General features: G+C 44.9%; 227 protein-coding genes, 1 tRNA gene, 4 pseudogenes, 2 riboswitches and 4 other annotated features (1 of these 238 cut by a window edge). Of the genes and pseudogenes, 129 read left to right on the top strand and 103 right to left on the bottom strand.

The genetic code is table 11. The features are described 5' to 3' along the window. From B3F51_RS15105 to B3F51_RS15060, 10 genes are all read left to right on the top strand, one after another. Positions 1-81, top strand: the 3' end of a protein-coding gene (locus tag B3F51_RS15105; RefSeq protein WP_286947892.1) for a MarR family winged helix-turn-helix transcriptional regulator. Its footprint begins 345 nt before the window's first position; the window shows 81 of its 426 coding nt (coding positions 346-426); its start codon lies beyond the left edge, outside the window; the stop codon is at positions 79-81. Between the two features lie 424 nt (positions 82-505). Continuing rightward, positions 506-796: an ArsR/SmtB family transcription factor gene (locus B3F51_RS15100; RefSeq protein WP_286807820.1), complete on the top strand. Its 291-nt coding sequence runs from the start codon at positions 506-508 to the stop codon at positions 794-796. Next, the gene (locus B3F51_RS15095) at positions 793-3294 is read left to right on the top strand and encodes an FAD-dependent oxidoreductase (protein WP_286807819.1); all 2502 of its coding nucleotides are present in this window, start codon (positions 793-795) and stop codon (positions 3292-3294) included. The genes B3F51_RS15100 and B3F51_RS15095 overlap by 4 nt, the downstream gene beginning before the upstream one ends. 225 nt (positions 3295-3519) lie before the next feature. After that, positions 3520-3975, top strand: coding sequence for a hypothetical protein (locus B3F51_RS15090; protein ID WP_286947890.1), 456 nt, complete (start codon positions 3520-3522; stop codon positions 3973-3975). A gap of 228 nt (positions 3976-4203) precedes the next feature. Continuing rightward, positions 4204-4617: a Fur family transcriptional regulator gene (locus B3F51_RS15085; protein ID WP_286807817.1), complete on the top strand. Its 414-nt coding sequence runs from the start codon at positions 4204-4206 to the stop codon at positions 4615-4617. Between the two features lie 249 nt (positions 4618-4866). Continuing rightward, the gene (gene cooS / locus B3F51_RS15080) at positions 4867-6750 is read left to right on the top strand and encodes an anaerobic carbon-monoxide dehydrogenase catalytic subunit (protein ID WP_286807816.1); all 1884 of its coding nucleotides are present in this window, start codon (positions 4867-4869) and stop codon (positions 6748-6750) included. Between the two features lie 12 nt (positions 6751-6762). Continuing rightward, positions 6763-7212, top strand: a complete 450-nt coding sequence (locus B3F51_RS15075) for a 4Fe-4S dicluster domain-containing protein (protein WP_070372252.1) — start codon at positions 6763-6765, stop codon at positions 7210-7212. Continuing rightward, positions 7209-8441, top strand: a complete 1233-nt coding sequence (locus B3F51_RS15070) for an NAD(P)/FAD-dependent oxidoreductase (RefSeq protein ID WP_286807815.1) — start codon at positions 7209-7211, stop codon at positions 8439-8441. The genes B3F51_RS15075 and B3F51_RS15070 overlap by 4 nt, the downstream gene beginning before the upstream one ends. A gap of 110 nt (positions 8442-8551) precedes the next feature. Further along, positions 8552-9046, top strand: a complete 495-nt coding sequence (locus B3F51_RS15065) for a peptidylprolyl isomerase (RefSeq protein WP_148637119.1) — start codon at positions 8552-8554, stop codon at positions 9044-9046. 60 nt (positions 9047-9106) lie between these two features. Then, a complete protein-coding gene (locus tag B3F51_RS15060; RefSeq protein WP_084633734.1) occupies positions 9107-9694 on the top strand; it encodes a zinc ribbon domain-containing protein in 588 nt (195 codons plus the stop codon). Between the two features lie 61 nt (positions 9695-9755). Here B3F51_RS15060 and eutL read toward each other — a convergent pair whose 3' ends face one another. The 15 genes from eutL to B3F51_RS14985 all read right to left on the bottom strand — a co-directional run bounded on the left by eutL (position 9756) and on the right by B3F51_RS14985 (position 22446). Then, positions 9756-10400, bottom strand: coding sequence for an ethanolamine utilization microcompartment protein EutL (gene eutL / locus B3F51_RS15055; RefSeq protein WP_070372249.1), 645 nt, complete (start codon positions 10398-10400; stop codon positions 9756-9758). A gap of 141 nt (positions 10401-10541) precedes the next feature. Continuing rightward, positions 10542-11333: an acetyl-CoA carboxylase carboxyltransferase subunit alpha gene (locus B3F51_RS15050; RefSeq protein WP_286807814.1), complete on the bottom strand. Its 792-nt coding sequence runs from the start codon at positions 11331-11333 to the stop codon at positions 10542-10544. After that, positions 11320-12207, bottom strand: a complete 888-nt coding sequence (accD, locus tag B3F51_RS15045) for an acetyl-CoA carboxylase, carboxyltransferase subunit beta (RefSeq protein ID WP_286807813.1) — start codon at positions 12205-12207, stop codon at positions 11320-11322. Before accD ends, B3F51_RS15050 begins: the two co-directional genes overlap by 14 nt. A 15-nt stretch (positions 12208-12222) precedes the next feature. Beyond that, complete coding sequence (gene accC, locus B3F51_RS15040; protein ID WP_286807812.1) at positions 12223-13575, bottom strand: acetyl-CoA carboxylase biotin carboxylase subunit; 1353 nt, start codon at positions 13573-13575, stop codon at positions 12223-12225. Positions 13576-13586: 11 nt separating this feature from the next. Then, on the bottom strand, positions 13587-14003 hold the full coding sequence (gene fabZ / locus B3F51_RS15035; RefSeq protein WP_070372245.1) for a 3-hydroxyacyl-ACP dehydratase FabZ: 417 nt from the start codon (positions 14001-14003) through the stop codon (positions 13587-13589). Between the two features lie 110 nt (positions 14004-14113). Next, complete coding sequence (gene accB, locus B3F51_RS15030) at positions 14114-14587, bottom strand: acetyl-CoA carboxylase biotin carboxyl carrier protein (RefSeq protein ID WP_070372244.1); 474 nt, start codon at positions 14585-14587, stop codon at positions 14114-14116. A 13-nt stretch (positions 14588-14600) separates the two neighbouring features. After that, positions 14601-15839 carry a beta-ketoacyl-ACP synthase II gene (fabF, locus tag B3F51_RS15025; RefSeq protein ID WP_286807811.1) on the bottom strand — a complete coding sequence of 413 codons (1239 nt, stop codon included), beginning with the start codon at positions 15837-15839 and terminating at the stop codon, positions 14601-14603. A gap of 9 nt (positions 15840-15848) precedes the next feature. Then, on the bottom strand, positions 15849-16589 hold the full coding sequence (fabG, locus tag B3F51_RS15020; RefSeq protein ID WP_148637127.1) for a 3-oxoacyl-[acyl-carrier-protein] reductase: 741 nt from the start codon (positions 16587-16589) through the stop codon (positions 15849-15851). After that, the gene (locus B3F51_RS15015; RefSeq protein WP_070372241.1) at positions 16583-17524 is read right to left on the bottom strand and encodes an ACP S-malonyltransferase; all 942 of its coding nucleotides are present in this window, start codon (positions 17522-17524) and stop codon (positions 16583-16585) included. The genes fabG and B3F51_RS15015 overlap by 7 nt, the downstream gene beginning before the upstream one ends. Beyond that, positions 17512-18459 (bottom strand): enoyl-[acyl-carrier-protein] reductase FabK, encoded by a 948-nt coding sequence (fabK, locus tag B3F51_RS15010; protein WP_070372240.1) that lies wholly within the window; start codon positions 18457-18459, stop codon positions 17512-17514. Before fabK ends, B3F51_RS15015 begins: the two co-directional genes overlap by 13 nt. A 10-nt stretch (positions 18460-18469) precedes the next feature. Next, the gene (locus B3F51_RS15005; protein ID WP_070372239.1) at positions 18470-18691 is read right to left on the bottom strand and encodes an acyl carrier protein; all 222 of its coding nucleotides are present in this window, start codon (positions 18689-18691) and stop codon (positions 18470-18472) included. An 87-nt stretch (positions 18692-18778) separates the two neighbouring features. After that, complete coding sequence (locus B3F51_RS15000) at positions 18779-19738, bottom strand: beta-ketoacyl-ACP synthase III (protein WP_286807809.1); 960 nt, start codon at positions 19736-19738, stop codon at positions 18779-18781. Positions 19739-19753: 15 nt separating this feature from the next. Then, positions 19754-20236, bottom strand: coding sequence for a MarR family winged helix-turn-helix transcriptional regulator (locus tag B3F51_RS14995; protein ID WP_148637129.1), 483 nt, complete (start codon positions 20234-20236; stop codon positions 19754-19756). Between the two features lie 132 nt (positions 20237-20368). Continuing rightward, complete coding sequence (locus B3F51_RS14990; RefSeq protein WP_148637130.1) at positions 20369-21439, bottom strand: NAD(P)H-dependent flavin oxidoreductase; 1071 nt, start codon at positions 21437-21439, stop codon at positions 20369-20371. Positions 21440-21516: 77 nt separating this feature from the next. Continuing rightward, positions 21517-22446, bottom strand: coding sequence for a DMT family transporter (locus tag B3F51_RS14985; protein ID WP_148637131.1), 930 nt, complete (start codon positions 22444-22446; stop codon positions 21517-21519). Between the two features lie 131 nt (positions 22447-22577). On the opposite strand from B3F51_RS14985, the gene B3F51_RS14980 reads away from it, so the two are divergent. The 8 genes from B3F51_RS14980 (at position 22578) to B3F51_RS14945 (ending at position 30712) form a co-directional block, all read left to right on the top strand. Further along, a complete protein-coding gene (locus B3F51_RS14980; protein WP_148637132.1) occupies positions 22578-23285 on the top strand; it encodes a histidine phosphatase family protein in 708 nt (235 codons plus the stop codon). A gap of 21 nt (positions 23286-23306) precedes the next feature. Next, positions 23307-23774 carry an rRNA maturation RNase YbeY gene (gene ybeY, locus B3F51_RS14975; protein ID WP_148637133.1) on the top strand — a complete coding sequence of 156 codons (468 nt, stop codon included), beginning with the start codon at positions 23307-23309 and terminating at the stop codon, positions 23772-23774. Positions 23775-23826: 52 nt separating this feature from the next. Further along, positions 23827-24192, top strand: a complete 366-nt coding sequence (locus B3F51_RS14970) for a diacylglycerol kinase family protein (RefSeq protein ID WP_286947881.1) — start codon at positions 23827-23829, stop codon at positions 24190-24192. Positions 24193-24212: 20 nt separating this feature from the next. After that, positions 24213-25109, top strand: a complete 897-nt coding sequence (gene era, locus B3F51_RS14965) for a GTPase Era (protein ID WP_286947879.1) — start codon at positions 24213-24215, stop codon at positions 25107-25109. A gap of 20 nt (positions 25110-25129) precedes the next feature. Next, the gene (gene recO, locus B3F51_RS14960) at positions 25130-25882 is read left to right on the top strand and encodes a DNA repair protein RecO (protein WP_148637135.1); all 753 of its coding nucleotides are present in this window, start codon (positions 25130-25132) and stop codon (positions 25880-25882) included. A 47-nt stretch (positions 25883-25929) separates the two neighbouring features. Beyond that, complete coding sequence (locus B3F51_RS14955) at positions 25930-26319, top strand: VOC family protein (RefSeq protein WP_286947878.1); 390 nt, start codon at positions 25930-25932, stop codon at positions 26317-26319. Positions 26320-26529: 210 nt separating this feature from the next. Further along, positions 26530-27696 carry an MFS transporter gene (locus tag B3F51_RS14950; protein ID WP_286947877.1) on the top strand — a complete coding sequence of 389 codons (1167 nt, stop codon included), beginning with the start codon at positions 26530-26532 and terminating at the stop codon, positions 27694-27696. Positions 27697-27784: 88 nt separating this feature from the next. Continuing rightward, complete coding sequence (locus tag B3F51_RS14945) at positions 27785-30712, top strand: bifunctional diguanylate cyclase/phosphodiesterase (protein WP_148637138.1); 2928 nt, start codon at positions 27785-27787, stop codon at positions 30710-30712. 107 nt (positions 30713-30819) lie between these two features. Here the strand turns inward: B3F51_RS14945 and B3F51_RS14940 are convergent, their stop codons facing one another. Together B3F51_RS14940 and B3F51_RS14935 are read right to left on the bottom strand one after the other, a co-directional pair. Next, a complete protein-coding gene (locus B3F51_RS14940) occupies positions 30820-31377 on the bottom strand; it encodes a DUF3793 family protein (RefSeq protein WP_250936159.1) in 558 nt (185 codons plus the stop codon). Next, positions 31374-31712 (bottom strand): DUF2325 domain-containing protein, encoded by a 339-nt coding sequence (locus B3F51_RS14935; RefSeq protein WP_070372225.1) that lies wholly within the window; start codon positions 31710-31712, stop codon positions 31374-31376. The genes B3F51_RS14940 and B3F51_RS14935 overlap by 4 nt, the downstream gene beginning before the upstream one ends. Positions 31713-32197: 485 nt before the next feature. Further along, a riboswitch (cyclic di-GMP riboswitch) is annotated at positions 32198-32282 on the top strand. A gap of 79 nt (positions 32283-32361) precedes the next feature. Continuing rightward, positions 32362-32446: riboswitch (cyclic di-GMP riboswitch) on the top strand. A gap of 79 nt (positions 32447-32525) precedes the next feature. Here B3F51_RS14935 and B3F51_RS14930 point away from each other — a divergent pair. From B3F51_RS14930 to B3F51_RS14620, 63 genes are all read left to right on the top strand, one after another. After that, positions 32526-33203 (top strand): prepilin peptidase, encoded by a 678-nt coding sequence (locus B3F51_RS14930; RefSeq protein ID WP_286947873.1) that lies wholly within the window; start codon positions 32526-32528, stop codon positions 33201-33203. Positions 33204-33257: 54 nt separating this feature from the next. Beyond that, complete coding sequence (locus B3F51_RS14925) at positions 33258-33425, top strand: Flp family type IVb pilin (RefSeq protein WP_084633732.1); 168 nt, start codon at positions 33258-33260, stop codon at positions 33423-33425. A gap of 52 nt (positions 33426-33477) precedes the next feature. After that, positions 33478-33645, top strand: a complete 168-nt coding sequence (locus B3F51_RS14920) for a Flp family type IVb pilin (protein WP_228879716.1) — start codon at positions 33478-33480, stop codon at positions 33643-33645. Between the two features lie 59 nt (positions 33646-33704). Then, positions 33705-33872 carry a Flp family type IVb pilin gene (locus tag B3F51_RS14915; protein WP_084633730.1) on the top strand — a complete coding sequence of 56 codons (168 nt, stop codon included), beginning with the start codon at positions 33705-33707 and terminating at the stop codon, positions 33870-33872. Between the two features lie 46 nt (positions 33873-33918). Then, positions 33919-34086: a Flp family type IVb pilin gene (locus B3F51_RS14910; protein WP_084633730.1), complete on the top strand. Its 168-nt coding sequence runs from the start codon at positions 33919-33921 to the stop codon at positions 34084-34086. Positions 34087-34259: 173 nt separating this feature from the next. Continuing rightward, positions 34260-34670, top strand: coding sequence for a TadE/TadG family type IV pilus assembly protein (locus tag B3F51_RS14905; protein WP_070372223.1), 411 nt, complete (start codon positions 34260-34262; stop codon positions 34668-34670). Further along, complete coding sequence (locus B3F51_RS14900) at positions 34671-35705, top strand: pilus assembly protein TadG-related protein (RefSeq protein WP_070372222.1); 1035 nt, start codon at positions 34671-34673, stop codon at positions 35703-35705. It abuts the gene before it with no gap. Between the two features lie 68 nt (positions 35706-35773). After that, positions 35774-36445 carry a Flp pilus assembly protein CpaB gene (gene cpaB / locus B3F51_RS14895; protein WP_228879719.1) on the top strand — a complete coding sequence of 224 codons (672 nt, stop codon included), beginning with the start codon at positions 35774-35776 and terminating at the stop codon, positions 36443-36445. A gap of 57 nt (positions 36446-36502) precedes the next feature. Next, a complete protein-coding gene (locus tag B3F51_RS14890) occupies positions 36503-37654 on the top strand; it encodes an AAA family ATPase (protein WP_286947871.1) in 1152 nt (383 codons plus the stop codon). 30 nt (positions 37655-37684) lie between these two features. Beyond that, entirely contained in the window at positions 37685-39028 is a 1344-nt protein-coding gene (locus B3F51_RS14885; protein WP_250936147.1) for a CpaF family protein, read from the top strand. Between the two features lie 23 nt (positions 39029-39051). Next, the gene (locus B3F51_RS14880; protein WP_070372218.1) at positions 39052-39984 is read left to right on the top strand and encodes a type II secretion system F family protein; all 933 of its coding nucleotides are present in this window, start codon (positions 39052-39054) and stop codon (positions 39982-39984) included. A gap of 32 nt (positions 39985-40016) precedes the next feature. Further along, positions 40017-40931: a type II secretion system F family protein gene (locus B3F51_RS14875; RefSeq protein WP_228879721.1), complete on the top strand. Its 915-nt coding sequence runs from the start codon at positions 40017-40019 to the stop codon at positions 40929-40931. Between the two features lie 12 nt (positions 40932-40943). Continuing rightward, positions 40944-41291 carry a DUF192 domain-containing protein gene (locus B3F51_RS14870; protein WP_148637090.1) on the top strand — a complete coding sequence of 116 codons (348 nt, stop codon included), beginning with the start codon at positions 40944-40946 and terminating at the stop codon, positions 41289-41291. Positions 41292-41312: 21 nt separating this feature from the next. Further along, positions 41313-42233, top strand: coding sequence for a hypothetical protein (locus B3F51_RS14865; RefSeq protein WP_148637089.1), 921 nt, complete (start codon positions 41313-41315; stop codon positions 42231-42233). Positions 42234-42326: 93 nt separating this feature from the next. Next, a complete protein-coding gene (locus B3F51_RS14860; protein ID WP_148637088.1) occupies positions 42327-43193 on the top strand; it encodes a universal stress protein in 867 nt (288 codons plus the stop codon). Between the two features lie 139 nt (positions 43194-43332). Further along, positions 43333-44157, top strand: a complete 825-nt coding sequence (locus B3F51_RS14855; protein WP_070372213.1) for an ABC transporter substrate-binding protein — start codon at positions 43333-43335, stop codon at positions 44155-44157. A 130-nt stretch (positions 44158-44287) separates the two neighbouring features. Further along, complete coding sequence (dprA, locus tag B3F51_RS14850; protein ID WP_148637087.1) at positions 44288-45397, top strand: DNA-processing protein DprA; 1110 nt, start codon at positions 44288-44290, stop codon at positions 45395-45397. 113 nt (positions 45398-45510) lie between these two features. Next, positions 45511-47580 carry a type I DNA topoisomerase gene (topA, locus tag B3F51_RS14845; protein WP_286947866.1) on the top strand — a complete coding sequence of 690 codons (2070 nt, stop codon included), beginning with the start codon at positions 45511-45513 and terminating at the stop codon, positions 47578-47580. Positions 47581-47614: 34 nt separating this feature from the next. After that, positions 47615-48145, top strand: coding sequence for an ATP-dependent protease subunit HslV (gene hslV, locus B3F51_RS14840; protein ID WP_070372210.1), 531 nt, complete (start codon positions 47615-47617; stop codon positions 48143-48145). Positions 48146-48161: 16 nt separating this feature from the next. Then, positions 48162-49568, top strand: coding sequence for an ATP-dependent protease ATPase subunit HslU (gene hslU / locus B3F51_RS14835; RefSeq protein WP_286947864.1), 1407 nt, complete (start codon positions 48162-48164; stop codon positions 49566-49568). A 148-nt stretch (positions 49569-49716) separates the two neighbouring features. Continuing rightward, positions 49717-50505 carry a 30S ribosomal protein S2 gene (rpsB, locus tag B3F51_RS14830; protein ID WP_070372208.1) on the top strand — a complete coding sequence of 263 codons (789 nt, stop codon included), beginning with the start codon at positions 49717-49719 and terminating at the stop codon, positions 50503-50505. A gap of 27 nt (positions 50506-50532) precedes the next feature. Beyond that, entirely contained in the window at positions 50533-51177 is a 645-nt protein-coding gene (gene tsf / locus B3F51_RS14825; protein WP_084633727.1) for a translation elongation factor Ts, read from the top strand. Between the two features lie 101 nt (positions 51178-51278). After that, positions 51279-51989 (top strand): UMP kinase, encoded by a 711-nt coding sequence (gene pyrH / locus B3F51_RS14820; protein ID WP_414632381.1) that lies wholly within the window; start codon positions 51279-51281, stop codon positions 51987-51989. Between the two features lie 3 nt (positions 51990-51992). Continuing rightward, a complete protein-coding gene (frr, locus tag B3F51_RS14815; RefSeq protein ID WP_070372206.1) occupies positions 51993-52550 on the top strand; it encodes a ribosome recycling factor in 558 nt (185 codons plus the stop codon). Positions 52551-52719: 169 nt separating this feature from the next. After that, on the top strand, positions 52720-53211 hold the full coding sequence (gene rimP / locus B3F51_RS14810) for a ribosome maturation factor RimP (RefSeq protein ID WP_070372205.1): 492 nt from the start codon (positions 52720-52722) through the stop codon (positions 53209-53211). Positions 53212-53234: 23 nt separating this feature from the next. Next, positions 53235-54428, top strand: coding sequence for a transcription termination factor NusA (gene nusA / locus B3F51_RS14805; RefSeq protein ID WP_070372204.1), 1194 nt, complete (start codon positions 53235-53237; stop codon positions 54426-54428). Between the two features lie 66 nt (positions 54429-54494). Continuing rightward, positions 54495-54767: an RNase P modulator RnpM gene (gene rnpM / locus B3F51_RS14800; RefSeq protein WP_070372203.1), complete on the top strand. Its 273-nt coding sequence runs from the start codon at positions 54495-54497 to the stop codon at positions 54765-54767. A 25-nt stretch (positions 54768-54792) separates the two neighbouring features. Then, positions 54793-57000 carry a translation initiation factor IF-2 gene (gene infB, locus B3F51_RS14795; RefSeq protein WP_286947860.1) on the top strand — a complete coding sequence of 736 codons (2208 nt, stop codon included), beginning with the start codon at positions 54793-54795 and terminating at the stop codon, positions 56998-57000. A 38-nt stretch (positions 57001-57038) separates the two neighbouring features. Then, positions 57039-57425: a 30S ribosome-binding factor RbfA gene (gene rbfA / locus B3F51_RS14790; RefSeq protein ID WP_286947858.1), complete on the top strand. Its 387-nt coding sequence runs from the start codon at positions 57039-57041 to the stop codon at positions 57423-57425. Next, positions 57409-58368 (top strand): DHH family phosphoesterase, encoded by a 960-nt coding sequence (locus B3F51_RS14785; RefSeq protein ID WP_070372200.1) that lies wholly within the window; start codon positions 57409-57411, stop codon positions 58366-58368. Before rbfA ends, B3F51_RS14785 begins: the two co-directional genes overlap by 17 nt. Beyond that, the gene (truB, locus tag B3F51_RS14780) at positions 58343-59275 is read left to right on the top strand and encodes a tRNA pseudouridine(55) synthase TruB (protein WP_286947856.1); all 933 of its coding nucleotides are present in this window, start codon (positions 58343-58345) and stop codon (positions 59273-59275) included. The genes B3F51_RS14785 and truB overlap by 26 nt, the downstream gene beginning before the upstream one ends. An 8-nt stretch (positions 59276-59283) precedes the next feature. Continuing rightward, a complete protein-coding gene (locus B3F51_RS14775; protein ID WP_286947853.1) occupies positions 59284-60192 on the top strand; it encodes a bifunctional riboflavin kinase/FAD synthetase in 909 nt (302 codons plus the stop codon). Between the two features lie 120 nt (positions 60193-60312). Then, on the top strand, positions 60313-60579 hold the full coding sequence (gene rpsO / locus B3F51_RS14770; RefSeq protein ID WP_070372198.1) for a 30S ribosomal protein S15: 267 nt from the start codon (positions 60313-60315) through the stop codon (positions 60577-60579). Between the two features lie 137 nt (positions 60580-60716). Continuing rightward, a complete protein-coding gene (locus B3F51_RS14765) occupies positions 60717-62795 on the top strand; it encodes a polyribonucleotide nucleotidyltransferase (RefSeq protein WP_070372314.1) in 2079 nt (692 codons plus the stop codon). 1 nt (position 62796) lies between these two features. Next, positions 62797-63249 (top strand): dUTP diphosphatase, encoded by a 453-nt coding sequence (gene dut, locus B3F51_RS14760; protein WP_286947849.1) that lies wholly within the window; start codon positions 62797-62799, stop codon positions 63247-63249. 142 nt (positions 63250-63391) lie between these two features. Beyond that, entirely contained in the window at positions 63392-65863 is a 2472-nt protein-coding gene (locus tag B3F51_RS14755; protein ID WP_286947847.1) for an FtsK/SpoIIIE family DNA translocase, read from the top strand. Positions 65864-65869: 6 nt separating this feature from the next. Next, on the top strand, positions 65870-67234 hold the full coding sequence (rimO, locus tag B3F51_RS14750; RefSeq protein ID WP_250936116.1) for a 30S ribosomal protein S12 methylthiotransferase RimO: 1365 nt from the start codon (positions 65870-65872) through the stop codon (positions 67232-67234). Beyond that, on the top strand, positions 67218-67757 hold the full coding sequence (pgsA, locus tag B3F51_RS14745) for a CDP-diacylglycerol--glycerol-3-phosphate 3-phosphatidyltransferase (RefSeq protein WP_070372194.1): 540 nt from the start codon (positions 67218-67220) through the stop codon (positions 67755-67757). Before rimO ends, pgsA begins: the two co-directional genes overlap by 17 nt. A gap of 50 nt (positions 67758-67807) precedes the next feature. Beyond that, on the top strand, positions 67808-69046 hold the full coding sequence (locus B3F51_RS14740) for a competence/damage-inducible protein A (RefSeq protein WP_286947846.1): 1239 nt from the start codon (positions 67808-67810) through the stop codon (positions 69044-69046). Positions 69047-69117: 71 nt separating this feature from the next. Next, the gene (recA, locus tag B3F51_RS14735; RefSeq protein ID WP_070372192.1) at positions 69118-70200 is read left to right on the top strand and encodes a recombinase RecA; all 1083 of its coding nucleotides are present in this window, start codon (positions 69118-69120) and stop codon (positions 70198-70200) included. 169 nt (positions 70201-70369) lie between these two features. Next, entirely contained in the window at positions 70370-71914 is a 1545-nt protein-coding gene (gene rny / locus B3F51_RS14730) for a ribonuclease Y (protein WP_139142350.1), read from the top strand. A gap of 57 nt (positions 71915-71971) precedes the next feature. Next, complete coding sequence (locus B3F51_RS14725) at positions 71972-72778, top strand: TIGR00282 family metallophosphoesterase (protein ID WP_323396125.1); 807 nt, start codon at positions 71972-71974, stop codon at positions 72776-72778. A 175-nt stretch (positions 72779-72953) separates the two neighbouring features. Further along, the gene (gene purB, locus B3F51_RS14720; RefSeq protein ID WP_070371365.1) at positions 72954-74387 is read left to right on the top strand and encodes an adenylosuccinate lyase; all 1434 of its coding nucleotides are present in this window, start codon (positions 72954-72956) and stop codon (positions 74385-74387) included. Between the two features lie 67 nt (positions 74388-74454). Further along, positions 74455-74530: transfer RNA gene (locus B3F51_RS14715), tRNA-Trp, on the top strand. Positions 74531-74895: 365 nt separating this feature from the next. Next, the gene (locus B3F51_RS14710; protein ID WP_070371366.1) at positions 74896-76263 is read left to right on the top strand and encodes a citrate/2-methylcitrate synthase; all 1368 of its coding nucleotides are present in this window, start codon (positions 74896-74898) and stop codon (positions 76261-76263) included. Positions 76264-76505: 242 nt separating this feature from the next. Next, a complete protein-coding gene (locus tag B3F51_RS14705; RefSeq protein ID WP_070371367.1) occupies positions 76506-77444 on the top strand; it encodes a phosphate acyltransferase in 939 nt (312 codons plus the stop codon). Further along, positions 77445-79226 carry an indolepyruvate ferredoxin oxidoreductase subunit alpha gene (gene iorA / locus B3F51_RS14700; protein ID WP_286947844.1) on the top strand — a complete coding sequence of 594 codons (1782 nt, stop codon included), beginning with the start codon at positions 77445-77447 and terminating at the stop codon, positions 79224-79226. After that, positions 79226-79798 (top strand): indolepyruvate oxidoreductase subunit beta, encoded by a 573-nt coding sequence (locus tag B3F51_RS14695; RefSeq protein WP_070371369.1) that lies wholly within the window; start codon positions 79226-79228, stop codon positions 79796-79798. The genes iorA and B3F51_RS14695 overlap by 1 nt, the downstream gene beginning before the upstream one ends. Before the next feature lie 2 nt (positions 79799-79800). Beyond that, positions 79801-80091, top strand: coding sequence for a cysteine-rich small domain-containing protein (locus B3F51_RS14690; RefSeq protein ID WP_070371370.1), 291 nt, complete (start codon positions 79801-79803; stop codon positions 80089-80091). 4 nt (positions 80092-80095) lie between these two features. Then, a complete protein-coding gene (plsY, locus tag B3F51_RS14685; protein WP_070371371.1) occupies positions 80096-80710 on the top strand; it encodes a glycerol-3-phosphate 1-O-acyltransferase PlsY in 615 nt (204 codons plus the stop codon). 331 nt (positions 80711-81041) lie between these two features. Next, complete coding sequence (locus B3F51_RS14680) at positions 81042-84044, top strand: vitamin B12-dependent ribonucleotide reductase (RefSeq protein ID WP_286947841.1); 3003 nt, start codon at positions 81042-81044, stop codon at positions 84042-84044. A 65-nt stretch (positions 84045-84109) separates the two neighbouring features. Beyond that, the gene (proB, locus tag B3F51_RS14675; RefSeq protein ID WP_250936107.1) at positions 84110-84922 is read left to right on the top strand and encodes a glutamate 5-kinase; all 813 of its coding nucleotides are present in this window, start codon (positions 84110-84112) and stop codon (positions 84920-84922) included. A 22-nt stretch (positions 84923-84944) separates the two neighbouring features. Further along, positions 84945-85100 carry a stress-responsive transcriptional regulator PspC gene (locus B3F51_RS14670; RefSeq protein ID WP_070371374.1) on the top strand — a complete coding sequence of 52 codons (156 nt, stop codon included), beginning with the start codon at positions 84945-84947 and terminating at the stop codon, positions 85098-85100. 8 nt (positions 85101-85108) lie between these two features. Then, complete coding sequence (locus tag B3F51_RS14665) at positions 85109-86299, top strand: MGDG synthase family glycosyltransferase (protein ID WP_070371375.1); 1191 nt, start codon at positions 85109-85111, stop codon at positions 86297-86299. Positions 86300-86489: 190 nt separating this feature from the next. Beyond that, a complete protein-coding gene (locus tag B3F51_RS14660) occupies positions 86490-89138 on the top strand; it encodes a valine--tRNA ligase (RefSeq protein ID WP_286947836.1) in 2649 nt (882 codons plus the stop codon). A 226-nt stretch (positions 89139-89364) separates the two neighbouring features. Beyond that, positions 89365-89637 carry a type II toxin-antitoxin system prevent-host-death family antitoxin gene (locus B3F51_RS14655; RefSeq protein WP_228879768.1) on the top strand — a complete coding sequence of 91 codons (273 nt, stop codon included), beginning with the start codon at positions 89365-89367 and terminating at the stop codon, positions 89635-89637. Beyond that, positions 89624-89938: a type II toxin-antitoxin system RelE/ParE family toxin gene (locus B3F51_RS14650; protein WP_070371378.1), complete on the top strand. Its 315-nt coding sequence runs from the start codon at positions 89624-89626 to the stop codon at positions 89936-89938. Before B3F51_RS14655 ends, B3F51_RS14650 begins: the two co-directional genes overlap by 14 nt. Before the next feature lie 1154 nt (positions 89939-91092). Further along, entirely contained in the window at positions 91093-92307 is a 1215-nt protein-coding gene (locus B3F51_RS14645) for a DUF697 domain-containing protein (RefSeq protein ID WP_070371379.1), read from the top strand. 232 nt (positions 92308-92539) lie between these two features. Further along, positions 92540-93139, top strand: coding sequence for a hypothetical protein (locus tag B3F51_RS14640; RefSeq protein WP_207648651.1), 600 nt, complete (start codon positions 92540-92542; stop codon positions 93137-93139). 15 nt (positions 93140-93154) lie between these two features. Beyond that, on the top strand, positions 93155-94279 hold the full coding sequence (locus B3F51_RS14635; protein ID WP_286947832.1) for an SPFH domain-containing protein: 1125 nt from the start codon (positions 93155-93157) through the stop codon (positions 94277-94279). 198 nt (positions 94280-94477) lie between these two features. After that, positions 94478-95035: an N-6 DNA methylase gene (locus B3F51_RS14630; RefSeq protein WP_242871613.1), complete on the top strand. Its 558-nt coding sequence runs from the start codon at positions 94478-94480 to the stop codon at positions 95033-95035. Positions 95036-95081: 46 nt separating this feature from the next. Continuing rightward, the gene (locus tag B3F51_RS14625; RefSeq protein ID WP_175440937.1) at positions 95082-95411 is read left to right on the top strand and encodes a hypothetical protein; all 330 of its coding nucleotides are present in this window, start codon (positions 95082-95084) and stop codon (positions 95409-95411) included. A 22-nt stretch (positions 95412-95433) separates the two neighbouring features. Further along, positions 95434-95895: a hypothetical protein gene (locus tag B3F51_RS14620; RefSeq protein ID WP_070371382.1), complete on the top strand. Its 462-nt coding sequence runs from the start codon at positions 95434-95436 to the stop codon at positions 95893-95895. Positions 95896-95958: 63 nt separating this feature from the next. On the opposite strand, the gene B3F51_RS14615 is transcribed toward B3F51_RS14620, so the two are convergent. Together B3F51_RS14615 and B3F51_RS14610 are read right to left on the bottom strand one after the other, a co-directional pair. Continuing rightward, positions 95959-96333 (bottom strand): type II toxin-antitoxin system death-on-curing family toxin, encoded by a 375-nt coding sequence (locus tag B3F51_RS14615; RefSeq protein ID WP_070371383.1) that lies wholly within the window; start codon positions 96331-96333, stop codon positions 95959-95961. Beyond that, entirely contained in the window at positions 96330-96572 is a 243-nt protein-coding gene (locus B3F51_RS14610) for a type II toxin-antitoxin system Phd/YefM family antitoxin (RefSeq protein WP_070371384.1), read from the bottom strand. The genes B3F51_RS14615 and B3F51_RS14610 overlap by 4 nt, the downstream gene beginning before the upstream one ends. 168 nt (positions 96573-96740) lie before the next feature. Here B3F51_RS14610 and B3F51_RS14605 point away from each other — a divergent pair, with 168 nt between their 5' ends. From B3F51_RS14605 to B3F51_RS14580, 6 genes are all read left to right on the top strand, one after another. After that, entirely contained in the window at positions 96741-98201 is a 1461-nt protein-coding gene (locus B3F51_RS14605) for a helix-turn-helix domain-containing protein (RefSeq protein WP_148637069.1), read from the top strand. A gap of 382 nt (positions 98202-98583) precedes the next feature. Then, positions 98584-99552: a lamin tail domain-containing protein gene (locus B3F51_RS14600; protein ID WP_286947826.1), complete on the top strand. Its 969-nt coding sequence runs from the start codon at positions 98584-98586 to the stop codon at positions 99550-99552. 39 nt (positions 99553-99591) lie between these two features. Further along, positions 99592-100236, top strand: a complete 645-nt coding sequence (locus B3F51_RS14595; RefSeq protein WP_228879790.1) for an MBL fold metallo-hydrolase — start codon at positions 99592-99594, stop codon at positions 100234-100236. Between the two features lie 97 nt (positions 100237-100333). Further along, complete coding sequence (locus tag B3F51_RS14590; protein ID WP_286947823.1) at positions 100334-100897, top strand: hypothetical protein; 564 nt, start codon at positions 100334-100336, stop codon at positions 100895-100897. 23 nt (positions 100898-100920) lie between these two features. Continuing rightward, positions 100921-101286: a VOC family protein gene (locus tag B3F51_RS14585; protein WP_070371388.1), complete on the top strand. Its 366-nt coding sequence runs from the start codon at positions 100921-100923 to the stop codon at positions 101284-101286. 82 nt (positions 101287-101368) lie between these two features. Next, positions 101369-102943 (top strand): histidine kinase N-terminal 7TM domain-containing diguanylate cyclase, encoded by a 1575-nt coding sequence (locus B3F51_RS14580; RefSeq protein WP_286947822.1) that lies wholly within the window; start codon positions 101369-101371, stop codon positions 102941-102943. A gap of 160 nt (positions 102944-103103) precedes the next feature. Here the strand turns inward: B3F51_RS14580 and B3F51_RS14575 are convergent, their stop codons facing one another. Next, positions 103104-103991 (bottom strand): hypothetical protein, encoded by an 888-nt coding sequence (locus B3F51_RS14575; protein ID WP_148637061.1) that lies wholly within the window; start codon positions 103989-103991, stop codon positions 103104-103106. A 641-nt stretch (positions 103992-104632) separates the two neighbouring features. On the opposite strand from B3F51_RS14575, the gene ytvI reads away from it, so the two are divergent. Further along, the gene (ytvI, locus tag B3F51_RS14570) at positions 104633-105712 is read left to right on the top strand and encodes a sporulation integral membrane protein YtvI (protein ID WP_070371392.1); all 1080 of its coding nucleotides are present in this window, start codon (positions 104633-104635) and stop codon (positions 105710-105712) included. A gap of 220 nt (positions 105713-105932) precedes the next feature. Here the strand turns inward: ytvI and B3F51_RS14565 are convergent, their stop codons facing one another. From B3F51_RS14565 to B3F51_RS14550, 4 genes are read right to left on the bottom strand one after another with little or no spacing between them, the layout of a single operon-like run. Further along, entirely contained in the window at positions 105933-106592 is a 660-nt protein-coding gene (locus tag B3F51_RS14565) for an amino acid ABC transporter permease (RefSeq protein WP_148637059.1), read from the bottom strand. Further along, a complete protein-coding gene (locus tag B3F51_RS14560) occupies positions 106586-107308 on the bottom strand; it encodes an amino acid ABC transporter permease (protein ID WP_070371394.1) in 723 nt (240 codons plus the stop codon). Before B3F51_RS14560 ends, B3F51_RS14565 begins: the two co-directional genes overlap by 7 nt. Further along, entirely contained in the window at positions 107308-108120 is an 813-nt protein-coding gene (locus B3F51_RS14555) for a transporter substrate-binding domain-containing protein (protein ID WP_070371395.1), read from the bottom strand. Before B3F51_RS14555 ends, B3F51_RS14560 begins: the two co-directional genes overlap by 1 nt. Positions 108121-108172: 52 nt before the next feature. Beyond that, complete coding sequence (locus B3F51_RS14550) at positions 108173-108895, bottom strand: amino acid ABC transporter ATP-binding protein (RefSeq protein ID WP_070371396.1); 723 nt, start codon at positions 108893-108895, stop codon at positions 108173-108175. A gap of 294 nt (positions 108896-109189) precedes the next feature. Here B3F51_RS14550 and B3F51_RS14545 point away from each other — a divergent pair, with 294 nt between their 5' ends. Further along, positions 109190-109555, top strand: a complete 366-nt coding sequence (locus B3F51_RS14545; protein WP_070371397.1) for an ABC transporter ATPase — start codon at positions 109190-109192, stop codon at positions 109553-109555. An 81-nt stretch (positions 109556-109636) separates the two neighbouring features. Here B3F51_RS14545 and B3F51_RS14540 read toward each other — a convergent pair whose 3' ends face one another. Continuing rightward, a complete protein-coding gene (locus tag B3F51_RS14540) occupies positions 109637-110158 on the bottom strand; it encodes a DUF4364 family protein (protein ID WP_070371398.1) in 522 nt (173 codons plus the stop codon). 84 nt (positions 110159-110242) lie between these two features. On the opposite strand from B3F51_RS14540, the gene B3F51_RS14535 reads away from it, so the two are divergent. From B3F51_RS14535 to yqeC, 4 genes are all read left to right on the top strand, one after another. Further along, positions 110243-110947: a 4Fe-4S double cluster binding domain-containing protein gene (locus B3F51_RS14535; RefSeq protein ID WP_286947819.1), complete on the top strand. Its 705-nt coding sequence runs from the start codon at positions 110243-110245 to the stop codon at positions 110945-110947. Between the two features lie 117 nt (positions 110948-111064). Next, positions 111065-112384 carry a DUF512 domain-containing protein gene (locus B3F51_RS14530; RefSeq protein WP_286947817.1) on the top strand — a complete coding sequence of 440 codons (1320 nt, stop codon included), beginning with the start codon at positions 111065-111067 and terminating at the stop codon, positions 112382-112384. Between the two features lie 98 nt (positions 112385-112482). Then, complete coding sequence (gene der / locus B3F51_RS14525; RefSeq protein WP_286947814.1) at positions 112483-113802, top strand: ribosome biogenesis GTPase Der; 1320 nt, start codon at positions 112483-112485, stop codon at positions 113800-113802. A 291-nt stretch (positions 113803-114093) separates the two neighbouring features. Further along, positions 114094-114825: a selenium cofactor biosynthesis protein YqeC gene (gene yqeC, locus B3F51_RS14520; RefSeq protein WP_286947812.1), complete on the top strand. Its 732-nt coding sequence runs from the start codon at positions 114094-114096 to the stop codon at positions 114823-114825. Between the two features lie 62 nt (positions 114826-114887). On the opposite strand, the gene B3F51_RS14515 is transcribed toward yqeC, so the two are convergent. The 4 genes from B3F51_RS14515 to B3F51_RS14500 form a co-directional block, all read right to left on the bottom strand. Beyond that, entirely contained in the window at positions 114888-115295 is a 408-nt protein-coding gene (locus tag B3F51_RS14515; protein WP_148637055.1) for an arsenate reductase ArsC, read from the bottom strand. 19 nt (positions 115296-115314) lie between these two features. Next, positions 115315-115746, bottom strand: coding sequence for an arsenate reductase ArsC (locus B3F51_RS14510; RefSeq protein WP_148637054.1), 432 nt, complete (start codon positions 115744-115746; stop codon positions 115315-115317). A gap of 214 nt (positions 115747-115960) precedes the next feature. Then, complete coding sequence (locus B3F51_RS14505; protein ID WP_070371404.1) at positions 115961-116323, bottom strand: putative zinc-binding protein; 363 nt, start codon at positions 116321-116323, stop codon at positions 115961-115963. Between the two features lie 24 nt (positions 116324-116347). Then, entirely contained in the window at positions 116348-116647 is a 300-nt protein-coding gene (locus B3F51_RS14500; RefSeq protein WP_070371405.1) for an ArsR/SmtB family transcription factor, read from the bottom strand. A gap of 194 nt (positions 116648-116841) precedes the next feature. On the opposite strand from B3F51_RS14500, the gene B3F51_RS14495 reads away from it, so the two are divergent. From B3F51_RS14495 to B3F51_RS14475, 5 genes are read left to right on the top strand one after another with little or no spacing between them, the layout of a single operon-like run. Continuing rightward, complete coding sequence (locus B3F51_RS14495) at positions 116842-117213, top strand: hypothetical protein (RefSeq protein WP_070371406.1); 372 nt, start codon at positions 116842-116844, stop codon at positions 117211-117213. Between the two features lie 2 nt (positions 117214-117215). Continuing rightward, positions 117216-117530 carry a 4Fe-4S dicluster domain-containing protein gene (locus tag B3F51_RS14490; RefSeq protein ID WP_250936069.1) on the top strand — a complete coding sequence of 105 codons (315 nt, stop codon included), beginning with the start codon at positions 117216-117218 and terminating at the stop codon, positions 117528-117530. Beyond that, the gene (gene gcvH / locus B3F51_RS14485; protein WP_250936067.1) at positions 117523-118371 is read left to right on the top strand and encodes a glycine cleavage system protein GcvH; all 849 of its coding nucleotides are present in this window, start codon (positions 117523-117525) and stop codon (positions 118369-118371) included. Before B3F51_RS14490 ends, gcvH begins: the two co-directional genes overlap by 8 nt. Continuing rightward, a complete protein-coding gene (locus B3F51_RS14480) occupies positions 118364-118771 on the top strand; it encodes a putative zinc-binding protein (protein WP_286947809.1) in 408 nt (135 codons plus the stop codon). Before gcvH ends, B3F51_RS14480 begins: the two co-directional genes overlap by 8 nt. Next, positions 118768-119175: a putative zinc-binding protein gene (locus tag B3F51_RS14475; protein ID WP_148637049.1), complete on the top strand. Its 408-nt coding sequence runs from the start codon at positions 118768-118770 to the stop codon at positions 119173-119175. Before B3F51_RS14480 ends, B3F51_RS14475 begins: the two co-directional genes overlap by 4 nt. Before the next feature lie 82 nt (positions 119176-119257). On the opposite strand, the gene B3F51_RS14470 is transcribed toward B3F51_RS14475, so the two are convergent. Further along, positions 119258-119797, bottom strand: a complete 540-nt coding sequence (locus B3F51_RS14470; protein WP_070371410.1) for a (Fe-S)-binding protein — start codon at positions 119795-119797, stop codon at positions 119258-119260. Then, entirely contained in the window at positions 119797-120948 is a 1152-nt protein-coding gene (locus B3F51_RS14465; protein ID WP_070371411.1) for an aminotransferase class V-fold PLP-dependent enzyme, read from the bottom strand. Before B3F51_RS14465 ends, B3F51_RS14470 begins: the two co-directional genes overlap by 1 nt. Positions 120949-121195: 247 nt before the next feature. Between B3F51_RS14465 and B3F51_RS14460 the strand changes: the two genes are divergently transcribed. From B3F51_RS14460 to B3F51_RS14425, 8 genes are all read left to right on the top strand, one after another. Beyond that, entirely contained in the window at positions 121196-121924 is a 729-nt protein-coding gene (locus B3F51_RS14460; RefSeq protein ID WP_286947806.1) for a gamma-glutamyl-gamma-aminobutyrate hydrolase family protein, read from the top strand. A gap of 68 nt (positions 121925-121992) precedes the next feature. Continuing rightward, positions 121993-123378: a dihydrolipoyl dehydrogenase gene (gene lpdA / locus B3F51_RS14455; RefSeq protein WP_286947804.1), complete on the top strand. Its 1386-nt coding sequence runs from the start codon at positions 121993-121995 to the stop codon at positions 123376-123378. 115 nt (positions 123379-123493) lie between these two features. After that, positions 123494-125209 (top strand): arsenical pump-driving ATPase, encoded by a 1716-nt coding sequence (gene arsA, locus B3F51_RS14450; protein ID WP_286947802.1) that lies wholly within the window; start codon positions 123494-123496, stop codon positions 125207-125209. Positions 125210-125276: 67 nt separating this feature from the next. Then, positions 125277-125555, top strand: coding sequence for a hypothetical protein (locus tag B3F51_RS14445; protein ID WP_286947801.1), 279 nt, complete (start codon positions 125277-125279; stop codon positions 125553-125555). A 64-nt stretch (positions 125556-125619) separates the two neighbouring features. Then, positions 125620-125985 carry an arsenite efflux transporter metallochaperone ArsD gene (arsD, locus tag B3F51_RS14440; RefSeq protein WP_286947799.1) on the top strand — a complete coding sequence of 122 codons (366 nt, stop codon included), beginning with the start codon at positions 125620-125622 and terminating at the stop codon, positions 125983-125985. Positions 125986-126393: 408 nt separating this feature from the next. Continuing rightward, entirely contained in the window at positions 126394-126753 is a 360-nt protein-coding gene (locus tag B3F51_RS14435; protein ID WP_286947797.1) for an ArsR/SmtB family transcription factor, read from the top strand. An 89-nt stretch (positions 126754-126842) separates the two neighbouring features. Continuing rightward, positions 126843-127859: a radical SAM protein gene (locus B3F51_RS14430; protein ID WP_286947795.1), complete on the top strand. Its 1017-nt coding sequence runs from the start codon at positions 126843-126845 to the stop codon at positions 127857-127859. A 148-nt stretch (positions 127860-128007) separates the two neighbouring features. Continuing rightward, positions 128008-128748 carry a sulfite exporter TauE/SafE family protein gene (locus tag B3F51_RS14425; protein ID WP_286947793.1) on the top strand — a complete coding sequence of 247 codons (741 nt, stop codon included), beginning with the start codon at positions 128008-128010 and terminating at the stop codon, positions 128746-128748. A gap of 135 nt (positions 128749-128883) precedes the next feature. Here B3F51_RS14425 and B3F51_RS14420 read toward each other — a convergent pair whose 3' ends face one another. Then, positions 128884-129195 (bottom strand): hypothetical protein, encoded by a 312-nt coding sequence (locus B3F51_RS14420; protein WP_286947791.1) that lies wholly within the window; start codon positions 129193-129195, stop codon positions 128884-128886. A gap of 251 nt (positions 129196-129446) precedes the next feature. Between B3F51_RS14420 and arsD (B3F51_RS14415) the strand changes: the two genes are divergently transcribed. From arsD (B3F51_RS14415) to lexA, 4 genes are all read left to right on the top strand, one after another. Next, the gene (gene arsD / locus B3F51_RS14415) at positions 129447-129836 is read left to right on the top strand and encodes an arsenite efflux transporter metallochaperone ArsD (RefSeq protein WP_070371417.1); all 390 of its coding nucleotides are present in this window, start codon (positions 129447-129449) and stop codon (positions 129834-129836) included. Between the two features lie 268 nt (positions 129837-130104). Continuing rightward, positions 130105-130290, top strand: coding sequence for a hypothetical protein (locus tag B3F51_RS14410; protein WP_286947790.1), 186 nt, complete (start codon positions 130105-130107; stop codon positions 130288-130290). 229 nt (positions 130291-130519) lie between these two features. Beyond that, positions 130520-131500 (top strand): tyrosine recombinase XerC, encoded by a 981-nt coding sequence (locus B3F51_RS14405; RefSeq protein ID WP_286947788.1) that lies wholly within the window; start codon positions 130520-130522, stop codon positions 131498-131500. 85 nt (positions 131501-131585) lie between these two features. Beyond that, on the top strand, positions 131586-132230 hold the full coding sequence (gene lexA / locus B3F51_RS14400) for a transcriptional repressor LexA (RefSeq protein ID WP_070371423.1): 645 nt from the start codon (positions 131586-131588) through the stop codon (positions 132228-132230). A 43-nt stretch (positions 132231-132273) separates the two neighbouring features. Here the strand turns inward: lexA and zapA are convergent, their stop codons facing one another. From zapA to rplU, 24 genes are all read right to left on the bottom strand, one after another. Beyond that, the gene (gene zapA, locus B3F51_RS14395) at positions 132274-132834 is read right to left on the bottom strand and encodes a cell division protein ZapA (protein WP_242871614.1); all 561 of its coding nucleotides are present in this window, start codon (positions 132832-132834) and stop codon (positions 132274-132276) included. Between the two features lie 107 nt (positions 132835-132941). Beyond that, positions 132942-133820, bottom strand: a complete 879-nt coding sequence (locus B3F51_RS14390; RefSeq protein WP_286947786.1) for a DNA-processing protein DprA — start codon at positions 133818-133820, stop codon at positions 132942-132944. A gap of 14 nt (positions 133821-133834) precedes the next feature. Beyond that, positions 133835-136216 carry a phenylalanine--tRNA ligase subunit beta gene (gene pheT, locus B3F51_RS14385; RefSeq protein ID WP_286947784.1) on the bottom strand — a complete coding sequence of 794 codons (2382 nt, stop codon included), beginning with the start codon at positions 136214-136216 and terminating at the stop codon, positions 133835-133837. Between the two features lie 13 nt (positions 136217-136229). Then, complete coding sequence (gene pheS / locus B3F51_RS14380) at positions 136230-137252, bottom strand: phenylalanine--tRNA ligase subunit alpha (RefSeq protein ID WP_070371426.1); 1023 nt, start codon at positions 137250-137252, stop codon at positions 136230-136232. 34 nt (positions 137253-137286) lie between these two features. After that, positions 137287-137518 (bottom strand) — a binding site (T-box leader). Positions 137519-137523: 5 nt separating this feature from the next. Then, positions 137524-138342 carry a TrmH family RNA methyltransferase gene (locus B3F51_RS14375; protein WP_250936001.1) on the bottom strand — a complete coding sequence of 273 codons (819 nt, stop codon included), beginning with the start codon at positions 138340-138342 and terminating at the stop codon, positions 137524-137526. A 2-nt stretch (positions 138343-138344) separates the two neighbouring features. After that, positions 138345-139013 carry a potassium channel family protein gene (locus B3F51_RS14370; RefSeq protein ID WP_070371428.1) on the bottom strand — a complete coding sequence of 223 codons (669 nt, stop codon included), beginning with the start codon at positions 139011-139013 and terminating at the stop codon, positions 138345-138347. Positions 139014-139027: 14 nt separating this feature from the next. Then, positions 139028-140404, bottom strand: a complete 1377-nt coding sequence (locus tag B3F51_RS14365) for a TrkH family potassium uptake protein (RefSeq protein WP_148638226.1) — start codon at positions 140402-140404, stop codon at positions 139028-139030. A 130-nt stretch (positions 140405-140534) separates the two neighbouring features. Beyond that, complete coding sequence (gene rplT, locus B3F51_RS14360) at positions 140535-140888, bottom strand: 50S ribosomal protein L20 (protein WP_410171668.1); 354 nt, start codon at positions 140886-140888, stop codon at positions 140535-140537. 26 nt (positions 140889-140914) lie between these two features. Further along, complete coding sequence (gene rpmI, locus B3F51_RS14355) at positions 140915-141118, bottom strand: 50S ribosomal protein L35 (RefSeq protein WP_070371431.1); 204 nt, start codon at positions 141116-141118, stop codon at positions 140915-140917. Positions 141119-141213: 95 nt separating this feature from the next. Then, complete coding sequence (gene infC / locus B3F51_RS14350; RefSeq protein WP_084633632.1) at positions 141214-141741, bottom strand: translation initiation factor IF-3; 528 nt, start codon at positions 141739-141741, stop codon at positions 141214-141216. Between the two features lie 182 nt (positions 141742-141923). Continuing rightward, positions 141924-142718 carry an ABC transporter ATP-binding protein gene (locus B3F51_RS14345; protein ID WP_070371433.1) on the bottom strand — a complete coding sequence of 265 codons (795 nt, stop codon included), beginning with the start codon at positions 142716-142718 and terminating at the stop codon, positions 141924-141926. Between the two features lies 1 nt (position 142719). After that, positions 142720-143619 (bottom strand): ABC transporter permease, encoded by a 900-nt coding sequence (locus B3F51_RS14340; RefSeq protein ID WP_338076091.1) that lies wholly within the window; start codon positions 143617-143619, stop codon positions 142720-142722. 98 nt (positions 143620-143717) lie between these two features. Further along, entirely contained in the window at positions 143718-144710 is a 993-nt protein-coding gene (locus tag B3F51_RS14335) for an ABC transporter substrate-binding protein (protein WP_187389306.1), read from the bottom strand. Between the two features lie 89 nt (positions 144711-144799). Continuing rightward, positions 144800-145042 (bottom strand) — a binding site (T-box leader). 71 nt (positions 145043-145113) lie between these two features. Continuing rightward, the gene (gene thrS, locus B3F51_RS14330; protein ID WP_070371436.1) at positions 145114-147030 is read right to left on the bottom strand and encodes a threonine--tRNA ligase; all 1917 of its coding nucleotides are present in this window, start codon (positions 147028-147030) and stop codon (positions 145114-145116) included. 106 nt (positions 147031-147136) lie between these two features. Continuing rightward, positions 147137-147380: a binding site (T-box leader), on the bottom strand. A gap of 71 nt (positions 147381-147451) precedes the next feature. Beyond that, entirely contained in the window at positions 147452-149164 is a 1713-nt protein-coding gene (locus B3F51_RS14325; RefSeq protein ID WP_286947780.1) for a B12-binding domain-containing radical SAM protein, read from the bottom strand. 194 nt (positions 149165-149358) lie between these two features. After that, the gene (gene ychF, locus B3F51_RS14320) at positions 149359-150456 is read right to left on the bottom strand and encodes a redox-regulated ATPase YchF (RefSeq protein WP_070371438.1); all 1098 of its coding nucleotides are present in this window, start codon (positions 150454-150456) and stop codon (positions 149359-149361) included. 128 nt (positions 150457-150584) lie between these two features. After that, on the bottom strand, positions 150585-150929 hold the full coding sequence (gene rsfS / locus B3F51_RS14315) for a ribosome silencing factor (RefSeq protein ID WP_084633633.1): 345 nt from the start codon (positions 150927-150929) through the stop codon (positions 150585-150587). 35 nt (positions 150930-150964) lie between these two features. Further along, a complete protein-coding gene (gene yqeK, locus B3F51_RS14310) occupies positions 150965-151537 on the bottom strand; it encodes a bis(5'-nucleosyl)-tetraphosphatase (symmetrical) YqeK (RefSeq protein ID WP_286947776.1) in 573 nt (190 codons plus the stop codon). Then, a complete protein-coding gene (nadD, locus tag B3F51_RS14305) occupies positions 151524-152165 on the bottom strand; it encodes a nicotinate-nucleotide adenylyltransferase (protein WP_286947774.1) in 642 nt (213 codons plus the stop codon). Before nadD ends, yqeK begins: the two co-directional genes overlap by 14 nt. 16 nt (positions 152166-152181) lie before the next feature. Then, positions 152182-152544, bottom strand: a complete 363-nt coding sequence (locus B3F51_RS14300; RefSeq protein ID WP_286947770.1) for a YhbY family RNA-binding protein — start codon at positions 152542-152544, stop codon at positions 152182-152184. A gap of 51 nt (positions 152545-152595) precedes the next feature. Then, a complete protein-coding gene (obgE, locus tag B3F51_RS14295) occupies positions 152596-153879 on the bottom strand; it encodes a GTPase ObgE (RefSeq protein ID WP_286947768.1) in 1284 nt (427 codons plus the stop codon). A gap of 112 nt (positions 153880-153991) precedes the next feature. After that, positions 153992-154279, bottom strand: a complete 288-nt coding sequence (rpmA, locus tag B3F51_RS14290) for a 50S ribosomal protein L27 (RefSeq protein WP_070371443.1) — start codon at positions 154277-154279, stop codon at positions 153992-153994. A 12-nt stretch (positions 154280-154291) separates the two neighbouring features. After that, a complete protein-coding gene (locus B3F51_RS14285) occupies positions 154292-154624 on the bottom strand; it encodes a ribosomal-processing cysteine protease Prp (protein WP_070371444.1) in 333 nt (110 codons plus the stop codon). Between the two features lie 6 nt (positions 154625-154630). Beyond that, positions 154631-154948 (bottom strand): 50S ribosomal protein L21, encoded by a 318-nt coding sequence (gene rplU, locus B3F51_RS14280; RefSeq protein WP_070371445.1) that lies wholly within the window; start codon positions 154946-154948, stop codon positions 154631-154633. Between the two features lie 11 nt (positions 154949-154959). Continuing rightward, positions 154960-155028, bottom strand: a sequence feature (ribosomal protein L21 leader region). Positions 155029-155184: 156 nt separating this feature from the next. Between rplU and srtB the strand changes: the two genes are divergently transcribed. Beyond that, positions 155185-155901, top strand: coding sequence for a class B sortase (srtB, locus tag B3F51_RS14275; protein ID WP_070371446.1), 717 nt, complete (start codon positions 155185-155187; stop codon positions 155899-155901). Positions 155902-155981: 80 nt separating this feature from the next. Here srtB and B3F51_RS14270 read toward each other — a convergent pair whose 3' ends face one another. The 4 genes from B3F51_RS14270 to B3F51_RS14255 form a co-directional block, all read right to left on the bottom strand. Continuing rightward, a complete protein-coding gene (locus B3F51_RS14270) occupies positions 155982-157418 on the bottom strand; it encodes an alanine/glycine:cation symporter family protein (RefSeq protein WP_286947764.1) in 1437 nt (478 codons plus the stop codon). A gap of 185 nt (positions 157419-157603) precedes the next feature. Then, positions 157604-158095, bottom strand: a complete 492-nt coding sequence (locus tag B3F51_RS14265; protein WP_070371448.1) for a nucleoside-diphosphate kinase — start codon at positions 158093-158095, stop codon at positions 157604-157606. Positions 158096-158790: 695 nt separating this feature from the next. Continuing rightward, positions 158791-159474 carry a TIGR03936 family radical SAM-associated protein gene (locus B3F51_RS14260; protein ID WP_070371449.1) on the bottom strand — a complete coding sequence of 228 codons (684 nt, stop codon included), beginning with the start codon at positions 159472-159474 and terminating at the stop codon, positions 158791-158793. Beyond that, complete coding sequence (locus B3F51_RS14255; protein WP_286947762.1) at positions 159467-161314, bottom strand: TIGR03960 family B12-binding radical SAM protein; 1848 nt, start codon at positions 161312-161314, stop codon at positions 159467-159469. Before B3F51_RS14255 ends, B3F51_RS14260 begins: the two co-directional genes overlap by 8 nt. 282 nt (positions 161315-161596) lie before the next feature. On the opposite strand from B3F51_RS14255, the gene B3F51_RS14250 reads away from it, so the two are divergent. Then, positions 161597-163159: a Na+/H+ antiporter NhaC family protein gene (locus tag B3F51_RS14250; protein ID WP_349680227.1), complete on the top strand. Its 1563-nt coding sequence runs from the start codon at positions 161597-161599 to the stop codon at positions 163157-163159. A 60-nt stretch (positions 163160-163219) separates the two neighbouring features. Here the strand turns inward: B3F51_RS14250 and B3F51_RS14245 are convergent, their stop codons facing one another. The 6 genes from B3F51_RS14245 to B3F51_RS14220 all read right to left on the bottom strand — a co-directional run bounded on the left by B3F51_RS14245 (position 163220) and on the right by B3F51_RS14220 (position 167645). Next, positions 163220-164023, bottom strand: coding sequence for a class I SAM-dependent methyltransferase (locus tag B3F51_RS14245; protein WP_228879876.1), 804 nt, complete (start codon positions 164021-164023; stop codon positions 163220-163222). A 34-nt stretch (positions 164024-164057) separates the two neighbouring features. Then, positions 164058-164489 (bottom strand): EamA family transporter, encoded by a 432-nt coding sequence (locus B3F51_RS14240; RefSeq protein ID WP_228879880.1) that lies wholly within the window; start codon positions 164487-164489, stop codon positions 164058-164060. Positions 164490-164574: 85 nt separating this feature from the next. Continuing rightward, the gene (locus tag B3F51_RS14235; RefSeq protein ID WP_187389308.1) at positions 164575-165312 is read right to left on the bottom strand and encodes a protein kinase family protein; all 738 of its coding nucleotides are present in this window, start codon (positions 165310-165312) and stop codon (positions 164575-164577) included. Beyond that, positions 165275-165979 carry an ABC transporter ATP-binding protein gene (locus B3F51_RS14230; RefSeq protein ID WP_148638235.1) on the bottom strand — a complete coding sequence of 235 codons (705 nt, stop codon included), beginning with the start codon at positions 165977-165979 and terminating at the stop codon, positions 165275-165277. Before B3F51_RS14230 ends, B3F51_RS14235 begins: the two co-directional genes overlap by 38 nt. Before the next feature lie 133 nt (positions 165980-166112). Beyond that, positions 166113-166295, bottom strand: coding sequence for a transcriptional regulator (locus B3F51_RS14225; protein ID WP_148638236.1), 183 nt, complete (start codon positions 166293-166295; stop codon positions 166113-166115). Positions 166296-166391: 96 nt separating this feature from the next. Beyond that, on the bottom strand, positions 166392-167645 hold the full coding sequence (locus tag B3F51_RS14220; RefSeq protein WP_250935989.1) for an MFS transporter: 1254 nt from the start codon (positions 167643-167645) through the stop codon (positions 166392-166394). A 239-nt stretch (positions 167646-167884) separates the two neighbouring features. On the opposite strand from B3F51_RS14220, the gene B3F51_RS14215 reads away from it, so the two are divergent. Together B3F51_RS14215 and B3F51_RS14210 are read left to right on the top strand one after the other, a co-directional pair. Beyond that, a complete protein-coding gene (locus B3F51_RS14215; RefSeq protein ID WP_228880152.1) occupies positions 167885-168781 on the top strand; it encodes a DUF445 domain-containing protein in 897 nt (298 codons plus the stop codon). Between the two features lie 167 nt (positions 168782-168948). After that, positions 168949-169989 carry a branched-chain amino acid aminotransferase gene (locus B3F51_RS14210; protein ID WP_276520494.1) on the top strand — a complete coding sequence of 347 codons (1041 nt, stop codon included), beginning with the start codon at positions 168949-168951 and terminating at the stop codon, positions 169987-169989. Between the two features lie 281 nt (positions 169990-170270). Here B3F51_RS14210 and B3F51_RS14205 read toward each other — a convergent pair whose 3' ends face one another. Beyond that, positions 170271-170861 carry a flavin reductase family protein gene (locus B3F51_RS14205; protein WP_286947758.1) on the bottom strand — a complete coding sequence of 197 codons (591 nt, stop codon included), beginning with the start codon at positions 170859-170861 and terminating at the stop codon, positions 170271-170273. A gap of 189 nt (positions 170862-171050) precedes the next feature. Here B3F51_RS14205 and B3F51_RS14200 point away from each other — a divergent pair, with 189 nt between their 5' ends. Next, positions 171051-171233: a hypothetical protein gene (locus tag B3F51_RS14200; protein ID WP_250935983.1), complete on the top strand. Its 183-nt coding sequence runs from the start codon at positions 171051-171053 to the stop codon at positions 171231-171233. Between the two features lie 203 nt (positions 171234-171436). Here the strand turns inward: B3F51_RS14200 and B3F51_RS14195 are convergent, their stop codons facing one another. From B3F51_RS14195 to B3F51_RS14175, 5 genes are all read right to left on the bottom strand, one after another. Continuing rightward, positions 171437-172072, bottom strand: coding sequence for an iron-sulfur cluster assembly scaffold protein (locus tag B3F51_RS14195; RefSeq protein ID WP_250935981.1), 636 nt, complete (start codon positions 172070-172072; stop codon positions 171437-171439). A 12-nt stretch (positions 172073-172084) separates the two neighbouring features. Next, on the bottom strand, positions 172085-173248 hold the full coding sequence (locus B3F51_RS14190) for a cysteine desulfurase family protein (RefSeq protein ID WP_286947754.1): 1164 nt from the start codon (positions 173246-173248) through the stop codon (positions 172085-172087). Between the two features lie 12 nt (positions 173249-173260). Further along, the gene (locus tag B3F51_RS14185) at positions 173261-173680 is read right to left on the bottom strand and encodes a DsrE/DsrF/DrsH-like family protein (RefSeq protein WP_026393244.1); all 420 of its coding nucleotides are present in this window, start codon (positions 173678-173680) and stop codon (positions 173261-173263) included. A 13-nt stretch (positions 173681-173693) separates the two neighbouring features. Continuing rightward, complete coding sequence (locus B3F51_RS14180) at positions 173694-173915, bottom strand: sulfurtransferase TusA family protein (RefSeq protein WP_228880148.1); 222 nt, start codon at positions 173913-173915, stop codon at positions 173694-173696. Positions 173916-174131: 216 nt separating this feature from the next. Continuing rightward, positions 174132-175220, bottom strand: a complete 1089-nt coding sequence (locus tag B3F51_RS14175; protein ID WP_286947750.1) for a 4Fe-4S binding protein — start codon at positions 175218-175220, stop codon at positions 174132-174134. A 353-nt stretch (positions 175221-175573) separates the two neighbouring features. Here B3F51_RS14175 and B3F51_RS14170 point away from each other — a divergent pair, with 353 nt between their 5' ends. Continuing rightward, a complete protein-coding gene (locus B3F51_RS14170) occupies positions 175574-176041 on the top strand; it encodes a pyridoxamine 5'-phosphate oxidase family protein (protein ID WP_286947749.1) in 468 nt (155 codons plus the stop codon). 8 nt (positions 176042-176049) lie between these two features. Here B3F51_RS14170 and B3F51_RS14165 read toward each other — a convergent pair whose 3' ends face one another. Beyond that, a complete protein-coding gene (locus B3F51_RS14165; RefSeq protein WP_286947747.1) occupies positions 176050-177003 on the bottom strand; it encodes a DMT family transporter in 954 nt (317 codons plus the stop codon). Positions 177004-177115: 112 nt separating this feature from the next. Between B3F51_RS14165 and B3F51_RS14160 the strand changes: the two genes are divergently transcribed. After that, complete coding sequence (locus B3F51_RS14160) at positions 177116-178531, top strand: PLP-dependent aminotransferase family protein (protein WP_286947745.1); 1416 nt, start codon at positions 177116-177118, stop codon at positions 178529-178531. Between the two features lie 233 nt (positions 178532-178764). On the opposite strand, the gene budA is transcribed toward B3F51_RS14160, so the two are convergent. Then, complete coding sequence (gene budA, locus B3F51_RS14155; protein ID WP_286947744.1) at positions 178765-179565, bottom strand: acetolactate decarboxylase; 801 nt, start codon at positions 179563-179565, stop codon at positions 178765-178767. Positions 179566-179728: 163 nt separating this feature from the next. On the opposite strand from budA, the pseudogene B3F51_RS16235 reads away from it, so the two are divergent. From B3F51_RS16235 to B3F51_RS16225, 3 genes and pseudogenes are all read left to right on the top strand, one after another. After that, positions 179729-180187 (top strand): annotated as a pseudogene (locus tag B3F51_RS16235) (carbon starvation CstA family protein); the annotation flags it as partial. Between the two features lie 208 nt (positions 180188-180395). Then, a pseudogene (locus B3F51_RS16230) lies at positions 180396-180512 on the top strand (carbon starvation CstA family protein); the annotation flags it as partial. A 24-nt stretch (positions 180513-180536) separates the two neighbouring features. Further along, the gene (locus B3F51_RS16225) at positions 180537-181193 is read left to right on the top strand and encodes a carbon starvation CstA family protein (RefSeq protein WP_349680226.1); all 657 of its coding nucleotides are present in this window, start codon (positions 180537-180539) and stop codon (positions 181191-181193) included. Between the two features lie 60 nt (positions 181194-181253). Here the strand turns inward: B3F51_RS16225 and B3F51_RS14145 are convergent, their stop codons facing one another. From B3F51_RS14145 to B3F51_RS14135, 3 genes are read right to left on the bottom strand one after another with little or no spacing between them, the layout of a single operon-like run. After that, complete coding sequence (locus B3F51_RS14145) at positions 181254-184217, bottom strand: ABC transporter substrate binding protein (RefSeq protein ID WP_286947742.1); 2964 nt, start codon at positions 184215-184217, stop codon at positions 181254-181256. A gap of 17 nt (positions 184218-184234) precedes the next feature. Then, positions 184235-185857, bottom strand: coding sequence for a sensor domain-containing diguanylate cyclase (locus B3F51_RS14140; protein WP_286947739.1), 1623 nt, complete (start codon positions 185855-185857; stop codon positions 184235-184237). 46 nt (positions 185858-185903) lie between these two features. Then, complete coding sequence (locus tag B3F51_RS14135) at positions 185904-186422, bottom strand: V4R domain-containing protein (RefSeq protein WP_286947738.1); 519 nt, start codon at positions 186420-186422, stop codon at positions 185904-185906. A 261-nt stretch (positions 186423-186683) separates the two neighbouring features. Between B3F51_RS14135 and B3F51_RS14130 the strand changes: the two genes are divergently transcribed. Both B3F51_RS14130 and B3F51_RS14125 read left to right on the top strand, forming a co-directional pair. Continuing rightward, positions 186684-187118: a MarR family winged helix-turn-helix transcriptional regulator gene (locus tag B3F51_RS14130; protein WP_070371469.1), complete on the top strand. Its 435-nt coding sequence runs from the start codon at positions 186684-186686 to the stop codon at positions 187116-187118. Between the two features lie 22 nt (positions 187119-187140). Next, positions 187141-188514, top strand: coding sequence for an MATE family efflux transporter (locus B3F51_RS14125; protein WP_286947735.1), 1374 nt, complete (start codon positions 187141-187143; stop codon positions 188512-188514). Positions 188515-188532: 18 nt separating this feature from the next. Here B3F51_RS14125 and B3F51_RS14120 read toward each other — a convergent pair whose 3' ends face one another. Further along, complete coding sequence (locus B3F51_RS14120) at positions 188533-190140, bottom strand: dicarboxylate/amino acid:cation symporter (RefSeq protein ID WP_286947733.1); 1608 nt, start codon at positions 190138-190140, stop codon at positions 188533-188535. 206 nt (positions 190141-190346) lie between these two features. Next, positions 190347-190775 (bottom strand): VOC family protein, encoded by a 429-nt coding sequence (locus B3F51_RS14115; RefSeq protein ID WP_286947731.1) that lies wholly within the window; start codon positions 190773-190775, stop codon positions 190347-190349. A 309-nt stretch (positions 190776-191084) separates the two neighbouring features. Between B3F51_RS14115 and B3F51_RS14110 the strand changes: the two genes are divergently transcribed. Beyond that, the gene (locus B3F51_RS14110) at positions 191085-192038 is read left to right on the top strand and encodes a calcium/sodium antiporter (protein WP_286947730.1); all 954 of its coding nucleotides are present in this window, start codon (positions 191085-191087) and stop codon (positions 192036-192038) included. 62 nt (positions 192039-192100) lie between these two features. Here B3F51_RS14110 and B3F51_RS14105 read toward each other — a convergent pair whose 3' ends face one another. The 5 genes from B3F51_RS14105 to B3F51_RS14085 all read right to left on the bottom strand — a co-directional run bounded on the left by B3F51_RS14105 (position 192101) and on the right by B3F51_RS14085 (position 199011). Continuing rightward, positions 192101-193561, bottom strand: a complete 1461-nt coding sequence (locus B3F51_RS14105) for a helix-turn-helix domain-containing protein (protein ID WP_286947728.1) — start codon at positions 193559-193561, stop codon at positions 192101-192103. 229 nt (positions 193562-193790) lie between these two features. Then, positions 193791-194999, bottom strand: a complete 1209-nt coding sequence (locus tag B3F51_RS14100) for an EAL and HDOD domain-containing protein (RefSeq protein ID WP_286947726.1) — start codon at positions 194997-194999, stop codon at positions 193791-193793. Between the two features lie 230 nt (positions 195000-195229). Further along, positions 195230-196441 carry an EAL and HDOD domain-containing protein gene (locus B3F51_RS14095; protein ID WP_286947724.1) on the bottom strand — a complete coding sequence of 404 codons (1212 nt, stop codon included), beginning with the start codon at positions 196439-196441 and terminating at the stop codon, positions 195230-195232. Positions 196442-196602: 161 nt separating this feature from the next. Further along, on the bottom strand, positions 196603-197229 hold the full coding sequence (locus tag B3F51_RS14090; RefSeq protein WP_286947722.1) for a toxin-antitoxin system YwqK family antitoxin: 627 nt from the start codon (positions 197227-197229) through the stop codon (positions 196603-196605). Between the two features lie 261 nt (positions 197230-197490). After that, the gene (locus tag B3F51_RS14085; RefSeq protein WP_286947720.1) at positions 197491-199011 is read right to left on the bottom strand and encodes a helix-turn-helix domain-containing protein; all 1521 of its coding nucleotides are present in this window, start codon (positions 199009-199011) and stop codon (positions 197491-197493) included. Positions 199012-199501: 490 nt separating this feature from the next. Here B3F51_RS14085 and B3F51_RS14080 point away from each other — a divergent pair, with 490 nt between their 5' ends. Both B3F51_RS14080 and B3F51_RS14075 read left to right on the top strand, forming a co-directional pair. After that, positions 199502-202567, top strand: coding sequence for a methyl-accepting chemotaxis protein (locus B3F51_RS14080; RefSeq protein ID WP_286947718.1), 3066 nt, complete (start codon positions 199502-199504; stop codon positions 202565-202567). 231 nt (positions 202568-202798) lie between these two features. Then, positions 202799-203191: a bacteriohemerythrin gene (locus tag B3F51_RS14075; protein WP_286947716.1), complete on the top strand. Its 393-nt coding sequence runs from the start codon at positions 202799-202801 to the stop codon at positions 203189-203191. 93 nt (positions 203192-203284) lie between these two features. Here the strand turns inward: B3F51_RS14075 and B3F51_RS14070 are convergent, their stop codons facing one another. Further along, a complete protein-coding gene (locus tag B3F51_RS14070; RefSeq protein WP_286947714.1) occupies positions 203285-204322 on the bottom strand; it encodes a putative bifunctional diguanylate cyclase/phosphodiesterase in 1038 nt (345 codons plus the stop codon). A 432-nt stretch (positions 204323-204754) separates the two neighbouring features. On the opposite strand from B3F51_RS14070, the gene B3F51_RS14065 reads away from it, so the two are divergent. Then, a complete protein-coding gene (locus B3F51_RS14065; protein WP_070371482.1) occupies positions 204755-205540 on the top strand; it encodes a hypothetical protein in 786 nt (261 codons plus the stop codon). Between the two features lie 144 nt (positions 205541-205684). Next, positions 205685-206947: an EAL domain-containing protein gene (locus B3F51_RS14060; protein ID WP_175440942.1), complete on the top strand. Its 1263-nt coding sequence runs from the start codon at positions 205685-205687 to the stop codon at positions 206945-206947. A 40-nt stretch (positions 206948-206987) separates the two neighbouring features. Here B3F51_RS14060 and B3F51_RS14050 read toward each other — a convergent pair. From B3F51_RS14050 to B3F51_RS14005, 10 genes and pseudogenes are all read right to left on the bottom strand, one after another. Next, positions 206988-210347, bottom strand: a pseudogene (locus B3F51_RS14050) (EAL domain-containing protein). A gap of 803 nt (positions 210348-211150) precedes the next feature. After that, entirely contained in the window at positions 211151-211438 is a 288-nt protein-coding gene (locus B3F51_RS14045) for a YciI family protein (protein WP_070371486.1), read from the bottom strand. A 178-nt stretch (positions 211439-211616) separates the two neighbouring features. After that, positions 211617-211865, bottom strand: coding sequence for a TIGR04076 family protein (locus tag B3F51_RS14040; protein ID WP_286947710.1), 249 nt, complete (start codon positions 211863-211865; stop codon positions 211617-211619). 10 nt (positions 211866-211875) lie between these two features. After that, complete coding sequence (locus B3F51_RS14035; RefSeq protein WP_286947708.1) at positions 211876-213021, bottom strand: iron-containing alcohol dehydrogenase family protein; 1146 nt, start codon at positions 213019-213021, stop codon at positions 211876-211878. Positions 213022-213211: 190 nt separating this feature from the next. Beyond that, positions 213212-214696 carry an APC family permease gene (locus tag B3F51_RS14030; RefSeq protein ID WP_286947706.1) on the bottom strand — a complete coding sequence of 495 codons (1485 nt, stop codon included), beginning with the start codon at positions 214694-214696 and terminating at the stop codon, positions 213212-213214. Positions 214697-215091: 395 nt separating this feature from the next. Further along, positions 215092-216309 (bottom strand): aspartate aminotransferase family protein, encoded by a 1218-nt coding sequence (locus B3F51_RS14025; protein ID WP_070371490.1) that lies wholly within the window; start codon positions 216307-216309, stop codon positions 215092-215094. A 394-nt stretch (positions 216310-216703) separates the two neighbouring features. Next, positions 216704-217258, bottom strand: coding sequence for a helix-turn-helix domain-containing protein (locus tag B3F51_RS14020; protein ID WP_286947704.1), 555 nt, complete (start codon positions 217256-217258; stop codon positions 216704-216706). A 368-nt stretch (positions 217259-217626) separates the two neighbouring features. Further along, positions 217627-218745, bottom strand: coding sequence for a 4-hydroxybutyrate dehydrogenase (locus tag B3F51_RS14015; protein WP_286947703.1), 1119 nt, complete (start codon positions 218743-218745; stop codon positions 217627-217629). Between the two features lie 53 nt (positions 218746-218798). After that, positions 218799-220151 carry an aspartate aminotransferase family protein gene (locus B3F51_RS14010; protein ID WP_286947700.1) on the bottom strand — a complete coding sequence of 451 codons (1353 nt, stop codon included), beginning with the start codon at positions 220149-220151 and terminating at the stop codon, positions 218799-218801. Between the two features lie 329 nt (positions 220152-220480). Continuing rightward, positions 220481-221278, bottom strand: a complete 798-nt coding sequence (locus B3F51_RS14005) for a tryptophan-rich sensory protein (RefSeq protein ID WP_286947698.1) — start codon at positions 221276-221278, stop codon at positions 220481-220483. Positions 221279-221478: 200 nt separating this feature from the next. On the opposite strand from B3F51_RS14005, the gene B3F51_RS14000 reads away from it, so the two are divergent. After that, positions 221479-221883, top strand: a complete 405-nt coding sequence (locus B3F51_RS14000) for a GNAT family N-acetyltransferase (RefSeq protein ID WP_250935927.1) — start codon at positions 221479-221481, stop codon at positions 221881-221883. A 21-nt stretch (positions 221884-221904) separates the two neighbouring features. Continuing rightward, a complete protein-coding gene (locus B3F51_RS13995) occupies positions 221905-223032 on the top strand; it encodes a PucR family transcriptional regulator (protein ID WP_148638268.1) in 1128 nt (375 codons plus the stop codon). 74 nt (positions 223033-223106) lie between these two features. On the opposite strand, the gene B3F51_RS13990 is transcribed toward B3F51_RS13995, so the two are convergent. From B3F51_RS13990 to B3F51_RS13955, 8 genes and pseudogenes are all read right to left on the bottom strand, one after another. Beyond that, positions 223107-224096 (bottom strand): guanosine polyphosphate pyrophosphohydrolase, encoded by a 990-nt coding sequence (locus B3F51_RS13990; protein ID WP_148638269.1) that lies wholly within the window; start codon positions 224094-224096, stop codon positions 223107-223109. Positions 224097-224194: 98 nt separating this feature from the next. After that, positions 224195-225319: a DUF4268 domain-containing protein gene (locus B3F51_RS13985; RefSeq protein WP_286947695.1), complete on the bottom strand. Its 1125-nt coding sequence runs from the start codon at positions 225317-225319 to the stop codon at positions 224195-224197. Between the two features lie 383 nt (positions 225320-225702). Then, positions 225703-226074: a hypothetical protein gene (locus B3F51_RS13980; protein WP_286947692.1), complete on the bottom strand. Its 372-nt coding sequence runs from the start codon at positions 226072-226074 to the stop codon at positions 225703-225705. Positions 226075-226117: 43 nt separating this feature from the next. Then, a pseudogene (locus tag B3F51_RS13975) lies at positions 226118-226576 on the bottom strand (transposase); the annotation flags it as partial. Between the two features lie 103 nt (positions 226577-226679). Next, a complete protein-coding gene (locus tag B3F51_RS13970; protein ID WP_148638274.1) occupies positions 226680-227048 on the bottom strand; it encodes a phasin family protein in 369 nt (122 codons plus the stop codon). 179 nt (positions 227049-227227) lie between these two features. Further along, a complete protein-coding gene (locus B3F51_RS13965; RefSeq protein ID WP_148638275.1) occupies positions 227228-227830 on the bottom strand; it encodes a putative ABC transporter permease in 603 nt (200 codons plus the stop codon). 177 nt (positions 227831-228007) lie between these two features. Continuing rightward, complete coding sequence (locus tag B3F51_RS13960; protein ID WP_148638276.1) at positions 228008-229354, bottom strand: radical SAM protein; 1347 nt, start codon at positions 229352-229354, stop codon at positions 228008-228010. A 272-nt stretch (positions 229355-229626) separates the two neighbouring features. Continuing rightward, the gene (locus tag B3F51_RS13955; RefSeq protein ID WP_286947688.1) at positions 229627-230193 is read right to left on the bottom strand and encodes a TetR/AcrR family transcriptional regulator; all 567 of its coding nucleotides are present in this window, start codon (positions 230191-230193) and stop codon (positions 229627-229629) included. Positions 230194-230686: the final 493 nt, after the last annotated feature.

The following is a 230686-nucleotide window of genomic DNA, read 5'->3' as shown; positions in this document are numbered from 1 at the left end:
GTTAAAGAGTGCTTACCCATCACCCAAGAGGAAATAATTACCCTGTACCATATATTATATAAGTTATTAGGAACTAAATAAGGAATACCACATTGATCAACTGTCGTCATCCTTTTTAAGGGTTTAGCTTCACTAAAAGAATACTAACAAATGCTCAGTAAATTATACTGAGCTTTTTTTATACAATGAATAAAAAATTCATTACGCTATTTAAATATATGACAAAACAATCCCCTTGATTAAAGTATTAGAATGTGGTAATGTGTAGGTAATTAGCAATTAAAAACCAGTTTAAGGAGTAACATTCCTTGACTATTCAGAACAGAAGGCGCAACTGTTCATTTTTCGTCATTCAAAATAATTAAGCGTTAATCGAATTTTTGACGATAGAATTTCGATTTAAGACGTTGGAAGCAAAACAAAATAAAAAAGAGTTGACATATTAGAAAAGTCTAATATAATAATGATAGGCTGATTTATTATGTTGATGCAAGGAGAGTTTTTCATGGAAATGGATTTGAAAGATCACGAGGTTACGGCAGACATTCTTAAAGCACTGGGACACCCAGTCCGGTTGTGTATTACAAAGGGACTGATCGCCAATGGCAGATGCAATGTTTCCTATATGGAAGAGTGCCTTGAAGTTTCCCAATCTGGGGTTTCCCAACACTTATCAAAGCTGAAAAATGCCGGCATTGTCAAGGGCTACCGGACAGGAAATGAGATTTATTACGAAGTCATCAGTAAACCAGCTCAAAATATTATTAAGGCATTGTACGGAGAGGATTTATCATGAAAAAAATATTAATTATTGGCGGCGTCGCCGGTGGTGCGACTGCTGCTGCCCGTTTACGTCGTTTAAGTGAAGATGACGAGATTATTTTGTTTGAGCGGGATGAGTACATCTCTTTTGCTAATTGTGGGTTGCCCTATTATATTGGCAATGTGATTAAAGATCGTCAAAAATTACTGGTACAAACTGTTGATGGCATGTCAAAACGTTTTAATCTGGATATCCGAAATTTCAGTGAGGTTATCAGCATTGATCCAATCGCCAAAACCGTGGCAGTTAAAAACCACCAGACCGATGAAGTGTATACTGAAAGCTTCGATAAGCTGATCTTATCTCCCGGTGCCAAACCAATTTCTCCTCCGATTCCTGGTTTGTCAGAAGCCCAAAATGTCTTAACCCTCCGAAATATTCCTGATACCGATAAAATCAAAGCCATTGTCGATGGCGGCAAGGTCGGACGGGCGGTCGTCATCGGAGGCGGATTTATCGGCGTTGAAATGGCTGAAAACCTCCAGGAGCTTGGAATCAACGTGACTCTGGTTGAAAAAATGAATCAGGTCTTAAAACCCCTGGATTTTGAAATGGCTCAACTGGTTCATCAGGAAATCAATGCCAATTGTGTTAATCTGATTCTGGAAGATGGGGTGAATCATTTCCAAAAGCAGGGAGCCGAGGTAGTTCTGGAGAGCGGTATGGTATTACAGGCCGATCTGGTTATTTTAGCCATCGGTGTTGTTCCGGAAAACGCACTTGCAAAAAATGCCAATCTCAAATGCGGTCCCCGGGGTCATATCGTCACAACTGAAAACTATGAAGTCATCAATGCCGATACCGAAGCCGTTAATCCCGATATTTTTGCCATTGGTGATGCCATTGAAGTAAAGGATTTTGTAACTAAAAAGCAAACCGCCATTCCCTTGGCCTGGCCAGCAAACCGTCAGGGTCGGGTTGTTGCTGATTATATTAATGGAATTAAAACAAAAAACCTGGGAATTCAGGGCACGGCTGTCGCCAAAGTCTTTGGCAAAACAATTGCTTCCACCGGCAATAATGCCGCCCAGCTGGATATAAAAAAAATAAATTATCAGGTGGTCATTGCACATCGGGCCAATCATGCCGGTTATTATCCCAATTCCACCAATATTGCCTTGAAACTGCTTTATGATCCAAAGAGCCTCCAAATTTTAGGGGCCCAGGCGGTTGGCCAGGATGGCACTGAAAAACGAATTGATGTTATTGCCACCGCCATGAAAACCGGTGCGACGGTGTTGGATCTTCAGGATTTCGAATTATGCTATGCACCGCCTTTTTCATCAGCCAAAGATCCGGTCAATGTTTTGGGTTATATCGCCAGCAACATTGAAACCGGCGTTTATAAAACAGTAGAATGGTTTGAGATTGACGAGATCATTAGAAAAGGCGGCTTTCTATTGGATGTCCGGACACCAATTGAATTTAGCGCCGGTGCCATAAAAGGTGCTGTCAATATTGAACTCGATACCTTAAGAGATCGCATTGATGAAATACCGATTGCCAAGGACACCCCAATTTATGTCAGTTGCCAGGTCGGCCAACGGGCGTATCTGGGTATACGAATCCTAAAAGGTCATGGCTTCACCAATGTCTATAACTTATCGGGTGGCTACAGCACCTACAAAACAGCCCACTATCAGCTGGCTCAGCCGGATTTCACTATTGGTGAATGCATCCCCAAGAAAGACGAAGCCGATGGCGGCAATGTCGATCACGGCGGTGATGGGAACCAGGTGATCAAAAAAAAGGTGGATGTCACCGGATTGCAATGTCCAGGGCCGTTGATGGCTACGTATGAGGCGATTCAAGGTGTTGAAGCCGGTGATCTGGTGCAGATTATTGCTACCGATTTTGGCTTTGTCAGTGATATCAAAAGCTGGTGCGAAACCAACGGCCATACGCTGGTATCGCAGATAACCCAAGGCAAAAGCTTTGTCAGTGTGATTCGAAAAGGTGATGCTGGCGAAACCTGTAGCCTGATGCCTGCTGTTTCAACTCAGAAGAATGCCACCCTGGTGGTTTTTAGTGGCGAACTAGATAAGGTTCTGGCCTCGATGATCATTGCTCAGGGGGCTGCTGCCCAAGGGAAAAACGTCACCCTCTTTTTTACATTCTGGGGGCTCAATGCATTGCGACGAAGAGACGGCAAAGGTCACAATAAAACCTTTATCGAAAAAATGTTTGGAGCGATGATGCCAAAGGGAGCTGCCCGACTGCCACTGTCAATGATGAATATGTTGGGAGCCGGCCCGGCGATGATTAAGGGCATCATGAAAAAGAAACACGTCGATGACCTCGATACAATGATTAAAAAAGCGCAAAATGCCGGGGTTCGTTTCATTGCCTGTACCATGAGTATGGATCTGATGGGGATAAAGGAAGAAGAATTGATTGACGGGATTGAATTTGCCGGCGTCGGAACCTATATCGCCAGCAATGAGAATGCCGGAACCACCTTATTTGTATAAACACGAATTGCATTCGTACAACCATTTTATAGATAAAACCAAACAGGCTGTTGCAGAATAGAAATTTCTGTATCAGCCTGTTTACATTGCTTAACCAAAGCTTTATTTCAGGATTTACAAGATAAATAGATTTCTTTCATTTGTAAAAATACTGAACCTATGATAAAATACAGTTGGAAGGAAGTGAGTAAAATGCCGAAGTATTGTCCACGATGTACTTACATTTTGAGTATTGACGATACAAAATGCAGTTTTTGCGGCATGGTAATAACAACGGGAATCGTTGTTGATAAGAAGATCGCTGATGAATTCCTTGAAGAGGAAATGATGGAACGTGGAAGTTTTTCACGGGAATTTCTCGATGGTGGCAGGGAAATGACCCCGGCTAAAGAAGCAAAGCCACTACAAACGGATGATGTCGTCTTGACAGACGAGTTAATTGCTGACGAGATCATTGGCGACAAATGGTTCAGTGATGAAACGGAAAAAGCTTTTGAAGTTATGAGTCTTTCAAGAGGATTATTGGATCAGGGACGGGAAATGATGCCTGCCGTTGAAAGGCGAATCCTGACGAGCAATGATGAGCTTTTCGCAGAGGAAATGATTGGAGATGAAATCACAGCTGATGGATTTTTGGCTAATAAAAATCGACCAAATCTTCCAAAATCAATGCAGATGTGAATGTGAGAGATGACTAAATGAGGATTGATCAAAAACAATTTGTGAGAATGAGGAAGTGTCCGATGACACACTGATAGAATTACGAAGATTGTCTCTGACAAGCCATGTAATTTAAAATCGTGTGGAATCGGACACTTTTTTAATAGAAAAGCTAAAAGAAGTTTGACAATATCAGTGAATCATACTATAATTAAAACAGAAATTATTAGTTAGGAGTTATTCTTAATCATGAAAAGTAAAAAGATCCAAATGTATACAGATATGATCCGTAGTGTCGGATTAAAAGCCACGCCCCAGCGTATCAGCGTTTTAAAGGTATTGTCAGAAATGACCTCGCACCCCAGTGCTGATATGTTAATGGATGCCCTCGAAAATCAGGGATATGTGATGTCGGTAGGGACGATTTATAATATTCTTGAAACCTTCTCTGAAAAAGGTCTGATTTTAAAGTTAAAGGACAATCAGGAAGTAATGCGTTTTGATGCCAATACTCAGTTTCATGTACATATCTATAATAAAGAAAACAACGGTATTTGTGACTACTTTGATCCGGAACTGGAAATCTTACTTTCCGATTATTTTAAGAATAAACTACCGGATGATGTGTCGCTAAACCGTATGGAAGTCTCTCTTTTTGCCTGATCATTATTAAGAAACTTACTACTTTTACAAAAATAAATTTTAACATCAAAAGCCTGATGCCGTGGTATCAGGCTTTTGAATTTTTTGGACTTAAATGTTATGATAAATATTTATCTTGAATCATTCTTGACAAATACTTGTTCCAGAAATATAATTTAAACATGATTTTAATCGGAACAGTTCTTTAAAGAAAACAGGTAAGATTAATATCGAAAACAGCTACAAATATAAATTACTGGAGGGTATCATATGAATTCAAATTTTAGTTGTAAAACCTGTGCAAGTGCGGATCAAAAACTGGAAAACTTTATTTCCAATCTCAGCGTGGATACATCGCATCATCGGATGGAGGGGCAAAGTGTCAAATGTGGTTTCGGGCTACAGGGGATCTGTTGCCGGCTTTGTTCAAATGGGCCATGTCGAATCACACCAGACGGACCCAAAGGGGTTTGTGGCGCAACGGCTGACACCATCGTGGCCCGAAATTTCCTGCGTGCGGTTTCTGCCGGGTCGGGATGTTATATACATATCGTTGAAAACACGGCTCTATTGCTTAAAAAGACCGCTGCCAGCAAAGGGATATTAAAAGGTAAGGTTGCTCTGGCCAAACTGGCAGAAATTTTTGAAGTGGATGAAACCGATGAGTATATTTGTGCGGAAAAGATAGCCGATCTGGTCTTATCTGATTTATATAAACCGGACTATATCAAAATGGAACTGGTCGAAAAAATGGCTTATAAACCCCGGTTTGATCGTTGGAAAGAATTGGGCATCTTGCCAGGCGGGGCAAAATCGGAAGTGTTTGCCGGGGTTGTCAAAACGTCTACCAATCTCAATTCAGATCCCGTCGATATGTATCTTAACTGCTTGAAGCTGGGTATTTCTACCGGTCTCTATGGTTTAACACTGACGAATCTGCTAAATGATGTGATGCTCGGAGAACCTTCCATCCGTTTGGCGCCAGTGGGCTTACGGGTTATTGATACCGACTATATCAATATCATGATCACGGGTCATCAGCACTCAATGTTTGCCTATTTACAGGAGCGGTTGATTCAGGGGGATGTCATTGAAAAGGCCAAAGCTGTTGGGGCCAAAGGGTTCAAACTGGTTGGTTGTACCTGTGTCGGTCAAGATCTACAATTGCGCGGCGAACATTATAAAGAAGTCTTCAACGGTCATGCCGGTAACAATTTTACCAGTGAAGCGATTCTTGCTACTGGCGCTATTGATGCGGTGTTATCCGAATTCAACTGTACCTTACCGGGGATTGAACCGATCTGTGACGAATTAAAAATCAAACAAATCTGCTTAGACGATGTTTCCAAAAAAGCTAACGCTGAAATGAAACCCTTTGTTTTTGAAGAAAAAGAAAGCCAGAGTAATGAAATTATCGATTCCGTAATCGAAGCGTATCAGGCCAGACGGGGAGTGGTTGCCTTGAATCTGGATGCCGAACACGGCAATGATGATACGTTAACCGGCGTCAGTGAAGGCTCCTTGAAATCATTCCTGGGGGGAACCTGGAAACCGTTGATTGACTTAATTGTCAAAGGTGAAATTAAAGGGATTGCCGGGGTGGTCGGATGTTCCAGTTTAACGGCTGGCGGTCATGACGTGCTGACGGTCAATCTGGTTAAAGAATTGATTGCCAAAGATATTCTGGTTTTATCGGCAGGATGTTCATCCGGCGGGTTGGAAAATGTCGGTTTAATGTCCCCTTCAGCGGCATCTCTGGCCGGACCAAAGCTGCGGGCCGTCTGTGAGAGCCTGGGAATTCCGCCGGTTTTAAACTTTGGTCCCTGTCTGGCGATTGGCCGACTGGAACTGGTTGCCACTGAACTGGCCGAAGCCATCGGCGTTGATCTGCCACAATTGCCGTTGGTTTTATCAGCGCCGCAATGGCTGGAAGAACAAGCACTGGCTGACGGTGCCTTTGGTTTAGCCCTTGGTCTGCCACTGCATTTGGGTTTACCACCGTTTGTAACCGGCAGCCCGGTGGCGGTACAGGTATTTACTCAGGACATGTTAAGCCTCACTGGTGGACAATTGATCATTGATGAAAATGCCCAGTCAGCCGCCCAAACTTTGGATGCCATCATTGAAAAGAAACGTCAGGAATTAAACATCTAAGGAGGTGTAATCATGAAACGAATCATCATTGATCGTGAAAAATGCGATGGCTGCCTGAACTGCAATATTGCCTGTATCAGCGCCCATGAAGAAGGTAGTAATTTTTACACCGTCAACCTGCAAAGTCCTGATGCCGAAACCCGAAATTTCATCAAGTTCGATGCCGGGAAGGGTTATCTGCCAATTTTCTGTCGTCACTGTGACGAGCCGGAATGTGTGCTCTCCTGTATGAGTGGAGCGCTGGAAAAGGATCCGGTTAGCGGCCATGTGCAGTATGATGAAAACAAATGTGCTGCCTGTTATATGTGTGTGATGAACTGCCCTTTTGGGGTGTTAAAGCCAGATAAAAAAACCCGGACGAAGGTCATAAAATGTGATTTCTGCGATGATAAACCGGATGGACCCAGTTGTGTCAAAGCCTGTCCCAAACAAGCCATCGTTGTGAAAGAGGTAAACCTATGAAAATTGTAATCATCGGAGCCAGTGCAGCTGGCATCAGTGCAGCCAAAACCATTAAAGTCTCAGAGCCAAAAACAGAAGTCGTCATTATTTCCAGGGAAGACAGCGTTCATTCCCGTTGTATGCTCCATAAATTTCTGGGGCATCAGCGGGATGCCAAAGGAATCAGCTTTATTGCCGATGATTTCTTTGAGACAGCAGGAATAACCTGGCTTAATAATACCACGGTAATCAGCCTGGATCCTGATTATAAGACCGTAACAACCCATAACAATCAGACAATCAGCTATGACAAATTACTGATTGCCACCGGAGCGGGCTACTTTATTCCGCCGATCCCGGGACTGCGGGAATCAAAAAATGTCTATGGCTTCCGTGACTTAAAAGATGCAAAACTTTTAGACCGGGAATGTCAAACAGCAAAGAATGCTGTGGTTATCGGTGCCGGTCTGGTGGGGATGGACGCTGCTGTGGCTTTATTGGAACGGGGATTAAATGTCACCATCATTGAAATGACTAAGGACGTAATGAGTTTGCAGCTTGATCATCAGGCTGCTGTGGCCTATCAGCAGCTGTTTGAAGAGGCTGGCGCAGAGTTTATCCTGGAAGACAAGGTTGTTTCGGTGGATGTCAATGATGTCGGTCGTGGCACAACAATCCATTTAGCCAGTGGTAAAGCGGTTCCTGCCGATGTCATTGTGATTGCAGCTGGAGTGCGCCCTGCCTTTAATTTTACGCAGGGATCCGGGATAAAAACCAACCAGGCGATTCTCGTTGGTGATGATCTTAAGACGAATATCGACGATATTTATGCCGCTGGAGATGTTACCGGGATTGCCGGGATCTGGCCGAATGCCATGAAACAGGGCCGTATCGCAGCGATCAACATGCTGGGCGAAAAATTATTATACGAAGACCGCTATGCCCTTAAAAACACCGTTAATTTCTATGGGCTGACAACCTTATCGTTGGGGAATATCAACCCGGAACCGGAAGAAAACTGTGAGATCCTCATCCGTGAAGACCGCCACAATTATCAGAAAGTGGTGCTAAAAAATGGCGTCGTCCAGGGCGTAATCATGCAGGGCGATATTGGCGGAACGGGTTTCTGGCAATATCTGATCAAAAATAAAATTGATGTTTCCGATAAAAACAAAGATGTCTTTGGTTTAAGCTTTGCTGATTTTTACGATCTCGATCAACAAACCGGTGAATACAAATATGCGGTCTAAAAACCATCGCATGCAAAATACTTAAGACAGCCGATCGCCTCTTTTCATTTTATTTCATTTGGTGTATACTACATTGAAATGAAAATTATCAGAAATATTTTGAGGAAATAATGTCAGAAACAGTAAATCCAATTGTAAAAATTGAAATGGAAAATGGCCAGACCATGGAAGTGGAACTATATCCCGAAGTTGCCCCGATCACCGTTGAAAACTTTTTAACCCTGGTCAATGATGGGTTCTATAATGGCTTAATTTTTCATCGAGTCATTCCCGGTTTTATGATTCAGGGCGGATGCCCCCAGGGTACTGGCATGGGCGGCCCGGGACACACTATATTAGGTGAGTTTTCCGGCAATGGCGTTGTCAATGACCTAAAACACGTCAAGGGTGTCATTTCAATGGCCCGTTCCGGCATGCCAAATTCGGCTGGTTCGCAATTCTTTATCATGGTTGATGATGCACCATTCTTAGATGGCCAGTATGCCGCTTTTGGTAAGGTGATCTCTGGTATCGAAACAGCGGATGCCATTGTAGCGGTAGATCGGGATCGATCAGATAAACCCTACACCGATCAGGTTATCAAAAAAATTGAAGTTGTGTCCTGAATTATATTTTGAAATCATCCTGCTTTTATGATAAAATAAAATAAAAAGGATGTGAGCGCAATGGCAAAGTATTGTCCCAAATGTTACGCCGGGATCAGTTCCGAAGATGTAGTTTGTGGTAACTGTGGTAATGTTTTGAAGGAAAATCCTGGTGAAGTTGAAGATTTCACGGCAGGCGTTTTCGACAATGAAAATCTTTCTCATGATGTTTCCGGAAAAGAGATTCCTGGGGATACCCCGGATGAAGAGAGCTTATCGCAAGAAATTGTTGCCGATGAAATCATTGCTGATGGTATTGTCGAGGAAACGGTTATTATCTCAGAAACCATCACAACGACACCCCCAGAATCGACGCAAAGTGGATCATCCTATCAGGCTCCACCAAGATCCCAGGCAGTTCCGGATAATGCCGAAGCCCCGATGACACTTGGTGACTGGATGCTGACCCTGCTGCTCTTGTATATTCCGATTGTCAATATCGTGATGTTGATTATCTGGAGCGTTGATTCAAAAACTGCAGCCACGAAAAAACACTTTGCCTGGGCAACCTTGATCTTTATGGGCATCGGGATTGTCCTCTCGATTATCTTCTCCAGCATCGTAATGGCCATTGTCGCATCGATGATGCAGTCGATGTATTATTACTAAAATTCACACCGAAAAAGAAAAGAACCGTCAGCTGACGGTTCTTTTTACGTTCATGATACTTTTAATAATCAACCGGGTCTTCGACACAACTGATAATGGCGTTTTTAAAGGCTTCACAGGCAGTTCGGCAATTAGCCTGGGTACCCGTCAGGATGGCGCCACTGAGGTTTGAATTGGTCGGTGGTCCGAAAAATTTTACCACTTCCACATCGGCAACTGTCAAAGCTTCATCGATACCTACAACCCCTTCTAGGGCCGGAGCAAACAGAAAAGCAATCGAGGAACCCATCGGCAAACCATAGGTTTTCGAAAAATATTTACCGATCTTGGGAACCAACTGGGCATAAATCAGGTTACTGTCATCTTCATTAACGCTGTAAACACTGGCTTTATTCTCGGCGTAGTCACGAATATAGCGCAGTCCATTTTCAACGTCTGAGATGGTTGGGCCAGTAATGACGCCAAATACCTGACCGTCATTGAGACCGGCGCCAGCTCCGTAAAGGGTTTTTACGTAGGCAACCTCAACATTGGAGTTTTTAGTGGCTTCGTCAGCTGCGCAGTAGCCAACACCATCATATTGGGTGGTAAAAATCCCGATGTCAATACAACCTTCCGGCAATTCAAATTCCTCCAACATGATGTCTTCAACAGCGGTAAGCAATTTACTATAAACAAGTTCGCATTTAATTCGATCTCCAGTCATGGTATCATCTCCTTTTGTGAATTCTGTGAAAATTTACTTATTAACTATAATAGCATTTATTTTGTTCTGGAACAATAAAAAAAAAGCAGCACTACGGGTAGTTATCTGCTTTTTGAGGCTGCTTGGATGATCAGGCATTAATCATTTGGTCATACTATCAATGGCACCGTATTTGCGGAACCGTTGATAGCGGTTGTTGATCAATTGGTCGTGATCGAGAGCCTGGTTTTTTTGAAAACATTTATATAATCCGATTTTTAATTCCCGATAGACGTTTTTGAAATCACGATGGTTCTCCGATATAATCTTATCGATGATCTGGAGCTCCAATAAGTCTTGAGCGGTCAGCTTTAGGCAATTAGCCGCATCTTTGGTTTTGGAAGCGTCTTTCCAGAGAATACTGGCACAGCCTTCCGGTGAGATCACCGAATAGATGGCATTTTCCAGCATCCAGACCTCGTCGGCCACTCCCAGGGCCAAAGCGCCACCACTACCACCTTCGCCAATCACAACCGACAGAATCGGAACCTTTAGGCTCATCATCTCCATCAGATTATTGGCAATGGCTAGTCCCTGGCCCCGTTCTTCGGCACCGATTCCACAAAAGGCACCGGAGGTGTCAATCAGACAAACAATCGGGCGATTGAATTTTTCGGCCAGTTTCATCTGCCGTAGGGCCTTGCGGTAACCTTCCGGATGAGCGGAGCCAAAGTTACGTTTGACCCGGGATTTGGTATTCTGACCTCGTTCCTGGGCAATGACGGTCACTGGCATGTCCATCAGGTGACCCAGACCGGAAATTACTGCCGGGTCGTCACCAAAACAGCGGTCGCCATGCAGTTCAATAAAATCGGTAAAGAGATTATCAATAAAATCCTGTCCGGTCGGACGGGTCTTTTTACGGGCCAGGGCAACCCGTTTATATGCTTCCATTTTGATCACCACCTTTGGGAATCCCGTGAAGGGTTAATAATTGTGTCAGGGTTTCTTTTTGGGTGCTACGGGGAACAATCGCATCGACAAAGCCTTTTTCCAGTAAAAACTCGGCCCGTTGAAAGCCTTTGGGTAAACGCTGACGAATGGTCTGCTCAATCACCCGGGGGCCAGCAAAGGCAATTAAGGCTTCCGGTTCAGCCAGAATAATATCGCCTTCCATGGCGAAGCTGGCAGTGACACCGCCAGTGGTTGGGTCGGTGAGGATGGTCAGGTAAAGCAGACCGGCATCACTGTGTCGTTTGACGGCACCGCTGGTTTTAGCCATTTGCATCAGTGCCAGCATCCCTTCCTGCATCCGGGCGCCACCGGAAACGGTGTAGCCAATCACCGGGAGCTGGTGTTTTAGGGCGTATTCAAAGATTAACGTGATCTTCTCTCCGACAACCTGTCCCATACTGCCCATCATAAAGGTGGCTTCCATAACGAATAGAGCTACCTTCCGATTGTCAATTTTTCCGGTGCCAATAATGACTCCTTCGTTTTCGTGGCTGAAAAGGGCGGCCTGCTCCAGTTTTTCATCGTATCCGGGAAAACCCAGACGATTGGTTGAGGACATCTCATGATACTGCTCCACAAAGGTATCCTGATCAATAATCATATTCAGGCGTTGGCGGGCATTGATCCGAAAATGATGTCCGCACTTGGGGCAGACGTGGAAGTTGCTTTCTAAATCGGAGGTGAAGCTCAACTGCTTGCAGGATGGACAGCTTCGGCATAATTCCGAGGGAATCGCCGGATCGGTTTTACGCTTGATTCGGTGCTGGGCTTCCAGTTCATTTTTCGGTTTTTTAAATAGACCTTTACTAAGCATTTAAACCCTCCATTTTTATTCCGGCAAAGTCTTGCCAAATTCATTTTCCATAAAATCAGTAAAGTAATCGCCCGCAATAAATAAGGGGTGACTAAGAATATCCAACTGCACCTGGCTGGTGTGGTCAATTCCTTCAATCACCAGCTCACACAGGGCGGCTTTCATTTTGCGGATCGTCAGCTCCCTGGTTTTAGAGTGGACAATCAGTTTACCAACCATCGAATCATAATAGGGCGGAATCGCATAGCCCTGATAGAGCAGGGTGTCGAAACGCACCCAGGGGCCACCGGGTACATGAAGAAAGTTGATGGTGCCGCAGTTGGGCCTGAAATCGAGCAGGGGATTTTCGGCATTGATTCGGCATTCGATGGCGTGGCCCTGAATATGGACATCCTCCTGACCAAAGGTCAGAGGTAATCCAGCCGCAATCCGGATCTGCCATTTGACAATATCCACCCCGGTCACCATTTCGGTAATTGGATGTTCGACCTGCAACCGGGTGTTCATTTCCATAAAGTAAAAATGACCCTGCGCATCCATTAAAAATTCGATGGTACCGGCATTTTCATAGCCAATGGCCAGCGCCGCCTGGCGGGAAACTTCCATCATTGCCATGCGGATTTCTGGGGTCAGGGAAGGGGAAGGGCTTTCTTCCAGCAACTTCTGATTCTTGCGTTGCACCGAGCACTCCCGTTCACCCAGTGCCACCACATGCTGATGCTGATCGCAAAGTAATTGAATTTCGATGTGCTTGACTCGGGTTAAAAACTTTTCCAGATAAACCCCATCGTCATAAAAAGCATTTTGGGCTTCCTGCCGGGCCAGCGAATATTCGTTTAAGAAATCCTCGGATCGTTCCACCAGTCGGATGCCTTTGCCACCACCGCCAGACCGGGCCTTGACTAATAATGGATAGCCAATTTCATCGGCTTTGCGATGGGCTTGATCGGGATCACTTATAATATCGGTACCAGGGACAATGGGAACGCCAGCGGCCGCCATGGTGGCCCGGGCCTGATCCTTATCGCCCATTTTTGAAATGATTTCCCAGCTCGGTCCAATAAAGGCAATCCCGCATTGGGCGCAGAGCCGGGCGAACTTGGGATTTTCCGATAACAGTCCGTAACCGGGGTGGATGGCTTCCGCCCCGGTTAATACGGCCGCCGATAAAATTGCCGAAATATTCAGATAGGAGTCTGTCACAGCTGCCGGGCCAATACAAATACTTTCATCGGCTAGGCTGACGTGAAGGCTGTTTTCATCTGCGGTGGAAAAGACGGCCACAGTTGCAACGCCCATTTCCTTACAGGCACGGATAATCCGCAACGCAATTTCGCCCCGATTGGCAATCAGTATCTTTGAAAACATCGGAAGCCTCCTTACTCAATCAGGGCAAACGAAAATTCTCCGACTACCGCCACCTTGCCGTTTACTGATCCCGAACCGCTGGCAAAATAAAACGGCGGTTTGGATTTTGTCAAACTGCAGGTAATTTCAATGGTATCGCCAACGCGAACTTTTTCTTTGAATTTTACTTTATTCAGACCAGTAAAGTAGGGGGTTTTGTTGGCACCTTCTAACTCAGCCAATAAGACACAGCTGGTCTGAGCCATAATTTCGCAGAGGATGACCCCTGGTACGACCGGGTTACCGGGAAAATGGCCCTGTAAAAAAAACTCATCGCCGGTAACCGTGTAGCGACCGGTGGCGGTGGTGTCATCTATTTTTTTAGCCTCGTCAATCAGCAGCATCGGCTCACGGTGAGGCAGGATCTTCTTTAATTCATCACGTTTCATTCTGATTTCCTTCTGAATTTTTCTAAAATTCGCTTTTGTAATTGCTTAATCACAACAAGATTTAACCGTACCGAATGGGATCAGTACGGTATCGATTTTACGTTAAAATATTAGTCCTCTACAATGCGATAGAGTACCTGGCCGAATTCCACAACCTGGCCGTTGCTGACGCATACTTCCATAATGGTACCGGCGGTTTCGGCGGTAATTTCGTTCATCAGCTTCATCGCTTCAATGATACATAGGGTATCACCGTCAGCAAAGTGTTGTCCCTTGGTCACATAGGGCGGCTTCCCGGGTTGACTACTTTGGTAAAAAACACCCACCATCGGGGATTTAATTTCTTTCCACTCGGCATTGTTAGAGACTTCAGGAGTTTCGGCTATCACAGGCAGATCTTGTGGGGGCTGTGGCGCAGTGATCGTTATTTGTGGTTCACAAGAAGTTGCTTCTCCTGTGAAAGTCAAACCGCTTTCCCGTTTCATTTCGATTTTCAGGTTGCCCTGATCAAGAGCCAGACTGGTCAGTTTTTCGGCCGACATGATTTTCGCCAGGGCTTGAATGGTTTCAGTCGTTAATTCCATTACTTATTCTCCTCTACTTAACAAATGCCAGACACGCATTGTGACCACCAAATCCAAGGGAAATCGACAGGGCGATATCACTTTCGACTGCCCGTTTCTGATTGGGAACATAATCCAGGTCACAGTCCGGGTCAGCTTCCTGATAGCCAATGGTGGGGGGAATAATGCCGTCTTTTAAAGCCAACACTGAGGCAATCGCTTCGATGGCACCGGCAGCGCCTAACATATGTCCAGTCATTGATTTGGTCGAGCTGACCAGGGTGCGGCTGATATGCTCACCCAGGGCATTTTTAATGGCAATGGTTTCTGATTTATCGTTAAGGGGGGTACTGGTACCGTGGGCATTGACATAGATCTGAACTTCTTCGAAACTGACACCGCTCCGGGTTGCTTCGTCCATCGCCAGATGGATGGCCCGGGTTCCGCCGATGGCGTCAGGGTGGGGGGCTGTAATATGGTAGGCGTCACAGGTATTGCCGTAGCCGACAATTTCGCCATAAATTTTAGCGCCCCGGTTCAGGGCCGATTCCCTTTCTTCCAGCACCAGGGCACCAGCGCCTTCGCTCATGACAAAACCGCTGCGATTCTTATCAAAGGGAATCGAGGCCCGGGCCGGGTCGTTAACGGTTGTTAACGCCGTTAAATTTGTGAAACCGGCCACTGATAGTGGCGAAATACTGGCTTCGGTACCGCCAGCAATAATCGCATCAGCATAACCGTGTTTGATACTGCGAAAGGCTTCACCGATTGAATGGGTGCCAGTGGCGCAGGCCGTAACAATTGGCAAGCAGGGTCCCTGCGCATTATAGCGAATGGCAATGGTGCCAGCAGCGATGTTTGAAATCATCATCGGGATAAAGAAGGGTGAAATCCGACTGGGACCTTTTTCATCCATTTTGTGGCATTCATCAATAAAGGTATGAATACCACCGATGCCGGAACCGATAAAAACACCCAGTCGGCTGGGATCGACATGAGCCTGGACACCGCTGTCTTCCATCGCCTGAACAGCCGCACCAATGCCGTATTGGGTAAATAGATCGGTTTTGCGGATTTCACTTTTTTTAATATAATCAAGGGGTTCAAAATCATGAACCTCACCTGCAATTTTCACTTTTAAGTCGGTGGTATCAAACTTTTTAATAAAGTCGATGCCGCATTTTCCGTTTGTCAGGTTTTCCCAAAAACGTTCTATAGTGCTACCCACTGGAGAAACGGCACCGCATCCTGTTATAACAACTCGTCGATTCATAAATTACTCCTAAATATAGAGACCGCCATCAACTTTAATGACTTCTCCTGTAATATAGCCGGATAAATCGCTACTTAAATAAACGCAGAGATTGGCAATGTCATCAGCCTGTCCCAAACGTTTTAAGGGAATTTGTTTGAGTATTTCTGTCTTTATTTCGGGTTTTAATGCCTTAGTCATATCGGTATCAATAAAACCGGGGGCAATGGCATTACAGGTAACTCCCCGCAGCGCCATTTCTTTGGCAGCTGACTTGGTCAGGCCGATCAGTCCAGCTTTGGCAGCGGCGTAATTACATTGGCCGACGTTACCCATCAGACCGGAAACTGAAGAAATATTGATAATTCGCCCTTTACGCTGCTTAAGCAGGTAGGCCCCGACGTGTTTGGTCATGTTAAAAGCGCCTTTTAAGTTGGTGTTGATGACGCTGTCAAAATCTTCTTCTTTCATGGCGATTAATAACTTATCATTCGTAATACCGGCATTGTTCACCAGGATGTCCAAGCCGCCAAAATCGTTAATAATTTGAGCAACCAGTTCTTTAGTGGCACTGAAGTCAGCGACATCACATTGATAGCTTCTGGCCTGAACACCAAAAGCCAGCAATTCCGCAATGGTAGCTTCAGCATTTATTTGACTACCGCGGTAGATAATGGCGACATTTCCATGGGCTTCAGCAATTTTCAGGGCGATCGCCCGGCCAATTCCTTTGGCACCACCAGTGATGAGTGCAGTTTTTCCTGTTAGCATGTAAAAGTCCATTCCTTTCCAGCGTTTTTAGCTTCCAGATAATCGGTCAACAGGGTTTCAACGTGATGACAGGTTACTGATTTGTCAATTTTTTTTAAGAATCCGCCCAGGGTTTTGCCGGGGCCACATTCAATAAAGGTAGTAAATCCATCGGCGATCATATTGCGCATGGTTTGTTCCCATAATACGGGATGATTGATCTGGTGCAGAATGTAGGACCGGATATCCACCGGCGCATCAGGGTAGGGCTTGGCATAGGCGTTGGAATAGAGGGGAATTGACGCTTCAGTGAAGGTCAATTCATAGATCCGCTTTTCAAGCAGTTTAGTGGCATAGGTCATAAAAGGCGAGTGAAAACCGCCAGACAGGGTCAGGGGAATACCCCGGCCGCCCAGCTCTTTAACCCGGGTTAAAAACAATTCCTGATCGGCTTTTAAAAGTGCGACAACCAGCTGCCCGGGACAATTATAGTTAACCGGGTAACACTGGTTGAATTCCTTGCAGAGTGCTTCCACTTTGGGATTTTCAAGTTTTAAAACCGCTACCATGGTTGCAGGCGTCATCTGTGCGGCCTCTTCCATCGCCCGGCCACGCTTTTTAACAAACTTTAAACCATCGTCCATTGACAGAACTCCGGCGGCTACCAATCCGGTTACTTCCCCCAGCGAGAATCCAGCGATTCCCTGGGCTTCAACGCCAACACATTGCAAAGCAGCCAGGGCTGCCAATTCGACAGCAAAAATACAGGGTTGGGTGTTTTCGGTTTGATTGAGGGCTTCGGAAGGCCCTTCAAAACAGAGGGCAGTGGTGCCCTGATGAACGGCATTAACTTGGTCAAAAATCGTTCGCGAAGACACGCAGTGTTCGTAGAGGGGTTTGCCCATACCAACATACTGAGATCCCTGACCCGGGAAAAGCAGTGCTATTTTACCCATTGTAAGCCTCCTTTTAATACTGTTTCGGTTTCTTTGGCCAGTGTTAAGATGATTTCCTTCACGCTTTGTTTTTCTTTTATCATGCCGGCAATCTGGCCAGCCATGAAGCAACCTTTTTGAGAATCACCTTCCTGAGCGGCAATGCGAAGGGCACCCCGACCGTATTCTTCCAGAGCTTCTGGTGGCGCAGTTGGGTCATTTTCCAATTTTATGAAATCTTTTGAGAAGGTTGTTTTCAGAGATCGGACCGGATGACCCAATGTTCGTCCACTGAGGATGGTGTCAATATCTTTGGCTTTAATAATTTTATCTTTATAATTTTCATGGATGTTGGTTTCTTGGGCGACTAAGAATCGGGTGCCCAGTTGAACGCCCACGGCCCCCAGCATCAGCGCTGCAGCGATCCCCCGGCCATCACCGATACCACCGGCAGCGATGACCGGAATTGAAACTGCGTCACAGACCTGGGGAATCAATGGCATGGTGGCCATTTCGCCGACATGTCCGCCGGATTCACCACCTTCGGCAATTACGGCGGTGGCGCCTGCCCGCTCGGAAAACCGTGCCAACCCGGTGGAAGGCACGACAGGAATCACTTTAATACCGGCTTCAATCCACATTTTCATAAATTTTCCGGGATTGCCAGCTCCGGTAGTAACCACCGGAACCTTTTCATCAATCAGTACCTGGGCAATTTTATCGACATGGGGGTTCATCAGCATGACATTGACACCAAAAGGTTTATCCGTCAAGCTTTTTACTTTGATAATTTCGGTGCGGAGCCAATTTTCATCGGCGTTCATTGACGAAATAATCCCTAAACCACCTGCATTTGACACGGCAGCCGCAAGCTGAGCATCGGATATCCACGCCATTCCTCCTTGAAGAATGGGAAATTCAATGTTTAATAGATCGCAGAGTGGTGTTTTAATCATCCTATTTCACCTAAGCGATTGCTTTTTCGATCAGCTCTACCACATCACCAATCGTTGTCAGTTCGCCATCCATTTCAATGCTGGTATCAAAGGCTTCTTCGATTTCCATAACCAGTTCTACCGTATCCAGTGAGTCCAGTTCCAGTTCTTCGAAGGTTGAATCCATTGTTACTTCCAGATCCTGTTCGTCTTTGTAATTCCGTAAAATTTCCACTACTTTTTCTAATACCATTTGATTAATCCTCCTAAGATTATAAAATAAATTTTTACTTGAGATCGGTTTAGTTGCTTTAGTAATTATAATTGTTAGTAGACCCTATCAGGCCCATTCAATCACACAGGCGCCAGTTGTCAGGCCCCCGCCAAAAGCGGTTAAGGCAATTCGGGTACCGGATTTGAATAAACCATTGCGATTCAGTTCATCCAATACCAGAGGAATACTGGCTGCAGAAGTATTGCCGCAGCCGTCGACCCGCAGAACAAATTTGTCAATTGATAACTTCAGTCGTTTGGCAGCCCCTTCGATAATCCGCAGGTTGGCCTGATGGGGAATAATATAATCAAGATCTGCAAGAGCAATACCGGCTTTTTGTGTCACCGAGCGTAAATCACTGCATATGGCAGCTACCGCAAAGCGATAAACCTCCGGCCCATCCATCAGCAGATAGGGAGCTGGATGGGGCTGACCTGTGGTCAGGGGATGGTTACCCTTGGGCCAGGGAATGCTTAAGGCATGCTGATTTCCGACGGCAGTCAGTTGGATCGCTTTGAGGCTGTCGCCGCTGGTCAGCACCGTCGCACCGGCACCATCGCCAAAAAGAACGGCGGTGGCCCGATCCTGCCAGTCCACCAGTTTGGACATCGCATCCACCGCAATGACTAAAATTTTCATATCACCATTGCGGGAAAAATAGGCATCAGCCACGTCCAGCCCATAGACAAAGCCAGAACAGGCCGCATTAAGGTCAAAACTGGGGCAGGTCGCACCAAGTTGTTCCTGAATCAGGCAGGCCAGAGAAGGGGTGACAGTATCACCGCCAAGGGTGGGGCAGATAATCAGATCGAGCTCAGTTGGTTTGATTTGGGCGTTTGCCAGAGCGTTCACACTGGCTTCCAGGGCGATATCCAAAATGGACTCATCGACACAAATATGCCTGGCTTCAATGCCAGTTCGAGAAACGATCCACTCATGGGACGTATCCAGAAACTGGGCGAGGTCTTCATTGGTCTGAATTGTTTTAGGCAACGCAGAACCGGTTCCGATAATTGTAAAGGACATTTGTTCCTCCAAACATCAAGGCTCGGACGACTCATTTTCGTCAGCGAGCCTTGATAATTTTTTTCTGAAAAAACCATTTAATTTTTCCATGCCATGAATTAAAACTTCTTTTTCTTCATCAGTCATTTCTTTAGCAATATCTTTCACCATTTTTACATGAAAATACTGGTGAATTTTATCGATCCGCAAGCCCTTGTCGGTAAGACGGACGTATACAACTCGCCCATCGGTATTGCTTTTCTCTTTTTTTACATACCCCTTCTTGACCAGTTTATTAATGGCCACTGTTACTGAGGGGAGGGTAATGTTTAGACTTTGGGCAAGATCACTTATGGTTCTTCCATCATTTGTATTTTTTCCCACATGCTCAATCAGATGCATTTCATTGATTGATAAATCAATATTTGTCGATTGCTTGAGTAAATCCTCTTCAAACTTTAAAATATTATTGAATGTATCAACCAGAACGGCGTTGAGTTGGGAAGAAAAAGAGTCCAAAGGGTCACCTCCATATTTATTAGATTGTCTAACTAATTATAGCGCTAAAAAAATATTTGTCAAGAAAAGCTCTGGTTCTGGAGAGTTTCTTAGGCGGTCTTAAGATTTAATAGCTCTCTAAAATAATTTTTTTTAACCAAGCTCACTGGTTAATTCATTCATTAAGGCTTCCACGGTGGTAATTTCAGAGATCTTATAGGCGTTGGCCCCGGAAAAAACATAGCCGTTATCGAGATCACCTTTTCTACCGGCAATCAGTGCCAAACCAATACAGTAGGGTGCCGTTTTATAGTCACAACTCTTGATGCAGTTAATGGGACAGTTTTTGGGGTGCCGCAATCCAGCTTTGACTTCTTCCAGAAAGCGGTTGTGAATGGCCCGGCCTGGCAAACCAGCAGGACTGACAATAATCTCAATATCGGTTTTGGTTGCTTTAACCATGGCTTCTTTAAAGGCCTGTGAGGCATCACATTCGTCGGTGGTGACGAAGCGGGAACCAATCTGAACGGCATCGGCACCAGCTGCCAGCGTTTCCCGAACATCGGCTGCTGTAGTAATTCCACCACCGGCGATTAGGGGGATGTGTCGTCCAACCAGATCCTCATAGGGTTTGATTTCTTCCAATACGCCGGGAATTAATGCTGGTAGCGCCTGTTCAGCCAACCGCTGGGGAGTCAGATCTTCATTTTTAAAACCTAAATGACCGCCCGCCAGGGGACCTTCCAGAACGATGGCATCGGGAGCAACTTCGTAGTGGCGCCACCAGTGTTTTAAGATCAGCTTGGCTACCCGCTTGGATGATATAATGGGAGCAATCCTGGTTAAAGAATTGCGGGTCAGTTCCGGCAGGGTTAAGGGCAGGCCTGCTCCGGCAAAAATGATATCATATCCAGTTTGCACAGCATCTTTAACCAGTTGTTCGTATTGGGTTAAGGCCACCATAATATTAATTCCGATGGGTCGATTGCCGGATATTGTTTTGGCCCGTTTAAAGTGATCCGTCATTGCTTGTCGATTGGCCAGCTTGGGATTTTTTTTATAGTCAGGGTAATCACTACCCATTTCCACTGCCGATAAAACACCGAGTCCGCCAAGTTTTGAGACGTGACCGGCCAGATTAGAAAGCGAAACACCGATCCCCATGCCTCCCTGGACAATCGGTTTGGAAAATTCCAGATTTCCAATATTAAATTGAGTTTTCAAAAAAAAACCTCCTTTGCAATTATTCTTGCGATTGGAGGTAATCATAGCATATTGAGAATTAATCTGTAAAGAAAAAGCTAAATCTCGGTTATTTTTTCCGGAGTATCCCGTTTTGTTTTAAGAAATGCTATTTTTAAAAAGGACCACTTGGTTTCAGCGGTGAGGATGCCCATAAAAATAACCAGACAGCCCAAAAACATCATCAACGTGAAATCCTCGCCAAGGATCATGATCGATAAGAGACTGCCAAAGACCGCTTCAAGACTAAGGATAATGGCGGCATGGGTGGAATTGGTATATTTTTGGGCCATTGTCTGTCCCAAAAATGCCAGGAAGGTACAGAATATCCCCAGATACAAGCCATTGATAAGACCGGGTATCGGGATCGCCAGGGTAAATTCGTCAGTTAGTATAACATAGGCTAAGGATACGATTGCCGCAAAACCCAGTTGAATCACTGTCAGGGCAATGGGATCATGTTCTTTTGAGTAAATCCCCACCACGACAATATGACAGGCGTATAATAAGGCACACAACAGGGTAAGGGCATCCCCGGGATTAAAGGAAAATCCAACCGAAAAATCGATGGTCAACAGGGCCAGCCCCAGCAGCATAATAAAAGCTGCTACAAAATTATACTGATCCGGCCGATGTTTTTTGACGGCCCAGTAAATAAAGGGTACCATAATCACATTGGTCGCCGTTAAAAAAGCCTGTTTTCCGGCCAGCATATATTGCAGACCAATCATCTGGGCGGCAAAAGCAGTGAACAAAAAAAAGCCAATCACACAACCGGACTTAATTGTATCTTTTGAGAGGTTTTTTAAATTTTTCCGGAAAATAAATCCGGATAACAGGGAGGCAACGGCGAATCGGACCGTCATCAACATCATCGGTGACATGGAGTCCAGGGCGTTTTTTGACGCAACAAAACCACTGCCCCAGACAAAAGCCACAGCTACCAGCCCCAGATCAGCAAAGAGTGCTTGTTTTTTTATTTTTTCCATGATGATATCCTTTCTCAGGTTCTGGTTTAATTATAACTAAAATAATCAGGGATGGCAAAAATATTTTGGTTTCCCCGATTAAAATGAGTTATAATAGAGAAGAAGTATATAAATTACATAAGGACGAATAAATGAAACTTGTATTGGTTAGACATGTAGAAACTTTTGGAAATGTGGAACATCGCCTCAATGGTCACACCGAATCCGATTATACGCCCCGGGGCGAGGCTATGAAAGAAATTCTGGTTGAAGAACTGATTGCCTTAGATAAGAAACTGGCATTTGATAAAATCTTTGCCAGTCCAACAACCCGGGCTTACAAAATTGCCCAGGCTGTAGGGGCAGAAACCGGGAAAGAAATTTTGGTCGACCACCGCCTGCGGGAATTTAACTTCGGGATCTTTGAAGGAAAAACCCGTGACGAATGCATCGAAATTTTCCAGTCAGAATGGGATCAATGGATGGCAAATTATATAAATTACAGAGTCCCCCAGGGTCAGAGTCAACGGGAATATCATGACCTTTGCGCCGAATTTTTAACCGAACTAACCGAAGGCGAAACGGTTCTGATGGTGGCTCACGGTGGTACGATCCACGGCATGTTGACCAACATGCTGAATCTGCCGCTGGACTGTAAATGGCATTTTGACATTAAATTGGGAAGTATCACGATGATTGATTATAACCACGGCTTTGGGATGCTATCCCATATGACCACCCCACCCTATGATGAACTGATTCCACACCCAACCCCCTTGACGGATGCCAAGAAATCCGCCATGCGGGCGGCTGCACGAGCTGAAGCGAAAACCAAAGCCGCCCATAAAAAAAAGAAGTAATAAAATCAGAGAGGAACTAAAATGCTTGTAGTCGCTTATGATAACCGTAGTGATTTTGAAATAGATGAAATGGTATTGGAAGAGGTCGAAGACGCAATGGTGCGAACGCTGCTTCACCAGGAAATTGAGGTGGAGTGTGAAGTAAGTTTTTCATTTGTCAGCACCTCCGAAATAAAAGATCTGAATCGGGAGTACCGGGATAAAGATTCTGTCACCGATGTCCTGTCCTTTCCGATGTATGAAGATTTCATAAATAATCGGGAGTCAATTATCAAAGACAATCCGTTTTTGCCCTTGTTACTCGGTGATATTGTTATCTGCATCCAGCAGGCAAAAGCCCAGGCCAAAGAATACGGAAATACCCTGACCCGGGAGCTTTCCTATCTGTCGGTGCACAGTGTATTGCACCTGTTGGGTTATGACCATCTGGAAGTTGATGAAAAATCAGTGATGCGTCGCATTGAAAAAGAAATTATGGGTGACGACTAAAGCCTTGCTCAATTAGAATCCTTCCATCAATTAAATGAATCAGGAGGTGGGGATGATTAGACGAAAGCTACAAAAGAGTTTTTCTTTTGCCATTGAAGGTATTTTATATACCCTCAAAACCCAGCCGAATATGCGGATTCACTTTGGCATCGGTTTATTGGCAGTGGCCTGCGGTTTTGTCTTTAAAATCGAAAACGATGAATGGCTGGCGCTGGTAATTGTAATCGGCTTTGTTTTTATCCTCGAAATTATCAACACCGCCATTGAAACCCTGGTGGATCTCTATACCGAGGAATACCATCATTTGGCCAAGGTTGCCAAAGACACCGCCGCCGGAGCCGTAATGGTAGCAGCCATCATGTCAATCTGCGTGGGGCTGATTATCTTTTTACCCAAAATTATCAATTGGTTTTTTTAACCAGAGAAAGAATGTGAATCATGAACGAAAACTTTAAATCAGGATTTATCAGCATTGTCGGTCGTCCGAATGTCGGAAAATCGACCTTGCTTAATAATATCATGGGGGAAAAATTGGTGATTACCTCGGCCAAACCCCAAACCACCCGCAATGCGATTCGTTGCATTTATACTGATGAGCAGGCCCAGATGGTTTTTATTGACACCCCAGGAATGCATCGTCCCAAAAACCGCTTAGGTGACTACATGCAAAAAGCGGCGGAAAATACCGTTGCTGATGTGGATATGGTTTTATATCTGGTCGAACCCGAAACAAAAATCGGGCCGGGCGATCAGTATATTCTGGAGAAGCTGGGAGCCAGCAAGACCCCGGTTGTTTTAGTTATCAATAAAATTGATCTTCTGCCCAAAGAAGAACTTCTAATTACCATAGCGGCATATCAGAAATACGATTTCCTTAAAGCCATTATTCCGATTTCAGCAGTTCAGGGGGATGGTGTTAAAGAACTGCTAGATTTGATAACCGATCTGCTCAGTCCGGGACCGATGTTTTTCCCCGCCGATATGATTATTGATCAATCCGAACGCTGGATTGTCCAGGAGCTGATCCGTGAAAAGATCCTTAACCTTTTAAATGATGAGGTTCCCCACGGTATTGCTGTCGAAGTAACGGCCATGAAACCCCGAAAAGGGAAGGATATTATTGATATCGAAGCGACCATTTTCTGTGAGCGCAAAACCCATAAAGGGATTTTAATCGGCAAGGGCGGCTCGATGCTGACCAAGATTGGTTCGCAAGCCCGGAAAGATATTGAATTTTTCCTCAAAACCCAAATCAATCTGCAACTCTGGGTGAAGGTTCGCACGGATTGGCGGGATAAGAATTTTGATCTGAAAGATTTAGGCTATTTTGAATAAATTTTTCGGTTTGGAGCAATATGGCACTGATTAAAACAAAAGGCCTGATCATCAGAGAGCAGCCCTACAAAGAACAGGATAAGATTCTGACCATTTTCACCGAAGATGAGGGTAAGATCCAATGTATTGCCCGAGGCGTCCGGCGTCAGAAAAGTGGTCTTTTAGCCAGTACTCAAATTTTTGCCTATAGTGAATTTGTCTATTATCCCGGCAAGAATTTTGGCATCATCAATCAGGCCAATTTAATCGAAGCCTTTTATCCCTTGCGAACTGATCTGACCAAAATGGCCCTGGCTTCATATTTACTGGACTTGATGTATAACGCCTACGAATTTTATCAGAAAAGTCCGGAGATTTTAAAACTGCTGCTCCATGTGTTGTTTTATATCTCCGGCGGCAAAGCCAGAAATGACCTGGTTCTGGTTGGGGCCTTTCAAATGAAGCTGGTCAGCTACTTAGGCTATCGTCCCGTTCTGGAAAGGTGCATGGTTTGTCAGCATGATCAGGATTTAACCCACTTCAGCATTGAACAAAATGGCCTGGTCTGCCGGGACTGCCGGGAACAAAGCCCCGGCTATCTCTATAAGCTAAACCCAGCCATGCTGGAACTGCTCCGGGACTTTTTAAAACAACCGATTAAACAGCTCAAAGACCGGGAGATCGACCCAGCTGAAGCCCTAAAACTTAGTGATCTGCTGGATCATTATATCAGCTGTTGCATCGGTAAATCTTCCAAAGCCTATGCTTTTTACAAAACCATGCTCAACCCCTAGATCTGTTGGGAAAAATATGAAAAATTTAAATTAAAAAGGAGATTATGATGGGAAACTACAAAATGGCACATACAATGATTCGGGTATTGGATTTAAAACGCTCTCTGGCGTTTTACAAAGAAGCTCTGGGATTTGAGGAAGTACGACGACGGGACGAACCAACCTATGAGTTTACGCTGGTGTTTTTAGGCGATGGCAATCCCAACGGTCATCAGTTGGAACTGACCTACAACTATGGTCAGGTGGCTCCCTATGATTTGGGCACTGCCTACGGTCATTTAGCCGTCGTGGTTGATGATCTTGAGGCGTCCTGGGCTGCACATGACGCAAAGGGCTATCAGCCAACTGAGCCAAAAGGTTTAAGTGGTGATGGTAAACCCCGATATTATTTTATTTCTGACCCGGACGGCTATAAAATTGAAATCATCCGAAAGTAAAAAGTTTGTCATGATAAGAGAGGAAGCACCTCTCTTTTTTGTGTAAAATTATTTCTGGCTAAGTGGATGGGAGCTATAAATCATGATCGTCATCATCCGAATCATCCGTAATGAAAAACTAGACATTGAACCTTCGAATATTTGATCATTTCGGGGGTAAGAATCAAACTGAAACACTATCCCAATCTGTACTGAAATATGGAGTCACTATTGGAGAAAAAACGAATCAAACTGGCTATTTTATCAGTAGCATCACTTTTAATGATATCGATGACCGCTTCTGCCATTCTTGCCGATATCGAACAGCATTACCCCAATGTGTCAGAAACCATGATTCAAATGGTTTTGACCCTACCGGCGTTATTGGGGGTGATTTTTGCATTTGCTGCAGGTCCACTCTCAATGCGGATCTCAAAAAAGAGTCTTGTCATTTTTAGTCTAACTTGCGGGCTCTCTGGTGGATTGATGGGATTGATCCTGGGGCCGCTGGCGATTGAATATTTATGGCTTTCCAGTGTTTTGATTGGTGTCGCTCAAGGAATTAATGCAACCATGACTCTGGCCTTAATCACTGTTTATTTTTCTGGCGAAGAAAGCGGGGCGATGATGGGACTCCAATCGGCTTTTCTTAACGGCGGGAGTATGGTGCTGCTGTTTACCTCCGGTTTGCTGGCAAATGTAAAATGGAATGCAACTTATCTGGTTTATCTGGTTTTTTTACCGATTCTGCTGATCGTCATAAAATATTTGCCCTATGATCAGCCGCTTCCAGCGACCCGACTAAAAGCAAGAAATCGTACTGAAAAACTAAAGGGTACCGTCTATTTTATTGCCCTGATCATCTTTTTATTTGGCAGCTGCTTTTTTGTTTTCCAGACAAACATAGCCTTGCTGGTGGTGAGCAAAGGCTATGGGGATGCGACGCTTAGCGGCATCATCAACACCCTGGTATCAGCAGCCGGAATGATCACCGGTTTTCGTTACAGCCTGATCATCCGATCCCTAAAAACAATGACCATAACCGTCGGAATTGCAGTTGTGGGTCTGGGGATGGGGCTAATATTTTTTTGGGGATCATTAGTCAGTATCTGTGTTGCCGCTCTATTTATCGGCTTTGGAATTGGTGTTGTTATGCCAACAGGAATTTATCTGGCCGCCAACGCAGTAAAAAAAGAGAAGCAATCCACTGCCATTGCATTGGTAACGGCAGCAGTCAATTTAGGAATGTTTGTCTCCCCCTTAATCTTTGATCGGGTATCGCTCCCGATCCCAGACAAGGATCCGAATGTCAAGTTTTTGATCGCATCGCTGAGCTTGCTGCTATTGGCAGCAGTATTTGCAATGAGTCGTCGATTTATTTTAAAAAAGCAGCACTAGATAATGCGTCGTATTGGGATTTAGAAGCTATCAAATCCTGATTTTTACCGGGTAAGTATGAATTAATCAAAGCGAAGGAGAGCTCACCATGAAAATTCATTTAAAAAAAATCACCATCACCGTAATATGGGGAGTTGTTTTTACGAGCCTGGTTTTGTTGCTCTGTTTTCCAATGATTGGCCATGCCCTTAATGAGAATAAACGGGTGTTGTTTATCAGTTCATACAGTGAAAGTTTCCCAACGGTTCCGCTGCAAATTAAGGGGATTCAGTCTGCGCTTGATGAGAAAGTCAGTCTGGATATTGAATATATGGATACAAAGCGGCTTGATACTGCGGAGAATAAACAACTGTTTTATGAAAATCTAGCTTATAAATTAAAAAATCTGCCGCCTTATGACGCCGTGCTCGTTGGGGATGATAATGCCTTACAGTTTATGATCGATCATCACGATACGCTGTTTCCCCAAATACCGGTGGTGTTTTTCGGAATCAATGATTTCGAGCGGGGGAAAGTAGCGGCCGAAAGCCCTTACTTTACAGGAATGTTCGAAAAATTTTCAATGGTCGAAACGATTAAAATCGCCAAAAAATTCAATCCTAAAGCTTCTCAAGTTATTGGTATTGTGGACTCATCCCTGACCGGACAAGGTGATCAGGGGCAATTTCTGGCCACTCAAAGTGAATTTAGTGATCTTGATTTTCGGGTCTTAAACGTATCGGATTATACCTTTGCTGAGTTTGGGGAAGTGCTTAAAAATCTTAATGACGATGCAATTCTTTTATACCTGAGTATGAACCAGGACAAAAACGGTGTTGTCAAAGACTTAAACGATCAGTATCAGTTTTTGAAAGATAATACCACCATACCGGTCTATCGAACCAGTATTGGCGGAATTGGTGAAGGCATATTGGGCGGAAAACTGATTGACTACGAGGCCTTTGGACGGATCTCTGGCAATTTAATCATGGATATATTAAATGGCAAGTCCGTGGAATCAATGGGTCTTATTGAGGATACACCCTATTACTATATATTTGATTATGATCTCATTAAAAAATTCAATATTCCCGAGTCGCTGATTCCCAAAAATGCGGTATTAATTAATAAAGAACCCTCGCCTCTGGAAAAATATCGGGAAATTTTTGTTAGCATCGGGGTTCTGATACTTTTTCTTTTGACTGTTTCATTAATTCTTATCGTCGATAATTTAAAACGACGTGCCATTCAAAAACAATTACAGGAAAGTTATGAGAGTCTAAAAATAACCAATGATCATCTTGAAAAAACTGAAGACAAATTGAGATCTCAGTATGAGGTCATTGAAAAAAGTCTCAAAGAAGTCGGAATCCTGAATCAGAAATATGCCATTGCGACAGAAATTACAAATAGTGCAGTTTGGGAATTGGATTTAGATACTAATGAAATTCTGATATCTGATAACTTTTCTTATGTCAGTCGAATCCCCAATGAAAACGAAAAATTTGAAGATTTATTGAGTCGATTAACCGATCCGGAACACAAAAACAGATTATTATCCGAAATACAGTCCTACTGTGCTGGGCGTAAAAATGAAATTGATATTCAGATTCCCATTAACGATGAGAATAATAAAGTAAAATGGCTACTATTCCGGGGCAGAGGAATATCACAGGGCAATGGTCTTATTAAACAAATTCATGGAATTCTCATGGACACGACACGAATGAAGGAACAGGAGGACTATATTGAATACCTTGCTACCCATGATTTTTTAACCGATTTGCCAAATCGAATGAGCTTTTTAGAAAAACTTGCGGATGCACTGGAATCTGGCAAACCTGGCGCCGTTTTATTGTTTGATATCGATAACTTTAAAGCGATCAATGATACCCAGGGACATGTCTATGGTGATGAGATCTTAAAAATGATTGCTCATCGACTCAGTGACCTTTCCAATGAAAAGACGTTTGTTTCCCGTTTTGGCGGAGATGAGTTCCTGATTTTAATAAAAAATGTTAATGGAACGCAAGAAGTTGAAAATTTCGCTCAAATTACAAAAGCAGCCTTTGACAAAGCATTTGTACTCAACGGCAAAGCCAATAATATCAATATCAGTATGGGATTAACCTGTTTTCCGGAAGACAGTTGTGATATCAATCAAATTATAATGAATGCTGATACAGCGATGTATCATGTTAAACATAGCGGCAAAAACAACTACATCTTTTATTACTCTGAAATGAAAGATATTATTAATACCCGAATCGAAATAGAAGCAATTATTCGAGAAGCCTTAGAAACGGATGGTTTCAAACTTCTGTATCAGCCACAAGTCGATTTGTGTTCAGCTCAAATCCATGGGTTCGAAGCGTTATTGCGATTTAAAGATCATAATATCCGACCAGATCAATTTATTCCAGTTGCAGAAGATACGGGTCTGATTATCAATATCGGTCGTTGGGTTGCTAAAACGGCTATTGAACAATTTGCTAAATGGCGAGACATGGGGCTCGGAGAAAAAATAATTGCGATTAATTATTCCAGTAAACAATTGAAGGATAGAGATTTTATCGCGTATCTGGGGCAACTCATAAGGACTCATGCAGTTAAACCAGAAATGATTGAAATTGAAATTACAGAAAGCATTCTGCTGGAGAATGATAATGAAACGATGTTTTTTTTACAGGGATTAAAAGATGCTGGTTTCAAAATCGCCCTGGATGACTTTGGTACCGGCTATTCATCTCTGAATTATCTGACATATATACCAGTTGATAAGGTTAAGTTGGATAAATCCATCAATGATAAGTTTCTAAACCTCAAAAACAATCAGGTCATGGATAGTCTAATTTCATTGGCACATAGTCTAAAGCTAGAAATCACCGCAGAGGGGATTGAAGATTGGGATCAATATTGGCAATTAAAGCGTGGCGGTTGCAACTATATTCAGGGCTATCTTTTCAGTAAACCGCTGGATTCAGCAGCGATAGAAAATATTTTTAATCATATCTTTGAAATAACTGATGAAAATTAAACCCATAAATCATTGATAAAAACAAAATTATTTAAGAAGGCCATCCATTTTTGCCAATAGCAAATGGATGGCCTTTGACAGAGCAATTACAACAGTCAAATTTTTAGTTAGGCAGCAACAGTCAATCTCCTAAGTGATGACCCACTGAGCAATCGTCGATAGTAAGCTTGCGTACATTTTTTATATTTGTTGAAAAGTTTGATTGCTTCGTTTTCATTGCAATATACTTTCCAACAACCACAATATTTACAATTTTTTCCTTCATGCTCGATAAATCCCTGAACATCTTCAAACGGATAACTTAAAAACAAGCCAATCTCGTGGGGAAATTCGCTGGAATCTTGAATCCGCTTGGATAAAAATTCCAGACAAGATTTCAAATCCTCGGTACGATAACCAATGTCCTGAAGAAAGCTGTCCACCCGCGGACATGAAAAGTCTTTGAGCAGTCGACTTTGACGATAAACATAGATTAAAACCCGACTGGCATTTATCCTCAGTACCTCCAGATAAACCCCACGAGCATTCAACGTATTATTACACTGCTCCAGCTGCTCTGCGAGTTGGCAATAGCTGGTAAATGGATAACTGAATAAATTACCAGTTTTCATTCCGGCTAATGTAGGCGAACAGTGGCGTATCAATTCTCTCTCGAACTTGTTCATGACGACATCTTCCGGGTATGCGATTTTAAAACACAGCCATCGCAATTCTTACATTGAGCACAATGCTCCTCCAGAATGTTTCGTAATGCAGCCAAACTGCTGCTATGTGACCGTGCCAGGGGCAAATTTAGTCTTTTTGCCTCATCGGTCGCACAGTTTACCATTTTATGCGAAACCGTCCCAGTAAATAATACAATCAAATCTGGGACGCCGATTTTTTTTTTCATTGCACCCTGCATTTGGGTGAAAACCTTAGCCCGACAATCATATTCTTTGCATAAATCTTTATATTGATAAATCATGCGATCATTTCCGCCAATAATAACAATGCTCATTTGGTGCCCTCCATCCCCTTGTGTTAGTTATTACTAACTGATTATAACTTATCACAATTCGGAGCAGCTGTCAATTATTTTTAAACATTTATTAAGGAATTATTATTGGTTTTTATGGCTGACTACAAAGCTCATATTTAAATATTATACCGCATAAATCAACATACAATATTTTAAGCATTGACTTTATATTGATTAACAGTTTTCGCGAAATAACATTGATCATCAAAAAAACGGCTGCAACATTAGATTATTATAATACAATTGATGATTGATAATAATATCACAAAATTGCACAACAATATTAATCAAAAGTCGAGTGATGCACAAGAAACATCGGCGCATATAATGAATATCTTATATTTAATGTCAGCAGTAATCTAAAGTATTTTGAGCAAAATATTACTGCTGCAAATATAATAAAAAAAATAATTCGCAAAATATTCACTTGACAATTGATAATATATGCCTTATCATGATGCCAATAGAATATTTAGCAAACTTATCGAAAGGTAAGGACGCAAAGCTTTAGGGTCTAAGTAATTATTTATATGACAGCCAGTTGCACAACCACATTTTTTAATGATGATTATAATGCAACGTGTCAATGCGTTGTTTTTTTATTCTATACGATTCAGTTGTTGGTCAATTTAATATTTGGCAAACTTATCGAAAGGTAAGGACGCAAAGCTATAGGGTCTAAATAAGTATTTATATGACAGCCAGTTGCAGATTATAGGTGTATTTAATTCGCCTTAATTGCAACGAGTAAATCGTTGCTTTTTTATTGCAAAAAACGAATGGAGGATACTGATGGATCAATTACTGATAACTGCAGAAGTTTTTATAATTGGAGCAGTGATGGGAGTATTTATGAAAAAAACGACTGATTATTTAATCAGTCAGCGAGTCAAGACCTTAACCAACCATCAGTTATCCGGCAGTGTTACAAAAACAATCTTTTGGGCGATGCTTAATGCAATCATCTGGTTGGTCTTTGTAAAGCTCAACGGACTTGAACCAAAAACACTGGAATGTATGTTGCTCTTTTCAATCTGTGTCATTCTTTCTGCTGTCGACATCAGCATTAAAAAAATTCCCAATGAGCTGGTATTAATGACGATATTCGTGGGCGGTGCCTTCATCATTACCGGGCAGCCGATTACCAGTATTGGGATGAATATCTTTGGTTTAGTAATTGGTTTTATTATATTCTTTTTACCAGCAATAATTGGAAAGGGCGCTGGTTGGGGAGACGTAAAATATGCCGCTGCGGTTGGTTTTTGTTTGGGCGTTTATGGAATAATTTCTGCGATTATGATAATGACTTTCTTTCTGATGATCTACACAGCTTACCTGATCATTAGAAGAAAAGGTAATTTAAAATCAAAGGTTGCCCTGGGACCGTTTATGGCTTCCAGTTTTGTATCCGTATTAATTTTAAACCTTATCAACACAAATTATCTGATAGATTTTGGAATGTTGTTTTAAACCGAGGTAAACTTGGTAACAATACGTAAAAAATATTAAAAAGGAGAAGAAAAAATGAAAAACGGATTATCACGCATGATCAGAGAAGAAGATGGACAGGGCATGGTTGAATATGGCTTGATTATCGCCGGGATTGCATTGGCTGCCATTGCTGCCATTTGGTTATTGGGGCCGCAAATCGGGCAAATGTTTACAGATATCGGCACTCAGTTAGCAGCATAATTACGCTAATTAGTTTGACTAACAAATATAAAATATTGGAGGAGAAACTGAAATGAAAAATCAATTAATGCACATGATCAGAGAAGAAGACGGACAGGGTATGGTTGAGTATGGCTTGATTATTGCCGGGATTGCATTGGCTGCCATTGCCGCCATTTGGCTACTGGGACCACAAATCAGTCAGTTCTTTACGGATATCGGAACGCAGATGGCGGCATAATGAAGTAGACTATTTAAAAAATTAAGCACGAATCATAAAATATAAAGGAGAAGAAAGAGATGAAAAACGGATTGTCACGCATGATCAGAGAAGAAGATGGACAGGGTATGGTTGAGTATGGTTTGATTATTGCCGGGATTGCATTGGCTGCCATTGCTGCCATCTGGTTACTAGGCCCGCAAATCGGTCAATTCTTTACCGATATTGGTACTCAATTAGCTGCATAAACGATAATAATTTATTGAAGATACTAAATTAAAAGGAGAAAATAAAATGAAAAACGGATTATCACGCATGATCAGAGAAGAAGATGGACAGGGTATGGTTGAATATGGTCTGATTATTGCCGGGATTGCATTGGCTGCCATTGCTGCCATCTGGTTACTGGGCCCTCAAATCGGTCAATTTTTTACGGATATTGGAACCCAATTAGCAGCATAAAGCCTACAGGTAGTTATTGTGTTTACTGTGAAGAAACCAGTGGCATATTGGCAACGTCAAAGTGGAGATTTCTGCCGGACGTAATCAATATGCCTTTTTTAGTCGGTTAAACGATCTGCTCCAGTTACAGTTAAATAAATCAGATCTTCAGGATGAATGATCAGGGAGGAAAAATGTTTGCAAACATAATCAAACGGTTTAAAAAAGAAGACGGGCAAGCAATTGTTGAGCTTGCTATCACCCTGCCAATTTTGATTATGATTTTGTGCGCAATTATCGATTTTGGTTGGCTGTTTATGAATCAGAACAGTATTGATTATGCCGCAAGAGAAGGCGCACGCTATGCAATCGTTCATTCAACCAGTAAGACAGCAATTGAAGAGCATATTCGGACAATTGCTCCTGAGAACATTGCCGACACTGTAGACATCAGCATCACGTTTACAAATACATCAAACCCCCGTCTTGGTGATGTAATCATCGTTATCAGTGATGATGTGAATATATTGACTCCAATTGTTGGTGTTTTTGTTCAGGGTGAAACCATGAATCTTTCTTCATCCTGTACCATGAAGGTGGAGTAAATGAGACAGATAATGAACTTATTAAAAAAATTTCCCTATAGACAGATAAAAAAATCCGAACAAGGTGATGCGTTGATTATTGTGGCCGTTTCGATGGTATTTATTATGGGAATGCTGGCATTGGTAATCGATCTGGGGTTGGCGTTTTTAAGTACTGGAGAACAGCAAAAAGCTGCGGATGCAGCCGTATATTCATCCGGGCGGTTACTACCCATCGAAACGGGAAACACCACCAAGGTCAATCAGATTAAAGAGAGTGCCATTAATTATGCCGATCTTAATGGTTTTCCGGATTTAACGCCTGAGGATGTCATTCTGGGGAAAATCAGTAATGGTCAATATACTGAAATTCGTGTTACTGTTGATAATACGGTACCGATGTATTTTGCCAAAATATTTGGAGTCGATTATTTGGACCTTACCCGAACGGCTGTGGCAAAACTGTCGCCAGTTATCAGAACCACTGGGGTGGCACCAATTGGCTTGACGAAAGAGGAAATGGAATTAAGGTTGGCCAGCAATAACCTGACGCACGTAACTTTGAAATACGGGGAAAAAAATGTTTGGAGCGATTCCCCATCCTTTTTTGGAGCACTTGATCTCGATGGCCAAGGAGGGGGAGCCAGCGATTATCGGATTTGGATTACCCAGGGTTATGCCGGTGAAATCAGTGTTGGCGATGTTCTCTTAAAAGAAATGGGAAACATGGAAGGACCTACTTTTCAGGGCTTTGATGAACGTTACAACGGTTGTACCCATTTTGGTGCGCTCAGCGGCGGTGTTGGCTGCACTACTGATAATTTCGAACCGACATGCCCGAGAATTGTCAAGGTGCCCATTTACTCGTATACGGTTGATAAACAAACCGTTGTAGTGGAGGGATTTGCCGCGTTTCTTCTGGAAAATCAAACTGATAAAGGTGAAATCACTGGTTCATTCTTAAATATGGTGTCAAATGGCGCTTCTTCAGGAAGTAACGTCGGGGAAGGAACCGATGGGGATTTTGGATTATATAATTTGATCCTTTCCGAATAATTAATAATTACCGGTATTTTGGGTAAATACCATTTATAAACCCATTAATCAGTTGAATGGAGAAATCGATGAAAAAACTCGTAATAATTGCATTGATCGTATCGGTGATCACCGGATTTGCAGTTTTTCAATTTGCAATCTCCCTGCAAAAAGGCAAAGACCAGGCGACACAGCCCGTTGTTTTGGCAACTCAGGCCATTCCCAAGGGAACCGTCATTGAAAAAGAGATGCTAACAACCGAAGAAGTACCAATTGAGATGGTTCACCAACTGTCAATTGCCAATCCGGAGGATGTTCTGGGGCGTATCACCAAGGAAAACATTGAGGCCAATGAACAGATCCTGACCAGTCGTTTAAGTGATACCAATCAGGAAAATAATAATTTATCCTACGCCATCGAACCGAATTATCGGGCGCTGACCATTCTGGTCGATGAAGAAAAAGGGGTAGGTGGATATTTAGTCAAGGGAGATCGTGTTGATCTTGTCACTATTTGGATCACAAAAGAAAATGGTGTCGTTTCACAATATGTTGTCGAGAATATCGAAATCCTGGAAATTGGCCCAATAAGCACTGGCGACAAAGGCGGGGAATACACCTCAGTAACGGTATCGGTACCAGCAACTGAGGTCGAGAAAGTTACCTATGCGCTGTCAATCGATCAAACACCGAAGTATCGTCTGGTACTCCGCTCACCAGTTGACAAGGCCATTTTGGGTCCAAAGCCGTTCATGCCTTAATCTAATTCGGCAATAAATAATAATTCATATATTATAGAAAAAAATGGGGTAAACGCCATGGAAAAGATAAAGGTAATGATTGTCGGAAATAATGACAATCGGATCTATGAAATTAAAAGCCTGCTTCGCAGTGACAGCGTGGCATTTATCGGTTTCTCAAAACAGGATGAAAATGTTCTGGAGAAAGCCATCAGTTTGAAACCCCATGTGCTGATTATTCAATGTGAAGATGACTACAAAGCAGCCATCGATTTGGCTGAAAAAATATATATCCGAATTCCCGGATGTGCAGTAATTCTTATCTGTGACAGTTTTGATGTAAGCATGATCGAAAAAGTCATGTTGGCCGGGATCCGCAAAGTACTACAGTTCCCCATTGATGCTGAAACGTTACAGGAAAACATCGAATTGGCTCATTACATGGAAAAATCCCGTTTGGAAAATGCGGATATCACGGCATCCAATAATATGCAATCCCGGATAATTACGGTATTTGGTGCCAAAGGCGGGATTGGTAAGACAACCATTGCTATAAATTTAGCGGTATCGCTGGCAAAAATGGGTAAAAAGGTCGCGGTAATCGATGCTGATCTCCAATTTGGGGATGTCAATGTTTACTTTGATATTGACCCGAAGGATACTATTTCTGAATTATCACAGGGCAACGATGCCGGTGATATTGACGCCATCAAACGGATGATGGCCTTGCATTTTTCCGGGGTCAGCATTGTCTGTGCCCCCAAAAGTCCCGAATATGCCGAATATGTAACCCCTAAAAACATCGAAACCATGATTAATACCATGCGGCCCTTTTATGACTATATTCTGATTGATACCGCACCGGTGTTTAGTGACATTACCATGGCAGCCATCGAGAATTCAAACCTGGTACTGTTAATTACTGTTCAGGATATCTCAACCTTGCGCAACACCAAAATTACCCTCAATATTCTAGAGTCCCTGCAACAGAAAGAAAAAACGGAACTGGTGATCAATCGGATAACAAAGGGATTGATCAGCTTAAAGGATATGCAGCGGGTTTTAAATGAACCGGTTAAAAATACCATCGTTTTTGATTTCAAGACAGCGACAACCGCTCATAACAAGGGAATCCCCGTTGTCTTGGACGCACCTAAGTCGGAAATTAGCAAGAACCTAAAAAAACTGGCGCAATATATCGTCAATACCATTGACCATCGAGTTAGTTAAAAAGAAAGAATCGATAAAAGAGGTAAAAAAATGGGACTGCTGGAAAGAATGGAACAACAACGACTGGGACAAAAAGACAAGGATCAGGAAGAAGGAAAGAAAGACATTATACATGTTGATATCCATCAGGATCTGAAAAATCGGGTTCACCAGGAAGTAATTAATGAAATCAATAGCAGTAAGGTTGACACGGTCGGCAAAGAAAATCCCATCGAAATCCTGCGAATCCTGGAAAATGTCATGGCGGTTGAAGCGGAAAATGTCAACCGCCTGGATCGCAGCCGTATTACCGAAGAATTACTCAATGAGATTATCGGCTATGGACCGCTGGAAGTGCTTTTAAATGATCCGGATATTTCCGAGATCATGGTTAACGGTTATAACCGGGTCTATATTGAAAAAAAAGGGAAGATTCAATTATCGCCGGTGGTTTTCAAGGACAATCAGCATGTGATGAACGTGATTGACCGGATTGTATCTTCGGTAGGCCGTCACATCGATGAGTCCAGTCCGATGGTCGATGCCCGGTTAAAAGATGGTTCCCGGGTCAACGTGGTGATTCCACCGCTTTCTCTGGTCGGGCCGGTTATTACCATTCGAAAATTCTCCAAAAAACCAATTACCACTGATCAATTATTGGGTTTTGGATCAATATCAAAAAAAATGCTGTCGTTTTTGGAAGCCTGTGTTAAGGGCAAACTGAATATTATTGTATCCGGTGGAACCGGCAGCGGGAAAACAACCATGCTCAATGTGCTTTCCAGCTTTATTCCGGATAACGAACGGATTATCACCATTGAGGATTCGGCCGAACTGCGGCTGTTACAGGATCATGTGATTACCCTGGAAAGTCGACCATCCAATCTGGAAGGACGAGGAAAGGTCTCAATTCGGGAACTGGTCGTCAATGCCCTGCGAATGCGGCCGGATCGGATCATTGTCGGAGAGGTTCGTTCGGCAGAAACCATCGATATGCTTCAGGCTATGAACACTGGCCATGACGGTTCATTGACCACCATTCATGCCAATTCACCAAGAGACTCTCTGTCTCGTATCGAGACGATGGTTTTGATGTCAGGGATGGATTTGCCGTTGCGGGCAATCCGAGATCAGACGACCTCAGCCATTGACATCATCATCCAGCAATCACGACTCCGGGATGGAACCCGAAAGGTGGTAAATATTACAGAGGTTACGGGTCTTGAAGGAGATGTCATTGTTATGCAGGACATTTTCAGCTATGAAATGACCGGACAATTGGACACCGATGGAAAATTCAAAGGACGCTTTAAAAGCATGGGGATCAAGCCCCGATGTTTAGAGAAAATTGCTCATAATGGTGTAATGATTAATGATGATTGGTTCATCGAGTAAATGAGTTTATACGGAGTAATGCAATGAATGCGATCATCGTCACCTTATTAATGATGCTTACAGTATTTTTTCTGGTATTGCTGTTGCTTTACGCCATTTCAGCGGATCAACGCCAGATGCAAAAGCGGTTTAACGGCCTGACAAGCCTGAGTGCAACCGACTTGACAAATTTAAAAAAAGCCCGAAAAAGTCGGGAAAAATCCAAACACAAGGTGCTTAAAAAACTGGAAAATGATTTGTCAATGTCTGGTATTCTGATCCGACCTTCTGAATTTCTGCTTCTCTGGATTGGCTTGTCGATGATTCCCTCAACCCTGGTGTTTATGCTGGGCGGCAATATTATCTTTTCAATTATTTTACTGCTATTTGGGTTATTGGTACCGCCGCTTTATGTGAATAAAAAACGGGCAACTCGAGTCGAACTGTTTGAACAGCAACTAATTGATGCCATCAGTATCATGAGCAGTTGTTTGAAAGCTGGTCTCACCTTTCAGCAGGCGTTAGTCAGCATATCAACTGAAATGCCAAACCCCATTTCGGAAGAATTTGGCCGGGTTGTTAAGGAGTTAAAATTAGGCAGCTCCATTGAAACGTCTTTAACCCGGTTATCTGACAAAATTGGCAGTCAGAATTTCATGATGATTGTTTCAGCAATTCTGATACAGCGCCAGACCGGCGGGAATCTCTCAGAAATTTTAACCAATATTTCGGGAACCATCAAAGAACGGTTTAAAATAAAAAATGAGATCAAAGTTTTGACAGCAACTGCCAGAACCTCAGGTCTTGTGGTGGGTTTAATGCCCTTGGTAATTATACTTGTGTTTTTGTTATTTAATCCCGATTATGTAACCATATTCTTTGAATCCAATCTCGGTATTGCCATGGTAGTCATTGCTATTGTAATGGAAGTAATTGGCTATCTGATTATCCGAAGAATCGTCAATATAAAATTTTGACGATTAAATCGTAAAGAAATGAGGTGACGCAGATGTTTTTTTTGGTGATCAGTGTTTCATCACTGATTTTTATCCTGATTCTAATCATGTTTTACAATCAGGCGAGCATTGCCGATACCAAAAGGAAAAGACTCGGTTCGATTAAAAAAAGAAACAAAAATGATCTTGATGATGAGTTTGAGAAACCTTTTTTTCAACGGGTCATTCTGCCCATTTACCAATCGTTAATTAAAAAAATATCATCACTGTTTCCCAAAAAAGGGAGTGCCACAAATAAAAAAACCGAGACAAATCTCAGACTCGCCGGACTTCAGCTTGCCGTCAATGAATACAATGCGATCCGGATTATTGTTTTTGGTGGCTTTTTTATTGGTGCATTTTTTATAACTTTGTTCACCCGCTGGAATATTTTAAATGAATTATTATTTGTTTTCGTCTGTATGTTATTGGGAATTATCGCACCGGTTGTTTTTTTAAAACTCAAAATAAACAAACGTCAAGGCGCAATTTCCAATGAATTGCCGGATATTATGGATATCCTTTGTGTCACCATGGAAGCGGGACTGGGTTTTGATTCGGCGCTTATTAAAATTGGCGAGCGTTTAAGTGGCGTTCTGGTTGCCGAACTGAATATTGTTCATTCTGAAATTAACTATGGAAAGCCCCGCAAAGATGCCCTCAAAAGCTTGGCTGATCGTAATTCGGTTGAAGAATTAAAAACCTTTGTGGGTTCAATTATTCAGGCGGAACAATTGGGAATTCCCATTAATCATGTCTTGAAAGCACAATCCGAAGAATTGCGAATAAAAAGAAGACAACGAGCCGAAGAAAAAGCCATGAAAGCACCGGTCAAAATGATGATTCCACTGGTTTTTTTCGTTCTTCCAGTACTATTTATTGTTCTTTTGGGGCCAACAATTTTACAGCTTGTTAAACAGTTTGGTTAAGGGGTATAATAAATGAAAACATGTCGTATTTTTAAAAATGACACACTCCTGTTTAGTGAAATACAAGTCGCAGATAACTTCGTCACCCGATTGGTCGGTTTATTAAGAACCACCGAATTAGCTGATAACCAGGGACTCTTACTCAAAAAATGCAATCAGGTTCATACCTTTGGGATGAAATTTCCGATTGATGTGATCTTTTTCTCAAAAGATGGCAAGATCCTACATCTGGAACACCACATGAGGCCGGGAAAAGTCAGTCCCCATGTTAAAAATGCATACTGGGTACTGGAGCTTCAATCGGGCTCCTGTCAAAAATATCACCTGGAAGTCAATCAGCGTCTTGTCGTCAGTCAATAATTTAGAAAGGTATAATAAATCATGGCAAAAAAATCCGAACAACTAACCTTAGATGAGCTCAGAGATAAGTCAGTAAAATCAAAAACAAAATTATCTTTTGGAAAAGAAATGGGCGGATACAACAAAAAACAGGTCACCGAGTATATTGACAATCTAACCGATAGCTTAAGCAGTGCCGAGGAATCCTTTAATAATCGACTTGAAGAATACGCTGCCATGATAACGATGTTAAAACAGGAACGGGATCAATACGGCGAAATGTATAATCTCTGTAAAAGTTCAAAAGGTGAAATGGCAAATCAAATTGATGCATTAAAAAGAGAAAACGAAGAATTGAATCGCCTGGTTAATGAACTAAGTATTAACCCGGTGCCGCAACCGGTTGAAGTTATTGATACGCATCCTGGCGACGCCGCCATCAACTCACAAACTAAACTCGAAGAATACTTGAGTTATGAGCAGGAAAGCCAAGAAATGAAAGCGCAACTGGATCAGCTTAAGGCGATGGTTCGGGAGTTAAGTACTGAACTTGAAGCCTATGCCAGCACCAATCTGAGCGAGATAACACCAGCAAGCGGTTCGGCTGATCAACAGCTGCCGGAAAAGGATGTCCTAAAATATCAGTATGAGGACATTCTTAAAGAACGTCGTGCGTTAATCACTGAAAATAATCAGTTAATCAAAACGAATGAACAACTATCCGATGAAGTGATGCTCCTCAAAGCGCAAATAGCAACACTGGAGGAAACTGCCAATCAGAAGATTCAGCAAGCAATTTCTACGTATCAGTCAAAAACGGATGCGTTCATAAAGAATCATCAGATAACCCTGGCTAAGCTCTCAGAAAACATGATCAATTCGTTGCATCTGATCGAGACAGAGGGTGACGACTTCATAACACTAAAAAACATGTTACTGATCGATACGATTCAAAGCCAGTAAAAAATAGACACAATTTTTGATTATGCGTTTAATCAATTCGCAAAAGGTTATAAATAAAATAGTAACTTTATTTTATAATTATGGAGGATTGATATGTTTGAAAAGATAATCGTTGTTTCCGAGGTTTCCAACGCATCGAATGAGATGGTGAAATGTATCAGAAGTCTTCGTGCTCTGGGTGCGACGGAATGTTTACTGCTTCAATGTTTTAATCCCCATGACGTTGACTCTGGTGTTTCCTCCTATTTAACATCCATATTTAATGAGAACCTGAAAAATCAGTCTGAGATCCTAACTGAGCAGGGATTTACCGTAAAAACTCAAATCATTTCCGGCAATTTAAAAAGTGAAATTAATCAGATTGCCCAAGACGGTGATTACGCAGTAATTGTTGTCGGAGCTGAAAAGCACTCCATGGTAGGTGCCCTTTTTTTAGGTGGGGTTGCTTACGATATAATCTATGGTTCGACAAAACCCATCATGCTCGTTAAGGACAATCATCAGGATCAAACGGTCAGAAATTCAAATGATCAAATTGATCATATCTTGTTTCCCACCGATTTTTCGGAAAATGCCGATATTGCCTTTGAATATGTTAAAGAAATGGTCAAACAAGGTGTCAATAAGGTGACGATTTTTCATATTCAGGATGAATCCAAAATAAATCCATATCTGCTCCATCGACTGGTTGAGTTCAATGAAATAGACAATAGTCGCCTCCAGAAGCTTAAAGATGAATTGCAACTTCTCAACACAGTTGAAGTAGAAATAAAGATCCGTTACGGAGCACCCACTTCAGAGATTATTAAGTTGGTTGATGAGGAACGAATTCCCATGATTGTGATGGGCACCCAGGGGCGAGGCTTTATTAAAGAAATTTTCTTGGGCAGTGTCAGCCATAATATTGTCCGTCATGCTTCTGCATCGGTTCTTTTGATTCCTGGCAATCGGGCAGATTAGAAAATTTTAGTAAAACCAACAAACAGCTGAAATGCAATAGCAAATTTCAGCTGTTTATTTAATTTCGGGAAATATAACTTGAATTTTTATGCATGGCCAAATATAATGAAAGATGAAACTTATACCGTAGGAGGAAAAAATGAAAAGAAAAAGTTATGCATTAGTAGCAATTGTATTAGGAGCTGCCTTGTTGTTGACTGGCTGTGGCAGTAAATCGACCAGTAACGTAGATCCGCTGGCCGATGGCGTGTTAACCGCCGGAACCAATGACATGTATCTGCCACTGGAATTCCGGGATGAAAACAATGAACTGGTCGGATTTGATATCGACCTGGGTCAGGCCCTGGCAGATGAGCTCGGAGTTGAGATTAAATGGGTGCCAACAGCTTGGGACGGCATTTTTAATGGTCTGAATGCCAACCAGTATGATATTGTTTTATCGGGAACCAGCATTACGGAAGAACGGCTAAGCGGTTTTAATATGACAGATCCATACCTTGCCAATGGGATTGTTATTGTCTCTCGTAAAGATGCGACTCCGGCAAAAACACCAAAGGATCTGGCTGGAAAAACAGTCGGCGTTCAAATCGAAACCACCGCTGATTATGCTGCGGAGGCTTTAAAAACCCAGGAAAACGTTGAATATACTGTGAATAAATATGATGCCATGCTTGACGCCTTCGCCGCACTGGAAGGAAAGCAAATTGATAACATTATGACGGATATCAGTGTTGCTCAATTCTATACCACACTAAAACCGGATGTCTACGCAATTTCATCTGATGTCTTGTCAAATGAACCCATCGGCATCACCGTCAGAAAAGCTGACACAGCCTTCAATGAACAGTTAAATACGGCTCTGGATACTCTACGGGAAAATGGAAAATTAACCGAGCTGTCCATGAAATGGTTTGGACAGGATGTTACGCAGAATATTAATACCGAATTAAAAGTCATTGAATAATTATAATAAAAAAATGCCCGGCGCTGAGATTTGATACCAGCGCCGGGTCTTTTTGATTGCCAAGGCTTTTCTTTGCCATTATAATGATGATACACTACGTGATCCGAAATGCAAAGGGGACAAGAAAACGGTGAAAGATTTAATTTATTGGCTATGGTTTATGCGGCTAAAAAAAATTTCCCTCAAACAAAAAAATATGCTGATCGAACAATTTTTATCTCCCTGTGTGATTTATTCATTAAGTCCCGAAACCCTTTTGATGACGAAGATCATTGATGAAAAGACAGTTAATTATTTTTTCCAGTCTCGATCGCTGGTGCAGGCAACTCAGGATTTATCATATTTGGAAAAAAATAAAATTACACTGCTTCTGCGTCATGACCCCCAGTTTCCGGAGTCGCTCTTAAATCTTTACACGCCGCCATTGGCTCTTTATGCCAAAGGTGATTTATCACTGCTTCAGGCACCACTATCGATTGCCATAATCGGTTCCCGCAACCCCACGGTAGCTGGCGAAAAACACGCCAAGTTATTTTCACAATCTCTATCTTCAGTGGGGATTACTATTGTCAGCGGCTTAGCTGATGGCATTGACGGCAAGAGTCACTGGGGCAGTATCAATGAACTGGGGAGCACGATTGGCGTTTTAGGAACCGGTATTGACATCTGCTATCCCCGGGTCAATCAAAAGATTTTTGATTTGATGGCCCAAAAAGGTCTGCTGCTCAGTGAATTTAATTTGGGTGATAAACCCCTGCCATATCACTTTCCACAACGAAATCGATTAATCAGTGGGCTTTCCCAGGGTGTTCTGGTGATAGAAGCCCGTAAAAAAAGCGGATCACTGATCACGGTCAACCATGCCTTGGAACAGGGCAAGAATGTTTATGTAATCCCCGGGGATATTGGCACTTGCAACTGGGCTGGTGGAAACCAATTACTAAAAGAAGGTGCAAAACTTGTTACCGATCCCCGTGATATTTTAGAGGATTATGTTTTATTCGATCAATGGACGGATCACACGGAAGCAAAGACTGACGTTTATAACAAACAGACTGAGTTAAAACTGACCAATCCGAATGAACGGCTACTCTTTGATCTGATTAAAAAGGGTTATCGCACCATTGATGAGTTGGTGGCAGGCTCCGGATTACCCATCAATCAGGTAAATAGTCTGCTGACGATGATGGAAATAGCAGAGATCATTCAAATTAAATACGGAAATATCCTGTTAATTTAAGGACAATGCGTTATATTCGACTGCATAAGTTTGTATTTTGTGGAAAGATTTGCTATAATGTTGCTATTTTAAGAGAAAAGCGTCGTTACTATTAAGAGAGAAGGAGGTATTCAATGAGTAAAACCTTGGTTATCGTTGAATCGCCGGCAAAAGCAAAAACGATTAAGAAGTATTTACCAAAAGGCTACGAAGTTGAAGCGACGATGGGACACGTAATTGATCTGCCCAAAAGCCGAATTGGTATTAATATAGAAGAAGATTTTAAACCGGACTATATAAAAATCCGGGGCAAAGCGGAATTACTGAAAAAACTGAAAAATGCTGCAAAAAAAGCCGATCAGGTCTATCTGGCCACTGACCCTGACCGGGAAGGAGAAGCGATTTCCTGGCATATGGCAAATTTTCTGGAAATCGATTTAGCAACCAAATGCCGGATTGAGTTCCATGAAATTACCAAAAAAGCTGTCAATGCGGCCATTGAAAATAAACGCATAATCGATATCGATTTAGTCAATTCACAACAGGCCCGGCGGATTCTGGATCGACTGGTTGGGTATTCACTGAGTCCTTTTTTGTGGAAAAAAGTAAAGAAGGGGCTTAGTGGTGGTCGGGTTCAATCCGTTGTCACCAGAATTATTGTCGATCGGGAAGAGGAGATTGCCGCCTTTATTCCCGAAGAGTATTGGAACCTGGAGCTGCTTTTAAAAAAAGCCGATGACGAAAAAACCTTCATCTCCAAATTTTATTCGGAAGATGGCAAAAAGAAAACCATTACCAACGCCGAAGAGGCCATTCGGCTGGAAAAGGTAGTAAACGCCCATCCCATTGTCGTTGAAAATGTTAAAAAGCGGATTCGTTATCAAAAACCACCGCTACCCTTTACCACCAGTACCCTCCAGCAGGAAGCGTATAAGGTTCTGGGCTTCACAACTCAACGCACCATGCGTCTGGCCCAGCAGCTCTACGAAGGGGTTGATATCAAGGGCAGTGGGCTGACCGGTTTGATCACCTACTTAAGAACCGACTCAACCCGGATTGCTGACGAAGCGGTTGCTGAGAGCAAGGAATATATAATAGAACATTTTGGCGATGATTATCTGGGCACTGAAAAAAAAGCCGGAAAGAAGAAAAATGTCCAGGATGCCCACGAAGCCATTCGTCCGTCATCGGTCATGCTGACGCCTGAAGAGGCCCGCAATTCACTGGAGCCAGACCAGTATCGTTTGTACAAGCTGATCTGGGAAAGACTGCTCTGCAGTCAGATGGCTGATGCCCAGTATTTCGTTACCGATGTGGATGTAGCCTGCAGCAATCTGATTTTTAAAACCAAAGGCGAAACCCAAAAGTTTGACGGTTTTACCCGGGTTGGCAAAGGGGCTGGTAAAAATGATGACAGTATCTTGCCGGAACTGGCCATCGGCGATGACCTGGAACGGCTTAAAACAACAAAAGAGCAGAAATTCACCAAGCCTCCGGCCCGCTACACCGAGGCCTCATTGGTTAAAATCCTTGAAGAAAAAGGCATCGGTCGACCCAGTACCTATGCACCGACCATTGCAACCATTAAAAACCGGGACTATGTGGAAGTGGAAGACAAGCATTTCAAGCCGACCGAACTTGGTGTCACGGTAACCCATCTGATGAAAGAATATTTCAGTGATGTGGTAAATATTTCCTTTACCGCCGAAATGGAAGATCGTCTTGATGCCGTTTCTGATGGCCAAACTGACTGGATTGAATTGCTTAAAAACTTTTATCAGGGTTTTGAAAAAGAACTGACCAATGCCCAGGAAAAGGCTGAATCAGTAACTATCGCTGATCCCGAATCAGATGTGGATTGCGAATTATGCGGCCGCCGAATGGTCATTAAAAAAGGAAAATATGGCCGCTTTCTGGCCTGCCCCGGCTTTCCGGACTGTAAAAATACCAAACCCTATTTTGAAAAAACCGGGGGGATCTGTTCCGTTTGCGGTGGCGATATTGTTAAGCGAACCTCAAAAACTGGACGAACCTTTTATTCCTGTAACAATTACCCGGATTGTGACTATATGAACTGGGACTTGCCCATTCCTGAAAAATGTCCGGTCTGCGGATCAACTCTTTTTCAAAAAGGCCTGGGAAAACGCAAATCAATCTATTGTGATAAAAAAGATTGCGGTTATAAAGCACCAATGGCCGAATAACTAAAGTACAAGTGTTAAGAAAGCGAGAATAACTATGTTTCATGCAACAACCATCGTAGGAATCCGTCATAACGGTCAAGTCGCCATAGCTGGAGATGGTCAGGTAACCATGGGCGAAAAAACAATCATGAAAAACAAAGCCACTAAAATCAGACGAATCTATCATGATAAAATCCTGGTGGGGTTTGCCGGATCGGTTGCCGATGCCTTTACCCTGTGCGAAAAATTTGAGCACAAGGTTGAACAGTACAACGGTAATTTAAAACGTTCCGCAGTGGAATTGGCCAAGGAGTGGCGCTCAGATAAGATTCTCAGGAAACTTGAAGCCCTGCTGATTGTCATGGACGAAGCCGAGACCCTGGTCTTATCAGGGAACGGCGAAGTCATTGAACCGGATGATGATGTGGCGGCCATTGGTTCAGGTGGATCCTATGCACTTGCCGCAGCCCGGGCTTTAAAAAGTCATTCAAACCTCAGTGCCGAAGAAATGGTCTACGAATCATTAAAGATTGCTTCAGAAATATGTGTCTTTACCAACAATAATATTTCTGTTGAAGTATTATAGAAACGGAAGAATGCTAATGAAAGAACTAACACCAAAAAAAATCGTTACCGAACTAAACCGTTATATCATTGGTCAGGAAGCGGCAAAAAAAGCTGTGGCTGTGGCGATTCGCAATCGCTATCGACGGTCGTTGTTACCAGCCGATCTGATCGATGAGTTCACGCCTAAAAACATCATCTTGATTGGACCAACCGGGGTCGGGAAGACCGAGATAGCCCGACGAATGGCGAAGCTGGTGAAAGCACCATTTATCAAGGTTGAGGCAACTAAATTTACCGAAGTCGGTTATGTTGGCAGGGATGTTGAGTCGATGGTTCGGGATCTGGTCAATACAGCCATCCGAAACGTTCAACAGGAAAAAATGAAAGAAGTTTATGCCGAAGCCGAAATAAATGCCAATAAAATTATTCTGGATATTCTGGTACCTTCAAAAAAAGTCAAAGAAACCCTAAAAACCCCCTTTGACATTTTTATGAAACCATCCCCGCCGACAACCCCAACACTATCGGAACTCGAAGGAGATGCCGAAAAAGAGCAGACCAAAAAAGAAAAACGGGAAGCGCTATCAAAGGATTTGGCCGCTGGTCGGCTGGAAGACCAGATGATTGAAATTGAAGTGGATGACGACGGTTCTAAAACTATTGGTATTATGCAGGGAATGAACAGCGATAGTATGTCATTCAATATGAATGATATTCTTGGTGACTTTTTGCCTCAAAAGAAAAAAAAGAAAAATGTCAAAATCTCTGAGGCTCGGAAAATCCTGATCAATCAGGAAGCCCAAAAGTTAATTGACATGGATCAGGTCAACGAACAGGGTGTCAAGGATGCCGAACAGAATGGCATTATCTTTATCGACGAAATTGACAAAATTATCGGTAACGGCAACAACCACGGACCCGATGTGTCCCGGGAAGGGGTTCAACGGGATATCCTGCCAGTTGTTGAAGGCAGCACGGTTAACACCAAATATGGTCCGATCAAAACCGATTTTATTCTCTTTATTGGAGCCGGGGCCTTTCATGTGTCAAAAATTTCTGACATGATTCCCGAGCTCCAGGGTCGTTTCCCGATCAGTGTCCAGCTGGACAGTTTGACTGAAGAAGACTTTATTCAGATTCTGACCCATACTGAAAACTCGGTCATTAAGCAATATCAGCAGCTGATCCGAACCGAGGATGTCAATCTGATTTTTGAGGACGAAGCAGTCCGGTATCTTGCTAAAATTGCTTATCTTCAAAATGAAGAAGACGAAAACATCGGGGCCCGGCGGCTGCACACCGTAATGGAAAAATTACTGGAAGAAATATCCTTTTATGCGTCCGATTACGAACAGGACGATTTTGTCATTGATATGAATTACGTGGAACGGGTCTTTAATATCTCTGAAAAGCGGGATAATTATCAAAAATATTTACTCTAAATAAAAAAATAACTTGTATTAACAGCAACGCTATGTTAATATATATCGGTATGTATTACACACATTCTCTGAAAGACATCAGGTGCCGGTTTGCTGGTCGATGTTCTTGATTGATGAGAATGGAGGAAAAACCAAGGAGGAATGAATTATGGCATGTGTTTCAATGAAACAATTATTAGAAGCAGGGGTGCATTTCGGGCACCAGACACGACGATGGAATCCAAAAATGGCTCCATATATTTTCACAGAAAGAAATGGTATTTACATCATTGATTTACAACAAACTGTGAAACGAATTGAAAAAGCGTATGCGTTTGTCAAAGAACTGGCTGAAAACGGCGAAGAAATTCTGTTTGTCGGAACCAAAAAACAAGCTCAGACAAGCATCGAACGAGAAGCAAAACGTAGCGGCAGCTATTGCGTGAATCATCGTTGGTTAGGTGGAACCTTAACAAACTTCGGTACCATCAGCAAACGAATTGAACGATTAAATGAATTGGAACAAATGGAAGAAGATGGTACCTTTGATCTTCTGCCTAAAAAAGAAGTTATTCAGCTGAAACGTCAGCGTGAAAAATTACAAAAATTCCTGGGCGGCATCAAAGATATGAAGGGTGTTCCGGGTGCAATTTTTGTTATCGATACAAAGAAAGAAAGAATTGCCATTGCTGAAGCTAAAAAACTGGGTATTCCAATTATCGGTATCGTAGATACAAACTGCGATCCTGATGAAATTGACTATATCATTCCTGGTAATGACGATGCGATTCGTGCGGTTGCTTTGATTCTTTCAGTTATTTCTGATGCGATTATTGAAGGACGTCAGGGCGAACAAGTCGAAGAAGAAATTGAAGTAGCACCAGTAGCTGTCGTCGAAGAAGTTGTCAGCGACGTTGACGAAGTCGAAGAAGCTGCAGAAGTTACTGAAGCAGAATAGTTTATAATTACGATCAGGAGGAGAAAAGTGGACGCAAAATTAGTAAAAGAATTACGCGCTAAAAGTGGTGCCGGAATGATGGACTGCAAAAAAGCGCTTGTTGAAACAGACGGAAATATCGAAGACGCAATGGTTTATCTGCGGGAAAAAGGACTGGCTGCTACCAATAAAAAAGCTGGCCGTGTTGCCGCTGAAGGAATCGTTGAAGCGTATATCCATATGGGTGGAAAAATTGGCGTACTCGTCGAAATTAACTGCGAAACTGATTTCGTTGCTAAAAATGAAGGATTTAAAAATTTTGTTAAAGACGTGGCAATGCACATTGCTGCTGCCAATCCTTTATATGTAACCAAAGAAGAAGTGCCAATGGAAGAAATTGAAAAAGAAAAAGAAATTCTTCGAGCTCAGGCGCTCAATGAAGGCAAACCAGAAAAAATCGTTGATAAAATGGTTGAAGGCCGTGTCAGCAAATATTATAAAGAAATTTGTCTGTTGGAACAACCTTTTGTTAAGAATCCCGATCTGACTATTGAAGATCTGGTTAAAGAGCAAATTATGACCATCGGCGAAAATGTCAAAATCCGACGCTTTGCCCGCTTCCAGATGGGTGAAGGTTTAGAGAAAAAAGAAGAAAACTTTGCCGAAGAAGTAGCGAAGCAATTAAACGCATAAACGCTGAAAAAGAACACATTCGTGTTCTTTTTTTACCGTTGATTCGATTGTAAATTATTTCACATTACGATATAATAAAGAAAATGAAAGGGGGAGTTTTATTGGAACCGAAATACAAACGTGTCATCATAAAATTAAGTGGAGAAGCATTAGCCGGTACAACCAGCCATGGTATTGATACGCCGACGGTACAAGCTATCTGCAGCCAGATCAAAGAGGTTTTTGAATTGGGTGTTGAAATAGCCATTGTTGTCGGCGGTGGTAATTTCTGGCGGGGACGAAGCGGCGAAGGGATGGATAAATCAACCGCCGACTACATGGGAATGCTTGCCACCTGCATCAATGCCCTCGGTTTACAGGATGTTCTGGAAGAAATGGACGTGCCCGTCCGGGTTCAAACTGCAATTGAAATGAAACAAATTGCCGAGCCCTATATCCGCAGAAAAGCCGTTCGACATCTCGAAAAAAGACGGGTTGTTATTTTTGCCTGCGGTACCGGAAATCCCTTTTTCACGACCGATACAACGGCTGCCCTGCGAGCAGCAGAAATTGATGCTGAAATTATCCTCTTGGCAAAAAGCATTGATGCGGTGTACGATTCAGATCCCCTGGTTAACCCGGATGCAGTCCGCTATTCTGAATTATCATACATAGATGTACTGAATCAAGGCCTGAAGGTCATGGATTCAACCGCAACCTCATTATGTATGGATAATCACATCCCTATTCTAGTGTTTGGTTTAAATGAACCGAAAAATATTTTACGTGCAATTATGGGCGAAAAAATCGGAACAATTATTCAGGAGGTATAGAAGATGGTTAATGAGATCAAAGCCACAGCAAATGAAAAAATGGATAAAGCCCTTAAAAACCTTAATGAAAGTTTGGGAAGTCTCCGGGCTGGTCGAGCCAATCCCCGAATTCTTGACAAGGTCATGGTGGATTATTATGGATCACCGACAAGTTTGAATCAATTGGCAAACATCAGTACTCCTGAGCCACGCATGATCGTTGTAAGCCCTTATGATGCAACCGCTATTCCGGCCATCGAAAAGGGTATTTTAAAATCTGACCTGGGTTTTAATCCCTCTAATGACGGTAAAATTATCCGTTTACTGATTCCCCAGTTAACCGAGGAACGCCGTAAAGAGCTGGTCAAACTGGTTAAAAAGTACGGAGAAGAATGCAAGGTTGCTATGCGAAACATTCGTCGTCATGCCATTCAGGATCTTAAAGATGGACAAAAAGAAGGTCTGATCACCGAAGATGATTTAAAGCAAGGTGAAAAAGAAATTCAGAAGGTAACGGACGAAGAGATTAAAAACATTGATGCCATTCTAAAAGAAAAAGAAGCGGAAATTTTAGAGGTTTAATGGTTTTATCGGGATATGATTTATTTAATTGTTCATTCAATTATATAGTATTTCATTAAGAGTGGGGAGACCCACTCTTAACTATTTTTCAAGTCGGTATCAAAGTGATGGCTACTGTGAAAAATACAACCCAGATTTTTAGATAAATAATAAAATAAAAGGAATAAGTATGAAAAAAGTATCGAAAGAGTTCTTATTAGAAGAATTAGCTGCTCCAGTGGTCGAATCACTGGGGTATGAACTAACCGATCTGACCTTTGAAAAAAAAGGAAAGGACTGGTATCTGACCCTGTTTATCGATTCGGAAAATGGCATTTCTTTGGAAGATTGCGAAAAAGTCAGCCGACCAGTCAGTGAAATGCTTGACGAGCAGGATCCCATCGAACAAAGTTATTTTCTCGAAGTATCATCACCCGGAATGGATCGTCCGTTGAAAAAAGAAAAACATTTCCTGTCAAATCTTGATAAAAAAATAGCAGTTCATCTTTTCGCACCGATGGATGGGAAAAAAGATATCGAGGGGGTATTAAAATCATATACTACCGATGAACTAACCCTTGAATTGGAAACAGGTGAACTGCTGACACTGGAGAACAGTAAAATTGCAAAAGCAAATCGGTTGGATGAGTTGAATTTTAAACCTCTTCCATCAGCTGAATAATACGGAAGGCGGAGAAAACCAATATGAATCAGGAGTTTATACGCGCTCTGGATGTAATTCAAGAAGAAAAATCAATTGATAAAGAAGAATTAATTCAAGCAATTGAGGCTGCAATTACCACCGCATATAAAAAGAATTATGGCAATGCACACAATGTTGAGATCAGCATTGACCGTGAAAATGGCGATATTCAAGTCTTTGCATTAAAAGAAATTGTCGAGGTTCCGGAAAATGATCACAGTCAGATTTCGCTTGAAAAAGCCCGGGAAGTTGACAGTAATTACGAAGTCGGTGATTTTTTCAGAAAAGAAGTCCGACCCCGGGATTTCGGCCGAATTGCGGCCCAGAATGCCAAGCAATTGATCATCCAGCGGATTAAAGAAGCAGAGCGCAATATCATCTACGACGATTACCTCAAACGACAGGATGAAGTTTTAACCGGGATTATTAAACGAATCGAAAAAGGTATTGTGTATGTAGAAATCGGTAAATTGGAGGCAGTGATGTTGCCATCTGAGCAAACGACTGGCGAAACATACACGCTGAACCAACGCTTAAAAGTGTACTTACTAATGGTTAAAAAAACCACCAAAGGACCCCAGGTCAATGTATCCCGAACCCATCCGGGGTTGGTCAAGCGCTTGTTCGAATCCGAAGTACCGGAAATCTTTGACGGGATTGTCGATATTGTCTCCATTTCCCGGGAAGCTGGTTCTCGCACCAAGGTGGCCGTCAAAGCCAATGACCCCAGTATTGATCCGGTTGGTGCCTGTGTCGGCCAAAAAGGGGTCCGGGTTCAAAATATTATCAATGAGTTGCAGGGTGAAAAAATAGATGTTATTAAATGGAGCGACTCGGTTGAAGAATATCTGTCCAATGCCCTGAGTCCAGCCAAAGTAGTTGAAATCATCGCCAATAAAGACGAAAAATCAGCGGTGGCGATTGTTGATGACTATCAATTATCCCTGGCCATTGGTAAGGAAGGTCAAAATGTCCGTCTGGCCGCAAAACTGACTGGCTGGAAAATTGACATCAAAAGCAAAATTGACTATGTCAACCAACATAATGAATCAAAAACCCAGAATAGCGGTTTAACCGAGGATATTTTACTGGAGCTAAAAGAAGAGCTTGAATCCGCTGAGGCTCTGGAGTTGATGAATTCGTCAGTATCTGAAGAAGACGTCCTCTTCGACAACATTTCAGATCTGGAAAATTAAAGGTTTAATCACTAATATAGCTTTTTATGCTATAATACTTAGATAAAACAATGTCAGGGAGGTAAAATGAAAAAAATTCCACAGAGAACCTGTGTTATATGCCATTCCAAATTTGATAAACGTGACTTATTTAGGATTGTCTCAGATAAATCTGGCGAAATTTTTTTTGATCCCACCGGAAAAGCTAATGGACGTGGTGCTTATGTCTGCCAGTCCGATGCCTGTGTTGATCAATTCCTGAATAAAAATTATTTGGAACGGGCATTTAAAAGAAAAGTAGAAAGTGATGTTGTCGAAATCGTTCGACAGCAACTGTCAGAGAAAAAACAAATGAAATAAATAAAATATTGAAGGGAGGAATACTATGTCAAAATTAAGAGTATACGATTTAGCTAAAAAATATGATATTCCCAGCAAAGATTTCGTAAGCATTTTAAATAAGTACAATATTCCTGTAAAAAACCATATGAGCGCCCTGACTGATCAACAAATTTCCGAATTTGAAGAAAAATTCGATAAAAATAAGTATCAAGCAGAGCAGGAAACTGAGCCGAAAAAGGCCCCTGTTAAGGAACCGACTAAAGCCAGTGCCAATCCTGCTGCCCCTAAGGGGACGAGTGAGACTAAAAAACCGACTCGTCCACCACAAAAAAACCAACCCAAAACAGGTGGCAATGGCCCGAAAAAAGCCGATGATAAAAAACGACCGGTATCTAATAATCAAGGTCAACAGCCCAAGATGCGGGATCACAGCAAAAAAGAAAAAACAGCTCGAAGTGTTTACAAGCGCATCAAGGACGAGAAGAAGAAATCGGTACAGTTGAACCAGACCTTTGAAATTCCGGAGGTTTTAACCGTTGGCGAGTTGGCTGATGTCCTCGAAATTAGTGCCACAGAGGTTATTAAAACCCTGATGCTGGCCGGAACCATGGTCAGTATCAACCAGGAAATCGACTTTGAAACAGCTGCAATTGTTGCCGCCGAACTGGGCTTTGAAGTTGAAGCCATCAAAATTGAAGACGTCGTTTCCAAAATTCTGGAAGAGTATGACGAAGAAGAAAGCGAAAATGAAATCCCCCGACCACCGGTTGTCACCGTTATGGGACATGTTGATCATGGTAAAACATCACTGCTTGACAAAATCCGTAAAGCGAATGTTATTGCTGGCGAAGCGGGTGGAATCACCCAGCATATTGGGGCCTATACCGTTAATATCAATAACCATGCTATTACTGTCATCGATACCCCAGGTCATGAAGCATTTACAGCCATGCGCTCCCGAGGTGCGCAGATTACCGATATTGCTGTTTTGGTGGTTGCTGCGGATGATGGGGTCATGCCTCAAACCGTAGAAGCGATTAATCATGCCAAGGCTGCTGGCGTACCAATTCTGGTGGCGATCAATAAAATTGATAAGCCTGGCGCTGACCCGGAACGGGTTAAACAAGAGCTGACCAAATATAATCTGGTCGTTGAAGAATGGGGCGGGGAAACCATTGCTGTTAACGTCTCAGCTAAAACCGGTGAAGGGATTGAATCCCTGCTAGAAATGATCATTATGATGTCCGAAATGGAAGAACTGACCGCTGATCCTGGCCGGGAAGCCCGGGGCAGTGTGATCGAGTCCCAGATCAAACGGGGTAAAGGAGCCGTTGCCACCTTATTGGTTCAGCAGGGTACCTTACATATAGGGGATTCAATTATTTCGGGAACCACCTATGGTAAAATCCGAACGATGATCGATGATAAAGGCAAACGTTTTAAAAAGGCAGGCCCATCGACACCGGTGGAAATTTCTGGGCTGTCCGATATTCCGGTAGCCGGAGATGATTTTATTGTTCTGGAAAATGAAAAAGAAGCCCGTCAATTAGCTGAAAAACGAAAAGAGATGCAAAAAGGTGAACGTCAGCGTCGTTCCAACATTTCTCTTGACGATCTGTTCAGTCAGATTCAGGACGGCAATATTCAGGATGTCAATATTATTATTAAAGCGGATGTTCAGGGTTCCATCGAAGCGATCAAACAATCCCTGGAAAAACTGGATAACGAAGCCGTCCGCATCAATATTATTCACGGAGCAGTTGGCGCCATTAATGAAACGGATGTGATGTTAGCCGCAACCTCCAACGCCATTGTTATTGGGTTTAATGTTCGACCGGATAAAAATGCCGTCAAGTTGGCTGAAACCGAAGAAGTGGATATGCGACTCTACCGGGTTATTTATGATGCCGTTGAAGACATCAAAAAAGCCATGGAAGGGATGCTGGCCCCAGAATTCCGGGAAAAGGTCATGGGTAATGCCGAAGTCCGGGAAGTCTTTAAAATCCCCAGTGTTGGTACCATCGCCGGTTGTTACATTACCGAAGGTAAAATCAATCGAAATGATGACGTCCGAATTATTCGTGATGGAATCGTCATTCTGGAAGGAAAAATTGCCTCGTTACGTCGATTTAAAGATGATGTCAAAGAAGTTAACACCGGCTACGAATGTGGTATTGGCATCGAAAAATACAACGATTTAAAGGTTGGCGATAACATTGAAGCCTTTACCATGGAAAAGATTGAAAGATAAGCGCAAGCCTATCTTTCTCAGCAAGGAGGTAACACAAAATGGTATCGCATCGCAATGAAAAAATAAATGGCTTAATTCAGCGGGAATTAAGCTTAATCATCATCCATAAAATGAAAGACTCCCGAATTAAAGACAGTAATGTCAGTATCACCAAGGTTAAAGCAGCTCCCGACTTAAAAACTGCCACTGTCTATGTCAGCATCTTCGGTGATGATCGTCAGAAGAAGGTTGTCCTCGAATTATTGAATAATGCCAAGAGCTTTTTAAGATCGAGCCTGGGCCAGGTCATTACTGTTCATTCGGTACCGGCGCTCAGCTTTGAAATCGACAATTCGATTGAATATGGCATGCATATCGAGTCAATTTTACAAAGTTTGAAAGACGATAAAAAAGAAATGCAGGATCAGAATGAACACGATTCCTGATGAGATTTTAAATTGTCTTTGCACCAATCAACGGTTTTTGATTTTGCTTCATCAAAAACCGGATGGTGATGCAATTGGTTCGGCAGTGGCTTTGGGAAAAGGTTTGAAGCAGCTGAATAAAACCGTTGATTATTATATCGACCTACCCCTTGAAGACAAGCTGGAGTTCTTTGATGAAATTCAGTATTTTAACCAGGTCTTACAGGACGACTATGATGTAATTATCTATCTTGACTGCTCCAGTAGCAGTTTTGCTTTTTCACCAGCGGAAATGCCAGCCGCAAAAATTAGACTGGTGATTGATCATCATAAAAGCAATGCCCACTATGGTGATCTGAACTTTGTCGAAATTACCGGTGCAACAGCCGAAATCGTCTTTCGGGTACTCCGGGGACTTAATGTGGTGTTTGATGAGGAGATGGCTGATGCCATTTTCACCGGCATTACCACCGATACCGGCAGTTTTCAATTTTCCAATGTGACAGTCGACACCCATTTAATTGCCAGTGAATTATATGCCATCAAAACCAATTATGCCCACCTCTCCAAACGGCTTCATACCCAAAAGAACATCAATCAGATGAAAATGACCGGGGCAGCGATTCATTCCCTAGAAATTCTCGACAGTATGCCGATTGCGATGATGATTTTGGATCACGAAACCATCGTTAAATTTGGCGGCACCATCAACATTACCGATGATGTAGCCAATTTGGGCCAAAATACCATCGGCGTCGCCATTACGGCCCTGTTAAAAGAAATTGACCCCGGTGAATACCGGGTTTCCTTACGGGCCAAATATCCCTACGATATCCACGAAATTGCCTTAAAATACGGTGGTGGAGGTCATGAACGGGCCGCCGGTTTTAATTTTTGCGGCGATGTCGGGGAACTCAAACGGGACTTGATGGAGGTTTGTGCAAATCAAAATGGAGAAGCTTAACAGCCTTAATGGCTATCTCAATGTCAACAAAGAGCCGGGGATGACTTCCCACGATGTGGTATTTAAAGCCCGGAAGCTCCTTAAAACCAAAAAAATCGGACATACCGGAACCCTTGATCCTGAGGCCCAGGGCGTGCTGGTACTCTGTGTCGGTCAAGCCACCAAAATGGTCGAGTACATCACGGATCACGACAAGGTCTATGAAGCCGAGGTGATTCTGGGTTTGGCAACCGAAAGCTGTGATTTATCAGGAACCATCGTTGACAAAAGCGAAAAACGGATTGATGCCAGGGCTTTTGAAGCTATTTTGTCACAATTTACTGGTGATATCTCCCAGCAACCACCGATCTACTCAGCCATTCGGGTTAATGGCAAAAAACTCTATCACTACGCCAGAAACGGCGAAACGGTGGAAATTCCCGAACGGGACGTTCACATCACAGAAATCCGTTTATTGAATTTTGATGAAGCTGCTCAAAAAGCCCGAATGATGGTCACCTGTTCAAAGGGCACCTACATCCGGTCCTTGTGCCGGGATATCGGCGCAGCCCTGGGGACCCTGGGCTGTATGGGGCAACTGATCCGCCATCAGGTTGGCCGCTTTACACTGAGCGATGCCTTAACCTTGAGCCAGATTGAAAAACGCATCAGTCAGGAGGCCCCGGAATCGCTCTTATATCCTCTGGCATACTCGATGGACGGTTATCGCCGGGTTTCTGCCACCGATCAGGGCCGCCGTTTCCTGCTCAATGGCAATAAGCTGTTTCAGTGGAATCTCCGTGAATCGCTGGATGATTTTTATCCCGGCGAAACCCTGCGGCTGTATGATGGGAATCAGCTAATTGGTATGGGCAGATATGTTATAAATGACGAAGGCAACTATATCAAACCGACAAAACTACTGTGAGGTAAAACATGACAGCACAAACGTATCACGGCGAAGAAATGGTATTAGCCCTGGGTTTTTTTGATGGCGTTCATCTGGGACACCGGGCCTTACTGCAAAAAACGAAAGAAATTGGTCGGCAAATCGGGTGCAAAACCGGGGTTATGACCTTTAAGGAACACCCTCTGGAGCTGATCTTTCCCAATTATACCCCCTGGCTGATCACCTCCAATACCCAAAAAGAAGCCATGATTCAGGATTATGGCATTGATTTCGTTTTCTTGAATCCCTTTACCGAAAAGCTGATGAAGCTAACCCCAGAGAAATTTATCACCGACTATCTGCTAAAAAAATACAATGTCAAAGTCATTGTGGTTGGTTTTAATTATAATTTTGGTTACAAGGGTGCCGGAACCACCGCCACCTTAGTTGGGCTGGGCAAAAAATACGGCTTTGCCGTAGAAATTCTACCCCCCTTTATCATCAATACCCATTCCATCAGTTCCACCTTTATCCGGGAGCTGATCAGCTGTGGTCAGGTGGATGAGGTTAAAACCTTTCTGGGCCGAAATTATGCCCTCAGTGGCGTGGTTGTTCAGGGCAAAGGACTGGGACACCAGTATGGTATTCCGACTGCCAATATCAAACTCGATAAGAAATTAATTTTGCCGAATACCGGCGTTTATTATACTCATGTTCATTATCAGGGACAATGTTTTCATGGCTTAACCAATTTGGGATTTAACCCGACGTTTGAAAAACACCCCTTTAGCATCGAAACCTATATTTATGATTTTGATGAGGACATTTATGATCACGAAATCACCATCGAATTCATTAAAAAAATCCGGGACGAAATTAAATTTGATTCCATTGATGATTTAATCAATCAAATCAGAATGGATATCGATCGGATCCGCAAGGATTTTATCAAATAATCCATTTACAAGCCTAACTGTTTATGATATACTCGTTAAGTTACTACCATTCACTTAGTTTTTTGACACTCCAACAAAATACTCGGTTTATGGCTAAATTAAAAAACAAGGAGATTTTACATGATCACAAAAGAATTAAAAGCACAGATTGTCGCAGACTACCAAAAAGCTGAGGGTGATACTGGTTCACCAGAGGTACAAATTGCACTATTAACAGCCCGTATCAATGATCTTAATGGACACCTTCAAATCCATAAAAAAGACCATCATTCACGACGCGGTCTACTGAAACTGGTAGGTCAACGACGACGATTATTAACTTATCTGAAAGACAAAGATATCACACGATATCGTGAACTAATCCAAAGATTAGGTTTAAGAAAATAATTTGGGGCGGAGTATTCCGCCCTTTTTTTTTACCTGAAGGTTAGCACTTAATCTCCTTAACACGGTTGGTGATCCTGGTTCTGAAAAACGATAAATCTGCCATTTTTGGCGTATTATATATAGAAAGCGAGAAAAGAATGAATATTTTTGAAACTCAAATTGCTGGCCGCCCTTTCCGCGTGGAAATTGGCGAAGTGGCACAATTGGCAAAAGGTGCAGCGATGATCAGATATGGTAAAACCGAAGTTCTGGCTGTTGCTTCAGCTTCTAAAAAGCCCCGGGAAGGCATGGATTTCTTCCCACTCAGCTGTGATTACGAAGAAAAACAATACTCCGTGGGAAAATTCCCCGGTGGTTTTATTAAGCGTGAAGGCCGTCCCACCGAACGGGCAATTCTAAACTCCCGACTGATGGATCGACCCATCCGCCCCTTATTCCCCAAAGGCTTTCGCAACGACGTTCAGGTAGTTGCCACGATTATGTCAGTGGATCAGGATAATGCGCCTGAAATTGCGGCAATGATTGGCTCTTCAATTGCACTGTCAATTTCGGACATCCCTTTCAATGGCCCCACCGGTGCGGTTGCTGTTGGTTATATCGATGGAAAGTACATTATCAATCCCAATGAAGCTGAGCGTGAAATCAGTGAACTGAGCCTGATTGTCTCCGGCACAAAAGACGCCATCATGATGGTGGAAGCCGGTGCCAACGAGGTTTCCGAAGAACTGATGCTGGAAGCAATTTTGCTGGCTCACGAAGAAATTAAAAAAATCGTCGCCTTTCAGGAAGAAATCGTCGCTGCTGTGGGCAAAGAAAAACAGGAATATACGCTGTTTACCCCAGCCGAAGAAATCAAAGCCGAAGTGGTTGCTTTCTTAGGGGATCAGTTGACAACTGCCGTTAAAACAGCCGATAAGCTGGAACGACTGGATAATATTGAGGCCACTAAAAATCTGGTCAGAGCACATTTTGCAGAAACCTATCCCAACCAGGGCAATGATATCGACGAGATTCTGAATTCGCTGGTCAAAAAAGAAATTCGTCGGATGATTCTTGAAGATCGGATTCGTCCAGACAACCGAAAAATGGATGAGATCCGTCCGATCACCGCCAAAATTGACTTTCTTGAAAGACCCCATGGTTCCGGATTATTTACCCGGGGTGAAACCCAAGTCTTGTCTGTAGTCACCCTGGGGGTTTTAGGAGATGTCCAGAAACTGGATGGTTTATCCAACGAAGATTCCAAACGCTATATTCACCACTATAATTTCCCGGCCTACAGTGTTGGCGAAGCCCGACCATCCCGGGGCCCCGGCCGCCGTGAAATCGGACATGGTGCTCTGGCCGAACGGGCACTGATTCCGGTGCTGCCATCCGAAGATGAATTCCCCTACGCAATCCGGGTGGTATCGGAAGTGTTAAGTTCCAACGGTTCCACCTCCCAGGCCAGTGTCTGCGGCAGCTCGCTGTCATTAATGGCTGCTGGAGTGCCCTTAAAAGCGCCAGTTGCCGGGATTGCCATGGGTCTGATCAAAGAAGACGATAAACTGGCGATTCTTTCGGATATTCAGGGGATGGAAGACTTCCTCGGCGATATGGACTTTAAGGTAGCGGGAACTGCTGAGGGGATCACCGCAATTCAGATGGACATTAAAATCGATGGCATCAACAAGCAGATTTTAACCGAAGCCCTGGAACAGGCCCGGATTGGCCGACTGCATATCCTGGGTATTATGAATGACGAAATTGCCGAGTCCCGTAAAGACTTGTCACCCTATGCGCCACGAATTATTATCTTCCAGATTAAACCCGACAAAATCCGTGACGTTATCGGTTCTGGCGGTAAGGTTATTAATAAGATCATCGATGATACCGGCGTTAAAATTGATATTGAAGATGATGGCCGGATCTTCATTGCTTCTGTGGATACCGAATCCGGTAATCGAGCCAAAGAAATTATCGAAAACATCGTCCGTGAAGTGGAAGTGGGTGAGGTCTTAACCGGTAAGGTCGTCCGAATTATGAATTTTGGTGCCTTTGTATCCCTACCAGGTGGCAAAGACGGTTTGGTCCATATTTCCAAACTGGCTCACGAGCGGGTCAATGCCGTTGAAGACGTGGTTAAAATTGGCGATGAGGTCACCGTTAAAGTCATGGAAATTGATGGACAGGGCCGCATTAATCTGTCCCGGAAGGCCGTTTTGCCAAAGGAATAAGATGAGTAATACATATTCAATTAAAATACTGAATCAGTCACCATTTCCACTGCCGGAATATCAGACCCCAGGCGCTGCCGGAGTTGATTTGCGAGCCAATCTGGATGGTAAAATGATCATCATGCCCCACAAGGTCTATCAGATTCCCACCGGCATTTTTCTGGAAATGCCGATAGGGGTGGAAGCTCAGATTCGGGCCCGCAGTGGCTTGGCCCTTAAACATGGCCTATCGCTGGTCAACGGCGTCGGCACCATTGATGCTGATTATCGGGGAGAAATTAAGATAATTCTGATAAACTTAATCGATAAGCCCTACCAGCTGGAACCCGGCGAACGGATTGCCCAGATGGTCTTCTCGGAATATGTCAAAGCCGATTTTGTGGAAGTTTTAAGCGTAGACGAATTGGCCGCCAGTAAGCGGGGCGATGGTGGCTTTGGCCATTCAGGAAAATAATGGTATTGTTAAAAAGTACGCTGAGGTCATGAACCCTTCATTGATTGCTGCACCGCTTTCCAATCATACTTCCATAACACAATCTCAAGGTGCAGGTATCCCTGCACCTTTTATCATTTCTTTTTTTAAACAGAGGAGCATAATGGCAACAACTAAGAAACCAAATCAAACTAAACCAAATAACAAATCAAATAAAGGGAAAACCAAAAAGAAACCGGCCCCGAAAACAGCCAAACGGTTTTCCATCAGTAACATGGCCATCGGAATCTTCTTAATCATTCTGGGGGTTTTCTCGATTTATGCCTACATCGACTTTAATGCCGGGATGGTGGGCAACTTTGTCAGTCAGGCCTTTTCGTATTGCTTTGGCGCCCTGACGATTTTTATATCTCTCTATCTCTGCGCCCTGGGGGTGGTATTGTGTCTGAATAAAATAACTGATTGGGCCACCACCTTTGTACTGACCTTCTTATTATTTGTTAACATGATGATCGGTTTTACAATTTATGCCCCCAATCTGATGGACTACAGTCTTCTGGAGCTGTTCAGTTTGGCCCAGTATGGCCAATACGGTGGGATTATCGGGATTCTGCTGGCAGTTCTGTTTATTAAGCTGTTTGCGGTCAAAGGCACCCTGCTGCTGATTGTTGTCAGCTCGGCCATTATCTTAATTTTTATTTTCCGCAACCGACTAAAAAAATATTTAAGCCAGATTAAGGAAAAAAGTGACAATGCCCCTCCGGTCAAAGACCGGCTGAAAGACCGGCTGGCGATGCTAAAGGAAAAACAGCAGATCAGAAAAGAGGTCAAGGCGACTAAGGAACGGACCTCCGAAACCACCCTGATTCCGATGGTGGGTGATTTTGATGAGAACGCCCCCTTGTTTGAACCTTATCAGATTAATGAAACCCATCCGCCCCTTCCGCCCACAGAAAAACCCCTGTTTGAACCGGTCACCGGGGTGATTCCGGCGACTAAAAAGAAAACCCGTCAGGATCCCTTCGGCTTTATTGAAGAAGATGCCGACGAACCGGAAACCCCGATGAAGATTCACGAGAATTTCCTCAAGCCGCCCAATTTTGATGACTTGGGGACGACTAAAAAAGCCGCCAACAAAGATTATCACAAAGAAACGAAAACGGACGATGAAACAAAGGTATTAGACTTGTCCGCAGTCAGTTTTGAAGATGAGGTTGAGGAATACACCTTTCCGACGTTGGAACTTTTAAATCCACCGGCCACTAAAAAAAAGTCCAAAAAAGATGATGTTATTAAGAAAGCCCGGATCATCGAAGAAACCCTGAAAAATTTTGGCGTCAAAGCCAAAATCGTCGAGGTCAATGTCGGTCCCAGCATAACCCGCTTTGAACTGCAGCTTGATCCGGGGGTTAAAGTTAATAAATTTGTCAATCTCTCCTCTGATCTGGCGCTCAGTCTGGCCACTTCGGATATCCGGATTGAGGCCCCGATTCCCGGCAAGGCGGCGGTCGGCATTGAGGTTCCCAATGATGTATCAGAAATCGTCGGTCTTAGGGAAATTATTGATACCCCGCCCTTTAAAAACAGCAAAAGTCCACTGACCTTTGCCCTGGGAAAAACCCTGTCCGGCGAAAATGTGATTGGCGATATCGGCAAAATGCCCCATGTTCTGATTGCCGGTTCCACCGGCTCGGGAAAAAGTGTCTGTATCAACAGTATTATAGTCAGTCTGATCTTTAAGTCGTCTCCGGAAGAATTGCGGTTTATTATGATCGACCCCAAAATGGTGGAACTCAATCAGTATAACGCCATTCCGCATCTGCTGATCCCGGTGGTGACCGATCCCAAAAAAGCCGCCTATGCCCTCAACTGGGGCTTGAAAGAAATGACCGACCGCTATATGCTCTTTAAAGATGCCGGAGTTCGGGATATTGAGGGCTACAACGAACAGATGCTCAGTTCCGGCCTGAAAAAACTGCCCCGGATCGTGATCGTCATTGATGAGTTGGCCGATCTGATGATCACCTCACCCAAAGAATGTGAAAATGCCATCTGCCGGATCGCCCAATTGGCCCGGGCTTGTGGGATTCACCTGATCATTGCCACCCAGCGGCCGTCGGTGGATGTTATTACCGGTTTGATCAAGGCCAATATTCCCTCGCGGATTGCCTTTGCGGTGGCCTCCAACACCGATTCCCGGACGATTCTTGATACCGGTGGGGCCGAAAAACTGCTGGGTAAGGGGGATATGCTCTATTACCCAGTAGGCCAATCCAAACCGACCCGGGTTCAGTGTACCTATGTCTCCGATGCCGAGATTAATGCTGTCATTGACGCCGTCAAACCCCAAAAGGGACATCAGTATGATTCTTCCATTGAAGAAGCCATTTCCCAGGAACCGGAGGAAAAACCGCAAAACCGGGAAGGCGATGTGCTGCTGGAGGATGCCCTGAATATTGCCTTTGAATACAACCAGCTGTCAACCTCGATGCTGCAGCGAAAACTGCAGGTGGGTTATGCCCGGGCGGGCCGGATTATCGACGACCTTGAGGAACGGGGGATTATCTCCGGTCCCAACGGCAGCAAACCCCGGCAAATCCTGATTACTGAAGATGAATATAATAGGAGAGATTAGTATAAAATGAAGACCATCCACATGACCACCTTGGGCTGTGATAAAAACACCATCGACTCAGAAATGATGCTGGGTTTGATTGCCGAGAAAAACTACGAAATAATCGATGAGCCCCAGGAAGCTGCGATTATTATTGTCAATACCTGCTGTTTTATCCAATCGGCCAAGGAACAATCAATTGAATATATTCTTGACTATGTTGGCTATAAAAATTCCGGCTCCTGCCAGCTGCTGATTGTCGCCGGTTGCATGGCCGAGCGCTATCATACTGAACTGGCCGAGGAAATCCCGGAAATTGACGGCTTTTTAGGGGTGGGCCATTTTGACAATATTGTTGATTTGATCACGTCGCTGGAAAGACCGGTGGCTGATCCGGCCAGCCCGCCCACAAGTCCTGTGATGCCCCAGTATTTTGGCGATATTGACAAAGCCATCAGCCAAACCAGGCGTTATCTAAAACCGGGAACAGTGTCCACCTTTATCCGCATCAGCGAAGGCTGCGACCACGGCTGTACCTATTGTGTCATCCCCAAGATCCGTGGAAAATACCGCAGTCGCCCCAGCCAGGAAATTTTTTCTGAACTTCAGTACCTGAGGGACCAGGGGATCGAGGAGATCATCCTGATTGGTCAGGACATTGCCCCATATGGCCAGGATCTGGATGAAGGTCTGGACTTGCCAGCTCTGCTTGAAGTAATTGCCAGCAATTTTGATTTTACCTGGATTCGGATGATGTATCTTTACCCCGAGGGCATTACCGACAAGCTTCTGGCAGTGGTTAAACGCTACCCGGCGATTTGTCAATACTTTGATATTCCCCTACAGCATCTCAATGATGAGGTGTTAAAACGGATGGGTCGGAAGATGAGCTTTGCGCAGATTAGCCAACTGGTAAAAAAGATACGCCAAACCCTGCCTGAGGCGGTGCTACGAACCTCGATTATCACGGGTTTTCCCGGAGAAACGGTTGCGGCCCACACGGATCTGATAAATAAAATAAAAGTGTTGCCTTTTGATCATTTAGGGGTATTTAAGTATTCACAGGAAGAAAATACTCCGGCCGCTGAATTTATGGATCAGTTGACCGAGGACCAGAAAGAACAGCGTTATGACGAAATCATGATCACCCAGCAGGCGCTTTCTTATCACCAGAAACAACGTTTTATCGGCAAAACCCTGATGGTACTGCTTGAAGGTGTCGAGGATGGGGCCTATTATGGCCGTTTTTATGGCGATGCCCCGGAAATTGATGGCACCGTATTTGTCGAAAGTAGTGATCCCTTAACAATCGGAGAATTTTATTCCGTTAAGATAGTTCAAGCCCTCGAATATGATTTGATAGGAGATATTGAAAATGAATTTACCAAATAAGATTACCGTTGTCAGAATGGTCATGATCCCTTTTTTCATTGCTGCACTGCTGATTGATTTTCCTTACCACGAGCCAATTGCGGCGGCCCTGTTCATTATCGCTTCATTGACCGACAGCCTTGATGGCTATCTGGCCCGCAGCCGTAACCTGGTCACCGATTTCGGCAAGTTTATGGACCCGCTGGCTGACAAGTTACTGGTTTGTTCGGCCCTGATCTGCTTTGTCCAGCTGGGCTCGGTTCCGGCCTGGATGGTGATAATCATCATTGCCCGGGAATTTGCCATCACCGGTCTGCGGTCGCTGGCGGCTGCCGATGGGATCATCATTGCTGCCAGCAAATGGGGCAAGGCCAAAACCATTTCGCAGATGATTGCCATTATTCTAATACTCTTTAACAACTGGCCATTTTCGCTTCTCAGTATTCCGATGGCCGACATTATGATGGTTGTGGCCACCTTGCTGACCCTGTATTCAGGAATTGACTATCTGATTCTTAATAAAAAAGTGTTTCGTTCGATGTAATTTGTTACGCCAATATGTATTAATCATCAAACTTTGAGAGGAAATGACCAATGAAATGTGAATTGATTTCGGTGGGCACGGAGCTGTTAGTAGGGGATACCCTGAACACCAATGTTCAGTTTTTATCCCGGGAGTTGTCCCTGTTGGGGATCCGGGTGTGTTTTCATACCACCGTGGGGGATAATCCGCAGCGTTTGGAAGAAGCGGTGCGAATCGCCTTTGAGCGCAGCGACCTGATTATTACCACCGGCGGACTGGGGCCCACCCAGGATGATCTGACCAAGGAAGTGATTGCTGAAATTTTTGGCAAAAAGCTGGTTCAGGATCAAAAAACCAAAGACGATTTAATGGCGTACTTTGCCAACCGGGAGTTTACCATGACCCCCAACAACCTCAAGCAGACCTTTATTCCCGAAGGTGCCGAGATTTTATTTAATCCCTGCGGCACGGCCCCGGGGATTTTACTGAGAGAGCAGGGGCGGATTATTATCATGTTGCCAGGGCCACCCCGGGAAATGACCTGCATGTTTGAAGAAGCAGTGTTGCCGGTGTTACAGCAGGATCATCAACAGCTGGTGATTTCACGGTACTACAATCTCTCGGATATTGGCGAATCGGCGGCTGAAGACCGGCTGCTGGATCTGATTGATACCCAGGTCAACCCGACCATTGCCACCTATGCCAAGATGGGTGAGGTACTGGTGCGGATTACCGCCAATGGCCATGATGAAAATGAAATCAATGCGCTTTTGGATCACTACGAAGGGATTATGCTGTCCCGGTTTGAAGACCATATTTTCACTTTTTCCAAAGCATCGCTCCAGGAAACGGTAGCCGAATTATTAATGACCAACTCCATCACGCTGGCCACCGCCGAGTCCTGCAGCGGCGGCCTGATTGCCGCCCAGTTGACCGAACAGCCGGGGATTTCCAAAATTTTTGGCTTTGGTTTAGTGACCTACTCTAATGAAGCTAAAATGAAGCTCTTGAATGTTTCAAAAGCCACCCTGGATACCTATGGGGCCGTTAGTGCCGAAACCGCCAGCGAAATGTGTAAGAACCTGTCAGCCCTTTCCGGAGCCCGGCTTAATGTGTCGGTCACCGGGATTGCCGGTCCGGACGGCGGCAGTGACGAAAAACCAGTGGGACTGGTCTATATTGGCATCTGTTTTGATGACCAGACCGAAGTCTATCGCTATCATTTTAATGGCGACCGCAAAGTCGTGCAGCAGAAAACCGCCAATAAGGTCTTCCATCTGATCCGCAAAACCATAGTTGACAAAGCGTAATTGAATCGTTATAATTAAATCAGAACGAACGTTCCGAAACGAATGTTTCAATAAAGATAGGATGGTTACAAATGGCTGAAAAATCAAAAATAAATAGTGAAGAATTAACCGATAAACAAAAGGCTCTGGATGCAGCTCTACGAAACATCGAAAAGAGTTTTGGTAAAGGTTCGGTCATGCGCCTCGGTGATGAAGCTGCCAAACTGAATGTCGAAGTCATTTCGACTTCATCCATCGGCCTGGATATGGCATTGGGTGTGGGCGGCGTACCCCGGGGTCGGGTGGTGGAAATCTACGGTCCGGAATCCTCCGGGAAGACCACGATTGCCCTTCACATCATTGCTGAAGCGCAAAAAACTGGCGGTAATGCCGCCTTCGTCGATGCCGAGCATGCCCTGGATCCGACCTATGCCAAGGCTCTGGGCGTCGATATTGATAATCTGCTGGTAGCCCAACCAGATACCGGCGAACAGGCCATGGAAATTGTTGAAGCCCTGGTGCGCAGTAATGCCATTGACGTCATTGTCATCGACTCGGTGGCAGCCCTGGTGCCCCGAGCCGAAATCGATGGTGAAATGGGGGATTCCCACATGGGTCTCCAGGCCCGACTGATGTCCCAGGCACTTAGAAAGCTAACTGGGGTCATTAAAAAATCGAACACCACCACCATCTTTATCAATCAGTTGCGCGATAAAATCGGGGTGATGTTTGGTAATCCCGAAACCACCACCGGCGGGAAGGCCCTTAAATTTTATGCCTCGGTACGAATCGACGTCCGCCGGATTGAATCCCTGAAAAAAGGCACCGAAATTATTGGTAACCGGACCCGGGCGAAGATTGTCAAAAACAAAATTGCGCCGCCCTTTAAACAGGCTGAGTTTGACATTATGTATGGTAAGGGTATTTCCAAAGAAGGGGATCTTCTTGATGTTGGCGTCGATTTTGGAATCGTCGACAAATCCGGCTCCTGGTTCTCCTATAATGAGCAACGACTGGGACAGGGTCGGGATAACTCCAAGGAGTTTTTAATAGCCAACCCCGATGTTGCCGATGCCATCGAAGCCGAAATCCGGGCCAAAAATGCGGCCAGCAAAATGACGGCTGAACCCGAAGCGGTTGAAGCAGACCTGCTCGAAGATGAAGAGATTGAATAAGCAAACCATCAATAAAACCATAAAAAAAGAGCCGTTTAGCGGTTCTTTTTTTGATTTCTTAAAAATAACCCCTGGTGGGGTTCTTTGTTTCTTGACACTATTTTCAAAAGAGTATAAAATATAGATCATGATGAGTAGATTAAAAACATAGCAAATCGTTTATAAGGAGGTGAAAATTATAGACATACTAACAATAATTTTATTCATTGGTATCATCGCTGCGTTTGGAATTGGTTATTTGGTACGCAAAAATATTGCCGAAGGCAAGATAAAGAATGCTGAATTAACCGCCACAACGATTGTGAATGATGCCGTCAAAGAAGGAGAAACTTTAAAAAAGGAAATTCTATTTGATGCCAAGGAAGAATCTTTGAAATTAAAAGAATCCCTTGAAAAAGATAATCGTGAACGACGAGCCGAGCTTCAGAAACTTGAAAATCGCTTGATTCAAAAAGAAGAAAACCTTGAGAAGAAGCTGACAAATTTAGAACGCAGTGAAGAATCTCTGGCCCGAAAAAGCAAAGAACTCGAAAAGAAGCAAGAAAAAGTTGAAAGCATGTATGACGAGCAGGTCAAGGAACTTGAGCGGATTTCCGGGCTTACTTATGAAGAAGCAAAAGAAATTTTGCTGGAAGACATCAGTAAAGATACCCGTCAGGAAGCGGCGATTATGATTCGTCAGATTGAAGCTGAATCAAAAGCCACTGCTGATAAAAAAGCCAAAGAACTGATTGCCCAATCGATTCAACGTTGCGCCGCCGACCATGTGGCTGAACAAACCATTACGGTGGTCAACCTGCCAAATGACGAGATGAAGGGCCGAATCATCGGTCGGGAGGGTCGGAATATCCGCACCCTGGAAACCCTCACCGGGATTGATCTGATTATTGATGACACCCCGGAAGCCGTTATTCTTTCTGGTTTTGATCCGATTCGTCGGGAAGTGGCCAGATTGTCTCTGGAAAAACTGATTATTGATGGTCGAATCCATCCTGCCCGGATTGAGGAGATGGTCAAAAAATCGCAAAAGGAAGTCGACAACCATATCAAAGAGGTCGGCGAACAAGCTTGTTTTGATACCGGCATTCATGGCCTGCACCCGGAAATTGTCCGGCTTTTGGGACGGCTTAAATACCGTACCAGCTATGGTCAAAATGTATTAAAGCATTCCATTGAAGTATCTCATCTGGCGGGCATCATGGCCGCCGAATTGGATGGAAACATTAAGATCGCCAAGCGAGCAGGATTATTACATGATATTGGAAAAGCGATTGATCATGAGGTCGAAGGGCCCCATGTTGAAATTGGAGTCAATGTATTAAAAAAATACAAAGAAAATAAAAACGTTATTCATGCTGTCGAAGCTCATCATGGTGATGTTGAAGCCCGGACGATGGAAGCCGTTCTGGTTCAGTCAGCGGATGCCATTTCAGCAGCACGACCTGGTGCCAGACGAGAAACCCTAGTTTCTTATATCCAACGGTTACAGGAACTGGAAACCATTGCCATGTCCTTTGATGGGGTTGAGAAATCATACGCCATTCAGGCTGGACGTGAAGTCAGAATTATGGTTAAACCAAATGAAGTTAACGATGATGAAATGATTTTGCTGTCCCGAGATATTGCCAAGAAGATTGAAGCTGAAATGGAATATCCCGGTAACATTAAGGTTAATCTGATTCGTGAAACGAGAGCTAGCGACTACGCTAAATAGTCTAAAAGGGGAGAGATTCTCCCCTTTTTTTAGTCAGTTTTTAATGCAGAAGGATAAATGATGAAGATACTAATACTGGGGGACGTCTATGGCCGCCCCGGACGAAAAATTTTAAAAGACCAACTGGCCACAATCATTGCCGAACAAGACATTGATTTTACGGTTGTTAATGGCGAAAATGCCTCCGGGGGTAATGGTCTCTCGACTAAAAATGCCAAAGAATTGCTAAATTTGCCGATTGATGTCATCACCATGGGCAACCATGTCTGGCAGCAAAAAGAGCTACTTGAAACCATTGCCGACTTTCCGCAGATTATCCGGCCCCTGAATTATCCCGACCCCTGTCCAGGCAAAGGCTATGATTTTTTTAACTGCACCCTAAAAGATGGCCGTACCAAACGAATTGCGGTGGTGAATCTGTCCGGCCAGATTTTTATGCCCAACTTAAACTGCCCTTTTAATATGATGGCACCACTCCGAGAGTCCTTAAAAGCCGCCGCCGATCTGGTGTTGGTTGATTTTCATGCCGAAGCCACCTCGGAAAAAATTGCCTTCGGGTATTTTATGGATGGTTACGCCACTGCCGTTTATGGCACCCACACCCATGTCCAGACAGCCGACGAACGGATTTTAACTGGCGGTACGGCCTATATTACCGACATCGGGATGACCGGACCACTTGATGGCGTGATTGGGGTGGATTCCCAGATCATTCTTGATACCATGCTAACAAAACGGCCCAGCCGTTTTGTGACAGCCACTGGTTCTGTTCAGATCAATGGGATTATTTTGACCATCGATGAACTTGAAAACAAAGTGACGCACATCACTCGATTATATCAAACCTACGAAACCGACCAGTAAGCGGCGGTTTTAAATGGAAAATTAAAAGCTTCGAACAATGAGTGCTTTGGGTGCAGTTTCCACAAACAATTTTGTAACGTGTAGGCGAACNNAACTGTCCGCCGTACAGTGTAAAAATTGTTTCGTGCGAAACTGGACGCAAAGCTCACGGATTTAAATATGAAAGGAATAAATTATGAAAGCATACTATGAAAACCCCCTGATTGAGCGGTATTCCTCAAAGGAGATGCTCCATATCTTCTCAGCGGACAATAAATTTCAAAGCTGGCGGAAGCTGTGGGTGGCTCTGGCCGAAGCCGAGCAGGAACTGGGACTTAACATCAGCGACACCCAGATTGCCGAACTGAAAGCCAACATCACCAACATCGATTATGAACTGGCGGCCCAAAAAGAAAAAGAACTGCGCCACGACGTCATGGCCCATGTTCATACCTATGGGGCCCAATGTCCGACAGCCAAGGGGATTATCCATCTGGGGGCTACCAGTGCCTATGTCGGAGACAATACCGATGTGATTGTTTACAGCCAGGGTCTGGTCCATGTCCGTAAGCAGGTCCTTAATCTGATCAACCACCTGTCCCGCTTTGCCGCCCAGTATAAAGAGTTGCCGACTCTCGGCTTTACCCATTTTCAGCCAGCCCAACTGACCACCATCGGTAAGCGGGCCTGTTTATGGATTCAGGATCTGCTGATGGATCTGGCGGATCTTGATCATCTGCTTAGCAATGTTAAGCTGTTGGGGGTTAAAGGTACCACCGGCACCCAGGCCAGTTTTATGGAACTGTTTGACAATGATCACGACAAGGTTAAAAAACTGGATACCCTGGTGGCCCAAAAAATGGGCTTTAAAAAATCATTTGCGGTCAGCGGGCAAACCTATTCCCGTAAATTTGATGCCCAGGTGCTTGGTGTCCTCAGCGGCATCGCCCAGACCCTGACCAAATTTGCCACCGACATCCGCCTGCTGCAGAATTTGAAAGAAGTTGAGGAACCCTTTGAAAAAAGCCAGATTGGCTCGTCGGCGATGGCCTACAAACGCAACCCGATGCGGTCCGAGCGGATCTGTTCGCTGGCCCGTTATATCATCGTCAATGCCCTGAACCCGGCCCTGACGGCTTCGGCCCAATGGTTTGAGCGAACCTTGGATGATTCGGCCAACAAGCGGATCTCAATTCCCGAAGGCTTTCTGGCTACCGATGCCATTCTGATGATTGCCATGAATGTTTCGGAAAACTTGGTGGTATACCCCAAGGTGGTGCGCCAGCATATCGATGCCGAGCTGCCCTTTATGGTCACCGAGAACATTATTATGGAAGGGGTCAAGCGGGGTGGTGATCGTCAGGATCTCCACGAAAAAATCCGGGTGTTGTCGATGGAAGCTGGCCATACTGTGAAGGTGGAAGGGAAACCCAATGACCTGATTGAACGAATCCTTAAAGATCCTGCCTTCAACTTAAAAACCGAGGATGTCGATGCCTTAATGGACCCCAGCCTCTATGTTGGTCGGGCGCCCCAACAGGTCGATGATTTTATCAGCGAAGAAGTGGCTCCGGTGCTTGAGGCCAATCAGGATCTGCTCACTCTCAGCAAGATTGATTTAAAAGTATAGAATAAAAAGTTTATAAAGATATTGACAAACACATCAGCAGCACTTATAATATAGTAGTTGCTGTTGTAGGGGTATAGCTCAGTTGGTAGAGCAGTGGTCTCCAAAACCACGTGCCGAGGGTTCAAATCCTTCTGCCCCTGCCAAAAATAAAGGATAAACTTCGATTCGATGAATCGGAGTTTTTTTTTATCTCAAAAATTGCGGCGGCTTTTGGGGTAGGAAACGATTCGGTTTAAAATTCCGAAATTATTTAATAATGAAAGAATTAAATACAAACTTTCAAATTTATAATAATTTTCCCATCATTTACGGAAAATAAAAGACTAAAAAGATATTGTATAAGAATGTCTTTCAAAAAAGCATAAAAAAATAATAAATTAACTTTATCTCATTGAGCTTTTAAGGTATAATAAGCTAACATTAAGTCGGGCGATTGCGAAATGCATAAACGGCCTGTCAGGCCCCGCAATTTTGTAATGGCAAAAAATAAGAAAGATAGAGGAGATTGATGATGAATCGTGTGTTTTCGGAAATTACCCCTGAAATTATAGAGTATAGTGAATTATGCGTAAAAAATAGCACCATTGAGCCAGAGTTATATAAAAAATTCAAGGTCAACCGGGGCCTCCGGGATTTAGACGGTAACGGGGTCTTGACCGGACTGACCGAAATCTCGGAAATCCAGGCTTATATCTTTGAAGACGGCAAAAAAATCGGAACCGAAGGAAAACTCTTCTATCGGGGTGTCGACGTTGAAGCCATGGTTGACGGCTTTGTCAAAGAAAAACGGTTCGGTTTTGAAGAAGTGGTTTATCTGCTGCTGTTTGGCAGTCAACCCAATTCAGACGAGCTGGAACGCTTTACCACCGTGCTGGGAAACTATCGCAGCCTGCCCACCAGCTTTGTGCGGGATATTATTATGAAGGCCCCCAGCTCTGATATGATGAACACTCTGGCCCGTAGTGTTCTGACCCTGTTTTCCTATGATGACAAAGCCAGCGATGTCTCGATTCCCAATGTACTGCGGCAATCTCTGGAGTTAATCGCTCTGTTTCCGCTGTTGGCAGTCTATGGTTACCAGACCTATAAACATTATCACGATGACCAGAGTCTGTTTATTCACCAACCGCAACCGCATCTGTCAACGGCCGAAAATATTCTCTACATTTTACGGCCGGACAGCCGGTATACTGAGCTGGAAGCCCGGATTCTGGATATCGCCCTGGTGCTTCATGCCGAACACGGTGGCGGTAACAACTCGACCTTTACCACCCATGTGGTGTCGTCTTCGGGCACTGACACCTACTCAGTCATTGCGGCGTCACTGGGTTCGTTAAAAGGCCCCAAACATGGTGGAGCAAATATTAAAGTGGTGGAAATGTTTGAAGACATGAAAAAAACTCTGGATGATTGGACCGATGAAAAACAGGTGCGCCAGTATCTGGTGGATCTGCTTAATAAACGGGCCTTCGACAATGCTGGATTGATCTACGGGATGGGTCACGCCATCTATTCGGTATCGGATCCCCGGGCCAATGTCTTTAAAGGGTTTGTCAAAAGCCTCTCTGAAGAAAAGGGCCTCCACGATGAGTTTGAACTGTATTCGATGGTGGAACGACTGGCGCCGGAAGTCATCGGTGAAGAACGTAAAATCTACAAGGGTGTCAGTGCCAATGTCGACTTTTACAGCGGCTTTGTTTACAGCATGCTGGGCCTGCCTCTGGAACTGTTTACGCCGATTTTTGCGATTGCCCGAATTGCTGGTTGGAGTGCTCACCGTTTGGAAGAGCTGATCAATGCCGGAAAGATTATCCGTCCGGCCTACATGCACGTCAGCGAACGCCGGGATTACGAACCACTGAATAAGCGCCAATAATTTCCTTTAACATGGGGCGCATAAGGCAAAAATATCCCCGAAATTTAATCGTCTTTCTGATCGCTTCTGTGCTAGAATAGATCAGGAAGACTTTTTTTATGTGACCCTGTCGCAACCCGGAACCTGCCTGTTTTTACATGCAAGATCTTTGTTTTGGCAACGGGGTAATTGTAACAAAATTGTGTCTTTATTATGGGTTTAAATTAGTGTATAATATTACAGATGAATTAAATGAGGTTAAGATGTACAATACTTTTGAAGAGATTGGTCAGGCGGTTCAGAGTGGCCCCAAAGGTACCCTGGTGGTGGCAGCGGCGGCTGAAAGTGAGCTGCTGCGGGCTCTATCAGCCGCCAACGGATTGTATCTGGAGCACATCATTCTGGTTGGCAGTCGCAGCCGGATTGAGGCCATCAGCAGTGCCCAAAAAATTGATCTAAGCAGGATGACAATTATTGATTGTGACGATCTGGCCACGGCCTGTGAACAGGCCGTGGCTCTGGTTCGTCAGGGCCAGGCTGATTTTATTATGAAAGGCCTGGTCGATACCTCTATCTTTTTAAAAGCCGTCATCCATAAGACCAACGGCCTGTTGATTGGCCGCCTGCTTAGCAGCATTATGATGGTTCGGATGGCCAGCTATCACAAATTTCTGATCCTGTCCGATGGTGGGATGATCATCGATCCGGATCTGGAAAAGAAAAAAGGAGTTATCAGTAATGCCGTGGATTTTTCACGCTTGCTGGGACTTAACCCGATTAAAGTCGGCTGCCTGGCGGCCAAGGAAAAGGTCAATCCCAAAATGCCAGCGACGGTGGATGGGGCAGCCCTGAAGCAACTGGGCGAGGCCAATTATTTCGGCCAGGATGTGCTGGTGGAGGGCCCGATTGCCATGGATCTGCTGATCTCTAAAACAGCGGCCCGGATTAAGGGCTATGAATCGGCGGTAGCTGGTGATGTTGACGTCATTGTCATGCCCAACATTGAAACCGGTAACGCCGTCATGAAGGTCATGACCCATCTGGGTCAGGCACAATTGGGTGGGATTGTGATGGGAGCCTGTGTTCCGATTATTTTGACCTCCCGATCCGATTCGTTTGAAAACAAATTAAATTCAATCATTCTCGGGGCTTTTTTGGCCCAGCGAATGGATAATTGTCACCAATTACGAGAGGAGCATTAAATGAAGCTATTACTGACAGGAAATGAAGCCATCGCCCGAGGGGCCTGGGAGGCGGGGGTCAAGTTTGCCACTGCCTATCCAGGAACACCCAGTACTGAAATTCTAGAAAACGTCGCTACCTATCCGGAGATTGTCTCGGAGTGGGCACCCAATGAAAAGGTGGCCCTGGAAGCGGCTGCCGGTGCGGCCATCGGCGGCGTCCGCAGCCTCTGTGCCATGAAACACGTCGGCGTCAATGTCGCCACCGATCCGCTCTTTACTCTGGCATATCTGGGAGTTAACGCCGGAGCTGTGCTGGTTACCGCTGATGAACCGGGGATGCATTCGTCCCAGAACGAACAGGACAACCGCAACTATGCCCGTCATGCCAAGGTCTGCATGTTTGAACCTTCCGACAGCCAGGAAGCCAAGGATATGATTAAGGAAGCCTACGCCATCAGCGAAGACTACGACTTGCCGGTGCTGTTCCGGATGACCACCCGGGTCTGTCACTCCAAATCAATTGTTTCCTGCAGTGACCGGCTTGAAGTAGCCGATAAACCCTACGAAAAAGATATCCGCAAATACTGTCCGCTACCGGCTTTTGCTCGGGGCATGCAGGTTAAACTGGCCGATAATTTTGCCCGCCTGGAAGAGTATTCCAACACCACGCCCTTTAATTACATTGAAGATAATGGGGCAGAGATTGGCATTATCGGTTCAGGCGTGGCCTACCGCTATGCCAAGGAAGTCTTTGGCAACACCGTTTCCTATTTAAAGATCGGCTTTAGCTATCCGCTGCCGATGAAAAAAATTGCTGACTTTGCCAAGGGCAAGAAAACCGTCTATATTTTCGAAGAAAATGATCCGATTATGGAAACAGAAATTAAAGCCGCCGGAATTAATTGTGTCGGCAAGGAAAAACTGCCAACCATGGGTGAGCTGACCCCGGATCGGATTCGTCAGGCGCTGCTGGATGAAACAGCCCAGGTGATTAATCCCAATCCTGAGATGGTACTACCCCGACCGCCAGCCCTCTGTGCCGGATGTCCCCACCGCGGCGTTTTCTACGAGCTGGGTCGCCGCAAGGATCTGATGATCTTTAGTGACATCGGCTGTTATTCGTTGGGGTTAATGCCACCCTATAATGCCACCGATGCGATGATCTGCATGGGGGCCAGTATCAGTGGTGGACATGGCGTCCAGAAAGCCTTTGACATCAAGGGCGATCACTCCAAAAAAGTGGTTTCGATTCTTGGCGACTCGACCTTTTTCCACTCCGGCATCATCAGTCTGATGGATGTGACCTATAACAAAAGCAATACCTTAACAATTATTCTCGATAACCGCATTACCGGGATGACCGGCCATCAGCAGAATCCTGGCACCGGCTATGACTTAAAAGGTGATGACGCCCCAATCATTGACATTGAGGCGATGGTCAAAGCCTGCGGGGTTAAAAACCTGATTTCAGTCGATCCCAATAATCTGAAGATTGTGCAGGAAGCCATTGAATGGGGTCTCAATGTTGATGGCCCGGCAGTCATTATTACCCGTTGGCCCTGTGTACTTAAAAAATTCTCGACCCAGGATCAGACCGAATTCCCCACCGCTTTTAAAATGGTGGCCGCTGTTAACCTTGATACCTGTATCGGCTGCAAAAAATGCCTGAAGTCCGGCTGTCCGGCCCTGGCTTTTGACTTGGCCAATAAAAAATCCGGCATTCTTAAAGAAACCTGTGTTGGCTGTGGAGTTTGTGCCCAGATCTGTCCCAAACAGGCCATTACTGTGGAGGTAAGATAATGGAGACTAAAAATATTGTACTCGTTGGCGTCGGTGGTCAGGGCACCATTCTGGCAGCCAAATTGCTGACCACCGGCTTAATGGCCGCTGGTTATGATGTCAAAATGAGCGAAATCCATGGGATGAGTCAGCGGGGCGGATCAGTTTCGTCGTTGGTACGTTACGGTGATGATGTCCAGTCGCCGGTGATTGAAATCGGCTCGGCAGATATTGTTGTGGCCTTTGAAAAGATGGAGGGACTGCGATCTCTGGAATACCTCAAACCGACCGGCAAAATGATTGTCAACGACACCGAAATCTTCCCGCTGTCAGTAATCATCGGAGCCACCACCTATCCGGAAAATATTCTGGATGAAATAAAGAGCAAGGTCAACCTGCGGGTGATGGCCGCCACCAAAATGGCCGAAGAACTGGGGAACCCCAAGGTCATGAACGTGATTCTCTTGGGTTCGATTATTAAATCGATGGGCCTCACCGACATTGATTGGGAAGCGATCATTGCCGAGAACGTCAAACCGCAGTTTAAGGAATTAAATGTCAAAGCCCTCCAAGCCGGAATGGACGCTGTCTGACCATGAAAAAGGACGATTCAAATTTTAAATTTTTTCAGCATACCGCCTGTGAGTACTTTCCCTGCCATCCGGTTGATTGCTTAGACGATTTTAATTGTCTGTTCTGTTATTGTCCGCTCTATGCCCTGGCAGAAAATTGCGGTGGCAGTTTTACCTACACGAAAAAGGGTATAAAAAATTGTAGTGCCTGCAATTTTCCTCATCAGCGGGAAAATTTTGACACAGTGCTCGAAAAGCTGGGAACGCTCATTGAACAACTCAGAACAACTAAAATTAATCAGTTAAAGGAGTAGTGATATGTCGATTATTATTGGAATTGTTTTTGTTGTGGCGGCTTATTTAATTGGAAACTTGAATTTTGCCTATATTCTGGTAAAATTTCTTAAAAATGAAGATGTCCGCAACTACGGCAGCGGCAATGCTGGCACCACCAACGTACTCCGGGTCATGGGGAAAAACGTCGCCATTCCGGTGTTTCTACTGGACGCCTTAAAGGGCACTCTGGTGGTTCTGGTCGGTCGCTATGCCCTGAATGTTGATGAGGTGTTTCTGGTTTTAGGCGGCATCGCTGTTGTGGCTGGCCATAACTGGCCCGTCTTTCTGCAGTTTCGGGGCGGTAAGGGTACTGCCACTTCGCTGGGGGTATTTCTGGTCTATGACTGGGAAGTCGCCGTCATTGCCATTATGATCGGTCTGATTGTGCTGGCCATCTGGAAAATGGTATCCCTGACCTCAATGGTGGGGATGACCATGCTGCCAATTTTCACCCTTCTCTTTGGCCGCTCGGTGGCCGAAATTGTTTTCGCCTTTGTGCTCTGCCTCTTTAGTATCTATCAGCACCGCAAAAACATCGGCCGGATCATCCAAGGCAAAGAAAGCAAGCTGGGTCAAAAAGTTAAGATGAAAAATTAAAAAACCTAAGGCTCAAGCATGGGCTTAAAAAAGCTAACCCAGTACCGACAATTGTTAGATCATGTTGTTCGCATCGGAGCGGACACGGCGTAGCCTGCGTGGTAGCTACGAGCCAATCACAAGTTTGCTTGTAGTTGGCGACTGCCCGCGACTAATAAGAAATTATATTTCTTATTAGTGTCCGATTCCGCAGCGAACAACAGATTAACAATTGGTCGGTACGGGAGTTTATCAACTTTAAGGCTCAAGCATGAGCCTTTTTATTTGCGCCCGGCCAGGCGGGTAAATTATCGGCGAAAAACATAAAAATACATTGTCGGCCACTATATATATGTTTATAATTAGAGATACATCGCAAGATAGTGTATTTATTACCAGGAGGACAAAGAAATTGAATCAAATAAATCAGCTGTTTACGCGGGTCTTTACCAAAGAACTGGAAGATTCCGATAAAACCGTCTACGATCTGTTTTCGTGGCAAACCGTTGACGTGATCTTAAAAAACTATCAGACCGGGGAAATTATTTATGAAATGACCGATCTGGAATTCCCCGAGCATTACTCGCAAAATGCCTGTAACATTATTGCCACCAAATATTTCCGCCGCAAAGGGGTGCCCAATGGCTATGGCTACGAGCACAGCATGCGGGAAATTGCCGACCGGCTGGTCGGCTTCTGGACCGACGCCATCCGGGCAGAAGGCCTGATTGATAATGATGAGCAGTGGCAGATCTATTATGACGAGCTGGTCTATGCCTTCCTGATGCAGATGTGGGCCCCCAACTCGCCACAATGGTTTAACACCGGCCTGAAACGCAGCTATGACATTTCCGGGTCAAAGGATGATCTTTATTACTACGATGAAGAAAGTGGCCAGGTGCTGGAATCAGTTGACCGTTACAGCCGCACCCAGGCCAGCGCCTGCTTTATTCTCTCAATTCAGGACCGGCTGCTGGGGGATCATTCCATTTCCGAGCATTATGTCAGTGAAACCAAGCTGTTTAAGGGCGGCTCCGGCGTGGGCACCAATTTCTCCAACCTCCGAGCGGCCAATGAAGGCCTGACCAGCGGCGGCCAGTCCTCGGGGATGATGAGTTTTCTTCAGGGGCTGGATCGCAATGCCGGGGCCATTAAATCCGGGGGTACCACCCGCCGGGCGGCCAAGATGGTGATTGTCGATATTGACCATCCCGAAATTGATGCCTTTATCAACTGGAAGGTCAAGGAAGAAGCAAAAGTCCGGGCCCTGGGTAAAATGGGCTATGATATTTCGATGGATGGCGAAGCCTACCAGACCGTCAGCGGTCAGAACAGCAACAATTCGGTGCGGCTCAATGCCGAATTCATGCAGGCGGTCTTAAACTTAAAAAGTGAGCCCGATCATAAAATAAAACTGCGGGGCCGGGTCGATGACCGGGTTGACCGGGAGGTACCGGTTAAGGAATTATGGCAACATCTTAATACGGCCGCCTGGGAATGTGCCGATCCGGGGATTCAGTTTGACGATATTTTCAATGCCTGGCATACCTGCCCGGGTGGTGAAGATGGTGATCTGACGGCTAAAATGAACCGCATCAATGCCACCAATCCCTGTTCGGAGTACGCTTTTTTAGATGACACGGCCTGTAATCTGGCGTCCATCAATGTCTATCGCTTTTATAATCCCGAAGACAACAGTTTTGAGATCGAGCCCTTTATTCACCTGGTCGGTCTGATTCAATGTGCCCTGGAAGGCTCCATCTATCACGGTCAGTTTCCAACCCCAGATGTAGCCCGCAAATCCTATCTGTTTCGGACCACCGGTCTGGGCATTGCCAACGCCGCCTCCCTGCTGCTGGCACTGGGCTATCCCTATGACTCAGCCGAAAGCCGTAACCTGATCGCCGGGATAACCGGGATCATGACCGGAACCTCCTACCATGTGTCGGCGCTGATGGCCAGTAAAATTGGCGCCTTCCCCAAATATGAAATCAACAAACCCTATATGGGGCGGGTCATCCGCAACCACAGCCGAGTGGCTGGCGCCCGAACCGATGACTATGAAGAACTGCACTATGAACCGATTAAAATAAACCACAAGCTGCTTCAGAAAATGGGTTTTAAGGAAATCAGCAACCAGCTCAAAAACGCCTGGAAGCTGGCGGAGGAAGTCGGGACGACCTATGGCTACCGTAACGCCCAGGTATCGGTGATTGCCCCCACCGGGACGATCTCCTTTGCGATGGATTGCGGTGCCACCTCGGTGGAACCCTTTTATAACCATGTCGTCTTTAAAAAATTAATCGGCGGCGGCTCCATGGAAATTGTCAATCCGGTGCTGGAGCAGGCACTTTACAACCTCGGTTACAGCGAAAAGGAAGTGGGGGATATTCTCACCTATATCCTGGAAAAAGATGCCAAGGGCTATTTTCTCCATGAGGGGGTGGCCGGTGCGCCCCATCTTAAGCCAGAGCATCTGCCGATTTTTAACACCGCCAATACCATTTCCCCAATGGGTCACGTGTTGATGGTGTCGGCCATTACCCCGATGATCAGCGGCTCGGTGTCAAAAACCGTCAACCTGCCTCATGATGCCACCGTGGCCGATGTCGAAAACATCCATCTGCTGGCCTATCGCACCGGCACCAAGGCGATTGCCATTTACCGGGATGCCTGTAAAGCCTCCCAGCCGCTGAGCTCTGGCATGGCCGAGGATATCGATCGTAGTGTCGATGACTACAGCTATGCCGAGCTCCTGGCCCTGGTCAAGGAAGGCAACAGTAAGGCCTTAAACCGGGTTCGCCCGGAAGGGATGCGGCTCAGTCGTACCCATGCTGCCAAAATTGGCGACATAGAACTCTATATCACCATTGGCTTTTATGAAGACGGCGGCATCGCCGAGATCTTTGTCTCTACCGATAAAGAGGGAACCGTGGTTAAGGGGCTGTTGGCCTCCCTGTCCAAGTCGATCTCCAACATGCTGCAGTACCATATCCCGCCGGATCAGATCTCCAAGATGCTGCGGGGCCAGAAATATGAGCCCTCGGGCTTTGTCTCCCGGCACCCCTATATCAAGTTTGCCTCGTCGATTTCGGATCTGATCAGTAAGGTCATCGACATTGAGCACGGCGATTTTTCCAATTGTCAGGTCAAGCCCAAAAACTTTACCCTGATGAACAAGCAAAACCTGGTTCGCAGCGTCAGCACCGGTGAAGTCACACCCGACTATAACAAGGATGGCGGTGGGGAAGTACTCTATGGCGAAACCTGCAGCCACTGCGGCAGTGACCGGATGATGCAAAACGGCACCTGCAAGCTCTGTCTTGATTGTGGCACTACCACCGGCTGCAGCTAAAAAAGCGTTGCGGTTTTCGCATTGTTTGATATAATAATTAACTAGGAACAAACTAGGAGATTAAGATGCGAGAAAAGATAAAAAACGCCACCACCATTGTAGTGAAAATGGGGACCACCTCGGTGACCCACCAAAATGGTACCCTGGATCTGCGAAAGCTGGAGATTCTGGCCCGGGTGCTGACGGATCTGGAAAACAGCGGAAAAAAAATGGTGCTGGTTTCCTCCGGTGCCATTGGCGCCGGGATGAACCGGATGAAGCTGACCGAACGGCCCAAAACCCTGAAAGAAAAACAGGCCGCTGCGTCGGTGGGCCAGGGGCTTCTGATGCGGGTTTACCACAAATTTTTTGATGAATACCATCAGACCGTCGGCCAGATTCTTCTGACCAAGGACGTCTTTAAACACGCCATTAAGCGCAACAACGCCATGAACACCTTCCAGGCCCTGATTGCCGGGGGGATCATCCCGATTGTCAATGAAAATGACTGCATTGCCACCGATGAGATTCAGGAGGAATGCTTTGGCGACAATGATATCCTCTCGGCGATGACTGCCGACCTGGTCGATGCCGATCTTTTAATCATCCTTTCGGATGTGGATGGTCTCTACGATGACAACCCCGCTGTTAATAAAGACGCCCGGCTGATCCAGACGGTGGAGAAAATTGATAACGAGCTGATGAAAAGTGCCGGCAACACTGCTTCCTGTCTTGGCACCGGCGGTATGATCACCAAGCTTGGCGCCGCCAAATACGCCACCGACTGCGGCATTGATATGATTATCGCTTCCGGGGAAGACGTCAAGGTGCTCTATAAGATTCTTGACGGCGAAGAAATCGGAACGATTTTTTTAAGTGATTCACAACAGAAGGATTAAATTAAATATACGGAGGTTTCTTATGTTAAAGAAAATATTAGTGGGATTTTCGGCTGTCATGGCCGGAATGTTAATGGTTTTTGGTGGCATCTATGTGGTTGAAAAACGCAAAGAAGAAGCCATGGGCGGCAAACTGATGCGGGTTAATTACAAGTTTACCAAAGAATTCGAAGACTAAGGCCCGCCATGTCAAAGGTATTTATTTTTACAGCGTCAACCGGTGCCGGTCATAATCTGGCCGCCCAGTCCTTAAAGGAATCTCTGGATGAAGCCGGCTATCAAACCGAAGTTTATGATGCCTTTAAAGAAACCAACGTCACCCTGGACCGCCTGATTACCAAAGGCTATCAGCAGATGGTGGTGAATGTACCCAAGCTCTACGAGCAGATGTACAATCAGTTTAACAACATGAACCGCTTTCAGCAGGGTATTTTTCAGGTGCTGACCCGGGTGATGAACCCCGATATCGTGCCCCTGATCAAGTCCGGTCACCCCGATCTGATCATCACCACCCATCCCTTTGTGACCAACGTGCTCGGTACCCTGAAAGAGCACCATGCCTTTGATGTCCCGGTGCTGTCGATTGTCACTGACTATAAAATTCATACCCTTTATCTTAAAAAAATGATTGACGCCTATATTGTCGGCAGTGAGTACACCAAAGAGACCATGGTCGAAAAAGGGGTAGCCGCTGACATTATCTATCCCTACGGGATTCCCATCCGCCAGACTTTTTTACAAAACAACCATCTGCAGCGTCAGGAACTGGTTGATGTGGCCGGGACAATCCTGCTGATGGGCGGCAGTCTGGGCAGTAAACAGATGGAAAAAGCCTTTACCTCGCTGATGAAGGTTAAGGAAAAAATCCGCATTATTGTGGTCTGCGGCAATAACAGCAAAATCGAAAAAGAAATTAGGGCCCATTATGCCCGGGAAAAAACCGACGATAAGCTTGTCGAGATCCACGGTTTTGTCAATAACGTCTCGGAGCTGATGGATCAGTCTGATGCTATCATAACCAAGCCCGGGGGCCTGACCACCACCGAAGCGATAGTTAAAAACATTCCCATGATCATACCCTTTTACTATCCCGGCCAGGAAGAAGAAAACGCTGATTACCTGGTGGATGGGGGAATGGCCATCAAAGTGGACAAGATCAAAGATTTAACCTCAATGGTTGATTTTTTGTTTGAAAATAAATACATCATCAAACGTATGTCAGAGAATATGTCCGAGGAGGCCCAGAAACGCTCGATGACCAAAACCATTGAGCTGTGTCACCGTCTGATTGCCGGTTATATCGAGAAAAAAGCCTTACCCGAGCCCCAACCGGCCCTCTTTGACCCCTACAAAATAAAGGAAATAAAAGACCAATAGTTGGCAAATGCGAAAAAAAACGAACAATTAGTGTTTTGATGTCAGTTTCACAAACGGTTTTGTAACGTGTAGGCGAACAGGCGATAGCCTGTCCGCCGTACAGTGTAAAAACTGTTTCGTGCAAACTGGCAGCGAAACTCACAAAACCTTGGCAATTGCCTAACGACCAATAAGAATAGCAGGTGCATATATGAAGAAAGAAATGTCAAAAACTTATGATCCCAAAGAAGTAGAAGATAAAACCTATGCCAGTTGGCAGCAAAAGGGCTATTTCAAGCCAGAAGTCAATCCCGATGGACAACCCTTTACGATTGTGATGCCGCCCCCCAATATCACCGGTCAGCTGCACATGGGCCACGCCTTTGACGGTACCCTCCAGGATGTCCTGACCCGTTACAAACGGATGAATGGCTACGCCGCCCTGTGGCTGCCGGGAACCGACCATGCCTCGATTGCCACCGAGGTTAAAGTGGTTGATAAACTGCGGGAAGAAGAAGGTAAAACCAAGCAGGAGATTGGCCGGGAAGCCTATCTGGAACGAGCATGGGACTGGGCCTTAACCTATAAAACCCGGATTACTGATCAGCTCAAAAAGCTGGGTGCCTCCTGTGACTGGAGCCGGGAACGCTTTACCATGGACGAAGGCTGCAGCCAGGCCGTTAACGAAGCCTTTGTCAATCTGTATGAAAAAGGCCTGATCTATAAGGGCAGCCGGATTATCAACTGGTGTACCACCTGTAAAACGGCCCTGTCTGAAGCCGAAGTGGAATACGCCGAACACCAGGGCAATCTCTGGCACATCCGTTACCCGCTGACCGATGGCGACGGCTATCTGGTGGTGGCCACCACCCGGCCGGAAACAATGCTGGGGGACAGTGGCGTGGCCGTTCATCCTGAAGATGAACGTTATGCCCACTTGGTTGGTAAAACCGTGATGCTACCCCTGCTTAACAAAGAAATTATCATTGTCGCCGATGACTATGTCGACATGAACTTTGGTACCGGGGTGGTTAAAATGACCCCCGCCCACGACCCCAATGACTACGAGGTCGGCCTGCGCCACAATCTGGAGCAGATCCGGGTGCTCAATGATGACGGTACGATGAATGAACTGGCTGGAAAATATGCTGGCATGGATCGCTACGACTGCCGTAAAGCCGTGGTGGCCGATCTGGAAGCGTTAGGTCTACTGGAAAAAATCGACGAGCATCAGCATAATGTCGGCGAATGCTACCGTTGCGCCACCACCGTGGAAACCATGACCTCGGAACAGTGGTTTGTCAAGATGGAGCCCCTGGCTGACCCGGCCCTGGATGCCGTCCGTAACCGCGACACCGATTTTATTCCTGACCGTTTTAACAAAATCTATTACAATTGGTTGGAAAACATCCGGGACTGGTGTATTTCCCGGCAATTGTGGTGGGGACATCGAATTCCGGCCTATTATTGCAACGATTGTGGGGAGATGGTGGTTGCCAAGACGGCTCCTGACCATTGTCCTAAATGCGGCAGCACCCACCTCACCCAGGATGAAGATGTTCTGGATACCTGGTTCAGTTCGGGCCTGTGGCCGTTCTCAACCCTGGGCTGGCCGGAAAACAGCGAGGACTTGAAGAAATTCTATCCCACCTCGGTGCTGGTTACCGGTTATGATATTATCTTCTTCTGGGTTGCCCGGATGATTTTTATGGGCCTCTTCGAAATGGGCGAAACCCCCTTTAAAGATGTCTATATCCATGGGCTGGTGCGGGATTCTCAGGGACGTAAAATGAGTAAATCTCTCGGTAACGGCATTGATCCGCTGGAACTGATTGAGACCTACAGCGCCGATGCGCTGCGCTTTACCATCATCACCGGAAACTCGGCCGGTAATGATATCCGCTGGCAGGATGAAAAAGTCGAGTCCAGCCGGAATTTCCTAAACAAGATCTGGAACGCCGCCCGCTTTGTGCTGATGAATCTGGATGACGATATCATGGACAAAAAAGAAACGGCCATCGCTCATCTGGAAAACACCGACAAATGGATTCTGTCCCGGATGAATACCATCGTGGCCGAAGTCAACCACAACATGACCAAGTACGAACTGGGGATTGCCGCTTCCAAGATCTATGATTTTGCCTGGAGCGAATACTGCGACTGGTATATCGAGCTGGTAAAACCCCGGCTCTACGGCGAGGAAGAAACAACCAAGGTCGCCGCCCAGTATACCCTGCGGGTGGTACTGGACACCATTTTGCGACTGCTCCATCCCTTTACCCCGTTTATCACCGAAGAAATCAACGGCTATCTGCCGGGCACCACCGGCGATATCATGGTGGCTCAGTGGCCGCACTTTGATGACACGCTGGTCTTTCCGGAGGATGAAAAACAGGTCGAGTTCCTGATGGAAACGATCCGCAGCATCCGGAATATCCGCGCTGAAATGGATGTGCCCAATTCCAAGAAGACCCAGTTATTCCTGATTTGCGATAATCCCGAGCACTTGACATTGATGGCCGACTCCCTGCACTATTTCCAGAAGCTGGCCTCAGTCTCGACGATTCTGCCAATTACCAAAGCCGACATTCAGGAAAACTATGTCTCGGCCGTGGTGGAGGATTTAGAAATTTATATCAACCTCGACGAGCTGGTCGACAAGGAAAAAGAAATTGCCCGACTGGAAGCCGAGAAAAAGAAGCTCCAGCAGGAAATTGACCGGGTCACCCAGAAACTGGCCAACAAAGGCTTTACCGATAAGGCCCCGGAAAAGGTGGTTGAAGTCGAACGGGAGAAACAGAAAAAATTCCTGGAAACCATGGAAAAAGTGCAGGAACGATTGGATTATTTTAAGAAATAATTGACCCTCCCACTGATAATCCTATCAGTGGGATCACAGCTTATATTTATTAAAAGGCATGCAAAGCTGATATTAATACCCAGCTTATGGATCACCCTGGTTGTTTAATGGCCGGGGTGATTTTTTATTTTATAAGTTTGTGTGAAACACCGGCGGATATGTTTTTATTGTTAATCTAAAGATATTCCGGTATAATATCTTTAGATTAACAAAGGAGGACGATCACATGCCCCATATCAAATCCAGTACGGATCTAAGAAATTGTTACAACGAAATCTCTAAATTCTGTCACGAACATGAAGAACCTGTCTTCATCACTAAGAATGGTCAGGGAGATCTAGCTGTCATGAGCATTGAAGCATACGAAATGTTAAACGGCAAGCTTGAACTTTATCGTGCCCTTGACGAAAGTCGCACCGCCATCAAAGCCGGAAAAAAACGGCCATTGACTGATGTCATGAAAGACTTACGACAAGAGATAGCCGATGATAATTTATAACATTGAAATCTCAGAGCCGGCTGAAAACGACCTTCGTGATGTTATTCACTACATATCGTCACAATTGTCATCACCAATGACGGCCATAAACATGATGGATGTGATCGAAGCAGCCCTTCTTTTTTTATCCGAAATGCCACAGAAATGTCCGGCGGTTCGCGATGACCGGCTGGCTTCGATGGGGTATCGAAAACTGTTGATTAAAAATTATATTGCTTTCTTTACCATTGATGAGCAAGCTAAAGTCGTCAATGTCGAACGAATCCTTTATGCCCGTCGCGATTGGCTTCGCCTTTTGTAGACTACATTTTTTTCATGCTATATTTAACATCTTAGATCAGGAAACCATGAAAAAGGTGCAGGAACGGTTGGACTATTTTAAAAAATAATTGCCCCCCCGCGCTGATAATCCTATCAGTGGGATCACAGCTTACTCAAAACCCGGAACACCCTGAAAGATTCAGGCGGTTCCGGGTTTTTTGGTCGTTGATCGACATTCTCAAAGATCAGCTGACCGGGGAGGCCATAGCGATTTTCCACTAGCCCTGGGGGAGCCGGTAGGCTTTGGCTAAAGCGCCTATCGCTTATGCGATCTACCTGCAGTTATAAATGCTTCTAAATAGCGTTAAATGATATATTTTGAAAAGACGAAAAAAGTAAGGAAAAAGTCACCCATCGAACCATTTATGTTGATCTTACTCGTGAAAATTTTTGTGATTTAATACCAAGATGCATATATTGATACAATGAGGCGAAATCATTATCTCAAAAACCCCCAATACGAAAGGGTTTCGAAGCTTTTCGAAAGGGTTGCGAAAGGGTTGCGAAAGGGTTAAACGGCTCTAATAAGGGATTCGAAAGGGTCGAAAGGGTTTTTTCCAAACTCAGCTATATAGAACACAAAAGAATAAAATATTTATATGGATTTTTTTAACCCTAAACCCTTTCGATCCTTTCGGAAAGACTAAAACAGGGTGATCGAAAGGAAACTAAAATATGGCTCATAAGGTATTTATATAGCTTTCTAATAATTCTTATGGTTAGTTTTAAACCAGCGGTAAATAATCCGAATCAATGCCTGTGACCAGACCGATTTATTTGACTAGATTTTGACCGATCCCACATTTGGACGGATGGATGTGTTATTCTCAAATCAGGGCGATTGGGATGGCCGGAGGCTGATGGATTAAGTGAATTAAAAGAAGCAGCATTCCCTGGAAAGTGAAATTTGCGCTGGTCAGTGGCGGGGAAAAAGCGTATAATCAAATTATTGGTAAGAATATAAATTAAAATAATTCAATGACAATACAGAACGACTGTTCAAAGTTCAAAAAGTTCAAAAGGTTCTTAGATTGTCGAAATCTATTTAGATGTCACGCGAAATTTGCATACTCTATAGTGAAAAGAAGTTCAAGAATTCTCTTCAATAAATAGAAAGTGATAAAAGGTGGAAAAATGGAAAGAGGTAATGTATTAGTTATTGGTAATCCAGAAGTGGGCATAAAAACATTAATTAGGGCTGTTTTTGGAGAAGAAAGCGTTGAAACAGGATGGGGTCCAATCGACGACATTGATGAACTGGATATCTATGAGAGTGAAATTATCCCCTTAAGAATCATTGATGCGGTTTGTTATAAACCATCATTTGTAATTGAACCACCCTTTATTAAGGAACAAAGAGTCATTAATTCAGTTAAAAAATGGTCAAATAGCCGTTATAAAGAAGGTCACAAAGATAATCAAATCAACCTGATTTGGCTATGCGTCGATGGCACCATGGGTAAGGAATTTACAGAAACTCTAAAAAACCTTTCACGATTGACACCAGCATGGGAGTCAGTACCTATTGTGGTTGTCATTACCAAATCCTATTCTGTTGGCGAAAGAGAAAAGAATATCGAAATGGCAAACAACGTATTTGCTGATCAAAAAAAATCATCAAAGAATCTGCGTAAAATAATCCCGGTTGTCGCAGCCACATATAGCCTTAACGAAAGAGCTTTTGCACCCCCCGAAGGGATTTCTGAATTAATTGATGTGACCAATGAATTAATGCCTGAAGGAACTAGAGCCGCTGATAAGGCCGTATCCACATTGGTACTTAACCAGAAAAGAACGATGGCACATAGCCTTGTGGGTCTGTCGACGGCGGCAGCCGTTACTGTCTGTGCGGTACCGTTTTCACTTGCTGATGGGGTGCTTCTCATTCCGCTTGAGATCGCTGAAATAAAAGGCTTAGCAAAGATATATGGCATAAAAGATGACGAAAATTCCAAACAATTTTTTAATACAATTGTCGAAGTTGGTGCTGTGACCATTGCTGCTAAAGCAGCGATTGGGGCACTTAAACTTATACCTGGTATCAACTTGGCTACGAGTGTGATCAATGCCATCGTAGGAGGTGCTATCGTTGCTGCTATCGGTGAAGGCTCAATCTTTGTGTATGAAAAAATATACCTTGGTGAAAAAAGCGTGGCAGACATTGAATGGGTTAAAAACGTAATGGAAGCAACTTTGACATCACAATTCATGGAAAAAGTCACGTTAATTGTAGAAAAGATTACTAAGCTGGATAATCCTAAAGATATCGGGAAAATTCTTCCCGATATCTTAACCGATGTTTTTAGCCATTCGGATAGTAAAAACCCATCAACAAAGGAAAGCCTCTAAAAATTGACACTCTGCCGTTCACAATGGGCGGCAGAGTTTTCTCGAAGTGATTGTGAAATCAGATCAGTTTGGAATCCTGAAGAAACAATAGTACGGGTATTTTACAACTCTTATATAAATGTATAGCGTTTAGCTTAGCCGTAATAATGCGCTTATTGATTTAATTTTCAGCGCAATGAGTTTACATTTTAATATAGGTCGAAGTCAATTAAAATACGAAAAGGGAGAAAGTATGGTAAATTACAATTTAGAGCCAAATGAAGCGATTCTTATTCAGAGTACCAGTGTCCTTTGTGAAGGCGGCGGATTGATGACAGCTTATACTGATGAACTGATTCTGACCAATATAAATATTATCCATATCAGTAAGGGCATGTTTGGAAACACCAAAGGGGTAAAGAAATATCCGCTCAGTCAGGTGAAAATCGTCAATGGTCAAGCACAGGCTATTTTGGGAAAAAGCTCAAATGGCATGCCTGATCTTCAGATATATTTTGTCAATGGCCAGTTGGCTTTCCAGTTTCAAAGCTCAGGAAAGAAAGAAATTATTGATTTTGCCAATGGCATCAGTAAAGTCTTAACCGGGAATAAGTCTGAGCAAAGTTCAGTGGCAAATCCATTTGCGATCCCTGGTGCAGAAATGGTTGCAGAAACCTTTAAAGATACGATCAACGTTTTAAAAGGAAGCTTGGGAATCAAACCCAAAGACAAAGCTGCGGATAAATCGGTAAAGGTTACCAAAAAATGTATCGGTTGCATGGCACCTCTTACTGGCACCAAAGGTCAGAGCATTCGCTGTCAATATTGTGATACAGACCAAATTCTAGGATAAGAGAGGTTAATAACCATGGGCATTATAAAAGCATTTATTGATTCAGTAGGGGGCTCCTTTGCGGATCAATGGAAAGAACTCATCACTGCTGGACATTTTGATGAACATACCGTTGTCGCACCAGGAATCCTGAAAACAAATAACAACGGGCGTGGCGTTAATAGCCTTGGCTCAACAGATGTTATTTCAAACGGTTCGAAAATATTTATTCCTGAAAATACGGCAGCTTTCATTTTTAGCCAAGCCGGAATTGAGGGTATTATTACCACTCCTGGCGGCTATGAATATCGAGATGGTGAGGAAAGCCTATTTGACGGCAATGATCTGGAGACATCCATCTTCAAACAGACTGAAGACAGAATTGGCTTCGGTGGTATTTCCTCGATGGAAAAGAAAATAGCATTTGTTAATTTACGGGAAATTCGTGATATAAAATTTGGAACACGCGGTCCACAGGTTTATAATGATCTATTTTATGGTTGCGACCTCGAAATTTATGCGTATGGCAGCTTCTCAATTAAAATTGTTGAACCGAAGAAGTTTATCAAAAACTTTGTACCTGCTAATGTCAATAGCTATTCATTTGATAATCCTAAAGTTAGAGCGCAAGTTCTCTCAGAATTTTTACAATCATTTATTATCGCATTAAATTCTCTATCGACCAGCCATCGCATTTCCCAGTTACCGTCGCAGGCGGTTGAAATTTCTAAGCGAATATCTAATGATTCTTACAATGCTGGCACATGGAAAGAGCGCTTTGGTTTTGAACTTGTCAAGGTAGCGGTCGAAAATATCGAATTTTCACCAGAATCGCGACAGCTCATTAACCAGTTCTCAGCAAACAAAATGAATATAAGAGCCTATGAAGATGTTTCACAAAGAGCTTCCAATATTGCTGCACAGCAAAAGATTGCACAAGGTATTCAAGATAATGGTCTTGGAAACGGAGGTGGTATGCTTTTCGGTATGAATATGGCCCAGAATATTGGATCACAAGGCCAGCCAGCTGCAACACAAAGTTCTTCAATGTCTTTCGACGAACAGATCGAAACATTGAAAAAACTAAAAGACCTAGTTGATATGGGCGTTTTAACCCAGGCCGAGTTTGATGCGAAAAAGAAAGAAATTATGGGGCTGTAGAAAAACGTTATAAATCAGGATGATATGTGGTATTGCCCCTTGTCGCAAAGATAAAAAACTAATGAGAATTCTGGTCTTTTTGAATTAGATCCGGTTTCTGTAAAAGTGAAATCACGCTTTATGTATCACCTGCATCACCCCAGTTGCTTTCCAGGTGCCAGGCTCAACTTAACTTAGGAAAACTATGTCTCCGCGGTCGTGGAAGATCTGGAAATCTACATTAACCTGGACGAACTGGTCGACAAGGAAAAAGAAATTGCCCGACTGGAAGCCGATCTGGTCGACGCCATCGTGGCCCTGCCGGACAAACTTTTCTATTCCACCGGGATTCCCGTTTCGCTGTGGATATTAAACCGCAATAAGGCCGATAACCCCGGCTTTCGCAGCCGCTACCATGAGGTGCTCTTTATCGATGCCCGTCAGCTGGGCGAAATGATCGACCGCCGCCACAAGGTGCTCACCGCTGCTGAGATGGCTAAAATCGCCGAAACCTATCACCAGTGGCACAAAAAAGGTGGGGCCTATAACGGTGTCAAGGGCTTTAGCAAAGCCGCCAAACTGGCCGAAATTAAGGAACATGAATATGTCCTGACCCCGGGCCGCTATGTGGGGATTGAAGACGCCATTGATGACGGCATCCCCTTTGAGGAAAAAATGGAAAACCTGACTGCCGAACTGGCCGAACTCTTTGCCAAATCCCGGCACCTGGAGGATGAGATCCGGAAGAATCTGGGGGGGATTGGGTATGAGTTTTAGGGAGACCGAAGTAGGCCTAATTCCGGTCTATTGGAAGGTAGATACGATGGAGAATGCTCTCGAAGAAATAATCGATTACCGAGGGAAAACTCCAGAAAAATCAGAAGCAGGTATTAAGACACTAAGTGCAAAGTCAGTTAAAGATGGCTATATTGACTATTCAAAAGCTTATTTTATCTCTAAAGAAACCTATGAAAAGTTTATGGTTAGAGGTTTTCCGAAAAAGGTTTTGTGCATCCTTAACGCAAAACTTCAGGAAACTTTTCGTTTTTCTGACTGTTTTTCTGAGATATGCAGAATGCATCTAGTAGGTGAAATACGTGCAAAGATAAAATTATGGACTTGCTTAATTCAGTCGTTCAGAACTGCTTGGTAATTATAGATGGTAAGGTGATAGAATGTTTGAATATGCTTTGAGAAAAAGTTATGAAGAAATGATAGCTGTGATACGAATTGCAGAAGAAGATTTAAATAATGAAGAGCTAAAAAAAGAAGTAAACTTTCGTGTTGTTAATTTTCTGCATTGTCTGTTTGACTATTACGAACGTCTCGAAAAAAATGAGGAAATACTAATTGATTGTAATGACAAACAATTTTTCAGTGGGCTGAGATATGCTAATAATAAACTAAAGCACGATCCGTCTGTTTTAAAAGTTTACCAGAGAACGGGAGGCTTTTCATTTCCAATCGAGTTTCCGTTAATTATAGAGAAAATTACATTTAATTGGGATGCTATAACAGAAGATGAAAATCCGAGAAATCAAAAGCAATATCAAAATTATATTGCTCATATTCATGGAAAAGAAATTATTAGGATTTCAAAGGATGCCTTAGAGCGGTTAAAAAAATCTGAGGGATAAGTGACCGTCAACACAAAGGGACGGAGGTTTTGTGCACTTTAAAACAAGTTCCACTGGATGGTGTCAGACATGATCAATAATCCAGTCAAGCAGTTGCCGATCATCAATGTGTCCAGCGGCCAGACCGATACCCAACTGGATCAGTTCATCATCTGTACAATCAGGCAGAAAGCCGTTCATTTCCAGAAATGTCAGCATAACCAGAATGCCGATTCGTTTATTGCCATCGATAAATGCATGGTTATTAATCAGCGAAAACCCCAGTCGTGCGGCTTTCGCGGGAACCGTTTTGTACAAATCTTCGCCCCCGAAACTCTGAAAGGGTGCATTTAGCGCAGAATCCAGTAACCCTTCATCCCGGAGGCCATCACTGCCCCCGGTTTCGTTAATCAGCATGGTGTGAAGGCGCAGCACCTGCTGACAGGACAACCGTTTCATTTGGCCAATTCCTCAAAGGCGGCCTGATGTTTTTTTAGAATTCGTTTGGCAATGGCGTCAACGGCGTCATCGACAAGTGCGGACTCTTCCTGAAACTGGCTGAACTCAATCAGAACATAGCGGGGGGTATTGTTTTTTAGAATGAAAGCAGCGCCGTTTTCATCCACAAGACGGGCAACCTTCGAAAAATTCTGGTTGGCTTCGGTAATGGAAACCAAATTTTTGGTATTAATTTGCATGTTATTACCTCCTGGTTCGTTTCCATTGTACTACAATTCTAGGATAAATAAAACCTAAAAATAAATCTATAAAGGCACACTTAATTTAAGAACACCGTATGGAACACCTTATGTACCTGACACCAGTTTATATAAGCATCATTTTACATCAAAATTTCAGGAGGACATATGACCTTATTTAGCAAAAGAATAGAAGAACTGATTATTGAGAGTGGTGAAACCGTTGCGTCTCTGGCCGCAATTGGCGGCATCAACCGCACCACCCTGCAACGGATTAAATCCGGCGAGCGCCTGCCGACCCCGGAGTTTTTCTGCAATCTGAGCCGGGCTTTGCGGCTTTCCCCGATTGAACAGGATGAACTCGCCCAACTGCTGGAAATCGCCCGGGTCGGGGAGACAGTCTCTTACAGTCGTCGCCAGATTTTTGATCTGATTGAAATGATTTCTGAACTCACCGAATATAAGATTCCCTTCTCAAAAGAGATCGATCTGAAAGTCAGCCCACTCGACAATAAGCAGTCTGCCGAGCCGCTTGAGGTCTACTCCGATCCAATGGCGGTTTTAAATCTGATTGAAAACAGCATCGATCAGGAACTTTTTTCCGCCACCCAACCAGAGCTGAAACTGTGCATTCCCCATACCGAAAGCAAGGTGTACGACTACATTTTCCAACAGATGATGGGCAACAAGAAAAAACTGAACCTTGCGGATGTGTTGGGGTTCCGTCAACAGTCAGCGACCGACGAACCGGGGCAGGCGGTGGCGGCCCTTCGTCACTTGATCGCCCTGTCGCTACTGGAAAATATCAACTACCGTTCCTGTTACTATTATTTTTCACCAGAAACTTCAGTCAGTATGCCAGTAACAGCCCTGTTTCCGTATTTTATCCTGACTTCCGATCGGGTCATTACCATTTCAACTGATTTCAGTCAGGCGGTATTATATCAGGATGCGGCCATTTTTGATCTGTATCGCACCGAGTTTGAGCGCCTGGTTGCCAGATCCCAGACCTTTATTGAAGAAAGCACTGATTTGTTTGAGGTCTATACCATGGAACAGATCCGCCAGTTAAAGCATGTGGTCGAGCCCTTGCCCTGTTTTGCCTACTACATTGACCGGGAACTGCTGGAAGCAAATATGAATAAGGATTTTCCCTATTATCAAACGCTGCTAGAGATGGCAGTCAATCATTATGGCAATATTCAACGGGAAAACCCAAACATCATCAATGTGTTTTCGTTAAAAAACCTTGAACAGTTTATGAAAGATGGACGCTTGAACTTCCCAGATGAAGTCTATAATGTTGTCAAACCCGCTGATCGCTTATACCTGCTCAGGTTGGTTCGGGATGATTTGGCCAACAATCGCCGCTCCTATTATGCCATCGATGAGGAGCAGATCTTTATGAATGGCTCCACCGAATTTTCCAATGAGCAGAATCTGATTCGTGTGATTCTGCACTACCGCAAAGATAATCAGCTGGTTTTTAAAGCCTTTGAGATTTATGAGCCCAGCGTAGTTGCCGCCTTTGATGACTTTTTTACCAGTCTAATAAAAAGCAAATATATATTACCAAAGGAGCAAACCCTGGCCGAACTCGATCGATTAATGCAGATATGTGATGTATAAACAGCCTTTGCACATGGATTTCCGGCAATAAAACCACCCAGCGGTCAAAATTAACGGTTCCAACCTCACTTAACTTCGCCCAGACAATGATTTAACCAGGCACATGCGCAATGAAAAATATTTTTAGTTAAAAGATCGGAGCGCACGGGATAGATATCAATAAAATATTAATGTGAATGAACTGTCAGGCCATTTGCTGTTGAATACTGAACAAATTATTCCTGTTAAAGATGTCAGTAAATGTGTATAATTAACCCTAATAAAGCTTATGGGGAACCGTGCCTGATACCATCGGATAGCGTAATAAAAGGCCGCCGCCCTCAAGCGATTCAATTTGTTACCGATGCGTTTCGAAAAATGATCATAAAAAGGGGAAAAGAAGATGTCACAAATTAAAAAACACCTAACTGGGAAATTAGCAGTGCTGCTGACCCTGATGCTGCTGTCGGTATTCGTTTTTTCCGGTTGCAGCGCCCTTGATGGCCAGAATAAACCGGATTTTGAAGGGTATACCTGGATCGAAGTCGATGGTGGCGACCTGTCGGGCCAGCGGCTGCCCAATGTGGTGGTAGATATTGGTTTTGGCGATCGTGAGTATTATGCTTTTACCAATGAATATGGCCAATTGGTCAAGGTGACGGCAAAAGAAATTATTTTACAGGATGATGAAAAGGAACCGGTTTTGGACACGGGCCGTTATTATCCCGATGAGGCCAAAGTACCTGGTACGGAAAGTCCCACCCTGGATGAGGGCCATGTCATTGCCGATTCTCTTGGCGGGGTGTCCAATGCGTATAACATCACCCCCCAGGACAGTACCCTGAACCGGGACGGGAATCAGGCCTACATGGAAAAGGTCATTCGTGACGCTGGTGGCTGCAGTGATTTTACTGCAGTGATCACCTATCCATCAACCACCACCCAGATCCCCAGTCATTATAGTTATACCTATACCTTAAAGGGGTCTGTCATCAACGATGAATTTGACAATGTCAATCCCGATGACGTCAATCAGGGACTGGGCCTCACGTCGCAAAATGGGGGAGCCGGTAGCGGCGTCAGCATTAGCGCCCGTGATAAAAAGGCCGAATACATCGTCATTAAAAATGACGGTACCAATCCGGTTGACCTAACCGGCTGGAAAATCGTATCCGTTACCGGGAACCAGACCTTTACCTTTCCGGCCTTTAGTTTAGCCGCTGGTGCCGCGGTGAAGGTTGGCGATTCTGCCACCAATTCCGGTATCGATTTTCATTGGCTCGATGGCGGCGGGACCTGGAGCAACAGCAAAAGTGACCCGGCGGAGTTATATGACAACACCGGTAAACTGGTGGATCGTTACGATGATTAATCATTACCTATTAATCATAACGCGAAAGGAGAATAACCAATGAACATCATCACCATCTCAGCCGGTTCCAATTGTTATCTCATCTCTCAGGGGGAACACCACCTGATGATTGACGCCGGTGCCCCGGGAATGGGGGCTAAGATTGAAAAAACCATGGCCCAACACCAGATTGCCATGGAACAAATCCGTTATCTGGTGCTGACCCATGGCCATAGCGATCATATCGGCAGTGCGGCTTTCTTTCAGAAAAAATATGGCATCCCCATTGTCATCCATCAAAACGACATCAATATGATTGATAATCCCTTTTCACAACAAATGCAGGCCACCCATCCCATCGGCAAAATGATTACATGGCTAGGGAAGGGTACCATGAAGCGAAATCCGCCCCAAAGCTTCACGCCGGATCTGATCATCACCGTGCCGGAAACCAACCGGCTGGGTTTTGGCGAAACCATCCATCCACTGCCGGGACATACCCGGGGCTCCATGGTGATTACCTTTCCCAGCGGTGAATTATTTGTCGGGGACATCCTGATGCATATGCTAAGCCCCCAACCGGCATATTTATGGGAGGATCACGCCGCCTTGCAAAAGAGTATTCAGGCGGTGCAGCAGCTGCCAGCAAAAACCATTTACTACGGACATGGCCGACCGACACCGGCAAGTAAAATAGGGCAGTAGCAATCGCCCGCAGAACATTTCCCGATAACGAAGCGCTTTTTGCCAGAACAATAAACAAGGGAATAAATATTTTCAGAATTAAAAGAACGGAGCAGATGTGACCGATAAAAATAAAAAACCAATGCGAAAGGACTACCAGGCCATTTTTACAAAAGCCTATGCTCTGATGGATGAAGCGATCATCGCCGGTAATTGTGGAGAATGTTGTGGCTATCATTGTTGCCGCCGACGTGATGACGACGAGAAACGACTGGGTATGTATTTATTACCGCTGGAATATGAATACATACAAGCGGCAGTCGCAACCGACTACGAGCTGCACAGCCAGAAGCACTACAAGATGCCCCCTAAAATTAAAAAAATGTATTATATCTATTGCCATCTGGAGAGTGGTTGCCTGCGGGATCATCGGCCCATTCAATGCCGGACCTATCCCTTTGAACCTCATCTCGAAAATGGGGTCTTCTCACTGGTAATAGAAAAAGAGCAGATTCATGGCTGTCCACTGATAACACGCCGCTCCGAGTGGCGTCCGGCCTTTATTGATGGCATTTATAATGGCTGGCTGGAACTGCTAAAGATCCCCATCATTACCTATCACATTGAATATTTTTCTAAAGAGCGCAGCGCCGCTGGTAACATTATGATAAACTATCCATAACGCTAAAACAAAAGGAGAACATTATGAACCTATCATGGGTAACCCTTACCGTCAAAAATATGGACGAATCCTTAAACTTTTATACCGAAGTGCTGGGTCTGACACTGCTGGATCGCCGACCGGCTGGCCCCCAGATGGAGCTGGCCTTTTTAGGCGACGGCGAAACCAAGCTGGAGCTGGTCTGTAACCAGGCCGTCACCAGCTTTGATATGGGCCAGAGCATTTCTTTGGGCTTTTCGGTGGCGTCAGTTGATCAAAGTATGGCGACGCTAACGGAAAAAGGCATTGCCATTCACAGTGGCCCGTTTCAGCCTGCCCCGTACATCCGCTTTTTCTTTATCCTCGATCCCAATGGTCTGAAAATCCAGCTGATCGAACACCTCGCCTGAAAACTAAGAACATGAAACTTAAAAATCACCCATCCCAACATCATCGCCAAAGACTGGCAACAGCAGAAAGAAACAGGGACAGATGAAAGAAACGGTCTTAATCATTAATATCGCCACCCTGATGGTGACTTTGTTTTTAGTATATGTCAGTTACCGGCATCGTCGGGACAAGGGTGGGCTACCCTTTTTGTGTACGATGGTGCTGCTGTTGTCCTGGGTGGCCGGTTCCACCATTGAATTGTTTGCTCAAAGCTATGAGACCAAGGTATTCTGGCGGAATTTTATTCAAATCGGGATGGCCTTCATCCCTATTGCCAATCTCTGGTTTGTCATTGAATATACTGAAAACAAAAACAAATACCTCAAATATACGGTGTGGCTGGCAGCAGCAATCAGCCTGACCGGAATTGTTTTGACCTTCACCAATCCACTGCATCATCTGATCCGCAAAACCGTGGAGATGGTTGAAGTAAACGGTCACTGGAGCCTGTATGTGGAGCCGGCATTCTGGGGCAATATGTTTGTGCTCTTGCGTTTCGCCCTGATGTTGTTTTCGATCATTATTCTGATACTGTTTCAAATCCGTATTTTCAGAAGCGGTCAGAAGCAGGTTCTCTATATCCTGATCGGCTTTATTCTGGCCCTGACACTGTTACTGATCAAAAACTACCTGATGGTCGGAACCGCCGAAACTTTTCCGATGTCGGTGATCTTTTTGATTCCCAATCTGTTTATCGCCTATAGTGTCTATCGCCACGATTTTTTAAAGATTGCCCCCTTGGCCAAGGATTGGATCATCAATTCCCTGCCAGATGGGATCGTGGTTTTATCCGCCGCCGGGGAGATTGTGGAGGTGAACCCGTCAGCTGCTGCATTCTTCCAGCATTTTACCGAACCAGAAGCGGCCCAAAGCCCTCACAAAGCATCCGGCAACAAGCTCACAAACCGTGATTTCACCAAATACTCGGCCTTTCTTCACAGCCAATCATTATGGCAGGAGGGCTTAACGCAAAGAAAAAACGGCAGCGTTGAACTGGAGCTGGACACCCTTGATGGAGCCAAACACTACTACGAAATTGATCTGCATCACTTTATCAACGACCGGCACCATTATTCTGGCAGTGTCTCGGTGATCCGCAACGTAACCAGCTCCCGGCTCGAGCGACAGTCCCTGAAACGACAGGCCGAGATGGATCGGCATATTCAGGTGCTCAACAAACAGGCCTACATTGATTACGTCAATGCGTCAGTCGCCGACCCGGTTTCCTTATTGATTATCGATATTGATAAATTTAAGGCCGTCAATGACCAGTATGGCCATCCAGTTGGGGATGTTGTCCTCTTAAAAGTGGTGGATGCCATCAAGCAGTGTATCCGCAAAGACGATCTGGTCGGCCGGATTGGCGGAGATGAGTTCAGCCTGACCCTTTTGGGCTGTGGCAAAGAACAGACCCAGGCCATCATCCGGCAGATTCTTAAGCAGGTTCAAAAAGAAACCGCCGACGTGCTTCATGAAAGGGTCACCGTCAGCATCGGTGCTGTAACCGATCAGACCTTGCCGGGCCACCATTTTGAAACGCTGTATCAGAAGGCGGACGAGGCCTTATATTCGGCCAAAAAAGCCGGTGGTAATCAGGTGGTCTTTTATGAACACTAAAAAACGGCCTGATCCAATCAACCCTGCCGGACCGCCCCCTTGAACCCCCGTCTCAAAAACGGGGCCTTTCACTGGTGCCGAAGGCGGCCGCAACCAATGCGACAACATCAGATTCCCTTATACGAGTGCCTGCTGCCACGAATGCCGGATAATCGGCACCCTATTGATTGACAATCTCGCTGATTTTGGCATACAGGTCATTTTCGTCCTTCATCAGATGTCCCTGGGGAAAGATGGTTGTCATATAATGCTGGGCAAACGGAAAACAGCATGCTTCAAAGGGTTTCATCTGAGAATTGATGAAGCCAAAATCAAGTTGCCTGATCTCGATTTGATCGACTTCAATATGTTGGGCACACTTCATTTCCATCGGATCAAAGATGAGTCCGAAGGGATCATTGCCGTTGTTGTCAAGCTCTCCGGCATAATCAATTGATAAATTACCTTCAATCCATAAGCGCTGATTCAAAAAAACGCAATTATACTGATTGATATCAATGATCAAATCCATTCTGGTGGGGCTATCCTGACCTTCAATATCACAAATCAGCTTGCCATTATAGGTGGTTGTAAAAACCGATTTCTGTAAGGTGGAGGGGAGAAAACCTTGGCCCGGATCATAGTGAAAGGTATTGGATTCATAGTCACAGATCACCCAGGAAATTAAATTGGTCGTTTTGTTCCGGGCAATCACATACAGCTCATATCGCGAACCCCAAAAAACACTCGTATGAACATTAAAACATCCGATGATTGCGCAATGCTTTTTATCAGAGTGATCAAATATCGAAATCGGTACGAGCTCATAGTTATCGGGGATGTATTCTTTAACCTGTTCTGGAGTAATCTCATAGGCTAAAAACAAACTATAGGGTTCAACCACAAAGCCCATGTACTGATTATTTTTGGTATTTTGTTTGATAATAAAATTTTGGATGAATTTAGGTAGTTTCATCAGTTTTTGAGCGTTGTTAAAGGTCATCGCAATTCCATCCGGGGTAATCTTTTTTTCAGTTTCCTTGATAAACTCGATTATTTCATTATTCATAGCTAACCACCATTTTCACTTTGCAATTGCAAATATTTGATTTTAATTAATATTATTGACAACAAACGACGCTTTTTTCTACTTATTGGATTAAAATATATATTAAATAGAAATATTTGTCAATGGCTGAATATCAGCACTGTGGCCAGCGCATTTCCCTGGACTATTCCGTGGCTTGGGTCAATCAGACCAGTGCGGCCATACCGTTTTTGTAAATGATGTTAATCTTGATTTATTCATTGATCTTTACAATCAGAAGCGGTAAAATTACAACAATAATAAAAAAAAGAGTGATCATTAAGTGAATGATGAACCTGACGAGACGCATAGGATTAATTTTAACTTGCGCCCTAAACTAAAACCGTGTTTAGTTCGATTAAGTCTCTTATTCTACCATCGTAGACCTCGACGCAGTATTTTAAGTGCTGTTTTTTGTGGTCTTTTTTAGTATTATAAATTTGAAGAAAAATCATGTCTTTATAAACCGTTTTTCAGCTTATCTGAGAAACGGTTTTGTTATCGATCGAACCCCGTCTGGTGTTCACATATAATCGATCAATGCGAAGTGAATTAAGTTGAACAATGATTACTGTCAGTGCAATTTCGCAATTACCGATCACAAATAAAAATTGGAGGAATAAATGGAATCCCCTTATGACAAAAAAAGACAGTTTATCATCAATGCTGTCTACATTCTTTTAGTGGTGGCGATTGTGTATCTCATTTTTGAGTATGCAATTTCGTTACTAAGCCCTTTTATCCTGGCTTTCCTGATTGCATATCTGCTTAAAGGCCCGGCCAAAGCAATTTCTGAATGGACCCGGTTGCCAAACAAACTGGTATCGTTTGTTCTGGTTCTGGTGTTTTACGGTGGTGCCGGGATTCTGGTTGCCCTGGTGGGAGTTAAATTAATCTCAACCCTGACGCAAACCATCAGTGCCTTACCCGATATCTACGAGTATCAGCTCAGACCCTTTCTGCTGACCACTTTTGACGGGATAGAACAAACCGTCTTTCTGATTGATGCGGCCCTGGTTGATGTCCTCAATGCAGCATCGGAACAGCTGGTCAATTCCCTGGGGGATAATGTCACCAGTATCTCCTTGGCCTTTGTGGCCTTCTTATCAGACCTGGCCGGGTCGCTGCCGGCTTTTTTAATCAAAATGCTCTTGATGGTCATTGCCACCTTTTTCATGGCGGTTGATTACGAAATGCTGTCAGCCTTTGTTTTCCGGCAGTTTTCCGAGAAAGCCAATGAGATTTTCCAGACTATTAAAAATTACATCGTCAATACCCTCTTTGTGGTGATCCGGTCCTATGCCCTGATTATGTCAATTACCTTTGTTGAACTCTCCATTGGACTTTCAATTGTCGGGATTGACAACCCCATTCTGATTGCCTTTTTTATTGCCATCTTCGATATTTTACCCGTGCTGGGAACCGGTGGGATAATGATCCCCTGGTCGGTGATCACCCTGCTTCAGGGTAACTATCAGACGGCGCTGGGCTTGATCCTGGTTTATGTTTTTGTGACAGTCATCCGCAATATTTTAGAGCCTAAAATCGTCGGCGGTCAATTGGGCCTGCACCCGGTGGTGGCCTTAATGAGCATGTTTATCGGTGTTAATTTACTGGGGGTTCTGGGCCTGTTTGGTTTTCCCATTGCCCTGTCACTACTGAAACATTTAAATGATGTGGGAACGGTAAAGCTCTTCAAATAAAGCCCTTGGCCGCCAAAAAGAAAAATCACTCCAGCAGTTAAGGTTAAATGGTTTAGTCATTGGCATGCACCAACCTGGCGCAGCGACCCAAATATAGAAAACCACTAAGCACCGATCCTGGTTAATAACGATGCCGTAATTAAAACAAAGTCATGGATTAAAATCAATCCATGACTTTGTTTACGTTTTAACTCATTCATTATTATCTGGAATTGTTTCATTATCTGGCGATTTGTGTTCTTTTCTGATAGCTGCGAACCACACACGACAGGCTGAAACAAATCACAAAATAACCAACTGCCAACACCGCAAAGATCATAAAAACTTCAGGTGTCGTCGTATAGCGTCCCATAACCACAAATCCGCTGCGAGTATACTCGGGAATTGCAACAACCTGCAAGAAAGAGGTATCTTTAACAGTTGTAATGACCTGCGAAAGCAGGGAAGGCACAATACTTTTAAAACATTGGGGCAAAACGATGTAGATTAATGTTTGGATCAGCGTAAACCCCTGAGATGTAGCGGCTTCGAACTGGCCCTCGGCGATGGCGTTTAAACCGCCACGGACAATTTCTGCAATAACCGCTGAAGTGTATAAAGTCAAAGCTAATCCGCCACGAATGACAATGGTGCCATAGGGAATCATAAAGCAACACACCAGAATCCAGAGCAGTAAGGGTGTATTTCGAAACATTTCAATATAGAAGCCAGCCAATTTGCCCAAAAAGCGCTTTTCATACGTTCGCAGCAAAGCCAGTATGGTTCCAAAAATAATCGAGATAATAACAACCGATACTGAAATCGCTATGGTTAACGCCATGCCTTTGGCTAAGAATTCAACATTTGAAGGCGTAAATACATTTTTAAAAACGTCTAACATGTTACGGCCTCCTCACATGGATCATAGAGAGTACGGGTCGTGTCATTGCGTTTGAGACGTTCTTCATATTTTCTTGCCCAGGTTGCCAATGGGAAACAGAGCATAAAATACAAGAGACCGGCAAAAACATAAGATGGCCCATAATCAAGACTGGATGATGCCCATGAATCAGCCATATACATCAGATCAAAACCAGAAATCATCGCCAGAACGGAAGTGTTTTTAATCAGGTTGACGGCCTGATTGGTAAGCGGTGGCAGAATAATCTTAATTGTTTGGGGTAGAATAATATAGCGCATATACTGAATATAAGTAAAACCCTGGGACTTGGCCGCTTCGACTTGTCCCTCCGGAATGGAAGTAATTCCCGTTTTAACAACTTCGGAAACATAAGCACCATGATAAACCCCTATGCCTAGAACCCCAATTACAAACACACTTAGCCGCAGTCCCGCAATGGCCAGACCATTATACAAAAAGAAAACCTGAATAACCAGGGGAGTGTTTTGAAAGAACTCAACATAAATCCTTGCGATCCCACGCATTACTTTATTGTTTGAAGTTGAGATAACGCCAAAGATAATACCCAGAACAAGAGCAAGTATCAAGGCGAGGGCTGCGACCTCAATGGTTCGCAGAAACCCTTCGCCAAACATTTGCCATTCTCCAAACATCTTCTCCCAACGCCATAAGGCAAAAGGATTAGAACTATTCATTAATAATTAAGTCCCCATTTCGTGATCAGGCCTTCAATGGTGCCATCTTCTAACCATCCGTTGATATAGCCGTCAACTGCTTCAGTCAGAGCTATGTTATCAAGTTTTGAGGTAACACCATATTGTTGCGGTGAGAAGCGGTCTGGCAAGATCATGGTCGTATCGTCAACATAGCCACCAAGAATTGAACCATCGACACAGAAAGCATCAACGCGTCCAGAGTCTAAAGCTGCCTTGATCTCTGGATAAGTCGCATATTCTGAGAATGATACCGTAATCCCTTTTTCATCGGCAACTTTTTGAACAGCATCTTTGGAGGTCGCACTTTGAGCAACACCAATTACTTTGCCATTCATGTCAGCTAAACCTTTGAATCCGGCATCTTTTTTAACGAGCAGACCAACCGCATCTTCATAATACGGGGTCGAGAAGTTGTAAGTTAATTTTCGTTCGTCCGTAATCGTAAAGGTTGCAATAACAAGATCGACTTCGCCATTGTCAAGTAATGGACCACGGGTTTTAGCCGTTACCGGTGTTAATTCATAAGCATTTTCATCGCCGAGAATTGCTTTGGCCAACAGCTTGACAAGATCAATTTCAAACCCTTCGATTTCACCAGTAGTGGTGTTACGCAGCCCAAAGTTGGGAACGTCTTCTTTAACACCGACACGTAAAACACCGGCTTTAACAACTGCGTCCAAACTACCATCAGTGGTAGCATTGTCCTTTGAACCAGTTGACGACGAACAGGCTGCCAAGGTAAACACCAGGCATAAAACAAGCAGAGCAGAGAGTACCTTTTTCATAGTCATTTTCCTCCTAAATATAAAATATAATAACTAATATCGCTTGCGACATTAGAAATTAACGCAGAATCTTACTGAGAAAGAGTTTTGTTCGTTCCTCGGTTGGGTTTTCAAAGAAATGTTCCGGTTTTCCTTCTTCCACAATCCGGCCATCGTCCATAAAGATGACCCGATCGGCAACCACCCGGGCAAAACCCATTTCATGGGTAACCACTACCATGGTGATGTTTTCCTTTGATAACTTGATCATGACATCCAACACTTCCTGAACTGTTTCCGGATCCAGCGCTGATGTTGGTTCATCAAAAAGGATAATCTTTTTTTCAGTTGCCAGGGCTCTGGCAATAGCGACCCGCTGTTGTTGTCCCCCGGACAAGGTTGCCGGATAAGCATTTTCTTTTTCACTCAAGCCAACAATCGCCAAATATTTACGGGCTTTTTTGATGGCTTCTTCTTTGGACAGTTTTTGCAGTTTGATCGGTGCCAGGGTCAGATTTTCCAGCACGGTTTTATGGGGATACAAGTTAAAACTCTGAAATACCATCGCCGATGTTTGTCGCACCAGTTGAATTTTATTTTTTTGCGTAAGTTCTTCACCATCGATAAAAACATGCCCGGAAGTAGGTGCTTCCAGAAAGTTCATACAACGAACGGTGGTACTCTTGCCCGAACCTGACGGTCCGATAATTACTAATTTTTCACCCTCTGCAACCTCCAGATTAATATCTTTTAACACATGGTGTTCACCAAAATACTTATTCACATCTTGAAGTTTAATCAATTATTCTTCCTCCAAATCTAATGTCAATAGCCAAAAAAAGAACTTCCATAAAATATACGCACTGTGTTATAGTATATTTGAAGCTCCCTCGCTACATAAATTATTTTTAAATATAAAAAACCCTTTTACAATAATATTATGAAGAAGAGCTTTTGTCAAGCGTTTAAAAAGTTGCACTATTAAGAACGTCAATGCTCAAAAGAACTGAATATGCGATTCGGTTTTGGGTATAAAGGGGTATAATCAAATATAACTTAGAGTGAATACAACTTAGAGTGGAAAGAAGGCAGCAAAATGGGTGAGAAAATAACAACCGTTCAGTACAAAGGCAATTTAAATGAGGTTTATCGAGTCGCTGACAAGGGCGTCGGCAATGCTTATAACGAGTATGTTATTCGGACTAAAGACGATGATCCAGTTGAGCTGGCAAGAATTAAGTTTCAAAAAGGAGCCAGAAACGAACCCATATCGGAAGTCGGCGTCATTGATTCTGATTTGCTTGAGATTGTCAGAGATCGCTTAAAGCTATTCCAGGAAGGGGAGTTTGAGTGTACTGAGAATGCGATGGCCTTGGTACATATTGAGACAGCGATCATGTGGTTAAACCGTCGGGTGGAAGATCGGATCAAACGTGATGTCATCGGAACCCATAAGAAATAACTATACGCAACGACGACGAAGGTTGGCTATCGGGTTAAAACCCCAGTGGCCAACCTTTTGAATGTGTTGCTATAAAATTAATCAGGTTAATAGATTCAATACCGACGCATATAACTCCTGGGTATTTTCTTTCCAGCGATTACAGATGTCCAGCGCCAGTTTCAGGGTCGGGGCATTTAAGGCGATCTCCATTAAAACCATATTGTTTTCCTGAAGTTTTAGTTCCACCAGATAGTCGGTTTCGCCCAATTTCTGGTAGTTGGCAGTAATTTTTACTTCTTTAAAAATCTTGGCCCGGTTTTCCTTTAAGTAAAGATCAATCATCTCGGCAATATAAGTGGGGATTTTATCGTGAAAAACCGTCAGCGTATCCTTGCCCATGGGCGTTAAGCTCAATACTGATTTACCGTCATATTCCAGCGTTGAAAGAAAATCGTCCTTGATCAGATCGTCAATGTAGAGTTGGATATCAAAATAACCAATCTGCAGGTTTTCAATAATGATCAGAGCAATCTGCTCCCGGGTTAACGCGGTTTTGATTTTTTGTAGGACATAGAGTATGATTAATTTATCTTCAGCCTGTTGCGAAGAATTAAAGAGCATAAATATCACCACCTTTGTTTTGTAATGCTATTGTAACACATCAATGGGTGAATTTCCCTATTTCTGTGTAAAAAAGAGGAGAAAATGAAAAAAGAAATCTGCAGTCATCAGTCCGATGCCCTCAATCACACCATTAATCACCTGGGGCAGTCCCTGGGTGCCACGGCCGTCGGCTTTTCTGATCTGTCCATTCTACCGGAGCAAAAACGGATGGGCTTTAACCGGGCCATCACGATTCTTATCAAACTGTCCAATGGCATTTTAAATCAGATCGTGGAGGAGCCGACCCAAACCTATTTCAGCCATTACCGCAGTGTCAACCGTCTGCTCGATGATATCAGCCTGCGGCTGCTGCTCAGTCTGGAGGCCCTTGGTTATCCAAGCGTGGCGATTCCGGCGTCCCAGTCGGTGGCCGATCCTAATGATTCGTTTACCGGCGCCTTCTCCCATAAAACTGGTGCCGTGCTGGCGGGGCTGGGCTGGATCGGCCGCAGTGCCTTGTTTATCCACCAGCGCTACGGCCCCCGAGTACGGCTGTCCACTATCCTGACCAATGCTCCTTTTAATGTCGGCGACCCGGTGACCGAAAGCGGCTGTGGCAGCTGCCGGGTCTGTGTCACGGCCTGTCCGGCCCAGGCCATCGAAGGGCAGCTGTGGACCCCGGGGATGGCCCGTAACCAGCTTTACGATGCCTTTGCCTGCAGCCAGCAGATGAAGGAGGCCTATCAGCATATTGGCCGGGGAGCGGTCTGCGGCCTTTGCATGGTTCGCTGTCCCATCGGCCAATAATTGCGAAAAATTCTTAAAGAGGTTTTTTTTTCAGTGAAAGTATTATATAATAGGTAAGGAGAACTGCCGGCTGGTTTTGCTGGCAGTTTTTAAATTGTAAAGAAACAGTGAGAGCGATTGAAAAAGTTTATTATAGAGGCTGTTGAAAAAGACAGCATTTTCAGCGAAATGGATGTTACCCCCGGGGACTGTCTGCTATCAATCAACGGCATGCCGGTCACCGATATTCTCGACTACCGCTATCTGATTGCCGATGATTGCTTAGAGGTGGAAATCGAAAAGCCGGATGGGGAGATCTGGGAGCTGGATATTGAAAAAGAATATGAGGACGATCTGGGGGTGGTTTTTCCCGAAGCAATGATCGGCACTAAAACCTGCAAAAATAATTGCGTTTTCTGCTTTATCGATCAGCTGCCGCAGGGCATGCGGGAAAGCCTTTATGTCAAAGACGACGATGAGCGGCTGTCCTTCTTAACCGGCAACTACATCACCATGACCAACCTGACCCCGGATGAACTAAACCGGATTATCCGCTACCGGATCATGCCGATGAACCTGTCGATTCATACCACTAATCCCGAACTGCGGATTAAAATGCTTAAAAACCGTTTTGCCGGGGATGTGATGCGTTACCTGGAAACATTTTATGAAAATGGCATTTTGATGAATGGTCAGATTGTGCTGGTACCGGATTATAATGACGGCCCCGAACTGGAAAAGACACTTAATGAACTAAAGCGCTTTTACCCGGTGCTGCAGTCGGTGTCGGTGGTGCCAGTGGGCCTGTCCAACCACCGTCAGGGTCTCGCCGAGCTCCGGCTTTTTACCCGGGATGAAGCCCGGCAAACCCTGGCCCTGATCGACGCTGTTCATGGTGAAATGGAAGCCCAGCATGGTGATGGCTTTGTCTATCCCAGCGATGAGTTTTACCTGCTGGCCCAGAGCCCAATTCCAGACAGTGATTATTATCACGGTTTTCCCCAGATTGAAAACGGGGTGGGGATGATGGCTGATTTTAAAACGTCTCTGACTGAGGCCCTGGCTAATTTAAAAACCCTAAAAACCCGCAATCAACCTAAAAAAATCGGGCTGATCACCGGCACTGCCGCGGCCACGTATCTGGACGAACTGGCGACTGCCATCACAGCCGCTGTGCCCGGGCTGACGCTGACCGTTTTCCCAATTACCAACCACTTCTTTGGGGAAGCCATTACCGTCTCTGGCCTGGTCACTGGCACTGATATCCTAGCTCAGCTAAAAAATCAGCTCGCCGACGATCCCTGTGATCTACTGCTGCTACCAGAAAACGCTCTGCGCAGCGGCAGTCATACCCTTCTCGATGACTGGACCCTGGAAAGTCTCAGCGATGCCCTAGGCGTCAAAGTTGCCAGTGTTCCCCTTGATGGTCAGGCTCTGCTTGACCACTGCACCACGTGAATCAGGCCAAACCAATCAGCTAGCAACTATACACCAAACAAAGCGCAAGCACTTTTGTAATTTTCGCAAAATGATAATAAATGAAATGAGGAAGAATTATGCCAAAACCTATCGTCGCAGTGGTGGGCCGTCCCAATGTGGGCAAGTCCACCCTGTTTAATAAATTAGTCGGCGAACGAATCGCCATTGTCGAAGACACCCCCGGGGTAACCCGGGACCGGATCATTGCCGACGCTGAATGGCAAAACCACCACTTCACCCTGATTGACACCGGCGGTATTGAACCCCACACCAAGGATGACATCCTCTTGCAGATGCGGGTTCAGGCCGAGGTGGCCATTGATATGGCCGATCTGATTGTCCTCCTGGTTGATGGTCGGGAAGGGATGACTGCCTCCGATCTGGAAGTCGCCAATATGATCCGTAAACACGACAAGGATATGATACTGGCCGTTAATAAAGTTGACAGTCAGAGCCTGGTAAACAACGTCTTTGAGTTTTACAACCTCGGTATCGGTGAACCGCTGGCCATTTCGGCAGAACAGGGGTTGGGACTGGGGGATTTTCTCGATGAGATCATTAACCGCGTCAAGCGTTATTACGATGAAGACGAGTCCGAAGATGAGCGCCTGCGGGTGGCCGTCATCGGCAAGCCCAACGTCGGCAAATCGACCCTGATTAACAAGGTGCTTGGCGAAGATCGGCTGATTGTCAGCGATATTCCCGGCACCACCCGGGATGCCGTCGATACCAGCGTCCGCTATGATGGCGAAGATTACGTCCTGATTGACACCGCCGGATTACGGCGCAAGAAAAAAATCTATGAAGATATTGAGCGTTACAGCATTGTCCGGGCCATTGCCGCCGTCGAACGCAGTCAGATCGTCCTGATTCTGATTGACGGCTCCCAGGGCGTCACCGAACAGGATGCCAAAATTGCCGGAATTGCTCATAATCGTTCCAAACCATCAATTATTATCGTCAACAAATGGGATGCTGTCGAAAAAGACAATAAAACCATGAAAAAGATGGAAGGGGACATCCGCGATGCCCTATCCTTTATGGACTATGCGCCAATCATTTTCATCTCGGCCAAAACTGGACAGCGCCTGGGAAAAATATTTGAAACCATTGAATTTGTAAAGGCCCAAAGCGCCAAACGGATCACCACCGGAAAGGTTAACGAAGCCCTGGCCGAATTTGTGATGATGAAACAGCCTCCCTCCAAACATGGCCGTCGTTTAAAGCTTTATTATGCCTCCCAGGTGGCTATCAATCCGCCAACCTTTGTGGTCTTTGTCAATGACATGACCCTGGTTCATTTTTCCTACCAGCGTTATCTGGAAAACAAGATTCGTGAAACCTTTGATTTCTTCGGCACCCCGATCCGTCTGTTTATCCGGGAACGGGCCGAGTAACAAGCATCTGATAACAAGTATTTGACCGTTTGCTGGAAAAACTCTGATTATGGTGTTTGTGATCTCGGAACCCAACCACAGGATGGGACAGGTATGCAATATCATGGACAAAGATAAACGATTCACATTTTTATGCTGCATAGACCTTCATTCGTTTGAGGGTCTTTTTTTTGTTGTCTGATGGTTGTTTGGTTGACTTCTCAAAAAAGCAAAAGATCGTTTTAAACATCGCATTTTTGTCATATAATAATAGTGTTGTTAGAAAAAAAGCTTTTGCGGAAGGAGAATACCTTGAATCTAATCGATACTTTTCAAATAACCGAGACAGAGGTCATCACCATTACTGGTGGCGGCGGTAAGACCTCCCTGATGTTTGCCCTGGGCCGGGAACTTACTGCCGCTGGCAAGGCCCATGTGATCACCACCACCGCCAAAATCTGTGTGGCCGATGTAAACCCGGCGCAGCTGCTGATTGATCCGGATATCGATACCATTATAGCCGAAATAAAAAAAGACCCAGCCAAAGAATGGATCATTGGCCGGGAAGAAGTCGCCCAGCAGAAAATTGCTGGCTTTGAGGATGCCGATCTGTACAAGCTTCATCAGGCGCTATCCCCACTGGTAATTATTAATGAAGGAGATGGTTCCAATCGCCGCCCCTACAAATTCTATGCCGACTACGAGCCAGCCATTCCGACCCTGACCACCAAAATCATTCATGTGATGGGAGCTGAAACCTTTAAGCGACCAATCGATGAAACCCTATTTCATCGCTCCCAGCTGTTTGATGGGGAAGAGCTGTTTTTTGATGAAACGGCCTTAAAACGGACCCTTGCAACCTTTTCTCGTACCAAGCTTGATCCCCACTTTGGACCGGCTGTTGATCGCATTCTGCTGATCAATAAAGCCGATGGCGAGCATCTGGAAAATGCACGACAAATGGCCAAAATCGGCAAAATGATTTTTCCTCACTGCTTTATCGGTTCCCTTAAAGAAGGCTGGATCAAAGATTGCAGATGCTAACATAAAAAAGTACAATTTACACTTTTTTATGTTAGCTTGTGGTTCCGATCAGGATGTAAAAACTAGAGCTCGTTATTTCGGATCAGATTAGCCAGATTCTCGACCTTTTCCTCAATTTGAGCAATAATCGCCAGAAATTCGGCATCACTTTTGCCGGTGGGATCATCCAGTCCCCAGTCTTCAGTATGGCGGCTGGGCAGGTAGGGGCAGACGACATTGCAGCCCATTTTGATGACAATGTCAATCGGCGGCAGATCTGTCAGCAACTTGGAGTGCTGGGTCGCTTCCATATCAATACCATAGTGGGCTTTAATCAGGCGGACGGCATCCTGATTGATTTGCGGTTTGGTCTCAGTGCCAGCCGAAAAACTGTCAAAGACATCACTGGCAAATTTCTTTGCCAGGGCTTCAGCCATCTGGCTGCGGCAGGAATTATGAACACAGATAAAGGCAACTTTGGGTTTGTTCATGGGTTTCTCCCTTTTTTATCTAAATAGAATTCTTGTAGGTGTTAATCAGATCGATGACATTTTCCCGGATTTTATAACGCAGATGGCGGGCTTGTTCAAGCTGCTCTTCCTCGGTACCAGTAAAATCAGCCGGATCTTCAAAGGTCCAGTCGAGGACATTCATAGCCAGCGGAAAAACTGGACATCGCTGACCATTCTCCAGGTCACAGACTTTAACGATAATTGAATAGAGACGCCCTTCCTTGAAATAGTCAAACACCGAATTGGTTCGGTTTTGACTGAGATCATAGCCAAGTTCAGCCATCACCTTAATAATTAGAGGATTGATGGTTCCCGGTTCCAGACCAGCGCTCTCGGCAATGAAGTAATCTTTTCCCAAATCATTAAGAAACGCCTCGGCCATTTGGCTGCGGGCGGAATTATGGACACAGACAAATAGTACTTTAATCATATTTCTGACTCCTTGCAACAAAGATTTGACTGTAAGCATAACATAATTAAAGGATGCCAGCGAGATTGGTTATGTTAAATTTTTAAACTGCTCAGAAACTTTTAAAACAATCAAAACACACCCTGAAGCGGGTGCGATGCTTACCGGGTGTTCTGCTGAATGCTTTAGTTTAGCGATTAATATCGTGAGCAAAATAATTCACTCCTGTAATTGCTCAGTTACTGGCTAATATTTTATCAAGGGCCTGCTGAACGTGTTCGATTTCGGCCTCAATATCGTCCAGATTCTGATATTTCTCATTGTGTTTAATATCATAATCGGGAGTCATCACAATTTCGTCATAGAGTTCATACCCCATATCTTCATATGCCATCGACGCACAGGTCGACGGACAGCCATTCAAAGAAATGTATTTTTCATCATCACCGGCCGCTGCAACCTCTGCGAGAATGTTCATGCTGACATGGGGGAGGATGGTGATGTTTTCCTCATCAATAATACCAAAATACTGGGCCACAGTTTTGGTCATCATACTGACATTGCAATGCCCGGGACATGGATAAATTTTTAATTTCATATGCGTTACCTACTTTCGTGCGGTTTATTTAAAATCCAGGGTTTCAAAATATTCTTCAACAGTTTGATCCATAATTTCCAACAGTGTTGTGATGCCTTTTAACTTTACCCGATAATGCATTTCAACCCCAATTTTTTTATTTTCCAGAATGCCCGCTTCACGCAGAATTTTTAAATGCTGGGAGAGATTTGCCTGACTATAATCAAAAGCAGGCAGAAGTTCACAAACACAACGTGATTGATCCAGAAGTGATTTTACTATTTGCAAGCGGATGGGATGACCCAGCGCTTTGAATATTTTGACAGAAAGATCTTCGCTATTCATAATTGACCTCTTTTCGATATTTTTAAACTGATTCCACAGCTAAAAGGGTTGACAACGGAATGGGTTTTATAACATTATAAGCAATCACTTATAAAAATGCAAACTTAATCTATTGCCCTTGACACCCATAACCGAGAGGCGTATAATGAATTCAACCATAAGCATTTAATTATATTATAAACGAGGTGGAAGATATGAGTCAAGAATTACCAGGTTTTATTATGTGTGTCTGTACCGGAAAATGTCCTGGCTTTCAAGCCATGGATATTTGGGATTTCATCAACCAGGTACGGGTCGAGTTGCCGGTGGAATACGCCTTTATTCATCCACAACTGTGCGAAGAAGATGGCGATCGTTTTCTGGCTGATTTTTTAAAGTCCCATCGCAAAGTAATCATTGGCGCCTGTGCCCCCAATATGCAACGGAAAATGTTCAAGGATGCCTTTAAAGAAGCCGGCCTTAATATTGAAGAAGATGCCGTGATGCTGGATATCCGCGATATGACCAACGAAAAAGCCTTTGAAGTGGTGGAAAACAAACTGGAAGAAATGGGATATGAGGTGTAGCCATGAGTGAATCAACTTTTATGGGTGTCGAACGGGATCGGATTGACTGGTCTCCCCGTATTGATTTTTCAAAATGCAACGATTGTATGGACTGTGTGAAATTCTGCCCCCATCAGGTTTTTGAAGTCGATGAGAATGCCAAACCCAAGTTAAAGGTCAAAAACCCCAATAACTGTGTGGTTTTCTGTCGGGCCTGTGCCAAAACCTGTGGTCCGGATGCCATTACCTTTCCGGATAAAACCGAAACCACCAAGATGATCAAAGCCATCCGTAAGGCAGAAAAAGCAGCAGAAAAAGAGGCCAAAGCCAATGAGTGAGTCAATTTGTGTATTGCCCTGTAACGGCCTGGATAAATGCGCCGGGGATCTGTCCCGGCGAGTGGCCCTGGAGCTGGCCCAGTCAGCAGAAGTAGCGCTGATCTGTCCGGTGTTATTAAATCAGAACCGCAGCCGCTACGAAAAAGCCCTGGCCGCTGGCGATTTAACCATCATCGATGGCTGCAATACCCGCTGTGCCAGTAAACTGGCTGGCGATCTGGAACTGGCCATCAAGGACAAAGTCAATGTCAGTGAAGTCGCCAAAACCCTGGATATCAAACTGGGGGTCGACATTCAGGAAAATGATGACACCCGGGCGGTTGTCCAGGCTGTCTTGGCAAAAGTAAATAGTAGTGCCGCTGATCAGGCGGAGTCGGAGTTTATTGAACCGGAAGCGGTTGAGTATAACAGCTTTTCCCATGGAAAATTTATTTTCAAGGTCCCCCAAAGCAATTATTTCTTCAATGAAAACGACTGTTGGGTGACCGTGTCCGGAAAGATGGCTCGGGTGGGGGTCAGTGATTATGTACAACAGAACCTGTCAGACATTCTCTATGTCGACCCGCCGGAAATCGGCGATGAGTTTGAACAGTTTGACGATTTAGGCAGCATCGAGTCCAGCAAAGCGGTGTTTGAAATTATTTCACCGGTTTCTGGTACTGTGGTGGCTGTCAATAGCAGTTTAAATGATGCCCCGGAACAGGTCAACGAAAGTCCCTACGAAAAAGGCTGGCTGGTGGAAGTGAAACTCCGTGATTTTTCCGAAGATCAAGATCTTCTCCACGATTGCCCGGCCTATTTTGAATTTTTACAACGAAAGGTAGCAGAAATCGATGTCTAAAATAAAAGTAATCCCCTGCAGCGGAATTGGCAAAGTATTTGGTTTACTGGCCAGAGAATCGGTATTAATGGTAACTGAGGAAAAGTGTCCCAACGACACCGAGACCCTCTGCCTGGCCCATGTGGTCACCGGTGATGATGAGGTCGTGGCCAAGATTAACGGCAAATCCTGCATCACCATGGATGGTTGTGCCAAATACTGCGCTAAAAAAAGTGTCGAAGAAACCGGCGGCGTTGTCGTTAAAAGTCATAAGGTTCCCGATTTTATGAAAGCCCATCGCGGTGAAGAACATGGTACGGGAACTGCCCTTACTCAAGACGGTTGGAACTATGCCGAAGAACTGGCCGAAATTTTAGCTGACGATGTTAAAGAAATAAAAGGTGGGGGTGACTTGCTATGATAAACAATAAAATTGGGATTATTTCCTGCAGCGGCGAAGAGTGCCTGGGGGGGACCATTTCCCGGCTGGCAGTGCGTAAAATGATGGAAGAACTCAAACCGGGGATGGTATCGACCCTTTGTCTGCCCTTATTTATCGCTGGTGATGGCGGCGAACGGGAATTTGCCGAAAAATATCCGACCATCGCCGTCGATGGCTGTTCCAAATGCTGTGCCAAACGGGCCATTGTAAAATACAGCAATCAGGTTGCCGGTAGCGTCGATGTGACCGAGATTATCGGCGAAGACAAAGCCCTGGAAAAGCCCTTGTCAACCCGTCATCTAACCGACGAACACCATGAGTATGTCAACAAAACCGCTGCTATAACCTGTCAGATCTTTGACGATATTTTAGCCAAACAATAACAAAACCATCATCACAAAAGCCAGATCATTGACAAAAACGATCTGGCTTTTGGGTTAAGATGATTATTTTGGTTTAACGGACTCAGTCGGTTTCATAACCCAGCAGCTGCAGATGGGCTTCGAGGCTTAGATAATTGGGAGCATATTCATCCTCTTTCATCAGGCTACACTGGTTCAGCCGACAGCTGCCTAATATCAGTTTGGAGGCAAAGGCCATGCAGGAACCCTGGCCACAGACCTTACAGCCGATTTTCTTAGGCAACAATTTATAAAGCTGTATCGCACTGGGGCGCTCCCGGGTTTCCTCATTGGGTTCAATATTTTCTCGATTCGACCAGGTGTCATTGATCAGATTATAAATATGATCGATCATTTCATAACATTGGGCTTCATTGGTTAACTGGGTACAGGTAAGATTGCGATCGTGGATATTGATAATATGACTGCCGATCTTATAGGTAAAGGTTTGGGCCGACGGAATATAAAGGCCGGTTTTAATCACCGTATTGAGATAGGGCATGACGTCAGGAACCGGATTGCTGAGCTTCGCCCGAAATTTAATCCGACCGCCCCCGGTGGTGCAGGGTTTGATGTAAATAAGACTGATGGTTTCGAGGTACATTAGTTATTCTCCTTTAAATATGATTTCAAGCCATTAACCAGGGCATCGATATGCGCCGGTTCATTGAAATAGCCAATCCCGATGCGACAGCTGCCCCGGCTCACCGTCCCAATCAGACGATGGGCACTGGGGGCGCAATGTAAGCCAGCACGGATCATCACCTGACATTCCTGATCCAGATAAAAGGCGATTTCTTCGGGGACGTGACCTTCGAGATTAAACGGAATCACGCCAACACTTTTGGAAGAATCCCGGGGACCGTAAATTTCGATTCCCGGCACCGTACTTAACGCATTGAGGGCATAATCCATCAGAGCATCCTCTTTATGACGGATTGTCGCCAGGCCTTCAGCCTCCAGAAACGAAAGTGCGGCCCCCAGACCGATGATGCCGCTGACATTCATGGTACCGGCTTCCAGATGGTTGGGATAATAATCCGGCTGGTATTCATAGGCTGAATCTCCGCCGGTCCCGCCGGAGATAAGGGGATGAATTTCAGCCTCGCAATTGACAACCAGGCCGCCGGTACCCATTGGCCCCAACAGGCTTTTGTGGCCGGTAAAGGCCAGCAGATCGATATTCTGGGCCTGGACATCAATGGGAATCACCCCCGCCGTCTGGGCGGCATCCACCAGAAAAAGCAGGTTCTGCTTGCGGGCTAAAGCGCCGATCTCGCCAATCGGTTGAATGGTTCCCAGTACATTGGAAGCATGGGTAAAAACAATCATCCGGGTTTCCGGCGTGATCGCCGCTTCCACATCCTCGATCGCCGTTTCGCCCTGAGCCGTGGCCGGAACCACTGAAATCGTAATGCCCCGATCCCGCTCCAGGGTTTTCAGACAGCGCCAGACAGCATTATGCTCCAGCGCACTGGTGACGACATGATCGCCAGGTTTTAAAATACCCTGAAGGGCCAGATTTAACGATTCCGTAACGGAAGAAGTAAACACCACTGTTTTGGGGTCGTTGTGGTTGAACAATTTGGCCAGACTTTTTCTGGTCTGATAAACCAGGCCATCGGCCAGAATCGCCTTTTCGTAGGAGCCGCGTCCAGAAGTCCCGCCATTATTGACAATATAATCATAAATCGCATCAGGAACGGCCAGTGGCTTGGGAAAGGTGGTGGCCGCATTATCCAGATAAATATCCATATATGTCTCCTTCTATAATCATTTAATAATATCCTTAGTTATCTCTTTTATCATAAGCGCTAAAAATAAATTCGTCAATAAATTTAACAGGTAGAATTTGGGTTGATTTTAATCGACTAACCACATTATACTCAAAATATTTGGTAAAAAATAACAGTTGACACTTTCAGATGAACCTTATATCATATGATCATTGAGTTATATGAATACATGCAATCACAAAGATCAGAGCGTCAGGGAGAAGTCAATGAAACGCAAACCGATAATTGGGGTACTGCCTCAATACAACGCAATTGAAAAAAGAATTTATATCGCCCCACCCTATATGAATGGCATCCTGGAAGGCGGTGGTTTACCAGTGTTGCTTCCTTTTGCCAAAAACAAGACAGATATTAAAACTTTAGTAAGAGAATTTAACGGTTTTCTTTTTACCGGGGGCCAGGATATCAACCCCAGTTTATATGGACAGCCTTTGTGTAACTGTTCAGATGAGATTTCGCCTAAACGGGATGAGCTGGAGTTAAATCTTTTTAAAGCGATTCTTAAAGAAAACAAACCGGTATTAGGAATCTGCCGTGGAATGCAATTGATCAATGTGGCATTAGGCGGTACTTTAAAACAAGACATCTTAGGGGTAAAGGAAATTGGGATGACCCTACAACATTTTCAAAAGACACCCTTTGATATTCCCGTCCATGAAATTAGTATTCAAAAGAACACCTTACTTCATCAGATTTTAGATAAAGACAAGATCCTGGTAAATAGTGTTCATCATCAGGGAATCGGAAATCTGGCAAATGGACTTTCGTCGATTGCGACCAGTCTGGATGATCTGATTGAGGCGGTCGAGATAAAAGCCTTGGATTTTGGAATAGGCGTTCAATGGCATCCCGAACAGCTGCTAAAAACCGATAGTAATGCAAAAAAATTATTTGCGGCTTTTGTCAATGCGGCGAAAAGCAATCGCAAAAGTTGAGACTCGATTGATAATAGCGATGTATTCAAGTATTAAAAATATACAATGATTCGGGAAAAGGAGGGAATATGAAAATTACAATTATTGGTGCTGGACCGGGTGGCTATGAAGCCGCTATTATGGCCGCCAAGTTAGGTGCAGAAGTGACCGTAGTCGAGAAAAATACAGTTGGGGGAACCTGCCTGAATATTGGCTGCATTCCAACTAAGTCGTTGCTGGCTTCGGCTGATGTTTTGACAACCTCGTTGGAAGCTGAAAAATTTGGGGTATTCAATGAACACACTTATGCGGATCTTAAACAGATCGTTGAACGCAAAGACAAGCTGGTATCCGGTTTGGTTAAGGGAATTGAATTTCTTTTTGAATCAAATGGGGTTACGCTGGTGCGAGGGACTGGCCGACTGATCGATGCCCATACCGTCAGCGTCGAGTTAAACGATGGCGGGCTTGAAACCCTGGTCAGTGATAAAATCCTACTGGCCACCGGGTCCGTCCCGATCTGTCCGGAACTGTTTCAGTATGATGGTGTGCGGGTGATTACCAGCACCGAGGCCCTGTCACTGCAACAGCCGCCCAAATCGATGATTATTGTTGGCGGCGGCGTCATCGGTTGTGAACTGGGACAGTTTTTTAGTCGGATGGGGACCCAGATCACGATTGTCGAAATGGCCCCACAGCTGCTGCCCTCCGAGGATGAGGATGTCGCCAAACAAGTCATGCGGCAATTCAAACGAGAAAAAATAAAAGTCATCACCGCCAACAGTGTGACCGCTGTGGCGGTTTCGGACACTGAAGTCGTGGTGACATTGGCAGATGGCAAAACCTTAACGGCCGAAATGATGTTGCTTGCCATTGGCCGGGCCAGCTTTGCAAGTGGTCTGAATCTGGAAGCATTGGGAATCGCTGCTGATTCCAGGGGGCATATTGAAGTTAATGATCGTCTGGAAACCAGTGTTGCCGGTATTTATGCCGTGGGGGATCTGATTAACAGCCCATATTTGGCCCATGTCGCCTCGAAAGAAGGGATAATCGCTGCCGAAAATATGCTGGGGCACAATAAATCCGGCGCCCATAAAGCGATCCCCCGATGTGTTTATACCGACCCCCAGGTTGCCGCAGTCGGGTTAACCGAAAAAGAAGCGCAGATTAAGGGGATCAAGTATAAAACCGGCAGTTTTGATTTCCGATCACTGGGTAAAGCCCAGATCATCGGGAAAATTCAGGGCCAGGTTAAAATTATTGTCAATCAGGAGGATGTGATCATTGGTGCCACGATTATCGGACCAGAGGCCACCGACCTGTTGGCCGAATTGACCATGGCCGTCCACCTCGGCTTAACGGCTGAAGCCCTTGGGGAGGTGATTCATCCGCACCCGACCCTGTCCGAAGCGATCATGGAAGCCCTTCATGATGTCCATGGAAAATCAATAAATAAAGTTAAGATGCATTTGTGAAAATTTAAAAATATTTATGATGAACAAAAAAACACTTGACATTGTCGTATGAATGATTTATCATATGATCAATAAGACATATGAAAGATCATTCATATAAGAAAGAAGGATTATTATGTATAAGAATTTTTCACCCGATCAGGTTAGCTTAACAAAATATTTATTCTATACCGGCAAAGGCGGCGTCGGCAAAACCTCCACAGCCTGTGCCACGGCAGTGAGTCTTGCTGATCAGGGCAAGCGTGTATTTCTCGTCAGCACCGATCCGGCGTCAAATTTACAGGATGTTTTTGAAACCGCATTAACCGGTCAAGGGGTAACGATTAAGAATGTCCCCAATCTCGTGGTTGCCAACCTGGATCCGATCCAGGCCGCTGAAGAGTATAAGGAGTCAGTCGTTGGCCCTTATCGGGGAAAATTACCCGATGTGGCCATTGCCAGTATGGAAGAACAGCTGGCCGGTTCCTGCACCGTTGAGATTGCGGCCTTTAACGAATTTTCCCGCTTCATCACCGATGAAAAAATGAGTCAAGACTATGATTATATTATCTTTGATACCGCCCCCACCGGACACACCCTCAGAATGCTGCAACTGCCATCAGCCTGGGATAGCTTTATTGATGAAAGTACCCATGGCGCTTCCTGCCTGGGGCAGTTATCGGGTTTGACCGAACAAAAGAAGATGTATGAAAAAGCTGTACGCACCTTATCCGATGGCGACAAGACGACCCTGATTCTGGTTTCCCGTCCCGAACCATCGCCACTGGCCGAAGCGGCCAGAGCATCAAAGGAACTTAAAGAAATTGGGGTGGACAATCAACTATTGATCATCAATGGGGCCCTGGAAAACTTTGACCAATCCGATGACATTGCCACCGCTTTCTATGGCAAGCAAAAAGATGCCGTCAAAAATATTCCCAACAGCTTAAAAACCCTGGATATTTATACCCTGCCATTACGGGCCTATAACGTTGCCGGGGTCGACAACATTCGTCGCCTGTTTACTGAAGACGACGTGATTGAAACAGAGCAAGTACAGAAAATCAGCGATTTGCCCGGTTTGGAAAACCTGGTCAAAGACATGGTTGATTCCAACAAAAAAGTTATCTTTACCATGGGTAAAGGCGGCGTCGGTAAAACCACCATTGCCGCTGCGATTGCGCTGGGCCTTTCAAAAATGGGCAAAAAGGTTTATCTGACCACCACCGACCCGGCTGGTCATCTCAGTGCCGCAACCATGGGCGGGGAAAATATCACCGTCAGTAATATTGATGAAGCCGAAGAACTGCAGAAATACCGGGATGAAGTCATTGGTAAAGCCAAAGCAGCTAACATGAGTCAAGATGACATCGACTATATCATTGAAGATCTGGAATCGCCCTGTACCCAGGAAATTGCTGTATTCAGAGCCTTTGCGGAACAGGTCGAAAAAGCTGAAGATGGGGTGGTTGTCATTGACACCGCCCCCACCGGACATACCCTGCTGCTACTCAACTCTACTGAAAGTTACCATAAAGAAATGCAGCGATCCAATGCCGATATTCCCGATTCCGTCGTCAATCTGCTCCCACGTCTGCAAAATCAGGCCGAAACCGAAGTTGTTATCGTCGCCCTGCCAGAAGCAACCCCAGTTTTTGAGGCTCTCCGGTTAGAAGCCGATTTAAAACGGGCCGGGATTTTGAGCAAATGGTGGGTGATGAATGCCAGCTTGTTGGCCACCGATACCAAGGATCCGTTTTTGCGGGCCAGAGCCAATAACGAACAAAAATGGATTAAACGAATCGCCGAAGATACTAACGGCAATTATGTGGTTATTCCCTGGAAAAAATAACGAATCAGTTTTGACAGATAAAAAACCAACTCAATAGATTAAAATATAAAACAAAAGGAGAAATAAAATGATTATTACAGATGAAGCAAAAGTGGTATTGGAAGAAATGTTAAAAGAAAACGGTCAGGACTCACTCCAGGCAACCCTGCAACAAGGTTGTTGTGGCAGCTCCCTTTATTTTACTTTTACCAATAAAAAAGCAGACGATCAACCCGTTATTGTCAATGGAATTAACGTGCTGATGGACGGCGAAGCAGTGCTTAAAACCAATACGGTTACATTAAAAATAAATGAAGAGGGCAAGCTGGTTGTTGAAGATACAGCTCAGGCTTCAGGTTGTTGTTAATTCAATAAGTTGCTGGGTTAATCAGATAGTATCAAAAGGCAAGTCCTTTTAGAAGGAGAATCAAATGAGTAAAGTAGAAATATATGATCCAGCTATGTGCTGTTCAACCGGTGTCTGTGGTCCCGGCGTCGATCCCGAATTGCTGAGAGTTTCAGCGATGTTAAACGTTCTGGAAACCGAGGGTAAAAAAATTCTGAGGTACGGTTTATCTGAAGATCCCATGGCCTTTGTGGTAAACAAAACTGTTAATGATTTAATTCTTAATGAAGGAGTTGCCGTACTTCCGGTTACCCTAGTTGACGGAGAGGTGAAAAAGAAACAAGGATACCCTTCAAATACCGAATTGGCAACCTGGGCCGGACTTACTGAAGAAGAATTGATGAAGTTGGTTCTCAAAGCCCAAATGGCAACGGTAACCGTAAATAATTAATTTGTTTAAGTGATCGCTTAAAAATAAATCAAAATAGAAGCATAAATTAACTTTCAATGAATAAATATAAAGATGAGATTTTACTTTGCTAAAGGTTGTTTGAACGTTGCTTTCATGCAACCTGATCAAACAACCTTTAGCTTAGATCTTAAAAGAAATATACAAACAACTGCCAGAAGAAGGGTTCACCTCAAATTTTTCTTGAACAAGTACATACCCTGGTAGGCCTGGATGTCTGCGACATATCGCCTGAAGAAGTTGGCTTTTCAATTATGGCCGAAATCCAAATGATTAGTAATGTCGATACCGGAACCCCCCCCAAAGAACTGAAACAAAAAATACAACTAAATCAGTGCGTAATTTTTTAGGGTAACCCTAAAGTAACCAAAACCATAAATGGAGGAAAAAATGACAGTCATCGAAATACTTAAAGTATTGTCGGATACCAATCGTTTGCGAATTCTGAATTTACTTTATGTGCAGGAATTATGTGTTTGCGAACTGGAGTATTTATTAGGTATTTCGCAATCTAATTTGTCCAAACATCTGCGGTTAATGAGCGATGCCGGTTTTTTGGAAAGTCGTCGCGAGAATAAATTTGCCTATTACAAAATCAAAGACCTGCTTTTCGTCGAACATCCCTTTCTGACGGCAATTTTCGAAACAGAATTAGGTAAAGAAGATTTTCTGGTGGCTGAATTAAATAAGCTGGGTCAGTATCGAAACAGTGAATTAACCTGCCACAGTATCACTGCATTGATCGTGTAAATAATGAAATCGATGGGGAAGCAAAGTAAGTCGTTATAGACTTTCTAATCCCCTGTCATTTGGGAGAACAAGAATGAAGCGAGGCAAATATGGAACTGAAACGAATTTATATTGAACTCACAAATCGCTGTAATCTGAATTGTGAGATGTGTTTTCGGCATACCTGGGATACGGTTGAAGGTGATATGGATTTGGACCTGCTCAAATCGATCCGGGAACAGGTCAAAGAATTTCCCGCCCTGGCGGAGGTTTTTTTCGGCGGGATCGGGGAACCAACAGTTTACCCCCATTTTAAAGAAGCGGTCGAGTTATTTGAAGACTATAAACTGCTGATGACCAGTAACGGAATTATGACCGAAGAAATTGCTAAGGTATTATGTGAAAAATTCACAGAAGTCTATTTTTCAGCCGATCAGTATCATGAAGATACTCAAGGTGTAAAGGATCAACTGATCAAAACCTTTGAAACCATATCCAATTATCATAAACAAACCCATTCACCGACGCCGAAAGTGGGGGTTGCCTATGTACTGACTAAAAGCAATGCCGAGGCCTTATTTGACATCATGAATATGATGCGACATTACGGCTTTCACCGTTTATCGCTTTCTCACCTGCTGCCGATCAATGAAAAAGATGCTGACGATATTTTTTACAACCGCTATGAAAATCCAGAAGGCAAGGCTTATCTGGAGAGAATATTTACTTATCGTGACATAAAAATAAATATCCCCGATATGGAATTAAAAACCGAACGACGCTGTACCTTTATCGATAAGGGCTATATTTATATTGATACCCAGGGGGAAGTGATGTCCTGTTATCGGCTGGCAAACAGTTATGACGAATACGTCTTTGGTGATAAAAAAAGGGTCATCAAACATTCTTTTGGCAATATCAAAGAACGTTCCCTGAAAGAGATAATCGAAGGAAAAGACTATCAGAGTTTTTGGCATACGGTTTATAATAACCAGTACCCCTCCTGCATCGACTGTGATTTAAGAGGCGGCTGCAGTCTGGTGGAAGACACCAAGTACGATTGCTATTTCAACACCCCTTCCTGCGCCGATTGTCTATGGGTTCGAAATTTTGTCCGCTGTCCGTAACCATTCAGTATCGATTTTTAAAGAAAACACTGTGAAGCGGGACCTAATTCAGTTCACAGTGTTTTTTTTGTTTAATTGTTGACAATTAGATATCAATGTTTTAATATTAAATTAAGCATTTAATTAATTAGTGATTGGAGTGACGTGAATGAATGGAGTAATAATCATGGTAGTTGGCTTATTTCTACTTTCTATTATTTCTGGAATGTTAGGGTTGGGGGTTGCTTTCGCAGCGATTCCATTTCTAGGGTTATTTCTTCCTGATCTTGTCAATCAGGTTCAACCCTTGAGTTTACTACTGAATGGCGTGACCGCATTGTTTGCAGTATTCGGTTTTGCTAAAAGTGGTTTTGTGGATTGGAAAAAAGCGGTTTATCTGACCATTGTAGCTACTTTGGCTGCACCAGTTGGAGCTTGGCTTGTCCATTATGTTCCGCAGATTTATGTCTGGTTCTTATATTTTGGAGCCGTCTTTTTTTTGGCCTATCGACTCTTTAAACCAGTTAAACATACTAAGGGACAGCAGGAGAATTTTAAATTAGCGTTGATGCTGGCAATTCCGATTTCTGTTTTAGCCGGATTTCTGGGTGTTGGACCGGGATTCATTTTGATGCCGACCTTGATCCTTGTCGGATTTGAACCTAAAAAAGCGGCTGGGATTACCGCCTTTGCAGTGATTGCACCGTCTTTTTCTTCATTAATTCCGCATCTGTCAACTGCACAATGGGACTTAGCGCTGATGATACCGTTGTTGATCGCCGGAGCAGTTGGTTCATTCGCCGGGGCTCGAATTACTAGCTTGTTTATGCCCAGTGGTCGAATGAAACAAATGTTTGCCGTAATGATATTAGTTGTTACCTTTTATAAAATCTTTACTCTCTTTTCCTGATAAAGACGCTTAAAGAAGACCAGTGAGTAATATAGGCTGATAATGATCGCTACATATTGTCGCATTTGAACTACTGCATGTAGTTGTGATCAAGAAAAACACCTGCCATTTTGGGCAGGTATTTTTCTTGATGAACTATTTAAACTTAATGGATTTCATCTGTGTGACAAAATAATAATCTCCGGCTGAAGCAACCATTTCAGACCAGCTATTAAATTTACTGTTTGTGATGACCAAGGTGTCGAGTTCAACTTCGGGAATAGTCCGAAATTCGTCCTCTGTCGCCGCTGAAAAACCTCTGGAATTCAGGAACGATTCGAAATCATCAAAACTGGTGTATTTTTTTATAAAGGAACGGGTTAGATAGTTTTTAATAAGGCTAAATTCACCTTTTGATGAATTTTCATAGCTCTCACTAGATCTGTTTTTATTTTCTTTTAATAGCATAACAAGTACCTCCATGGAATTTTCAGCTTTTTGCTGTTGCTTTCATTATGACAAATTAATACGAATAAAGCAAGGTATCTTTTAAATGTAAAAGAAATAACTAAAACATCTCTCTTGTTGTCAACAATTGATTTTACTGACTATGAAACTTGACAAGCCAATAATTATAGCATATCATATGAATAAAGAGATATATGTAGAAGTCTTCATAAAAATAAAATTTTTAAAACCGATAAGAAAAAGGAGAAAAAATGAGTAAAGTAGAAATTTATGAGCCAGCAATGTGCTGCTCTACCGGCGTATGTGGACCAGGTGTCGACCAGGAACTATTAAGAGTGGCAACCTTTTTAAATGAACTCGAAGGCGAAGGGAGAAAAATTATCCGCTACAATCTTTCCAGCGATCCGATGGCCTTTGTTACCAATAAAGAAGTCAACGATATCATTGCTAACGAAGGAACAGAAGCTTTGCCAATCACGGTGGTGGATGGGGAAGTCAGACAGAAAGGTACCTACCCATCTAATGCCAATTTTGCAGAGTGGGCAGGCATGACCAGAGAAGATATTATTAAGATGGTTCAGAAATCACAAAATACATCATCAACTGGCGGCTGTTCATGTGGTGGCAGTGGTTGCTGCTAAGTTTTAATACAATTAGCTAAGCTGTCAGCTCGAATTTGATAGCTTGGGTCATGTGATTGAATTTGCATATTTTGTAATAAAAAAGACGTTTAGATGCGTCTTTTTTCTTTTTTTGCGTCTTAAGATGTAATAATGTCAAGTTGCGTGATTAACTTATCTTTAGAAAAAGAGCAGCTTTTTAAAGAAGCTTATCGGGTTCTAACGGTTGGCGTAATCTGATGTAGTGGCTACAGCTGAATAGCCAGCGGCTATCAAAAATGATCTTGCGATGGTAGCCAGATGCATCGCTGGTGCTGAGGATATCGTTACGATCAGGACAATGATGGAAAATACCGGCTTTCAGAATATCAAACTGGTCCCCAAAGATAACAGCAAAGAAATCTTAACAAACTGGTCGCCGGAAAAAAAGATTGACAATTATGTCACATCATTTATTATTGAAGGAAGCAAATAGAATTTTTAAAAATTAGATGTCCACAAAATAAAATGTGTTTGGCGGCTGCAAAATAACCAATACTGTTCTAAAATATTTTGTCGCAAAATGTAAGTTTCGTGACAAAATGACTAAAGTGTGGTAAACTATAATAAAATCTGCCGGTGCTTGTGCAAATACCATCTCAGCTTATGCCATCTTTTTTGCAGCTGTTACCAGCCAACCCCGGCAAAAATTTTAGGAGACTCTGATGACCATCCCAACCAATCTAACTGATAAAATTATTCCCAATAATGCACTGCTGGATGAATTCCTAAATTATGTTTTAACTATTAAAGGTTATTCTGAAAAGTCCGCCCAGGCTTACCGTTATGATCTGATTATTTTTTTTCGCTTCCTCAAACGCTATTTTGCGATGGTTCCCCAATCGCTGCCTTTTGATGCAATTCCCGTCGATGATATCGACATTGATGTCTTAAAATCGGTAAATCTGGGGATTCTCTATGCCTTTCTTTCCTACTCCAGTAAGGAACGGCAAAATGCAGATGCGGCCCGAAGCCGCAAGGTCTCTTCCTTACGTTCATTCTTTAATTATCTGTGCAATAAGCAAAAGTACTTTCTGCCCAACCCGGTGACTGAACTGGAAATGCCCAAACTCCCGGCCCGTCATGCCCGTTATCTGGAATGGGACGAAGCCGTGGATTTATTAAAAGGGATTACCGGTCGCCATAAAGAAAGGGACTTTGCCATTGTTACCCTGTTTCTCAATTGCGGGATGCGTCTTTCCGAGCTGACCCAAATAAAGATTTCCGACATCAAAAACGATGCCCTGCGCATCATTGGTAAGGGTAATAAAGAGCGTACCGTCTTTTTAAACCATGCCTGCTTAAAAGCCATCAATCGCTATCTGGCGGTGCGCCCAGAATCCAACTGCCCCTATCTCTTTCTCAGCCAGCAAAATGGCCCGATCAGCAATCGGGCGGTTCAGCACCTGGTCAAGAAACATCTGGCGAATTGCGGTCTCAATACCGATGAAATCAGTGTCCACAAACTCCGCCACACCGCTGCAACCCTGATGTTCCGTTATGGCAATGCCGATTTGCGCTCGGTTCAGGAAATTCTTGGTCATCAGAATGTTTCAACCACTCAGATCTATACCCATGTCAATGAAGAAATCCTCCGGGATACCCTTAACCAAAATCCGTTGGCACAGTTTGAAAGCGATGATTGACAACAATGGTAAAATTAAGAACTTACGTTTGCCTTTAATCTGGTGATATGCTATAATGAAGCATAACTATTTTGGAGGAAAACTCATGTACGAGGATTTAAACAGCAAACAATTAGATATCTTGAAATTTATAGAAACCCAAATGCGCGATAAACGTTATCCCCCATCAGTGCGGGAAATTTGTGCCGCTGTTAATCTGAAATCGACTTCCACCGCCCACACCTACCTGAAAAAGCTGGAAGAGCTGGGTTATATCAAGCGTGATTCAACCAAAACCCGGGCTATCGAGGTGTTGCGCCACGATCCCAATGAAACCATTTCCAGTCACTTTGATGAAAAAACAATTATCTCATTGCCAATTTTAGGCTGCGTCACTGCCGGTGCTCCAATTCTGGCAATTGAAAACATTACTGATATTTTCCCGCTGCCGCTCGATTTTACCGGATCCGATGACGCCTTTATTCTTATAGTCAAGGGGACTAGCATGATTGAAGCCGGGATTCTCGATGGTGATAAAATCATCGTCCGAAAGCAGGAGACGGCCCGAAATAATGACATTGTTGTAGCGCTTTTGCTTGAAGATAACGAAGCCACGGTCAAACGCATTTTTTACGACGAGCCCAATAAAATCCGGCTGCAACCGGAAAATAAAACCATGGATCCGATTTTCTGCAATGCCCAGGATATCAAAATTCTTGGCAAGGTAACCGGTCTGATCCGCAAATTTTAGAGCAATAAAAAAAGATGTGCAAACATCTTTTTTTTATTTTCCGTTAGTCCAGTTTCATTTTGTCTTCAATGCTTTTAAAGACATCTTTTTCGATATGATTTTTGTTGGCTTTGACCAATTCGATCTGGCTTTCAAACAACTGATTCTGGAGATCCAGGATTGTTTTGCGGCTGGTTTCACTTTCAATTTTTCCTTGTCGTAAGTGTTCCCGGTATTGGGCCAACAGATCATTTTTTTCATCCAGTTCTTTTTGCAATAAGTCTTTCTCTTCAGCCAGTGCTTGATATTTTGCCTGTTCTTCGGCCAGCAAATCGCTGAGTTTCTTGAGTTCAGCTTTAACTTGTTTCACCTCGCCGACTTCTTTGGCTTTTACTTCTTCACTGCTCCGAACTTCTTCCTCTGCGTTGAAAAGCCGCTCGGTAATATTCATACAGCCTAAAATCGCAATCCGAATATGGTTTGTGAAGGGATTCGCAGCCTTGACCCGTTCCAATTCGGTATTGACGTAGTCAGAAACGTGCTTAATATGCTCTTCGTTTCCCTTGGCCTTTAGATTAAATTCGGTATCGAGTATGCGTAATTCCATGATTGTTTGTTCAGGCATTTTTTCCTCCTGTGAAATAAATTTAGTTCTCAAAAGTGATAAAAAGGTTCTTCTTTGTTATATTCTATTATAGGTAATAAACAAGAAAATTACAATTGATTTATCAATTAATACTGCTCAATGACATCAGCCAGTTCTGTATTGCTTAAAATTCGGTAGTCAATCTGTTTTATCTCAAGATGCTTAAAACCAGCCCGTGATTCGCTATGGATAACCGGAATGGAATAAATCGCCTTCTGGTATTTTCTGGCGTAATCCAGGGTATAAATGGTACCGCTCCCCGGCGTAAAATTGGAAACAATCACAAACTGACTGGACGCACTCTGAAGACGATCCCTCTCTACGAACTTATATGGCAGAAGGGTTTCATGATGGGGGTATTCGGATACCAGACAGCCCCCCATGCCACAGATTTTATCTGCCAACTGCTGATTGGTGCTGGGATAAACCGGAGCTAAACCAGAAGGCAGAAAGGCCACCGTCTTCCCACCGGCATCCAGACAACCCTGGTGCCCATAAGAATCAGAACCGATCGCCAGGCCACTGACTACCACAAAATTGTTTTCGGCCAGTAACTTACCGGCTTGAAAAGCAAAATCTGCCCCCAAGGCGGAAGGTTGGCGGCTGCCAATCACTGCCGCCCGTTTGGAATGTGTTAAAATACTCAAGTCGCCCTGATAAAAAATCAACACCGGATGATCCGAAAATCTCAGACTATCCGGAAACGCTTCATCCCAATACGAGCAGCAAGAGATTCCCAGCTGACCGCATTGTTCGGCCAGCGTCTGGGCACAGTCCTCAGCAGCTGCGATTTCGGCCTTGCTGATCTGGCTGGAAATCATCCCAAAAGTCTGGCCGATTTCAACCAACTCCCGGAAACAAAGCTGCTGAGGGGCGGTGATCAACTCCAGCAAGCGGATCGTTTTCTGTCGACCGACCCCTTTTAATTGCTGAAGCCCGACAATATGTTCACAAATCAGATTCATGATCGTTTCAATACTTACTCACGGAGTTGGGCATCAAATGCCTGTTTCAATTCACCGAGAATCTGGTCGATAACCGGATTAATATCATTGTCAGTGAGGGTTCGTTCGTGATGACGGAAGTTTAAGGCATAGGCCAGACTCTTATAACCGGCCGGAATTTGAGCTCCGGTATAGACGTCAAACAACTCAATGCTTTCAAGGATTTCGCCGCTGTTTTTACGGATAATTGCCGCAATCGCTGCCGCCGGAATTTCAGCTTTGAGTAAAATAGCCAAATCGCGATTAGAAGCCGGGAATTTTGGCAGATCAGTAAATTTATTATCCAGGCTGGCACATTCAAAAAGTTCATCAAACGATAACTGACAAACATAACACCGTTTCGGCAGTTCATAATGCTTGACAACCATCGGATGAATCTCGCCGATTTCCCCGAGTTTGGTCCCATTGGCAAAAATTTCTGCTTTTCGTCCGGGATGAAGGAAGTCCGATCCGCCAGCAACAAACTCCGGATAGTAAATTCCAAAATGCTCAAGCAAGAGCTCAACAACCCCTTTTAATTCAAAATAATCCCCGCTGCCATAGGAACTGATGGCCAGTTTTTTGGCTTCAACCGGTAATTCTCCTGGCTTGGTGTTTTTGCGATAGGTATTGGACAATTCAAAAAAACAGCCCGCCGGGTTTTTACGATTATAGTTTAGTGAAATCACTTCCAGCTGATGGCCAATGAGGGTATGGCGCATGATGCTGTTTTCTTCCCCCAGCGGATTAATCAGCGGAATCAGGTTATCCGGAAGCTGTGTATTCAGTCCCTGAAGACGCTTTTCGCTGGTAAAGGAGGATGTCAGGGTTTCAAAATAGCCCTGACCCACCAGAATGTTTTTCAGGCTGTCTTCAAATTTCTGCACCGGGGTTTTACCGCCAACCATGGTTTCGCCGCCCATTATGGTACCAGGGATGCGATCATAGCCAAAAATCCTTACCACTTCCTCGGCCAGATCTTCTTTAAGTTCAATGTCCATCCGATAACTGGGCACTTCAACTTCCAAAACGGCATCGCTTATTTTGTTCACTGTAAAGAATAACCGGATCAGCATGCTTGAAACTTCCTCAACAGTCAAAGAAATCCCCACAAACGCATTAAACCAATTAACATCGAGGGCAACTTTTTTTAATGCAGCCACCTGAGGGTAAACATCAATTATCCCTTCGATAACATCACAGGCACCAATATCCAGTAGCAGCTGAGTGGCCCGCAGTGCTGCCACTGCGGCTAATTCCGGATCAACACCCTTCTCAAAGCGAGATGAGGCTTCGGTTCGCAGGCCCAGTTGTTTAGCCGTTAAGCGTACACTGCCTTTGTTAAAATTGGCCGATTCCAGGACAATCAGACTGGTTTTATCGGTAATTTCTGAATTTTCACCGCCCATGACCCCGGCAATGGCCACTGGGGCTTTGCCATTGGTGATCATCAGCATCGATTCATCTATTTCCCGCTCTTTATCATCTAAAGTGACAATTTTCTTATCTGCAGTGGTTGTAACCACAATTTCCTGGGATTTAAGACTGTGATAATCAAAAGCATGGAGCGGTTGGCCCAGCTCCAGCATCACGTAGTTGGTGACATCAACAATATTGTTGATCGGCCGCACCCCACTGTTTAGCAGCTTTTTCTGCATCCACAGCGGTGAGTCTTCGATTTTCTTGACTTTGAGCATCTTGGCAACATATCGGGGGCAGGCAGAATCTTCAATGCGTACGGCCAAATAGTCGGCGATTTCATTAGCACTTTCTGCGGTGGCGTCATAAACTGGTACTTCAGCCATTGGCAGATCCAGGGTTGCTGCCGCTTCCCGGGCGATCCCCACAATCGATTGGCAATCCGATCGGTTAGCCGTCAGTTCCACATCGATGATCACGTCATCAAGCCACAAAAGTTCCCGGGCATCCATTCCCAGCGGCGTATTTTCCGGCAGAATCAGAATCCCTTCCATGATTTCTTTAGAAAATAAATCGGTGTTCATTCCCAGTTCTTCAATCGAGCAGAACATCCCATAGGAAAGCAATCCCCGAAAATCATTGGTGCCGATTTTGGTACCATTGGCAATTACCGCACCATCAATGGCCACCGGAACAATGGCACCTTCAAAGACATTCTTGGCCGCAGTGACAATCACCCGTTGGTCAGTTCCCATATCCACGGTACAGACGGTCAGCTTATCCGCATTGGGATGGGCTTCAATTTTGGTAATTTGTCCGGTAAAGATATTAACCACATTTTCTGAAACAACCGTTAGGGTTTCCACCTTTGTCCCGGACATCGTCAGAGCCTCCCCAAAATCAAACGGTGCCATTTTTATATCAACAAATTCTTTTAACCAATTCAGTGAAACGAGCATAATTGGGTTCCTCCTATTTAAATTGCGCTAAAAAACGCAGATCATTTTCAAACAATAAACGCAGATCGTTGATGCCATACTTGATCATTGTGATCCGGTCAAGGCCCATGCCAAAGGCAAAGCCGCTGTATTCATCCGGGTCAATGCCACAGAAGCGCAAAACATTCGGGTGAACCATTCCGCAACCGAGAATTTCAATCCAGCCGGTGTTGCTGCAAACCTTACAGCCAACGCCGCCGCATTTAAAGCAGGTTACATCCATCTCAGCGCTGGGCTCGGTAAAATAGAACTGGTGGGGGCGGAACTTGGTTTTCGTCTGTTCACCAAAGAGTTTCTTGGCAAATAAATCAAGGGTTCCTTTAAGATCGCTCATGGTGATGCCTTTATCAATCACCAATCCCTCCATCTGATGGAAGACTGGAGAATGGGTAGCGTCGATTTCATCAAAGCGATAAACCCGACCCGGTGAAATAATCCGCAGGGGTGGTTGCTGTTCTTCCATAACCCGAACTTGAACCGGTGAAGTCTGAGTTCTCAGCACGATATCATCCTGATAGTAAAAAGTGTCCTGGAGGTCTCTGGCCGAATGATCCTGAGGCACATTCAAATAGTCAAAATTATATTTTGCCCATTCAATCTCCGGACCTTCGGCAATGGAGAAGCCCATTCCCAGAAAGATTTCTTTTAAATCATTGATAATCGTAGTTAACGGATGCAGGTTTCCCGCCTGATGTTTTTGTCCAGGCAGGGACACATCGATACGTTCTTCTTTGATCTGCGCTTCAATTTCCTGTTGTTCCAGTAACTGTTTTTGCGCCATGATGTTACTTTCAATTTCTTCCCGGATTTCATTGGCCAGCTTGCCAATGACCGGACGTTCCTCGTTGGAAAGCTTGCCCATTCCTTTTAGGGCAATGGTCAGTTCGCCTTTTTTACCCAGATACTTAATCCGGACATTATCCAGTGATTTCAGTTCGGTAACGGCACTTAGATCAGCTATACAGCGATCTCGTAATTGTTTGAGTTCTAGCTCCATTTCTTTCTCCTTATAAATAAAAAAATCGTCCTCTCAAAAGGACGAAATCATTCCGCGGTACCACCTTAAATTAATACATAATTGTATTCACTTAAAATTTTAACGCAATTAACGTTAGCTGCTATCAATCATCAAAATTGGTTGATGCGGTTCACAGCTAAAACTCCAGAGGGAACTTCAATAAATTTAAACACAAAATCTCTCAGCCTGGGATTTTTTCTCTGTAAAGTCTCATCTTTATTTACTCGCTCTATCATTGTAGATAAGTTATTTAATTATCTTTTACTTTGGTCTGGCATTCCTTAAAATCTCGAATCAGATCATACATGATTATACCTGCAGCCGTTGCCACATTCAGTGACTCCGCCTGACCCAAAATGGGAATTTTCAGTAACAGATCGCAGCATTCACTCATTTGCTTCGACATTCCCTGGGATTCATTCCCCATAACGATGGCAAATGAACCGTTGAGGGACTGGCGTTCCCATAAACAACTGCCACTTAAGGAAGTACCGATGATCGTTACCTGCTGCTCTTTTAACTGCTTGACCGTATCAAGCAGCGAAACGACCTGATAAATCGGCAAGTGAAAGACCGAACCCATCGAACCCCGTAGTACCTTCTCATTGTAAATATCCGCTGTTTTAGCAGACGTCACCACACAGTCAAAACCTGCTGCATCGGCAGTACGAATAATGGTACCAACATTGTAGGGATCCTGAACATCCTCCAGTAAAACCGTACGCTTGAAGGTTCCCGGTCGGCTATTAATTTTATGCAGTACCGCCATAATTCCTTCGGGTTTTTGTAAACCGGACAGGCTTGCCAGAATCGTCGGACTGACGATTGCAATGGCAACTTTATTGTTCTCCAAAGTAACCAGACGATCCCTGACAGATGCGCCATTAATCTCCAGCCAAGTGCTGGTAATAAAGATCTGCTTAAACTGCAATTGATTTTTAACTGCTTCCAGAAAAAGCTTGGTGCCTTCGATGGCAAAGGTACCTTCGGCGTCCCGAAAGGATTTACTGCTGAGTTTACGCAGATACTTCAGTTGCTCATTATTTTTTGATGTAATTTCTGGAAACATCGTTAATGGTCTTTTCGGGACAGTTTGTTAATCTCATTAATGGAGCGATTCTCACCCATCACAATCAGTTTATCTCCGGCATGAATCACATCACTGGCCAATGGCGAAGCATTTAAGACATCCAGACTCCGAATTGCAATTACATTTAAGCCATGTTTTTCCCGGAGGTTTAACTGTTCCAGGTTTTTTCCTTCCCAAATATGAAGGGACTCCACCTCAACGATGGAATGATTGGTATCCAGCTCCAAAATATCGATAAAATCGCCGGAAAACAGATTATGCGCAACCCGCTCACCCATGTCCCGCTCTGGAGAAAATACTTTTTTGACCCCTAATTTAAGTAGCACCTTTTCGTGCTGGGCATTGTTGGCTTTTCCATAAATTTCATTGATTCCCAGTTCCTGAGCATTGACAATACCCATAATACTGCTGTTAATGTCTGAGGTAATGGAAACCACCACCGCATCGACATTCTTTAAGCCAATCGATTTCAGTGCATTAATATCGGTCACATCCGCTTGCACCGCATAGGTTACCAAATTCGCAATGTTTTGAATTTTTTCTTCGTCATTATCGACGACAACAACATTACAGCCCAATTCGCTGAGGGTGATGGCCAGTGCTTCACCAAAACGCCCTAAACCAAGAACCGCAAACTGCTTTTCTTTCAATTAATACTCCTCCTCTAGCCAATCATAATGTTGCCTTCCGGCAATTTGAAATTTCCCACGTTTTCTCGGGCTCGCTTTTCACTGCGTGAAATCGCATAGGCTACCGTTAACGGACCCAGCCGGCCAACAAACATGGTCAAACTGATGGCTATTTTCCCCGCTGTTGATAAATGAGGGGTTAAACCGGTTGTTAAGCCAACCGTACCAAATGCTGAAAGAACTTCAAAAACCACCGTTTCAAAAGAAGCTTCAGGTTCAGTACATAATAACACAAAAATCATAAAGATGACAATACCCAATGCAATGACAATCACCGAAATGGACCGACGGATTGCCGGGCCCATGATGCTACGCTTAAAGGCCACCACATCTTTTCGACCATGAAGAACGGAGACAACCGTCATCATAATAATCGCAAAGGTGGTGGTTTTAACGCCGCCACCGGTGGACCCCGGTGAAGCTCCGATAAACATAAACAGCATAGTTAAAAACAATGATGGTGTTGTTAAAGCGGCAATGTCAATGGTATTATAACCAGCAGTTCTTGGTGTGATCGACTGGAAAGCGGCGGCCAGTAGTTTTTCGGGAAAAGAAAGCTTTCCCATCGTCATCGGATTATTGTATTCAAAAACAAAAAAAAGCACAAAACCAATAATCAAAAGAACACCGGTGACTGTCAGGGCCAGTTTGGCATGCATAGTCATTTTTTCAAATTTTCGAATGTTAATGATATCACTGGTAACGGCAAATCCCAGCCCCCCCAGAATAATCAGCCCGCCAATCACAAAATTGACAATAAAATTACCGACATATTTTGTCAGGCTGGAGTAATTCCCAAAAAGATCAAAGCCAGCATTACAAAAGGCAGAAATCGAATGAAAAAAGCTGTAGGCAGTGCCCCGCAAAAATCCATATTCCGGAATAAAAACCAGGGCCAACAATAATGCCCCAACTGTTTCAATGATCAGCGATGAAAAGAAAATGTACTTGGTGAATTTAACTACTCCGGAAAGTGAATCCATGTTCACTGAGGATTGAATCAGCAGACGATCCTTGATCGTAATCCGTTTTCCCGCCAGTACAAAAAACATTGTCGTCAATGACATGAAGCCCAGGCCACCGATCTGTATCAGTAAAATAATAACGACTTTCCCAAATACCGACCAAAAGGTGCCGGTGTCCACAACCACAAGCCCCGTTACGCATACTGCTGAGGTAGCCGTAAATAACGCATTAATAAAACCACCGCTGGTTCCTGATGCGCTGGCCATCGGCAAGGTCAACAAAATGGCTCCCAGTAGGATCACCAGTGCAAATCCATAAATCAGCATTTCTGCCGGGGAACGTTGTCCCGCAAATTTTTTAAAGTTCCAGCGTATTTTTTCTGCCATGATTCGATTCCTGCCTTAAATATTTAATAACCATACCTATTCTAACACGACACAATAAAAAAGCAAGAATAATATCCATAAAAAAAACTTCTCAAGCATGGATAATCCGTTGAGAAGTTTTTCATTACGATTAGTTCATGTTCTTCTTTGATACTTCAACTAAGTCTTTAAAAGCATTACTGTCATTCATTGCCAGATCTGCTAAGATTTTACGATCGATTTCAACACCTGCCTGTTTTAAACCAAACATGAATTTGCTGTAGCTTAAACCATGTATTCTGGCACCGGCATTGATTCGGGTGATCCATAATCTTCGGAAGTTTCGTTTCTTTTCTTTACGGCCAACATATGAAGATCTGAGTGCTCGCATAACGGCTTCATTCGCTGATCGATATAACTTACTTTTAGCACCATAATAGCCTTTTGCAAGTTTTAGTACTTTTTTATGTTTCTTTTTGGCATTAACGCCTTTTTTAATTCGCATTATCTATTTCCTCCTATCTTCAAATATTATCTTTTTACGATTTTGATCATTTTCATTACTACTTTAGCATCGCCAGGAGCTAAACCAGTTGCTTTTCTTAAATTTCTTTTTCGCTTGCTGCTCTTTTTGTTAAGAATATGACGTTTGAACGCTCTTGAACGTTTAATATAACCTGATTTTTTTATTTTAAAACGCTTTGCAGCACCACGGTGGGTTTTCATTTTTGGCATAACTATTTCCTCCTCCCTGTACAAGGTTTCATTTATAAAAAACTATATCTGAGAAACGAAAGTTTCACAATCAGATAGTCAATTAACAGTGTGAATTACTTATCTTTTTTGGGGGCTAAATACATAACCATGTTTCGGCCTTCAATTTTTGGTGCTTTTTCGACTACCGCCAGATCAGCAACCCGCTCAGCAAAATCCAGTAATACTTCTTTTCCCTGTTCGGTGTAAGCCATTTCACGGCCTCGGAAACGGATCGCCACCTTAACTCGACTGCCTTGCTCTAAAAACTTGATGCAATTTTTAATTTTAACATTAATATCATGCTCTTCAACTCGAACCGACATACGAATTTCTTTAATAACCACAGCTTTTTGATTTTTTTTGGCTTCTTTTAATCGTTGAATTTCTTCGTATCTAAACTTACCGTAGTCAAGAATCTTACAAACCGGCGGTTTTGCGTTTGGTGAAACTTTCACTAGATCCAAATTTTTTTCATCGGCTAATGCTTGAGCTTCTCTGGTATTCATAACACCAAGCATTTCTCCAGTTTCGTCAATTACACGGATTTCGCGATCACGGATCTCGTTATTAATTTCGTGTTGAACATCTTTGCTAATAGTAATATACCTCCATATAAAAAAATTGCAGGTAGAGTTACTCCACCTGCAAAAAAATACTTACGAACAATGATTATGCGTTCATTCATATTTACCTATTTCCCTGAGAAATGAGGTGAGAAGTGTGTGTTCCTCTACTTTGTTACTCAACTATTATATGCTTATTCAGATCGATTGTCAAGTTTTTTTTATGAAAGTAAAGCCCGGTCGTTGGCAAACTCTTCGCCACTGACCTGGCCAAAGCGTTTTAGTAGATCTTCAACTGTGAGACTCTGTTTTTCTTCACCACTGATATCTAAAATTACGTGGCCTTCATGCATCATAATCAAGCGATTCCCATGCTCAATGGCGTGGCGCATATTATGGGTGACCATCAGGGTGGTCAGATTCCCTTCGTGGACAAAACGGTCACTGAGTTTTAGAACCTTATCAGCCGTTTTGGGATCCAATGCCGCTGTATGTTCATCCAGCAATAGCAGTTTAGGTTTTTTCAGAGTTGCCATCAGTAGGGTCAAGGCCTGCCGCTGTCCACCAGAGAGCAGACCAACCTTAGCATGAAGACGATTCTCAAGCCCCAGATCCAGATGGCTCAGGTACTCTTTATAAATTTCACGTTCCTTATTGCTGATGCCCCAGCTAAGTGACCGGGTCTTACCGCGACGGTAGGCCAGGGCAAGGTTTTCTTCAATCCCCATATTACCGGCAGTACCCATCATCGGATCCTGAAAAACCCGGCCGATAACGGCAGAGCGTTTATGTTCAGGCAGCTTGGTAACATCTTGTCCGTCTATCAGAATCGAACCCTTGTCAACACCAAAGACTCCCGCCACACAGTTAAGAAAAGTCGACTTGCCAGCGCCGTTACCACCAATAACCGTGACAAAATCACCCTCGGCCAGGGATAGACTAAAATTGCGGAGGGCCACTTTTTCGTTGACCGTGCCAGCGTTAAATTTTTTTTCAATTTCATTGATTATTAGCATTTTAGAGATCGCCTCCATTCATCGATTTTTTAATGGGACGAAGATAGCTTTTAAAGACCGGCAGTGACAGCGCAATGGCCACAGTAATGGCGGTAAAGAGTTTTAAGTCGTTGGCTGGCATCCCCATTTTTAATACCAGGGCGATGATAATCCGATAGGTGATGGCACCAAGGACGAGTGAAATCAGGCAATTGAAAAAATTTCGGGTGCCAAAAATAACTTCGCCAATGATAACCGAGGCTAACCCGATAACAATGGAGCCAATCCCCATTTGGATGTCCGCAAAGCTCTGGCTCTGGGCTATTAACGAACCCGAAAGAGCAACCAATCCATTACTGATCACCAGGCCCAGAATAATCATATTATTGGTATTAATACCCTGAGCTCTGGCCATTTGCGGATTGTTCCCGGTAGCCCGGATGGCGCAACCGATTTCGGTTCCAAAAAACCAGTATAAAAGACCAACAATTGCCATCACACTGATAAATCCAAAAAGCATGACTGCATTGGTTGGGCTTAATCCCAGGTTCTCAAGCGGAGTAAAAACGGTGTCAATCCGCAGCAGCGACAGGTTGGCTTTGCCCATAATCCGGAGATTAACCGAATAAAGTGCAATCATCGTTAAAATACCGGCCAGCAAGGCGGGTATTTTAAGTTTGGTATGCAAAATCCCCGTGACCAGTCCGGCCAGCATCCCGCCGACAAAGGCCAAACAGGTTGCGATGAACGGATTCATCCCGTTAAAAATTGAAAAAGCTGCGATCGCAGCTCCCATGGCAATACTGCCTTCGACTGTTAAATCAGCAATATCGAGTATTCGGTAGGTGATATAAACGCCAATCGTCATGATCGCCCAGAGCAGGCCCAGCGATATTGCACCTAATAGTATCTCAAACATCATTCTGCCTCACTTCTTATCTATTGATTATGTTGATTAATAATTTTAGCAAGCAGCAATGTACTCATTACTGCTTGCTAAATCGTTTCTATTTAAGTTACTTATTTTGCGGTAATCACGTATTGCTGAAGATCCGCAGGAATCGTTAAGCCAATTTCCTGTGCGACGGCACCATTAATGGCATATTCAAACTTTGTTGCTGATTCAATCGGCATGGTTGCCGGTTCAGCTTCACCCTTTAGAATTTTAACAGCCATTAAACCAGTCTGGTAACCTAGATCTGAGTAGGAAATTCCCAAGGTCGCCAGTCCACCGGATTCCACCATTCCGGCTTCACCACAAATGACTGGAGTTTTTGACTGTGAAGTAATGCTTTGAACCTGAGGCATAGCTGAGGCGAAAACATTGTCAGTCGGAATGTAGATGGCATCGCATTGGCTGACGATCGATTGAGTTGCCTGTTGCACGTCATTGGAGTTAGTAACCGTTACTTCGACATATTTCAGGCCAAGTTTTTCAATGGCTTCTTTGGCAATTTTTGCCTGGATGACTGAATTATCTTCACTGGATGTATACAGGACACCAACAGTTTTAGCGGTGGGTACCAGTTTTACCAGCAGATCAATTTGTTCTTTAATCGGATTCATGTCGGTGGTACCACTGACATTTCCACCGGGTGCTTCGTTTGAAGACACCAGACGAGCCGCTTCATAATCAGTGATGGCCGTTCCCAGAATCGGGATTTCAGTCGTTTTACCAGCGATGGCCTGAGCTGCCGGTGTGGCAATGGCCAGAACCATATCAACCTTGTTGCTGACAAAACGATCACTGATGGTTGACAGATTACTTTGATCGCCCTGGGCATTTTGAACATCCAGGGTGATCTTATCCCCATCCGTATAACCATTGTCAGCCAGGGCAGTCACAAAGCCTTCCCGGGCTGCATCAAGGGCTACGTGGTCAACGTATTGAACAATCCCGATGGTGGCACTTTTGCTGTCATTTTTTGTCGCCGTGCTTGAACAGCCAGCGCCTAATGCGACCACAGCAGCAACAGCCAGCACAGCCATTAATTTTTTACCGTGTTTTTTCATTTTCATTTCCTCCATTTTCATTTTTATTCAATCAAACCTTTTCAGGCTGAATTGTTCGCTTTTTACACAAAAAAAATTCGTCTCTGTCTAACAGGGACGAACACAAATTCGCGGTACCACCTTGCCTTTGATGCGCATGCATCACACTCTGAAAGCAACCTAAAGTCACTTAACCACGGTAACGGTTGGTATCCGGCTCAGCCTACCGGGCAGTGCCTTTCGGTGAGCAGCTCTCAGGATGTATTCATAACGACGTCTTGCTTCCTCGCACCTACCGAAAGCTCTCTGTAAAGATCATCCTGTTATTACTCGTTCCTGGTCATCACTTTATTGTTTTTTATTATATTGATATGGGTCGAATTTGTCAACCATTATTGCAAATTCGACCCATATTATTCCTGGATTAGTCTAAGGTTAATGACTTTGTTTTGATTTTTTCAATCAGCTTTTCTTTGAGATCCGCCAGACTGATCAGACCAGCATCCCCAGTATCCCGGATTCGCAGCGCCAGGTCACCACCTTCGGCTTCCTTGTCACCAACCACCAGCATATAAGGCACTTTTTGCATCTGTGCTTCCCGGATTCGGTAACCCAACTTTTCATCCCGGCCATCCACTGAAGCCCGAACTCCAATGGCGGTCAGTTGGTCAGCAATGCCTTTGGCAAAATCATGATGGGCATCAGCAACCGGAATAATCATTACCTGTACCGGCGCCAGCCAGAGCGGGAACTTCCCGGCAAAATGCTCAATCAGAATCCCAAAGAACCGCTCGATACTGCCGAGAATGGTACGATGGACAATAACCGGACGGTGTTTTTCGCCGTCAGAGCCAATGTAGTTTAAATCAAAACGTTCCGGCATCTGAAAATCCAGCTGGATGGTACCACATTGCCAGGTTCGGCCGAGGCTGTCTTCCAGATGGAAGTCAATTTTAGGGCCATAGAAAGCCCCATCGCCAGGGTTTAAGCGATAGTTGATTTCTTTCTTTTCCAATGCGTTTCTTAAAGCATCAGTAGCGATTTCCCAGACTTCATCGGAACCAATGGCTTTTTCCGGCTTGGTTGATAATTCGACCTTATAGTTAAAACCAAACACCCGGTAAACATCATCAGCCAGATCAATCACCTTGATGACTTCGGCTTCGATTTGTTCGGGTGTCATAAAGATATGGGCATCATCCTGAGTAAAGTTTCGCACCCGCATCAAGCCATGAAGCGCCCCATGTAGTTCGTGGCGGTGAACCAGACCCAGTTCGGCCATCTTTAAGGGCAGATCCCGATAAGAATGGCCTTTGCGTTTATAGACCAGCATGCCGCCGGGGCAATTCATTGGTTTTACCGCATAGGAGGCGTCATCTATTTCAGTAAAATACATGTTTTCCTGATAATGATCCCAATGGCCGGAACGTTTCCACAGATCGGCATTTAAAATGATGGGCGTTTTAATTTCCTGATAGCCCCGCAACTGATGTTCCTGTCGCCAGAAATTCTCCAGTTCGTTGCGGATAATCATCCCCTTGGGGTGGAAAAATGGGAAGCCCGGGCCTTCTTCCTGAAGCGAGAAAAGATCCAGCTCTTTTCCCAGCTTACGGTGATCCCGTTTTTTGGCTTCTTCCAACCGGGTTAAGTAGGCTTCCAGTTCACTTTTTTTAGGGAAGCTGATTCCATAGATCCGCTGCAGCATTTTATTTTTTTCATCTCCCCGCCAGTAGGCACCAGCCAGACTGAGCAGTTTAATGGCCTTAATCCCACTGAGGTTTTGAATATGGGGGCCAGCACACAGATCCGAGAATTCCCCCTGTGAATAGAAGCTGATAATGGCATCTTCCGGGAGGTTTTCGATCAGCTCGGCTTTGTAAATTTCGCCTTCAGCATTAACTTTAGCCAGCGCCTCATTACGGCTTAACTCGTAACGGTTGATTTCCAAGCCTTCCTTAACGATCTTGCCCATTTCCTTTTCAATTTTTTCCATGATTTCCGGGGTGATAATCACATCCACATCAATATCATAGTAAAAACCGTTCTCAATCGCCGGGCCAATGGCCAGTTTAGCTTGAGGATAAAGCCGTTTAACCGCCTGGGCCAGAAGATGGGAACCAGTATGCCAAAAGGCGTGCTTACCACCCTCATCTTCAAATTTCAGCAGATTAAGGGTGGCGTCTTCATTAATGACCTGGCGGATATCAACAACCTCACCGTTTAGTTCTCCAGCCAGGGTATTTTTAGCTAATCCCGGACTGATATCATTGGCCACTTCAAGCACTGTAATTCCGGGTTCATAAGTCTTTATGGATCCGTCTTTTAACGTAATAGTAATCATTTTATTCTCCTTTGTTTTGGCGTTTATTGTGAGCATTCAGGGAATCTTAACGATCCGACTGATAAAACCATTTTAATTTAAAAAACAAAAAAGCCCCTTTGTCAAACAAAGGGACGTCTCAACGCGGTTCCACCCAATTTGATTCATTTTCATGAATCCACTTAAGTTCTGAATAACGGTCAGCACCGTAAAACCTTACTGTATTGAAAGTACCCAAGGTAACATTTCAAATTATTTCTGGCTTCGACTCCAAGGTGGTTTTCAATTATCTGTTGTATAAGCAATTACAGCCAGGTTGCCTACTCTCTGAAACATCGGGATAACTTACTCGTCCTTATCAGCGTCTTTTTTTTATTTTTATTGTCTATCAGTATAACCTTTATCTAGCCGGGAATCAATACTTTTCAGAAAATTTAATATTTTATTCAACAACAATGTGCGATCCCGTTGCTGAAAAGACCACTAATCCCGTTTGCTCTGCTGTTGATAACGGCGCTCCGGAGAGGCTGCTAAGAAAGGCTGCTGAAAAATATTGAAACTTGACCTGAGTATAAATCTTTTTAGGTGCCTGATCAATAAAATCAGACAGATATTTCTCAATATTCTGCGGCTCTTTTAAAAACTCAAAGATCCATTCTTTATCTGGAGTCTGATCACACATACCCATTGGCATTCTGAAATTTCCCTGGGTGAGCCAATCGTATCGAAGACACTCTCCAATCTGATCGACCTTTTTGTGATCCCTGAAAAATTCGTGTAAAATAGCAAAGAGTTGTTCCTTTGATTTGCCCACATCATAATAGCCCTGATCTTCCCAATGACAGGAAAACGCTTCAAAAAAATCAAAGGGCGTAAGAAAAATCTTGTCCGCAAAAATATAGTTCATGCTTTGTTTAAAGTCGCCACTATTGTAGTACCGATCGACTAATACTTCAATTTGACGTAATTGATAAAGCTCTTCCGCGCTAATATACTTATTTGAAATAATTTCATAGGGCGGAAAGCTGGCATACTGATACTGATGAATTAGCGCCTCGCTGCGAATCCGGGTACCTTTTAAACATTTAAGAAAGCCCACCTGCAGCATATCTGGGGCAAGAGCGATCACATGATTAAAGGATTCCTTGAAACTATCGTAGTTCTCAAAAGGTAAGCCGGCAATCAGATCCAGATGAATGTGGATATTCTGTGGCATTAGCAGTTTTTTTACATGGTCACCGGTTCGGGTCACACTGATTTTTCGGCCAATGGCAGCCAGGGTTTCCGGAGCCGTACTCTGGACGCCAATTTCAAATTGAATCAATCCCGACGGGGCCGTCTTAAGTAAATTAATCATCTCGTCATCAATCAAGTCGCCGGTCATTTCAAAGTGAAAATTTGTTGGCCCGCCACGCTTAATCAGATGGGCAAATATCCTTTTGGCCCGACCGACGTCGCAGTTAAAGGTGCGATCCACCAGTTTGACCTGCTTGACCCCCACCGCAATAAAGAAATCCAATTCTGCAAAGACCCGATCCAGTCCCAGCAAATTTAACCCTTGCTTAGCCGAAGACAAACAATAGGAACAGCAAAACGGACAGCCCCGCATGGTTTCGTAGTAAATGATCTTATGCTTAAGGCTTGCCATATCCACATTACTATAAGGAAACACCAATTGACTTAGGGGTACCGCTTCAGTATCAGGATTTTCGACAACCTGCCCCGCTGAACTGCGATAACAAAGTCCCGGAATTTTTTTGAGGCCTTCGTGATAATTACCAGACTCCAGTAGCGCTTTTAGTTTGGCTTCCCCTTCGCCCTGTATAATCCGGTCACAAAAAAGATAAGCCTTTAGCAGCGCCACTCCATCAAAACTAACCTCGGGGCCGCCAAAAATAATCTCAACCTGGGGTTTCGCTTTTTTAATGACTTCTGCCAGCTTAACTACCATCTCCATATTCCAGATATAGCAGGAGAAACCAATTCGTCTGGTATTTTGATCCAGAAGCAACTTAACAATCCGATGAAAGGGATCATTAATTGACATTTCTACAATTTCGACATCAAAATTCGGCAGCTGCGCTTTTAAAGAACGCACCCCCAAATTCGTATGGATATATTTGGCATTAATAGCGACTAGGACAAGATCTTTCACGGTAACCTCCAGGTCTTCAGGGATTTAAGTCTGGGAATAAGTTAATAAAAAAATTCTTTGCTGCCGAGTTTTTACACCTCTTAATACTCTGCTTAGATGAATAGAAGCAGACAGTACCGTTTGCCCTGGATAGTAATTATCCAGCGTAAATGGCAGCAACGCTCACCGCAATTAAATAAATCAAACGATATTTGTTATACATTAAAGCGGAAAAAAGTTACGTCGCCATCTTTCATGACATACTCTTTACCTTCTACTCGGGTCACGCCACTTTCTTTGGCTTTTACTTCCGAACCGGCTTCAACCAGCTGATCGAAACTGGTGATTTCAGCTCGAATAAAACCCCGCTCAATATCGCTGTGTATTTTTCCGGCAGCCTGGGGTGCCTTCGTACCTTCGGTAACTGTCCAGGCCCGAATTTCCTGGGGGCCAGCGGTTAAAAAAGTAATCAGCCCCAGCAGTTTATAGCCAGAGCGAATAACCTGATCCAGGCCTGATTCGTCCAAACCCATATCAGATAAAAACTCCGTCTTTTCGACTTCGTCAAACTGGGCGATTTCTTCTTCAATTTTAGCCGATATTTTAATGATGTCTTTATGACTGCCGGAGTGGTTTTCCCGCACTGTTGCTTTTAAACGGGTTACCATATCATTATCTTCATGGAGATCATCTTCAGAAACGTTGGCGATATACAGTACCGGCTTGATGGAAATCAGCTGAATGGTTTGGATAAATTCCCATTCATCCGCAGAAAAATCCTCATCATTGGGCATTTTGCCACCTTCTAGGATTTCCCGCAGCCGCATCGCCACCTCAATATTTGCCTTTTCCTGAGGATTGGTCTTGGCCAACTTTTTATTTTTTTCTATCCGTCGATCCAGCATTTCAATGTCAGCAAAGATCAATTCCAGATTAATGGTTTCCAGATCATCAATGGGATCGATTTTTCCTTCCACATGCACCACGTTGTCATCTTCAAAACAACGAACCACATGGACTATGGCATCAACTTCCCGAATATGTGAAAGAAACTTGTTGCCCAGCCCTTCCCCCTTGCTGGCGCCTCGTACCAGACCAGCAATATCCACAAATTCGATGGTGGTGGGAATAACCTTTTTAGAATTGTACATTTTTTCCAAAATCGCCAGACGGGGGTCCGGTACAGTGACAACCCCGATATTGGGATCAATCGTACAAAATGGATAATTAGCAGACTCTGCTCCGGCCTTGGTTAATGCATTAAATATGGTGCTTTTCCCAACATTGGGTAAGCCAACGATTCCTATCTTCATTATTACCTCTTTCTTATTTTCGTCTAAAACATTTCTCCTGACATTTAAAAAGGTGGGTTTTCCCGTTCCCTTGGAACAAGAAATACCACCATTTCAAATTTGGTCAGCGCTTTTTTGTAAACAGACGTCTATCGATTGACAACAGTGTTTTTCCATAATTTTTCGAGATTATAAAACTCCCGTTCTTCAGCATGGAAGATATGGACAATCACATCGTAGTAGTCCAGCAAAATCCAGCGGGCTTCACGTAAACCTTCAACCCCTTTAGGAAAGATCTCCAGTTTTTGGGCCTCATACTCAATATTTTCGGCGATCGCCTTGACCTGTCGCTCAGAGCTACCACTGGCAATAACAAAATAGTTAGCAATGGAGGTCATCTCCGTAACATCGATGACTTCAATATCATCGCCATTTTTTGCTTCAATCCACTCTTTAATCTTTTGTGCAAATTCATCTGGATTAATAATGATCACTCACTTTCCTTTTTTAATTTCTTGATTACTTTTTTTCATAGATTTCTGGTTTTAATCAGCAAATCATTTCGTGCTTCAAGGGTATGCTTATGAAGCAGCGCACCAATTTTTACGACATGGCAGATACAATTGGATAATGCCAGTATAACAGCCTGATCAAGATCTGTTTTTGCTGCCGCTCGAATGGCCTCAACCCCAGGAAAAGATCGGTCTTTTTCGATATAATCAGCCAAATAAACAATCTTGTCCAGGGTGCTCATTTTCTTACACCCGGTGGTGTGATAACACACCGCATGTTGAATAGCCACATCGGTGATGCCATAGCGTTCTTCAACCAATACCGCACCCACCGGGCCATGAAGTAATTGGGGATCATGGCGACTGACCCGGTCGACTTTAATCTGATGTTTTTTGGCATAGCCGAGAAGCTTTTCGTCCGGCATATTTTTGGCACAGTCATGAAGTAGTGCCGCCAGTCTGGCCTGATTAAGGTCAACCTCAAAACGACTCGCCAGTTGTTCAGCCGCCGCAACCACGTTAATCGTGTGGTGAAAGCGTTTTGAACTCAGCTTATTTTCAAGATCTGTAGTGATCTCAGTCCAGTTCATGTTGATCCCCATGTGTCCCATTCGGCAAATAGAGGCCCTGCTCGTAGATATAGGCTTCCACCGAATCAGGTAAGAGGTACCGGATGGAATAACCATTCTTGATCCGGGATCGGATATCGGAAGAGGCAATGTCCATTTCCGTGGCGTAAAGCTTAAATATCGATGCCCCATAAATCTCCTGAAGTTCTTTGATCCGCATATCCAGGCGATCATGGCTATAGCCCGGGCGGAAGGTGGTAATGAACTTTACCGACTTAAGTAGCTCCGGCGCACCCTTCCACAAGGTAATCTCAAACATTAAATCGGCCCCGGCAATAAAATAAAAATCACAGTCCGGGTATATTTCTTTAATGCTATTAATCGTGTCAATGGTATAGGTGATGCCACTCTGGTCGATTTCATGGGTTAATATCTCAAAACGATCGTTGCTGGCAATGGCCAGTTCCACCATTTTTAACCGGTGTTCTCTGGCAATTTCATCTTGCGATAATTTAAATGGGTTATTCCCAGTGGGAATAAACAAAACCTTATCCAACTCATATTGATCCCGAGCCGACTCTGCCAACAGCAGATGACCCGTATGGATGGGATTAAAACTTCCTCCCAGAAGACCGATTTTTTTCTTCATCTCAAACCTTTACTTTTTATGAATTAGTGAATTTTCGTGATGGACTGAGTGCTTTTTTCTTAACCCGTTTAATGGGTTTCTGATTTTTAGTGGGAACCTCAATTTTTGTTTTTAATAAATTCTTTTTATAAAGAATAAATTTGTTGCCGATGGTGCAGACAATCTCCGCTTTGGTGGCAGCGGCCAATTCTCGGGCGACGTCACCAACCTCTTCCATGGAGTTATTCTGAACCTTTCCCTTGATTAACTCCCGGGCAATGATGGCATCTCTAGTCTGCACAATAACTTGCTCGGTAACGCCTTCCTTGCCAACGAAAATGATATCAGGGATATCCATGGCCAGCTTTCTTAAATAACTTCTTTGTTTACTTGTTAACATTTTTTCTCAACTTTCTACGACGCTATTATAGCATATTATTATGGGCAAAATCTATTTAAAATACTCAAATTCGATGTCTTCCAACTGAACAACATCCTCATCCTGAATGCCCATTTTTTCCAACTCTGCAAATACGCCTTTATCTTTTAGCACCCGCTGGAAGAAACCAACTGAATCCAAATCTTCAAAGTTAACGGATGTAATCAGTCGCTCCAGGAAATCGCCTTTAACAATATATAAATGATCACGTTTTTCAACAGTAAATTGTTTTTCCATAAAGTCAGGGGTATAAACGGATTCAGTCTCTGGTTCAATGTCAAAAATCGGTTCAACCTCACCGATTTCATCCAGCAAGGTTATCGTTCGGCTAAGCAGTTCGTTAAGCCCCTGGCCGGTTACTGCTGAAATTACAAAAACCTCGTAACCGAGTTTTTCGAGTTCGGCTTTGAGTTCAGCTGTTTCGTCAGCATCAGCGAGAAGATCAACCTTGTTCAAAGCGACAATCTGCACCCTCTGGGCTAGTTTTTCATTATACTTTTCCAACTCTAAATTAATCGCTTTAAAATCTTCCAGGGGATCCCGGCCTTCACTGCCAGCTGCGTCCAACAGATGGATCAGCAGCTTGGTTCGTTCCACATGACGGAGGAACTGGTCACCCAGTCCGGTTCCTTCATGAGCGCCCTCGATCAAACCGGGAATATCGGCAATCACAAAGGGATCAAAATTTCGCCATTCAACCACCCCCAGATTAGGGACAATGGTGGTAAAATGGTAATTGGCAATTTTGGGTTTGGCTTTGGTGATTACCGAGAGCAGTGTTGATTTCCCAACATTGGGAAATCCAATCAGACCCACATCAGCCAGCAGTTTCAGCTCAAGAATAACAGTTCGTTCCTGACCTTTTACTCCACCCTGAGCAAAACGAGGTGCCTGTCTGGTAGCTGTTGCAAAATTCATATTTCCACGACCACCCCGGCCGCCTTCTGCTACCCGGTATTTTTGTCCGTGTTCGGAAAGGTCGCAGATAATCCGTCCGGTATCCTTATCTTTAACAATCGTTCCAACCGGAACCTTAATGATCAAGTCTTCTCCGGTTTTACCGGTGGAGCGGCCGCCGGTGCCGTTTTCACCATTTTCTGCCTTGTGTTTTCTTTTATATTTAAATTCCATCAGGGTTCGAAAACCATTATCGGCCATAAACACAATATTGCCGCCATGACCTCCGTTCCCGCCATCGGGACCGCCGTTGGGGACATATTTTTCGCGCCGGAAACTCATTCCGCCATGTCCACCATTACCAGCCTTCAGAATAATCTCTGCTTTATCTACAAACATTGCTACCTCGCTTTTTTAGGGTACTTACCCGAACAACATAAAAATAAAACCTCTTATCTTGTCAAAACGAGCATAAGAGGTTTTATGGCTGTATTATTTTGTCACTGAGAAACTAGATGGCTTCCCGAGGATAAATACTTACTTGTTTTTTATCTCTGCCTTTTCGTTCAAAACGGACAATTCCATCTTCTAAAGCGAATAATGTATCATCGCCGCCTTTTCCAACGTTAGTACCAGGGTGAATCTTGGTTCCTCTTTGACGAACTAGAATATTTCCTGCCAGTACGAATTGACCATCGCCTCTTTTTACGCCAAGACGTTTCGATTCGCTGTCTCGACCATTTCTTGAACTACCAACCCCTTTTTTATGGGCAAATAGTTGAAGGTTCATTTTTAACATGTTGTTCACCTCCTATTTATATACTTCTTCAAACTGGATATAATCTCCATAAGCTTCCTTAATCCCCCGGATTCCCAGAAGATAAGTCGAAATAAGTGTTTCTGTTTTTGATTTCGTTGGTTCATCATTGATTTCGGGAATGATAAAACGGACATAGCCCTCTTCGATCACTTCGCCAAGATCTTTTCGCCCAACAATTTCGGTAAGTCCGTTTAAAATGCTGATGGTTAAAACCGAAACAGCTGCACAAACGATATCCTCGCCATGATCGGCAAAACCGGCATGACCAGACACAATTATTTCACTTGCTTTATTATGCTTACCACAAATCTTTACTGAAATCATAAATGCCTAGGCTTGAATGCCAGTAATTTTAACTTTCATGAATGGTTGTCGATGACCTTGTTTTTTACGATAATCTTTTTTAGATTTATACTTGTAAATAATAACCTTAGGTCCTTTGGCAACTTCCAAAATTTCTGCTTTAACAACAGCATTTTCAACCACTGGCGTACCAATGATCATTTCGCCATCTTTGTTAACTGCTAAAACTTCAGTAAAAGTAATTTCTTTTACATCGGCTTCAGTGAAATTGATTTTTTCAATTTGAATCACATCATTTTCCTGAACGCGGTATTGTTTACCACCTGTTTTAATAATTGCATACATAGTTCTACACCTCCTCATACCAGACTCGCCACAAAAGGTGCTTTCGACTTAAAACCTTGTGTGTGCGGCTACATAACTTTATAAATATTAACACGGTGCGTTACTAAAGTCAATCAAAATATTAACAATGTTCATTTGACATGATAATACACCTAAAAAAACTGAAATCATTTATTTTATTTGGGGGTTTTCTCGTATGATGGGTATAATAAAATAAATTGAGCTTTAGGAGGAAAATGAAATTGCAAAAAAACATGCCTAGAATAAAAATTGTAGCTGTTGTTTTATTAGTTATCCTTGCTATGGGATTCATAATCTATAATTTTTATCCAATGATCAATCAAAACATGCAAAAGGATAAAATAATTGCCGTCGCCAAAGAAAACCGTACCGAGATTGCCGATCGAATTGATTTTAATGCCTTGCTGTCCATCAACCCCGATACCATTGGCTGGGTGCAAATCGAAGGGACACCCCTTGAATATCCGGTTACCCAAACCACTGATAACGATTTTTATCTGTCTCATAATTTTTTAAAGGAATCATCCTTCGAGGGCGCCATCTTCCGGGACTACTTGAGTGATCCGGTGACAACCCGGAATCACGTACTCTATGGTCATTATATGTCAGATGAATCAATGTTTGGCAGCTTATGGAATTATCAGGATCAGGCCTATTTTAAAGCCCATCCGGTGATTCAGTTTGATCAGCCTGGCAATCCCGGGGATTGGGAGATCTTCTCGGTTTATATTACCGAAGCCGAATACGATTATCGCCAGCCCAGTTTTTCAAGTGACACCGAGTTTATCAACTATATGAATCGACTCAAAGCCCGTTCACTGTATGATACCGGTGTGGTTGTTTCCCCGGACGATGAAGTGCTGACCCTGTCCACCTGTATCTACACCTTCGATGATGCCCGCTTTGCGGTGCATGCCCGAAAAATCAAGTAAACATAAAAGTGTCCGCAGTTTGGATCTCGTTGAGATCATCCATTGACTGCGGACACTTTATTACATTTTAAGCACAGTTGCTATTCGTTATCAACAACTGCCTTTTTTCCCAATTTTCGCAATTCACGTTCCGGCTTGATTACTTTATCTTCATAATCAAAACACTCTTTCGCAATGACATTACTTAAAACCAGTAATGAGATCAGATTAGGAATTGCCATTAATCCATTCATGGTATCCGAGAAATCCCAGACAATCTGCAGAGCAGTGGTGGCGCCGACAAACGCGACCAGACTGTAAAACAAACGATAGATTGTTACTGCCATCGGCGCTTTAATTAAATACTCTAGCGATTTTTCTCCATAGTATTCCCAACCTAAAATGGTTGAGAAGGCAAACAGCATGATCCCAATAGTGACAATGTATCCGCCGATCGGACCTAATGCCGATTCAAAGGCGGCAATCGTTAACGCTGCCCCACTGAGCAGTTTTCCGGCTTCGGTCATGGTACCAAGCATACCGGAAGAAGCAATTACCAGACCGGTAATGGAACATACAACCAAGGTATCGAAGAAGGTCCCGGTCATGTTAATGTAACCTTGACGGGAAGGATGATCCGTTTTAGCAGCGGCTGCCGCAATTGGCGCCGAACCTAAACCGGCTTCATTGGAGAAAACCCCCCGGGCAACCCCCCAACGCATGGCACTGAGCATGCTGGCAATCACCGTACCGCCAACCCCACCAGCCACCGCTGTGGGTGAAAAGGCCATTGTAAAGATTTGAGCCAGACCGGCAGGCAGGTTTTCAAAATTAATAATAATTACTAATATACCGGCCACAAAGTAAAAGACTGCCATAAAGGGAACAATGACACCACAGACCCGACCGATACTTTTAATCCCACCCAGTAATACAACAAGAGCCAGAATTGTGATAACTGCTCCGGTAATCCAGGTAGGAATACCAAAGGTTCCAACAACAGCGCTGGCAATAGAATTGGCTTGGGTCATGTTACCGATTCCAAAAGAAGCGATCACCGCAAAGGCTGAGAACAACACTGCCAGTACTGCACCGATGGTTTTATTTTTAAAACCGTTTTTCATGGCATACATCGGCCCGCCAGCCATTTCACCTTCTTTGTTGGTTTCCCGGTATTTAACCGCCAGAACACTTTCCCCGTATTTGGTGGAAAGACCAAACAAAGCACTGATCCACATCCATACCAGCGCTCCGGGTCCCCCCAGAACCATGGCGGTCGCCACCCCGACAATGTTACCCGTACCAATGGTCGCTGCCAGCGCCGTCATTAAAGACTGGAAGGGTGAAATATCCCCACTCGAATCTTTTTTTGATGGATCCTGCTTAGCAAAAACCGATTTCAATGCATAACCCAAGTTTCGCCATGGCAGAAACTTTAACCGGACTGTCAAAAAGATCCCGGTTCCCATCAGTAACGCCAGCATTACAGGTCCCCAAACAAAATTGTTGACAGCTGCAATAATTTCCGAAAAATTCATCTTAACCCCCTTAAAATTATAGTGGGATCATTTTATCATTATTTATCTTGCTTCACAATACTAAACATTCTAAATGACAAGTATTTACCTTAAGCCTATCTTAAGCCCAGGCAAGAGGTAATTATTGTCATTTCCATAGATATTTTAACCCAATCCGGAAGCACTGCCCGGTAAATCACTCGAATTCAATTGAGCACTTGGATTAGCGACGCAAAGAGTTGATAGGTTTCCGGCGCAAACCAGAGTTTAAGTTCGGTTAGCAGAGCTTCGTTTGAATCACTGCAATGGATCAGATTGTTACAGCAGCGAGCTTCCCGGTCGGCATTATCAAAGGAATCGGTTCCCAGATCACCCCGAATCGTTCCCGGTTCAGCCCGGGCCGGGTCGGTGGCGCCCGTTAATTCCCGGGCATTGCCGATGGCATTTTCCCCGTCCTGACTAAGAATAATGGGCATCATTGCTTTCCCAGCAAAAGCTGTGATGGCCATTTTTTTAAACGATTCTCCCAGTTTTTCAACTACGTGGGCGTAATGGGTTAAGATCAAGTCGTCACTGACGCTCTTATATCCGATCATCTCGATCCTGAAGTCATGCTCGATAAACCGTTTTATAATCGGTTCAACTAATTCCGTCTCCAACGCATCGGGTTTCATAATAATTAATACATATGATTTCATTGCAAATCCTCACCTTCTATGTTTTGTAGTTATAAAGTATAATACAATTACTGGATTAACATTTTTATACTAAAATAATTAATTAACCGCAAAAAACGCTGAAGCCGATTCCACAATAAATGCAGAACCGGCTTCAGCTTTCGATTTCAGATGTCATTCCTTTTGGACTCACCCCTTTCATTTCACCAAAAATCCACTTCTTCACTTTTCTAAAAGTAATAAACGCTTAACTGGCAAAATTCTTCAGGATATTTTTTATTCAATTCAAATTTTTACCGTTTCAGTGGCAAATCGTCATTTCCATTATGTGGTTAATTATCGTTGATCCATTATTATTTTTATGGTCACACCACTTAAAAAGTGATGCTCACGTCCATAATTAAATACCGATCGCCAATTAATCAGGCCATCAATGTCGATGCCGCCTACCCAATTTGGTTTTAAGAACTGCTGCATCTTTGGAAATGACAATCGATAAAATCTTATTCATCCATTCGGGTTATTTTAAATTTTTATCTCTAAACAAATCACCGTCTTTCTAATCTTATCGGCTGTTAAGGTTTATTTACTTTTCAATGATCTTATTAATCAATTGTGAAAAGGATCGTGTTGATCTTTGATTTAGCTAAATTATAGCACGTTTCTTTGAAATGTAAAGGCATTTTTTGTAAACGTTTTTATTTCTTTTGTAAACCTTAAGCATCGACTTTAAGCAGCAGTTTTTCACGATGTAATTCGATCGTCGGATCGATCACAAAAACCGCTCTGATTTGATCGTTGAAACTCGCTAAGACCTGTTCCGGCTTGACACATTGCTGCTCGATATAAATCAGCGTCATCTTTACATTGACATGATCGATTTCGGCGTCTGCACATACCGAAATCGATTCAATAAAGGGTCGGATATTTTTTTGTACATATTTTCCTTTTTTATTTCTTTTCTGGATCAAAATCTGTGGAAGTTCCAGATACATGCGCACAGATGCTGCCAATTCGTTTAAATCTGTTTCTGGCATGACCTTGATGCGAATCCGATAGTCACTTTGATAAAGCGATGCCGACAGGGATTCGACCCCCTCACCGCAGATTTTTGCAGCAATAATTTCAAGACCCTTCGGCAGTGCCTGGTTCATCCGGTGAATAAAGGTGTCCACATCGATGTCCGTAGATACAATCACCTCACCATACTCCGCGTCACTGGTTAAACCCACCGACATCGCCAGCGCAAATGACATCCGGGGATGGGGGTTAAAACCCTGGGAGTATGCAACCGGGATATTCGCCCGGCGAAACGCCCGTTGAAACAATCGTTGTTGATCCAGATGGGATAAAAAACGCAGCGGGGTTGAGCGTTTAAACTGATAATGAATTTTAACCATTGCATTTCCATCCTTTCTTGAATTCCATAATGCCGCAATTTGAACACGTATCGGGACAAAACGGTGTTGTTAAAGCTGTCTCGGCTTTTTTTGCTTCGGTTTGTAAAAAGTCCTTGGTAATGCCAGTATTGATAAAATCCCAGGGCAGAATTTCTTCGTAGTCCCGGTTTCGTAAAGCATAAAAATCCGGATCAACCCCGGCCTCGTCAAAAGCATCCATCCATTTTTGCAGATCAAAGCATTCGCCCCAGCCATCAAAGCGGCAACCTTTTTGATGGGCTATCTCCAGCACCGAACCTAAACGACGGTCACCCCGGGCAAAGACTGCTTCCAAGAAGCTAACCCCGCTGTCATGCCAGCTGTAAGAAATCTTGCGATCTTTAATACTGGCTTTTAAATGACGTTGTTTCTGTTTAAATTCTTCCCGGGTATTCTGGCCCATCCACTGAAAAGGTGTAAATGGCTTGGGCACAAAGGAAGAGGTGCTTAAAACGACTTTCAAACTTTTGTTGCGGACTTCTCGATCAATTTTAAAGTATTCATCCACAACTTTTTGCCCTAAATCCGCAATGCCTTCGATATCTGTCAGCGTTTCCCCCGGCAAACCAATCATAAAATACAGTTTAACATGTCCCCAGCCCTTTTCAAAAGCCGTTCGTACCGTGTCAAGCAGATTTTCCTCAGTAACACCTTTATTAATGACATCCCGCATCCGTTGGGTTCCAGCTTCTGGTGCCAGCGTCAAACCGGTTTTGCGAACTTTCTGGATTTCTTCCAACATCTCAATGCTTAAGGAGTCAATCCGCAGTGATGGCAAGGAAATACTGACTTTTCCATCCGCATAATCACAAACCAGGTTTTTAATCAGGGCTTCAATTTCGCTGTAATCACCGGTACTGAGCGATGACAGTGAAACCTCATCGTAGCCAGTGGCGTCGATCAGCGCTTTGATTTTTGCCTGGATAGTTGGCACGGTTTTTTCCCGGGTCGGGCGGTAGATCATCCCAGCCTGACAAAAACGGCAACCCCGGCCACAGCCTCTGAATATTTCATAACTGATCCGATCATGGACAGTTTCGGTATAGGATACTACAATTTTTTCCGGGAAGTAAGCCTGATCAAGGTTTTCAATAAATTGCTTGCGGATCGTTGGTGGTGCTTCTTTGACAATCGGGGAAAAGGCGGTAATTAGCCCGGTTTGCTTATCATAGCTGACCGCATAAAATGCCGGGACATAAACCCCGTCAATCTGAGCTGCCCTTTTTAGAAAGTCCTGGCGGTTGCCACCAGCTTTTTTCCATTCCCGGTGGGCAGCCATAATTTTAAGAATCACCTCTTCCGCTTCACCAATGACAAAAAGATCAATAAAATCAGCCAGTGGCTCCGGGTTATAGGCGCAGGGGCCCCCGGCAATCACAAAGGGCTCGTCTTCCTCTCGCAAAACGCTGCGCAGGGTGATCTTTCCTAATTCCAGCATGTTTAAAATATTACTGAAGCTCATTTCATATTGCAGTGTAAAGCCCACAAAATCGTAGTCGTTCAAGGGCAGCATCGATTCCAGGCCATATAATGGCAAATCATGCTGACGCAACTGTTCTTCCATATCTACCCAGGGCGCAAAGACCCGCTCACACCAGACATCTTTTTCTTCGTTGAGTAACCCATAGAGTATTTTCATGCCCAAATGAGACATTCCCACCTCATAGGTGTCCGGGAAAGCAAAGGCAAAACGAATCATCTCCGGACTCGGAATCTTATGGACTGCGTTCACCTCATTACCAAGATAGGTGATTGGTTTTGTCACCAGGGGCAAAATATTTTTTTCGATATAATTATTCATTCATTTCCTCATATTTATAATTTTTAAACTGCCTAACTCATTTTAGCACACCTTATCTTACATGATTCTTATCAGCTTGTACAGTCCCCGTCCCAGAATAAATATTCAGTCCCATCGCCCCGCTCCGACAATTATTCTAAAATGCGCATTTGATTAACGCAATCAATTATGATAGACTACACCCTGTTTGAAAAATTTAAGTCAGGTAATATCAAGCGGTGAAACGTATTTATGAACTTTTTGCAATTATCTGAAATATTATGTTTATGAGAGGAGAAAAAATTGTTTGAAACAGTCGATGTGGGCATTTTGTCCATTATTCCACCAATGATTGCCATTGTTCTGGCGTTGATTACAAAAGAAGTTATCTCCGCCCTGCTAATCGGAATTCTATCCGGAACCCTGATCTATGTCGTTAACAGCGGCGGCGGTGTGGTTGAAATGGGTACGGTTGCTTTTGGCCTGATGGCTGAAACCGTTGGTGAACCGGGCAAGTTTAATATCATCTTATTTTTGGGGCTGCTGGGAGCCCTGGTTTATGTTGTAACCATTGCCGGAGGTTCTCGGGCTTATGGCAACTGGGCCGCCACCAAGCTTAAATCCCGCCGCAGTGCCCAGCTGGCCACCAGTGCTCTGGGCGTTATTATTTTTGTTGATGATTATTTTAACTGCCTCACCGTTGGCACGGTTATGAAACCGGTCACTGACAAATATCAGATTTCCCGGGCCAAGTTGGCCTACATCATCGATTCCACCGCAGCACCAGTCTGCATCATCGCCCCGATTTCCAGTTGGGCAGCAGCGGTCGGCTCGACCCTTTATGAAACGGGAGCTTTCCAAAATGAACTGAGTGCCTTCGTGGCGACCATCCCTTACAACCTTTATGCCTTGTTAAGTATCTTGATGGTTATAATTATTTCTGTTACCAATCTGGATTTCGGATCAATGGCCCGGGTTGAACAGCGAGCGACCGAAACCGGTCAGCTGGGAGCCCTGGATACTGAACTGGAAGAAAAAATTCTGATGGATGGCAAAGGCACACTCTGGGATCTGGTTATTCCAATCAGCTCACTGATTGCCTTCTCAATTTTCTCGATGCTCCAAAACGGTGGCTACTGGTCCGGTGAAGGCTTGACCTTATCGGAAGCCTTTGGCAATTGTGATGCCTCGGCAGCCCTGGTAATGGGCGCCTTCTGGGCTCTGGTTGTGACCTTTTTGCTGTTTATCCCCCGTAAACTGATTGGTTTTAAAACCTTTATGGGTGGCATCGGCGAAGGAATCAAAACCATGGTTCCGGCCTATATTATTCTAACCCTTGCCTGGACTATCGGTGCCCTATGTCAGGATCTGCTGGGTACCGGCCTCTTTATTGGCGAACTGGTTAAATCCAGCAGTATCCCAGTGGGGCTGATCCCGGCCATGATTTTCCTGGTTTCGGCCCTCTTGTCCTTTTCCATCGGAACGGCCTGGGGTACCTTTGGGATCTTCATTCCGATTGTCGTCATGATTTCCCAATACACCGCCCCGGAACTAATGGTCGTAACTTTGTCAACAACACTGGCGGGATCCGTCTTCGGCGACCATTGTTCACCCATTTCGGATACAACCATTCTTTCTTCCACCGGGGCTGGCTGCGATCATATCCAGCACGTTTCAACCCAGATGCTTTATGCCCTGCTGGTGGCATCCTGCAGCTTTATCGGTTATCTGATAGCTGGTTTGAGCTATGGAAATCTTCCGCTGACCTGGTTAACCTCAGTCGGACTACTGATGGGATCGCTCATCGTCTTCCATCGGATTTCCCAAGCCCGCATCACAAAGCTGGATTTCTCCACATCGAATTGATACTGTCCATTTCAAATGTCCGCCATTTAGCAATAAAATGGCGGACATATTTATTCTACATCAAACTATTTCCCAGATCAGTTCACCTTTTCGTTGTTGCAATGTTTCGGTCACCACCCCATTTTCTGCCACTTTTTCCAAATATTGATGAACCCGCGCAAGCTGATCCGGATTATCTAAAACGGCTAGCTCCCGGCTATAAATCCCCTTTGCTTTTTCCAGTGGGAAAACTCGCTTGTGAAGCCCCGTTTCGTATGTCAGTTCCGGGAAAATACCCTTTGTCCATAAAATATTAAAAATATAGTTCAGCTTATTAAACTGGCGGATATAATGTTGATCTGTTAGTGTGTAGAGTGTTTCTTTCAGACAACTATGTCGTTCCACAAACGATGACAGATAACAAAAACCTCTGGAGGAGCCAATCATTTTATAAAGATGATCCGGTTTGCAAATCGCCGGTGACATGCTGGCAATCACCAGATCAAAAGATTCTAGGTAGTGAAAGCTGTCCCAATCCGAGAGAATAAACTCGGTATTTTGTAACCCCGCAGCTGCGGCATTTTCTCTGGCATAGTGCACCATCTTTTTAGAAAAATCCAGCCCCACCACTTTTTTTGTTTTTTTTGCCAACTCAACTGCAAATTGTCCCGGCCCACAACCGATATCCAGGACGGTTGTTTCACTCGTGATAATCCCTTTGTCAATCAAGGCCTGAACCTTGTCTTTACGATTTAACTGAGCGTCTCCGGTTGACGATGAAAGATTGTATTCCTCCGCCCGAAAGTCCCAAAATTCTGCAGTTGGTTCTTTTTTCTGGTTGTCACTTAACCAGAGCTCCTCAAAATATGCTGTTTTAAACTGCATCCGGCATTCGTCTCCTTATTTAAATTTAATGTAATTATCGATTAATAAAAAATAACCCTACCAGGCAAAGAGCAATACCTACCAGATGATTGGTGGTCAAAACCTCCTTGTATAGCAAGATACCAATGGGAATCAGTAAGATCGCCAATGAGATATTGGCAACCAGCGACCCCAGGCTAATATTCCAGCCAGCCCGATAGGCGGTTATGTAACCAAATTCCAGGGCGACAACCGAAATCCCCAGGGCAAAACTGGTCCAATTCAGTCGTTTAACCGACTGGACGATTCCTTCTTCCAAGCCATTGGCCAGCATCAGAATCAACGTCAATAACGCTGCCACCAGATACGTAACCAACAGTGATAAAAAAGGATTGACCGTCTCCGGTGTCGATTTCGTGCAGATGTTATAAAACACATTGGCGGTTACAATTAATAGAATGGGCAGATAATAGGTAAGTTCATTCAAAGCTCTCAGACACTCCCCTTCCTTATAATTTTTGTATGACTGCTCACAAACATGGAGCGATTCCCAAGCGCTGTTATGCACCTTTTTATGTCCAGTGCTGTTTAACGGCAGCTCTTAAAACCCGAAAATTCGGATAGGGCTTTTCAATGTGCAGTAACCGCTTGATCACCAAAAGCTCTTCCTCGGTTAGATCAAACTGTTCAATTCCGCCGTTATTGAAACTTGCTGTAATTTCCTCGCAGCTTAATGCCAGGCGCATAAAAACATCACCGATCCCCCAAAAATCCGGATTAAAGTGCGTATCAAATGACAACATCTTTCTGGCCGAACCAAAATCAATCAGAGACAGCTGATCACCGGTCCATAAAATATTGTCAGCTTTAATATCCCGATGGCTGATGCCAAGGTCTGCCAGATAATCCATAACCGCAATTAATTGAAAAAAAATAATGGCGATTTCGCTTTTACCAAAGGCATAGTCACACGCAAGCCAATCCTCGAGGGTCTGCCCCGGCATTTTTTGCATCACCAATCCAAAGCAACCATCCCGATCAATGACCTGGATCAATTTGGGAATGGCTGAATGGTCGATGGTTCTAAGAAACTTAATTTCCCAGTTCAGTTTTCTTTTGCGGCGCTTGACATCATTGGGGTGAAATATTTTAGCAACGTAGTCCTGATCTTCCCGGGATATCAGATAGCTGCATCCAAAGCGCCCCTGACCCAGGAGTTTTACCAGTGCAAACCCATCAAGCGCAAGCGCGCCCCGGAGGGTAGTGAGCCGACTACCATTCGATCTCGTCAACAGATAAGGGCTTTTCATTGAGATAACTCTTCTGAACCTGACCATTTTTCATGATAATAACCTTATCGGCCATCGGCGTAATGGCTTGATTATGGGTGATCAGAATTACCGTCATCTTTTCTTTGCGGCTGGTTTCCTGGAGCAGTTTTAAAATATTCTTGCCGGTATTATAATCCAGTGCTCCGGTCGGTTCATCACAAAGCAATAGTTTGGGGCGTTTAGCCAGAGCTCGGGCAATCGCCACCCGCTGCTGTTCGCCTCCGGAAAGCTGCGAAGGAAAATTTCCCAGTCGTTCTGCCAGGCCGACACTTTTTAAAACTGTTTCGGCATCCATCGGATCATGACAGATCTGGGTCGCCAACTCGACGTTTTCAACCGCCGTGAGATTTTGAATCAAATTATAAAATTGAAAAACAAAACCGGTGTCGTAACGCCGATATTCGGCCAACTCCCGACGGTTTAGGGCCGCAACATCTTTTTCGCCAACAATCACCTGGCCTTCATCACAATCGTCCATCCCACCCAGGATATTAAGAACCGTTGTTTTACCAGCTCCGCTGGGGCCCACAACCACTGCAAATTCGCCCTCATCAATAAAAAAATTGATCCCGTTAGCGGCATTAATGGTTACCTCCCCCATATGATAGCGCTTATGTACATCTTTAAATTCAATAAAATGTTTCATCTTTTTTGTCCTTCTTCAGTTAATTGAGGCACCGCACCCCTTGCAAACAATTATAGCTGCTACCAGTATAGCGAATAAACCTCTCAAAAGCCAGTCTGCTCGAAAAAAAAGAAAGGTTTCCCTTTCTTTTTAGTTATTTTTTGGCTGGTTCCCACTTGCAGCGCACCGGGGAGACAATAGCTTCTTCTTTTTTTAGCTGTTTGAAGGCTTTATCAACTTCTTTACGATCAACCTTCAAGGCTTTTTCAACTTCGCCAGCAGTCATCGGCGCTCCATGCTGTTCCATACAAGCTAAAATTTTATCCTTCAGTTCCATATTTGCCCTCCAAATTCATTCATTCTTATGACAAATTTTAACAGCTCATCCTTAATTTGGGTTTTAATTTGGCCAATTGCTGACCGCAGGTGGTGCTTAATTCTCGCCCACTGCGATAATTGAAGCCTGGCTTAGTTTTTTACTTTGTATCCCTAATATGTGGTTCAGCACCAAAGCAATGGCAGCGAAGACTATAATTACAATAAAGGTCGAACTATAGCTACCGCCAGAGTTCTGCAGTAAATAACTGGAGATCATTGGTCCGATAATAGCCGCCGGTACCAGTAAAAAATTGGACAAGCTGAAATTAAGGGGATAATTTTTTGAACCAAAACTGGAATTGATCACCACCGAGGATAAAGCTGGCACGCCACCATAGGTAACCCCAACCGATAAAAGCCCGATAAAGATGAAAATAACATTATTCATCGTGGCACCCATAAACAAGAAAACGCCAGCAACCAGCAGAAGTATGGTATTGATTCCCATAGCCTTCGCTCTGCCCATTTTGTCAAACACCGTTCCGATCACAACACGACCGCCACCATTAAAAACGGATACCAACAGCCCCAACTGGGCCGGTGCACCAAAGGCCACCGCAATGGTTGCTGCACTCCCAATAATCAGCAGTCCCGATGCGGTAATCATAATCCCCCAGAAGAAATAAGTCCAGAATACGCCGGTTTTTAACATTTCTCTGGCTGTATATTCTTTTTTCTGGCTGGTCTCACCCGCAACAGCTACCGCTTTTTTGGGCGCAGTTACCGGTTTTTTTATAAAGAAGGAGCCCAGAGCCATCACAATTGCTCCCATGATCGCCAGATAAAAGAAAGTGTTCAAAACGCCGACGTCGCCAATTAGAGAACTGATCATCGTTCCCAGAATCAAACCGCCAAGTCCAAAGCCCATTAATAAAATTCCTGACGCCAAACCAGCTTTTTCAGAAAACCAGGGTACAACCGCACTAATAATTGAGTTATAGCCCATACCAACGCCGGTTCCGCAAAGTACCCCATAAAAGATATACAACATCATCAGACTTTGTTCTGGTTGACTCGGATCGATTTTCGAGACCCCGAAGAAACCGATAAACAACATCGCTGCCGCGATCAGAACAATGGTCCGGTTTTTGATCAAGCGGGTTAATTGTCCGCTGACAAAACCACCAATACAAAAAAAGATAATTGAGATGGTAAAATTTAGTGATAAGTCTGTTACCGTCCACGTTTCAAAGACCTTGTTCAGCGGCGCCCTAAAAATTGACCAGGCATACAATAATCCCAGAAACAACAGCATGATGGTTCCAACACACAGGTAGATCCACCGTTTTAAATTCTCATTTTTCATCATTTCCCTCTGCTTCCAAAAATTTTCTTGCTTTATTGTATCAGCTTGCTAAAGTAAAAACAATCATAAATACCAGTAAATCATGCATTTCTTACTGGTTTTCATGATTCCACTGGACAGCATGTTTTAAAAAGATTAAAATATACACTAGTTACAATGGAAGCGTTCATTACGAACGTGACGTAAAATTTTCGTTCCGTTTCTGATTAACTAACTATCAAAAGGCATGACAGGAGGAAATCATGGATTTATCATTCTTTATCGGTCCGTTACTGGGCGGCATCATCGGACTGATCACTAACGGCATCGCGATTCGGATGCTCTTTCGCCCCTTAAACGCCATCAAGGTATTCGGGTTGACCTTGCCCTTTACCCCGGGCTTAATCCCTAAAGAAAAACCCCGTATCGCCAAATCACTCGGGGACGTGGTGGCCAACAATCTGCTTAATGAGGACGTCATCAAAAATGGTCTGCTGTCCCCGGAAATGGACGACAAGATCACCATCGCCGTCAATGGCCTGATTGCTAAAAAAAGCACCAGCGACGAAACCCTGCGGGAGCTGTTTTACTCGTTTTCCGGCACCGAACGCGGTGCGCTGATCATCACAGATGTGACAAACAAAGTGGTCGGTTTCTCTTATGAACGGATGGTCAAAATGGAACTTGGGCCGCTCTTATCAGAAATCGCCGTCACCGAAATTGTCAGCAATCTCCAAGGTTCAATGTTTGCGATGCTGATCAATGAAAATCTGATCAGTTCTGCCAAGGTTAAAATGTCTGAAATCATCGAACGGATGGTGGTTGAAAAAGGCGAGAGTATTCTCGATAACATCTTTGAAAAAGAAAGCACCAATCTGCTCGATAAACGGCTTTGTGACCTTTATCTTGAATACGAAGACCGGATTCCGGAATTTGTCGCCTGGGTTATTTCGACCTATCATCAACTGATCGACAAAAACATCGGCATCTTAATACACGCCCTGGACTTGTCAAAACTGGTTGAAGATCAGATTAACGGCTACGATGTCCTGACTTTTGAAAAAATGCTGTTGGAAATCATGCGTAAGGAACTCAATGCCATTGTCTGGCTGGGCGGATTATTGGGTTGTATCATGGGCCTGGTGATGTCCTTTGTCTAGGGAAGCAAACAGGTTGTCTGAATTTAAAAAACTACCATGGGCTTCGCTGTCGGTTACACCAAACAATTTCTACACTAGGGCGCACAACACTTTCTTGTACTGTTCACCGACACGTTACGAAATAGTTTGTTCGATTCTTTCAAATTTCGCAATCAATTAGGATAGATATTAAAAAGGAGCTAAAAATGACTAAAAAATTAGAAATTAATTGGGATCAATTGGGATTTGAATATATCAAAACGGATTATCGCTATCTGTCGTTCTGGAAAGACGGGCAGTGGGATGAAGGGGTTTTGACTGAAGATAATGTTTTGCATCTGGGTGAAGCAGCTCCCTGTCTGCATTATGGGCAGCAGTGTTTTGAAGGACTGAAGGCCTATCGGACGAAAAATGGCGAGATTCAGTTGTTTCGGGTTGACCAGAATGCCAAACGCTTTCAGGATTCCTGCCAACGGCTGTTAATGCCGGTTATTCCTGAAGAGACCTTTATCAAAGCCTGCCTCGAGGTGGTCAAGGCCAATGCAGCCTATATTCCGCCCTATGGTACTGGCGGCTCGCTGTATATCCGCCCGATGATGATTGGGGTCGGTAATAGCATGGCGGTTAAACCAGCCAATGAATACATCTTTACGGTTTTCTGTATGCCCGTCGGCGCTTACTTCAAAGGTGGGCTGACGCCAGTTAATTTTATGGTCTCCGACTATGACCGGGCAGCCTGCAACGGCACCGGCCAACAGAAGGTTGGCGGCAACTATGCGGCCTCGATGCTGGCCCATGAAATTGCCGTTAAGAACGGCTTTGCCGATTGCATCTACCTGGACCCGACGACGCACACCAAAATTGAAGAGGTCGGCGCCGCCAATTTCTTTGGCATCACCAGAGACAATCGCTTTGTCACCCCCGACTCCCCTTCGATCTTACCCAGCATCACCAAATACTCGCTGCTGTATCTGGCCGAGCATGTTTTAGGGATGGCCGTATCCGAAGAGGATGTTTTCATCGACGAACTGGATATCTTTGCCGAAGCCGGCGCCTGCGGCACTGCTGCGGTAATCACCCCCATCGGCGGTATCTTCCATCACAACCGGCTGCACGTTTTCTACAGCGAAACCGCAGTCGGCCCGGTGACCAAAAAACTCTACGATACCCTCAACGCGATCCAACTGGGCGATCTGGCCGGACCCGAAGGCTGGATTACCAAGCTATAAAAGGGTTTGATTGTAGACTGCGTACCGACCAATTGATAACCCAGTACCGACAATTAATAATCTGATTGTTTGCATCGGGGCGGACACGGCATCGCCTGTCCGATTCTGCGCGCAGGCAACGAGCCAATCATAAGCTTTCTTATAGTTGGCGACTGCCCGCGACCAAGGCGAAAGGAGCGTAGCGGATTTCGCATGGCGCAAGCAAACAATAGATTGATAATTGGTCGGTACGGTATTTCTCGACAACCTCAAACGATGGGTTTACGCCCATCGTTTGAGGCTTATTTTTGCTGTGCGTGTCGTTTCTTCTTTTTCTTTTTGCGAACCGAATAACCGAAACTGCCAACCTTTTTGCCCAGACCAAAGTATTCACCATGGACGTAGGCCAGGAGGTCAGCCCGATCGAGATGGAGTTTTCCATTGTCATCGATAAGAGTGTCCTCCACATGAACTGCCTGAATCTCGGCCATAAACATGTCGTGGGTGCCCAGCGGGATGATTTCTTTAACATGGCATTCCAGACTTAAGGGGCTAGCGGCCAGCATCGGACACTTTACTGTATCTCCGGGGATTGCGGCTAAGCCCATCCGTTCAAATTTATTGATCTCCCGGCCGGAGCGCACCCCGCAGAAATCGACGGCATTGACCAGCGCTACAGTCGACAAATTGATGGTGAACTCCCGAGTGGCGGTAATGATTTCATAAGATAAGCGACCGGGCCGCAGCGAAATATAGGTCATCGGCGGTTTGGTATTGAGAACCCCGGTCCAGCCCACCGTTATGATATTTTCTGATGCGGCCTCGCCACAGGTTACCAACACCGGAGGTACCGGGGCCAGTAATACCGATCCCGGCCATTTTGTTTTACTCATTGCATTTTCTCCTTTGTCTGCGATAAGATCATTATAGCAGTTTTCCCATCCTTATGGCAGAAAATCATCGTCAGCCGGGCCCAAGACTGCTGAAAAGCATCGATTAAACCATTTAAGTACAATTTTTCTTGCAATTTCTTTGCTAAGCCGATAGTATTATAATTAGAAAAGACAGTGGACAGGAGAAGTATGAAAACAGAATTATTATTTCTAATTAAACGTCTATGTGATCTTGAAGAAGAATTCATGGATTTGACCGAAGAAGAAAAAGAAATTGTCGTTACTACCGCCGAAAGCATGACCGGAAGTCTGGTCTTTTTATTGGAAGCGCTTGAAGATTATTCCATGAGTGGTTTTTACGACGAGGATTGAAAACAACTGAAAAAAACGAATAAGGAGGTAGTTCGATGAAAGTAGCCGCTTTTGTATCCAGTATGGTTGCCCTGGTAATGGGCGCCGCAGCTCTGACCTTAAGTATTATTGCTGTTTCAAAAACTGCCCGTTAGCGGCAAAAGAGCAACGCTTTAACAGGTTGCTCTTTTTTATTGGCGATAAACTACCGTACCGATCAATTATCAGTCGGTAAACTCGACGATGACTTGATCGATATCCCAGAGGGATTCGATTTTTTCCACTGCGTCTTCTTTGATGGCGTTGGCAAACTGATGGGTTTCGGGGAGATCGATGACGATCCGAACCACGCCACCGGTGATATCAATTTCCTTGACCAGATGAGTAGCCACCATATCCAGGCCTTTGATCGGATTCATGACCTTCTTTAAGCGTTTTCTGACAATTTCTTCGGTAGTGGCGACCTTTTCAGTAACCAGGCCGTGCTTTTCTTCATAATTCTGAATTGCCGAGCGCAACACCTCCACTGCCAGCACCGAGCAATGAGCCTTGATTTTGGGCAGCCCGCCCAGGGCTTCCGAAGCTTCCTGCCAGGTAATATTTTTGGCTTCATCAATGGTTTTGCCTTTGGCCAGTTCGGTAATAATCGAACCGGTGGCGATGTTTGAGGCACAACCGTAAGATTCAAATTTGATATCATCGATCTTCTTGGTCTCGGGATCGACCTTTAAATAGAGTGACACCATATCGCCGCAGGCCGGACTGCCTTCGGTTGCTTTGCCATCGGGATCTTCAATCCGCCCGGTATTGCGGGGATTCTTAAAATGTTCCAGGACCAGATCGTTATAAGGACTTGCCATTGTTATTTCCTCCTATTCCTTTCCCAGGGGACTGATTTTTCTCAGGTTCTCAACCACCTTTTTCAGCGTTTCCACCACAAAAACCACCTCTTCCATGGTATTGAAGCGACCCACTGTCATCCGGATCGAGCCGTGAGCCCGCTCATGGTCACCACCGATGGCGGCAATCACATGACTGGCTTCCAGGGAGCGGCTAAAACAAGCCGAACCGGTGCTGACGGCAATGCCATACATGTCCAGATGAAGGGTGATCGATTCCCCCTCCACATAATGGAAGGTGATATTGGCATTTTGGGGCGTCCGCTGCCGGGGATGACCGTTTAGGATAACATCAGGGATCTGCTCGCTCACCATGGTGATAATGTGATCCCGCATTGCTGCCAGCCGGATGTTTTCATCCGCCGTCACCAGTTCCACCGCTTTGGCAAAGCCGACGGCACCGGGAATGTTATCCATCCCGCCGCGGAGATCAAACTCCTGAAAACCGCCATCCATTATTTTAGCCAGAGTGGTGCCTTTTTTTACATAGAGTCCACCAATCCCCTTAGGACCATGCAGGGTATGAGCCGAGACGGTGATCAGATCAACGGCAATGGTGTTGACATCCAGAGGCACACGCATAAAGGTGTGGGTGGCGTCAGTGTGAAAGAGGACCCCCTGATCATGGCAGATTTTGCCGATCGCATTGATATCCTGAAGGGTGCCGATCTCCTGATTACCATGCTGAACCGAGACCAAAATGGTTTCCGGGCTGATCAGCGCCTGGAGTTTTTTAAGATCCACCAGACCATCCCCATCGACGTCCAGATAATCGACGGTGAAGCCTTCCTTTTCCAGGGTTCTGGCGCTGTACAGCACTGGAAAGTCTTCAATTTTGGAGACGATCAGGTGTTTACCTTTTTTTGCCCCCAAAGCCTTGGCAACCCCTTTTAAGGCCAAATTACTGGACTCGGCACTGCCGGAGGTGAAAATAAACTCCTGGCTGTTGGCGCCCAGGGCCTTTGCAAGCCTAGTTCTGGCATCATCCAGGGCTTCTTTTGCCTCAACCCCCAACGAATAACCAAATTCCGAGGTCGCCACCGAGTAACGGTCAAAATATAGCGGTTTCATCACTTCCAGCACCTGCTCATCCAGCCGGGTAGCGGCGGCATTATCCAAATAATACACGTTTTCCATGAGTCCCCCCCCTTAGATAAACAAGGTAATCGCTGACTGTCGGGCTTCCTGGATGTAGGTTCCGACGGCCCCATAGTCGTCAATGATGTCTTCGATCAGATCGGATCGTTTTAAACCCATGATGTCCATGGTCATTTCACAGGCGATGATTTTGCCGCCCAGTTCCTTAAAATCAGCCATCAGCCGTTCCAGGGAAGCGACATTATTTTTTTTCATCCGTCCCAGCATCATCTTTTTTCCCAAGCCCAGAAAATGCATTTTCGATAAAGGCCCTTTTTCCAGGCCGCCTTTTTTCAGGCGCAGCAATCCCCAGAAGGTAAAATACAGGGATACCTCCATCCCCATCGCCAGCGAGCCATTGGACACAATCAGAGCACTATACAGTTTATCCATATCACCACTCTGAACAATAATGGTTGTTTTGTCCGCCATGAAAAAGCCTCCTTTACTTTTGGATTTTTATGGTCCAGGTGCCGTCCTGTTCTTCAATGCTGGTGACTGCCAGCGACAAAGCATCGGCGGCCATCGGGATTTCTTTTTTCGAGGCGGCATTGTTCCCGGTAATCGCAATGACATCCCCCGGTTGCGCCTTTCTGACGGCTTTACGCATTTCTACCAAAGGAACCGGACAGGTTTCGCCTCTCACATCAACATAAATTTCTGCCATGTTCTTGCCTCCTACTCAAATTTTTATTCACTGCTGCTGTGCCTTTCCGTCGTTTTCTCTTTTTTCATACCCCATTATGAACAACTTACTTGAAAATTCAGTAAAAAGCATAAAAAAGCAGGCCGGCGGATCGTCCGACGGCCTGCTGAGGTTGCTGTAAGATACTGTACCGACCAATTGTCGGTACGGGGTTAGTTTATTAGCTCGTTCTTTCTCTTACTTTTTATTTTTAAAGCGCTCGAGAAACCGGGTTGAATATGCTAGGGTCTTGGTGGGGCAGCTGTCGACACAGTGACCGCAACCGACACAGCGCAGCTCGGATACCGGAAGGCCGGTGGCGGCACGGGATTTTAAATCGATGGCCATTGGACAGGCAACGTTGCAGCGGCCACATTGGATGCAGTTGCTCTGATTGGTGGTGATCTGCTGACCAACCAGCTTGCCAAGCAGGCCCACCACCGTTCCCAGAGGGCAATAATAACAGTAGCCGCGACCGCTAAAGGCGACCCAGAAAAACATCGCCATCAACAGTTCAGCGGCGAGGTATTTATAGGTTTCGATTTTTGCCACTGTCTCGCTGTTGGCCAGCGGCAGACCCAACAGATAGAGCACCCAGTAGACGGTAAAACCGATGGCGACTGCCAGAAACAGCCAACGCAGGATGGCAAACACTTTTAAGCCGCGGGCCTTAAGCTTTTTCCGGGTTCCCAGCAAGGGCATTACCGGATCAAAAACCTCACTGGCAAAACCATTGAACAGGCACAGTGTCGCGCACTGCCAGCGCCGTCCCCAAAGCAGCGTTCCGACCAGAACAACGATGGTGATAAGCAGATAAAAGGCCAGCGCCAGCGCGATGCCAGTGAGGCCAAAGACCGGCAGGTATTTGAGATAAAAGGCGGTGTTGGGGTCCATCAGTTGTAAGGGGATGGTGGTCCAGGGAAGTGGCATCGCAAAAAAGTAAAGTTCCTGATTATCTAAAAGAATCGGGCCAACAATATGAACGACCAAAGCCATCACGATAAAACCGGTCAGATTGCGTTTGCGCATCTCAGTCCGCCCGGATGCGCCAATAATCCGCAGGGTCAGAAAGCTACCAATAACAATAAAACTGGTCTTGACCCAGTTTTCATAAAAACCCCACAGCCAGGCGATAAAGGCGGCCACTTCCGGGGTAGCCCGACTGACATAGCCGAAATTGAGCCCGGCAATGATCAGGCAGAGGATGATATACACCCACAGGATTGCTTTGAGTGCTTTTATTTCACTGGAGGCTTTTGTTTCGCTAGAATTACGGTGACTCGCCATGGTTCTGGTCCTCCTCGATAACTATAATTTTTTCTTAATTATAAACTTCTTTCACGATAAACACAAGAATAGTCATGATATGAATCAGAAATAGCTGCTTGACTGCCAGCATCAAAATCGGTACGATAAGTTATAATTTAATGATTAAATAAAAATAGGTAATTGCGAAATGAAAAAACACCGAACAATGGTTGCTTTGAGTGCAGTTTCCACAAACAGTTTTGTAACGTGTAGGCGGACAGTTCAGAGAACTGTCCGCCGTACAGTGTAACAATTGTTTCGTGCGAAACTGGGCGCAAAGCTCACGGCTGTTTCGCAATTACCTATTAAATAAAAACAAATGGAGGAAACAAATGCGACGTAAAAATCGGGAAGTAACCAAACTAACGGAGATTATTGAAATTATTAACGGCTGTAAGGTGTGCCGGCTGGCCATGGTGGACAACGGCCAACCCTATGTTGTGCCCCTGAATTTTGGCTATCGCCATGATGATTCCGTCATTACCATCTTTCTGCACTGTGCCAATGAAGGCCGCAAAACAGAGATCCTGAAACAGAATAACCATGTCTGTATCGAGATGGATCAGATGAAAGAGCTGATCAGCGGCGAAAAGGGCTGTGATTACAGCTGCTATTTTGAAAGTTTTATCGGCACCGGTCAGGCGGTTTTTCTGGACGATGCCGCGGCAAAGGCTGAGGCTTTACAGGCGATTATGAAACAGCAGACCGGCCGGGACGATTTCAGCTTTGATCAGCAGATCCTCGAGCAAACCGCCGTGATTGCGGTTGAACTTCACCGTTATTCGGGCAAACGGCACTAATCGCGGGATCAATCGCTTTCGATCGTTTCAGCCGTAATGTTTTTTAGCTCTGGAACGGGTATTTTGCTGGCGCTCGCTGGCGATTTTTGGGTGGCGATGAGAATGCCGCAGACGATCAGGATCATCCCCAGCAGATGACTGAGCTGGATTTTTTCATTGAGCAGGATGGCAGCCAGAATAATGCTGCTGACCGGCACCACGCTAATGAAGATCGCCGCGTTGCTGGCTGCAACTTTGGCAATCCCCCGAAACCATAGGACATACGATATAAATGAGACAAAGATCCCGTAATAGCCAATACACAAAATAGTCTGAAGCGACATTTTGGCAAACGGATAGCCCCAGGCGTCGTGGATGGCAAGGGGCAGTAAACAGATAAAGGCCATTCCCGCCACCAGTGTTGTCCGGTATACCGAGGACATCGGGATGCACTTTATTTTACTGAGCACCGAAAATAAGCCCTCACCAGTGACGGCAATCAGAACCAGAAAATTTCCCAGCAATGAGCTATTCAAGGTTCCTTCCGAAAAATAGGTGTAGAGGTTGATACAGAGTAATCCGACAATAACAAACGCCAGACCGATGGCATTATTTTTTGAGATCTTCTCTTTCAAAATAAAAAATGCCAGAATCACCACAATGGCCGGTCCAGAGCTGGAAATTAAACCGCTGTTAGCGGCTGATGTCAGCTGTAGCCCCCAGAAAATAAAGACCCGGTAGAACACAATCCCGGCCAGGGCTTGACCCAACAATACCACCACGGATTTTTTATCCAGGCGGTGGTGTTCTTTTTTAATCACAAAGGTGACCAGCAGCAAAAAGACCAGCCCGATGGCAATCCCCAGTTCGGTGGCCAAAAAAACCGGCACCCTTGCCACCATCATTTTACTGACCACAACCGCACTGCCGGCGATTGCCATCGCCACTGTCAAATCCACATAGGCGCGGAGTTTTTCTCCCATAATAATCCTCTTTTCTCTTTTATATGATTATGATAAAATCTTACCAGATTGATGTGGTTTGTAAATAACCACTTAAATGGTTTTTTTAGCAAACCACTTTTGGAGGAACGCAATGTGGATTAATCTTGATAAAAAGAATGACCGCCCCTTGATGCGACAGCTTTATGAGCAGATCAAACACCTGATTTTAAACGGCCAGCTGGCACCGGCCGAGAAGCTGCCATCAACCAGGCAGCTGGCCACTGATCTGGGGATCTCCCGCAGCACCGTTCTGGAAGCTTACAATCAATTGATTGCCGAGGGCTACCTGATTGGAAATCATGGATCGGGGACGGTGGTCGCCAATGGCATTGATGTATTTTCGATCCCCCCGGACACCGCTACGAAAAAATGCGCTGCCACGATGATCGCAACAAAAGTACCGCCATCCGCAGTGATTGATTTCCAGTCCGGCGTCATTGATTCGTCCCGGTTTCCGCTGTCGGCGTGGAAAAAAGCCTATCAGCGCAGTCTTGATCAGATTCCTGAAGCCGCTTTTCGTTATCATCCCAGCGCCGGGGTGATGAGGCTGCGCCAGACGATTGCCGCCTATTTACGACGCACCCGGGGACTCACCTGTCATCCCGACCAGATTATGATCGTTTCTGGCTCGACCCAGGGTCTGGCCCTGATCGCCGCGTTATTTCAGGATCAGCGGCAAGCGGTCCTGATTGAAGATCCCACCCATCCCGGATTGCGCCAGATTATTGAGCGCGCAAAACTCCATTTAATTGGGATCCCGGTGGATGATCAGGGTCTGTTGACTGACAGCCTCACCGTCCATCCGAACCCGGCCTTTGTCTATACAACCCCTTCCCATCAATATCCGCTGGGTGGCATCCTGCCGATCCAACGCCGTCAGAAACTGATCCAGTATGCCATCGCCAATGATACTTATCTGCTGGAGGATGACTATGACAGTGAATTCCGCTTTGAAGGCCAGCCGGTTTCATCCCTTTATGAGCTAAGTCCTGACCGGGTCATTTACCTGGGGACCTTCAGCAAGATCCTCACCCCGGCTATCCGGTTGGGGTATCTGATTCTCCCGGATCAACTGATCGAACCTTACCTGGAGCTCAAGAAATATTCCGACGTTCATACCGAAGCCCTGACCCAGTACGCCCTGGCCGAATTTATTGAAAGTGGTGGGCTGGAAAAACACATCTGGAGGATGAAAAAAATCTATGCTAAAAAACGCCAGCACCTGATCGCTGAATTATCCCGTTGTTATCCGGCTGAATTTGAAATCAAAGGCCATGCCGCCGGGCTGCACATGGTTGTCCGTTTTAACGGCGTTGTTTTTGCTCCCCCACTGATCGATCGCATTAATGCCCGACAAGTCCGGGTCTATCCCATTGAAAACTACGTTTTTGGCAACACAACACCCTACGGCAGCGACATCCTCCTCGGCTACGCTCACCTAACCTTTGCCGAAATCACCACCGGCATCACCCGACTCTGTACTGCCCTGCGGGAACCGGGATCTTGAGCACAAAAAAGACACTCCCGCGAGTGTCTGAGGTTGTCGATAAACTCCCGTGCCGACCAATGACCAAGGGGTCAGACCCTTGTTAATCTGTTGTACGCTGCGGAATCGGACAGGCGATGCCGTGTCCGCTCCGATGCGTACAAAATGATGTAACAATTGTCGGTACTAGGTTATCTTTTTTGACAGTCTGAGACACTCCTACGAGTGTCTTTTTAAGATAGCTTCGAATCTGGTTATTTTTCGACAGCATCGATGGCGGAGTCGGCATCCTTTACGGTTCCTTCCGGGGTGGATGGCGACAGGGTCATGAAAAAGCCGTCGGTTTGATCGACAAAGGCAGTGGCGCTGTCAAAGCTGACATCAAGCAGATGGCCGCCCTTGCTGCGGTCATCGGCGATAAAATGAAAATGGTAGCCTTTGACATTCAAGCCGCCGATATCGGCCGGGCACCACAAGCCGACCAGGGTACCGCTGATCTTTTGATAGTCAAAGATCGACTGGTTTTTGACGGCTTCAGAAAGCACCGGATAAGGTTTTGTCTGGCTGGGCACCGAACGGGCTTTGATGGTGTTGAAGGTGCCGTCGATCCGGAACACATAGAAGGCCTTCGGGTCGGTTATCATTTTGTCCAGTTCCTGCTCCAGGGCTTCCAGACTGGCGGTTGGTCCCTGTGATTTAGTCGCATCCTCGTCAAAGTAGGTAACTGCGGCAAAGGGGGTGGTATCGGTGTCTGGAACTTCCTCCACGGCACCGCTGGCCTTGACCTTGTAGACCGTATTGTCGATCATCACCAGCTCGCCATCCAGGGCGTTGAAGGTACCGATGCCGACATCACCATGCTGCTTTAATTCCCTAAAAGTCATAAAACCATCGTAATTCCCGGCCAGCAGGGAATTGATCGTCGATGCCTGGAAGAGGGTCTCCTCTTTAGCTGCGGCAGCCTCGCTGCTGGTGTTAGTGGTTGCGGCGGCACAACCGGCCAGCGTCACTATCCCCAAAACCGATAAAACAATTGCGGTAATTTTTATTTTCATAACACGCTCCTCATTTTTCAATCTAAGTCCGATTTTACACCCCCATCACCTCGGATGCAATGGAAACTTTTGGGGATTTTAACTTACGCCGCCTTCACCTGAACCAACCTATCCGTACATAGGGCAGTATTCCGGATTGACGGCGATTTAACGCAATGTTAAAATGAAACCGTGGTTGAGCTTAGGGCTTTCTTTCTACGGCAAACTGGTCGAAAAAGTGTTTGCACCGGATGCGCGCCAGACGCCGGCGATCAACCTGGCCGATGGGGTCGATTTCGTGGCCATGCCCAAATGGAAAAACCAGTTAATCCAATTGCTCAACATTGCCGGGACCAGGCCAGTGCTGGGACCGATCCAGGGGATTCTGTTCGGCCCGCTGGCCTTTATCACCATTCCCATCGGCTGCGTTCTGGCCAGTGCGGTCCATGATTATTTCATCGGGATGATCTCAATCCGCAACGGCGGGGCCCAGATGCCCCGGATGGTGGGCAAATATCTGGGCCCGCAGATCAAGCGTTTTTATAGCCTGGTGCTGTGGTTGCTGCTTTTTCTGGTGGGGGTGGTGTTTATTTACACCCCTGGCGATCTGATTGCCAGGGATATCCTGAATAAGAATGCCAGCGCCCAGAACACCACCATCTGGATCGTTTATGCGGTCATTTTTGGTTATTATTTAATCGCCACCTTCTTCCCCATCGATAAAATAATTGGCCGGGTCTATCCGATTTTTGGGGCTATTCTGATCATTTCAGCGCTGGGGGTTTTTACCGGCATCATGATGGATGGTGGCGTCAATCTCCTGAACCTGTCCTGGTCGACCCTGCCCCAGCATCCCCTGGGTCAGCAATTTAATTCCGGTCTTCTTCATTACCGTCGCCTGCGGCATCCTCTCGGGCTTTCACGGCAGTCAGTCGACGCTGATTTCGCGGACCGTTACTGCCGAAAAAGAGGGGCGCGGGACCTTTTACAACATGATGATCCTGGAAGGCTTTATCGCCATGTGCTGGCCAGCCGGGGCGATGGTGCTGTTTAGTGGCGGTGTCGATGTAAGTACCGGCGCCACCGCCATGGTGGGCCTGATCTCCCGGGAATTTTTGGGCCCGATTGGGGCGTTTTTCGCCATTCTCGGGGTTATCGTACTACCGATTACCTCCGGCGATACCGCCTTTCGGTCGCTGCGACTGATGGTCGGAGAAGCCTTTAACATTGATCAGACCCTCATCAAAAATCTACTGCTGACAACTCTGGGAATTTTTGTCCCAGCGGTTGTGATTCTGGTTTTTGCCAAGACCGCCCCCAATGGGTTTAATCTGTTATGGCAGTATTTTGGTTTTACCAACCAGTTTGTGGCGATCTTCGCCCTGGCGATGGCGGCGGTTTATTTAATGACTGAACACAAGATTTTCTGGATTACCCTGCTCCCGGGGATGTTTTACACCTTTATCGTGATCGCTTATATCTGCCATGCCCCGATTGGTCTGGGTCTCGAACCCCGACTGGGCCCGATGATAGGCATCAACCCCAACAGTTATATCCTCTCTTATCTGATTGGCGCCGCGGCAGCCATTCTCTACATGGTGCTGGTCTTAAAACAGGGCCGAAAAGGTCTGGATCAGCTGCCCCAATAGAAAATATAAACCAGTACCGACAAAATCCCCGTCGCATCTCAAGTGATGCTGCGGGGATTTTTATTGTGGCGGCTTGGTGAGTAGATTGTGGTTGTAAATCACGGCGATTTCGGCCGGTTCCAGCGGTTTACTGAAAACATAGCCCTGAATTCCATCGCAGTCACTGTTTTTGAGAACGGCAACTTTGTCCCACTCTTCAATACCCTCCGCCATGATTTTTAAATTGAGACTGTGAGCCAGCAGGATCAGGCTTTCTATCACCTTGATCCGGTTGCCCTGTAAAAACTGATCACTGATTGATTTATCCAGTTTTATTTTGTTGACCGGCAGATAGGTCAGACAATTCAGCGACGAATAACCGGTGCCAAAATCATCCAGGGCCACTGCCAGCCCGGCATCTTTAAGCCCTTTTAGAAACTCCTTCGTCTGGCCATCGTTTTCCATCAAGATGCTTTCGGTAATCTCAATCTCAATGAACCGGGGCGCAACCTGATGCTGATGCAGCAGTGTGATGATATAGCCAACATACTCTTTGTCCCGCAACTGACGATTGGAAAAATTGATGGCTACCGGTTTTTCCGCCAGTCCCTGATTGCGCCAGCGGGCAATCTGGGCCACCGCTTCCCGGATCACCCAACGGCCGATCTCACTGATCAGGCCGGTTTCTTCGGCTACCGGAATAAACTGGTCCGGACCGAGGCGGCTTTCTTTGAATCGGAGCAGGGCTTCAAAGCCGCTGATCTGACCACTGTCCAAATCCACCTGGGGCTGATAGACCAGTTTAAAACCGTCGCTCTTTAATGCCGCTCTGAGCATCGCTTCAATTTCGATTTTACGGCTCATGGCCTTTTTCAATTCCTGATGATAATACATATAGTGATTTTTGCCCCGGTTCTTAACCTCGTACATGGCTGTATCGGCATTCATAATCAGCTGATCCATCGCACTGCTATCATAGGGATAGCAGGAAATACCCATGCTGATACTGACAAAAACTTCCCGGTTGTCGAGCCGAAAGGCTTCATCGAAGGCGCTCAAAATCTTATTGGCATAGGCTTCAATATCGGCCTGATGGCATTTATTGGTGATCAGGATCAGAAATTCATCACCGCCGAGCCGACCCACCATCATGTTCTCATCAGCGATTGACTGCAACCGGCAGGCAATCAGCTTGAGCAATTGATCCCCAAAGAGATGGCCCAGGGTGTCATTGACGCTTTTGAAATTATCAATATCCAGAAGCAGCACCGCTCCGGTATGGCCAGCCGCCAGCTCTTTTTCCAGCTGTACCAGAAAGCTCATCCGGTTGGGCAGCTGGGTTAAAAAATCATGTCGGGCCAGATGCCTTATCTGTTCTTCCTGAAGTTTAAACTTAGTATTGTCCAGCAAGATCCCGTGCAGCTTGCAGAAATTGCCGTCTGCCGATTTGATCCCTTTGCCACGGATCAGCAACCATTTTTGCTGGGTGTCGGGGCCCGCCGTCAGCACCTGAATATTGATCAGAGCTGATTTGCCCTGGAGGTAATTGCTGACCTCTGTAATCAAACGCTCACGATGACTGGCCTCCAGAACGACATCCATCCAATAGTGGACATGACAATGGTTACTGAGGATTCGATTGATAATCCGGGAGCAGTCCCCAGCAAAAGAAACCGTTTTGGACGTGAGATCTACCTCCCAGACCGCACTGTTCGTGCCCTCAATGGCCAGCTCAAACTTCTGATTCAGTTCGCCGACTTCCCGGTCATGCTCGGCCATCACTTCATATTGCCGCCGCAGGGTTCCTTCCACCGTTTCCATTTCTTTGTACGTCGCTGTAAGCTTAGCATTGCTGGCCACCAGGGCTTTTTGGATGCTTCGGCGCTTCAGATTATCATAAATTAATAAAAGCGTTACCAAGGTCAGAAAGCTGACAATAATGGCAGTGGCCCAAATCAGGTTGCGATATTTATCCAGTGGATGTTCGGTTTTATTAATCAGCACCGCATCAGTCGGAATCAGGTGATCCGGAATCTGATAGTGCTTGATCAATTCATAATCGAAGATGTAAAAATAGGGGGTCTCTTCAACCATTGGGATGGATGCGACCGGGGTTCCTGCCAAAATGTCGCTGACCAATTCGGCCGCTGTTTTGCCCAGGGCCTGATAATCCACCATTTTTCCGCCGATCAGTCCATAACCGACGCCTCCCACCGAAGCCCGATAAACGGGGATCTGGGTATGCTGGTTCAGAAAAGCTGCCGCTTTTTCAAACTCCATGTAAGCCCCGGTCTTGTCCGGGTTCATATCCAAAAATAGTAAAATGGTGTCATCCCCCAATTTCTCCAGTTCTGTCCCCAGCTCATCAAAGCTGTAGTTGGGCGTATTGAGGGTGGAAAAGGTCAGTTCCGGAAAGCTCTGGCGTAAGGATTTAAACTGCTGACGGTTGCCCTGACCAGTCAGAGTTTCATCGGCAATCCCTACTACCTTGGTAGCCCGGGGGGTAAAGACCCGGGCGATCTCCAGCGTTTCTTTTATCGAGATCCGCTCAATAATACCGGTGATGTAAGGATCGGCCGCAGCTTGTCGGGCCCTGGTTTCATCGTTTACACCAAGAAAAACAATCGGGATCTGAGAAAACAATTCGGCCTGATGGTCGAGGGCAAACTGAAGGGCATTGTCATCTCCTACAATCACCGCATCATAGGGTGGCAGCTGGGCCAATTTGAATTTCAGACTCTGATAAAAAACCTCTTTGTTCTCCGGAGTATCGAGGCGTTTGGTATCCATATATTCAATTTCCAGTTTGATCTTTTGTTCGTCAAATACCGATCGGATGCCCGTTATCTGGTCAGGAACCGAGACAAAGCTTTCACTGTAGGAGCTGATAAAAAGCACCGACTTTTCGTCCTCGGCGCAGACAAAAAAAGTTGGCCCAAACAGTATCCCGGTTGCAAACATCCAAATCAGGAGCACGCTTACATGGATGACAGCTTTAGCCGATTTTAATAAGTTGCTGCGATAACTGAGTTCATGGTTTGGCATTGACCCCTCCGAAAAAACTAGCATACTTCAACACGATTGCGGCCCTTTTCCTTGGCCAGATAGAGGGCCCTATCGGCCCGGGAAACGATGGACTCCGGAGCGGTATCATTTTTGTAAGCTGATACCCCAAGACTGATTGTCACCGCTCCCGCAGTTGCAAAAGAATGGTTAGCAACTGCCTGGCGCAGCCGTTCGGCCAACCTGGCGGCGTCCATCAGGCTAGTATCCGGCAGAATAATCAAAAACTCTTCGCCGCCCCAGCGCCCCACCACATCGCCATGCCGGACCGTTTCGTTGAGGAGTCCAACCAGCTCGATTAAAACCCGATCCCCGACCTGATGCCCATAGGTATCGTTGACAAGTTTGAAGTGGTCAATATCCAGAATGATAATCGCAAAAGGAGCTGAGCCGTTTTGGGCCCATTTGTTGTGATGTTCCAGGGTCTCATCCAGCTTTAAACGGTTGAAGCTCTGGGTCAGCTTATCGGTAATTGACAGCCGTCTTATTTCTTCCTCCATTAGTTTTCGTTCGCTGATATCCCGGGTGACCCCCAGCATCCCGACAAAGCGTCCATCTTCGCTGTATATTCCGGAAACAGTCGCTTCAGTCCAAACCGTGGTGCCATCTTTGCAGGGTTGTTCCAATTCCCCGCGATAGACTTGAAAAGGCAGACCATTCTGAACCGAATTAATGGCCCGAGCCAACCCCTCATGCATCTGAACCAGTGATCCCGGACATAAGACTTCTTCCTGGGACTGAGCCATGACTTCTTCAACCGTATAGCCCCGGAGTTTTTCCACCGACGGGCTAATGTAGGTGAAACGCCCGGTCAGATCCATGGTCCAGATGACATCTGCTGCATTGTCTGCCAGCAACCTGTGGCGCTCTTCACTCTGCTGCAGTTTCGCTTCAATGGCCTTGAGTTGAGTGATATCCCGGATTACGCTGAGAGCGTGGGGAGCCCCGTCAATGATGATTCTTTTCGATGAAACCAGACCAATATGTCGTTCATTATTCTTGCCATAAAAACAGATCTCCAAATTCTCAACAATACCATTGGCTTCAAGAGTTTTGATAAAGGTTTCCCGTTGGCTTTCATCAATGTAGAGTTCACGGATGTTAAATGAACCGACGGTTAAATCCGCATCGGTAAATTTTGTGGCTTCCATAAAAGCCCGGTTATAGGCAATCAGGGTACCATCGGCGACTTTGGTAATCACGGTGGCATCGGGAATAGTCTGAAACACCATTTCGAAATGAGAACGGGCTTCTTCCAGTTCATGGATGGACGACTCCAGTTTTTCGGTCATGCTGTTAAAGGCCTCGGAAAAATCGCCAAGAAAATGAACCCGCTGAGAAAAGTCGCCTGACGCAATGGTTTTGGTGATCCAGGTCAAATTCCTAAGCGAAGCCTGAAGGTTTTTTAAAGACCCCAGCACGTAACCCCGGCCGTTGATATCCTCAGACAGATTTCCGTTGCCAAGAGCTGTTGCCGAATTCCTGATGGTTTTGATGGTTTGATCAATTTCTAAAAAAGAGTCATCGTTGCTGATGTTTTCAGGGGGAATTACGCTGACTCGAAGGTCATTTAACAGGGCTTTAAAATATTCTAAAATGGATCGTGCGTCTTTACTGATCATTGCTGTTTTGTCAGCTCCCTTCATGCTATAGCTGGCTAATTATGTCTTATTGCTCGATTGCTTTGGCATGGAAACGACAAGTGCGATCCCCAGTGCACCAGCAGTCGATCTCTTTAACAACAAAAGGTTTACCAGAAAAATTTTCCAGCAGGGCCGAGATAAACCCTTCATCATAGGTACAGATCTCGTAACTATCCTCCGGCAAGCCGGAGCAATCGAGATCTTCGGAAACCGTCAAAATCAGTTCACCTTTTTCCATATCCGCTTCTTCCACCCGCAGAATACCCATACCCAGGTCTTTCAGGACGGCCTTCAGCTGACTGACAAAATCATTAATATCCTCAGTTTTCGTAATCATATGCTGATAGAAGGCATTACCAGCCAATTGTCCAGCCTCATAAAAAATTTGATCGGTTTCCTCAACCCCAACATGTTTTTCGATGATGTCTCTGAAGGTAAATTGCATCAGTCGATACACCTCAACCCGGGTGGTATTCCCCAAATTTGGACGTCCTACACCAATATCTCCCAGTAACTCCCAGGAAAATTCATATTTTCCAGCCAATTATGATGCCCTCCACTTCACGCTTCTCAATTACTAACCCACCTGTTTTGCGGCAATCGTAAATTGATTTAATTTCCTTATTTTACCACGTTAACCCGGGATCTTGTCAAGGTGCTTTAATTGGCAGCAGATCTATTTTATCGATATCGATTCTTAATTTTAAACATCTGCTATTTTGTGCAAACGATTCGTTAAAATGTTGACTTGACAATTAAAATTTCTTCCGATAAAATAGATAGCATGCTAAGTAATGGAGACGTGATGAAAACAGATCAATTTAATTTTGGTGGCTTTGTTAAACAATTGAATAACATTATGGAAATGCGCTTCAATCATTCGTTAAAACAATGGGATCTGACCTCGTCCCAATTTTCGGTGATTATGTTTCTGCTACACCATCAGGGTCAGGCAATCAACCAGAAGATGATTGAAGAAGCTTTTCGCCTCAAAGGTCCCACCGTTACCGGGATCGTCAAGCGGCTGGTGGAAAAAGATTTTATCCAGCGCCGACCCGATCCTTTGGATCGCCGGATTAATTATCTGGAGCTGACAAAAAAGGGTCTGGAACTGGAGTCGCTGGTTTGTACCGAGATAACCCGTCTGGAAACTGAGACCCTCCGGGGCATCTCACCTGAACATCTCGACCTGCTGGAGTCGCTCCTGCATCAAATTTTAGAAAACATTACCAACCAATGATTCACAGAAAGGAATTATTTTTATGAAAAACGATTTATTTGAAAAGTACCCCATCCCCAAGGCGGTGATGACCCTGGCCATTCCCACCATGCTAAGTATGCTGGTGACGATTGTCTACAACATGGCCGATACCTATTTTGTCGGTCAAACCGGTGATGCCAACCAGGTGGCCGCCGTTACCCTGACCATGCCGATCTTTTTTCTGCTGATGGCCTTTGGTAATATTTTTGGCATCGGCGGCGGCTCCTATATTTCCCGGCTCTTGGGGGAGCACCGGATTGCGGATATCAAGCATACCTCCTCCTTTGCCTTTTATGGCTCGATCGCCCTGGGCCTGATCGGAATGGTGGTGTTTCTGGTCTTTATGGATCCAATTCTGACCATTGCCGGTGCCAGCCCCAACACCATCGGTTTTGCCCGGGACTATCTGACCATTGTCGCTTATGGCGCCATCGCCATCAGTCTGCAGAATTCACTGGCCCAGATTGTCCGCTCCGTTGGCGCAGCCAAAGAATCGATGATCGGGATGATGATCGGAACCATCGTTAACATCATTCTTGATCCGATTATGATTCTCTCCATGGGCATGGGCGTGGCCGGAGCAGCCTGGGCCACCGTGATTGGAAATGCCTGCGCTGTATTATACTTTATCTACTATATTTTTAAACACAGTGATGTGCTCTCCATCGCCCCCCAGGATTTCCGGATGGAAGGCGCCATCGCCAAAAATACCTTTGCGATTGGGATTCCGGCCTCTGTCAATAACATTCTGATGAGTTTTTCAATGATCATGTTAAACAGCTATGCCTCCGCATATGGCGATACCGTCATTGCTGCCCTGGGTGTCTCTGGCCGGGTCTTCTCCATTGTGGTCATGCTGGCACTGGGTCTGGCAATGGGTATTCAGCCCTTTATCGGCTACAATTACGCCCAGCAGAACTATAAACGGATGAATGATGCCATTAAATTCACTGGGGTTGTCGGAATGATCATGGGCACTGTGGTCATGATCGTCGCAATCCTTTTTGCCGCCCCGATTGTTACCTTCTTCATCAATGATCCGGAGGTCATCACCATTGGAGCCACCATGCTGATTATTCAAATGCTGGTCAGTCCCTTTCTGGGCCTCCAGTTTATCGTCACCACCGTCTATCAGTCGCTGGGCAAAGCCATCCCTTCGCTGATTCTGACTATTTGCCGACAGGGTCTGGCCTTTGTCCCGATTCTGATTGTAGGTTCCACGCTGTTTGGTCTGCAGGGGATCATCTGGGCCCAACCGCTGGCCGATGTTGTCTCAATTATCCTGGCCATTTCAATGTATACCGTCACCTACCGTAAACTTCGGGCCAGCAAAACCGAACCGATTTCCATGGCAATGGAAGACGGACTGGCCTAAGCCATCAAAAAAGCGCCCCTAAATCGGGCGCTTTTTTAGTTCGCTGGCACGGAGCCGGTGTTCCGTGTGAATCATTCCGATATTGGTGGTCATGACGTTGCCGGTGGTGGCCGGATAGTCCAGAAAGATGGCTATGGTTACGGCCAGTGCCAGCCCTTCCAAAGGAATCCCCAGAAGGTTGAAAACGATGGTGAAAAGAAAAGCCCCCATCCCCGGCGAAGGTGGCACCGCCACCGAAAGAATCATACACAGAATCACGACCGGAATCGTATCCGGCAATGAAAAGCCGATTCCATAAATATTACCAATAAACAAGGATGTCAATAACAGCATCGGAATGGCGTCCTGCTTGTTAAACAAAACCCCTACCGGAATCGAAAAATTGACGACGTAGTCCCGGATTTTCTGCTTGCCAATTGCCGTTGCGGTATGACTGACAAAGGTGGCGCTGGAACTGGCGGTTGAGAAGGCAATCAACAGAAATGGCGCTGCGGTTTTTAAATAAGCGATCGGGCTTATTTTTTCATAAACGGCTACACTCAACAGCATGAACACATTAATAATCAGAAAAGCAATCAGCAACAATACAATCAGCCAAACGGCTCCCAGTAGCGCCGCCCCTTCCCCGGAAATCATCATATTCAAAATACTGATAAAAACCACTACCGGCATCAGGGCACAGACGGCGTCCAGGATGGTTGAAAAAATCAGATTGGCTTCGGTAATAATCCGGGTAATTTGCGGAAAGCGACCCTTTAAGGTCAACATCACAATGCCACCAATAATGGCCAGAAACATGATTTGCAGGGTATTGCCATCGATAAATGGCTGAATAATATTGGCTGGAATAATCCCGAAGACCATCTCCCCAATCTGGTTCCACAGATCCCCCTGACCAGCCTGACTGGCTGACCCGGTGTTGCCCAGCAGAAAAATCTGAGCCATTCCCAAAGAAACCGCTGAAGCCAGAAGAATTACTGCCATCGACCAGGTCAGCAGCAGGCGGAAAATCCGTTTCATCTGGGCCAGGTTATCCATATTGACAATACTGCCGATGGCGGAAAAAAACAGCACCGGTATTACAATGGCGTTGAGAAAACCAAAAAATGTACTGCTAATCGGAGAAAGAATCCCGGTACCCACTTGCTTGCCCAGCTCAGGCGCCATCATCTGGATGAAAAATCCGGTCAGAATCGCACCAAGCAGGGCGATGGCTGTTGTCAATGCCGGGTTTAATGGTTTTTGCTTTAGCGTATAAGAAACGTTATTGCAGCCCTTTTCGTAAGAATAGGTTACCGATGACAGTCCAATTAAGATATTCTGTCCGATCCGATTGTAGTCAACTGCTTCTCCCTCCGGTGTTTCCGGCAGGGTCAGCGGATTTTCCGGATTACCCCAGTAATTCAGCGTTAGGCTAATGGTTTTAAAGCGCTTCTGAATCGACAACTCAAAATGCGCCTGATCGCTTGCCCGCTCACTCCAGTAAACAATGGCTTCTTCCACAAAAAGCTGCGCTTTCATGTTATCGGTTTTGGGGCACTTGTATTTTTGCAAGAGCTCCGAAACAAAGACGTTGGCTTCATCGAGACTGGCCAGACTCAGTGGTAATATCTTTTTTACTTCCATGGTTCCCCCTTATGCATCGATCTTCTGACTGCGTTTGTGTAAACCATGCCACTGATATACTCTCGGGTTAGGCTGGTGTCAAACCTGAAATTATCTGGCGCTGGCATAAAGAACACACGGTACGATTGATACCGTGTGCCTTTCACCGTGATGGAAAAATTGTTGCGCTCATCAAATGGTGAAAAGTTAGTCAAAGATTACCACCATTATACCACTTGACGCATTCTGCCGTCATCATAATTTAACTGCCAATTTACCCCAAATTTATCGACCAGCGAACCATAAACCTTGCTCCAGAAGGTTTCCTGCAGTTCGGTTTCGACGGTTCCACCATCTTTTAATTTATAATAAAGGCCTTTGATCTCATCCAGGTCGTCACTGAAAATGACCAGGGTCATCTTTTCTTTTTGATTGTCAGGTGATTTTGAGGGTATATCCGAGAGCGACACCCGTAGTTCATCGGTCTCAAGATCCGCACGAATAGTCACTTTTTCTACCGGATCAGGATTGCCCGGTTCAGGCAGGGTTTCATCAAATAATATAATTTCAGCCTGATCAGTGCCAAAAACGTCGGCATAGAATTCCACAGCTTCCTGACAATTTCCATTAAAACTAATATAGGGTTGTACCTGCATTTCTACACTCCTTTTTCGTTTAGGTGCACCCTTTGCTAAAGAATACTTGGGATTGCACCGGGATCTCCGTTTTAATCAATTTTACAGCACCATGACACTCTGTTACATTGTATAGCCTTATTTTTACGATTTAAACGGTTTCGGGTAAATTTTTTACAAATTTCTGTAAAATAAAATTGACCTGATGCAAATCTGCTGTTATTGTTATAAGGGTCATAAATGGAGCTTTATTTTCGTTCATTTCTGCCTTGTTGCAGACAACTTGATAGTCAGTTCTGCAATCTGTAATTTTTAGAGGGAGGATTTCTTGTGAGTATTATTTTTTTAATCATCGGCCTCGTATTATTAGTTAAGGGTGCCGATTTTTTTGTGGAGGGTTCGTCTTCCATTGCCAAGCGCTTTAACATCCCCAGTATGGTCATCGGTTTGACCCTGGTGGCTTTTGGCACCAGCGCCCCGGAACTGGCAGTCAGTGTGTCCGGATCCCTGAATCAGGCCAATGGGATTGTTTTTGGGAATGTGGTGGGTTCCAATATTGTCAACATCCTCTTTATTCTGGGTATCTCAGCCTTTATTTCCCCCATCAGCATCAAATCAAAAACGATTTTTAAAGAGATGCCTTTTGCCATCCTGACCACCGTTGCCTTAATGCTGATGGTGATGGACGGGCTGATCAACGGTGACCCGATCAGCGTGGTTTCCCGTTCGGAGGGCTGGATATTATTGCTCTTTTTTGCCATCTATCTGTATTCGATGGTGGAAATTGCCATCCTGGGCAAAGAAGAATCTGAGGGCGAAATACTTTTGCTGCCAGTTCCCAAGAGTATTCTCTTTACCATCGGCGGTCTGGTCGCCGTGGTTTTTGGCGCCGATCTGGTGGTTAATGCGGCCATCGAAATTGCCACCATCCTGGGCATGTCTGAAACCGTGATTGGTTTAACCATCGTTGCCATCGGCACCTCCCTGCCGGAGCTGATCACCTCAGTAGTAGCAGCTAAGAAGGGCGAAAACGATATTGCTGTTGGTAATATTGTCGGTTCTAATATCTTTAATGTTCTCTTTGTTATGGGGGTTTCCGGGGTTATCTTCCCAATTGAAATCGCCACCGAAAACTATGCCGATCTGTGGATTTTGCTGGCGGCCATGATTATCGTCGTTCCGATGATGTACACCTCCAAGAAAATCAGCCGCTGGGAAGGGGCCGTCATGATGCTGGGCTATGTCGGTTATTCGGCCTTTATCATCATGCGGGCGATTTCCTAGATCTTTATTGCTTACTGGCACTTAAAAAAGCACTCGCAATTTTGCGGGTGCTTTTTATAACACTATGCCTGGGCTTCATAGCGCAAGATCAGCTGATCCATGGCAGCCAGGGTGTCTTCTTTGGGTAACACATAGGGACTGCCCGGCAGACTTGAGAAAAAATCGTCAAAGGCGGCCACAATTTTTGCTTCTTTTAATTTAATCGTCTTAAAAATCTGCTGATCGGCTTTTTGATAATGCAGGATCAGATGCACCAGAGTTGCTTCATTTACAAATTCAACTGCTGAGTTAAGGACAATCTTTTTTTCATCGAAGGCGTAGGTTTTGCGGGCATCAGCGGCAATATCCTGGCGCACCTGTTTGGTCAGCATCAGGCGTTCGGCTGGCGTAAAAGGATGACACACTTCCTCCGGAAAATACATATTGCCCGTATCCATAAAGGTTTCCAGATTGTTTAATGAAAAGACATTGATCATGGCACGGTTTTCCGCTTTAAAATAATCGTAAAAGCGATTGGTGGCCGATACCAGATCATCATAGAAGGGCAATTCCCGGCGAACCTTGTCGGCTACCATCTCGTGGGTGGCGTAGTAGGCAAAGCAGGGCAGCGGTTCAATAACCTGACGGATCCGATAGGTCGTATCCAAAGAGTAGATGGCAAAAAGATCCCGACTTTCTTCAATAAAGGGCTCGGACTGCAAAAGGATGGTAACAAAACCCTTCTGGTAGAGATCATAAAGCTCTGAATCGCGATAGCGGATGGCCCGACAAAAATCCCGGGAAATCACAATGACTTCCTCCGATGTGAGCATAAAATAGGGAAACAGCACATTGATTTCCTGACTCTTCCCAACTGCCTGATAATAATAGTGGGAGTGATAAGTAATATTATCAAGCAACGACAGACCTATCAGAGTTTTAAGGGTACCAAGGCCCGGATCAGCAAGGCTTTCGTCACTGACTTCCGGAAAACACTGAACATCCTGCAAAACCAGGTATTTTGCATTTCCCAGCATTTGCTGAAATATATGCGCATAAACCCGTTCAAAATGACTGGGAATCGAAAGTTTCAGATGCGGCTCCTCCTGGCAGAAAAGCTCCCGATCGATGCTGTTTTCGATAACGCTCTGGACGGCTTCTAATCCAGTCACAATCTGAATTTTTGCTTGTTCCCCGGAGCCGACTAATGCGCAATCCGGAGCTTTTAATTCTTTTGAAAAAGGAATGTGATAGCTGGTGAGTTCAAAGATGACGGCCATCAGCTCCACAATTTTTTGACGATTATAGTAACACCGTTCGCCGACCTGGGTAATTTCTTGCAAGGCCTGCAATTCTTCGATTTCAGTCGTTGACAGACGCAACGCTTTACATAAGCATTCAAAAACTTTAGGAGTAGGCAGCCGCTCACCAGATTTTATCCGCTGCAACGTGGTGCGATTGATTTTCCCCATCTCCGCCAGGGATTGTACGGTTTCGCCACTTTCGTTAATTAATTCTTCGATTTTTTTACTAAAACGTGTCATCGGCTACTCCAGTTTCTGTATTTTTTGTCTCTCTCACTCTTATTATAGCCGTGTTGGAGCCAATTGCAAGATGTGGCATTTTGTGTGCCAGAATATTTTGCCCTTTTATAAATCTTGTCGGATCCAAAATGGTTAAGCGATCGGGTTGCGACCGATCATAAAAAAAGAGTACTCACACCACATATCGGGTGAGTACTCTTTTTTATTTATTTTTATGTAATTCACTTATCTAGGCAATATTACAAACAATGCGACTCGCCCAGGCAATCGCTTCCCGGTAGTCGTGATAAATGTGGTAATCCTCAATTTTTAAGAATTGGGCCAATTCTTCGACCAGACACCATTCGCCCTTTTCATAAGCCACCATCAAGGCCTGAATCGGAAAAAGAACGCCCTGCTGGTTGATCAGGGCCTCTAAAATCGCTTGCGGCAAGGCGATCCCCGCCAAGACCACATCCATTGGTTGATCAAGAATCGCATCCAAAACGCTAAACAGTCCCATCAGAGCGGCATCATGTTCCCATTCATGCATTCCCGAGCGTTTCGCCAGTGACTCGGCAAAGCGGGTACGAATCAGCGATAGTTTGATCAGTTCAGTCGGCTTATCCTTGCTGACTTCATGAATCATTAAAATGCTGATCCAGCGCTCGAATTCACGAAGGCCGATATAGCTTAGCGCAAATTTAATAGAACTGATCGATTCACTACCGGCCCGAAAACTGGCCAGCCGCAGTAACCGATAGGTCAGGGTCACATCCTGTTCAATCATCTCGGCCAGGCGATCAAAGGATGGTTCCTCGGCATTTATTTCAGTCATCATCTGCAGATACTGAATCTGTGTGGGGGTGGCCCGGAAGGATCGACCGGCTATTCGCGGTTTGCTGAAGAAGTAGCCCTGAAACAGGGTAAACCCCAGCTCCTTCGCTCTCAGGAATTCATCCCGGGTTTCCACCTTTTCAGCCAGTAGCGTTTTTCCCTGCGCCAGACACGCCGGAATATCATCGACAATGGTATCCAACGGGGTAACCAGCAAGTCGTACTTGATAATGTCGGCCAGCGGCGTCAGGGGATAGGTTTGGTAGGTCTGGGCGAAATCATCCAAGGCGATACTGTAACCCATCATCTTGATATCCGTCAGGCGCTCCACTAAATTGCGGCTGACTTCAATATTTTCCAGCATTTCGACTATCATCCGATCAGGTTTGATCAGTTCGACCGCCTCGGAATGAATGAATATTTCATCAAAGTTAATAAAGGCAAATTTATCTTCAACGAGATTCTCTAATCCAGATTCAAACAGGCCCGTGATGACCATGGCCGTTGCCCCCTGGGAAGACACCCCGCCAAATTGCGTCGACTGGCTGTTCAGCCGAAATAAAAGTTCATAGCCGTACACTTCCAGCTGGGCGTTAAAAATCGGTTGTCTGGCAATAAACATAAAGCCTCCTGGGTCTGGTTTATACTGGCGTAAAATTATAAATATCCGTTCCAGTTCAATATGTTTATTGTAACACTATGTTTCATTAAAAACAAGTATTTTCAGGCCCGGAATGGCTTGTTTTTTAATCATGTCTTCATTTCGGTGACGATTTCTGCCCATGAAAAAAACATGGCGCAGCGACTGCTGGTCATGTTTTTGTTGTTTTAGTATTGTCGGCGTTGACCGCTTCAGGCAATATTTAAGATGATTTCATTGGCCCAGGCAATCGCTTCGCGGTAATCGTGATATAAAATGTACTCCTCAATTTTCAGTTCCTGGGCTCTTTTCAGGGTCGTGCCCCAGTCACCCTTTTCATAGGCCAGCATTAATTCGTAAATCGGGTAGAGCATTCCCCGATGATCAATCAGCGCTTCCGAAATGGAGGGTGGCAAGGCAATGCCTGCCAACGCTTCGGCCATGGTCTGATCCAGAATCCCATCCAGGACGCTGAATAAACCCATCATTGAAGCCCCATGCTGAGAATTGTAAGTCATCAGCGCCCGCTTTGCCAGGGTTTGGGCAAAACGACTCCGAATCAGGGCGATTTTCATCAACTCTTCGGGTTTGTCCTGACCCAGATCCTGAAGCATCAGGATATTGAACCAGCGTTCAATTTCGTTAAGACCCATATAGGTGAGTGCATAACGGATCGAACTGACCAGGTCGTGATTGGATCGAACACTGGCCATCCGCATAACCCGATAAGCCAAAGTTACATCCTGCTGGATCAGTTCGGCCAGGACATCATAAGAAGGGTCTTCTTTTTTCAGTTCAGAAATCAATCTAAAATACTGAAACTTGGTGGGGGACTTACTGACCGAATGACCGGCAATCACCGGCTTACTGAAAAAATAGCCTTGAAACAGGGTAAAACCCATCTCCCTGGCCTGTAAGAATTCATCCCGGGTTTCGACCTTTTCGGCCAGTAACACCTTCCCCTGATCCAGGGCGTAGGCGGCATCCGCCGCCACCGCTGCCAATGGGGTAGCCATCAAATCATACTTAATAATGTCGGCCAGCGGGCTCAGCGGATAGCTTTGAAAGGCTTCTTCAAAATCGTCCAGGGCAATCCGGTAGCCCTTTTCCCGGATTGATTTAATCCGTTCAATCAAGTTGCCATCAATTTTTATTTTTTCCAGCATTTCCACCACCATCTGATCCGGTTTGATTAATTCCAGAGCATCGGAATGGATAAAAATTTCGTCAAAATTAATAAACGCCAGTTTATTCTCAATGATATTTTCAATCCCCGCTTCATAAAGTCCGGTGAGTACCGCCGCTGTGGCACCCTGGGAGGAAATCCCACCAAACTGACTGGACTGGCTGTTGAGCCGAAACAGGAGTTCATATCCATAAACTTCCAGCTCCGCATTAAAAATAGGTTGTCTGGCGATAAACATCTGCTCTTCCCCCTTAAAAGCGTCAGAATGGCTCCGGTGCAAAAACCAGGTAATTTCCAACCGGACGACTGCTAACTAAATAATAACATCATCCTGGACACTTAACAAGCAAATCCGATTGATTCTGGTTAAATTGCCGGGCAACTGCCAAGATTTGCTGGTTATACAATCGGTTTTCCATTGCTGAATTTTCCTTTATGCACCAGTCGGCCGTTACGATCATAGGCCCGCCCGTTCCCATGCCAGACGCCATTAACAAATTCGCCCTCATATTTCAGCTGGCCATTATCATAATACTCTTTGCAATGTCCGGTGGGAACTGAAGGGTCCTTGATATGCTCCTGGTTGCTGGGAAGCCGGGCAAAATTGCCTTCGCATTTTAGTTTGCCGTTGGCATCAAAGATCCGTCCCTGTCCGGTTGCATAGCCATTGACAAAATTGCCGATGTATTTGAGCTTGCCATTTTCTTCGTAAAGCTTCCCCTGTCCGGAGGCCAGACCATTGACAAAATTACCTTCGTATTTGAGGATGCCGTTGGGGTAATACTCTTTTCCGGGCCCCACCTGGACGGCGTTGACAAAAACCCCAGCCGAGGTCAGCTTATTGTTGACAAAACGCTGGCCGATCAAGCGGTTCCCCTGATAATATCCAAGTATATAACCGTCCTGACAGGGGATTTTAATCTGGGGCTGCGGGTTCGGGGCCTGATTATTACGCCGGGATGTCCGATAAAACCAGAGGCTGATGGCGGCGATGACCACCAGGACTAGAAAGATGATGCCACCCATACACTTACCTCCTGTTTGGATTTATAAATAGGTCATTACAAAACTGCCGTGAGCTTTGCGCCCCGTTTCCCACGAAACACTTTCTACACTAGGGCGAACAACATTTTCTTGTGCTGTTCGCCTACACGTTACGAAAATGTTTGTGAAACAGCCCACAAAGCCATCATTGTTCGATGTTTTTTATTTCACAAATACCGATGAATTTTAGATAACAATTTTGTGGTGATAACACGTCGAGTCATACCGACTCATTTATTTTTATTATACCCCGGTTTGCGCCACGATCACAAGCGGCTTTGTCAAATTGGGATCGGCCGCTGATCCGTATTCAGCCAGCAGAGCATCCAGTGCTGCCAGGGTCGTTTCAGTAGACAGAACATAGTCGCTGTCGGGCAGACTGAGAAAAAACTCTTTAAATGCGGCAATGACGCCCGCTTCCCGGAGTTCGATGGTTTTATAGACGATCCGGCCACCGATCTTATAGTGCAGCACCAGCCGCAGACAGTCGCTGCTCTCATAGATAAACTCCACCGCCTTGTTTAAAAACAGTTTATGATCATCCACGGCAAAGAGCCTGCGGCGCTGATGAAACAGATCATCCCGAACCTGTTGTAAAATTGTCAGTCGTTCCACCGGGGTCAATAAATGGTAGATTTCTTCCGGAAATACCAAGTTACCATCATCCATAAACTGCCTTAAGTTTTTTAACGAAAAAACATTCAGCATCCCTGTACTGACCTGCCGGAAGTAGTTAAAATAACGGTCAACCGCCTCCAATAAGGGTTCATAATAAGGAAACGCTTTATTCAACTTGGCTTCCAGCATCGCCCGGTCGGTATAATAGGCAAAGCAGGGCAACGGCTCAAACACCACTTCCACCTTAAAATTTCGCGCCAGATCAAAAACCTTGAAGAGATTATTGCTCTCCAGGATAAAGGGCCGGGTCGAGGCCTGTATTTCCGCGAAACAGTCGCAGTACAGATCGTAGAAAGCCGCATCCTGATAGCGCACCGCCTGACTGAGATCCCGGGAAATGGTGATGACAGCGGTGGATGTGATCATAAAATACGGAAACAGCGCACTGATTTCGGGTCCAACAGTATGACTCTCTGACCCAATGGTGTAACAATGTGACTGGTAGTCGACATTGTCCAGCAGGGTCAGGGCAATCAGATGTTTCAGCGCCCCCAGCAGCGGATTGGCGGCAGAGTCACCACCTTCCCGTGACAGGCACAGGACATCCTGAAGGTTTAATGTTTTCTTATTCCCCAACTGCTGCTGAAAAAGATAATCATAAACCGCCTGAAAACTATACGGAATGGTCAGCTTCACGGTTGGATCAGTTGCCAGGGTCAATTCCTGATCAATATTATACTCAATCAGACTGAGTACCTGCTTGGTGCCGCTCACAATCAGCATCGCTGGGGTCGGTTCATCAGTGTCTTCAGCCGAATCCCGTTGCTGCAGCTGCTTGGAAAAAGGAATCTTGTATTCCGTTAATTCAGAAATGGTTTCGATCAGTTCAATAATCATTTGACGGTTGGCATAGGTCCCTTCCCCCACCTGGGCGATGACCAGCAAGGTCTCCAGCTCTGCTTCTTCAGCTGGCGACAGTCGTAGCACTTTAATCAGTTTTTTAAAAAAAGCCCGGGTTGGCAGCCGCTCTCCCGACTTGACCCGCTGCAGCGTGGTACGATTGAAATTCCCCATTGCTGCCAGGGACTGAACGGTTTCTCCGCTTTCGCTGATATGTTCAGCTATTTTCTGACTTAGTAATGACATAAGACCTCCCGGAAACAGGCAATGTTGCCGGTTTCGACTTTATTTAGTATTCTTAAAGATTTGCATTCAATTATCTTTGTTACTACTCATGTTTTCTTCACCCATCATAATCGTTTTCCGATGGACTGACAAGTGTAATATTTTGTAATTGTGACAGAAACGCTGACTTGACAATCAGCAGCCGCTTTATTTTTTTACGCCTTTAAGCTGCGGCGAATAAAAAATTATCTTTTTAACCAATTTTGCTGGCAATTACAGGGCAAACTCGGTATAATATAATAGACAAGGCTTTCACAAAGTTTTTAGAATTCATTCGTGATTCATAATGGATCTTGGTACTGGCTATTATTTTTAACTCATTCCCAAAATTTCACCCCCCATGACCTTACAAATCACTATGGCAACTCAGGTCGTGTGACATTCCTGACGGAGTGGACTTGGCGCTGCCCCAAAAACTGGTGAAGCCAAAAATACAGAAAAGAGGAAAAACATGGACGAAGAAAAAATTCTGCTGGATAACACCCCTGCTCCCCTTACCGGGCTAACGGCATTGCGAGAACGACGGTTGATAAAAAAACACCTGTCCACCAGACTGCTGGGTTTTACCCTGGCGATTCTGGCGGTAGCCGTCATCGCCCTGGGTATATTATCTTATTCGATGGGCTCAGCAGCCCTATTGGAACAGGCCAATGCCGACGCCCAGAAGTACACCGATGAGGGGGCTTCCCACGTTGCGGCCATTATTGCCGGGAATCTGGAAACCCTCAATGAGGTCAGTAAACGCAGTGGTATTGCTTCAATGGATTATAATACCCAGGTTGCGGCCCTGGCTGCTGATGTGACAGCCCTGGGTTATGAAGACATTGCCGTGATGAATTTAGACGGCCATGCCAAGTATCTGGCTGGTGGCGGCGAATTTGATGCCGCCGGACAGTACTGGTATGAAAACGGCTTTAAAGGCGAGACCGCTGTTTCGGATGTGGCCATCTGCAAGGTGACCTTAAAACCGGTGGTCTTTGATGTGGCCCCAATCAAAAGCAACGGCCAGGTCGTCGGCCTGCTGGTGGGTCGTCGGGATCCCACCTTTTTAAAAGACACCACCAATGCCATGGGTGACGGCGAGCGTCAGTACGGCTTTGTGGTCAGTGCCGAGGGCGGCTTTATGGCTCACCCCGATGATGCTGTCATTCTGGAACAAACCAACGTTTTTGCCGATATGGAAAATGACGGCATCTGGAAGGATTTCGGCCGGGCCTTTATGGAACTGGGCGCCGGACAATCCGGAATGCTTAACTACACCTTAAACGGCGACAAAAAAATCGGGGCCACCGCTCCGATTCCCGGTACCAACTGGAACCTGATCATCGCTCAGTACGAAAGTGATGTCCTGGCGCCGATGAACCATTTACGAACCATCACCATATTAATTTCACTGCTGGTGCTGGCGCTGGGTGGTGCCGCCGCCTGGTATCTGGCCAAACGGATTACCAAACCGATTGTCGATTTAACCGGCCTGGCCGATCAGATGGCTCTGGGGGATGTGGATCTGGAAATCACAGCTAGCAGTGAAGACGAAATCGGCGCCCTGATGGATTCCTTTGCCACCATCATCGAAAACCGCCGGGAACAGGTGGAAGCGGCCCAGCGCTTATCCAAAGGTGACTTTGCGGTGGCGATTGTACCTCAGTCTGACAAAGACGTACTAGCCTATGCCCTGCTCGATATGGTTGCCGAAATGAACAAGGTCAGCGATGACATCAAAAAAATCGGTGTTGCCGCCCAGGATGGACAACTGAACTACCGCGGCAATACCACCATCTACAACGGTGCCTTCAAGGAGATGATCATCAGCCTGAATAACATGATCAACACCTTTGTCAAACCCCTGAAGGTGGCCAGCAAGGCCATTGAACGGATTGGCAACGGGGTTATTCCACCACCCATTACTACCGAATACAAGGGCGATTTTAACGATCTGAAAACCAACATCAATGCCTGTATTGAGGGTCTGGGGGCGCTGACCGAAGGGAATCAGGTGCTGGCGCTGCTCTGTAACAATGATCTGTCCCAGAAAATTGAAGGCCACTATCAGGGTATTTATCAGGAAATTGGTGAGTCCATCAATGGCGTTCACGCACAGATGGTCCATATTGTCGAAATTGCCAACAACATCGCGGCCGGAAATTTATGCGATCTCGATGGTCTAAAAGCAATTGGCCAACGCAGCGATAACGACACCCTGGTACCCAGCTTTATTTCGATGATTGAAAGTATTGCCCTGCTGGTTGCCGAGACCCAGACCATGACCCGAATGGCGGTTGCCGGTGATCTTGACAGCCGCGGGGATGCGACCAAATTCCAGGGCGAATACGCCAAGGTGGTGGAAGGCTTTAATCAGACCCTGGATGTGGTGATCGAGCCGATCAAGGCCGCTTCAGCCACCCTCCGGGAACTGGCCCAGGGGAATCTCCATACCCAAATGCAGGGTGACTTTAAGGGCCAGCACGGCCAGATTAAAGAGGATATGAACCAGACCATTACCTTCCTGAAGGAATATGTGGAAGAGATAACCCAAACGCTGCAAGAACTTGGCCGAGGTAACCTCAATCAGGAAATAACCCGCCACTATCTGGGCGATTTTGAGGCCATTAAAACGGCGCTTAATGAAATTACCGAAAACCTCAGTTCCACCATGGCCGACATTAACAATGCCGCCGGTCAGGTCGAAAGTGGCGCCCGGCAGATTTCGGATGGCGGTCAGGCGATGGCCCAGGGAGCCACGGAACAGGCCTCGGCGATTCAGGAGCTGACCGCTTCCATCGACGAAATCGCCCAGGAAACCAAACAGAATGCGATCCGGGCCAATGAAGCCAACCAGCGCTCCATTGAGGTCCGCAACAACGCTGAAATTGGCAATGTCCGGATGAACAACATGGTCACGGCGATGGTCGATATCAACAGCTCCTCCCAGAGCATTTCCAAAATTATCAAGGTCATTGATGACATCGCCTTCCAGACCAATATTCTGGCGCTCAATGCGGCCGTTGAAGCCGCCCGGGCCGGACAACACGGCAAAGGCTTTGCCGTCGTCGCCGAAGAAGTACGAACCCTGGCCGCCCGGTCAGCCGAAGCCGCCAAAGAAACCACCGGCCTGATTGAAGGCTCCATCGACAAGGTGGCCATCGGTTCAAAAATTGCCGATGAAACCGCCGAAAGTCTGACCGAGATTCTTTCGGCGATTGAGAAAGTCACCTCCCTGGTGGGCAACATCGCCCGGGCGTCAAACGATCAGGCCTCGGAAATCGCCCAGATTACCAAAGGCATCGAACAGGTCTCCCAGGTGGTTCAAACCAACTCCGCCACCGCTGAGCAAAGCGCCGCCGCCAGTGAAGAACTGTCCGGCCAGGCCGAAATGCTAAAACAGATGGTGGGCGCCTTTACCATCAAGAACAGTGGCAGCCACACTGCCCCAACCCAACCGGTCTTTGAACCGGAACCAGCCCCCGTCCCTGAACCCCGGATTGAGCTGGATGATTGGGACAATGACAAGTATTAAAATCGTAATCCCCGCTTAATACCCACACCAACCGCATCCGTATCAAACACGTGGCGGTAAGGCGGTAGTCTTAATAAAACAACGCTGTCACTCCCCCAGGATTGCGGCGTTGTTTTTTTATTTAGAATGACTCTTGATTTAGCCAGCAATACGGGTTATAATTTTATCATGTCGACTTTTATCGACACTCATGATATATCACACAACATTTTTACACCAGGAGGGTTTACGATGGCAATTGTATGGACAAACGATTTATCAATTGGGGTGAACAGCATTGATGCCCAACATCAACAATTATTCAAAATGGCCGATGAACTTTTTGAAGCCGGTAAAACTGGCAAAACTAAAGAAAAAATTGGTGAACTCCTTTCTTTTCTGGATAGCTACACTAAACAGCATTTCAGCGATGAAGAAGCGTATATGAAAAGTATCAACTATCCGGGCCTGGCTGAACAGCAGGCGGCGCACAAAGCTTTTGTCAATGAACTGACCAAACTCAAGGCCGAATATGACAAATCCGGCGGTAATATCGCCGTGATCATTGGCGCTAACCAGATGGTGGTTGACTGGCTGACCAAACATATTTCCGGCATGGATAAAAAAATCGGTACCCACGCTTAAATGCAATAAAAAGCAGCGATCGTCGCTGCTTTTTTTGACATTTTTTATCATCCCAAACAAGGTGTCAATGCCGGGATCAGTACCGCTGACTGTTTACATATAATACTGGTAAGTTGCCGTTATTTTATGGGCTGGTAGGCAGATCAAGCCATTGCTTCGTTTATAGTAATTGAACAGTTCATGCTCAATTTTTTGGGCCTGCATCGGCTGATAAAAATAATAGCCCTGAATTTCCTCGCAGCCGTGCTGTTTTAGAAAGAGCAGCTGCTTTTCCGTTTCAACCCCTTCGGCAATGGTTCGACAGCCCAACTTGAGCCCCAAAACAATGGTCGAGACAATAATCGCTTCATCTTTTTCATTATGACCGATACCATCAATAAAGGTTTTGGGAATTTTGATCCGATCCATGGGCAGCTTTTTTAGATAGGAGAGCGATGAATACTCGGTTCCGAAATCGTCAATGGCAATCGCCATGCCCATGTCCTTGATCTGTTTGAGCTGATTAAGCATCAGGGTCGTATCTTCCATGAAAATGGATTCCGTAATCTCCAACTCAAAAGATGCCGGATCACCGTCAAATTCCAGCAGGGCGTACTCGATCACATTCACAAAATCGGCCATCTTCAGCTGTTTCGTGGAAAGATTGACCGCCATTCGAAGCCTTTTCCCGGTTTGCTCCTGCCATTTTTTCTGTTGCGCCATGGCGGTGCGGATCACCCATTCACCAATTGGAATGATGAGCTCGGTCCGCTCGGCCAGGGGGATAAATTTTGCTGGCGCCTGTAGACCCCGCTCCGGATGATGCCAGCGGATCAGGGCCTCAAAGCCGTTGATCTCCTGGGTGGTGGCATCCACCTGCGGTTGATAGACCAGTTCAAATTGATTGTTATCAATGGCCGAATAGAGATCGTTACTCAAGGTCATGTTTTCATCGATGTCTTCTTTTAGACTGTCCTCGTAAAAAACAAACTGGCCCTTGCCCTGCTCCTTTGCTTCATACATCGCAATATCGGCATTTTTAATCAGCAGTTCCGGCGAGTAACCATCCTGGGGAAAACAGGCAATCCCAATGCTGGCGCTGATATGAAGATTGTAGCTATCCATGGCAATGGGTCGTTCCAGCAAAAACACATGACCCAGCGGTAAAAAGCGGCCAGCTCGGGGCTATCTGCAAGGCTCATCATGAACAACAGCATCGACCAGAGGGCCAGATTCAGGCAAATCATCCCAAAGACCCCTCTGGCACCATTCTTTTTGCACGGATACAAGGTCACAATGGTGGTGATCAGATAATACATAAAGCAACTAAAATAAATAGCGGCAAACCAGTTCATATCCAAATCCTTCCTCCCTCCGATTGGCAGGCAAACATGAGGCACTGATCTTTACTCCATTATACCCCGTCAGCCGCTTGATAAACCCTGCCTTTTGATTTTTTGACACCGTCTTTCCGGCCTCCATTAACCCCAAATCAACGTTTCCCCATTTACAACTTCACCAGAAACGGTTATACTAATTCTGGACTCTTAATCGTACTAAACTTCATACCCAAGGAGGAAATCCATGTCCCTTGTACAAAACATCATCGAAACATATAATCTTGTTTATCAGGTCAAAAAAGACTATCCCCTGGAAATCATTGTCACCACCGATCTCTACAACGAACGACTTAAACTGGCCAACACCAAATGCGACCAGGCCATTGTCACGGCCTCCCGGCAGGAGCTTGAAAACAGTAGCAAGCTACTGGTACTGCCAGACGAAGCGGATCAACATTATTATCTGCTACTGCACGAGGATCTGTTTGATGAATCACAACAGTATTGCCAGGCGATTGCATACGAATATACCCGGCTGATTGATTATGCCGACATCCAGGAAAAATATCAGGTTGCCAATTTGCGGGCCGCTCAATTTCCTGACTCGGCCTGTTTTTTATTTTTAGCCGAGGTGCGGGCCTGGTATCGGGGTTTTAATCTCTATTACAACCTGATCAGCGCTGAAAACAAAGCGGTGCTGTTTTCTTATCTGTGTGGCACGGTGCCGGAATATGAAAGCGTCCTTTCCTTTGATCTGGGCGCTCACATGCAGGCTCTGGCTGAATTTTACGGACAGGCCCTGGCCATCGGTGCCTATGTGAACTTTGATGTCAGCCTGCCGGACTACTTAAACCGCCATCACGTTCACGAACTGCTTAAGGCTCTCCACGATAACATTGATAATCCCAGTATTTTTGATAACTACGAGATGATTAATCAAACCTATGAGGATTTTATCTTGCGTAAAGCCAAGGATTTGGAGCCCCATGTCCACAGCCACTGCTGCAACCATATTCATCACGATCATTAAGGCCGTTTTCATAAATAGTCTAAAAAAGCCTGCCAAAGCGGAATTGCGACGGTAAAAAAGGTTGAATTAATCCGCTTAAAACAGTACAATTAGCTTAGCCTAAAAATTATGACACTTGATCGTGTACAAATCTGGAGAAAATATTTGGAACAATCAAACCAACCCAACGAAACCTTTAATATTGCACAAATCATCAAGCAGAAAAACCTGGTGGCTTACTTTCAGCCAATCATGTCTGTCACCGGGAAAAAAATTCTGGGTCTGGAGGGCCTGATTCGGGGGATCATTCCCGGAGCGGAAAAAACCATTCCGCCCCAGCAGCTTTTTTCTGCCGCCCATACCGCCGGACTGACCATCCCCCTGGATCGGGCCTGCCGTGATGCGGTACTGTCCGCCTTTTTAGATTATTATCAGGTCAATCCGGATCTGCTGCTTTTTCTCAATCTGGACACCGCCATCATTGATGAAGTTGGGGGTTCTAATTATCTCTGCGACCAGGTCGATAAGAGCGGCATCAGTCCTAAAAATATCGTCATCGAGATCAACGAGTCCAAGGCCTTAAACACCAGCGGCCTGACCCAGTTTGTCACCACCTACAAAAACAAGGGCTTTCTGATCGCCCTGGACGATGTCGGCGCCGGGTTTTCGAATATGGATCGGATTGCCGGGCTGAAGCCGGACATTGTCAAAATTGACCGCTCGATTATAAAAGATATGGATCATATTTACCACAAACAGGAGGTCTTTAAATCACTGGTTAATCTCACCAATAAGATTGGGGCCCTGATTGTGGCTGAAGGGGTGGAAACCCGCAGTGAAGCCATCCAGGTGCTAAAACTCGGCGGCCAGGTCATTCAGGGCTTCTATTTTGCCAAACCAGGCAATGATTTTGTGCTCAAAGCCGAGCTGATCGCTAAAACGGCTGAGGTCGTGGATGCCTACAAGGCGCTGCTGCTAAAGGAGCTGGATGATTATAATCAGAAGTGTCTGGCCTACACCCAAACCGTCAATGGCATGATCAAGGCGCTGGCGGTAGTTGATCACCCCGATGAGTTTGACGGCCAGCTGACAAAATGCCTGACGGGCGCCGAAGCCGTGGATTGCGCCTATGTCCTCGATGAATCCGGCATTCAGTGCAGCGATACGGTGGGCGCCAAAAATATCGGGGCCTGCGAAAAGCTTGTCTTTCACTCGGCCAAAATGGGTGTTGATCATTCGATCAAAAACTTTTATTATAATCTGATCAAGCGCAAACAGGACACCTATATTTCCGAGCCCTATGTGTCAATGGCCACCGGCAGTCTCTGCATCACCTATTCCCGTGTCTTTCGGCTGGCAGCCAAAAAATACATTCTCTGTGTCGATTTTTTAGAAACCCAGCAGCCTCTGGCTGCCCAGTTGCCATGAGGCAAAAAAAGATGAACATCACGTTCATCTTTTTTTATCCCTAAAAATGATTTTTACGGTATTGGCTGAAATCAACCTTAGCGGGCCGACCGGTGAGTTCGTCAAAGTAGTCTTCGGCCGTTTTATCAGTAAAATTGCCGTCAGCAAAAAGAATATTTTTCTTCATTTTTACCTGGAGCTCATAGAGTCGCCGGGTCAGTTCTTCACTTTCCTGCTCATCCATCATAAACTTGACGCCGTACTCAAACAGACTTTCACTAAGCTCCGCAACCCGGACAAGGGTGCCAATGGCGGTCATCTCGCCGCCCATCAGGGTGGCTGCAAAGCGTAACGTGAAATCCCGTTCCAGTGGAAATTGAATATTGGAAATAAAGCACAAGCCACCGGGACCGATATCTTTAACCAATACCCGGGAATTGCCGACATGCATCTGTTTATCGTTTATGCGCAGAATCGTTAGCTCGGTGATTAAAAAATTACGAAACCGTTGGCGGAAATATTTGCGCCGTTCAACCTGGGATTTCGCCGTGGTTCGACTCAGTAGCGGTCGACATTTACCTTTTTCCAGCAATTCATCGATTTTTAAAAAGGGTACCGGCCGCGAATAGAGATAGCCCTGTCCCAAAAAGCAGTTGTTTTCTTTGAGGAAAGCCAGGTGATCCCAGTTTTCAATGCCCTCGGTGACCAGCTTGATGTGCAGCGCCTTGGTCAGATTGATAATGGCCTGGGCGATGATGGCCGTTTTACTGTCGAGCATGACGTTTCTGATGAAGCTGGCATCCATTTTTATGATATCAACATTAAAATGATTCAGGTAGCTCAGCGACGAATAGCCGGTACCAAAATCATCCAAGGCCACTTTGATCCCCACCGCCTGTAATTTCTTAATGTCATCAATGGCTTTTTGAGAGTCTTCAACCAGCAGGCTTTCGGTTAGTTCGACGATCAGGTATTTGGGATCGACCTCATATTCGGCCAAAATATCCTGGATATTTTCGACAAAATTGCGTTCGTAAAACTGGATGCTGGAAAAATTCAGGGATATATAGACCGGTGGATACCCTTTTTGAAGCCAATAGCGATGATCATCACAGATTTTTTTAAGCATCCATTTCCCATTTCAACGATTGCGCCGGTTTCTTCGGCCAGAAAAATGAACTCATCCGGTGAAACAATCCCCCAATCCGGATGATTCCAGCGAATCAGTGCCTCAATGGCTAAAATATCATTGGTTTTGATCCGCACAATTGGCTGATAAAAAACCATGAACTGATTCCGTTTAAGGGCCATCCGCAAATCATGACGCAGCTGCAGTTGTTTGTAATTCTGAATGTTGAGCTCGGATGAATAAAACTGGTAGCGGTTGTGGCCCTCTTTTTTCGACCAGATCAGGGCAATATTAGCATAACGAATCAATTGCTCAACCTCATCCGGTTCGTCAGGAGTCCGACTGATGTCGTCATCAGACAATGGCTCATCCATCGACAGCTCCTGGGCTTCTACCTCCAGAGGGTAGACACTGACACCCACATTGACATTGATATTAAACTCATAGACCTCGATTTTAAAGGAGCGGTAAAAGAAATCGATGATTTCGGCCACTCTGGCCTGATAGGCATCCAGATTAATCAGTCCCTCGATGACAATCGCAAACTGATCCTCGGAATACCGTGAAATCAGGGTATCTTTGCCAAACAAACCGCGCAGCCGCATGACCAGCTGGACAATCAGCTGCTGTCCAACCCGATGCCCCAGCGAATCATTGATCTCCTTAAAACCCTCAAAGTCCAGCATCAGAAGCACCAGGCTGGATTTTTTTAAATTGGCCTGGCGACATTTTTCGGCCAGCTCTTTTCTTAACTGGCTGGCTTTGGGCAACGCAGTGATCTCATCATAGTTGGCCAGTTTTTCTATTTTCTTTTGCATCACAATGCGGTTGGTGATATCCCGAAAATCCAGCACCAGGCCAGCAATGGTCGGATGGCTAAGAAAATTCCGGACATGGACTTCCAGGTAGATGGCTTTATCGGTCTGACCGGCAAAGCTGATAACCCCCGTTTGTACCTGCTCCGGTTCGGCGATAACGGTGTCAATCATCGCTTTTAAGACCTCGGCCTGATCCGGCTCATAAAAATCATAAATCAGGCGCCCCTTCATCCTCCCGGGATGATAGCTGATCACCTTCCGGGCGGTATCACTGATATAGCTGATAATGCCCGCTTCGGAAATAATCGCAAACACCACCCCCGACTCCTGCACCAAAATTCGGGAGCGCTGCGAAATTTTCTCGATTTCTAGTTGTTTGCTGGCAATGGCCCGTTCGTAAGCTTTTTTTTCACTGACATCCTGGATGGTGCCATAGACATGGGCAATCTGTCCGGCCGAATCCAGCCGGAACTCGACAATCTGAAAAACATCACGAATCGATCCATCCTTGTGAATGACCCGAAAGGCCAGCTCAAAGGGTTCTTCTGACAGATCCCCGAAGGTTGAGTCGGTGATAATGCTGCGATCCTCGGGGTGAACCCGGCTCAGAAAATCATCAAAGGTGCCCTTGAACTCGGATTCCGTAATCCCAAAAATGCGCAGGGCCTCGGCTGACATGTAGTTCTGATCCAAAACCGCATCCATTTCCCAACTGCCGATTTTGGCCAGCCGCTGGGCCTGCTCAAGATTTTTTTTAATAAAACCAATTTCATTCTCCAGCTTTTTGATGTCGCTGATATCCTGAATGGTACCGACCAGATCAGTGTTTAAGCCATCTTTATTGTTAATCGGCTCCCCCACCAACCGGACGTATTTCGTGGTACCGTTTCTTAGCTGAATCCGATATTGCAGATCAAATTTTTCCCGGGCCAGCCGCTTGCGGGTCAGTTCAGCCAACACCTCCCGATCCTCCGGATATGTAAAGTCCATTAATTCGATAACGGTACCACCAAATTCTTCGGGTTTTAGATCATAGATCCGATAGATTTCATCCGACCAGAAAATTTCGTTTTTAACCGCATTGTATTTCCAGCTGCCAATGCCCGCCACCTTCTGGCCGAGATTGAGGTTCTCACCCAACTCGATCAAACTGTTCTCGATAATTTTCTCACTGGTAATATCCTGCAGGGCTCCTATGATTTTTTGAGGCTGGCCAGCATCATCCAGCAGGGTTCTGGTTTTTTCCCGGACGTATTTGAGATTGCCCTTGGCGGTAATCATCCGGTATTCCAACTCCTGGTCGCTGCCCTTTAGCGCCGCCTCCCGGGAGGTGATCAGCTTTTCCCGATCGTCCGGGCAGACAAACTGAAAATAGGAATCGGCCTTTTTTTGATGCTGCTCTGGAATCGTTTCCAGAATGCGATAGTATTCATCGCTGAAATAAACCGTATCTGAACCAACGACATAGGTCCAGGTTCCGGTTTTCATCATTTCCTGAGCATGGCGCCGGTTCTCAATTAACCAGTCATCTTTTTCCGGCAATGCGGCCCCCTCTTTTAATTTAATCCGATTCAATAAATGCTCTAACGCCACCACGCTCACCATCCTTCCATCTCATCATCCAGTTGAGGATCGTTGACTTTTTCATTGTTCCTCCTTCACTGATTTGTACTTCCTACTAAAAAGTATACGATGATTTATGGCAGTAGGCAATCCCCTCTTTTACTTTATTGCCCAGGTAATGTCAATATCACACCCTCTTTGGTAATGTTTCTTTGCCGTTATTGACTACCTGATCGCCAATCCGCTTAAAGGTCAATTACAAGATGATTTCTGTTTCATGCTGGCCGATGGTCTAAGATCAAGGTTTCGGGCGGTCAATGACCGCCCCTACGGGATGATGCACAACCTTATTTCTGTTATCACTAGGCCACTTACATACTTTTTCCGCTACTTCGTCATACTTTCACTTTGGCCCGGTCCGGGCTTTCCGAAAGGGTCGAAAGGGTTGGGGGGGGTAAATAAACGCTCTGGTTATTTTATTTTTTTGTTCTTATATACGGAGTTTGGAAAAAACCCCTTCGAATCCCTTATTATAGCCGTTAAAACCCTTCTCAACCGCTTCGAAAGGCTTCGGAACCCCTTCGTTTTTAGGGTTTTTATGATAATGAATTCGCCTCTTTGTCTCATTCTGTTCATTATCGACCAAAATCCGCCTCCAAAAAAGCCTGCCCGGTTGATTAGCCGGGCGGGCTAGAGTTTCTTTATTGCTGGCCGTTACACCAGATAGGGAGTCAGGCTGGTCGCAGCTTTGGTCGGCAGAAATTCCAGCACTTCGTAGGCTGCCACCTTTTTAAGATAAAAAGGATCTTCTTCAATGATCGCCCAGACTTCGTCCTTATCCTGGGCCTGACAGAGAATCACCCCGCCAGTCCGGGGCCGTTTGCGACCGGATAAGATAAATTTATCCAGCTGATAATAATGCTCCAGATAGTTAAGATGGGCGGGGATCACTGCGTCCACCGCTTCAACTGATTTAATGTAGTTAAGTAAAATAATAAACATTTTTCGCTCCTAATCTCAATACTGGTCTGACCCAAAGCCAGCCCGACAGCTTAAAGTATAACCGACTTCAACCTGATGGTAAAGAAAATATAATCATTTATATTTTAAGGGGTGTTCTAAAAAAACAGCAGCGACGAATGGTGACGTCACTGCTGTTTTACGATGCATGGGGGAGGTATCAGGCTTTGTAAATCCGGAATACCACCTCTTCCCCACAATCCGGACATTGAAGCGGGGCCTCGTTAATGACCCCTTTCCGGGCGGCATAGACAAAAGGAAACACTGCACTGAGTGCCATCATGCAGAAATTTCCACTGTTGTCTTTATCCAGCTGGGGTCCGTCAAAAATGACCTCATCCCCCGGCGCATAGAGCGGACAATCCGATGATTCCACCACCAGTTTTATTTTTTGTTCAATTTCATTCATTTCTAACCTCCTAAAGCGCCTGACGGTACAGATCTTCGATCTGGGTCAGGCTGGTGGTCCGGGGATTGACCAGAATGTTGCCACTTTTCATGGCATCCACAGCCATCGCCGGGATCATATCCTCGGTCACGCCCACTTCCGTCAGCGTTTGGGGAATTCCCAGCTCCGTCGTCAGCTTGGACACTGCTGCCACCAGGGTCTCGGGACAAAAATCAGACCCGGCGCTCCGTCCGCTGATCGCTTCGTAAATGGTCTGATAGCGCCCGGTATCAGCCAGGGCGTTGTATGCCAGCACCGTTGGCAGCAACACCGCATTGGCGACGCCGTGGGCGACATCAAAATAGCCGCCCAGCGGATGGGCCATCGCATGAACATTACCCAACCGCGCCCAGGCAAAAGCAATGCCGGCAAACATGCTGCCATAGAGCATCGCCGCAGCCGCTTCGGGATTGGTGCGGTCGGCGACAAAGGGGCGGATGTTTTTCCCAATCAGCGCCAGGGCCTTTTCGGCCATGGCATCCGAAAACGGTGAGGCGGCCTTGGACAGGTAGGCTTCAATGGCATGCACCAGGGCATCAATTCCGCAGGCTGCCGCGGTCTTTTCCGGGGTGGTCATTACCAGCGTCGGATCGAGGATCGCCACCGCCGGCAGCAGCTGATAACTGAACACCGTCAGCTTGTAATTCCGGGCCCGGTCGGTGATCACCGCAAAGGCCGTCACCTCCGATCCGGTTCCGGCGGTGGTGGGAATCGCAATCAACGGGACAATCGCCCCGGGCACCTTATCGGCCCCTTCGTAGTCCCCAATCGTCCCACCAAACCGAGCCAGGACGCCCACTGCTTTAGCCACATCCATGGGTGAGCCGCCACCCAGGGCAATAATACAATCGGCCTTGCTGTCTAAAAAAACCTCGGTCGCCTTATCGACGGTTTCCACCGAGGGGTTGGCTTCGGTTTCGGTAAAGCTGTCAAAGGCCAGCCCGGCTTGCCCCAGAATGGCAGTGATCTTGGCCACCACCCCCATCTTATTGAGATGGGGCCCAGAAATCACCAGTGCCTTCTTAAGCCCCTGCTTAGCCAAAAGCTCCGGCAATTTCTTGATACTATCGACCCCACAGATAATTTCCTGGGGGATTTTAAAGCTAAAACTATTCATAAGTCTTTCCTTTCATGCTGTTGTTCGATACTGTTAAAACCTCGAACAATGATTACTTAGCGTTCCGTTTCCACAAACAATTCTGTAACGTCTAGGCGAACAGGCAATAGCCTATCCGCCGTACAGAGCAAGAATTGTTTCGTGCGAAACGGGGCGCTAAGTTCACCGAACTTCCGGCATCCCGGTGGGGTTATTCCGTCACGCTGCCAACCCGGCCAGAAAAGACCGGTAGGTCGTCGATATCTTCATATTCAACGTCCATATGAGCCCCAAACTCACTACCATATTTATACTTACAGTAACCGTAGAAGACCACCCCGAGGATCGCCCAGCCACCAGCCATGATCCACTCTTCCATCACCAGAGCGGTGGACGCAAAAGGCAGTGGAATCACATAAAGCAGGGTCATCAAGCCCGATAGGGCGACAGCGACAATCCCGACAAAGGTACCGAAACGAACTTTATAGGGACGTTTCATGTCAGGATCTTTTTTGCGGAGAATCAGAAACGATAACGACACCATCGCATAGGCCAGACAGACACCGAAGCTACCGGCATCAACAATCCAGACCAGCATTTTACGGCCAAAGAAAGGGGCAATCACCGACAGTACGCCAATTAAGGCAATCGCCAGGACGGGGGTTTTAAATTTAGGGTGCAGTTTGGCAAAAACCCGTGGAATCATGTTGGATTCGGCCATTGAGAACATCGCCCGGCTGCCACCGATTAAAAAAGAGTTCCAGCTGGTAATGATCCCGGCCATCCCACCAACAATCAAGACCTTGGTCATAATGGCGCTGTTAAAGGCCAGGCCCATGGCATCAGCGGTTACCAGGGTGGAATTGGCCATTGCACTTAGTGGCATCACATAGGCGACCGCCAGAATGATCAGTGCATAAAAGGCCACTGCCATCAGGATCGAGAGAATCATAATGCCACCGATTTTCTTGAAACCGGCATTAATTTCTTCGGCCGCCTGGGGAATCACGTCAAAGCCGACAAACAAAAATGGAGTCATGACTGCAACCGTCAGCACGCCACCCAGGGCGGTCGTGCCATTTTCAATGCTGCCAGCAAACATATTGCCTGCAATGTTGGCGGGATCACCATTGATAACCGAACCAGCGATCAGTAAAATCCCGGCGGCAGCGATTAAAGCGGTAAAAATGGTCTGCAGCTTGGCCGCTGTTTTGGCGCCCAGAATATTGATGATGGTAATGATAATGGCGGTCACAACCCCCACTGCTACCCATGAGGCGTAAATATCAAAGCCAGCTACTGTGTACATATAGCCCTGCAGGAAGTTGGGGCTGAGGTACTGAATAACCGTCGGGAAAGCACAGGCTTCAAAGGCCACGACACTGACATAGCCAAGAATAATCGCCCAGGTACAGATAAACGACCCGGTCGGCCCCATGGCCTTATAACTAAAGACATGCTCGCCGCCACATTGGGGCATTGCCGCTGTCAGTTCGGCATATGTCAGGCCGACAAAAAGTACCATGATGCCCCCGATCACAAAGGCTAGCGCCGCACCAAGGGCGCCGGCGGTTTCAATCCAGATGCCGGTGTTGACCACCCAGCCCCAGCCAATCATGGCTCCGAAGGCCAGTACAAAAATGTCTTTGGTGCTCAACACTTTGTCAAATTTTGACTTGTTTGTTTTTTCACTCATTTTTTCTTTGTATGATTCCGCTTGTGAATCATACACTCCTTTCGTTTTGGGATTTGTTTTCTTCTCTAACAATACTGCGATGCGCTTCGCTGCCAGTTTTACACGAAACAATTCTTACACTGTACGGCGGACAGGCTATCGCCAGTTCGCCTACACGTTACAGAATCGTTTGTGAAAACCGACAGCAAAGCAATCTTTGTTCGTAGTTATAAATTGCAATTATACTTTGATGAGCCTTTATAATAAAAAACGGGGTTCTTCCAGCCGCTTGCTGGCGGTCAAAATTTAGACCGCCAGCTGTTTTGCTGTAAAAACCCCATTGTTTAGATATTTAATTATTAAGTTGCATGAAATCGTGCCCTGTAGGGGCGATCCGTGATCGCCCACACCTGCTTTTAATTAATCAGTTCCTTAACTGTTGCTTCGATAATGCCATAGGCCTTGTCGCAGTCTTCTTTGGTGACAATCAGTGGTGGAATCATCCGGATAATGTTCTGTCCGATGGCGGTGATCAGCAGTTTTTTCTCCAGCACCCCATGTTTGACATCGACACCGGAAACCCCGTCTTCAAATTCGACCCCGATCAGCAGGCCCTGACCACGCACTTCCTTGACCTTGGGCAGACCTTTTAACTGATCCATAAAGTAGGCCCCCATTTCCCGGGCATTGCCAGCCAGGTCGCGGTCGAGGAGCTCTGTGATCTGTGCCAGCGAAGCGGCGGTGGAAACCGGGTGGCCGCCGTAGGTGGTACCGTGAGAGCCCATGGTAAAGGCCTTGGCGACTTCAGCGGTAGCACAGATGGCACCAATTGGCATGCCTCCGCCCATGGCTTTGGCCATCGAGACGATATCGGGCTTGATGCCGTAATTCATATAGGCCATAATTGCCCCGGTGCGGCACCAGCCGGTCTGGACCTCATCGAGCAGCAACAGTAAGCCTTTTTCATCACAGAGGGCCCGCAGTCCCTGCATAAATTCCATCGTTGCCGGATGCACCCCACCTTCACCCTGAACCGGTTCGATCAGAATGGCAATGGTATTGTCGTTCACGGCATCTTTAAAAGATTGCAGGTTGTTAAACTCAGCATAGGAAAATCCCGGTGTCATCTCGCCAAAGCCAATCTGGCAGGCGTTGTGGGGCTGGCCGGTGGCACTGAGGGCCCCCATGGTGCGACCATGAAAGGACATCCGGGCAGTGACGATGTTATAACGCTGTGGGCCGTAGGTTTCAACTCCGTATTTTCGGGCCATTTTGATCATCGCTTCGTTGGATTCGGCCCCGGAGTTCTGGAAAAAGATCTTGTCCATCCCGATGCTGGTACAAATCTTTTCAGCCAACAGCACCTGGGGAATGGTATAGGGATAATTAAAGGTGTGAATCACATCAGCGACCTGATCCTTAACTGCAGCGACGACCTTGTCATTGCAGTTGCCAGTGCTGTTAACGGCAATTCCGGCATAAAAATCCAAGTAGGCCTCACCACTTTCATCATAGATGTACATATCTTTGGCGGTCTCGGCGATAAAATCAAACCGTTCGTAGGTTTCGATCATATAGGTATCAACTTTTTGCTTGAGTTCCTCTTTTGTTAGTCCGGTGTCTTTCAGTTTCATTCCAAAATTCCTTTCCCTGTTCATACGCTTTTTATACCAAAATGCTGGGCGTTGAAATGCCATGAGCTTAGCTGTCAGTTTGCGCCAGCTAAGCAATGATTGTTGGTGTCATCATAAATTATAGTGCTGACAAACCTCATCGTTTGTCAGATAAACAAAAAAAACGCCGGAACATGAATCCTCATGTTGCGAACGCCTTCGTCCTGTCAATTGACATCTATAATATAACACGTGTGCATTATGTTGTCAACACACATCAGGTATTTATTTTATTTTTTTTATAAAACGCTATATATAGGGGTTTTAGTCCAATAAAAAAGATGCGAATGTGCAGTATATTGCACATTTCCTTCCCCATAACAGGGGGTGCAAAAACGCACCGACGGCCTTGATGCTACTGTTTAAAGACAAACACGATGATAAATTTAAGCGGCTCCTGGCCTTTGTTCCAATAAATGTGTTTGACGGCCGTTTCAAAACTGAGAGCATCTTCCTGTTTGACCTGGTAAAAACTATTGTCGACTTCCAGGGTCAATTCACCAGCGTGGACGACAATGTACTCGTTGGTGCCCTGACCATGGGCCCCGCTGACATAGCAGGCCCCGGGTTCAATTTCGACGGCATAGATTTCAAACATCCGGTTCTTTTCATAGGGAAAATAGGTATAGACGGCATACTGGCCGGGCACCTCTTTAGACGGCAGCAGCCGGTCGCGGTTGACCTGATAAACGCCCACCCCCGGGGTTCTAGTCAGGTCAGCCAGATCGACCCGCAGACCGCTGACGATCTTACCTAGGGTGCCAATGGTGGGATTGGCTTCGCCTCGTTCAATCTGACCCAGCATGCTCTTGCTGACCCCGGTCTGCTCGGCCACCTCATCCATACTCATGCCCTTTTCTTTGCGGATCGCTTTTAAATTGATTGAGATATTTTTATTCAGGTAATCCATCCTCTTAGCCTCGACTTTCTCTAAGGCTAAGTTTAACCTAAGCGCTGGTTAAAATCAACGGCTAGCCAAAATCTTTGGCCGATGCAAACTTTAGGTTGGGCGCTCAACTGCCGTACCGACCAATTGTTAATCTGTTGTTTGCTTACAATTCGTACAGTCGCTAATTACTGAAGTGTAAATAAATCACTTCTTCTCAGCAACTGTTCGCCTTGATGCAAACAACATGATATAACAATTGTCGGTACTGGTGTCGGTTTGTGATTACAGTTTGCGGCGCTTAATAAAGATTTTATAGATTTCCAGGACGAACTGCCGTGAAATGGGGCCATAATAATTGGTCGGTACGGTAGATAACGCATCAAAAGTAACTAATACAGCTGCTGATAAATCGCCCGTACCTGATCTTCATTGAGCGGCACATAGTTGTTGGCCATCAACCGGGTTTGTTTGGTCATGACGGCTTCGGTAAAGCGCTCCAGATCGGCGGGTATGACGCCATAGTCGCTCAGGGCTTTTTTCGGCAGGATATGATTAAGGAGGGCTTCGAGGGTGTCGTAAACCGCCGCGGTTTCGCAGCCCAGCAGCCCGGCCAGAAAAGCATTCAATTCTTTGATGCCGCCGTCGGGATCAAGGGTCTGATACGTTTTATAAACCGCCGTAAAGATGGCATAGTTGGCCTCGCCGTGGGGAACATGATAGACTGCCCCGAGGGGGTAGCTCATGGCGTGAACGGCGGCGCAACCGGCGTTGCCAAAGGCAATCCCGGCAAAGGTGGAGGCGATCATAAAATCGCCAAGCAGCGGGGTTCGGGCCTCCGGCCCTTTTTGGGCAATGATCTGATAGCCGCTGATAATCATTTCCATAGCCTTTTTCGAATACAGTCGGCTAAAGGCACTGGCCTTTGGCGAGGTATAGGCTTCGATGGCATGAATCAGGGCATCAATGGAGCTGGTGGCAAAAACGCTCATCGGCAGATCGGAAAGCAACTCCGGTACCAGCACGGCGTAATCGGCATAGAGTTCATCCACAGCCAGCCCGAATTTGGAATTGATTGCGGTTAGCTCCAGAATCGAAATATTGGTGACCTCACTGCCGGTGCCACAGGTGGTAGGAATTAGAATCAACTCCTTAACTTTTAAGATTTCCAGTTCTTTGTTAAACAGATCAACCACCGGCACGGTGTTTTTTAAAGCAAACAGCTTGGCGACATCCAGGATGGTGCCGCCACCAATGGCAAAGACCCGGGTATAGTGATAATCCTTGATGTCGGCAGCTATCGCCTCGACCATCACATCGGTAGGCTCACCCTTGACATAGCTACGATAATTGACCCGATAGGCCGCTTCTCCGATAGAGTCTGCAAAATAGTGTTCGTAGGTGCGGTCACTGATAAAGACCAGATCCCCCTGACCAATCTGAAAATGCGCTGCCACTTCACGACAGTGGTCAAACTCCAATATCTGGGGAGTAATTTTAAATTGTTTCATCGTTTCTCCTTTCCGGCTTTCGCCTTTTTAATTGATAGCCAATTGCCGTTGCTTTACACACATTTGCTGATCGCTTTTTCAAAAATATCGAGACCAGCGGTCAGTTGTTCGTCAGTTATCACCAGCGGTGCCAAGAAACGGATGACGTTACCGTAAACGCCAGCACTTTCGATGATCAGGCCGTTTTGGGCAGCTTCATTAACAATCGCTGCCACCAGTTCCGGGTCGGGTTCTTTGCTGGTGCGGTCTTTGACAAATTCAATTCCGATCATTGCCCCCAGGCCCCGGACATCACCTATCACTGCGTAGGTATCCTGCCAGCTGTTAAAGCGGGCCGTGGCGATGGCGCCAATTTCCCGGGCCCGTTGATCCAGATGATCCCGTTTCATGATTTCGATGACTTTCAGGGCTGCAGCGCAGGCCACCGGATTCCCGCAATAGGTGCCACCGATGGTGCCGCCTTTGACGGATTCCATAATTTCTTTTCGGGCCGTGATGGCACTCAGCGGCAATCCGGCGGCAATTGATTTGGCGGTGGTGATAATATCCGGCGCCGCTCCGACCTCCTGCCAGTATTCTGAAGCAAACATCCTGCCGGTGCGGCCGAAGCCGGTTTGAACCTCATCGGCAATCAGCAAGATGCCCTTGTCATCGCAGATTTTGCGGACGGCCTTGATCCACTCCAGCGGGGCGGGAATAAAGCCCCCCTCACCCTGAAGCGGTTCCACCACAATCGCCGCCACGTGTTCGGCCGGAGATGCCTCTTCAAAGACCCGGTAGATGCTGTCGGTGTAATAGGCAATGGCGTCCGCCGGGCTCATCCCTGCCGGGTTGCGGTAAAGATAGGGAAACTGGGCCCGATAAACGCCATCGGGAAAAGGCCCCAGACCATGGGCATAAGCTTTTTTCGAGGTCATCGTCATCGTCAGCATCGTGCGGCCGTGAAAAGCTCCAGAAAAGACAATGATATTGGGGCGTTTGGTAAAGGCTTTGGCAATTTTTACCGCATTTTCATCGGCTTCAGCACCGCTGTTGGCAAAAAAGGTCATCTTCTCAGCGCCCTGCACCGGGACAATGGTATTCATGGTTTCTGCCAGCGCCACATAGCCCTCATGGGTGACGATATTGAACATCCCATGAAAATATTTTTCGGACTGGGCTTTCACCGCCGCCACAATTTCGGGATGGGAATAGCCGATGTTCAGCACCCCGACCCCGCCAACCCAATCGACAAAGCGATTGCCGTCGACATCTTCGACCATCGCACCGGCACCTTTCTCGATGACCAGCGGATAGACACATTTGATGGCCCCGGGGATGGCCTCGCCGCGGCGGGCAATGATCGCCGCGGCCTTGGGCCCGGGGACCTGTTCAGTAATTATTTCTGGTAAGGCATTTTTTAACATTTCAATCTCCTCATTTCTTAGCTGTCGGGGTATCTGGGAAACGCAGCGATCAAAGCACCCTTGCTTTGGCCTGCGGTTTCACAAAAACAAAAAACAAGACCGGGAAGCGACTTCCTTGTCTTGTTTATGTCTGTTATTATAGCACATCCAAACCCAGGTGCAATGGCCAACCAGCCTAAACTATCGGATATTGTTTGTGCTGAATAGCTAAATTGAGCACTGACCCCATTGCTAATTAAAAAAAACCGGATTCCCCGCCCTTATTCTGGTGGCGGGGATCCAGCTGATTATTGCTAACGATTTTAAAATAGTGCTGATCGGCTGCTGTCTCAGGTCGCCTCGGCGCTGACCACCGGCATCAGCCGCCAACGATTTAAATAAAACTGGACCCCGGTCATGACGACCAGCACCCCAATCCCCACCAAGGCGGTCATCGCCAGCGCTGGATAGGCGCCAGCAAAACCATCGCTTGAAGTTAAAGATTGATAAATGCCGAAATATCCCCAGGCCACCGGCACCGGCAGAATGGCATTTTTGGTGATCAGGGTAACTCCCGCCGCCACTACCACAGCCACAATCAGTATAATAATTCCCCAGACATCGGCGGCAATCCCAAAGCCCTGCCAGTCGATGCTGACCAGCCAGGAGGATATATTGACCACCGTGGCAATCAGCAGCCAGCCGGTATACATCCCGAAGGCGGCCGGTAGCAGCCACTGACTGGCAGTCTGGATTTTACCCAGCTGTAAGATCAGCAAGGTCAGGGTAATGGCAAAGGCTAAAATCACCAGCGCCGAGACGCCGATCAGGTTATAGGAAAAAACAACAATCCAGAGCATATTCAAGCCACTTGTCAGCCAGAATAGTTTACTGATGCCCTCAATCGCCTGGCCATAATACGCCTCCTTGTTTTTAACAATCATCACCACGGCGGCTGCAATTAACAAAGCATAAATCACACTCCAGATACTGAAAGTTGACGGCGCCGGGGTAATCAGGGTCCCGTTCATATCTGAAATATCCCGCTGAGACATCCCATTGAACACCCCAAAAGCGCCAAAACTGTTTACTACCAACGTGCCGATTAACAGGATCATCCCGATCCAGGCCTGTGTTAGTCGATTCATAAAACTCACCTCTTCTGTATTTTTTCGGTACGTCTTTTTTATACCCCTTTTTTGACCAATTATTGAATCAAACCGATTAATGGTTACGGCTAATTTTAATTTCTTTTGCACAGGCCGCTGACTGACTAGCTTGTGCTGGACAGACCAAAGCCCATTTAGTATACTGAAGAAAACCAATAGAATCGAAAGGATGACACATAATGCCAAAAGACTATCAAATCCTTAAAGATCGCTCCAAACTACAATTGGAAAACATCAAGAACTTAATGCGGCAGACCTACTGGGCCCCGGATCGTTCTGAAGCAACGATTATCAAAGCCATTGACCATTCAGTCTGTTATGGGGTGTTTGATCAGGATCATCAGCAAATTGGATTTGCCCGGGTGATCACTGACTTTGCAACCACCTATTATATCTGTGATGTTATTATTGACGCAGCCCACCGGGGCAAGGGGTTGGGCAGGCTGCTGCTGGAATTCATCACAACCGATTCCGATTTCAGGGGGTTGTATGGTCTTCTCGTCACCGCTGATGCCCATGGTTTTTATCAGCACCATGGTTTTGAACCAGCACCTGAGATATTTATGCATTCACCACGTCACTAAGCTTGGATCGAGGTAGACCAAATGGCCATTATTTTAGCCGATTTATTCCACGCCACCCAAAAAACCTACCAGCTCCAGCTACTGGCTGGAGCCACCGGCCTGAACACCCCCATCGACTGGGTCCAGTTTACCGAGGACAGTGCCACCACCGATTTCCTAAAGGGCGGCGAACTGATCATTACCACCGGTATGAGTTGTGATTCCGACAGCTGGCTCCATGATTTTATCACCCGGTTGATTGCCCAAAAAAGCGCCGGGCTGATCCTCAACACCGGCCGCTATCTGTTTGTTGAGACCATTTCTGCCGCCGTCATCGCTTTGTGCAATGAGCACCATTTTCCACTTTTTGCGATGCCTTGGAAAATCCATCTGTCCGCCATTATGCAGGATTATGGTAACCGTCTCTTTATGCAGTCCTATCAGGAAGATCGCACCACCATGGCCTTTTCTCGGTTGCTACTGCATCCCGACGATCCCGAAGGTGCCATTGACACCCTAAACAGCCTGGGTTATGAAACCGATCTTCCCTATCAGGTGATGGTCACTGCCACCCCAGATCGCCCGGATCGCCTGATGGAGCAGCTGCGCCAGGTAGCTCCTCACTGTTATCACTTTCGGCTCCAGGAGCTGTTTGTCTTTATTTTTTTAAAACCCGACAACGCCGCTCTCCGCACCGCCACAACCGACGTTGCAACCATCCCCATAAATCCTCCCGTCGAACCGGTTTATTTTGGCATCGGTGCTCTGACTACCAGCCTCTCCAGCCTCCACGTCAGTTTCCAGCAAGGGCTTTTTGCCCTAAAGGTGGCCCGGCAGCAGGGGTCGCATTGGTGTCATTTTGATGATCTCGGGCTGTTCAAAATCTTTTTTGCAGTGCCCGATCCGGCTTTGCTGGCCAACCTGGCCGATGACAGCCTGAGTCGACTGGAAACCCAGGATCCCCAGTCCCAGCTGACAAAAACGCTGCGACTTTACCTCGAATATGACGGCAGTATTCAGGCGGTGGCTGAAGCCTCCTTCACCCACCGCAACACCATTAATTACCGGATGAAAAAAATTCGCCAGATCCTTCAGATGGAGCTGGTGACGATGGATGAAAAATTCCAGCTTCAGTTGGCCTTTCTGATCAGGGATTATCTGACCCTCTGACTAGGGAGTGACTCCGTCAGCGCTTGCCAAAAGACTTACCCCACGTAACTGGTCGGCCCCGGCTCTCAGCCAAACTAATCAATCAGGTCATTCTGAAACCGTGACAGATGTTCATAGGGCAGAATCAAGCGGCCCCGAAAGAGACCACAGCCATCATTAATCAGGGAATTGTCCATGGCTGAAAACATATTGACATCCAATTTTGCCAGTTCCAGCTGCTGCAGGCAGATCCCTCGTTCATAGGCTTCATCAAAATAAATGTTTTCGCCCTGGGGAATGGCCGCCCGGCGAGCCCGCTCGCTTTCCTGGCGTTTTTCGTAACCTAAATGATTGGCTGGCCCAATTTCGGCGAAATCGTCCATTTCTTTGGTGCGCAACTGGACTTCCACATAGCACCGGGCAATGTTATCATAAAAGGTAATGTGCAGGGAACGATAACCACTGGCCTCGGCATTGGCAATATAATCCCGATAGTAGGGACCGACATTTTCTTTTAATAAGAGTGATTTTTTCTGATCACTCAGCGCTGACAATTCAGCGGTAAAGCCCCGCTCCTCCAAAAAACCCGGCAGCTTGTTGGCCACATCATAGAGATAGTTTATTTCTTCATCGGCGATAGTCTGTCCGGGTTTGAGGTGACACTTAGGTAGTGAAATCACAATCCGATAAGCAATCAGATCCCGAAACCGGTTTAAGGCGTTTTTTAGTTCAGGCAGCGACGGGTAATCGCCGCAATTTTTATAATAGTCATAGATATATTCAACAATGTAACCATTGAATTTGGCTTCAGCCCGAATCAGTGATTTAATCCGCCCCTTAAAGGTAAAGGCCAGAAACGGATAGTCAGTCGCCATCAGTTTATAGAATTCCCGAATCCGCTGGGATTGCGAAGCCAGGAAGTCATTGTGCTGTAGCAGTTCGGCAATTTGCAGCAAAAAATTACAATGCCAAAGATCGATCGGATTATCGTTGGCAATCGCCGACTTTTTTAAATCCTCAGAATACCGCTGCAGAATCTTCAGCACGGTATCACCGGCGTACAGGTAATCATTGAGTTTTTTCACGGATTAATCTTCCTTTCATCGTGTTCTTATTTCATTAGTTTTTGCAAATAAAGAGAGCCCTTTGAGCGTACCCCGTTACTAGGTCAGTGGGCCAGCATCTACATCCCCGGCTTTATTTTTGCTATGTACGGCTTCATGGTCTCGCTGAATTGAATCATCTTACTGATCAAGAATTCCTTGATTTTAGGCCAATCATCATCATTAAAAATGTTTACCCCGTCTAAAATACAGGTAATTCTTGACATTTTCTTTTCATCCAGTCGTTGCCAGCTTAATGCCTCGCCAAAATTTGTTTCAATAGTCTCCTTATTAATTACCAAGGCATCATAAATTGCTTTATTTTCTTCCTGTGATGCTTTATTAATTCCCAGTTCAACCGCTGCATATTTCTTGGTAATCACAAACGTATAGGACAAACCACCCATCCCTGCCCCGGTTGACAACCAATGATCATAATGATTGGCTTCGGTATTGATTCCAATGTAAAGCGACGATTGGGTATTCATCTGGAGTAGCAGTTCCCGCCAGAACCGGTCACGGATTAATTCCCGCTCAGCAATTTCAGCACCCGTGGCGATTTCGTCATGGGCTTTCTCATCCAATGAAATGATGATGTCGGCAACATCTTTAACCGGAATAATCTGCTCGGTGTCCAGTAGCAAATGGCCTTCAAATATATAGGGGATTACTTTAATACATTGGATCTGAATACGGAATTTTCTGGCCCACAAAACAGTAGAGGTCACTTCTTTGCGAAACTCCCGGGCAACAAGGATAATACGCTGGGCTAAATCGTGATTCAACTGAACCTCATCAAAATCCGATTTATTCAAAAAGTCACAGATCCGATCCTCGGCCGCAATTCCCGGTTCCGTTTTGTTCAGATAATCCTGATAAATCTTGCGGATTCCCTCTTTACCGAGTGTCGAACAATAAGACGCATACTTCATGGCCTGCCAGGTGACATCCTTTCCGGTGTCATCGAGTTTATTCTCAATGATGACCAGTTCCCCCTTGCGGTCAATCGCCAGCAAATCAAGTCGCTCATTGGTGTCTGAAAAGCCGGCGAACTCTTTTTGAATAATCAGCAATTCTTCACCGAGGATTAACGGCTCACGAACAATCCATTCCTGCAGGTCTTCGCGTTCTTTTAAGCCCAGAGAAGTGAAGGTCACCGGCTCTATTTTTTTCGATTGCTTATTTTCCCGATTAACAAGATACATGTTAAACTCCTTTATGCGCCTGGCTGATTTTTAGATCATAAATACAAAGTTGATTTTATTAAATTATTTGCATATTATTATACCGCACAAGTCGTAATTCTTCTATAAATTATTTTTATTCATCAAGCCCTTGAGTTTTTTGACGACTTAGGATTCATGTGGAAATACTTATATCCCGGAAGTTTTCCCAAAAATAAAAACGACCGATATCACTATCAGATCGCTTAATTATTTCTTTTTATTTAATTTTGTCTAAGAACGTAAAAAATAATACAATTTAGCGTATATCGAATTACGCTAAATTGTATTATTACGCTAAAATGTTCTAGTAATTGTAATATTGAACAATAACCAATCAATGAACTCCCACATAATCATCAAAATTATCTTCTATCAGACCACGGCAACTCTTCGCCCCTAGCTTTTGCCGCATCATACATTTGAGTTTCTAAAGCTCGACATTGATTTCTTTCACACTTTCTCCACTTAGCAAATACACCATCGCGATTAGTTTCATCAATATATTTTAAATATGCAGTACCTCCGTTTTTGCCACGATAGTAATCACAGAACCTTTTTCTCAAACCATCTTCAACTTTACCAACTTTCATCAGTTGACCTTGATAACATAATTCATAAACACTCGGAGTATTCAAGCTTGAATTTTCTGCGGCTGAACGTAGAGATGAACTACCGATTGAAGAACTATCCATTGCACCTTTTGCCACTTTCCAAACTAAATCAAAAAATCCCATATTTAAAACCTCCAAATTAGGGGGTGCGGACGTTTTTTTGGACCTAAACGACCAAACCCAGACTCCGTCTGTAATCCAACGGACTCATTCCACACTAAGGAAATCTTAATCCGTTTTTCAGCATACCATCTAATATATTTATCTAACAAATCAATGAACTGATTGATTGAAACACCCGACCATGAATAGCCATAGAACATTTCGTTTTTCAGGCGACCGAAGAAACCTTCACAAGCAGCGTTATCAGGGGAACAACCTTTCCTTGACATGGATCGTATTAATCCGCTATCTTCAATTCGTTCTATCCATCCCGGCCATCGATAATCGATTAAAGAAAAGGGATTGCTCCCTTTCCCTCATCTAAGAACTCTGTTATATCTGTAAGCCATTTAGTATTTGGTTTATCAGCATGAAAGTTCCTATCAATAACATTAGCAACTTCAGAGCCTATTTCACCCTTATATGAATTATATTTTTTGTTTTGAACAGTATTTACTATAAGTAGTTGCTTCTCATTTTCAGATTCCATTGTTATCTCCATCCTAAGACAATCAATTTATAGCAATTCTGTTAGCCTTATCTCAATCTGGCTCTTTCTTCCCCTATCAGTTTGGAATTTTGTCTTCACACCCCTCACCTTCTAACGGTGTCTCAAATATTTGTTCTATGTTCTGTTCTTTTAATGCATCAAGTTTATCTCTTAATAATTGAATTTCTTCAGGGCTCATCTGATCAATATATTCTGAAATTGTTTCCGCAGATTCTTTTGTCTTTATTACCGAAGCTGCATCGTTTACCTTTTCTCTTAACTCTCTTTTTAGTTCTTCATTTAATACTTTTCTCTGCTCTATGGTTATTTCCCCCTTTACTACCAATTGATCAACTAATTCTTTTGATTTTTCAGCGGTTATGGCAATCGCACCAACACCTCCTAAAAAAATGTTTTTTAAAGCATTACTTAAATCTGACTTCATCTTGATTATCCTTTCTATTCCAAAATGCTTCTTACATTGGTACATCTTAATTCATTGATATCCTTGAAATATTTATAAAAATCCCATTTTATCGTCATTTTCAAAATTTTTATATCTCTAATTTACATATAATTTCTTGAAATTTGTGCAATAGATAGTAGACAGTTCCCCTTAGTGCACTACAAATTTAAATAGTTCGCAACCTTTTCAAAATATTTATTATCCCAAATGCTTGAGTTCTTTAAAACAGCCTTTCTCAAGTCGACCAAACTCATGACTGATTTTGTTGTATCGATGAAAAAATATAAGAGAACAATAATTGTTGCCCATATCTTCAACTTTAGTGGTATAGCTAGAGCTAATATTAAAATTGATGGATGAATTACCGCAATCGTCAGAAACGCTAACACTCCCCATAGTAATGAATATTGCAAGCAAATATAACCATGGAAATTTAGCAACTTATCGCCATAATCCCACCATTTGCGGTTCATTAATTTCTCCAGCATTGCTCCTACAATCATTTCCAGTAACGTCGTCAGAACAATCGCCATGATGATACTGATAACCAAAAATGTTAGATTATTTTCCAAAAACCCCCTTAACCATACAGAACATAGGATAATCAGCACTGCCCCAAACCCATAAATCGGACAAAATGGTCCAATCAAAAAACCTCTATTTACAAATCTTCTCTCAATAACGCCAGCAAAAGCGGTTTCCATCAGCCATCCCATAAAAGAATACACTACAAAGTATAATATTAAATCAATAAACTCCATTTATTTTCACCTTGCTTATTTATTTTGATTCCGGTCGCAATAACATAAGTATGACGATTATTAAGCAAATTATTACTGAATTCATCTTTGCTTTGCCCTTCCCTCTATTAAGTTTTAGAGTTCGATAATGTCAAATCTAACCCGCCCGCAATTTGACTATGGTGTCTTATTTTTTATCTATATCGAAACCTTCCAGAGTTGTTCTGCTTTAGCCGCCCACTTTTCTGAAACAGTTTTACATTTACCACATAAGTGCTGAACATTTTCCGGGTGTAGCATTTCAGTTGATTTCGCACCGGAAACAAGCAGCATTTTTTCAAGTTTTTCGGGATTATCCAATAACGGACACGGTCTCAAATGGTTAGTGTTAAACGGTTGGTTTTCTTTGTACTGCATAAATAGAGGATTTTTAAAGGCATCAATTAAAGAATGCTCGTGGATATTGGAATCTGAATAATGAATAAATGCACAGGGTTCAATATCTCCGTTTGCATTGATGTGTAAATAATTTCGTCCGCCTGCTATACATCCATTTACATATTCACCATCGTTCCAAAAATCTAGTGTGAAAATGGCCTTGCTATCCCTAAATTTGCGTATTTGATGATACATAAATTCACGTTGTTCAGCTGTTGCCATTAACTCTGGAGCTGCATCTACACCAACCGGCATATAGGTAAAAAACCAGGCGAATTTTGCCCCCTTGGCAATCATATCGTCAAAATAAATTTCGCTGCCAATAATTTCTGTATTCTTATTGGTATAACAACATGAAATACCAAACGGCAGTTTTTTTCGTTTCAGCAGTTCCATTGCTTCCGTTACAGCAGCATAGGTGCCCTTACCACGACGAAAATCTGTTTCTTCTTCAAATCCTTCGACACTAATTGCCGGAACAAAGTTCTTTACTCTTAGAAGTTCCTCAGCAAAGGATTCATCAATTAAAGTTGCATTGGTAAAGGCCAAAAATACGCAATCACTGTGTTTTTCACAAAGTTTTAGAAGATCATCTTTGCGAACCAAAGGTTCACCGCCGGAATATAAGTACATATATGTCCCCAATGCTTTACCCTGTCCAATTATATTATCGAGTGTTTCATAACTCATATTCATTTTATTGCCATAGTCTGCAGCCCAGCAACCAGTACATTTAAGATTACATGCCGAAGTAGGATCCATTAAAATTGCCCAAGGCACATTGCAATTATTTTCTATTCGAGATTTTTCCTGCCTTTGACCTCCAACAATTGAAGCATTAACAATAAAATTCTCAAATAATTTTTTACGTACACCGTCATCGATATCGCTCCAAAGACTTTTTGTCAGCTGATACCAATTGCTATTTTTATCTGACAACACCTCGCGCGTTTTTTTTATCTGATTATCCAACATGCCATTTTTATCATATTTTTCAGCCCAGTTTATAATCTTGGGAATATTCCTATCAGGATCAGAATCGAGATAGGTAATTACCTTTTTTAATCCATATACTTTCGCATTTTCAACAACTGTCTTTTTATTCATCGTTTATCACTCCATTTCAAAATATTTTAATATTCTTGTTGATATACTTTATAATTCGTACGTCCGTATTAATTCGATTGTAAAAAAAATTAACCTGCTAAACAAAATGATTTTTTTTGTATACAATCTATTTTTTGATGCTTCAGTTCTCAGCAAATTTGATTGGCTATTTTGGGGGGACCATTTCAGTTTTTACCTCGTCCCCCTCGTTTCACTACTTTAAGCTGAAAGATCTGGAAAAGAATATCACCACTCGTTCACGCTATCAAACGCTAAAATAATAATTCAATTGCATTTAAAGCTTCTGGAATTTCTTTTTCCTGAGGATCTAAAATAACCTGTATTACCGTTCCAAACATAGCTCCCAGTAGCATTCTTGCAATAGATTTCGGTGAATATTTGCGCAGATTGCTTTTTAATGGTATGTCATTTAGAATATATTTTTCGATCAGATTTACCAAATTATCAAAAAGATTTTGAAGCAACTGGCTAAATTGAGCTGACCACAGTGACATACTCGTAAAATCAAAAAACATTTTAAACAGTTTGGGATTTTCCGCTAACATTCCCTGGAAATATGCAATCAGTTCAGATAATTTTTCTTTTGGTGTCGATCTTTTTTTTAAATGCTCTTCTACTTCAAGCAGGTATTCCTGAATCATCATTTTTATTACTTCTGTCAACAACCCATCTTTATTTTTATAATGATAGGTCAGTTGGCTCAGTGCAACCCCTGCCTCATCTGCAATATCACGCATTGAAACGGATGCATAGCCTTTTGATGAAATACACTCAAATGCAGTTTGTAAGATTCGCTCCGATTGATTTGTTCTTTTCATTTCATTCCTCATAACGTTGCTCCCATCCATACTTCGTACAAGCGTCCGACAAATACTATTATATTATTTTGTCAACCTTTGTCAAGTCATTCTTTGCATTTGAGGAGAATCTTTATTTATTTAATACTTTATTGTTATCTGTTGACAATAAATTCTTTTACGCCTATAATTTAACATAATTCGGACGTCTGTATTACTTTTTTTCACATCCAACATATTGGAGCTGCGACAACAAAGAACTTCAAGCGACTAAATTAAATTATATTTAATGACAAGACTATTCCTCATGATTGTTAATTTTGTTTTTTTTGCCAAATTTTTAGTACAGTCGTCCGTTTTTATCTTTTCTTTAAAAATCAAACAAACTAATGAAACTATGGAGAAAATTGTTTATGAAACCGATCATTATTACTGATTCTAACTGCGACCTTAGCCAAGAATATCTTGAATATAATAATATTATTTCCATACCCTTCCTATATTGTCAAGCCTC

The sequence above is a fragment of the Acetobacterium sp. UBA5834 genome (assembly GCF_002435675.1).
Taxonomy (GTDB): domain Bacteria; phylum Bacillota; class Clostridia; order Eubacteriales; family Eubacteriaceae; genus Acetobacterium; species Acetobacterium wieringae.
This window is presented reverse-complemented; position numbering and strand designations above follow the sequence as displayed.

Bases quoted from the DNA above. Each gene is read 5' to 3' on its own strand.
- B3F51_RS15100 (WP_286807820.1), top strand. From the start codon at position 506: ATGGAAATGGATTTGAAAGATCACGAGGTTACGGCAGACATTCTTAAA.
- B3F51_RS15095 (WP_286807819.1), top strand. From the start codon at position 793: ATGAAAAAAATATTAATTATTGGCGGCGTCGCCGGTGGTGCGACTGCT.
- B3F51_RS15085 (WP_286807817.1), top strand. From the start codon at position 4,204: ATGAAAAGTAAAAAGATCCAAATGTATACAGATATGATCCGTAGTGTC.
- cooS (WP_286807816.1), top strand. From the start codon at position 4,867: ATGAATTCAAATTTTAGTTGTAAAACCTGTGCAAGTGCGGATCAAAAA.
- B3F51_RS15075 (WP_070372252.1), top strand. From the start codon at position 6,763: ATGAAACGAATCATCATTGATCGTGAAAAATGCGATGGCTGCCTGAAC.
- B3F51_RS15070 (WP_286807815.1), top strand. From the start codon at position 7,209: ATGAAAATTGTAATCATCGGAGCCAGTGCAGCTGGCATCAGTGCAGCC.
- B3F51_RS15065 (WP_148637119.1), top strand. From the start codon at position 8,552: ATGTCAGAAACAGTAAATCCAATTGTAAAAATTGAAATGGAAAATGGC.
- B3F51_RS15060 (WP_084633734.1), top strand. From the start codon at position 9,107: ATGGCAAAGTATTGTCCCAAATGTTACGCCGGGATCAGTTCCGAAGAT.
- eutL (WP_070372249.1), bottom strand. From the start codon at position 10,400: ATGACTGGAGATCGAATTAAATGCGAACTTGTTTATAGTAAATTGCTT.
- B3F51_RS15050 (WP_286807814.1), bottom strand. From the start codon at position 11,333: ATGGAAGCATATAAACGGGTTGCCCTGGCCCGTAAAAAGACCCGTCCG.
- accD (WP_286807813.1), bottom strand. From the start codon at position 12,207: ATGCTTAGTAAAGGTCTATTTAAAAAACCGAAAAATGAACTGGAAGCC.
- accC (WP_286807812.1), bottom strand. From the start codon at position 13,575: ATGTTTTCAAAGATACTGATTGCCAATCGGGGCGAAATTGCGTTGCGG.
- fabZ (WP_070372245.1), bottom strand. From the start codon at position 14,003: ATGAAACGTGATGAATTAAAGAAGATCCTGCCTCACCGTGAGCCGATG.
- accB (WP_070372244.1), bottom strand. From the start codon at position 14,587: ATGGAATTAACGACTGAAACCATTCAAGCCCTGGCGAAAATCATGTCG.
- fabF (WP_286807811.1), bottom strand. From the start codon at position 15,839: ATGAATCGACGAGTTGTTATAACAGGATGCGGTGCCGTTTCTCCAGTG.
- fabG (WP_148637127.1), bottom strand. From the start codon at position 16,589: ATGCTAACAGGAAAAACTGCACTCATCACTGGTGGTGCCAAAGGAATT.
- B3F51_RS15015 (WP_070372241.1), bottom strand. From the start codon at position 17,524: ATGGGTAAAATAGCACTGCTTTTCCCGGGTCAGGGATCTCAGTATGTT.
- fabK (WP_070372240.1), bottom strand. From the start codon at position 18,459: ATGATTAAAACACCACTCTGCGATCTATTAAACATTGAATTTCCCATT.
- B3F51_RS15005 (WP_070372239.1), bottom strand. From the start codon at position 18,691: ATGGTATTAGAAAAAGTAGTGGAAATTTTACGGAATTACAAAGACGAA.
- B3F51_RS15000 (WP_286807809.1), bottom strand. From the start codon at position 19,738: ATGTCCTTTACAATTATCGGAACCGGTTCTGCGTTGCCTAAAACAATT.
- B3F51_RS14985 (WP_148637131.1), bottom strand. From the start codon at position 22,446: ATGGAAAAAATAAAAAAACAAGCACTCTTTGCTGATCTGGGGCTGGTA.
- B3F51_RS14980 (WP_148637132.1), top strand. From the start codon at position 22,578: ATGAAACTTGTATTGGTTAGACATGTAGAAACTTTTGGAAATGTGGAA.
- ybeY (WP_148637133.1), top strand. From the start codon at position 23,307: ATGCTTGTAGTCGCTTATGATAACCGTAGTGATTTTGAAATAGATGAA.
- B3F51_RS14970 (WP_286947881.1), top strand. From the start codon at position 23,827: ATGATTAGACGAAAGCTACAAAAGAGTTTTTCTTTTGCCATTGAAGGT.
- era (WP_286947879.1), top strand. From the start codon at position 24,213: ATGAACGAAAACTTTAAATCAGGATTTATCAGCATTGTCGGTCGTCCG.
- recO (WP_148637135.1), top strand. From the start codon at position 25,130: ATGGCACTGATTAAAACAAAAGGCCTGATCATCAGAGAGCAGCCCTAC.
- B3F51_RS14955 (WP_286947878.1), top strand. From the start codon at position 25,930: ATGGGAAACTACAAAATGGCACATACAATGATTCGGGTATTGGATTTA.
- B3F51_RS14945 (WP_148637138.1), top strand. From the start codon at position 27,785: ATGAAAATTCATTTAAAAAAAATCACCATCACCGTAATATGGGGAGTT.
- B3F51_RS14940 (WP_250936159.1), bottom strand. From the start codon at position 31,377: ATGAACAAGTTCGAGAGAGAATTGATACGCCACTGTTCGCCTACATTA.
- B3F51_RS14935 (WP_070372225.1), bottom strand. From the start codon at position 31,712: ATGAGCATTGTTATTATTGGCGGAAATGATCGCATGATTTATCAATAT.
- B3F51_RS14930 (WP_286947873.1), top strand. From the start codon at position 32,526: ATGGATCAATTACTGATAACTGCAGAAGTTTTTATAATTGGAGCAGTG.
- B3F51_RS14925 (WP_084633732.1), top strand. From the start codon at position 33,258: ATGAAAAACGGATTATCACGCATGATCAGAGAAGAAGATGGACAGGGC.
- B3F51_RS14920 (WP_228879716.1), top strand. From the start codon at position 33,478: ATGAAAAATCAATTAATGCACATGATCAGAGAAGAAGACGGACAGGGT.
- B3F51_RS14915 (WP_084633730.1), top strand. From the start codon at position 33,705: ATGAAAAACGGATTGTCACGCATGATCAGAGAAGAAGATGGACAGGGT.
- B3F51_RS14910 (WP_084633730.1), top strand. From the start codon at position 33,919: ATGAAAAACGGATTATCACGCATGATCAGAGAAGAAGATGGACAGGGT.
- B3F51_RS14905 (WP_070372223.1), top strand. From the start codon at position 34,260: ATGTTTGCAAACATAATCAAACGGTTTAAAAAAGAAGACGGGCAAGCA.
- B3F51_RS14900 (WP_070372222.1), top strand. From the start codon at position 34,671: ATGAGACAGATAATGAACTTATTAAAAAAATTTCCCTATAGACAGATA.
- cpaB (WP_228879719.1), top strand. From the start codon at position 35,774: ATGAAAAAACTCGTAATAATTGCATTGATCGTATCGGTGATCACCGGA.
- B3F51_RS14890 (WP_286947871.1), top strand. From the start codon at position 36,503: ATGGAAAAGATAAAGGTAATGATTGTCGGAAATAATGACAATCGGATC.
- B3F51_RS14885 (WP_250936147.1), top strand. From the start codon at position 37,685: ATGGGACTGCTGGAAAGAATGGAACAACAACGACTGGGACAAAAAGAC.
- B3F51_RS14880 (WP_070372218.1), top strand. From the start codon at position 39,052: ATGAATGCGATCATCGTCACCTTATTAATGATGCTTACAGTATTTTTT.
- B3F51_RS14875 (WP_228879721.1), top strand. From the start codon at position 40,017: ATGTTTTTTTTGGTGATCAGTGTTTCATCACTGATTTTTATCCTGATT.
- B3F51_RS14870 (WP_148637090.1), top strand. From the start codon at position 40,944: ATGAAAACATGTCGTATTTTTAAAAATGACACACTCCTGTTTAGTGAA.
- B3F51_RS14865 (WP_148637089.1), top strand. From the start codon at position 41,313: ATGGCAAAAAAATCCGAACAACTAACCTTAGATGAGCTCAGAGATAAG.
- B3F51_RS14860 (WP_148637088.1), top strand. From the start codon at position 42,327: ATGTTTGAAAAGATAATCGTTGTTTCCGAGGTTTCCAACGCATCGAAT.
- B3F51_RS14855 (WP_070372213.1), top strand. From the start codon at position 43,333: ATGAAAAGAAAAAGTTATGCATTAGTAGCAATTGTATTAGGAGCTGCC.
- topA (WP_286947866.1), top strand. From the start codon at position 45,511: ATGAGTAAAACCTTGGTTATCGTTGAATCGCCGGCAAAAGCAAAAACG.
- hslV (WP_070372210.1), top strand. From the start codon at position 47,615: ATGTTTCATGCAACAACCATCGTAGGAATCCGTCATAACGGTCAAGTC.
- hslU (WP_286947864.1), top strand. From the start codon at position 48,162: ATGAAAGAACTAACACCAAAAAAAATCGTTACCGAACTAAACCGTTAT.
- rpsB (WP_070372208.1), top strand. From the start codon at position 49,717: ATGGCATGTGTTTCAATGAAACAATTATTAGAAGCAGGGGTGCATTTC.
- frr (WP_070372206.1), top strand. From the start codon at position 51,993: ATGGTTAATGAGATCAAAGCCACAGCAAATGAAAAAATGGATAAAGCC.
- rimP (WP_070372205.1), top strand. From the start codon at position 52,720: ATGAAAAAAGTATCGAAAGAGTTCTTATTAGAAGAATTAGCTGCTCCA.
- nusA (WP_070372204.1), top strand. From the start codon at position 53,235: ATGAATCAGGAGTTTATACGCGCTCTGGATGTAATTCAAGAAGAAAAA.
- rnpM (WP_070372203.1), top strand. From the start codon at position 54,495: ATGAAAAAAATTCCACAGAGAACCTGTGTTATATGCCATTCCAAATTT.
- infB (WP_286947860.1), top strand. From the start codon at position 54,793: ATGTCAAAATTAAGAGTATACGATTTAGCTAAAAAATATGATATTCCC.
- rbfA (WP_286947858.1), top strand. From the start codon at position 57,039: ATGGTATCGCATCGCAATGAAAAAATAAATGGCTTAATTCAGCGGGAA.
- B3F51_RS14785 (WP_070372200.1), top strand. From the start codon at position 57,409: ATGAACACGATTCCTGATGAGATTTTAAATTGTCTTTGCACCAATCAA.
- B3F51_RS14775 (WP_286947853.1), top strand. From the start codon at position 59,284: ATGACAGCACAAACGTATCACGGCGAAGAAATGGTATTAGCCCTGGGT.
- rpsO (WP_070372198.1), top strand. From the start codon at position 60,313: ATGATCACAAAAGAATTAAAAGCACAGATTGTCGCAGACTACCAAAAA.
- B3F51_RS14765 (WP_070372314.1), top strand. From the start codon at position 60,717: ATGAATATTTTTGAAACTCAAATTGCTGGCCGCCCTTTCCGCGTGGAA.
- dut (WP_286947849.1), top strand. From the start codon at position 62,797: ATGAGTAATACATATTCAATTAAAATACTGAATCAGTCACCATTTCCA.
- B3F51_RS14755 (WP_286947847.1), top strand. From the start codon at position 63,392: ATGGCAACAACTAAGAAACCAAATCAAACTAAACCAAATAACAAATCA.
- rimO (WP_250936116.1), top strand. From the start codon at position 65,870: ATGAAGACCATCCACATGACCACCTTGGGCTGTGATAAAAACACCATC.
- pgsA (WP_070372194.1), top strand. From the start codon at position 67,218: ATGAATTTACCAAATAAGATTACCGTTGTCAGAATGGTCATGATCCCT.
- B3F51_RS14740 (WP_286947846.1), top strand. From the start codon at position 67,808: ATGAAATGTGAATTGATTTCGGTGGGCACGGAGCTGTTAGTAGGGGAT.
- recA (WP_070372192.1), top strand. From the start codon at position 69,118: ATGGCTGAAAAATCAAAAATAAATAGTGAAGAATTAACCGATAAACAA.
- B3F51_RS14725 (WP_323396125.1), top strand. From the start codon at position 71,972: ATGATGAAGATACTAATACTGGGGGACGTCTATGGCCGCCCCGGACGA.
- purB (WP_070371365.1), top strand. From the start codon at position 72,954: ATGAAAGCATACTATGAAAACCCCCTGATTGAGCGGTATTCCTCAAAG.
- B3F51_RS14710 (WP_070371366.1), top strand. From the start codon at position 74,896: ATGATGAATCGTGTGTTTTCGGAAATTACCCCTGAAATTATAGAGTAT.
- B3F51_RS14705 (WP_070371367.1), top strand. From the start codon at position 76,506: ATGTACAATACTTTTGAAGAGATTGGTCAGGCGGTTCAGAGTGGCCCC.
- iorA (WP_286947844.1), top strand. From the start codon at position 77,445: ATGAAGCTATTACTGACAGGAAATGAAGCCATCGCCCGAGGGGCCTGG.
- B3F51_RS14695 (WP_070371369.1), top strand. From the start codon at position 79,226: ATGGAGACTAAAAATATTGTACTCGTTGGCGTCGGTGGTCAGGGCACC.
- B3F51_RS14690 (WP_070371370.1), top strand. From the start codon at position 79,801: ATGAAAAAGGACGATTCAAATTTTAAATTTTTTCAGCATACCGCCTGT.
- plsY (WP_070371371.1), top strand. From the start codon at position 80,096: ATGTCGATTATTATTGGAATTGTTTTTGTTGTGGCGGCTTATTTAATT.
- B3F51_RS14680 (WP_286947841.1), top strand. From the start codon at position 81,042: ATGTTTATAATTAGAGATACATCGCAAGATAGTGTATTTATTACCAGG.
- proB (WP_250936107.1), top strand. From the start codon at position 84,110: ATGCGAGAAAAGATAAAAAACGCCACCACCATTGTAGTGAAAATGGGG.
- B3F51_RS14670 (WP_070371374.1), top strand. From the start codon at position 84,945: ATGTTAAAGAAAATATTAGTGGGATTTTCGGCTGTCATGGCCGGAATG.
- B3F51_RS14665 (WP_070371375.1), top strand. From the start codon at position 85,109: ATGTCAAAGGTATTTATTTTTACAGCGTCAACCGGTGCCGGTCATAAT.
- B3F51_RS14660 (WP_286947836.1), top strand. From the start codon at position 86,490: ATGAAGAAAGAAATGTCAAAAACTTATGATCCCAAAGAAGTAGAAGAT.
- B3F51_RS14655 (WP_228879768.1), top strand. From the start codon at position 89,365: ATGCCCCATATCAAATCCAGTACGGATCTAAGAAATTGTTACAACGAA.
- B3F51_RS14650 (WP_070371378.1), top strand. From the start codon at position 89,624: ATGATAATTTATAACATTGAAATCTCAGAGCCGGCTGAAAACGACCTT.
- B3F51_RS14645 (WP_070371379.1), top strand. From the start codon at position 91,093: ATGGAAAGAGGTAATGTATTAGTTATTGGTAATCCAGAAGTGGGCATA.
- B3F51_RS14640 (WP_207648651.1), top strand. From the start codon at position 92,540: ATGGTAAATTACAATTTAGAGCCAAATGAAGCGATTCTTATTCAGAGT.
- B3F51_RS14635 (WP_286947832.1), top strand. From the start codon at position 93,155: ATGGGCATTATAAAAGCATTTATTGATTCAGTAGGGGGCTCCTTTGCG.
- B3F51_RS14625 (WP_175440937.1), top strand. From the start codon at position 95,082: ATGGAGAATGCTCTCGAAGAAATAATCGATTACCGAGGGAAAACTCCA.
- B3F51_RS14620 (WP_070371382.1), top strand. From the start codon at position 95,434: ATGTTTGAATATGCTTTGAGAAAAAGTTATGAAGAAATGATAGCTGTG.
- B3F51_RS14615 (WP_070371383.1), bottom strand. From the start codon at position 96,333: ATGAAACGGTTGTCCTGTCAGCAGGTGCTGCGCCTTCACACCATGCTG.
- B3F51_RS14610 (WP_070371384.1), bottom strand. From the start codon at position 96,572: ATGCAAATTAATACCAAAAATTTGGTTTCCATTACCGAAGCCAACCAG.
- B3F51_RS14605 (WP_148637069.1), top strand. From the start codon at position 96,741: ATGACCTTATTTAGCAAAAGAATAGAAGAACTGATTATTGAGAGTGGT.
- B3F51_RS14600 (WP_286947826.1), top strand. From the start codon at position 98,584: ATGTCACAAATTAAAAAACACCTAACTGGGAAATTAGCAGTGCTGCTG.
- B3F51_RS14595 (WP_228879790.1), top strand. From the start codon at position 99,592: ATGAACATCATCACCATCTCAGCCGGTTCCAATTGTTATCTCATCTCT.
- B3F51_RS14585 (WP_070371388.1), top strand. From the start codon at position 100,921: ATGAACCTATCATGGGTAACCCTTACCGTCAAAAATATGGACGAATCC.
- B3F51_RS14580 (WP_286947822.1), top strand. From the start codon at position 101,369: ATGAAAGAAACGGTCTTAATCATTAATATCGCCACCCTGATGGTGACT.
- B3F51_RS14575 (WP_148637061.1), bottom strand. From the start codon at position 103,991: ATGAATAATGAAATAATCGAGTTTATCAAGGAAACTGAAAAAAAGATT.
- ytvI (WP_070371392.1), top strand. From the start codon at position 104,633: ATGGAATCCCCTTATGACAAAAAAAGACAGTTTATCATCAATGCTGTC.
- B3F51_RS14565 (WP_148637059.1), bottom strand. From the start codon at position 106,592: ATGTTAGACGTTTTTAAAAATGTATTTACGCCTTCAAATGTTGAATTC.
- B3F51_RS14560 (WP_070371394.1), bottom strand. From the start codon at position 107,308: ATGAATAGTTCTAATCCTTTTGCCTTATGGCGTTGGGAGAAGATGTTT.
- B3F51_RS14555 (WP_070371395.1), bottom strand. From the start codon at position 108,120: ATGACTATGAAAAAGGTACTCTCTGCTCTGCTTGTTTTATGCCTGGTG.
- B3F51_RS14545 (WP_070371397.1), top strand. From the start codon at position 109,190: ATGGGTGAGAAAATAACAACCGTTCAGTACAAAGGCAATTTAAATGAG.
- B3F51_RS14540 (WP_070371398.1), bottom strand. From the start codon at position 110,158: ATGCTCTTTAATTCTTCGCAACAGGCTGAAGATAAATTAATCATACTC.
- B3F51_RS14535 (WP_286947819.1), top strand. From the start codon at position 110,243: ATGAAAAAAGAAATCTGCAGTCATCAGTCCGATGCCCTCAATCACACC.
- der (WP_286947814.1), top strand. From the start codon at position 112,483: ATGCCAAAACCTATCGTCGCAGTGGTGGGCCGTCCCAATGTGGGCAAG.
- B3F51_RS14515 (WP_148637055.1), bottom strand. From the start codon at position 115,295: ATGAACAAACCCAAAGTTGCCTTTATCTGTGTTCATAATTCCTGCCGC.
- B3F51_RS14510 (WP_148637054.1), bottom strand. From the start codon at position 115,746: ATGATTAAAGTACTATTTGTCTGTGTCCATAATTCCGCCCGCAGCCAA.
- B3F51_RS14505 (WP_070371404.1), bottom strand. From the start codon at position 116,323: ATGAAATTAAAAATTTATCCATGTCCCGGGCATTGCAATGTCAGTATG.
- B3F51_RS14500 (WP_070371405.1), bottom strand. From the start codon at position 116,647: ATGAATAGCGAAGATCTTTCTGTCAAAATATTCAAAGCGCTGGGTCAT.
- B3F51_RS14495 (WP_070371406.1), top strand. From the start codon at position 116,842: ATGAGTCAAGAATTACCAGGTTTTATTATGTGTGTCTGTACCGGAAAA.
- B3F51_RS14490 (WP_250936069.1), top strand. From the start codon at position 117,216: ATGAGTGAATCAACTTTTATGGGTGTCGAACGGGATCGGATTGACTGG.
- gcvH (WP_250936067.1), top strand. From the start codon at position 117,523: ATGAGTGAGTCAATTTGTGTATTGCCCTGTAACGGCCTGGATAAATGC.
- B3F51_RS14480 (WP_286947809.1), top strand. From the start codon at position 118,364: ATGTCTAAAATAAAAGTAATCCCCTGCAGCGGAATTGGCAAAGTATTT.
- B3F51_RS14475 (WP_148637049.1), top strand. From the start codon at position 118,768: ATGATAAACAATAAAATTGGGATTATTTCCTGCAGCGGCGAAGAGTGC.
- B3F51_RS14470 (WP_070371410.1), bottom strand. From the start codon at position 119,797: ATGTACCTCGAAACCATCAGTCTTATTTACATCAAACCCTGCACCACC.
- B3F51_RS14465 (WP_070371411.1), bottom strand. From the start codon at position 120,948: ATGGATATTTATCTGGATAATGCGGCCACCACCTTTCCCAAGCCACTG.
- B3F51_RS14460 (WP_286947806.1), top strand. From the start codon at position 121,196: ATGAAACGCAAACCGATAATTGGGGTACTGCCTCAATACAACGCAATT.
- lpdA (WP_286947804.1), top strand. From the start codon at position 121,993: ATGAAAATTACAATTATTGGTGCTGGACCGGGTGGCTATGAAGCCGCT.
- arsA (WP_286947802.1), top strand. From the start codon at position 123,494: ATGTATAAGAATTTTTCACCCGATCAGGTTAGCTTAACAAAATATTTA.
- B3F51_RS14445 (WP_286947801.1), top strand. From the start codon at position 125,277: ATGATTATTACAGATGAAGCAAAAGTGGTATTGGAAGAAATGTTAAAA.
- arsD (WP_286947799.1), top strand. From the start codon at position 125,620: ATGAGTAAAGTAGAAATATATGATCCAGCTATGTGCTGTTCAACCGGT.
- B3F51_RS14435 (WP_286947797.1), top strand. From the start codon at position 126,394: ATGACAGTCATCGAAATACTTAAAGTATTGTCGGATACCAATCGTTTG.
- B3F51_RS14430 (WP_286947795.1), top strand. From the start codon at position 126,843: ATGGAACTGAAACGAATTTATATTGAACTCACAAATCGCTGTAATCTG.
- B3F51_RS14425 (WP_286947793.1), top strand. From the start codon at position 128,008: ATGAATGGAGTAATAATCATGGTAGTTGGCTTATTTCTACTTTCTATT.
- B3F51_RS14420 (WP_286947791.1), bottom strand. From the start codon at position 129,195: ATGCTATTAAAAGAAAATAAAAACAGATCTAGTGAGAGCTATGAAAAT.
- arsD (WP_070371417.1), top strand. From the start codon at position 129,447: ATGAGTAAAGTAGAAATTTATGAGCCAGCAATGTGCTGCTCTACCGGC.
- B3F51_RS14410 (WP_286947790.1), top strand. From the start codon at position 130,105: ATGGTAGCCAGATGCATCGCTGGTGCTGAGGATATCGTTACGATCAGG.
- B3F51_RS14405 (WP_286947788.1), top strand. From the start codon at position 130,520: ATGACCATCCCAACCAATCTAACTGATAAAATTATTCCCAATAATGCA.
- lexA (WP_070371423.1), top strand. From the start codon at position 131,586: ATGTACGAGGATTTAAACAGCAAACAATTAGATATCTTGAAATTTATA.
- zapA (WP_242871614.1), bottom strand. From the start codon at position 132,834: ATGCCTGAACAAACAATCATGGAATTACGCATACTCGATACCGAATTT.
- B3F51_RS14390 (WP_286947786.1), bottom strand. From the start codon at position 133,820: ATGAATCTGATTTGTGAACATATTGTCGGGCTTCAGCAATTAAAAGGG.
- pheT (WP_286947784.1), bottom strand. From the start codon at position 136,216: ATGCTCGTTTCACTGAATTGGTTAAAAGAATTTGTTGATATAAAAATG.
- pheS (WP_070371426.1), bottom strand. From the start codon at position 137,252: ATGGAGCTAGAACTCAAACAATTACGAGATCGCTGTATAGCTGATCTA.
- B3F51_RS14375 (WP_250936001.1), bottom strand. From the start codon at position 138,342: ATGTTTCCAGAAATTACATCAAAAAATAATGAGCAACTGAAGTATCTG.
- B3F51_RS14365 (WP_148638226.1), bottom strand. From the start codon at position 140,404: ATGGCAGAAAAAATACGCTGGAACTTTAAAAAATTTGCGGGACAACGT.
- rplT (WP_410171668.1), bottom strand. From the start codon at position 140,888: ATGCGAATTAAAAAAGGCGTTAATGCCAAAAAGAAACATAAAAAAGTA.
- rpmI (WP_070371431.1), bottom strand. From the start codon at position 141,118: ATGCCAAAAATGAAAACCCACCGTGGTGCTGCAAAGCGTTTTAAAATA.
- B3F51_RS14345 (WP_070371433.1), bottom strand. From the start codon at position 142,718: ATGCTAATAATCAATGAAATTGAAAAAAAATTTAACGCTGGCACGGTC.
- B3F51_RS14340 (WP_338076091.1), bottom strand. From the start codon at position 143,619: ATGATGTTTGAGATACTATTAGGTGCAATATCGCTGGGCCTGCTCTGG.
- B3F51_RS14335 (WP_187389306.1), bottom strand. From the start codon at position 144,710: ATGAAAAAACACGGTAAAAAATTAATGGCTGTGCTGGCTGTTGCTGCT.
- thrS (WP_070371436.1), bottom strand. From the start codon at position 147,030: ATGATTACTATTACGTTAAAAGACGGATCCATAAAGACTTATGAACCC.
- ychF (WP_070371438.1), bottom strand. From the start codon at position 150,456: ATGAAGATAGGAATCGTTGGCTTACCCAATGTTGGGAAAAGCACCATA.
- yqeK (WP_286947776.1), bottom strand. From the start codon at position 151,537: ATGAACTGGACTGAGATCACTACAGATCTTGAAAATAAGCTGAGTTCA.
- nadD (WP_286947774.1), bottom strand. From the start codon at position 152,165: ATGAAGAAAAAAATCGGTCTTCTGGGAGGAAGTTTTAATCCCATCCAT.
- B3F51_RS14300 (WP_286947770.1), bottom strand. From the start codon at position 152,544: ATGTTAACAAGTAAACAAAGAAGTTATTTAAGAAAGCTGGCCATGGAT.
- obgE (WP_286947768.1), bottom strand. From the start codon at position 153,879: ATGTTTGTAGATAAAGCAGAGATTATTCTGAAGGCTGGTAATGGTGGA.
- rpmA (WP_070371443.1), bottom strand. From the start codon at position 154,279: ATGTTAAAAATGAACCTTCAACTATTTGCCCATAAAAAAGGGGTTGGT.
- B3F51_RS14285 (WP_070371444.1), bottom strand. From the start codon at position 154,624: ATGATTTCAGTAAAGATTTGTGGTAAGCATAATAAAGCAAGTGAAATA.
- rplU (WP_070371445.1), bottom strand. From the start codon at position 154,948: ATGTATGCAATTATTAAAACAGGTGGTAAACAATACCGCGTTCAGGAA.
- srtB (WP_070371446.1), top strand. From the start codon at position 155,185: ATGAAATTGCAAAAAAACATGCCTAGAATAAAAATTGTAGCTGTTGTT.
- B3F51_RS14270 (WP_286947764.1), bottom strand. From the start codon at position 157,418: ATGAATTTTTCGGAAATTATTGCAGCTGTCAACAATTTTGTTTGGGGA.
- B3F51_RS14265 (WP_070371448.1), bottom strand. From the start codon at position 158,095: ATGAAATCATATGTATTAATTATTATGAAACCCGATGCGTTGGAGACG.
- B3F51_RS14260 (WP_070371449.1), bottom strand. From the start codon at position 159,474: ATGGTTAAAATTCATTATCAGTTTAAACGCTCAACCCCGCTGCGTTTT.
- B3F51_RS14255 (WP_286947762.1), bottom strand. From the start codon at position 161,314: ATGAATAATTATATCGAAAAAAATATTTTGCCCCTGGTGACAAAACCA.
- B3F51_RS14245 (WP_228879876.1), bottom strand. From the start codon at position 164,023: ATGCAGTTTAAAACAGCATATTTTGAGGAGCTCTGGTTAAGTGACAAC.
- B3F51_RS14235 (WP_187389308.1), bottom strand. From the start codon at position 165,312: ATGAAAAGCCCTTATCTGTTGACGAGATCGAATGGTAGTCGGCTCACT.
- B3F51_RS14230 (WP_148638235.1), bottom strand. From the start codon at position 165,979: ATGAAACATTTTATTGAATTTAAAGATGTACATAAGCGCTATCATATG.
- B3F51_RS14225 (WP_148638236.1), bottom strand. From the start codon at position 166,295: ATGGAACTGAAGGATAAAATTTTAGCTTGTATGGAACAGCATGGAGCG.
- B3F51_RS14220 (WP_250935989.1), bottom strand. From the start codon at position 167,645: ATGATGAAAAATGAGAATTTAAAACGGTGGATCTACCTGTGTGTTGGA.
- B3F51_RS14215 (WP_228880152.1), top strand. From the start codon at position 167,885: ATGGATTTATCATTCTTTATCGGTCCGTTACTGGGCGGCATCATCGGA.
- B3F51_RS14205 (WP_286947758.1), bottom strand. From the start codon at position 170,861: ATGAGTAAAACAAAATGGCCGGGATCGGTATTACTGGCCCCGGTACCT.
- B3F51_RS14200 (WP_250935983.1), top strand. From the start codon at position 171,051: ATGAAAACAGAATTATTATTTCTAATTAAACGTCTATGTGATCTTGAA.
- B3F51_RS14195 (WP_250935981.1), bottom strand. From the start codon at position 172,072: ATGGCAAGTCCTTATAACGATCTGGTCCTGGAACATTTTAAGAATCCC.
- B3F51_RS14190 (WP_286947754.1), bottom strand. From the start codon at position 173,248: ATGGAAAACGTGTATTATTTGGATAATGCCGCCGCTACCCGGCTGGAT.
- B3F51_RS14185 (WP_026393244.1), bottom strand. From the start codon at position 173,680: ATGGCGGACAAAACAACCATTATTGTTCAGAGTGGTGATATGGATAAA.
- B3F51_RS14180 (WP_228880148.1), bottom strand. From the start codon at position 173,915: ATGGCAGAAATTTATGTTGATGTGAGAGGCGAAACCTGTCCGGTTCCT.
- B3F51_RS14175 (WP_286947750.1), bottom strand. From the start codon at position 175,220: ATGGCGAGTCACCGTAATTCTAGCGAAACAAAAGCCTCCAGTGAAATA.
- B3F51_RS14170 (WP_286947749.1), top strand. From the start codon at position 175,574: ATGCGACGTAAAAATCGGGAAGTAACCAAACTAACGGAGATTATTGAA.
- B3F51_RS14165 (WP_286947747.1), bottom strand. From the start codon at position 177,003: ATGGGAGAAAAACTCCGCGCCTATGTGGATTTGACAGTGGCGATGGCA.
- B3F51_RS14160 (WP_286947745.1), top strand. From the start codon at position 177,116: ATGTGGATTAATCTTGATAAAAAGAATGACCGCCCCTTGATGCGACAG.
- budA (WP_286947744.1), bottom strand. From the start codon at position 179,565: ATGAAAATAAAAATTACCGCAATTGTTTTATCGGTTTTGGGGATAGTG.
- B3F51_RS16225 (WP_349680226.1), top strand. From the start codon at position 180,537: ATGATGATCCTGGAAGGCTTTATCGCCATGTGCTGGCCAGCCGGGGCG.
- B3F51_RS14145 (WP_286947742.1), bottom strand. From the start codon at position 184,217: ATGCCAAACCATGAACTCAGTTATCGCAGCAACTTATTAAAATCGGCT.
- B3F51_RS14140 (WP_286947739.1), bottom strand. From the start codon at position 185,857: ATGATCAGTAAAGACGCACGATCCATTTTAGAATATTTTAAAGCCCTG.
- B3F51_RS14130 (WP_070371469.1), top strand. From the start codon at position 186,684: ATGAAAACAGATCAATTTAATTTTGGTGGCTTTGTTAAACAATTGAAT.
- B3F51_RS14125 (WP_286947735.1), top strand. From the start codon at position 187,141: ATGAAAAACGATTTATTTGAAAAGTACCCCATCCCCAAGGCGGTGATG.
- B3F51_RS14120 (WP_286947733.1), bottom strand. From the start codon at position 190,140: ATGGAAGTAAAAAAGATATTACCACTGAGTCTGGCCAGTCTCGATGAA.
- B3F51_RS14115 (WP_286947731.1), bottom strand. From the start codon at position 190,775: ATGCAGGTACAACCCTATATTAGTTTTAATGGAAATTGTCAGGAAGCT.
- B3F51_RS14105 (WP_286947728.1), bottom strand. From the start codon at position 193,561: ATGACACGTTTTAGTAAAAAAATCGAAGAATTAATTAACGAAAGTGGC.
- B3F51_RS14100 (WP_286947726.1), bottom strand. From the start codon at position 194,999: ATGTTTATTGCCAGACAACCGATTTTTAACGCCCAGCTGGAAGTGTAC.
- B3F51_RS14095 (WP_286947724.1), bottom strand. From the start codon at position 196,441: ATGTTTATCGCCAGACAACCTATTTTTAATGCGGAGCTGGAAGTTTAT.
- B3F51_RS14090 (WP_286947722.1), bottom strand. From the start codon at position 197,229: ATGGGTGGCATCATCTTTCTAGTCCTGGTGGTCATCGCCGCCATCAGC.
- B3F51_RS14085 (WP_286947720.1), bottom strand. From the start codon at position 199,011: ATGTCATTACTAAGTCAGAAAATAGCTGAACATATCAGCGAAAGCGGA.
- B3F51_RS14080 (WP_286947718.1), top strand. From the start codon at position 199,502: ATGGACGAAGAAAAAATTCTGCTGGATAACACCCCTGCTCCCCTTACC.
- B3F51_RS14075 (WP_286947716.1), top strand. From the start codon at position 202,799: ATGGCAATTGTATGGACAAACGATTTATCAATTGGGGTGAACAGCATT.
- B3F51_RS14065 (WP_070371482.1), top strand. From the start codon at position 204,755: ATGTCCCTTGTACAAAACATCATCGAAACATATAATCTTGTTTATCAG.
- B3F51_RS14045 (WP_070371486.1), bottom strand. From the start codon at position 211,438: ATGTTTATTATTTTACTTAACTACATTAAATCAGTTGAAGCGGTGGAC.
- B3F51_RS14040 (WP_286947710.1), bottom strand. From the start codon at position 211,865: ATGAATGAAATTGAACAAAAAATAAAACTGGTGGTGGAATCATCGGAT.
- B3F51_RS14035 (WP_286947708.1), bottom strand. From the start codon at position 213,021: ATGAATAGTTTTAGCTTTAAAATCCCCCAGGAAATTATCTGTGGGGTC.
- B3F51_RS14030 (WP_286947706.1), bottom strand. From the start codon at position 214,696: ATGAGTGAAAAAACAAACAAGTCAAAATTTGACAAAGTGTTGAGCACC.
- B3F51_RS14025 (WP_070371490.1), bottom strand. From the start codon at position 216,309: ATGAAACTGAAAGACACCGGACTAACAAAAGAGGAACTCAAGCAAAAA.
- B3F51_RS14020 (WP_286947704.1), bottom strand. From the start codon at position 217,258: ATGGATTACCTGAATAAAAATATCTCAATCAATTTAAAAGCGATCCGC.
- B3F51_RS14015 (WP_286947703.1), bottom strand. From the start codon at position 218,745: ATGAAACAATTTAAAATTACTCCCCAGATATTGGAGTTTGACCACTGT.
- B3F51_RS14010 (WP_286947700.1), bottom strand. From the start codon at position 220,151: ATGTTAAAAAATGCCTTACCAGAAATAATTACTGAACAGGTCCCCGGG.
- B3F51_RS14005 (WP_286947698.1), bottom strand. From the start codon at position 221,278: ATGAATCGACTAACACAGGCCTGGATCGGGATGATCCTGTTAATCGGC.
- B3F51_RS14000 (WP_250935927.1), top strand. From the start codon at position 221,479: ATGCCAAAAGACTATCAAATCCTTAAAGATCGCTCCAAACTACAATTG.
- B3F51_RS13995 (WP_148638268.1), top strand. From the start codon at position 221,905: ATGGCCATTATTTTAGCCGATTTATTCCACGCCACCCAAAAAACCTAC.
- B3F51_RS13985 (WP_286947695.1), bottom strand. From the start codon at position 225,319: ATGTATCTTGTTAATCGGGAAAATAAGCAATCGAAAAAAATAGAGCCG.
- B3F51_RS13980 (WP_286947692.1), bottom strand. From the start codon at position 226,074: ATGGGATTTTTTGATTTAGTTTGGAAAGTGGCAAAAGGTGCAATGGAT.
- B3F51_RS13970 (WP_148638274.1), bottom strand. From the start codon at position 227,048: ATGAAGTCAGATTTAAGTAATGCTTTAAAAAACATTTTTTTAGGAGGT.
- B3F51_RS13965 (WP_148638275.1), bottom strand. From the start codon at position 227,830: ATGGAGTTTATTGATTTAATATTATACTTTGTAGTGTATTCTTTTATG.
- B3F51_RS13960 (WP_148638276.1), bottom strand. From the start codon at position 229,354: ATGAATAAAAAGACAGTTGTTGAAAATGCGAAAGTATATGGATTAAAA.
- B3F51_RS13955 (WP_286947688.1), bottom strand. From the start codon at position 230,193: ATGAAAAGAACAAATCAATCGGAGCGAATCTTACAAACTGCATTTGAG.